This is a genomic window from Peribacillus sp. NJ11, from assembly GCF_030348405.1.
In the GTDB taxonomy this organism is placed as follows: Bacteria; Bacillota; Bacilli; order Bacillales; family DSM-1321; genus Peribacillus.
Map to the genome: position 1 here is coordinate 1,325,666 of NZ_JAUCFO010000001.1, position 230,686 is coordinate 1,556,351.

Sequence of the window (230,686 nt, forward strand, 5' to 3'; positions counted from 1 at the left end):
GGTGAATGAGATTACCCCTCATATCGAGGCAATGGAAAGAGGCGAATTTCCAAAAACGATACTGCAAAAAATGGGTGTGCTTGGTTTGATGGGAATCCCTATCCCGGAACAATACGGTGGCACGGGTATGGACTTCATGTCTTATATCATCGCCATCAATGAGATTTCCAAAGTAAGTCCCACTCTCGGTGTCATACTGTCCGTTCATACTTCTGTTGGCACAAATCCAATCGTTTATTTTGGAACGGATGAGCAGAAGCAGAAATATGTGCCTAAGTTAGCTGCTGGTAAATTTCTTGGCGCCTTTTGCTTAACTGAGCAAAGCTCAGGTTCGGATGCTGCGAGTTTGAAATCAAAGGCGGTAAAGGAAGACGGAGTATATCGAATAAATGGATCAAAGGTATTCATCACAAATGGCGGGGAAGCTGATGTGTTCATTGTTTTTGCCTCAACCGATCCGCAGATGGGAAGCAAGGGAATATCAGCTTTTATCGTGGAAAAAGGGACCCCAGGCTTAATCATCGGTAAAGATGAACGTAAAATGGGTCTTCATGGCTCGAGCACCGTGCAGGTAACGTTCGAGGATATGAAAGTCCCTGCAGCCAATCTCCTTGGCGAAGAAGGTGAAGGCTTTAAGATTGCAATGGCCAACTTGGATGTTGGAAGGATCGGGATTGCTGCCCAAGCGCTGGGAATTGCTGAGGGTGCCATGGAACATGCCGTCCAATATGCAAAAAGCAGGGTGCAATTCGGCAAACCTATTGCGAAACAGCAAGGAATTGGTTTTAAACTGGCTGAAATGGCAACGGGCATAGAAGCTTCAAGGCTACTGGTCTATCGGGCGGCTTATTTACGCTCGCAGGGATTGAAGTGCGGTAAAGAGGCGGCCATGGCTAAGCTATTCGCTTCGAGGACGGCTGTCGAGGTGGCGATAGAAGCAGTCCAAGTGTTCGGAGGCTATGGATATACAACGGAATATCCGGTCGAACGCTATTTCAGGGATGCAAAGGTAACTGAAATTTATGAGGGTACCAGCGAAATACAGAGAATGGTCATCAGTAAGAATCTATAATTACGATAAATTTTGGAGGGCATAGCCATGCAATTTAAATTAACGGAAGAACATGAAATGATCAGAAAAATGGTCCGCGACTTTGCCCAGAATGAAGTGGCTCCGACAGCTGCCGAGAGGGATGAAGAAGAACGGTTTGACCGTGAGATCTTCGATAAAATGGCTGAACTTGGATTGACTGGGATTCCATGGCCTGAGGAATACGGCGGAATTGGAAGTGATTACTTAGCGTATTGCATAGCGATTGAGGAACTTTCCCGCGTTTGCGCTTCTACTGGGGTGACTTTATCAGCCCATACTTCGCTCGCAGGATGGCCAATATATAAATTTGGTTCTGAAGAACAAAAACAAAAATACCTTCGCCCGATGGCACAGGGTGAAAAAATCGGTGCATACGGCCTGACTGAACCCAGCTCAGGCTCAGATGCAGGCGGTATGAGAACGACTGCAAAGCTTGTAGGTGATGAATATATTATCAGCGGTTCAAAAATCTTCATTACGAACGGTGGGATTGCGGATACATATGTCGTCTTTGCATTGACAGATCCAAAATCCAAACAAAAAGGAACGAGTGCCTTTATCGTTGAAAAGGACTTCCCTGGTTTTAGTGTTGGTAAAAAAGAGAAGAAGCTGGGAATCCGTTCATCACCGACCACGGAAATCATCTTTGATGAGTGCCGAGTTCCTAAAGAAAATCTCCTTGGAGAGGAAGGGGAAGGCTTTAAAATTGCGATGATGACACTTGATGGCGGACGGAATGGAATTGCTGCCCAGGCCGTAGGAATAGCCCAAGGTGCATTGGATGCCGCAGTTGATTATGCAAAAGAGCGCGTCCAATTCGGCAAGCCAATTTCTGCACAGCAAGGAATCGGTTTTAAATTGGCGGATATGGCAACGGGTGTCGAAGCTTCCAGGCTATTAACCTATCAGGCTGCCTGGTTGGAATCAGAGGGATTTCCTTATGGAAAAGAGTCGGCCATGTCCAAACTTTTTGCCGGGGATACAGCAATGAAAGTGACGACAGAAGCCGTCCAGGTTTTCGGGGGTTATGGATATACAAAAGATTATCCAGTAGAGCGGTATATGCGCGATGCGAAAATAACCCAGATTTACGAAGGTACACAGGAAATTCAAAAGCTGGTCATCTCACGGATGGTTACTAAATAGGATTGAAACTGAGGTTTTCCGATAAGGTACTTCCCTTACCGGAATTCCCTTTTCAATTTATTCGGAAGAATGTCTTTGGTAATTAAATGATGGGCTTTTAAAAGGAGTTTGAAAATGGAAAAAAGAGAGGTTCTTGCATCTGTAAAGGATGAGCGGCTGGTTGAAAAAAGGCGTACACAAATGATTAAAGGAGCGGTGACCCTTTTTAAGGAAAAGGGATTTCATCGTACGACTACCAGGGAAATCGCCAAAGCGGCCGGCTTTAGTATCGGCACGTTATACGAGTATATCCGAACCAAGGAAGATATATTATATCTCGTCTGTGACTTTATCTATGATGAAGTCCAGGAAAAACTTCAGAAAGAAATAGAACAGAGTGATGGGACACTTGAAAGTTTGAAGCTGACGATCGCCTATTTTTATAAAGTGATGGATGATATGCAGGACGAAGTGCTGGTCATGTATCAGGAAGTGAAAGCTTTGACGAAAGATGCCTTACCTTATGTTCTGAACAAGGAACTTCGGATGGTGGGCATGTTCGAAAAGGTGATAACGAAATGTGTTGAGAATGGGGAGCTATTTTTGACTGAAAAACAAATAAGCCTTGTTTCACATAACATTTTCGTTCAGGGACAGATGTGGAGTTTTAGAAGATGGGCTTTGCATAAACAGTATACGCTTCAAGAGTATGTTGAACTGCAGACGCAATTATTGATTCAAAATGTATCGCTTCAGAAGCACTGATATAAATATGTTTCAATAAGGAGGAGCCAAATGAGTACAGTCAAAGTGTATAAACCGAAGAACCATATCAGATTCGTTACAGCTTCGAGTTTATTTGATGGACATGATGCATCTATCAACATAATGAGGAGAATCCTTCAGTCCAGCGGGGCAGAAGTCATTCACCTAGGTCATAATCGTTCGGTGGAGGAGATCGTGAATGCGGCCATCCAGGAAGATGTTCAGGGCATAGCCATGTCATCATACCAAGGTGGGCATGTGGAATATTTTAAATATATGTATGACCTACTGAAGGAAAAGGGAGCCGAGCACATTCGAATTTTTGCCGGCGGAGGCGGGGTCATCATCCCGAGGGAAATTAAGGAACTCCATGATTATGGGATTGCCCGTATCTTTTCTCCCGATGAAGGTCGGGAATATGGGCTTCAAGGCATGATAAATGTATTGATGGAGGAGTGTGATTTCTCGACTGTCAAACCATCTTTACAGGAACGTTTTGATGAATTGATCGCAGGGGGGACAAATGCCATTGCCCAATTCATTACCTTTGCTGAAAATAGACTCGATGCTTCCCAGGAATCGGCAGCAGCGGTGGAGAGTCTTTTTGAGCAGATCAAGACTTCGGAAAAGAAGGTTCCTGTCCTTGGGATTACAGGGACGGGCGGCGCTGGAAAAAGTTCATTGACAGATGAATTGATACGAAGGTTCATTAACGAAGTTCCAGACGAGAAAGTCGCCATTCTTTCTGTCGACCCGACCAAACAAAAAACAGGCGGTGCCCTGCTTGGTGACAGGATTAGAATGAATGCGATCTTTTCAGAGCGTGTTTATATGCGAAGCTTGGCCACGCGTCATTCAAAAAGTGAGTTGTCTTTGGCGATAAGGGATGCCATTTCAGTCGTGAAGGCAGCTGGCTTCGATTTAATCATCGTTGAAACGAGTGGAATTGGTCAGGGAGATGCAGAAATTGCCGAGATATGCGATGTATCCATGTATGTAATGACGAGTGAATTCGGTGCGCCTTCCCAACTTGAAAAAATCGATATGATTGATTACGCAGACTTGATAGTCATTAACAAATATGAGCGCAAAGGCTCCGAAGATGCAAAAAACCAAGTTCAAAAACAATACCAAAGAAGCCGTACGCTTTTTGATCAAGATCCATCTGAAATGCCAGTGTATGGAACGATCGCTTCCCAATTCAATGACCCAGGCACCAATGCTTTATTCGCTGCCCTGATTGAAAAGCTTAATGAAAAATCAGGGACGGATTGGAGTACCGCCTTTTCGAAAGAAGCGGATGTTTACAAGCAAAATGTCATAATTCCAACTGATCGTCGTTATTATTTACGTGAAATCAGTGATACTGTCAGATCGTATCATAAACGTGCGGCTGAACAAGTGCGTATTGCCCGCAGGCTTTTCCAGATTGAAGGAGCAATTGAAGCAGTTAAGGAAAATGAGAATAACGAAGACATGGTGGCTTCTTTAGAAAAATTGAAAAAAGAAACCGCTTCAAATTTATCACCTGAATCTAAAAAAATCCTTTCTGGATGGATGGATTTAAAGGAAAAGTATGCGGGGGAACAGTTTGTAACGAAAGTCAGGGATAAAGAAATCATCACGAAGCTGAAAACAAAAAGTTTATCAGGATTAATGATTCCGAGAGTATCACTGCCTAAATATGTTGATTATGGAGAGATCTTAGGATGGGTATTCCGTGAGAACGTTCCGGGCTTCTTTCCTTACACAGCGGGAGTCTTTCCATTCAAGCGTGAAGGGGAAGACCCGAAGCGGCAATTTGCCGGCGAAGGATCGCCCGACCGAACCAACAGGCGTTTTCATTATTTGTCAAAGGATGATAATGCTAAACGGCTAAGTACGGCTTTCGATTCTGTAACTCTATATGGAGAGGATCCTGATCACCGGCCTGATATCTATGGAAAGGTAGGGGAAAGCGGAGTCAGTATCTGTACGTTGGATGACATGAAAAAGCTGTATGCAGGCTTTGACCTATGCCACCCCTCGACCTCTGTATCCATGACCATCAATGGACCGGCACCAATCATTTTGGCCATGTATATGAATACTGCAGTCGATCAGCAGGTTCAACGGAAAGAAGAAGAGTTAGGCCGTCCCCTTACGGAAGCCGAACTTGAAGAAGTGCAGGCTTATACTCTTCAAACAGTACGCGGAACTGTTCAAGCGGATATTCTGAAAGAAGACCAAGGCCAGAATACATGCATCTTCTCTACGGAGTTTGCCTTAAGATTAATGGGGGATATTCAAGCTTATTTCATCGATCGGAAAGTCAGGAACTATTACTCTGTATCCATTTCTGGCTATCACATTGCAGAAGCGGGTGCCAATCCCATTTCACAGCTGGCTTTTACATTAGCGAATGGCTTTACTTACATTGAATATTATTTAAGTCGCGGAATGAATATTGATGACTTTGCCCCGAATCTGTCGTTCTTCTTCTCGAATGGACTGGATCCGGAATATACGGTTATCGGCAGGGTGGCAAGAAGGATTTGGGCTACAGTCATGCGGGATAAATATGGTGCGAATGAACGTAGCCAGAAGCTGAAATATCATATACAGACTTCAGGGCGCTCCCTACATGCGCAAGAAATTGATTTTAATGATATCAGAACGACACTTCAGGCTTTAATGGCACTGCAGGACAACTGTAACTCCCTGCATACCAATGCGTACGATGAAGCCATCACGACGCCTACAGAAGAATCCGTGCGCCGGGCAATGGCCATACAAATGATCATTACAAAGGAGCATGGGCTCTCAAAAAATGAAAACCCGATGCAAGGTTCCTTCATCGTAGAGGAATTGACGGATCTGGTTGAAGAGGCTGTACTGCAAGAGTTCGATCGCATCAATGATCGAGGCGGTGTGTTGGGTGCAATGGAGACACAGTATCAGCGCGGGAAAATCCAGGATGAATCGATGCATTATGAAATGAAAAAGCATACGGGTGAATTGCCGATCATTGGGGTCAATACGTATTTGAACCCAAACCCTCCTTCTGAAGAAGCTGTGAACAGCATGGAGATTGCCCGTGCAACAAAAGAAGAGAAGGAAGGGCAAATCATCAACCTTCAGGCATTTCAGGAAAGAAATAAGGAGTTCACTGATGAAGCCCTGACAAAACTGAAAGCGGCTGCCATGAATGGGGAAAATATCTTTGCTGAACTCATGAATTGCGTGAGAGTGGCCAGTTTGGGCCAGATAACCAGGGCGCTATACGATGTAGGCGGTCAATATCGAAGAAATATGTAGTGTAAGAAGGGGGCTCCGAAGTTTAGGGGCCTCTTTTTTTAAATAATTTCCGTCTTTTTTAACAAAATGAAGATTTTACCTTATAATTATTTGGAAAAGGGGCAAAAATGAAGAATCAGCCCTATTGGAGTTGAGAAAATGAACCTGAAAATGATTGGATTGATCATAGGTTACATTCTTGCCATCATTATTTTATTTGAGCTGTATGAGCATCAATTGGGTGCCATCTCTTTTTTTATCCTGACTGTTGTCTTTTTTACGGCAGCCTATCGTCAGAAACCGAAAAAAGAAAATGAATGATTTTTCAGTCCTGTGAACGAGAGACCTTAAGGTAAATCTGTGAAAGTATCAGATAGAACTAGCATAAACCCATTTAGATTGTTTATAATGGAGTATATGTCTAGCAGGAATTGTCGTTATTTTATCGAAATACTGTTTTAGATTATTTTTTTATGTGAAAAAACACGGATTTCAGTGTTTGAATAGAGAAGGGAAGTGCGGAATTTGAGTTTAAAACAACACTCAAAAGAGCAATTATTGGAAATGTCCTTAATTGAGATGGCATATGATTTGTTAGTGGAAAGAAATGAACCGATTCCATTTAAAGAATTAATAAGTGAATTAGCTTCGCTGCACCATTTATCAAAAGCGGAAGTGGCAAAAAAAATCGCACAATTCTACACGGATTTAAATGTGGATGGCCGCTTCACTTCACTTGGAGACAACCGCTGGGGATTGAAAACATGGTACCCAGTTGACCAAATCGAAGAAGAAGTTGTACATGTTGTAAAACCTAAAAAGAAAAAGAAAGCTAAAAAGGCTGCTGTCGTTATCGACGATTTCGATGAACTTGAAGACGAAGATCTTGACTTTGACGAAGATGTCGATGATCTGGACGAAGATGAAGATGACGACGATGATGATATCCTAGGTTCTCCAGTTATCGACGAAGTGCTTTTGGATGATGACGTGGATGATGATGACGATCTGGAAGAAGAAATAATTGAAGATGATGCATTTGTCCTGGAAGATGATGAGGACGAAGATGAAGACGAAGAAGAGTTGGATGAAGATAAAGAGAAATAAATAATCGCCCTTGACTTTTTGAGGCGAAATTTGTAGAATCATTTTTGGGCTCCTTAAAAAAGGACACAATGATTAAATTATATCGCTCCCTTACTTTTATTGTAAGCGGAGCGTTTTTGTTTTTAATGATGGAATGAATAAATGACATCATTTTTTTATTTTTAAAAATGATTTCTCGTAGAATTGTAAAAACTATAGAGAACATATTTTGTTTACTGTCATTTAAGGAAATTTATTCTTGTTCATGTATCCTGCATGACTCTCACTAAAGACCTTTAAGTGATTAATGGTTTGTACCGATTTACGGTTTGTAGCTTTTAACCGCTTGTGTAGCGGAAGATTTGATGCAGGTTCTGATTGAAATGTGAAGAACAGCATTGGAAGAAAACATTCTATAGGAGGATATAAGATGACAAAATATATTTTTGTGACAGGTGGAGTAGTTTCTTCCTTGGGAAAAGGGATAACGGCCGCTTCTTTAGGTAGACTTTTAAAAAATAGGGGATTGAATGTTACCATCCAGAAGTTTGACCCTTATATCAACTTGGATCCAGGTACGATGAGTCCATATCAACATGGTGAAGTGTTTGTAACGGATGATGGTGCTGAAACGGATTTGGATTTGGGTCACTATGAGCGTTTTATTGATATCAATCTTGGTAAACACAGCAATGTGACTACAGGTAAAATTTATTCGACTGTCCTGAGAAAAGAACGCCGTGGCGATTATTTAGGTGGAACAGTTCAAGTCATTCCCCATATCACGAATGAAATTAAAGAACGGGTTTTCCGTTCAGGTAATGAAACGAATGCAGATATAGTCATCACCGAAATTGGTGGTACTGTTGGGGATATCGAGTCACTTCCATTCCTTGAAGCGATTCGTCAAATTAAAAGTGATATCGGAATCAATAATGTTATGTATATCCATTGTACCCTTGTACCTTACATCAAAGCTGCTGGTGAAATGAAAACAAAACCGACACAGCATAGTGTAAAAGAATTACGCAGTCTTGGCATTCAGCCAAATATCATCGTTGCACGTACAGAAAGCCCAATTTCACAAGATATGAAGGATAAAATCGCTTTATTCTGCGATATTGATAAAAATTCTGTTATCGAGTGTCTTGATGCGGATACACTTTACTCCATCCCTCTTGCGCTTCAAGCACAAAATATGGATCAAATCGTTTGTGATCACTTGAAATTGGACTGTGGCGAAGCGGATATGGAAGATTGGAAAGAATTGGTCAAAAAGGTTACTTCTTTATCAAAGAAAACGAAAATCGCCCTAGTCGGAAAATATGTTGAATTGCAAGATGCTTATCTTTCTGTAGTGGAAGCACTTAAGCATGCAGGTTACGCATTTGATGCAGATGTTGAAATCGACTGGGTGAATTCTGAAGATGTAACAAAAGAAAATGTTGCCGAACTTCTTCAAGGTGCAGATGGAATCCTTGTTCCTGGTGGTTTTGGAGATCGTGGAATCGAAGGGAAAATTGCAGCCACCGAATTTGCCCGCACGACAAAAACACCGTTCTTCGGAATTTGTTTAGGCATGCAGTTGGCATCCATTGAATATGCACGTAACGTCTTAGGATTGCCAGAAGCACATTCAGCTGAAATCAAAGAGGATACTCCAGATCCAATCATCGATCTTCTTCCTGAGCAAAAGGATGTTGAAGATTTGGGTGGTACACTGCGTCTTGGTCTGTATCCATGTAAGCTTATCGAAGGAACTAAAGCATTCGAAGCTTATAATGATGAGGTTGTTTATGAACGTCACCGTCACCGTTATGAATTCAATAACCACTACCGTCAGGCTATGGAAGAGGCAGGATTCGTCTTTTCCGGTACAAGTCCAGATGGTCGTCTGGTTGAAATCATTGAATTGAAAGATCATCCTTGGTTTGTGGCTTCTCAATTCCATCCGGAATTCACGTCACGCCCTAACCGTCCACAGCCGCTATTCCGTGACTTTGTCGGTATGTCTTTAAAGCGCAGCGCAAAACTTTAATAAACAAAAAAACAGCCCATATGGCTGTTTCAGACTGTAGGCAAACTTGAAGGAAATCGAGTTTGCCTACAGTTTTTTTATGGCTTGTACAATTCCATTCCAGGCACTGGCTTTCCGTGGGCGGTCATGGAGCCTCCTCGGCTTGCGCCTGCGGGGTCTCCCTTAGACGCGCTTTTCCCGCAGCAGTCTCGCACCTTCCTCTCCAATCAACTTTGTTATAACATTTAGATAGCAATCAAACCTGAGGAGTTGAAGGTGTTGCTTTGGGTCAGTTGGTTCGGGAACATCATTTGATGAAAGATATATTTCCCGAACCCCCTTTTTTAAATGAATTTATCATTCTTCATCTTCATATTCTTTTATGATTTCTTCAAGAGTGAATTTAATCCCATAATAAGCGAAAAGAGCGGCAATGAGGGTAGGGTACCCATATCGATTTCCAGTTTCATCGGGAATCAATCCTCGTTGGATACGTAAATCTATATGTACGTCAGCCAACTCTAAAAGTGAATCCTCTTTAGAAGGAACGGATGTAGAAACCGCAACAAATGGTATATCTTTTTCCTTTAGTTGTTTTGCCAGCATCAAAGCTTCAAAATCATCCGAATGGCGACTGAATATAAGGAATCGATCTTCCCCGGAAATAGTTTCTACTGATTCATATCTTTGTGCCTTAGGGAAGGGTTCTGCCCCATCTAAAGCCTCGGCAGTGACGCCCTGCATTTCACCAATACCGTGAATGAACACAGTGCCATCCCCAACTACAGCCTGAGCCAGCAAGCGTCCGGCATCCTCCATTTCAAAGGCTTCATTTTCAATCATTTTTTTAAATAAACCGCTTATCTGTGTCGAGAAAATTTTTAACATGAGTAGGGACTCCTTTAAAAAATAATATACTTATTATAAAGGACTTTCCCTTGCATTGACAGGTTTCAGGGCTTTTGATCCAAAGGGCTGAATTTACAAAATCGGTCGAAAAAACAAAAAAATTAAAAATCCTTTTAGCCATACAGCAGGAATTTTGTTACAATTATCGAATATGAACATAGAAATCATGAATGAAATTAATGCGTTGGACTTCATGTGATTTGACGCAATCTATGTAACTACCCTTTTTCGGGTAATATGGCCGATTCGGCTAATACATTTAATTTTATAAATCGGGAAGGGGAGAGGTGATAAAATGCCAGGGAAAATATTGATTGTTGATGATCAATTTGGGATTCGTATTTTATTGAACGAGGTTTTACATAAAGAAGGGTATGAAACATTTCAAGCTGCAAATGGCATTCAAGCCTTGGAAGTGCTAAATAACCATTCACCTGATCTTGTATTACTGGATATGAAGATTCCGGGAATGGATGGAATTGAGATCCTGAAAAGGATGAAAGTGGTCGATCCGGACATCCGGGTCATAATCATGACCGCATATGGTGAACTTGATATGATCCAAGAAGCAAAGGATTTAGGTGCAATGACCCACTTTGCAAAGCCGTTTGATATTGATGATATTAGAAAAGCCGTTCGTGAATACTTACCGATTCAATCTAGTTAACGGTCTGGAAAATTCAATATTATTGACGAAAGAATTGCCGCGGCTATCTTTTTAAGAGGGCCGTGTTTTTTTGGAATAAAATTTGAGGCTTGGCATAGTGTATTTGTTGCTGTTTTTTTGATGTATTGATATGCTAAAAGAGGAGAGATATTCTGATTTATAAGCGTATGCTACTTTAGTTTTAGGGAATATCTAGAAAGAATTAACTTTAAAAATAATAACATCCACTAGTAGGAGGAAATCAAATGCCTTTAGTTTCTATGAAAGATATGCTGAATAAAGCTCTTGATGAAAAATATGCAGTAGGTCAATTCAATATCAATAACCTGGAATGGACCCAAGCTATCCTAGCTGCTGCAGAACAAGAAAAATCTCCAGTCATCCTTGGTGTTTCCGAAGGGGCTGCCCGTCACATGGGTGGTTTTAAAACGACTGTCATGATGGTTCAAGGATTGTTGGAAGACATGAAAATCACTGTTCCTGTGGCCATTCACCTTGACCATGGTTCAAGTTTTGATAAATGTAAAGAAGCTATCGAAGCTGGATTCACTTCAGTAATGATCGATGCTTCACACCATCCAATCGAAGAAAATATCGAAACAACGAAGAAGGTTGTCGAATTCGCTCACGCACGAAATGTTTCGGTAGAAGCGGAAGTGGGCACGGTTGGTGGACAAGAAGATGATGTAATTGCTGATGGAGTCGTATATGCAGATCCTCAAGAATGTGAACAGTTAGTTAAAGAAACGAATGTCGACTGCTTTGCTCCAGCATTGGGATCCGTTCACGGACCGTACAAAGGTGAACCTGACCTAGGCTATAAAGAAATGGAAGAAGTACGGGATTTAACGAACAAACCTCTTGTTCTTCATGGTGGTACAGGCATTCCTACGAAAGATATCCAAAAAGCGATTTCTCTTGGAACATCAAAAATCAATGTGAATACGGAAAATCAAATTGTATTCACAAAAGCTGTTCGTGAAGTTCTGAATAACGATGCTGAAGTATACGATCCTCGTAAATTCATGGTTCCTGGCCGTGAAGCTATTAAAGAAACTGTCATCGGCAAAATACGTGAATTTGGTTCAAACGGCAAAGCATAATTTTTCAACTGCAGCATAAGGGTTCCATCCCTTTGCATGTAAGATGCCATAGGTAATGTTTCCATTGGGGGGGGCACCTCCCCTAATGGTTTCTTTTAGATGCAGGGCTGAATCCAAGCTCTATTTTTTGAAGAATTAGAATTCAGATGCATATAGGGAAAGAAAAAATCGATTACATACGGAGGCTATTTTATGAAATTCTTTATAGATACAGCAAACATGGAAGAAATCAAACAAGCGCACGAACTGGGCGTTTTAGCTGGAGTTACGACTAACCCGTCCCTTGTTGCAAGAGAAAAGGGAGTTTCTTTCCATGACCGGCTAAAAGAAATCACAAGCCTTGTTAAGGAATCCGTTTCTGCAGAAGTCATTGCGCTTGATTTTGAAGGAATGATGGCTGAAGCCAAAGAACTTGTTGCGATTGCACCTAATATCACGATTAAAGTACCAATGACTCCAGACGGTTTGAAGGCTGTTGCAGCTCTTACAAAACAAGGTGTCAAAACAAATGTCACCCTTATTTTCAGTGCTAACCAAGCATTATTGGCAGCTAGGGCAGGAGCGACTTATGTATCCCCATTTTTAGGACGCTTGGATGACATCGGCCAAAATGGTTTGGATTTAATTTCGGATATTGCTGACATATTCGCGATCCATGATATCAATGCTGAAATCATTGCAGCTTCTATCCGCCATCCGATGCATATTACAGAAGCGGCTCTTAAAGGGGCACATATTGCAACGATCCCTTATAAAGTTTTAATTCAATTATTCCACCACCCATTAACGGACAAAGGGATTGAAGCTTTCTTGAAGGATTGGAATTCACGTACTGAAGCATAATGCCTTGCCGCTAAGTCACTATAGATTGCACCGTTTAAATAAAATTAACATAAATTAGAAATTTTTATCTTTTTTTTACATGAATTTTCTACTTTTGTGTAAACTAAAGAACTAGATAGTGAATGTTGTCGGATTATGAAATTCTCCTGTGGTAAAATATTACTTTTTTTGAAAGTAGCATCTAAGTGCTTAGCGTGGAAGGGAGTTTATTATGGAAAAACTTAAAATTGCCGGTGGCTATCCTTTAAAGGGAAGCATTCGTGTCAGCGGAGCAAAAAATAGTGCGGTCGCCCTTATCCCTGCAACAATTTTAGCGGACTCTCCCGTAACGATTGAAGGCCTGCCTGATATCTCGGATGTTCAGATGCTGAAAGAGTTAATGGAGGAAATTGGCGGTGAGGTATCCTTTGATGATGGGGAAATGACAGTGAATCCCAGCAGGATGATTTCAATGCCTCTTCCAAATGGAAGAGTTAAGAAGTTACGCGCCTCTTATTATTTAATGGGGGCAATGCTTGGTAAATTCAAAAAGGCAGTGATTGGTTTGCCTGGAGGCTGCCATTTAGGACCTCGCCCAATAGATCAACATATTAAGGGGTTCGAAGCACTAGGCGCACAAGTGACGAATGAACAAGGAGCCATTTACCTTAGGGCGGACGAGCTACGGGGAGCACGCATTTATTTGGATGTCGTTAGTGTAGGGGCAACGATCAATATTATGCTTGCCGCCGTTTTGGCCAAAGGCCGCACTGTGATTGAAAATGCTGCGAAAGAACCGGAAATCATCGATGTTGCCACTTTGTTGACCAATATGGGAGCGAAAATCAAGGGTGCAGGAACGGATATCATCCGTATTGATGGTGTGGAAAGTTTGCATGGGTGCAAACATACAATCATACCGGATCGGATTGAAGCCGGTACTTTCATGATTTTAGCCGCTGCTGTCGGTGAAGGAATCTTGATCGACAATGTCATTCCCCAGCATTTGGAGTCATTGACTGCCAAAATGAGGGAAATGGGGATTAATATTGAAGCCGGTGATGATCAGATATTTGTTTCACCGGGAGAAAAATATAAATCCGTAGATATCAAGACGTTGGTTTACCCTGGATTTCCAACAGATCTTCAGCAACCTTTCACTTCTCTTTTAACAAAAGCCAGCGGTTCTAGCATGGTGACCGATACGATATACGGGGCACGATTCAAGCATATTGATGAACTGCGACGCATGAATGCGAAGATCAAAGTCGAGGGCAGAGCGGGCATCATTGATGGTCCTGTCCAACTTCATGGGGCAAAAGTGAAGGCAAGCGATTTACGTGCCGGAGCAGCTCTGGTAATTGCCGGTTTAATGGCTGAAGGGATTACAGAAGTGACCGGGCTTGAACATATAGATCGCGGATATAGCCATCTGGTTGAGAAACTTTCAGGTTTGGGAGCAACGATTTGGCGTGAAGAAATGACGCAAGAAGAGGTGGAGCAGCTTAAAAGCTGATCCCTTTTCTTGTTACCTCATTGTGTTACTATATATGATATAATGTGTTATACTAATATATAAATAAATCATGCTAGTGTACATGAGGGGGAACCGGAAATGGAAAGAAGTTTATCGATGGAGCTTGTTCGCGTAACAGAGGCGGCGGCACTAAATTCTGCTCGTTGGATGGGAAGAGGAAAGAAAGACGAAGCAGATGATGCAGCAACAACTGCAATGCGGGATGTTTTCAATACTATTCCCATGCAAGGGACGGTTGTAATCGGTGAAGGGGAAATGGATGAAGCGCCAATGCTTTATATTGGTGAAAAGCTTGGTACTGGTCTTGGGCCACTAGTGGATGTTGCAGTTGATCCTTTGGAAGGAACGAACATCGTTGCATCTGGCGGCTGGAATGCATTGGCTGTATTGGCGATAGCCGATAAGGGGAACTTGCTTCATGCCCCGGATATGTATATGGATAAAATAGCTGTCGGTCCCGAGGCTGTTGGTCAGATTGATATCAATGCTTCTGTGTTGGACAACCTGAAAGCGGTAGCCAAGGCAAAAAATAAAGATATCCAAGACGTAGTCGCAACAGTATTGAACCGCGATCGCCATTCGAAAATCATTCACGAACTTCGTGAGGCTGGGGCACGTATCAAGTTGATTAACGATGGAGATGTAGCCGGTGCCATCAATACGGCTTTCGATCTTACCGGTGTTGACATCTTATTCGGATCTGGCGGAGCTCCAGAGGGAGTTATTGCAGCTGTTGCCTTAAAATGCCTCGGAGGGGAAATTCAAGGTAAGCTTCTTCCTCAAAATGATGAAGAAGTTGAACGCTGTTTAAAAATGGGCCTTGATGTAGGAAGAGTCCTGAGAATGGAAGACCTTGTTCGCGGAGATGACGCGATTTTTGCTGCGACAGGTGTGACTGATGGAGAACTTTTACGCGGTGTACAATTTAAAGGGCATTACGGCGAAACACAATCCGTAGTCATGCGTGCTAAATCTGGTACCGTTCGTTTCATTGATGGACGCCACAGTCTTAAAATTAAACCGAATGGTTTGATTGACTGAGAACGTTTTTTAGAAAGTATCACCGATAAAAAGCGAGCGGTTTCATCGCTCGCTTTCTCTTTTAAAAAATTTAAGTTGAATAATTAAAATAAAAAAAGTAAAATAAAGCTTGGTCTACTATTAATTGATTTATATATATAAAATCTGCCCTTTCACTCCAAACTTCAAGAAGCCTTCAAATAATTTTCTTCTTTACATGTAAAAATGTATCATCCTTTCTAAGAAAACTCTGGTCGGGTACATGGATTGCGGTTTTTCTTCCATCTAACAAACCATTTCTTTTTCAGTATGGGTGAAAACGTTTAATTAATAAAAGTGTGGTGTCATAATGAATTTAACTATTTCTAATTTAGAAAACATGAAACTAAAGGATCTCTATGAGCACGCGCGTGAATATAAAGTTTCCTATTACAGCAAACTTTCAAAAAAGGAACTTATTTTCGCTATCCTGAAAGCACAAGCTGAGCAGGATGGTCTCCTATTCATGGAGGGCGTTTTAGAGATCATCCCTTCTGAAGGCTTTGGATTCCTGCGTCCAATTAATTATTCTCCAAGCTCGGAGGATATTTATATTTCCGCTTCACAGATCCGCAGATTCGATTTGCGAAATGGAGATAAAGTGTCCGGTAAGGTAAGGCCTCCAAAAGAAAATGAGCGCTATTATGGATTGCTGCATGTCGAAGCCGTCAATGGCGATAATCCGGAATCAGCTAAAGAGCGTGTTCATTTTCCAGGTTTAACACCGTTGTATCCAAACAGGCAAATCAAACTGGAAACGACACCAAAGAACATATCAACTAGAATTATGGATGTCCTGGCACCGGTCGGTTTTGGACAGCGTGGGTTGATTGTCGCACCGCCAAAAGCTGGTAAAACGATGCTCATCAAAGAAATTGCCAATGCGATAACCACGAACCATCCTGAATCCGAATTGATTGTGCTGTTGATCGATGAACGCCCGGAAGAAGTGACGGACATTGAACGTTCCGTTGCTGGAGACGTGGTAAGTTCAACGTTCGATGAAGTGCCGGAAAACCATATTAAGGTAGCTGAGCTAGTGTTAGAACGGGCCATGCGACTTGTGGAGCATAAGCGGGATGTCATCATTTTAATGGACAGCATCACTCGACTTGCCCGTGCTTACAACCTTGTCATTCCGCCAAGCGGGCGTACATTATCCGGAGGGATTGACCCTGCTGCATTCCATCGTCCAAAACGCTTCTTCGGTGCGGCAAGGAATATCGAGGAAGGCGGCAGCCTGACGATCCTTGCTACAGCATTGGTAGATACGGGTTCAAGAATGGACGATGTCATTTATGAAGAATTTAAAGGTACGGGTAATATGGAACTGCATTTAGATCGTGCACTTGCCGAAAGACGTATCTTCCCTGCAATCGACATTCGTCGCTCAGGCACTCGTAAAGAAGAATTGTTAATTCCGAAAGATCGCCTGGATAAACTATGGGCCATTAGGAAAACGATGTCGGATTCACCTGATTTCTCAGAGAAATTCCTTCGCCGTCTAAAACAGACAAAAGGCAATGAAGAATTTTTCAGTAAGTTGGATGAAGAAATGACAGAAATGAAAAAGGGACCAGCGAGCGTAAAACGTTCTTAAACAGTGAAAGAAACAAACTGTTGCACAACTAGTCTTAAGTTGCTATAATGAGTTCATGTGTTTTTACAATAAATGTGAGAGTGTTTTTCCCTCACCTTGAAGTATATAACTCTGTTTCGAATGATTCAGGGCAGAAGGAGCTGAAAAGAATGAAAACTGGAATTCATCCAAATTATAAACTTTCAAAAGTATCTTGCTCTTGCGGAAACACTTTTGAAACTGGTTCAGTTAAAGAAGAGATCAAAGTTGAGACTTGTTCAGAGTGCCATCCATTCTATACTGGTCGTCAAAAATTCGCTGAAGCTGGCGGACGTGTTGATCGTTTCAACAAAAAATACGGTATTAAATAAGCCGGACTTTTTAAAAACAGGCAAGTATTTTTCTTGCCTGTTTTTTCTTTTCTGTAAACAAGTAAGAATTTATATAAAGCCGGGTCCACTTCAATTATGGCCAAGGGATCGACAGGTGGAAGGGAGTAGCTGTTTCCATGTATGTAATGAAACAAACAGGCTGGATCGAGCTTATTTGCGGAAGCATGTTTTCAGGTAAGTCTGAGGAATTGATTAAACGAGTCAGCCGTGCTCAATTTGCTAAAGAGCAAATAGCTGTATTTAAACCAGCTATAGATAATCGCTATGCGGAAGAGGCTGTCGTATCACACAATGGCTCTTCTGTGATGGCAAAACCGATTGCCCATTCAACGGATATTTTTAAGTGTTTGGACAAGCCCCTGGATATCATTGCGATAGATGAAGTTCAATTTTTTGATCATGAAATTATCGGGGTTGCCCAGCATCTTGCGGACAGCGGTTATCGAGTGATTATGGCTGGACTCGATCAAGATTTCAGAGGTGAACCATTCGGTCCTATGCCCGTTCTATTATCGCTGGCAGAATCAGTGACTAAGCTACAGGCTGTGTGTGAAGTGTGCGGATCACCTGCGAGCAGGACACAGCGGTTGATAGATGGAGCGCCGGCCTCCTATGATGAGCCGATCATCCTTGTGGGTGCATCGGAATCATACGAGCCCCGCTGCCGCCATCATCACGAAGTTCCAGGTAAGCAAGCTGTTGGGATTAAAGAACATATTTGAATGATGGTGCCCTATGATCCGATGAGATCTTAGGGTGCTTTTTTTTTGAAGAAATGGTTAAATCATGGCGGAAAGTGAGTTTATTCTAAAGGCGGTAAGATCTACCCAAAAAAACTGCTGAAGGTATTCAGATGGTAAGACCAATACATGGAAGGGAAATAAAAGATAAATACTGCCCCATTTTGGGAAGGCTAACAAGGAAATGTTCTTCTTAACTAGTCAAAATGGAGGGAAAAAAATATGAAATCAAAACTATTTTTTATGACGGCCTTTCTTCTTGCTGCACTAACGGCATGCGGTCAAAATGACAATGCAATAAATAATGATTCGGAATATGGTGATCAATCCCGGGATGGCCAGGATTTTGTTGGCAAAGGTTTAAATCGTGTGTCCAATAATGATTGGGATAATGAAGCGGAACGTCCATCGGATCAAGTTCTCAACACACCGCATCATACATCCAATAATTCTCCATCCATGGGGCAGGAAATTGATGAAATCAGAGGGATCATTAAATCGGAAACTAATTATGAGGCAGGCTCCGTTTGGTTTAATGGCAATACCATACATGTTACGGTCCATGATAACGGCGAAATCAAGACGGAAAAAGAAAGAAATAAGGAAAAGCAGCGAATTCAAGGCATGATAACCAAGGTTGTGCCCCAATATAATATAGATGTTGATTTAAAGAAATAACCACAATTTTGAATCCTCTTTGACGTTGATTATTCACCTATACTATAATTAACCTAGAAGTGAACTGAGCTGGGGCACTGAACTACTTATTTATAGTTAGAAAAGATGGATTACTTCCAATACGTTTCATGGAGATGTTTTGGAAAATTTATGAGGTGAATAATTTGTTTGATCGATTGCAAGCAGTAGAAGATAGATATGAAAGATTGAATGAACTATTAAGTGACCCGGAGATCATTAATGATTCTAAGAAGCTAAGGGAATATTCCAAGGAGCAATCCAGTATTCAAGAGACCGCATCGGCTTATAAAGAATATAAAGCGGTTCGTGAGCAACTCCAGGAAGCCAAGGCGATGCTGGAGGACAAACTTGATGCGGATATGCGTGAAATGGTTAAAGAAGAGATCAATGAACTTGAAGAGACCATACAAGGCCTTGAGGATAAACTGAAAATCTTGCTCATTCCTAAAGACCCTAACGATGATAAGAACGTAATCATGGAGATCCGCGGAGCGGCAGGCGGAGACGAGGCGGCCTTATTTGCAGGTAGCCTATACCGAATGTATAGCCGTTTTGCTGAGGTTCAGGGTTGGCGGACTGAAGTCATTGAAGCAAGTCCTACAGGGCTTGGAGGCTACAAGGAAATCATATTCATGATTAATGGAAATGGCGCTTATTCAAAATTGAAATTCGAAAATGGAGCCCATCGCGTTCAGCGAGTACCTGAAACTGAATCAGGTGGACGGATTCATACATCTACAGCCACGGTTGCCGTTTTACCGGAAGCTGAGGAAGTGGAAGTCGAAATCCATGATAAGGATGTTCGCGTCGATACCTTTGCATCAAGCGGTCCTGGAGGGCAAAGTGTCAACACGACCATGTCAGCGGTGCGATTGACACATATTCCGACGAATACGGTTGTATCTTGTCAAGATGAAAAATCACAAATCAAGAACAAAGAAAAAGCAATGAAGGTTTTGCGTGCCAGGGTGTATGATAAAATCCATCGCGAAGTGCAGGCTGAATATGACCAAAATAGAAAGCTTGCTGTTGGAACGGGCGATCGATCCGAAAGGATTCGCACGTATAACTTCCCGCAAAACCGCGTTACCGACCACCGTATTGGTTTAACGATTCAAAAGCTGGATCAAATCATGGAAGGTAAACTGGATGATGTCGTGGATGCTTTAATCATGGAAGACCAATCTTCCAGGCTGGAAAATGCAGATGAATAATTCTGCCTTGAAAGTGTTTGAAGCCCTTAAATGGGCTTCTTCTTTTTTAAAGGAAAATGATCGTGACGCCAATGCAGGGGAAATCTTGTTACAGCATTTTTTAAAACTAACGCGCTCCCAGTTACTGGCCAACCTTCATGATGAGCTCAGTGAAGCGGATCTTGGACAATTTAAGGCAGCTGTTGAGCTTCATGCTGATGGAACGCCCATCCAATATATAATAGGCAGTGAAGAATTTTATGGACGGACCTTCTTTGTGAATGAAGAAGTGCTGATACCGAGACCTGAAACAGAAGAATTGATTTATTATACATTACGTAAGCTTCCGGCCGTTTTTATGGAGGGACAGAAGCTCCGTTTAGCGGATATTGGGACAGGCAGCGGTGCAATCGCCATTACGATGAAGCTTGAAAAATCAAACTTGTCGGTGACGGCCACGGACATAGCAGATCCTTCACTTGAGGTGGCGAAGAAAAATGCCGAATCACTTGGTGCCGAAGTGCAGTTCGTGCAAGGTGATTTACTTCAGCCGTTGATTAACATGAACCAGAAAGTGGACATCCTTTTATCTAATCCGCCATATATACCAAATGATGATCAAAAATCCATGTCTGTAGTCGTAACGGGTCATGAACCCCATCGTGCATTATTTGCGGGTATCGATGGTCTGGACTTTTACCGCCGCTTTATGGAACAGTTACCTCTGATCATGGAGGTGCCTGGACTAATCTGTTTTGAAGTGGGCACTGGGCAGGGCCAGGCAGTTGCCGATTTATTGAAGCGGACTTTTCCTGCCGCAGAAGTATCCGTTGTAAATGACATTAACGAAAAAGATCGAATGGTCTTTGCTGAATTAAAATGATTCGTCTCCCTATGTGAGACGGATTTTTTTGTATGGACATCCCTCATTATCGATTTGGAATCTATATTTCCAGCATTAATTTTTTTATTTTTACTAGTTTAAGATAGCTGGAAAATGGTGAGACTAATTCATGTGAGGGGGCGAAGGCGATGAAAACTAAACATTTAGCCATTATTTATCTATTAATCTTAACAATAGGAACGATTGTAAGTATATATATGCCTAAAGCGGAGATGGTCGGTGCAGAAGAAACGATGGTAATTCCGGATGAGGCGATTCGTCTGAGGATACTTGCTAATAGTGATACAGAAAAGGATCAAGCGGTTAAACGGCTGATTAGGGATCAGGTAAATGAAGATATCACAAAATGGGTCGAGGAGCTTACTTCATTGGATGAAGCGAGGGATGTGATCACCTCGCATCTACCGGATATTCAAGCCACGGCTGAGGCAGTTATAAAGGAACATGGTTTGGAACAGTCAGTAAAAGTGGATTTTGGACAAGCCGAATTTCCGACAAAACTTTACGGGCAGTATTTATATCCGGCAGGGGATTATGAAGCTGTGATCATCACACTTGGTGAAGGGGAAGGGGCTAATTGGTGGTGTGTGTTATTTCCTCCACTATGTTTCTTGGATTTTTCAAATGGAACTGCTGTAAGTCAAAGTCCGATTGTCGAGGATGAAGATGAAGGATCTGTAACTTCGGAAGGGAAGGCTTATGCTGCAACGAATGAGGAGAAAGAACCTGTTCCAGAGGAAGCGGTTGAAGAAGAAGTATTGGTTGAAAAGGTAAAAGGGCCAGATGCAGTAGTTGAAGAAGAAGCAATTGAGGAAAGTGTGGAAATACCGCAAAAAACGGTAAAAGAAGAGGTTGTAGAGCCAGAAGTAAAAGGAGAAGTGAAAGAAGAAAAAGCCACGGATGAAGTAAGGGAGGAAGTAATTGATGGGAATGTAGATGAAAACAAGGTTAAACTTGCGGCATCCAATGAACAAGGTCAACAATTATATGAAGGGGAAAAGGAGCCAGAGGTGAAAGTGAAGTCCTTATTTGCAGAAATCCTAAATGATCTTTTTTAAAAAGAGGGGGGCCCTCTTTTTTTATGATCAGATAATTTCGAAAACATATCCACAGGGTTATTAACAAAAAATCAAAAAAGTCTGTCATTAATCATTAATATCCACAAACTTATCCACGGTTTCGGTAGTGTTATCCACAATTTGTGGATAACACTTGAATTATGTGTATACTTCTTTTATACTTTCAAAGTATCTTTCAAGTAAAATTAGTACGATAAGTTGATAATACCGTTCATATAAAAGCGATTATATAAAATAAGAAATGTTAAAAGGCGATGGTGTTTAAGATGAAAACGAAAGTTTGGTCAGTGGATAAAGATGTGGATAATTTACAAAGTTATCCCCAGATTACACAATCAGCTGAATTATTAAAGGATAATCAAGTGGTTGCTTTTCCTACAGAGACCGTTTATGGACTAGGAGCGAATGCCAAAAGTGACGAGGCAGTCAAAAAAGTGTTTGAAGCAAAGGGGCGTCCGAGTGATAATCCATTAATCGTTCATATAGCCTCAGCTGACCAGTTGTCAGGTATTGTAGAGGAGATTCCTGATCAGGCACGAAAGCTGATGGCTGAATTTTGGCCGGGTCCTTTGACTTTGATCATGAAACGAAAACCGGGCCAGCTATCGAATCTTGTGACGGCTGGATTAGAGACGGTGGCTGTCAGGATGCCGGATCATCAGGTTGCACTCGGTCTAATTCGTGCTAGTGATTTGCCCATTGCGGCTCCAAGTGCAAATACTTCAGGAAAACCAAGTCCCACTTCAGCTAAACATGTTGAAGATGACTTGATGGGCCGGATTGCAGGCATAGTCGATGGCGGGACTACGGGTGTGGGTGTGGAATCAACAGTACTTGATTGCACAGTGGAAGTCCCTGTTATTTTAAGGCCTGGCGGGGTGACTCTGGAACAGCTGGAAGCTGTCATAGGGGAAGTTAGGCAAGATGTCGCTTTAAAGAATCAGGAAACGGCGCCAAAAGCTCCGGGCATGAAATATACCCACTATGCTCCGAAGGCCCCTCTATATTTAGTCAAGGGTAATCAAGATTTCCTTCAGAAACTTGTGGATGAAAAAAGAAGTGATGGGTTAAAGGTAGGCATCATAACGGCTTTAGAACATCAACAGGATTATCAGGCGGATTATGTGGTTGTCCCTGGTTCATTAGCGGATTTACATACAGTTGCCACAGGCTTATATGATACTTTACGACAGTTTGATGAGCTGGAGGTCGATATCATTTTTAGTGAAATGTTTCCTGAATGTGGGATCGGAGCCGCTGTCATGAACCGCCTTGAGAAGGCGGCAGGTCATCAAATCATCGAGGAACATGTGTAATAAGGACTGATTTATTCTTCTAATTCTTTTCGGACATGCATAACATGTAGTAGGCACGTCCGAGGGAGGATTGGGATGAATACATTTGCTGGAGAAATCATCACCTTATTGCTCATGGCATTCGCGTTGGGAATGGATGCCTTTTCCGTCGGCCTTGGAATGGGAATGTTTAAGCTAAGGTTGAGGCAAATATTTTTTATAGGGCTGATAGTAGGCATTTTTCATATTTGGATGCCCTTGCTTGGTATGGGGGCAGGCCGTTTCATTTCAGAAAAATTCGGGACCTTTGCTACATATGCCGGCGGTCTATTGTTGGTCATTCTTGGTATCCAGATGTTTATCCCAGGTAAAAAGGAAGAAGCTGGTATCAAGGAAAATAAGATGCTGGCTCCGGTCGGGAAAGGTCTATTCATTTTTGCTTTAGGCGTAAGCCTGGATAGCTTCTCAGTAGGGTTAACCCTGGGCATTTACGGTGCAAAAACGATTTTAACCATTCTATGTTTTGGGATGGCTGCCGCCCTATTAACGTGGGCAGGGCTTTTACTGGGTAGAAAAATGCAAGGGTTGCTCGGGGTGTATAGTGAGATTCTTGGCGGAAGCATCCTGTGTGCATTTGGATTGAAATTATTGTTCTCTTTTTAATTCACTTGACATCATATCTTTCCTTCCTCAACTGTTCCGATTACCGGGGCGGTTTTTATTTATTCTTATGATATCAAGAGTGCTTATTTTTTTGACTATAAAGAACGGGCGATAGCTTATAATGAATAAAAAGGAGGCGTTAAAATGATACGAGTATTATTTGTATGTACGGGCAACACATGCAGAAGCCCCATGGCAGAAGCGATATTAAAAAACAAGAATATTAAGGGTATTGAAGTAAAGTCCGCTGGCGTTTATGCTTCAGCCGGCCAGGATGCTTCATTGCATGCTAAAAATGTATTGATTGAAAATGAAATAGTGCATAATCATCATTCAACGCCTTTATCCGAGAAGGAAATGGAGTGGGCTACTCATATTTTCACCATGACGGAAGGGCATAAAGCGGTCATCATCCGTACATACCCCAAGATGATCGGTAAGACTTTTACTTTGAAAGAATTCGTTATTGACGATAAATATGACAGGGACATAATGGATCCGTTTGGCGGTTCTGAAGACATTTATCAAGAGACGTTCAAGGAACTGCAGGAAATAATAGAAGAATTAGTCATAAGGCTCAAAGAGTAAACGATCTACAGGGGAAAAAAGAATGGCAGAAAGACCACATTATAATAAGTTTGGCTTGCGAAAAAAATTAGTTTTCTTCATCACAGCCCAAGCTCTGATTGTCAATTCATCCTTGCCGTGTTCCAATTTCTTGCTCCCTCCAATTTTATTTGAAAAGATGAGTTCGCTGAGTTTTAGTGTAGGGACGCTTATATTAGGCATATTGGGATCGGGGGTTCTTGCGTTTTTTGCTGCTGTTGTTCAGGGGCACTTCAAATTTGGTTCAAACTATTCAAGTTGAGGTCCAGACGTTGTAAAACACGATCAAGTCATATCGGCCAAATGAAGAAGCCCAAAAAGGAACGGATACGGATATAGCAATAGAAGGAATGACAAAAACGGTACATAATGTGGTCGCTGCAGTAAAAGATATTACTGAGCTTGTTGACCATCGAATCGAAAGTGTAGAATCAAGGCAGTCCCAAGAAGTGGTTGCCATTGCAGAAGAAATCTCTGCTGGAGCGGAAGAAGTAACGGCTAGGAAAGCGAACAAGCAATTGTCGTGGAAAAAGTCGAAAAATCGGCTATTGATCTTAAAGTGCTAGCGGAAAGTTGAACAGGACGATTACACGCTTTCACACTTGGCATTTTTTCAGCAGGAAACCTGAGTTGGTTTCCTGCTTCTTTGAGGTCAGAAAAAGGCTGGCCATCCTTTATCTTTTCATAATTTTGTGACACAATAAAATCAAATAAAAGTTAGAGGAGGATTTTGATGAAAGTTGCGATTGCTTCGGATCATGGTGGTATACATATCCGTGAAGAAATAAAGAATTTAATGAATGAGTTACAGATTCCATTTGAAGATTTTGGCTGTGAATGCAGTACTTCAGTGGATTATCCTGATTATGCCTTGCCGGTTGCTGAAAAAGTGGCACAGGGTGAGTTCGATCGGGGTATTTTAATCTGTGGCACTGGAATTGGAATGAGCATTGCAGCCAATAAGGTCAAAGGGATACGATGTGCATTGGTTCATGATGTCTATAGTGCGAAATTGACCCGTCAGCATAATGATACCAATATGTTAGCGATGGGTGAACGTGTCATTGGCCCGGGTCTTGCCAGGGAAATTGCACAAACATGGCTGACTTCGGAATTTGAAGGCGGGCGTCATCAAAACAGGATCGGTAAGATAGCGGAGTATGAAGGTAAACACAGCTAATCGTTAAGGTTTTGGAAAAAAGGATCTAGAGAGATCTCCCTTTTCTTCCGATAGCAAGTTTTCTTATTGAAAGGATGCGTTTTCATGACAAGTGATGCTACATTTTCAAATGAGCTTGAGATATGGGAAAACCAGTTTCGGAAACTATTATTTGAGTTTCAAGAAGAGGCAGCTTTAAAAGAGAAACAGCTACTGGTAATCGGTTGCAGTACAAGTGAAGTGATCGGAAAACGGATCGGTACTGAAGGGACCCTCGACGTTGCGGGGATGATTTTTTCCGTAGTGAACGATTTTCAAGAAAAAACGGGTGTTCAGGTTGCATATCAATGTTGTGAGCATCTAAATAGGGCATTGGTTTTGCAAAGGGAAATCGCGGTTCGAAACAATTATGAAGAAGTTTCGGTTGTACCTGTCAGAACAGCTGGGGGATCGATGGCGACGTTCGCCTATCAACAATGGAAAGATGCTGTCGTCGTTGAGCGCATTAAAGCGGACGCGGGGATAGACATTGGGGACACCTTCATTGGCATGCATTTGAAGCATGTGGCGGTTCCGGTTCGATCTGCAATTAAAGAAATAGGACATGCACATGTGACCATGGCAAAAACCCGCCCGAAACTAATTGGCGGGGAGCGGGCCGTTTATCAGGACATCCCTGAAAACAAGAGTTGTATTTAATGGGTAGGTGAGACAGCATTTCTCGGATGGGGAATGCTGTTTTCTGATTGAATCTGGGCAAAATCGTAAAGCTCAAGATAAGGTTCACAAAAAAACTTTATTTTGTGGTGCTAATAGAATGGTGATTTTACTCATTAAATATAGGGTTAAAGAGCTATTTAACATGTTTTAGATGTTAAATACGAACATTTTTAAATGAAAAAACATTTAATGTTCGATAAAAATAGACTATCACTTCTAAATTAGACATGTTAAAATGGAGTAGAATTTTCTAATAATTATTGGTAAGGCTTTTTCATGCTTTCCTGAAGGCATGTTGCACATAAAAACTAAAAAGCGAATCACGCACAATTTGAGGAGGAATTACGGAATGAATCGTTTAGCAAAGCAAGATGAGCAAGTGTTTAACGCAATTCAGCTGGAATTAGGGCGTCAAAGAAGTAAAATTGAGCTTATTGCTTCTGAAAACTTCGTGAGTGAAGCTGTCATGGAAGCTCAAGGGTCGGTCCTGACTAATAAGTATGCAGAAGGATACCCTGGAAAACGTTACTATGGCGGATGTGAGTATGTCGACATCGTTGAAGATCTTGCACGTGAGCGTGCGAAAGAAATTTTCGGCGGAGAGTATGTGAACGTACAGCCTCACTCTGGAGCTCAAGCCAATATGGCCGTTTACTTTACAGTGCTTCAAACTGGCGACACAGTGCTTGGGATGAACCTTTCACATGGAGGTCACTTAACACACGGAAGTCCAGTTAACTTCAGTGGTGTTAACTACAATTTTGTTGAGTATGGTGTCGACGAAAAAGATCACCGTATCGATTACAATGATGTATTGGAAAAAGCGCGTCAGCACAAACCGAAATTGATCGTAGCGGGTGCAAGTGCATATCCACGGGAAATTGATTTCAAGCGATTCCGTGAAATTGCAGATGAAGTCGGTGCTTATTTAATGGTCGATATGGCTCATATCGCAGGTTTAGTTGCGGCTGGATTACATCAAAGCCCAATTCCTTATGCTGACTTTGTAACGACAACCACTCATAAAACACTTCGCGGACCACGCGGGGGAATGATCATCTGTAAAGAAGAATTCGGTAAGAAGATCGATAAATCCATCTTCCCTGGAATTCAAGGCGGTCCATTGATGCATGTAATATCCGCTAAGGCTGTTGCATTCGGAGAAGCGCTTCAAGATGAATTTAAAGTGTATGCACAACAAATCATCGACAATGCTAAACGCTTGGGCGAAGGTTTAAAGAAAGAAGGATTCACCCTAGTTTCTGATGGAACGGACAATCACTTGATTCTTCTTGATGTTCGCTCTACTGGATTAACGGGAAAAATCGCAGAACATGTTTTGGATGAAATCGGTATTACCGTTAACAAAAATGCGATTCCTTATGATCCGGAAAAACCATTCGTTACGAGTGGTATTCGTATTGGGACCGCGGCAGTGACATCACGTGGCTTCGGATTGGAAGACATGGATGAAATAGCTGCAATCATCGGACTTGTTTTGAAAAATAATGAAGACGCTGCTAAGCTTGAAGAAGCAAAACAGCGTGTTGAATCATTAACGAACAAATTTGAATTATATCCTTCATTGTAATATCGGAGCTGCTCCCTTTTAAAGGGGGCGGTTTTTTTGCACCTTATAGAGGTCAGTATGTTAGAAGAGTCCGAATAGTGAAAATAGGTCTGACATCTAAACCTTTATTGAAGATTGAAACGTTTTTCTGTAAAATAGGTTGAAGTGAATTTTAAAAGGACACGAAAAATTTTTCTATTCGATTAGGGAAATCATAAAAAAGCGCAAAACTAAGCAATGGAATTGGAGAGATGCTAAATGGGAAAAGTTTATGTTTTCGATCACCCGTTAATTCAACACAAATTAGCCTATATACGTGATATAAATACAGGAACAAAAGAATTTCGCGAACTAGTGGATGAAGTTGCATCATTGATGGCATTTGAAATCACAAGGGATATGCCGCTTGAAGAAGTGGAAATCCAAACACCTGTAAGCACAGCGAAAGTGAAAATGCTTTCTGGTAAAAAAGTGGGGATCGTCCCGATTTTACGTGCAGGCATAGGGATGGTGGACGGAATCATTAAGCTGATTCCTGCTGCAAAGGTCGGACATGTTGGTCTTTACCGTGATCCCGAAACATTGAAACCGGTTGAATATTATGCGAAAATGCCAAGTGATTTGGCAGAAAGAGAATGCATTGTCGTTGACCCGATGTTAGCAACTGGCGGTTCAGCCATCGAAGCGATCAATTCTATTAAAAAGCGCGGTGCAGTCAATATTAAATTCATGTGCTTGATTGCAGCTCCAGAAGGTGTGGAAGCATTGAAAGAAGCCCATCCTGATGTTGATATTTATATTGCAGGACTTGACGAAAAACTGAATGAACATGGTTATATCGTTCCAGGTCTGGGAGACGCAGGAGATCGTTTATTCGGCACAAAATAAGGAAAGAAACTGAGGTGTCACGAATGAACAAACCGATAAAGGTCATGACAATTTTCGGGACGAGACCAGAAGCTGTCAAAATGGCTCCTTTAGTACTCGAATTTCAAAAACACCCAGAATATTTCAAGCCGATCGTTGCTGTTACGGCTCAGCATCGACAAATGTTAGATCAAGTTCTCGAATTATTTTCCATTCAGCCAGATTATGATTTGAACATAATGAAAGAAAGGCAAACGCTTGCTGATATTACAACAAGAGCGTTAAATGGTCTTGATTCAGTAATGAAGGAAGCCAAGCCTGATATTGTTCTTGTCCACGGTGATACAACCACAACGTTTGTCGCAAGTCTGGCTGCTTTTTATAATCAGATCGTCATTGGACATGTAGAAGCGGGGCTGCGCACATGGAATAAGTATTCCCCCTATCCGGAAGAGATGAATCGGCAGCTCACCGGTACGATGGCGGATTTGCATTTTGCGCCGACTTCAAAAGCAGAAGAGAATCTGCTGAACGAAAACAAGAGAGACAGTATCTTCGTGACGGGAAATACGGCAACCGATGCTTTGAAAACAACTGTACGGTCCACGTATTCCCACCCGGTGTTAAAAGGACTAGGGGAAGACAGGCTCATTTTACTAACCGCCCATCGCAGAGAAAATCTAGGGGAACCAATGAGGAATATCTTCAGGGCCGTCAAGAGAATCATTGCTGAGCATGATGACGTTCAAGTGGTTTATCCTGTCCATTTAAATCCTGTTGTTCAAGAGCTGGCAAACGAAATTCTCGGGGACGATCCGCGGGTTCATTTAATCGAACCGCTGGACGTATTGGATTTCCACAACTTCGCTTCTAGAGCCTATCTGATTTTGACTGATTCTGGAGGAATTCAAGAAGAGGCACCGTCACTAGGTGTACCTGTTCTTGTTTTAAGGGATACGACTGAACGCCCAGAGGGGATTGCAGCCGGAACCTTAAGGTTGGCGGGTACTGATGAAAAAACCATATTTAATATGGCACATGAATTGCTCACCAATAAAGGGGAGCATGAAAAGATGTCCAAGGCTTCAAATCCATATGGGGACGGAAATGCTTCGGCCCGTATAGCTGAAGCCATCCGTTACTATTTTAAGCAAGTAAATGTACCACCAACTAGATTTGAATCATAAAAAGGAAAAGCCATGCGGCTTTTCCTTTTTTATTTTGCATACTCCAAGGTTGTTGAGAAAAGATAACTGCTAAGGGGATGATTATATTGGGAAAGAAAACGTTCATATTGTTTGTTTTCCTTTTTATATGTATTTATTCAAATGAAAAGGGATTGGCATCTGTCATTCTGCCTCCTTTACCAAAGCTATCTGAATCTAAGGAAGTAACGGCTGTTGTCACGATGGATAAGGCGTTTCAGCAAAAAAAGATCAAAGAACTGCTTGAAAAATATCCATCCCTTCAATTAAGGAATGTTTATTCGGTTGCCCTGAATGGATTTTCCTTACATGGGAAAATAAATGAAATAGAACAACTCAAAAAGGAGAATGAAATTCAGGCAGTAACGGAAGTATCCATGTATCATGCCGTGTTGGATGAAAGTGTCCCATACATAGGAGGAGGCAGGGTGAGGGGTTTTTTCGATAAGGAGAATCACCGAATCACCGGGAAAGGGGTAAAAGTGGGAATTATCGATACTGGGATCGATTATACACATCCAGATTTACAACGTGCTTATAAAGGAGGGCAGGATCTGGTTGATGGTGATGAAGATCCGATGGAAACCAAAAATCAAGGCGAGCTGGATACAATACACGGAACTCATGTGGCAGGTATCATTGCGGCCAATGGAAAAATGAAAGGCGTCGCACCAGAAGCGGAGATATATGCATATCGAGCTTTGGGACCAGGTGGAGCAGGGGATACAGAGCAAGTCCTGACGGCTATTGAGTCAGCAATGAAGGATAAGGTGGATGTATTGAACCTCTCTCTTGGGAATAACGTCAATGGCCCTGATTTACCTATCTCTCTTGCGTTGAATAAGGCTGTGGAAAGCGGCATCGTTGCCGTGACATCAAACGGGAATTCCGGACCGGCTGTATGGACTGTCGGCTCCCCCGGAACAGCAGAAAAAGCGATTTCCGTTGGAGCGTCGACCCCACCCTTAAGGGTTCCCTATATGGTCTACGGACTTGGTTCGAAAAAGTATCAATCTCATTTAACCTTGTTTCAAGGCTCTGAAAAATGGAAGCTGACATTTTCTGAGGATGTCATATACGGGGGACTGGGAAATGAAGAAGACCTGAAGCGTGCTCGGGATAAGATTGTGTTGATGGAGCGCGGCACACTTACCTTCCAGCAAAAAGTATCCAATGCGGAAAAGGCAGGTGCAAAAGGGGTAATTGTTTATAATAATACGAGCGGGACCTTTACTGGAAGCTTGGAAAAAGAAATGAACATCCCTGCTGCTTCTATTAGTAGAAGAGATGGATTGCGACTTAAGCGAATCATGGAGCAAGAGCACAGCAAAACCGTTAATTTTATTTATAAGAACGAGCAAGATAGACTCGCTGATTTTAGCTCTAGGGGGCCGGTAACCGTATCATGGGGAATAAAGCCTGACGTATTGGCACCAGGGGTGGAAATTGAAAGCACCATTCCTAAAGGATATATGTCCCTGGATGGAACAAGTATGTCAGCACCGCATGTTGCAGGAGCATGCGCCTTAATCCTGCAAAAACACCCGGAATGGACTCCTGATCAAGTGAAATCTGCATTGATGAGCACTTCCAAGCCATTGAGGAAGTCTGCTAATCAGTTGTATCACACATATGAACAGGGGGCTGGACGCATCCAGATCGACGAAGCATTAAAAGTGGACACTCTCTTGAATCCAAGCTCATTGTCGTTTGGGATGTATACCAAAAAAGAAGGAATTGAAGAGCATCATGAAACGATAATCATTGAAAATACCGGAAAGGAAAGGAGGGAGTACTCTTTTATGGTCCCATTAAAAGAGACGGGCCTCACTTGGGAATTGCCGAAATCCCTTACTTTGAATCCGAGGGAAAAGAAAAAGATTAAAGTGGGACTGCAGGTCAACCCAGCCAGGCTGAAAAAGGGGGTCTTTGATGGATACCTTCTTATAATGGAAGGAACCAAAAAAATATCCCTTCCTTATTTATATGTAAAGGAAGAGCCGGATTATCCAAGGGTAATGGGTTTTGATTTCGGTCAAGGAGACCAGGCAGGCACATACCGATACGAAATGTACCTTCCCCGGGGGGCTGAAGAATTCGGGATTGCCCTTTATGAGGAAGACAGCTTGAAATTCGTTGGTTATTTGGATTGGTCGAGACCGGCACCTTCCGGTTTGATCAAAAAAGATGTATTGAAAAAGAACCTGCCGCCTAAAGGAGTGTATAAAGCGATAATCTTTGCGAGAAGAGACGGAAGGGAAGATCGGATAGAAAAGACGTTACTTATTGAGTGAACACAGGACAATATGTAAAATAAAATGGATGTCAATAGTATTAAAAAGATAATTTGTGAACAATTCGTTAATAATTACAAACCTGTGACAAATTTCACTAACCACTCATTGACAATGATTCTAGCCTATTGTATGCTAACAAAGGATGTAAAATGAGAGGGTTTTCAGTAGCCCTGCATGCAGATTTTTACAGCATGAAATGTCTTCTATCCTCCACCAAATTCAACCGCGAGGATGCAACTTGCGTCAAATAATTGCCTTCTAAAAATGGCTATGACTTTGATGTCAGCGATTCTTTCTCAAATAGTCGGATCAGTTTTGTTCGGTATCTTCTCTTTGGAAAGATGACTTGTCAGAACCTAAGATTCGAACCGCTGCTATTAGTAATTGGCCTTCTTTGTGGACTTGCTAGGTTTACAAGCAATGCTTCATTCAGTACGAAAATATTTCTCAGGAGATTAAATGAAAAATGCCAGAAATGAAAATCATGTTCAACAGGCAGAGTAAATATATAATTTTTCTTCTGGCGGTTTATGTTGTTGGATGGGGACTTACGAGTTATCAAGCCGTTTTTGCTGGGCTTATACTGGGTACGAGTTTGAGTTTATACAATTTATGGCTGATCAATCAGAAAATGAAAAAGTTCAGTCAGGCGCTCGATGAAGGAAAGAAAACAAAATCTCTTGGGACAATGACTCGAATGGCATCCGCAGGTCTAGCGGTACTCATTGCATTGGAATTTCCGGAGCATTTTCATCTGATAAGTGTTGTATGGGGATTGATGACAGCTTATATTGTCATTTTTATAGATTTTTTCATCCAATTAATACGTCGATAGCGGGGAAGAGAGGTGAATATAGTTGAATCATGGAGCACCCTTACACGATTTTATGGGTCTGACCTTTAACTTGAGTAACGTCCTAATGATAACAGTTGCTAGTCTAGTTGTGTTCATACTTGCTGTGCTTGGTACACGTAAGCTTGCAATGAAGCCAACTGGCATGCAGAATTTCATGGAATGGATTATGGATTTCGTTAAGGGTATTATTAATAGTAACATGGACTGGAGAACAGGTGGTCAGTTTCAACTGCTTGGTATGACTTTGCTAATGTACATTTTTGTGTCCAATATGCTAGGTCTTCCGTTTGCAATTAGTTACGATGGTGTGCTTTGGTGGAAATCACCAACAGCCGACCCAGTTATCACATTGACTCTTGCAGTCATGGTTTTAGGTTTAACGCATTACTATGCAATAAAAATGAAAGGCGCCAAGGGTTACTTTAAAGCTTATAAAAACCCAATGACTCTTGTGGAGGAATTTACAAACTCCTTGACACTTGGTCTGCGTCTATATGGTAACATTTATGCTGGTGAAGTTTTGCTGAGTTTATTAGCGGGATCGCTAGCATTTAGTGGAGCTGCCGGATTTATTGGTGCAATTGTGCCTACATTAGTATGGCAAGGCTATAGTATTTTCGTCGGTAGTATCCAAGCGTTTATCTTTGTCACGTTAACAATGGTTTATCTGTCTCATAAAGTCAGTGACGACCATTAATTATAAGTTCATTTAGAACTAAAAAAATAATAAATTTTGATACAATCTAAGGAGGATATTTATAATGACAGGTTCAGTAGGTCTTCTTGCAGCAGCAATTGCAATTGGTTTAGCAGCACTAGGTGCAGGTATTGGTAATGGTCTTATCGTTTCAAGAACAGTAGAAGGTATCGCTCGTCAACCAGAAGCTCGCGGTATGCTTCAAACAACAATGTTCATCGGGGTAGGTTTAGTTGAGGCGATGCCTATCATCGCGGTAGTAATTGCGTTTATGGTATATGGTGGTTAATAGAACCTTCAAAAAGTTCAAAAATGGCGAAGTTCGTTCCATGTGAACCTTCGCCTTTCCTTTATGTCCACAATCCTGTTTTTATACAGTTTAAGAGCATAGTTTTCTAAAGTTCATATGAATGAACGCTTTAAGAAGTGAAACTCGTGAAGGGAGTGAACCAAGCGTGTTAACAAGCAGCTTTGTACTTGGGTCAACGTCTCATGGCTTTAATGGCGGAGACATGTTATACCAATTAGTAATGTTTATCATTTTGTTAGCGTTGCTGAAGAAATTTGCATGGGGTCCTCTAATGGGCATCATGACTCAACGTGAAGAACATGTTGCAAATGAAATTCAAGCAGCGGAAGCTAGCAGACAAGAAGCACTTAAATATTTAGAAGAACAACGTGAAATCGTAAAACAATCTCGCACTGAAGCGGGACAACTTATAGAAAACGCAAAACTTCAAGGTGAAGCACAGCGTGAAGAGATCGTGAATCAAGCACGTCTTGAAGCTGACCGCGTCAAAGAATCAGCTAAGCGTGAAATCGTACAGGAAAAAGAAAAAGCCATTACGGCATTACGCGAGCAAGTGGCATCTTTATCCGTACTTATTGCATCTAAAGTAATAGAAAAAGAACTATCCGAAGCAGATCAAGAGCAATTGATTAATGACTACATTCAAGAGGCAGGAGAAGGGAAATGAGCGATATAACAGTAGCAAAGCGTTATGCCGTTGCCCTTTTCCAAATTGCGAAAGAGCAAAATCTCATTAACCAACTTGAAGAAGAGCTTCGCATAGTGAATGAAGTTTTCACAAATGATAATGAGCTATTAAGCTTCCTGGCTCATCCTAAAATGACTAAAGATGCAAAAGGCGCTTTGATTGCAAATGCTTTTGCAAGCCTTTCTTCTTCCGTTCAAAACACTGTGATGTTAATGGTGGAACGTCATCGTACAGATGATGTGACAGCAATGGCACAAGAGTTCATCGAACTTGCGAATGAAGAAAACTCAGTAGCTGATGCAACGGTCTATACAGTTCGTCCATTGACTGAAACGGAAGTGGAAGCTGTGTCTACATCTTTTGCTGCAAAAATCGGCAAAAGAAATTTACGCATTACTAATATTACGGATAGCAATATCCTTGGCGGCATCAAACTACAAATCGGTAACCGCATATATGACGGGACGATTAGCGGTAAGCTAGATCGCCTTAGCAAACAACTATTAGGTTAATATTCACAGATAGGGGTGAAATTCATGAGCATCAAAGCTGAAGAAATCAGTGCGCTGATTAAAAAGCAGATTGAAAACTATCAGTCGGAAATTAAAGTAAGTGATGTTGGTACGGTTATCACTGTTGGTGATGGTATCGCACGCGTTCATGGTTTAGATAATGCAATGTCTGGGGAGCTCTTAGAATTTTCCAATGGTTCAATGGGATTAGCACAAAACCTTGAGCAAAATAACGTGGGTGTTGTTATTCTTGGACCATTCAGAGACATTAAAGAAGGCAGTGAAGTTCGCCGTACTGGCAGAATCATGGAAGTGCCAGTTGGAGAAGAATTAATCGGACGTGTCGTGAATCCGCTTGGACAACCATTAGATGGTCTTGGCCCGATCGCTACGACAAAAACTCGTCCAATCGAAAGCCCTGCAACAGGTGTAATGGACCGTAAATCAGTTCATGAACCTTTACAAACAGGTATTAAAGCAATCGATGCATTAGTTCCAATCGGTCGTGGACAACGTGAGTTAATCATTGGTGACCGTCAAACTGGTAAAACATCAGTTGCGATCGATACAATCCTTAACCAAGCTGACCAAGATATGATCTGTATCTATGTTGCTATCGGTCAAAAAGAATCAACGGTTCGTGGAACAGTTGAAACACTACGTAAAAATGGTGCTTTGGATTACACAATCGTTGTATCTGCATCAGCTTCTCAACCAGCACCACTTTTATACCTGGCTCCATACGCTGGTGTGACAATGGGTGAAGAGTTCATGTTCGCTGGCAAGCACGTTCTTGTGGTTTATGATGATCTTTCTAAACAAGCATCTGCATACCGTGAACTTTCCTTGCTACTTCGCCGTCCTCCAGGTCGTGAAGCATTCCCAGGGGATGTATTCTACTTGCACTCCCGTTTACTTGAGCGTGCAGCAAAATTGAATGACACTTTAGGTGCCGGTTCAATCACTGCGCTTCCATTTGTTGAAACACAAGCAGGCGACATCTCTGCTTACATCCCAACAAACGTCATTTCCATCACTGATGGACAAATCTTCTTGCAATCCGATTTGTTCTTCTCAGGTGTACGTCCTGCGATTAACGCTGGTCTTTCCGTATCACGTGTTGGTGGATCTGCACAAATTAAAGCGATGAAGAAAGTTGCCGGTACATTACGTCTTGACTTGGCTTCATACCGTGAATTGGAAGCATTCTCTCAATTCGGTTCTGATCTGGATGCTGCAACACAAGCAAAACTTAACCGTGGTGCTCGTACAGTTGAAGTGCTTAAGCAAGATCTAAACAAACCGATCAAAGTAGAAAAACAAGTCATGATTTTCTATGCATTGACTAAAGGTCATTTAGATGATATTCCAGTATCGGATATCCTTCGTTTTGAAGAAGAATACTATGTGTTCCTAGATCGTTCTCATCCGGAATTATTAGATCACATTCGCACAACAAAAGGTCTTCCTGAAGACGCTGCTATCGTTGCTGCAATTAACGAATTCAAAAAGAACTTCGTTATTTCTGAATAATAAGGTCTAACTAATTTATAAAGGGTGGTGAGAATGAATGGCCTCTTTACGCGATATTAAGTCTCGGATTACTTCAACGAAAAAGACGAGTCAAATTACAAAAGCGATGCAGATGGTATCTGCTTCTAAAATGAACCGTGCAGAAGCTAATGCTAAAGCATATGTTCCATATATGGAAAAAATTCAAGAAGTGGTATCTAGTATTGCGAACGGAAGCACGGATGCATCTCATCCAATGCTTACTTCACGTCCCGTTAAGAAAACCGGTTACTTGGTAATCACATCGGACCGTGGATTGGCTGGGGCTTACAATAGTAGCATCCTTCGCCACGTTCATAAAACTATTCTTGAACGCCATAAATCCAATGATGAGTTCGTCATTATCGCAATCGGAAGGGTTGGCCGTGATTTCTTTGTCAGCCGTAACATGCACGTAGAGCTTGAAGTAATTGGGGTTCCTGATCAGCCGTCTTTCGCTGACATTAGCTCCCTTGCAAAATCGACAGTGAATTTATATCTGAATGAGCTGTGTGATGAGCTTTATATGTACTATAACCATTATGTCAGCCCAATCCAGCAGGATGTAACGGAAAAGCAAGTCCTTCCGTTAGCTGACTTTAATACTTCCAATGCAACATTGACTTCTTATGAATTTGAACCGAATGCAGAAGAAATTCTTGAGGTATTACTGCCTCAGTACGCAGAAAGTTTGATTTATGGTGCTTTGTTAGATGGTAAAGCAAGTGAGCACTCTGCACGTATGACTGCAATGAAAAATGCGACCGATAATGCAAAAGAGTTGATTGACTCACTTTCATTACAATATAACCGTGCACGTCAGGCAGCGATCACTCAAGAAATTACAGAGATTGTCGGCGGTGCAGCAGCTTTAGAATAAAATCATTAAAGGGGCGGTCGGCCCGGACGATATGCTGGCCGTTCCATAAACTTGATAGTCGTTATAAGCAACGTTAGGAGGGAAAACGATGAATATAGGACGCGTTACTCAAGTTATGGGTCCGGTTGTTGACGTGAAATTCGAAGACGGACAACTTCCTAAGATCTATAACGCGTTAAGAATCGAAAATACAGCGTCTGGTACAGGACTAACTCTTGAAGTGGCCCTTCAACTAGGTGATAATACAGTTCGTACTGTAGCAATGTCTTCCACTGATGGTTTAACTCGTGGTGCAGAGACTGTTGATACAGGAGCTCCAATTTCAGTACCTGTAGGTGAAGTTACTCTAGGTCGCGTTTTCAACGTATTAGGGGAAAACATTGACCTATTTGAACCACTTACAGCAGAGGTGCGTCGTGATCCAATTCACAGACAAGCACCAACATTCGAGGAATTATCAACATCAGTTGAAATTCTTGAAACGGGTATTAAAGTAGTAGATTTACTTGCACCTTACATCAAAGGTGGTAAGATCGGTCTCTTCGGTGGAGCCGGTGTTGGTAAAACTGTACTTATTCAAGAACTTATTAATAACATCGCACAAGAGCACGGCGGTATCTCGGTATTCGCTGGTGTAGGTGAGCGTACTCGTGAAGGGAATGACCTTTTCTACGAGATGACTGATTCTGGTGTTATTAAGAAAACGGCGATGGTATTCGGACAAATGAACGAGCCACCAGGTGCACGTATGCGTGTTGCCCTAAGCGGTTTGACAATGGCTGAATATTTCCGTGACGAACAAGGACAAGACGTTCTTTTCTTCATCGATAACATTTTCCGTTTCACACAAGCAGGTTCTGAGGTTTCTGCCCTATTAGGCCGTATGCCTTCAGCGGTAGGTTACCAACCAACGCTTGCTACTGAAATGGGTCAATTACAAGAACGTATCACTTCAACAAATAAAGGTTCTGTTACATCCATTCAAGCGATCTATGTACCTGCCGATGACTATACGGATCCGGCTCCAGCTACAACTTTCGCTCACTTGGATGCAACAACTAACCTTGAGCGTAAACTTTCTGAAATGGGTATTTACCCAGCAGTTGATCCATTGGCGTCTTCTTCTCGTGCCCTTAGCCCAGAAGTAGTTGGGGCTGAGCACTATAAAGTGGCTCGTCAAGTGCAATCGACTTTACAGAAATATAAAGAACTTCAAGATATTATTGCCATCTTGGGTATGGATGAATTAAGCGAAGACGAAAAAGTAATCGTTGCCCGTGCTCGTAGAATTCAAAACTTCTTGTCGCAGAACTTCCACGTGGCTGAACAATTCACTGGTCAAAAAGGATCTTATGTACCAGTTAAAGAAACAGTCCAAGGATTCAAAGATATCCTAGCTGGAAAATATGACGACCTTCCTGAAGATGCTTTCCGTCTAGTTGGTCGCATTGAAGAAGTTATTGCCAAAGCAAAAGAAATGGCTTAATTAAAGGGACCTAGGAGGGAATGAAATGAAGACCATTAAAGTCAATGTTGTTACTCCCGATGGCCCAGTATATGATGCAGAAGTTGAAATGGTAAGCACTAAAGCTAAAAGCGGTGAGCTGGGAATCATGGCTGGACACGTTCCAACTGTAGCCCCACTTACCATTGGTGCTGTCCGTCTTAAAAATGGAAGCAACACAGACTATGTAGCTGTAAATGGTGGCTTCTTAGAAGTTCGCCCTGATGTGGTAACCATTTTAGCTCAATCTGCTGAAAGAGCTGAAACTATCGATCTTGCACGTGCTCAAGCAGCAAAAGCTCGTGCTGAACAAAGATTGCAGAACAATGATGGATCAAATGATGACAAAAGAGCTAATTTAGCGCTTAAACGTGCCATCAACCGGATCCAAATTGCAGAAATGCGATAACTTTAAATGATGAAAACACCTGATCTAGCCATTCCTGGTAAGATCAGGTGTTTTTTTTATGGTTTTTCAAGCTATTTATCATTTAATAGCGAAATTTGGAAAAAAATGTTGTGTATTCGAAAAAAAAATCGAATTATAGGATAAAGTATTTTCCATATTAAACCTTCACTCATCGACATGCGATTATCCTGATGATATAATGTATACGCTTACATTAATTGCTTCATACCTCCTCCTGTCACGTTGCTTCTAAAAGAATGTCATCCTGCATAATATTTAAAACGGTATCCACCAAAAAAGAAGACAAGCAAATTTTAAATGCATCCATTTAACATGATTTATCCATAAAGGGAGATGAACATGGGACAGCTGCATATTTACCAAAATAATTATTTAATTGTATTTGTTTTTCTTTGTCTCGGCATTTTATTACCTGTGGTCGCATTATTTCTTGGTAGACTGCTAAGGCCTTATAAACCGACTGATATGAAATATACGACTTATGAAAGTGGAATCGAGCCTTTTCAGGATTCAAGGGTTCAATTCAATGTCAGGTATTATCTATTCGGACTGATGTTCGTCATATTTGACGTAGAAACTGTTTTTCTTTATCCATGGGCGGTTGCCTACGATGAACTCGGGCTGTTTGCTCTGATCGAAATGTTATTTTTTGTTCTTATCCTTATGCTAGGGCTAATCTACGCTTGGAAAAAGAAGGTGTTGAAGTGGAATTGAAGTTAGATGAACTTACCCCTAAAGAAATGGAAGAAATGCGTCATAGTATTTTTTTATCCACACTTGAACAAATAAAAGGCTGGGCTAGAAGTAACTCACTCTGGCCGATGACTTTCGGATTAGCATGTTGTGCAATTGAAATGATGGGCGTAGGCTCCTCTCATTATGATTTGGACCGGTTTGGTTCGTTTTTTCGGACATCACCCAGACAATCGGATGTCATGATTGTCTCAGGAACGGTAACGAAAAAAATGGCTCCAATAATTAGTAGATTATACGAACAAATGCCGGAACCGAAATGGGTTATTGCAATGGGATCCTGTGCAACTGCAGGAGGGCCTTATGTTCACTCCTACTCGGTGGTCAAAGGAGTAGATCAAATAGTACCTGTCGATGTATATATACCGGGGTGTCCCCCAAACCCAGCAGCACTTATTTATGGAATCAATAAATTAAAAGAAAAAATCCGTTACGAGGCGAAAACCGGAAAGCGGGTGATATAGATGAGTGAAAAGCAAGACTTAGCGAAACAAAAGGCAGCGGCAGCGGCCAAGGCGAAGGCTGTAGCACTGGCTCGAAAACAGGCGAAAGAGGAAGGGACGGAGAATCCGGAAGGAGAAACCGATTTAGCGAAGCAAAAGGCAGCGGCAGCGGCCAAAGCGAAGGCGGCAGCATTGGCCCGAAAACAGGCGAAAGAGGAAGGGACGGAGAATCCGGAAGGAGAAACCGATTTAGCGAAGCAAAAGGCAGCGACCAAGGCGAAGGCAGCAGCACTGGCCCGAAAACAGGCGAAAGAGGAAGGGACGGAAAAACCGGAAGGAGAAATGGACGTAGCGAAGCAAAAGGCAGCGGCAGCGGCCAAAGCGAAGGTGGCAGCATTGGCCCGAAAACAGGCGAAAGAGGAAGGGACGGAAAAACCGGAAGGAGAAATGGACGTAGCGAAGCAAAAGGCAGCGGCAGCGGCCAAAGCGAAGGCGGCAGCATTGGCCCGAAAGGAATCAAGGGATAATGGTGATGATCTTGAAACTGCGAAGGCAAAGGCTATTGCAGCGGCCAAGGCGAAAGCCGCTGCTGTTGCGAAGGCCAGGACTGCTGTAAAGGAAAGCAAGGAAGTTATCACCCTAGATGATCTTTCTCCAAACCAGTCCAAACTCGATCAAATTGTTCATGCTATTGAAAGGCATGTAGGGCAAGAGGCATTAATAGACCACTATATTAATAGACTATCAAAAGATGTACCCACTTTAGTGGCTAATCCGGATACATATTTCTCAATAGCAAAATTTCTGCGGTATGATGAACAGCTTAACTTTTCGTATTTATCGGAACTTCATGGAACGGATTTTGAATCCCATATGGAAATTTATGTACATTTGCATTCGTTCAATATGAACCAATCGGTTGCCTTAAAGGTGAAGCTGGATAGGGATTCTCCCGTTATTCCATCATTAGCCCCATTATGGCCAGGTGCAAATTGGCCGGAATGTGAGGCTTACGATTTATTAGGTATTAATTTTCAAGAACATCCTGACTTAAAGCGGATTTTACTTGGTGATGATTGGAAAGGGTATCCCCTTAGAAAAGATTATCAGCCTTATGATGAGGAGGTGTAAGCCCAATGTTAAGGACCGAAGAAATGCTTCTCAATGTCGGGCCGCAGCATCCGAGTACACATGGTGTTTTTCGGCTTGTCATCAAGATTGACGGTGAAATTATAAAAGAGGCTACCCCTGTCATTGGGTATCTGCATCGCGGTACTGAAAAACTCGCGGAAAATCTGCAATATACACAAATAATTCCATATACCGATCGACTCGATTATCTAGCCGCAATGACAAATAATTATGTGCTTTGCCATGCTGTTGAAACAATGATGGGGGTGGAAATCCCCGAAAGGGCAGAATATTTGCGCGTAATTGCCATGGAATTGGGCAGAGTCGCAAGCCACCTTGTCTGGTGGGGTACTTACTTGCTTGATATAGGTGCGACGAGCCCTTTCCTATACGCTTTTCGAGAACGTGAAATGATCGTTAACTTATTGACTGAATTGTCAGGAGCACGTCTTACATTCAATTATATGCGTGTCGGAGGTGTGAAATGGGATGCTCCTGATGACTGGATTGCGAAGGTGGCCGAGTTTGTCCCTTATATGAGGGAGCAGCTTGCCGGTTACCATGAGTTAGTAACAGGGAATGAAATCTTTGTTAACCGGGTTAGAGGGGTGGGCATCTATACGAAAGAAGAGGCATTGCAGTATTCGCTTAGCGGTGCCAACTTAAGGTGTACAGGCGTGAAATGGGATTTGCGGAAAAATGAACCATATTCGATTTACGACAGGTTCACCTTTGATGTTCCTACAAGGGAAGAGGGTGATGCCTTTTCACGCTATCACTGTAGAATGGAAGAAATCGAAGAATCACTGAAAATCATTGAGCAGGCGGTTGAGCAATTTCCAGAAGGGCCGGTTCTTGCTAAGGTCCCAAAAATAATAAAGGTTCCTAAGGGTGAAGCATTTGTCCGAATTGAATCACCAAGAGGGGAAATCGGCTGTTATATCGCGAGTGAAGGGAAAAAGGAGCCATATCGTTTGAAATTTCGCAGACCTTCATTTTATAATCTGCAAATTCTTCCGAAATTATTGGAAGGGGAAAATATGGCGAACTTGATAACGATATTAGGTGCAATCGATATCGTTCTAGGGGAGGTGGATGGATAAATGATCAAGGATTTGCTCCAATCCACTCCTAGCCTACTGAATTTTGGCATTTTTTTTGGTTTGGCAGTCCTGCTGCTATTCGTTGTATTAGGGTTCGTAACCTATGGAATCCTTTCGGAGCGAAAAATCATGGGGTTTATGCAGATGCGTGTCGGTCCCAACCAAATTGGGGGGAAATGGGGTCTCTTGCAGACCGTTGCCGATGTTTTGAAACTTCTGATCAAGGAAGATACGATACCAAAAAAAGCCGATAAGCCGCTATATATATTAGCTCCAGTGATTGCTTTTGCACCGGCTTTCATGGTCCTTGCCACCTTGCCGTTCACCGATGCCTTCCAATTTGCTGATATAGGTGTTGGACTGCTATATTATATTGCCATTTCCGGCATATCGACCATCGGCATCGTCACTGCGGGTTGGGCATCCAATAATAAATATTCTTTGATTGGCGGAATGAGGGCAGCCGCGCAAATGATATCTTATGAAATCCCGTTGGTGATGTCACTAGTGGGAATCGTCCTCTTAACAGGCAGTTTAAACTTGAATGAAATAGTTGCAGCCCAGGAGAAGGTTTGGTTCATTTTTCTTCAGCCGATTGCGTTCATCGTGTTTTTTATTGCATCGGTTGCCGAGTTGAACAGGGTTCCTTTTGACCTGCCGGAAGCGGAATCCGAACTTGTTGCAGGCTATCATGTTGAATACTCTGGATTTCGCTGGGCCTTCTTTATGTTATCCGAATATGTGTATATGTTTGCAATGGCCACGCTAACCACTGTATTATTTTTAGGAGGATGGAATTCTATTCCGTTTTTGGATTTTATTCCGGCAGCCATCTGGTTCGGTCTCAAGTTTAGTGTTGTTTTCTATGTATTGGTCTGGATCCGGGTGACTTTTCCTCGAATAAGGGCAGATCAATTGATGGAGTTCGGATGGAAAGTGCTGCTTCCGGTTGCATTGGCAAATATATTTTTGACGGCACTTATAAAAGAATTAATTAACCTTTTTTAAAAACTTAAGCGGGTCAGAAAGCGAGGGATTTATATGCTTGGTTTAGCAAAAGGTTTAACCTATACATTAAAGAACTTGACGAGGAAAAAAGTGACCTATGACTACCCGAATGAGCCGCTGCCGCTCCCTGACCGATTCCGCGGAATCCAAAAATTCTATCCTGAAAAGTGTATTGTATGTAATCAATGCGTGACTATTTGTCCAACCGATTGTATTCAATTAACTGGTAAAAAACATCCGGACCCGTCAAAAAAAGGTAAAATCATTGATACGTATGACATTAATTTCGAGATTTGCATTTTGTGTGATTTATGTACGGAGGTATGCCCGACAGAAGCAATCGTGATGACGAATAAATTTGAGCTGGCGGAGTATAGCCGTGATCATTTATTTAAAAATCTGGAGTGGCTTGATGAAAATGATGAAAATATCCGGAAGGTGAATAAAGTATGAGTTTGTCCGGTGAATTAATTGCCTTTTTTGGTTTGGCACTCGTCGCCATATTAGGCGGGGTGCTGTTAATTACCTTAACAAAAGTGGTGCACATGGTAATTGCACTCGTTTTTACTTTCTTGAGCATTGCTGGAATTTATATGTTGCTTTCGGCTGAGTTCGTCGCCATTGTCCAGATCCTTATTTATTCAGGGGCAATAACGATCGTGATGTTATTTGGAATTATGCTCACTAAACACCAAGAAAGTGATGAACCCGTTAAAGGGGGCTGGGGGAGATTCTCATTGCTGGCAGCTATTGCTGGATTCGCCGTGGCGGTTTATCTGGGTATTTATAATCTGGATATCCCTGTACAGCCAACCGCCTTGCATGAGGAAAATACAAAACAAATAGGAATCGAACTTTTTTCAAAATATGTCATTCCATTTGAAGTAATGTCGGTACTACTGCTTGTTGCTCTTGTCGGCGCCATCGTATTGGCTAAAAAAGATGATGGGGAGGGAGATCGATCATGACGGGAGTTCCCTTGTCGGCTTATCTTGTATTGGCACTCGTTTTATTTTGTATAGGACTGTATGGCGCTTTGACGAAGAGAAATGCGGTCATTGTTTTGATTTCAATCGAGCTGATGCTGAACGCTGCTAATATCAATTTAGTTGCCTTCAGTAAATTCGGTGTAACGCCATCCATTACGGGTCAAGTGTTTTCATTATTCACGATTACGATCGCTGCGGCTGAGGCAGCTGTAGGGCTGGCTATATTAATGTCCCTTTATCGGAATCGGAAGACGGTCAATGTCGATGAAATGGATATTATGAAGCATTGAAGGTTTATATAAATGAAGAAGGGGATTTGATACGATGATGGAGAACGCTTGGCTCATACCGATCTTTCCACTCGTCACGTTTCTGGTTCTGCTTCTATCGGGTGGGCGGTTGCGGGAACGAGGGGCCTTTATAGGAATAATATGTACAATGGCTTCGTTGGTTCTATCGCTGCTTACCTTGATGGAACGATTTAAAGAACCTACTTATAAAATATCGATAGATTGGCTTTCCTTCGGGGGGACGCAGCTTACAGCGGGGTTTGAAATCAACCAGCTTAATGCCTTGATGCTCGTGATCGTTTCACTTGTCAGCCTGCTTGTCCAGATATATTCGAAGGGGTATATGAAGGGTGAAGTGCGATTCTCCCTTTTTTATGCTTATCTGGGCTTCTTCACCTTTGCCATGCTTGGACTTGTCATGGCACCAAATTTATTACAGCTTTATATCTTCTGGGAATTGGTCGGGGTGGGATCTTTCCTGCTTATTGGGTTTTACTTTTATAAACTGGAAGCCAAGAATGCAGCGAAGAAGGCATTCATCATGACCAGGATTGGGGATGTAGGGCTCTTAATCGGCATCATTCTACTATTCTGGGAAACGGGAAGCTTTGAATTTGGAGAGATCTTTCAAGCCATTCAATCAGGCGTGATATCAAATGAAAGACTGACTTTGATCGCTATTTTGATTTTTATCGGTGCGGTTGGGAAGTCTGGACAATTTCCACTACACACATGGCTTCCGGATGCGATGGAGGGACCGACTCCGGTTTCCGCATTGATTCACGCAGCAACCATGGTTGCTGCAGGGGTATACCTGGTGGCGACCATGTTTCCGTTATTCGTCGCTAGTGAAACGGCGATGCAAGTCGTAGCAATAACAGGTGGATTTACAGCCATATTTGCCGCAAGCATCGCTATTGTGCAAAAGGATGTTAAGCGGGTATTGGCCTATTCGACAATCTCTCAGCTTGGTTTTATGATGCTTGCTTTGGGTACTGCCGGATATGTGGCGGGTGTGTTTCATTTAATGACCCATGCCTTTTTTAAAGCATTGCTGTTTTTGGCAGCAGGCAGTGTTATTCATGCTATACATACACAGGATATAGAAGAGATGGGTGGATTATGGGGGAAATTGAATTGGACAGGGCCGCTGTTCTTGACTGGAACTTTGGCGATATCAGGGTTCCCCTTGCTCTCGGGTTTTTTCAGTAAAGATGAAATTCTAATGGCAGCCTGGGAGAACGGCAATTATGTGTTGTTTGGACTTGCGGTGATTACCTCCTTTTTAACCGCGTTTTATATGTTCCGGCTGTTTTTCATGATGTTTGCAGGAGATTCACGCAGTCAAGTAAAACAGGTTAAGGACTCACCTTCCATCATGTTAATTCCCATGCTCGTATTGGCATTGCTTGCTGTAATCAGTGGGTATATCCAAACACCGTGGTTTGGGACTTTCCTGGGAGATTGGCTTGTGGAGGGAAATGAAACTCTTCTAGGAGCCAGCCATAGTGAGGGACCCGTTTGGATCATGTTCATGGCTGTGCTTGTATCACTTGCCGGGATATTCCTTGCATATATGATATATGCTAAAAAGAAGTTACCTCGGGTATGGCTTGTCAAGGAAAACTCCGAGTTATATAGAGTTTTGGAAAATAAGTATTATATTGATGAGATTTACCATTTCACAGCAGGCTATGCAATCAAAGGCTTTAGTATTTTCCTATCTTATTTTGAAAGGTTCGTTGTCGGTGGCTTGGTATCCACCGTAACAAGTTCAATAGAGGGATTGGGGAAATTAGGGTCTAAACTGCAAACGGGACAGGTACAGCAATATGGCATGATAGCCTTTCTGGGACTTGCGGTACTATTGGTGATTTTTGCAGTAACTGGGGGGTATCTAAGATGAATGTCTATTTGCTCTCGCTTCTAGTGTTCTCACCGCTGCTGGGCATTGTGATGGTTGCCCTAATGCCGAAGAAAGAGGAAAGGACGATTAAACAATTTGGCTTTTTCGGAACACTGCCTCCCCTTTTCCTATCGTTCTTTCTATGCAGTCAATATTATTCGGGAGTGGCCCTATCCATCTTTGACATTAAGTTGAATTGGATCAGATTTGGGAATTTGGAGATGTATGATCCCAAACTCTTCACAGTTGACTTTGAGTTGGGCCTGGATGGGTTAAGTCTCATCTTCATATTATTGACGACAATCATTTCTTCACTTGCCGCAATCGCCTCCATATATATAAAACAAGAATGGAAAGGGTATTATTTGTTATTTTTGATTTTGGAGATCGGGATGCTCGGTGTCTTCACCGCAGAAAATTTGATCCTTTTTTTCATCTTTTTTGAAATGACCTTGATCCCCGCTTTCTTTTTGATTGGTAGGTGGGGCTTTCTGGAGAGGGAGAAAGCGTCTTATAGTTTTCTGATTTATAATGGCATCGGTTCGGCAGTTTTATTGGTGGTCATTTTGATTTTGTTTGCCAGGACAGGTACGACCAATATTGCGGCATTGACACAGATGATGACAATGGGTGGTGTTTCGCTTTTTGCGCCCATATCCGGTTCGATGAAGTTTGGTTTATGCCTGGCCTTTCTCGTTGCATTTGCGATAAAGCTGCCCGTATTTCCATTTCACAGCTGGATGGTGCGGGTCCATGCGGAAGCACCTCCATCCATAGTCATGATTCATGCTGGTGTCCTATTGAAAATAGGGGCTTACGGAATCATCCGGTTTGGAATGGGGATATTTCCTGAACAATATAAAAGCTTGGCCTTTACCGTTGTCCTGATTGGGGTCCTCAGTTTTTTATATGGTGCATTTCTAGCATTGGTACAAACGGATTTCAAGCTCGTTTTAGCATACTCATCAATCTCGCATATGGGAATCGTCATGATGGGGCTGGGAGCCTTGAATGAAGCGGGCATTCAGGGAGCTATCTTTCAAGTCATCTCACATGGGCTAATTGCTGCTTTGTTGTTTTTCTTGGTGGGTGTGTTGTATGAGCGGACGGGAACCACCATGCTTCCTAAACTTGGTGGATTGGCCAAGTCGATGCCGGTTTTTTCAGGGGTTATGTTAGCGTGCGGGATGGCTTCACTCGGTTTGCCTGGCATGTCTGGCTTCATCAGTGAATTCATGGTATTTCTTGGCTTATTCAAGAGTCAGCCATTGCTTGCAGCAATTGGGGTGATCGGGCTGGTATTAACCGCTGTTTATATCCTGAGGGCGGTCATGTTGATGACCTTCGGGGAAAATGATAGCTTGGTAGAGAAAGAGAAACGGGACCTTAGAGGCTGGGAGCTTGTACCGGCATTGGTTCTTCTCGGTTTGATAATATCTGTTGGGGTATACCCAAATTTGTTAGGCGGGCCTCTTCAAGGAACGATTGAAGCCATGATGCTAGCTTTAGGGGGGCGATGAAGGATGGATTTGAACACGATGCTTTCTTATGATTGGGGAGCGATGATGCCGGAATTCATCATCCTGGGAACGGCCATGATTCTTTCGATATTGGATTTATTCTGGCCGAAGCACTTTAATCGGAGAAAACTGGCATGGCTCGCGCTAACCGGAATCATATTGGCATGTTTGTCACTGATTAGCTTACTATCCTTTGAAACAGTCAGTATCTTATCCGATACGTTTCGGTTAGATTCATTTGCAAAAGCATTTAAGCTACTCTTATTATTCGGAGCGGGCCTAATCATCCTTCTGGCTGAAGAATATGAACCTAAAGAGGGGCTGCGGGAACATCGGGGGGAATTTTATTATCTTTTCCTGACCGCTTTGCTTGGAGCGATGGTCATGTCCTCGAGCGGGGATTTGATAACCCTGTTCGTTGGACTGGAACTTCTTTCCCTTTCATCTTATATACTAGTCGGAATGCGTAAACATGATCGGAAGTCTAACGAAGCGTCCATGAAGTATGTGATAAACGGAGGCATTTCCACGGCGATCACTTTATTCGGGATGAGCTATTTATATGGTGTGACTGGTTCTGTCAATCTAGGCGAGATGAGCCGGACGATGGCTGCGATGACAGACGGTCAGCTGCAATACATCATGGGCCTCGCTTTCTTCATGGTATTTGTCGGTTTATCCTTCAAGATAGCTGCCGCTCCCTTTCATATGTGGGCGCCGGATGTCTATGAGGGGGCACCGACACCGGTCGTAGCCTTCTTAAGTGTAATTTCGAAAATAGCGGGTTTCGTCATCATCCTGCGAATTTTTCTTTCGTTGTTCCTAACAGCATCCGGTGATACATTCGGAGCGCTCGACTTTTTGGAAAAAAACAATATCTATATAGCTTCATTGGCAGGTCTGACAATCATCATTGGAAATGTGATTGCGTTAAGGCAGCAAAATTTAAAACGGTTGTTCGCCTATTCAAGCATCTCCCATGCGGGTTATCTCCTTGTAGCGGTTGCTACATTGGGTGGGGGATATTTCCTGTTGGATACAGTCTGGTTTTACCTACTGGCTTATGTATTGATGAATATCGGAGTATTTGCAGTCATTCAGCTGCTCTCCAGTCAAAGTGGATCGGAAGACATTAGCATTCTTGCAGGACTGGGGAGGAAATCCCCGTATCTTGCCATATCATTTACTGTATTTATCCTGTCACTTGCTGGAATTCCCGGGACGACAGGATTCATTGGCAAACTCAATATTTTCCTTGGAACATTCATTACGGAGCCTGGACATTTTGTCCTTGCGGGGATCATGATCGCAGGTACCATTGTGTCCTATGTATACTATTTCGGATTATTGGTCCAGGTCTATTTCCGACCCATTCATTCAGAGAAGGTCATTAAAATTCGTTGGGGTCTTTACACCGTGTTGATCATTTGCGTAATAGGCACCATACTTTTCGGGGTGGCGCCAAATATTGCCTTTGATTTTATTCATGATCAATTTGGTGAATTTACAGACTTTATTTCGAGTAAATGATATAATGCCTGTATTAGAGGCTTGTTCCATTGGATCAAGCCTCTATTTACAGTTTTAAAAAGATATTTTGCAATTCTTCCTTTTATATTCCAAATACGAAGGGGTTTTGTGTTAGAATAGAGTTCGGGTGTCATTTAGGAGGTATGTACATGTTTTCAGCAATGGGACAGCAGGCTTTAACAGGAATAATTGCACATTTGTTTTTCATAGCAGTTACCTGGTGGGCTTTACAGGCATTACATTTCGATAAAATCTTAAGATCCAATTCGGTCATCAAGGCCAGGGTTTTATACATTTTATTAACGGTTGCCATAGGTTCAGTTGTTAGTAACTTCTTCCTTGACTACCTGGGATTTGCAAACCAACTCCCGTATATGTTTAGTGATGACTGATAAGCTGTAAGACTTTTCTTATAGCAAAATATGATTCTACTCTTGTATTCGCCATGCTTACTGCCATTTTAAGGCGGAATGTGTCACCAATTGTCGGAAAACTCGAAGTATGATCTCTCTCCTTATGGAAAGAATGTGTAAAAGGGGAGGGATTTAACATGTATATTTTAAATAAAAAAATGTTAACATACATAGTATTTCTTGGTTTGATGGTGATTTTAATTGGGAATAGTACGATTGTGGCAGAAAGTAAACCAGATATAGTTAAATTGGTGGGACTGTTACAAAAGGATAAGGATTTAGGCATAGAAGATTGGTCTGTACTCACTAGAGAAATAAAAAAAGAGATTACAACTAAACGAGAGTTTGAAAGCGAAGTTGCGGCTTTAAAACGAAAATACCCTCAATTTCAATGGCACCGGAAAGATGATGCTTCCGGCTGGAAGGCTGAGGCGTTAACTTACAATGTCGATTCAGGTCTAACCGAGTCTATCAAAATAATGACAACGGAAGAGAAATTTGATAAAGTTACCTATGTTATTTACGAAGTGAAGGGAAAAAAGTGGAGAAAAGCTAATTCGGCATTTTTTACGACTACATTCCAGAACAGGGTGAATGACCTATTTATAGGGACTCCTTCAATTTTTTCTTGTATTAAAGGGTCTATCAATGATAATATGGATTCGGTTTTAAACTCTAAAACTGAAGACCTGTTAGATATGTTCCAAGCAAGGGAAATTGAGAGTGTGCATGAAACGAACTTTACATCAATATCTGCACATTCAACATTGTTTAAACAACCTTTGACAAAAGAGAAATTAAATTTGCAGTTTGGGCTACGGACAGAAGGATTGGGTGACCGAACGAACTTTGTAGTTGGCACACCAATCATAACGTTTGAATATTAATATAGAGAAAATGGACGCGGAGGGGAATACTTTTGGAAAAAATCATCGTCCGCGGCGGAAAAAGGCTTAGCGGGACAGTTAAAGTAGAAGGTGCTAAAAACGCCGTTTTGCCAGTTATCGCTGCAACATTATTAGCAAGTGATGGGAAAAGTATCATTAAAGATGTTCCTACGCTCTCCGATGTATATACAATCAATGAAGTATTGCGCAACTTAAATGCAGATGTTGCCTTTCATGACAATCAAGTAACTGTAGATGCATCAAGAGAGTTATTAGAAGAAGCACCATTTGAATATGTACGAAAAATGAGAGCTTCCGTTTTAGTAATGGGCTCATTACTAGCAAGGAATGGCCGGGCCCGCGTTGCTCTTCCTGGTGGCTGTGCCATCGGATCACGTCCTATCGACCAGCATTTAAAGGGTTTTGAAGCGATGGGAGCAAAAGTGAAGGTCGGCAATGGTTTCATTGATGCCGAGGTAGAAGGAAGACTTAAGGGTGCAAGAGTGTATCTTGACTTCCCGAGTGTGGGTGCCACTGAAAACATCATGATGGCAGCAACACTTGCTGAAGGTATAACTGTTCTTGAAAATGTGGCCAAAGAGCCTGAAATTGTAGATCTTGCGAATTTCCTTAATAAAATGGGTGCCAAAGTCAGAGGTGCTGGTACTGGTACGATGAGAATCGAAGGTGTCGATAAATTATATGGCACTGAACATGCGATTATACCTGACCGTATCGAAGCTGGTACATTTATGACAGCGGCTGCTCTTACTGGCGGCAATGTTCTTGTTCAAGGAGCTGTACCTGAACACCTTACTTCCCTTATTGCTAAAATGGAGGAAATGGGCGTTAAAATTCTTGAAGAAGAAGATGGATTACGCGTTATCGGTCCAAAAACCTTGAAGGCCATTGATATCAAAACAATGCCACATCCTGGTTTCCCGACTGATATGCAATCGCAAATGATGGCATTATTATTGCGTGCTGAAGGAACAAGTATGATTACGGAGACCGTTTTCGAAAACCGTTTCATGCATGTTGAGGAATTCCGTCGCATGAATGCCAATATTAAAATAGAAGGTCGTTCTGTTATCGTTAATGGACCAACTAACATTCAAGGTGCTGAAGTAGCTGCAACAGATTTACGTGCCGCGGCAGCGCTCATCCTGACTGGATTGGTTGCAGATGGCATTACTCGCGTTACAGAATTAAAGCATCTTGACAGAGGATACGTTAACTTCCATGGTAAATTGGCATCTCTAGGTGCTGATGTGGAACGTATTAACGAAGATGTACCTGCAGAAACAAAAAAAATTGCAGATTTAAACGCATAAGATAGCTTATAAAACCATTCACGTTCGATACATTGAAACGTGAATGGTTTTTTTTTGTTTTGTTCCAGCATTCATCGCCGCCGGTTAAATAGTTATCGTTTTTCTATTCATAAAAGCTTGTCCTTCGACATACATTTGTTATGTAAAGACCCTGCTGGATAAAGATTATACGGCAGAGAAAACAAGTGTAGGGAGGCTCAGGAATTTGAAAGCAATCAAACCGATGATCGTACTATTCATAGCAGTAGCATTCGCAATTATCATGATTCCAGCAGTGCTTGTGCTTCCATTTTCAAATGATAAGACAAGTGGGGAGTTAGCCGAACAATTAGATAAGAAAGTGAAGAATGAGGGGAAAGAGGTAAGTGCAAATGAAATGAGTTCCGTTGAAGTTGCCGTTTACCGTACCTCTGCAAAAAAGATTGAAAAACTGCCGATTGAATCGTATTTGACTGGTGTGGTTGCAGCTGAGATGCCAGCAGATTTTGAGGAAGAGGCGCTGAAGGCACAAGCATTGACAGCGAGAACTTATATCGTCAATCAGCTCATAAGCGAAAGTCGATTGGGCCTGCCGGATGGTGCCGATGTAAGCGATACGGTCATGCACCAAGTTTATAAGAATAATGATGAGCTGAAGAAACAGTGGGGCTCTGATTATAAATCGAAGATGAAGAAAATTGACAAAGCTATAAAAGAAACAGCGGGTCAAATCCTAACCTATGAAGGAAAACCGATTACTGCCACATTTTTTTCGACCAGCAATGGCTACACGGAGAATTCCGAGGACTATTGGCAAGCTGATTTTCCCTATTTAAAAAGTGTATCCAGCCCATGGGATAAAGAAGAATCACCAAAGTTTTATAATAAAGTTGTAGTGAATACTGCAGATTTTGAAAACAAACTGGGTGTAAGCCTTTCATCTGGAACATCAATAGGAACCGTCATTGAAAGAACATCAGGTAATCGTGTTGGTGTGGTGGAAATCGGAGGAAAGAAAATGACAGGAAAACAGATTCGTGAAAAGCTTGGGCTGACATCATCCGATTTTAACTGGGAGCGTCAAGGCAACCAGATTGTCATCACGACAAAAGGTTCTGGACACGGAGTTGGAATGAGTCAATACGGTGCCAATGGGATGGCCAGGGAAGGAAAAACCTATGAAGACATCGTAAAATATTATTATAAAGGCGTCAAAGTTCAGTCTTCAAGTAAGTGGCTGAATACGATGACGGCAAAAAAATGAGAGATGGGAATTCCCATCTCTCATTTTTTTGCGCTTAATTTTTCTATAATGGTCAAAAAGCCGCGTTCACGCTTGAAATAATGATATTGGACATGAAAATAGACTGCGGCCACTCCAATGATATCTTTAATTACATCTATTAAGGTAGCGGTGCGGTATGGGATGAATGATTGGTGGTATTCATCAATAACTCCGTAAAGGCAAGCTACAAGGGCCGCCAACAGGCTTAAACCAGGTTTCAGTTTTTGGTTTGCAGCAAGGGCCGAAACCAATAATATATACAAAAGGGCAAATTCGACCAGATGAAGTGCCTCTTTGATAAAGCGGTCAATTGAGGATGAGGGAAGATCAAGAATCATATCATCGGGGTTGCTCGACATTATCCAAATGGCAATCATATATAGAAAAGGCAATAACGTTAACACAAGTTTAAAGGCTTTTTTCATGAATTAAACATCCTTCAACAGTAAGATACCAAACATTTTACCATTCTACGAATAAAATCGGTTTCATTTCCGCAAAATAAATCTAAAAAAATTTTTTCCTGAATGTATATAATCTTAACAAAATGTTCAGAATGATTGCTGAGGTGATTAATATGAGAGAGGAAGAAAAGAAACCAACTTCCACAATCCGACGTATACTAAAACAACGTTGGGCATTATCAGCAATCTATATCGCAAGTGCAGCCATAATCTTAGCCGCGGCCTTCTTATTACAAAATAGTTTTGATGATTCAGCTAAAGATGGCAAAGAGGAATCAGCTGAAACAGGAAAAAACTATGGTCAGCCTTCTGTCGAGGTTAATAGTAATCTTGAGACAATCAAGATGCCTGTAGCCGATGCAGACAAATCGGTTATCAAGAAACAGTTTTATGATGTGAATGCGGATGAAAAGGCACAAGAAGAAGCATTGGTTTTCTACAACAATAGATATGAGCAAAACAAAGGTATAGACATTGCAATGGAAGATGGAAAATCTTTCGATGTAAAAGCTTCCTTAAGTGGAAATGTAACGAAAGTTCAAGACGACGCGTTACTTGGAAATTTAGTTGAAGTAGAGCATGAAGATGGTGTCGTCACTCGTTATCAATCTGTTAAAGACATTAAGGTTGCAGTCGGTGACAAAGTGAAACAAGGACAAGCAATTGCTACAGCTGGAAAAAGCCAAATCAACGAAGAAGCTGGCGTGCATGTCCACTTCGAAATCAGAAAAGATAACATTGCGTTAAATCCACTTGATTTTGTTAATAAACAAGCTTCTGCCATTCAATCGGCAACTGAAGCAGAAGGCAGCGAACTTAACGATTCAACTGATAAAGAAGAAACACCTGCAGTCGAAGGATCTGAAACTAATAAAGAAGAAACACCTGCAGTCGAAGAATCTGAAACTGGCACGGATGAAACGCCTGCCGTTGACGAAACTGACGAGAGCACTGATTTAGAGAGTGGCACTGATGAGGAAGGCTCTGTCCCAGGTGAAGATGCAACTGAGGAAAGCGATTCCTTAAAAGATTCGTTAAATCAATCTAATTAAGATTAAGATTTTTAATTAAATCAAAACAAAAACCTAGAGCGTTACGAATGACAACAACTGAAAATTTGGTAAAAAGAAGCCGTTCAATTTGAACGGCTTCTTTTTTTCTTTCGAGGAAATATTGGCCCATATGCTGAAACATTTGAATTTCCGACAAATTTCTCGGGAAATAATTTGATTTTAAGGAAAATAAACAAATGAAAATTAGAAATAAATACAAACCGCCTGTCCCATTAGGCATATATTCTTAACCAAGCTAATAAGATGTTATAAACCATGCAAAGAGAGTGTTTGAGGTGAGGAATCGTTTATTACAAATTATCTAATAGGTGAATAATTCTATCTTTCATTGTTTATAGGGCAGCGGTATTCGATTCGAAAAATACGAATCTCATTTCACACTTCTCACATCCAATTTGGGGAGGTCGAGTGGTGTGCACGATTACATCAAAGAAAGAACTATCAAGATAGGAAAGTATATCGTGGAAACTAGAAAAACAGTCCGCGTCATTGCAAAAGAGTTCGGAGTCTCTAAAAGCACAGTGCATAAAGATTTAACTGAGAGGCTGCCAGAAATAAATCCTGATTTGGCTAACGAAGTCAAGGATATATTGGATTATCATAAATCCATCCGTCACCTTAGAGGTGGAGAAGCGACAAAATTAAAATATAAACGATCTGAAAGAGAAGAAGAAATCGTTAAATAATTTTTGATACCATTCCGGCAATTGGAAGTGAATTAAGCAAATCAGGGAATGAATAAGGGGGCATGAAAGTGTGTCAGCCTATTCCTTAACCTTGATTGCGGTTCCATGCCGGGATTTTTTTATGGGAAAAGAAGGGGGATAGTGCTTAAGACATCTAATTTTTTTATATATTGGAAAAATAGGAAATAATAGTCTGTATTAGTGTTTATTTATAATTCATACTTACTTGTGTCAATGCAATATGGTAAAATAAACAATTAGGACAGAAGTAGGTTATATGTGAGGATATTCAAGGAGGATTTAAGAAATGTTTGCTAGAGATATTGGGATAGATCTTGGAACAGCCAATGTTCTTATACATGTCAAAGGTAAAGGAATTGTGTTAAATGAGCCTTCGGTAGTAGCGATTGATAAGAATACGAACCGTGTTCTTGCTGTCGGGGAAGAAGCTCGTAAAATGGTAGGCCGTACTCCAGGAAACATCATCGCAATTCGTCCTTTAAAAGACGGTGTCATTGCGGATTTTGATGTAACAGAATCGATGCTTAAGCATTTTATCAATACATTGAATGTGAAAGGATTCCTTTCAAAGCCTAGAATTTTAATCTGCTGCCCGACCAACATAACAAGTGTCGAACAAAAGGCGATTAAAGAAGCTGCTGAAAAAAGCGGAGGGAAGAAAGTATTCCTTGAAGAAGAACCAAAAGTGGCTGCAATCGGTGCCGGCATGGATATTTTTCAACCAAGCGGCAATATGGTCGTAGACATTGGCGGGGGTACAACGGATATTGCCGTTCTTTCAATGGGGGATATCGTTACATCTTCTTCTATTAAAATGGCCGGTGACAAATTCGATAATGAAATTTTACATTATATCAAGCGGAAGTATAAGCTTCTGATTGGTGAACGCACAGCGGAAAACATTAAAATACAGGTTGCAACCGTCTTCCCTGGTTCACGTAATGAAGTCATCGATATTCGTGGACGCGATATGGTATCAGGATTACCTAGAACCATTTCGGTCAATTCGGTAGAAATTGAGGAAGCTCTTCGCGAGCAGGTTTCCATCATTGTACAAGCTGCAAAAAGCGTACTTGAGCGGACGCCGCCTGAACTTTCTGCTGATATCATCGACCGCGGTGTCATTTTAACAGGTGGTGGAGCATTGCTTCACGGGATTGATTTACTCCTTGCTGAAGAACTTAAGGTCCCAGTACTCGTTGCCGAGCACCCAATGGATTGTGTAGCAATCGGAACAGGGATCATGCTTGATAATATGGATAAATTGCCACGGCACAAATTCAACTAAAAAGCGGATGGAAATCTGCATTATAAGATAGGGGTCTAAGGTTCAGACAAACATGAGGCATAGAGAAAGTGCGTGCAGTTCTAGTACTGATGAGCAATAGGCCCTCTTCTTTTAGTCGAGAATTTAACACCATTCCTTTAAATCTGACCTAGCCTACGATAAAAGACAAATTCTTCTGCCTAATGCTTTTTCTTTTTCCTTAAGATACTGATGTTCATGACCGATAAGATAGATATGGGAAATTGAACGGGATAAGTTATGTAGAATGAGGAGTGAAGAAGATGTTAAGAGGTTTTTATACGGCTGCTTCCGGGATGCTTACACAGCAAAGGCGCACAGAATTGCTCACAAACAATATGTCCAATGCGAATACAACAGGGTATAAAGCGGATCAAACGAGTGTAAGGTCGTTTCCGGAAATGCTTATCAGCAATATAGGTGGTAAAACGATTCCTACGGAGAACAAATTCAGTATGTCTCAATTATCCCAGGTTGGGGGGCTCAGTACGGGCGTTTACGTACAGGAGGCGAATCCTTTATTTACCCAGGGTACATTGGAGGAAACCCAGCTTAATACGGATATTTCCTTGGCTGATGAAAACCTTCCAATCATTGAAGAAACCGGCCGGCAAGGGTCGGTGTTTTTTACTGTTCAGGATGGTGAGGGCGACGTCCGTTATACGCGTAACGGCAATTTCACTCTAGATGGGCAAGGTTATCTGACTACACCTGCCGGTCATTATGTATTGAACGAAAATAATGAACGGATCCAGCTTGATAGCGATCGGTTCACTGTAACGGAAAACGGTGTTATTTTGGAAGGAAATGTTCAAACGGCACGTATGGGCATCGGTTATTCAGATGATCCATCATCACAGCTCATGAAGGATGGGGAAGGCCTTTATAAGGCAGTGAATGATGGGGATTTACCTAACGCATACGCGGCTGCAGATATTGGTTTTTCTACTAAGCAAGGCTTTCTTGAAGGCTCCAATGTTGACCAATCGAGAACGATGACAGAGATGATGTCGGCATACCGCTCGTTTGAAGCGAGTCAGAAGGTTCTTCAAGCCTATGATAAAAGTTTGGATAAAGCGGTCAATGAAGTTGGCAGGCTTTAATTGAACATTAGAAGAAAAATGCCTTTGGAAATTTGAACATGTAAGGGGAAAATCCATGAATCGGACCATGATGACAGCGACCAATACGCTGAACCAACTTCAAAGTAAAATCGATCAAATAAGTAATAATATCGCTAATGTGGACACGACTGCCTATAAAAAGACCCAAACGAGTTTCAATGACTTATTGTCACAGAGTTTCAATAATCAACCGAGTGATACCAAGGAAAAAGGAAGGTTGACCACACCTGGCATTCGCCAGGGAACAGGTGCTAAGATAAGCCAATCTCAATTGGTGCTTTCACAGGGAGCCTTAAAGACGACGGACCGTAATCTTGATGCTGCATTCACTAGGGAGGACCAATTCTTCACCGTAAGCGTTCAGGACGATAATGGGGTCAATACAAGGCTTACAAGGGATGGGTCCTTTTATTTATCTCCTAATGCCAATGATCCCGATCAAATGATGCTCGTTACCTCTGCGGGACATAAAGTCCTTGATGAAAATGGTGAACCGGTCCTCATAGAGGGAAATATTAAAGACATTAAGATTTCGGAAAATGGCATATTGATAGTGGATACGGAAGAATATGGCGAAAGTAGTTTTGGGCTAGGCATCGTCTCGGTAAAGAAACCACAATTTCTTGACCGGCTAGGGGGAAATTTACTTGGCCTGCCCGAAAACTTCAATGCCTTGGGTGTTACTGAAGAAGATATCATGACTGAATTAACAGGGGATTCCCGCAACCAGGCAGCAGTCCGTCAAGGCACTCTGGAGTCCTCAAATGTCGATCTTTCCAAAGAAATGACGGATCTAATCAATGTTCAGCGTTCTTACCAATTTCAATCCCGGGCAGTAACGATGGCTGATCAAATGAGTGGATTAGTCAATGGAATCCGTTAAGGTATCTGGTAAATAAAATGTCTCCCTGCGGAATTAGAGCAAATCGGTTATAATGAATTCATAACAGAATCATTCGTGCCTATCATTTTGCATAGCTGCTGAATTTCTAAAATCAGTCGGCGAGTTTTCTTAAAAGGAGCTTTCACATTCAATATGGAACAAAATCGTGTAATGAGACAACAAATTGAAGAAGAGATAAAGGAAGTTGAGACGAAACCGAATCGTAGAATCAAGGTCCGTCTTTTGCCTATTTGGCTTCGTTTACTCATTGTTATCGGATTGATTTTCATTGCTGTATTATCCGGGGCACTATTAGGATACAGTGTGATTGGTGGAGGAAATGCTATGGATGTTTTCCAAAAATCCACATGGACCCATATTATTGATATAGTGAACAAGGGCGCGTAGTTCCATGTTTTTTGCAGTAGTTGCTGTTGTTATCGGATTTATATTACATGGCAACTGCGCCTCTGTCTTCATGACAGGGGCGAGTTTACGTTATTTTTGAAATATTTAAGTCATAGGAGGAACAAGTATGCTTGATATCACACAAATAAAGGAAATTATCCCGCATCGTTACCCATTCTTATTAGTCGACCGGATCATAGAAATAGATGAAGGGAAAAGAGCGGTTGGATTGAAGAATGTCTCAGCAAATGAAGAATTCTTTAATGGTCATTTCCCCGATTATCCAGTAATGCCTGGTGTTTTAATTGTAGAGGCATTAGCGCAAGTTGGCGCTGTAGCCGTTTTGAAACAAGAAGAATACAAAGGACGGCTTGCATTTTTCGCTGGGATTGATAATTGCCGCTTTAAAAAGCAAGTTAAACCAGGTGATCAGCTGCGTCTGGAAGTGGAAATAGTGCGTATGAGAGGGTCAATGGGTAAAGGGAAAGCAGTGGCAACGGTAGATGGAGAAACAGCATGTGAAGCCGATATCATGTTTGCTTTTGGTGACAAATAAGAAGTGCATTCATTTTCCGTGAAAGGGAAATAGAATATTTTAATTATATTTCTCAAAAAATGGTTTAAGGAATCGTAAAGCGGTGTATATAAATAGCACTGCATTGCTTTTTTAAAGCAAGAGCGGTTTTTAGAACTTTCTATTCTCCCTTTGAATGCCGGACATTTTTATGTCCGGCATTTTTTAATGATTAAATTCCAATTAGCAGATTTTCTTTTTAAATTTAAAATAGGACGCAAGTTATTTTCACATTCGGGCAAAATAGCTAATGATAAAGAAAGAAGGGAGGTTGCCAAAAATGATGAAGAAAATTTTTGCACTAATTGGGGGATCTTTATTATCTATTATGTTCCTTGCTGGATGTGGAACGGATAATGATGACAACAACAATCCCGCACCAGAAGAAGATAACAACATCATTGAAGATGATAACAACGGTACAGATGATAACGACATGAATGATAACGATGATGGAGTGCTTGATAACGGCGATAATGACGTTGATGATAACATCGATAATGATGCCGATGACTTGATTAAAGACAATGATAAAAATGACGACAAAAATAAGTAATTAGCACAGAATGAGAAAGACTGGCTTAGTTAAGAAGAGGATTTACATCCTTATTCGTCTAAGTCAGTCTTTTTTATGTCCATTCGATTAGGGGATGGGAATTATGGGAAGGATTTTTATTTATTTGTTGCCAATTTAGGCTTTGAGCGGATTTTTTGCTTGAACTCTTTTATTAGTTCATCGCCGGCAAGACCCTTTTGGACCAAATCTTCTAGAAGGAGTTCTGCATATTTGCTCCGCGTTTTTTGGATGTGACCAACGAATAAAAGGCTATAATGGTTGCCCACTTTTCTTATCGTGCGTAGAACAGTGTGAAACAGGGCCGGTTCATTGTCCTTTTTGGTAATGACGGCCTGGATATACACCTCTCCGTCAATATTGGGAAGTGAGGATTCAAGCTCCTTGAAATGATTTTCTTCTACAAAGGCCTCAAGTAACCATGATCTAGCGTCGTTTTCTTTATTTATAATCAGTCCATCTGTTAATGCAATATCAATCAAGGTTAAATTCTCAGTAACAATTTGCAACGAGATCAATTTAAATGATTTCATCTAATTCCTCCGTTTCTTGCCAGAAGAGTGGTAATTACCGCTCTTAAACGTAAATTTTAATCTTCCGGAATGGTTCATATCGATTAATCCTTTTAAAGGTAATTATATCATACTAAAAAACAGTCCCTTAATGAAATGAAAACCCAACAATTGTCTAAATTATGAAGGATAGAATAAAAATTTGCAAAATATTTAATTTTGTTAACTATTCGTTTTTTACCTAATTTTGATCGGCAAAAAATGATTTTGCATCAGTTCAAACGGCTTTTTAAGAAGAAAAAGGGTGTAATAAGCCCATTTCCTTCATTTTTTAATCGATGGAAGAAAGAGTATGATAAAAGCATGTTAGAGAGGAAGGAGTGAAAAAATGATTAACCAAGTTACCCTCGTCGGCAGGCTTACGAAGGATCCCGAATTAAGATACACACCCGACGGCAAGGCTGTTTCCAATATCACATTAGCAGTCAACCGGAACTTCCGTAATACTGTTGGTGACTATGAGGCGGACTTCGTACAGTGTATCATATGGAAAAAGTCGGCTGAAAATACTGCTCAGTATTGTAAAAAAGGTGCCATGATCGGCATCACAGGCAGAATAAAAACAAGGAGATACGAAAATCAAGAGGGTAAATATGTATATGTAACTGAAGTGGTCGCCGAGAGGGTTCAATTCATTGGATCAAAACAAAATGATGTTAAGCCCAAGGAGATTGAACATATTGGTTTATAGTCTTATGTGGAGGTTGATCATGTGTGAGGATATGAAGCTTGCCTGGGCAGGAGCAAGCTCGCTTTATAAGACCATACAAAAGAAAAAGCGGATGGAAGAACTCATTAGTGATTTAATCCATCATGTGGTGAAGACCCATGTGAAAACTTCCAATAATGAATCATGAATTAGTACAGATTAATTTGAAACTTACTCAATTGGATAAACAAAACAAGTATTTATATGAACATAATGAAAAATTAATGCAACGTATTTCAGCACTTGAACAAAGGCGTAAAATATTTCGATGACGGGAAAAATTCCGTTAAGCTTGTCTGTAGTATATAGAGTTCATTTTCACCCCTTCATTCCCCAAAGGCTAATATAGCTTTTTCCTCGCTGGAAACTCCGATTTACCCTCATATGGAATCAAGTTTTCTGATTCCCTTCCTTTAATGACTGCAAACAAGCAGTCTTTTTTTCATGCCAAAATGTGTGAATTTAAACAAAATAAAAAAATAATTCTGCCAAATTAGAATTTTTAGAAAATATATTGTAATATTTTAATTTTGATGCAATAATAAACCCAATAATATAATTGGAAAAAAAGTTATATATAGGAAGTGATTTGATGGACGAACCAATTATTAAGGTGAGTGGGCTGCGAACCAGTTTTCGTACTGACGATGGGGTGATCCCTGTCGTGAATTCAATCGATTTTCACGTCAAACCTGGTGAAGTTTTAGGTATTGTAGGAGAATCAGGATGCGGAAAAAGCGTAACTTCTTTGTCCATCATGGGTCTGGTTTCTTCACCTGCTGGTAAGGTGGAGGGAGAAATCCTTTTTAAAGGAGAGAATATCGCAAATGCCTCTGAAGCGAAAATGAGAAAAATTCGCGGGAATGATATAGCGATGATATTCCAGGAACCGATGACAAGTTTGAATCCTGTGTTCACTATTGGCGAGCAGTTGGTGGAGACGCTTCGGATACATAAAAAATGGAACAAAAAGCAGGCGCGGCAAAGAGCGGTAGAAATGTTGAAGCTGGTTGGGCTTGGTCGTGCCGAGGAATTGATTAATGAATATCCGCATCAACTTTCAGGTGGAATGAGACAAAGGGTCATGATAGCAATGGCCATGATCTGTGAGCCGAAACTCCTTATAGCCGATGAACCGACAACGGCTTTGGATGTGACGATCCAGGCACAAATCCTAGAGTTAATGAAGAATTTGAATAAAGAAACAGATACGGCAATCATGATGATTACCCATGATCTTGGCGTTGTGGCGCAAATGTGTGAACGTGTCATCGTCATGTATGCCGGCAAGGTAATAGAGGAAGGAAATGTGCAAACGATTTTCCAAAACCCTAAGCATCCTTATACGGTCGGATTACTTCAATCAATTCCGGATATGCGGATAAAGAAAGAGCGACTTTACTCGATACCGGGTAATGTTCCAAAACCTGGGACAAGCAGCCTCGGTTGCCAGTTTGCCCCTCGGTGCTCCCATGCCATGGAGCAATGTTTGAATGAGACACCGTCTCTTATGAAATTTGATGAGGGCCAGCATGTTCGTTGCTGGCTGTATGAAGATGGGAAAGGAGCTGCCCTGCATGAATCAAACATTGGTTAAGGTAGAAAACCTAAAGAAACATTTTCCAATTAAAGGAGGGGTTCTAGGAAAGACCATTGGAGAGGTCAAGGCAGTGGATGGTTTGTCTTTTTCCATTTATAAAGGGGAAACTTTAGGCCTTGTCGGAGAAAGCGGTTGCGGAAAGTCGACAACGGGAAGATTATTGCTTCGATTGCTTGAGCCGAGTGAGGGGAATGTTTATTTCGAAGGAAAAGACCTGACGGCTTTATCTTCCCGTGAAATGAGAAAGATGCGCCGTGAAATGCAGATGGTCTTCCAGGACCCCTTCGCTTCCCTCAATCCCAGGCATACTATTGAAAAAATATTGGAAGAACCGCTCATCGTTCATGGGGTTAAAGATAAAAAGACGCGAAAGGCCCGTGTACAGGAACTCCTTAAGGTTGTTGGCTTAAGCAGTTACCATGCTAAAAGGTATCCGCATCAATTCAGTGGTGGCCAGCGGCAGCGTATTGGCATTGCGAGGGCACTTGCCGTAAACCCCAAGCTGATCATCGCCGATGAGCCCGTATCTGCACTGGATGTTTCGATTCAGGCCCAGGTCTTGAATCTCCTGCAGGATTTGCAGGAAGATTTTGATTTGACCTACTTATTCATTGCCCATGATCTTGGAGTGGTAAGGCATATCTCCGACCGTGTCGGTGTGATGTATCTTGGACATATAGTTGAATTGACGGAAAGTGAGGGACTTTATGAAGATCCACTTCACCCATATACCCAGGCTTTATTATCGGCCGTACCGATCCCGGATGTGGAATACAAGGGGGATAGGGTAATCCTTCAGGGAGATGTTCCAAGCCCATCAAACCCGCCTGGAGGCTGTCCATTCCATACGAGGTGTCCGAAAGCCATGGTAGAGTGCAAAACGGAAAAGCCAATCCTGCATGAACATAAACCTGGTCACTACGTTGCTTGTCATTTATACAATTGACACGACGTATACATAAATTCGCAAAAATAAGGGGGAAGAATATGAAGAAAACATTAGCTTTATTGTTGACTGGTATCCTGGCTCTTTCACTAGCGCTAGCGGGATGCTCCTCGTCTACATCAAAAGAGAAAGATGATGGTAAAGGGGGATCGAGTGATGCAAAAGGCGGCGTATTGATTTACGGTAAAGGCGGAGATGCGGTCGGTCTTGACCCAGCTATCGTAACCGATGGGGAATCATTCATCGTCACACAGCAGATTTTTGAAACGCTTGTGAAATATGGGGAAGATGATACGGAAATTAATCAGGGTCTTGCAGAATCATGGGAAGTGTCCGATGACGCAAAAACATACACATTCAAATTGAAAACCGGCATCAAGTTCCATGATGGTACTGATTTCAATGCAGATGCGGTCGTAAAAAACTTTCAACGCTGGGCGCAAAGTAAGGATGAAGGTAAGTTTGCTTACTATGCTTCCATGTTCGGAGGATTTGAAGGTGATGAAGGCCATGTGATCAAAGAAGTAAAAGCTATCGATGATAGCACGGTGGAATTCACTTTGAACCGTCCGCAAGCTCCATTCCTGAAAAACCTTGCCATGCCTACATTTGCAATAGCCAGTCCGACTGGATTTGAAAAAGAGGGAGACAGCTTCACCAAGAATCCATCTGGTACAGGTCCTTTCAAATTCAAATCATGGAAACCTGGCGATACGATTGAAGTGGTGAAAAACGATGACTATTGGCAAGATGGCCTGCCAAAACTTGATGGAATCACGTTTAAGGTCATTAAAGATAACTCTGCGCGTTTAAATGCTGCAATCAAGGGTGAAATCGACCTGATGGACGGTTTGAACCCAAGTGATATCAGTAAGGTTACAGGAGATGACAAACTGCAAATATTCGAACGTGCATCCATGAACGTCGGGTACTTTGCTTTCAATGTTGAGAAAGCACCATTCGACAAGAAAGAAGTACGTCAAGCAATCTCGCATTTGATCAACAAAAAGGAAATCATTGATAATTTTTATGAAGGCACTGCAGAGCCTGCCAAGAATCCTATGCCGCCATCCGTTTCTGGCTACAATGACAAAGTCGAAGACTATGATTACGATGTAGAAAAAGCGAAAGAACTGCTTAAACAAGCTGGACTTGAAGACGGATTTAAAATGGACCTTTGGGCAATGCCGGTACCGCGCCCATATATGCCAGATGGTCAAAAAGTGGCTGAAGCCATTCAAGCAAGCCTAAAACAAGTCGGCATCGAAGCTAATATCGTTTCGTACGAATGGGCTGCATATTTAGAGAAAGTGCAGGCTGGTGAAGCTCAATCCTTCATGATGGGCTGGACAGGCGATAATGGAGATGCGGATAACTTCCTTTATACATTATTGGATAAAGATAATATCGGCTCCAACAACTATGCCCGTTATGCAAACGATGAAGTTCATGAGCTACTGATTGATGCTCAGTCCACGGCAGATGAAGCCAAGCGTAATGAGTTATATGGAAAAGCTCAGGAAATCATCCATGATGAAGCTCCATGGGTTCCACTTGTCCACTCTTTACCACAGCTAGCCGGATCTAAGACAGTCAAAGGGTTTGTTCCACATCCAACTGGTTCTCAATCCCTTGTGAATGTTTCTCTAGAAAATTAACCGTACGAACCGGGTAGTATGGAATCTTGCATGCTTCCCGGTTTTGTTATGGAATGCATTTCAAAATGATCGAGGGCGCTTCGAAGGACCCTTATTTAAAAGGCGGGTGATTGTTTTGTTTTCCTATACCGTACGACGTTTAGGATCTCTCATTCCAGTGTTACTTGGAATGGCATTTATTGTATTCATGATGATTCGGGCGATTCCTGGAAATCCAGCACAGGTGATTCTAGGGCAGCAAGCAACAGAAGAGGCAGTCGCTGCAATGACAAAGGAACTTGGTTTGGATAAACCTTGGTTCATTCAATTTTGGGATTACTTATCAGGCCTGTTAAAGGGTGACCTGGGTGTATCGTTAAAAACGAATAGTCCGGTTTCTGAAGAAATTGGGCCATACCTCATGGCCACGATAGAGCTGGCATTGATCGCCATGATCATTGCAGTAGTCATAGGTGTGAATGCAGGGATAATATCAGCTTGGTTCCAAAACTCATGGTTTGATTATGTAGCAATGGTTATTGCGTTAATTGGTTTGTCCATGCCTATATTCTGGCTGGGATTAATGGAGCAATACATCATTTCAATACAATGGGATTTACTTCCCACGACAGGGCGGGACAATATCAGGGATCCTGTTGAGGCCATAACCGGTCTGTATTTGATAGATACACTCATTGCTGGCAGAGTGGATCAGTTTTTCGAAGTGATCAAACATCTCATTTTGCCGGGAATTGCGCTTGCGACCATTCCAATGGCCATTATTGCAAGGATGACACGTTCGTCCATGCTGGAAGTTATGAGATCGGATTTCATTCGTACGGCTCGTGCCAAGGGAATGAGAATGTTTTGGGTTGTTTACAAGCATTCCTTTAAGAATGCCTTAATTCCAGTGGTTACGGTTATCGGCCTCCAGACAGGATTACTTTTAGGCGGCGCCATATTAACGGAAAACATTTTTGGGTGGCCGGGTATAGGTACATATATTTATGATGCAATACTATCTCGGGACTATCCGGTCATACAGTCCGGAATTCTCGTCATCGCCTTTCTGTTCGTCATGATTAATCTAGTTGTGGACTTGTTGTATGCAGCGATCGATCCTAGGATTAAGTATAAATAGGGAGGGAAACTCATGCCTGAAATAGCAACGAATACATCGCCAATCCTTCCTCCCAAAGAGGCAGAGGAAAAAGTCATCTCTCCCTGGAAGGAAGGATGGAAAAGCTTTAAGAAAAATAAAGTAGCCCTTGTTGGTCTGGGGATTGTTTTATTTTTCATCTTAATAGCCGTCTTCGCACCGCTAATAGCACCCTATTCATTTGAGGGACAAAAGCTAAGTGATAAACATTTGGCACCATCTGCGGAACATTGGTTTGGAACGGATGAATTTGGCCGTGATATTTTGAGCAGGGTCATTTATGGCTCGCGCATATCAATAGGGATCGGCTTCTTATCTGTAGCCGGGTCTGTCGTGGTTGGATCTTTTTTAGGAATCATTGCCGGTTATTACGGTAGGTGGATAGATACGATCATATCGAGGGTCTTTGACATCATTCTGGCCTTCCCGAGTATCTTGCTGGCCATTGCTGTCGTGGCCGTTTTGGGACCTTCCCTTCGCAATGCACTTATTGCCATTGCCATCGTCAATGTCCCGATATTTGGCCGGCTTCTACGTTCACGGGTCTTAAGCGTGAAAGAAGAGGAATATGTAACGGCCGCGAAGGCCATTGGAATGGGAGATGGCCGCATTCTCCTTCATCACGTCCTTCCGAATAGCCTTGCACCGATTATCGTCCAGGGTACCTTGGCGATTGCTACTGCCATAATTGAGTGTGCAGCACTTGGCTTTCTCGGTCTCGGTGCACAGCCGCCAGCACCAGAGTGGGGAAAAATGCTTGCCGATTCAAGAGCGTTCATCATTCAAGCACCATGGACGGTTCTTTTTCCTGGGCTTGCGATCATGCTTACGGTACTTGGCTTTAACCTAATGGGAGATGGCCTGCGTGATGCTCTGGATCCTAGAATGAAAAACTAGAAGTAAAAGGTGATGTTAGTTTTAACATCACCATCTTTTTGTCGTCTATCTTGTAAATCTATTAAAATATGAAAAATAATAACAATATCCTAGTTTGAAATAGGAAAATAGTGACTATTATCTCTTAAATTCACCCCAAAAGTTGTGATATTTTTATACTAAGTAAGAATATTCCAAAAATACATTATTTTAGAGGAGGAAAGTTCATTGATTAAACGTAGCTTGTCCATTCTAGCAATCTTTCTATTAGTATTTACTGCAAGCGTTTCCGCAGCCAAGCTCCCAGATCCCCCGACCGGTTCGGGCGGTGCAGGTGAGAAGAATCAGGAAAGTATTATAAAACTGAAGAAAAATGATTTGGGGAAGAAATACAAAAGCAACGAGAAGGTCAGGGTCATCGTAGAGATGAAGGATGCCCCGGCAATAGAAACGGCTTCGAAAGAAGGGAAACTTTTTAAACAGCTATCGAAAAATAAGAAACAACAATTAAAGTCCGAAAAATTAGCTGTTCAGAAGAAATTGAAAAATAAGGTGAAAGAGAAGAAAATAGCTTTCAAGGAACTTGAAAGTTTTACCACAGTCGTCAATGGGTTCAGTGGTGAACTTCAATATGGTGAAATCAAAAAGGTGGAAGCCATGCCTGAAGTTGCTGAAGTACATATAGCGAATGAATATGAACGTCCTGTAGAAAAACCCGAGATGCTTTATAGTAAAGAACTTGTCCAAGCCCAGGAAGCTTGGAGGGAATATGGATATAAAGGGGAAGGGATGGTCGTCGGGATTATCGATACTGGAATCGACCCATCTCACCGTGATATGGTCCTGAACGACGAGAATAAGGCAGAACTGACTGAAAGTGAAATTAGCGGAATGAAGGAATCTAGCCATCTATTAGGCAACTATTATACGGCGAAGGTACCTTATGGATATAATTACATGGATGAAAATGAAGAAATCCTTGACCTTGGTGAAGGGGCCTCCATGCATGGAATGCATGTAGCAGGGACGGCTGGTGCCAATGGAGATGAAGCGAATGGCGGCATTAAAGGGGTCGCTCCTGAAGCCCAGCTGCTTGCTTTAAAGGTCTTCGGGAATGATCCCGCCATGCAGACAACATGGGGAGATATATATATTAAGGCAATTGACGACGCAATCATCCTTGGGGCGGATGTGCTAAATATGAGCCTTGGCTCAACTGCAGGTTTTGTATCAGCAGAAGATCCGGAGCAGCAGGCAGTATCCAGAGCTGTTGATAATGGGATCCTCATGTCGATTTCAGCAGGAAACTCGGCTCACTTTGGAAATGGATTTGCAAACCCATCAGCCTCGAACCCGGATATTGGCGTTTCAGGTTCACCTGGACTTGCTTATGATTCGGTACAAGTGGCCTCGGTCGAGAATAACTATATGGATTTGGATGCGGCGACTTATGATATAAATGGGCAAGTAGGAAAAGCGCCGTTCATGTCGGCTTCGAGCGTACATCCCAATGCTTTAAAAGAAAAGACGCATGACTTGGTTGCCGCGGGTCTTGGGACGTCGGAGGAGCTTTCCAAAGTGGATGTAAAGGGCAAGTTCGCCCTCATCGAGCGCGGCACACTTTCTTTTATTGAAAAGACGCAAAATGCCCAGGCAGCAGGAGCGGCAGGAGTCATTATTTACAATAATGCTGATGGATATATCTCCATGGCTACAGATCAAAACATTACGATTCCTCAGCTGTTCATGTTGAAATCGGATGGTGCAAAGCTGAAGGCGGCCTTAACTGATGGAGAAAAGGTGAAGATTACTTTTAATGGTGATAAAACAAAAGCTGTAAATCCAGAAGCAGGAAAAATGAGCGCATTCAGTTCATGGGGAGTCGCACCGAACCTGGATTTCAAACCGGAAATCACTGCTCCAGGCGGACAAATTTATTCGACGTTGAACAACGATGAATATGGAATGATGAGCGGTACTTCGATGGCCGCGCCACATGTATCCGGAGGCTCTGCACTGGTTCTTGAAAGAGTGGATAAAGACTTTAAATTAGATGGATCTGCCCGGGCCAATTTGGCTAAGAACCTGATGATGAATACTTCAAAGCCATTAATGGATCAGGGGGTCGTCAATAACGCCCTTGCATGGGAGAATCCTTACTCTCCTCGCAGGCAGGGAGCTGGAGTCATGCAGCTGCAATCCGCATTGTCCACACCTGCTGTCGTGACGGAGGTGTTCACGAAAGAAGCGAAGGTTGCAATGAAGGAGATCGGCAATAAGTTCGCCTTTACTTTAAAGGTTGAAAACTTCAGCAACAAAGCAGTCAAGTATGATGTAAAAGGAAATATCCAAACAGACTATGCAATCCAGGGACAACTGGGTTATTCCGCGCACCAGTTAGAGGCACAGGAAATAAAGGACGCTTCTATTAAAATCAATAATAAAGATACAAATAAGATTACCGTACCTGCAAAAAAATCGGTTACATTCGAAGTGAAGGTGGACATAACCGATGCAAAGGTACTTGGCGATGACCTTCAGACTCTTGTAGACGTTGACAAGGTCTTTCCAAACGGATATTTTGTTGAAGGGTTCATTTCATTGAAGGATCCAGCTGACACTAATCCGGAACTGCATGTACCCTATGTAGGGTTTAAAGGGGAGTGGGACAAGGCCCCAATCCTTGATGGCACTAAATATGATAAAGAGTCTTTCTATGGCATGGCAGGTGGAGTATCGACAGAAGGTGAAGATTTCACTTATCTTGGCTACGACCCTGCGGGGAAAACATTTAATGGCAAAAATATTGCGATTTCCCCAAATGGCGATGGAGCGCAGGATGACTTCGTGCCTGTCCTATCATTCTTAAGGAATGCGAAAAAGGTAGAATACAATATATTGAATGGTGAAAACAAATCAGTCCGGAAACTTCGCACAGAGAATAATGTGCGTAAGGACTATTATGATGGTGGGGAAGGGACCGCATACTCACTTAATCCAGCCCGTAAATGGGACGGTAAAATCAATAATGCACTTGCTAAGGATGGGGTCTATCATTTTGAAATCAAAGCGATGATAGATTACGAGGGTGCAAAATGGCAGACTTTCAAAATGCCTATCAAAATCGATACGGTAAAGCCGACAGTCAAGATTTCTAAAAAAGGCAATGTATTAACCATCCAAGGTAAGGATAATTTGAATGGCTCAGGACTTGCTTATTACGATGTGCAAGTCGATGGAGCATCCATCATGGAGGAGCCGCTCCCGGCGAATTCGAAACAATTCACCCTACCTGATGTAAGAGGGGAAAAGGTTCAAGTAGTGGCAATTGACTATGCAGGTAATGAAAAAACGGCTGAAACTGAATTAGCCAGTGATTCAGCTCCAATCGATAATCATGCACCAGCTGTAAAGATAAAAAGTCCTGAAGCATTAAGCGTGAACAATAAAAACAAAATCAAAATAACAGGAGATATTGAAGAAGCGTCGGAAATAAAGGAATTTAAAATAGATAATAAAACGGTCCCTGTAACGTATAACAAAACGAATAATAAATATGAATTCTCATATGAAAAGAAATTTGAAGACGGCGTCAAAAGCTTTACGGTTAAAGCGACAGACAAATGGGATAACACGGTTTCCTTTAAACGGACGATTATGGTCGATACAACAAAATCAGGTATAAAAGTTAAAGGCGTACCGGCAACTGTAGGATTCAAAGGGAAAAATCCAAAAGTGGATGTGACGGTAGAAGATAATTTCGATGAAATCCGCCTTTACCTGAACGGAAGCGAAGTATTCCATAATGAATTCAAGGAACCATATAAAATGCGTGCCTATAAGAAGAAGATAGAGGATCTGGAACTGCCGCTTAAATCAGGCAACAACAAGTTTGAATTTAAGGTGACCGATCTTGCAGGAAATGAATCGAAGAAATCCTTTAACATCAATAAAGCAAAAAAATAACGAAAGGCAGCCCTCTTTCCCAAGAGGGCTGTTTTTGCGTAAAAAGATTTCCGATTATGAATTTGGAGTATGAATTCTTTCGTGATGATTTTGGAGTAGTTTGCTGCGTTTTCACCGTGCTAATATGGAAATCTATTAGTGAGGAAGTATTTTCATTATCTAGCAGGTAAATAGTGACAGGTAAAGGAATTAGGTATAAAGAACTGATAAAAAAGGAGGATATCTATGTATCGTAAGAAGTATTCGAGCAAAAAGGTATATAATCGTGGAATTACAGTGAAATTTGAAAGAAAAGGAAGCGACTCATCACTTACAAAACCGAGTTTCTTTGATGCACTTCAGCACGTCAATTCTCCATTTGAAAAAGAGCCCCGCTCAGATTCACCCTATCAGGATTTTCCGCTATTTCAGGAGGTAGCCCTTTCTTTTTTTGAAAAGGGTGCTAAAACATCAATTAATTATGACCCCCACCAAGAAAAAATCACCATTGAGGAAAGTTCAGATGAATATCATCAGAATAAGGGGGAGGCGCTTGCCGAAATCCTCGATCATATCATGATCAATCATGGAAATCACCATTCTTTTTTCATCATCCAACTGAAAGAATGGAACGTAAAAAGGAAATCAGGCACTCCGTGACTTTCTTTACATTTCTTAGGCAGGACATTGAAAGCAGGTCACTTTCGTTAAAGTGGAACGTAATTCGACAAGGTTCGTTACCCGGTACATGTAAATTGTTCAGTTCAATATGAATGGGGGCTGCCACGAGCAGCTCCATTAATGTCTCAATACGATGAGGCGCTTTTGATCATTCAAGAATTCAAACTAACTGACGAATGATCTTTGAAAGGGTTTGAATGCCATAAGCTAATTGGTCCTCCGAGGCGTATGAATATGAAAGCCGTAGATGTGTCGTGTCATTTGGTTCATATATGTACCCCGGATTAAGGAGTATGTTCTCTTTTACCGCTTGCTTGAAAAGATTTGGATTCACGATGGGTTTACATAATTTTAACCATATATAAAATCCGCCTTGAGGTATATTCCATTCTGCCAGTCCCTTAAAATATTGATTGAGTAGAGATAATGTAAAATCTCTACGTACTATCAACTCATGCCTTAGCCACTCTAAATGCTTTGAATATTGACCACTTGCCAACCATTCTGCCACAAGGTATTGGGAAAGTGCACTGGAGCCGTAATCCATTTGCATTTTAATATCTGCTAAACGTTCAATCACAGTTATTGGACCAGCAACCCATCCGATGCGCAATCCGGGGCTTAACGTTTTGGACATACTGCCAATGTGCAATACAAGGCCATCTGCATCAAGTGATTTTATAGGTAGCGGTGGTTCCTTTTCAAACCACAAGTCACTATATACGTCATCTTCAATAATCGGAATCTGTTCTTTTTTGCATATGGATAGGAGGTTTAGTCTTTCTTCTTTTGTCCATGTAGTATTTGTTGGATTGTTGAACGTCGGAACAGTATAAAACAATGACGCTTTCTTCTTTTCAATGATGCGCTTCATTTGTGTGGGAATACTTTCACGGCCTTGGTTTGATAAACCTACTAAGTTCATGCCCGCAGATTGAAAAGGATGAACAGAATTTAAATAGGAAGGGGATTCATGTAAAATCATTGATCCCTTTTGAAGTAAACCGACTGAAATCAATTGGAGTGCTTGAAGCCCGCCAGAAACGATCATGAGGGAGCTGGGGCTTGCCTTGACTCCTTTTGTTTCTAAATAAACACTTATACATTGGCGGAGCCTTTTATCGCCCTTGGGTTCAGAATAACCCAATGAGTGGGCATCGAAAGAAGTGGAATGCAGCGTCTTTTCGATTTTTTTTGTCGGCAGGAGAGACGGTGAAAGTTCGCCCGTGCCTAATCTGATGATGGTGGTGTCTGTTTCATACTGATTAATGTCCTGAATCGTTTTTAAATTAGGTTCATGAAGGCCATTCCGGACATAGTTTCTCCAGTCGGGCTGTTTGCTGGAGACGAGCACATTCCATGTGTTATTCGAAACGAATGTGCCGGACCCTACCTTGGTTTCCAAAAGTCCATCTGCAATCAACTCATCTATAGCTGTAATGATGGTACTTCGGTTAACGCCAAAGGAATCGGCCAATGACCGTTGTGCTGGAAGCTTGGTCGCAACGGGCCATTCCCCCCTTGTTATTTGTTGTTTCATCCAATCCACTATTTGTCGGTGAAGTGATATGTTGGATGTCCGGTTAGGTCTCCATTCGATGATCATACGAAAAATCACTCCTTTCAGGTCTATATTCATTATAAATTGGTTGGATTGAAAACCAACCAATTGGATGGTCATTTCCTTTGTTTTTTTCATTATACTGAATGTGGGGGAGGGAGGTATTCGTATGGGACCATTTTTTCATGGATTATTATTGGCATTAGGACTGATACTGCCATTAGGAGTCCAAAATGTATTTATTTTTAATCAAGGAGCAATCCAACCTACGTTAAAAAAAGCATTGCCTGCAACGATCACAGCTGCCATTTGTGATACCGTACTCATTCTGTTAGCCATTTTAGGTGTATCGTTGATTGTCATGCAATATGATTGGTTGCGTCTTACGTTAATCATAATCGGAGTTATATTCCTATTGTATATGGGTTTTCAGATTTGGTCTGCCAAAGCAAATACACAGTCAGATGCTCAAACTATGCAAATGTCCGTTAAAAAACAAATTGTATTTGCTTTATCGGTATCATTACTCAATCCACATGCAATCTTAGATACGATAGGTGTAATCGGTTCTAGCTCACTTGTTTACTCAGGAACTGATAAAATGATTTTCACGGGAACATGCATCGTTGTGTCATGGTGCTGGTTCCATGGATTATGTCTTGCGGGACGATTGCTGAAAAAGGTTGATACATCAGGCAAATTCCTTGGAATATTAAATAAAATCTCTGCAATCATCATCTGGATTACGGCTCTCTATATGGTGAAATCGTTTTTTTGAAAAAATGATATTGTGCAGCATTAACCACTTAATGGGCACTTTAAAAAAATGAAGGAGAATACATATTATATGTATTCTCCTTTTATGTCTTGATAAGCAATACCCCGCACTCATTCATCTTCATATCGAGAGAGCGGGTGTTTGAGTGTGAGAACATTATTGAAGAGCAACCAAGTCCTTGATTTCCTCTGTGGAAAGTTCGGTGATCCAGTTGTCACTGCTGATGATTTCGTCGTTCAGGGCTTGCTTTTTATCAAGCATCTGGTCGATTTTTTCTTCCAGTGTCCCTGTGCATATTAGCTTATGAACGTGAACGAAACGCTGTTGCCCAATTCGGTATGCACGGTCGGTGGCTTGATTTTCAACAGCTGGGTTCCACCAGCGATCATAGTGAATCACGTGGTTTGCTTCTGTTAAATTGAGCCCGGTGCCACCTGCTTTCAGCGAGAGAATAAAGATAGGGAACTCCCCATCTTGGAATCGAGTGATCATTTCATCACGCTGTTTCTTGTTCGCACTCCCGTTCAGGAATGGCACTTCAAAGCCATACCGTTTTTCCAACAATTCTTTCATCATATTGCCCATCCCGATATATTGTGTAAAAATGAGACAGCTTTCATCCTGTTCGCGGACAGCATCGACAAGCTCAGTCAGCTTCTCAAGTTTGCCTGATCGGTTAGGCGCCTTCATGATGTTTTCCTTGTCCATCTCTTTTAAGTAAAGAGCTGGGTGATTGCAGAGTTGCTTTAGCTTATTCAGCATCTGCAGGATGATGCCTTTTCTTTCAAAGGCCGACAGTTGTTCGATATCAGTAAATGTATCTTTGATCAATTGTTCATACAACGACGCTTGCTCTGTGGTAAGCGGTACGAATTCTTTTTGTTCTTGCTTATCCGGGAGATTAAGTGCGACTTCTTTATCGCGTTTTGTACGGCGGAGTAAAAATGGCTGTATCAAACGCTGTAATTCTTTGACTTTATCCTTCTGTTCATCACGTTCGATGGTCGCCACATATTTTTCCTGAAACTGACCTAGCGTTCCAAGATAACCTTTATTAGTGAAGTCGAAAATCGCCCATAGTTCACTTAAACGGTTTTCCATTGGCGTACCCGATAAGGCAATATGATGCCTGCCATTTAGCTTGCGGACCGCTTTGGATTGCTTTGTTTGGGCATTCTTGATGTTTTGTGCCTCATCAAGGATTACGCTGCTCCAATGGATGGAGGACAGTTCAGCTACATCTTGGTGGGTCAGGCCGTATGATGTTAAGACAATATCGTGGTCCGCTGCCAGTTTAGTAAATGCTTCACCCTTAGCCCGATTTGAACCGTAGTGAAGGTGAACTTTAAGTGTTGGTGCGAATTTTTCCAATTCCTTTTGCCAGTTGCCTAATACTGATGTTGGGCAAACGATGAGCGCCGATTGTACAGAGACGGTTTCGGGTGGAGAGGTATTCACCTCAGCCTCATCGCTGCTCTCTTCGTTTCTTTCCTCTTCGACGATGATCGTTTCACTCTTTTGTTCGTCCAAGGGAGTAGTGGGCAGCTCTTTACTTGCTCCTTCTTTGTCTTTCACATGAAGGAGGTAGGCAATCATCTGGACAGTCTTCCCAAGCCCCATATCGTCGGCTAGACAAGCACCAAAACCATGCTCCCTTAAAAAAAGGAGCCAGCTCATGCCCAGTTTTTGATAAGGTCGTAAATCGCCTTGAAGTGTATTGGGGACGGGCAAAACGGATATGTTTTTTGTTTCCCTGAGTCTTCCCACCATTTTACGAAGCTCCTGGTTCAATTCAAATTGAATCCGGAGCATTTCGTCGTTTTCAGAATCGTTATCGCTATCTTCATTTACGCCATTCAACAATTCCTGCTGCAGCAAATCAGTCAGCTGGATTCCTTTTTCATTAGCCGTTTCCATCAGCTCCTGAATTTGTTTAATGAAAGCGGGATCAAGCTTGACCCATTGGCCACGGATGAAAACAAGCCGCCTTTTTTCATTGACGAGCTCCTCGAACTCCGCCTCAGTGAGCTCTTTGCCATTTAATGAGAAACGCCAATCAAAGTCCATTAAAGCCTTTAACCCGACATAAGAAGGGCCGCGATTTGATTGGCTCTTTACTTTTGCCTTAACCTTCAAAGAGGACTCCTTCAAGGCAAGCCACCAGGATGGAAGGAGAATTTCGACGCCAAGAAACAAGAGTTTTTCGCTTGCGTCGGTCAAGAACTCCCATGCATCCGTTTCCGAAATCTCCCTTTTTAGACGTCCATTCTCTCCAAGCCATGGCACGACGAGTTGCCAGCGTTTCGTAGCACGCACCACTTCACTTGCATACTTATTCCAGCCACGCGGCAGTTTCTTTCCTGTATATGTTTCGATGATATTCTCATCCTTTTTGGAACGAAGGGTGACATCGAGTATCCAAGGCCCATTACCATCAGGAGGCTCAGTTAAACGGAGGCCTATAGTGAATGGTTTGGGATCGGGTTGGGTCCCGAGCCATTCCTGCCAGCTGTCTTTGTCAAAAAAGGATTGCAATTCTTCGGGAGAAAGCCGTGAATCCTTTAATGCCCCGACGGCTTCACTCCATTTATGCTGCATGGGTGAATAGTTTTTTAAATACATATTAGCGGCACCGTTATACCACTTTTCGATAAATGTACGATTGGTTTCCAGTTCAGGTGAAGGGAGATCCAAAGATATTTCTTCTTCCCAAAACGAAGGGACGAATTCCTCCTCCACCTCTTCCGGCAGCTTCCAGCCGATGGAGTCCAACTGAAGATTAGTGAAATCCGGTACGGGGATTCCAGCTTCTATGGATTCATGAAGCACAGGCGCTGCCGACAGGCAAAGGGAGGATATCTCGGACCATTCCCATTCTATGAAGGAATTAAAGCTTTCCCTTGCAAAAAAGTTGAGAAGTCCCCAAGCGTCAAGAATGAATATAGGATTTCCATCAACTAAATCCGTGGTCATTTTAGTACCATAAAAGCTTGCGTCATCCCAATTGAATAACAGCCTGCGTATATAATTGGTATTGAGGAAGGTATTCTCTTCATTGACTACGCCAAGGGCGTAGGATCCGTTTTCGAGAGCCGCTATTTTGATTTTTAATTTCCCTGGATTAAACATCGATAAGCTTACCCCTTTTTAGTTCTTCTTGGAAAGCGCGAAGCCGTTTGGTTGAATCAGCTACATAAAGTATATAGCGTTCGAATACGTCTTCCTTTTTGCTCTTTTTGTAGATGGTGCGCATCCTTTTCAAATAACGGACAGCTTGCTTATATGCAGGTCGGTTTTTTAAGGAAACTTTTTCCTGAACCGCATGATAATATAGGGGCAAGATTAGTTCCGGTTCTTTTGAGACCACTTCCTTGATGGATTCACTGCTGATTAAGTCAATGCTGATTTCTGAGTAAATATGCATCTCCACCCATTTTTTATATTGTCCTTGTTCAAAAAGGAAATTTGCATAATTCCAATAGCTGTGCGGAAGTGTGGCTCTGTAAAATTTCTCAAGCAAATCGGTTCGTTTTAGCTTATAACAGCAACTGTTAATTAAAGTCGTAAAGGTCCGTACGAAATCTACCCGCTGATAATAATCGGATAAATCCGCAAGAAACTCCTGGACATTAGCGTTGATGAATTCAATGAAAGGGATGGCGCGTGACCGGTTGTCTGATTCAGACAGGAGATTCAGCCAATAAAAAATGTATGGACAGGCTTCCTTCTTCAATTCATGGAGTAGTTCAATCGCTTGCTTATCATGATTATCCAGAAGGGATAGGTGAATGGCTGCGAGGGAATAGGACGTCCTCTCAGTCGTGCCCATATACTTCTCAGGAAGTTCTTTCTTGATTCGTTCCAGTTCCTCTTTACGCCATGAGGAGTTGGAGAATAAGTAGCTCCAAATCTCCCGGTAGAGGTCGATCTTTTCATATTCCAGACCATCTCCTCCATCCAGCAGCTTGGCTACATCCTCCTTGATGCTGAAAACGAAGGGATCAAAGGCGAATGGCCTAGCTTGCCGGCTAAGCGGCTGCACCGTTTCATGAAGCTCTTCTGCTAGGTCGACAGCAAGTGCATAAAAGACCCGGATCATTTGCGTCTGACTTTTATGTAACTGAATCATTCTCAGTGTTAGCTGCATCGTGCAAAATTGCGTAACGAAATGGTAAAGCAGTTTCCATTCCCTTTCCATTGGAGCTTTAGAGCTAAGGCGTTTTAAGTAAGTTTGTATATGGTTTTCAATCATATAAGTAGGCTCGCCTATATGAGGCTCGACATGTTCCTCAAAGGTAACATTCACGAATTGCTTCCATGATGGATAGCTTTTATCTAAGGTGATGGATTTCTCCCCAGCCTGTTTAAGTAAATCACTCGCCCGTTTTACTTGCTGCAGTGCTTGGGCGGTTGAGGTATTTTTTGGTGCTTTCCATTCGCTCAGCCAGTCGGAAACACTAGCGTGTTCTGAATACGAAGAAAAGAAAACGGCCATTTGATGCCGGCAAATGAACCTTGAATCACATGTACAGCTTCCATCCTGAGGGAAGAGTAGGTTCAGCCTGGCCTTAAAGCGCGTTTCATCCTGTACCTCAGCCGTAATCGTATCTGCCGCTTCTTCTTTAATATCAACAAGCCCCTGACGGTATAACTGAAGCCCTTGATTCACCACGTCCGAATCTTCCGGATTCCCGGCCTCCAAAAATTCCGCCAGCCGCTCCCCAACTAACAACAACTCCCGCTCCATACTCTCCTCCTTCAGGGTCAAGCCCTGTTTACCAAAAATATATTTTTGTATGATCATGAACCATCAGTACTTTAACAATCGTAGTCTTGCCTGGGTTAACCAAGGAATTGCCACAGTGACAATTTTAAAAGCCATCACAGCATATGTACCATGCTTGACTTTTTTCATGGCCATTCTCTTTCCGTCTTTTCATTTAACCCCTGTAAAAGTCAATATCGTCAAAAACCCCCTTGAATATAAGCGGTTCGGATATATAGCCTTCCAAACAGGAAAAACTAGCATTCATGCTAACCATGCCACAAATCCTTCATCCGCTTCACATTGCCAAATAGCCAAGTGATGAGGGGCAGGAACCATTTTTAAAAGTGGGTTTTTGAAGCATCTCTTTATTATACTTCATTTTGGCTTGGAATTTGAAATGTAGAATAGAGGTTTTGGAAATGATGAGTCGAGAGCTTATACATATTCTTGGTGAATGGGAAGAGCCATTCCCGTGGGAATGGCTTTATATATAGAATTAGTTTATTTTCATTTCATTCTTCCAACTGTCCAACTTTTTGTTGATGAATGTAGCGAAGGTATGATTTTTTTGTAATGTGAAGAGAAATGCTGACTTTTCCAAGTACTCTTTTGCCTCTTTAAAGTTACCTACGAGTTCAAAATTGTAACCTAAATGGTAATGTAAATCCGCTAACGCATATAATTGATCATGTTCGAGGCACCACTTTATGGCATCTTGGCAGCAGGCAATGGATTCTTCATATCGGACCAGGCGTGTTAAGACTCTGCCAAAATTATAGGATAAGCGTGTCTTTAGTGTTTTATCGGTCAAAAAGGGCAGGGCTTTCAAGTGATCTAAAGCTTTCCTTAACAAGGCAAAGGCATTTTCGTATTGTTCTTCGGCAACATACATCACACCAAGGCTACTCAAGATTTCAAGCTCCCGTTCCGAATAAATTTTATCAGTCGTATGAGTGATGGCGATGGCCTGATTAATAAACTCAATGGCTTTATCTAAATCTTTATTTTTTTCATATTCGTATATTCCCTTGTGCCAAAGAATCAATTGATGATTCTTTTTATTCTGAAGAAAGAGCGGACTGTTCTCCTCAGCCTTAACAATTTGCTGCATTTCTTCATAATTTCGGGTTCTTCTGGCTATTTTTAATTGATAAATCACTTCTTCGACATAATCCAGCCTAGGGGTCATACCAATATCGAAAAAATAGTTTACATCAACGCCTAAACGTTGAGAAATTAAGTAGAGAGTGGATGCATATGGATAGACATCGCCCTTTTCAATCTTACTGATCTGTGCTTGTGTACAAATACCGGATGCCAACTCTTCCTGGGAAAGTCCGATTTGTTTACGTAGCTCTTTGATCTTTTGTCCAACTGCAAAAAAATCCATTTTGATTCTCCTTAAAATATGCCTAGAGTTATATTTTGTTATGAAAAATCGGTGAAAGCTGTATGTACAGGTCCTGAATGGTTTAAATAGATTCTTTAGTCGAAATTAATGGTTTTAAGAAATGTGGTTAAATATAACTATAGAATTAATTTCTATTTTAACCAATATTTTTTTAAAAGAAAAGGAGGAATGACCTATGAAAAAAAGTACTAAAGCATTAGTCGTATCTTTTCTTATCATCGCTGCTTTTGTTATTGTCCCAAGCGAATTACCAGGCCTTTACGCAGAACTTCCAGGTTTATATAAATAAGTAATGAAGCTTCCTATTATTCATTCAAGCATCTTCATATGAAGGTGTTTTTTTTATTCTTATTAATAGATTATTCTTTTGCGCATATTCCTTTAGTTATAATTATCCATGCAATGGGGGTGAAAGGTCCATTTGGTAGGTGTGGAAGAAACGTGAGCGTAGTTTGGAACGCCTATTTCCTTTTATTAATTTTGTTATAGTGTAAATAATAAAACGGAGAGAGGTGTAAGGTTAATGATTGATATTAATATGAAAGTTCAACCCTCTTTTTACGATGATGAATGTGCCATTGTGTTTTCTTTTTCTTTTGATAAGGCAACCAGGAATATTGGTGAAGCTGTGGTGTACACATGCAAAAAATCAGATGGAAAAGAATACAGCCAAGATCATATAGATACAGATGTACAAGAAAAAATCGCTTATATTAAAGAATTTTCGATTGTAGATGAATATCAGGCAACCTCCATGAAGAAAATTCAACATTTTTTGAATGTAATCGGTATCAAAAAATGTGTGAGGCAAAACCTTAACGGAAATGAAATCGCATTTTAAACGATAAAAACTCATGACACCATACATGTCATGAGTTTTTACCATTTAGATGAGAGTTTTGAGAATTCATTTTCATTTTTTTGATGAAATCGCTCATTTGTTTCCTTTCACTTGGTTTTGAGTTATTTGTTCTTTCGAAAAATTTAAAGTGTTGTTTATTGTTATCGGATTTCATGATGTCTCTCCTTTGCTTTTTTTTATTTACCCTTATTCCATTATTTAAAACGTGATTTTCATGATTTATGGATGGTTCAATGAAAATCTTATGATTATTCCTAAAGTTATATTTTCATCTGTGAATCTCTGTATATAAGGATTAATTAGATAATACTTAGTTCTAAAGCCCAAATATGGAGGGATTTCGTGGTTTATCATCCTGAAAATAAATGCTAAAATGGTCCGAATATCGGATTTTTCATTAGAAACATCAGTTTCTAGTACCCTAAAGTGAAGAGGGTTGAAGAACTCTTTTCGATGGCCCCCGAGCACTTGCTTGGGGGATCTTTTTTTTATTTGGTCAATTTGTCCAATTTATTTCTATAATATGTTTCGTTTTGTTTGTATATACATGGGTAAATAATAATTAAATAAATGAATTAACCCTTGTTTGTCGCAGGTTTAATCGGAGGAATATATTTATGGATGTGAAAGATAAGAATGATGCCACGAAGCGAACTTTCCAGCAGTACATTTTTCCGTTTACGCTTGAAGGAAATATGATTGAAAAGTTTGTGGAAAAGTTGTTGGAGGACAATTTCGTTTTTCTGAACTTGAAAGATATGGAACAACAAAATCAATTTTATGGTAGCCATAAAGTTTCACACCGTAAATTGGAAAAGTATTTCATGCCTTACATCGAGCCGATATTATTTCCAGGAAACGCAAAACAGAAGGAAGGCTTGCGGCGCTTTACGAAAAAACTGGATAATGATTGTACCTTCGAATCACCCTATTTAAATACCCCATTTATTATTAACTCTATAGATATCTTCATATGCCCATTTCATATTGGCATGATGAATCTCCGTGTTACGTTACCTGAAGGACTTTCATATAATGATGTTCTCTATTTTGGAGATACATTCCGAATCCTTGAACCGATTGCTGATGACGAAGAAAAAACGAAAGTCGGCTGTAGGGAAAATCAGTATGAACAGGTGAAGGATTTCATCTTCAATGAACTATTGCCGCCAATGGAAGAATATATGGATGAAGAACAAGCGGACCCGACCTATTTTGGAAGTTTACCCTTCTTCATCGATGAAAGAATGTACGTGATCAGTTACATTGCATTCCCTGAGAATCGTGATATTTCTAAAAACGACTTATTCCGGATCAGTGAACTGAACGGGTATGACAATGATGGGGAGCCATATATAGGCGCATTAAACCCTGATTATATTGAAAGGTATTATCAAGAAAGGGTTTATGACCGGTGGGGCAAGGAAACCTATTATGTAACAAGCATGTATCATTTCGCGTGTGTCACGAAAGCGACAGGTAAACTGGAACAGGAACTGGCAAGCGAAATGTACGGCCAGCACTTTTACACGGTGTTGCTTTTCTTCTATTATAAAATTGTACTGCTCAAATTGGCTCATGAACACTCCCGAATAGATGTGGAAAAAGATCAATCGGATACGGAACAGCTGATTTTCATGATCACTGAGTTTTCTGCAAAATATTTATTTACTGAAGTCAATAGTACGGCTATCGGTAAAGAGCTATTCAAAAAAACGGATGAAACCTTCAGGATCGCCCCTCTCTATAAAGAAGTGAAGGAAACACTTTCCTACCTTTATCAAAACCAGGATAAACTGGCTGGGAAAAGCAGTAATTATCTCTTGCAAATACTAACGATTTATACGGTTATTTCCGGGATATTCGGAATGAATCTATATATTGAAGATTGGAAAGGGAAATTACCGTGGAAAGCATATATGAATTACTCCCTATACGAATGGGTAGCTGTCATGGTGACGACGAGCGGTCTCATCATTTCGAGCATCCTGGGCTTTTTCTTCTTGAAAAAATGGTTGCAAGAGAAAAAAAGCCGAAAAAAAAGAATGCTTTAGTTTTTCGAAAAAGGGGAATTAGGAATTGCCTCACCCAACGATTATCGTTCATGTTTTTTTACTTTATTATAGTGGATGAAACCCTCACTGGTTTGATGGAATTTGCGATACTCCTGCCGAATAACTGGCTAGCCTGGACCACGCAGGATGCTTGCTTTGATGCGGCTTGGCAGACGGTCGGCGGGAAGGATTTGCGGATTTCCGAAAACAACTGGACCTTTTTTAGAGAAAAACTGTAGCTGCTGGTTTTTTTTTGAACCATGAATTTAAAAGAAAATCTTCATGTTTTTTTACTTTATTATAGTAGATGAATTCTTCACTGGATTGAAGGGATTTGCGACACTCCTGCTGAATAACTGGCTAGCCGGGACCCCACAGACGCTTGCTTTGATGCGGCTTGGCAGACAGTCGGCGGAAAGGGAACGGATTTCTGAAAACAACTGAAACGTTTAAAAAACTGTAGGCAAACTCGCTTTCTTCGAAGTTGTCTATAGTCTGAAGTCCTGTACAATATGTACAGGACTTTTGCTTTAGAAAAAACAAGGTTAATTAGCAAAATCAAGAAATAGGTCATACAAAATCCCCCATTCCCCTAATATTTTGATAAACTATAGGTATATCACTCTAACTATTCATTAGGAGGAAATCATGAAGAAACTAGCTTTAGTTTCCAGCTTATTGTTAATGAGCGTATTGTTCCTGGCAGGATGCTCGGATGAGCCAACTCCAGAAGATCGCTTTGCAGCATATACGAAGCTTTGGAATAAACAGGATTTTACGAAGATGTACGATTATCTGTCACCGGAGACAAAGAAAGAAATCAGTGCGGATGAATTTGCGAAACGTTATGAAAAAATTTATACGGGCATAGAAGTCGACCAATTAAAGGTGGACTATAAACAGCCAAAAGAAGAAAAAAATCATAAAGATGGAGAAAAGGTGAACCTTGCTTATACCGTTGATATGTCCACTATGGCAGGTGCAGTCAGCTCTGACCATAAAGCGACCCTTGTCAAGGAAGGGGAAGGTGAGGAAGAAAATTGGTACATCCAGTGGGATGAAAGCTATATATTCCCTCAATTGGAAGCCGGTGAAAAGATATCTGTTGAATCTTATCCAGCCATTCGCGGGGAAATTGTCGATCGAAATGAACGCGGTCTTGCCATGAATGGAACGGTAGCAGAAGTAGGAATTGTGCCAGAGAAAATGGCCAATGAATCCGAAACAGTTAAAAAGGTCGCTGGAATCCTCAATATGACTACCGACGAAGTGAATCAGAAATTAAAACAATCATGGGTGAAGCCCAGCTATTTCGTCCCCATCAAGAAAATGTCAAACGATAATACCGCAACCTTGGAAAAGCTATTAAGCATTGCTGGGGTATCGGTCAATAATACGGAAGAACGCATATATCCATATAAAGAGGCTACTGCCCATCTAATTGGATACGTCGGCGAGGCATCAGCCGAAGACTTGGAGAAATTGAAAGGGAAAGGTTATACCGCAAGTGACGTTATTGGCAAGCGAGGCCTTGAGGAAGTTTTAGAAGAAAGGCTTAAAGGGAAACCTGGCGGTAAAATCTTCATTAAATCAGAAGATGGCGAAGAAAAAGTGATTGCTGAAAAGCCTGCTGAAGAGGGAGAAACAATTACATTGACCATCGATGCCGAGCTTCAAAAGGATATCTTTAAGCAATATAAGAACGAAGTTGGATCAGCATCGGCACTTGATCCGAAAACCGGTGAAACGCTTGCACTTGTTTCAAGTCCGTCATTCGATCCTAATAAATATATATTCGGAATAACAAAAGCGGAACAAAAAGCGCTTGAAGAAGACCCAAAAAAACCGCTCTTAAACCGTTTCAGTTCGACGTTTGCACCTGGTTCAACCATTAAGGCGATTACTGCGGCAATCGCTTTGAAAAATGGTGTGGATCCGAATGAGACAATAAATATCCAAGGAAAAACGTGGGCCAAATCGACATGGAAAGATCATTCCATTACAAGGGTTTCTGACCCCGGTGTTCCAATCGATATGGAAAAGGCATTAATTTATTCAGACAATATTTATTTTGCCCAAAAAGCATTGGGGCTTGGAAAGGAAAAATTCTCAAATGGACTCAAGGCATTCGGATTTGATGAAGCTTTGAACTACGATTATCCGATCAAAGCATCGAGCATTGGTAAAATCGACAGTGAAGGACGCTTGGCAGACGCTGGATATGGTCAAGCTCAAGTCCAAATGAGCACTCTTCATCTCGCTATGACCTATTCAGCCTTCTTGAATGAAGGAAACATCCTGGCACCTTCGTTAATAACAGGAGATAAAATGGAAAAGAAAATATGGAAGGAAAATGCCATATCAGCAGACCAAGCAAATCAGATCACCAAGATGCTGACACAAGTAGTGGAACATCCTAAGGGAAGCGGACATGGAATAAATGATCTTGGCATAAAAATCGCAGCCAAAACGGGAACTGCTGAAATCAAGGCATCCAAAAACGCTGACGGAACAGAAAATGGTTGGTTTGTTGCAATGGACTTAGAAGACCCAGAACTTCTCATGGCATGGATGGTAGAGGATGTAAAAGGACGGGGCGGCAGCCATGTCGCTATCGATCATATGAAACCGGTTTTGAAGAAGTATTTAAAGTAAAGAAATAAGTACCCATCAAAAAATGGTTAGATGCATCGAGCATTTACCAAATAAAAAGCTGGACATGTTTTCTTCCATGTCCAGCTTTTTATTTTTTAACGGTTAAGGATTTCAGTACCTTCATAAATGATCAAAAACGTTATGTTATTCAACCTCAATATTAAAAGTTGGATTTGAAGGATAATGAGTCGTACATACAGAATGTAAAAAGAGAGTTCAGTAAACCTTAAAAGTTTGTCATCCAAAAAGGAGTTAAAAACAAGGAATGAAAATCATGGAACATGGTTCAGCAGCAGTGACATCATCCAGGATTATTATATACTCCCCCATGCCATTGGATTGAACGTATCAGGATTAATGCGTCCGGAAATCTTTGAAAGACAAATAGAATTGGAATGAGGATGAAAAGGAATGAGGAGTTTAAAATTTTTGTTTATTGCTTTCTTTATCATTTTTTCTGCATTTCCTTCTCCTGAAGCAACGGCAACGGAAGAGAATACAACGATGGAAGTGAAACTGAAGAATTACTTAGGGAATCAAACCAGTGTCAAATTAACGGCAACCGGGGACTACCGTACTTCAGGGGGAGAGATATTCATCAAGGCGGGTGAAGATCTGACTTTGAAAGTGGAGTCAGCAAAAATTGCCGTTTACAAAGGTTCTAAGAAAGAGGGAGCTTATGCTTCCTTCAAGATAATTCCTGTTAAACCAGATGCTTCATTGTCCATAAACGGCCGGCCGTATCCAGGCTCATTTTCATTTACAGTGGAGGGCGGTTACATTCGGCCAATCAATCATGTTTACATTGAAGATTATCTAAAGGGCGTTGTGCCGCGGGAGATGCCTGCGCTATGGCATGCCGAAGCCTTAAAAGCACAGGCGATTGCAGCACGGACTTATGCTCTTCGCCATCAATCCACATTAATTGATGATACGGTTTCTTACCAAGTATATGGCGGGGCGGACGGTCACTACCAAACTAATTCTGCCATTGATCAGACAACGGGTATGGTAATCAAACAAGATGATGAAATAATCGAAGCGTTCTTTTCCTCAAGTAATGGAGGCATGACCGAATCGAATTCAAATGTTTGGTCAAGTGGTAATCCTCTTGCATATTTAACTATAAAAGAAGATTCCTATGATCCAAAAACCAATTGGGCGATAACGCTGGACAAGCAGCAAATCGACCTGTCAAAAAAAGATTTATCTAATCCGGATGAATGGTGGACAAGTGTACAGGAAAAAGATAAAGCCGTTGTACCTAGGCTCAAGGTTTGGCTGAATAATAATGGATATGCGAATAAAGATATTAAAATAACGGAGATTCCCGTCTTAACATTTACCGATAAAAAAACGGGAGGCCGGGTTACGAAAGGCTCCATCCAACTGAAATTCTATGTAAGGGATCTTGTTGATGACAGGGGGAGCCTTTTGGAGCAAAAGATTAACCTTACCAATGTAGCGGCTTCCAAAATCAGGGGCATGGTGGGACAAGGTGTGATGAAAAGCTATCTGGTTGACCATTCATCTTCCAATCCTTCCAGAATTGCAATTGAAGGGTCAGGATACGGACATGGGGTCGGGCTAAGTCAGTTTGGAGCGAAAAACAGAGCGGAAGCAGGTCAATCGTATCAAGAGATTTTGGCATTTTATTATCCTAACACTAATATAGAAAAGGAATATGGAATAGTAGGGGCTGGAGCTAAAACGGATCTTGACGTGAAGGCGGCACCGAATTCAATAAACATGAAAGCGAAGACGGATCATGAAAAGGATGAAGTTGGAATCACTTATTCCCTTAAAGAAGATGCTGTAGTTTCATTCACGATTAAAGATAGTAAAGGGAAAGCCCTAACTACCCCAGTTCGTGACCAAACAATGAAAAAAGGTACCCATTCAGTAATCTGGAACACGAAAGCGGTAAGTAACGGTACATATGGAGCGGAAATATCAACAATGGATCGAAGCGGTAATGAAGGTTCGGCAACAATGGTGATTAAGATTAGTAAGGATACGTCGGTACCGAAAATCACCGATGTCAAAACTTCTGGTAATTACAGTACCGAGAAAGCGAACATAACGTATACAATAAATGAAAACTCTAAAGTGAAAGTGGAAATCAAGAACAGTAAGGGCAAAGCGGTTGGCACCCTTTCCGAAAGGCAGGTCATTAAAGGCAGGCAATCGGCAACCTGGGATTTCAAAAATATGACCAACGGGATGTTCACGGTGACAATCACCGCTAAGGATGGGAGTGACAATAAGAAAACCGTTTCAACGAAAATCCCCATTAGGAAGACGACGGGAATCGTGACAGCAAACGCATTATCTATTAAAGAAAATAGAAATAATTCTTCTGAAACGATCGGGAAACTATACAAGGATCAAACCGTAACGATCCTAGCTCAACAAGATGAGTGGTATAAAGTGAAAAAGGGAAGCCAGATTGGGTATGTTGTAAAAAAACATGTGAAAAAATGAATGATTAAGACGTCATTTATGGCGTCTTTTTTTGTTCTTTTATAAATGGTTAAGGTTCTTCATCAAATTCACGAGTAAAAAGCGCAAATTCACAAGTAAACAGCACGAATTCACGAGTAAACAGCACGAATTCACGAGTAAAAAGCGCAAACTCACGAGTAAACGCCCCAAACTCACGAGTAAACGCACAAACTCACGAGTAAAAAGCACAAACTCACGAGTAAAAAGCGCAAACTCACGAGTAAACGCACAAACTCACGAGTAAAAAGCCCAAATTCACGAGTAAACGCACAAACTCACGAGTAAACGCACAAACTCACGAGTAAAAAGCGCAAACTCACGAGTAAACAGCACGAATTCACGAGTAAAAGGCACAAACTCACGAGTAAACGCGCAAACTCACGAGTAAAAAGCGCAAACTCACGAGTAAACAGCACGAATTCACGAGTAAAAGGCACAAACTCACGAGTAAACGCGCAAATTCACGAGTAAACGCACAAACTCACGAGTAAAAAGCGCAAACTCACGAGTAAACGCACAAACTCACGAGTAAACAGCACGAATTCACGAGTAAACAGCACGAATTCACGAGTAAAAAGCGCAAACTCACGAGTAAACGCGCAAATTCACGAGTAAACGCACAAACTCACGAGTAAACAGCGCAAACTCACGAGTAAACGCACAAACTCACGAGTAAAAAGCGCAAACTCACGAGTAAAAAGCGCAAATTCACGAGTAAACAGCACGAATTCACGAGTAAACAGCGCAAACTCACGAGTAAACAGCCAAATTCACGAGTAAACAGCACGAATTCACGAGTAAAAAGCGCAAACTCACGAGTAAACGCACAAAACTTCAGGAATATCGCACAATTTCGTGAGTAATTGGCCCAAACTTCGGAGAAATCCCCCAAAACTTGGGTTAACGCACCTCAATAGAAATGAATACCGAAAAAATCAGTTAATGAGACAGGAGAATCATCTTAAAAGAAGAATGAATCAATTCACTCTTCTTTTGTTTTATGCTGACCGGGTGTGAACGGAACACCGGCGGCTTTTGTGATGATTTTCGAAACATCCGTATTTTCAATGACCCCATCAAAGGCTTCACTGCCTGGACCCGAAGCAAAAACGGGTATCATATTGGCGGTGTGCCCTCCTGTGGAACTGGCAGCCCTTATGCTTCGATCAGCTACACCTGCCTTATGATGATTGGCGATGGTGCTTCCGATTTCCCAATCAATTTGATGCTGTGGATAGACAAGCGTTCTATTCTTTCTAACGTTAGCGATGAATTGATGAACTTCCTGATCCGTAAGGGATATATATGCATACTTCTTGAATGTGGAAACGACACTTTCTGGATTGATTTCGTTATTTTTATTGAATGTAAGCTGTTTGGACATATATTCAGAAGAAACCCTGATTTTTTTCAATGCAGGGATATCCATGGTCTCAGATGCGGAGGTCCCCATTGTTTCGTGGTCTGCAAGCACAACAATCAAAGTATCATTTCTATTTTTTGCCCAATTCACAACCTCTTTGACGGTCTGGTCAAACTCGATCGTTTCCTTCCATATTCCAGTGATATCGGCTGCATGCTCCATGTGGTCAATACGAGCACCTTCAGCCATCAGGAAGAATCCCTTATCCCCCTGAGATAAAATATCAATCGCTTTGGATGTCATTTCGGGTAGAGATGGCTCTTGTGAATGTAATACTTCTTTATCCAGCTTAAAATTCATATAGGTAGGGTGAAATAACCCTAATAGTTTTTCCGTTTTATTAATGGAACTAAGCTCTTCTTTAGTGGTTGTAATCCCATAGCCTGCTTTTTTAAATTTAGTGATTAAATCCTCGCCATTTTGCTTATCTGCCCCGAAATAGCTGGCACCTCCGCCGAGAATGACGTCTATCCGGTTCTCAAAGAGCTGCCTCGCGATATTCGCGCCGCCTGTCCACCGGTTAGACACACTTGCACCAAAGGCAGCAGGAGTGGCATCGACTACCATATTGGTTGAAATGATCCCGACTTTTTTTCCATTCGCCTGAAATGCATCCAATACACTATCTACCTCGGAACCATTGACATCGACACCGATCGATTCATTGTTGGTTTTTATTCCAGTGGCAATCGCGGACCCTCCTGCTGCCGAGTCAGTGACGTAATTATTGGCGGAATACGTGCGCATCAGGGCAATGTGCTCCAGTTTTTCCAAATGCAAAACGCCTGTCTTTCCGTATTCCAATTGTCGGGCAATTTCTATTGCGCCTAACCCCATGCCGTCGCCAATCAGCAATATGACATTCTTGGGGGTGTTTTTGATCTCTGCTTGAATAGGAGAGGTCATGCAAATAATGCAGATAAGAACGAGTAATCCAAAGTGATGAGGCTGTGTAAGTTTAAGAATGAATCTTGTGGATGTCTTATTCATCTGGAATCCTCCATTGGGTGAAAGTCTTCCTATTATTTGTTTAAATCGATAAAAAAACCCCTTCCTGATAGGAAGAAGCATTAATTTTCTATGTGAATTTCATCCAGACTGGACTAGGATGACTGTAGCTTTTATAACTTTTACAATATCGGAATAAAAGAAGGAAGGGTGAAAAAACCTTCTATATAATTTCAATATATAGGTAATAATTTATAAACAGTAAATATATAACTGATATAATTTCACTAGAGTTCAATTGAAATAATAGGAGAGAAAACCCTATGCTATCCAGTATGAAAAAGTTCTTCAAAGAAAGCTCTAAAGACTTAAAGAGAATTTATAAGTTGGTAGAAGGTGTGAATCGGCTAGAGGGTAAATATGAAAGGTATTCTGATCAAGAATTATGCGGAATGAAGGATAGATTTAAAAGCTTATTGGATGCTGGTAAAAATATATCGGATATACAAACCGAAGCTTTTGCGGTAGTAAGGGAGGCTTCTAAACGAGTGTTGAACCTTAGGCACCATGATGTCCAGCTTGCAGGCGGCTTTGTCCTGAGTGAAGGGGGCATTGCACAAATGAATACGGGAGAGGGGAAGACACTTGTCGCTACCTTGCCTAGCTATTTACATGCACTGTACGGGAATGGTGTCCATATTATTACGGCCAATGAATATTTGGCCAGACGTGATAAAGAGTTAATGGGAAAAATTCATGAATTTCTAGGGTTGACGGTCGGTTTGAACATTTCCCCAATGGGGCCTACTGCAAAACGTGAAGCTTATAAAGCAGATATCACGTATGGAACGGCAACTGAGTTCGGTTTTGATTATTTGCGTGACAATATGGTTTTCCGAAGAGAAGAGAAGGTTCAAAGAGGACACCGATTTGCCATTGTCGATGAGATTGACAGCATCTTGATTGATGAAGCGAGGACACCATTAATCATTGCGGGCAAGGCAAGCGACGGAACCGAGCTTCACCAGATCACTGCACAAATCATGAAGTCATATATAGAAAATGATGATTACGAGATTTTCACTGAGTCAAAGGCTGCCTTTTTCACGGATCAAGGGGCTTCCAAGATTGAAGAGGCTTTTGGTATCGACAATCTGTATGGTCTGGATCATCAAGAGTTATTACATAATGTCACACAGGCGCTTAAAGCCCACGCGATCATGAAATTGGATGTGGACTACATTGTCATGGATGGAAGGATTGCATTAATCGATAAATTCACAGGCAGGGTGATGGAAGGGCGAAGCTTCAGTGATGGGCTTCATCAAGCGATTGAGGCAAAAGAGGGCTTGGAGATTTCCGAAGAGAATGAAACACAGGCGTTGATAACCATCCAAAATTATTTTCGTTTATATCATTCAATGTCCGGGATGACAGGAAGTGCCGTGCAGTCAAAGTCGGAATTCCAGGAAACATATCAGCTCCCCGTCATTGAAATTCCAACTAATAAGCCTATTATTCGAGTGGATGAGATTGATTTGATCTATAAGGATGAAATCAGCAAAATCAACAAAATCGTCACGGAAGTAAAACGGATTCATGAAGAAGGCAGACCTATTCTGATCGGGACGACCTCCATTGAGCAATCTGAAAAAATTTCGGTTCATTTAGATAAGGGGAAAATTAAGCATCAAATCCTTAATGCGAAGACGGAAGAGGATGAAGCGGAAATCATCGCCAATGCCGGGCAAAAAAATCAAGTCATGCTGGCTACGAACATGGCTGGGAGAGGAACGGATATAGTGCTGGATGATGCTGTCAAGGAATTAGGCGGCCTTCATATCATTGGTACGGAGCGACACGAGAGCAGTCGGATTGACATGCAGCTAAGGGGACGTTCCGGCCGGCAGGGTGATTCAGGTTCAACACAATTCATCATTTCCTTGGAAGATGATTTGTTTGATTACTATGATGAAGAAGAGATTGAACGGTATATAAATAAAATCAAAACGGACGAAAATGGATTGGTTGTGGGCCCTGCACCCGATAAATTCGTGAAAAGGGTGCAGGAAACGATAGAGCAGATGCATCAATCAAGTCGTTACCATTTGTTGAAGTTAGAACATGCATTAAATGAGCAAAGAAAAATCATCTATGCGATGAGAGATAGGATTCTTGATTGGGATTCTGGACGGATGTCGGCCATATTACTAGAATATATCGAAAAATACGTTCGTCGTCTCATAGAGAAACATTCCCCTGAACATCTAGCAGAGCCTGATTCCTCCGCCTTTATTGATGAGCTTTCCCCTGTTTTCCTGTCTTTGGATTGGCAGGCAAGTGATTTGAAGGATTTGGAAGGTCATTTAGTTGAAGCAAAAGCATTGGATGCTTTAGGTGAATTGGAATCGATGCTAGTAATTTTTCAAGACGATGCAGAATGGGGAAACCAGTTACGTGCTTTCATGCTGCAGCATATTGATACAAATTGGATGAATCATTTGGACGAAATGAATAGTATGAAGGAAGGCGTTGGTTTAAGCGGATATGGTCAACAGGACCCATATATGTTGTTTGAAAAAGTGGCACTTAGCCAATTCAACCTTCTCTTAAGTATAATCGAGTCGGAGATAAGCATCCGTTTTATGGAATATATGAATAGTAATCAGGAAGATGAAGCTGCTTTGGAGAGTGAAGAATGGTGAGTTTATTTGGAAAAAGGGATATAAGGGTTAATGAAAAGAAAAACCATTTAACTATAGATGAACGTGAGGTACTCAATCAGGACGCTGTTCATACTGCCCTGATGTTTAACAAGGAATGGGAAATTTCCAAGCAAGAGGAATATGTATATAGATTCCACCATCAAAGGCTGGCTGCATTAAAACCGAATCAAATTTCAATATCCGGCGTTAAACTGAATAGGGTGGAGGATGATATAATCATAGTTGCTTTTCTCCGAAATTCATTGGAGAAAGCAGTCCAGTTTGATATCGTGGATTTATTGTTAGTGGATGGGAACGGGAAATTATTGGCAAAAAAGGCATTCGATCTATCAAACCTGGGGGAGATACCGGCACTTTCAAGCATGCCATGGCGTTTCTTATTCGAAGAAGGGGATATGTTGGCAGAATCGATTCCTGATGAAGATTGGAAGATTGCTTTTGAATGGAAGAGATAGTAGGAAAAACACTCACATGAATTGGCGGCAACCGGAATGAAAAGAAATGATTAAGTATGTTGAAAAGCCCTCATCTATACCAGTTTGTCGACAAAATAGGGTGCGGAATGGTCTCATCCCGAATCCCTTTCACGATTTTATCGAGGGAAGTATTACCCGAATTATAAAAACGGGAAGGGGTTATGCTCCTTGATTTTTTACTGGTTTATATGGGATGAAACCCACTGGATTGAAGAAATTTGTGACACTCCTCTCGAATCAATTTCTGAAAACAACTGAAGTTTATTAAATAACAAACTTGCTTTTCTCGAGTTTGTCTACAGTCTGAGCCCTCATCTATAGATGAAGGCTCTTGTTTATGAGGGAAGGCATTAAGACTGGTTTGACAACTTAATGCTGTTTTCTGTCTGCAATTTCTCATAAATGGTAACGCTAAGTAATATTTATAAGTAATCTTCCGTAATCAGGCGTAACGATGGCCTGGAAATAATGAAGAGGAAAGTGGCTGGAGCATGAAGAATAACCTAAATCAGCGATTGAAGGAGAGGCTATTTGAGATTTTGTCCATTTCAATCGTGGCCATACTTTTCATTTATACGAATGATAGGATGGGTAATGATCTTTCTGTCGGGATTATTACGATAATCATCGGTGTTGCCGGTTTTATTGTTTATCTGAAGGAATGGATACCGAATTGGATCCTAAAGGGCATCATTTTTTCTGTCCTCCTTCTTTCGATCATGGTCTTTTTCCTTGGGGACATCTGGTTTTATCGCTATTACTCGACACCTATAACTTCCTATATGTGGATGCAAAAAAGCAATCTGAATGGGCTTGGTGAAAGTATATTCAGTATGATGGAAATGAAAGATTCTATCTTTCTTCTGGTAGGCATTCCAATTGCAGAATCATTCGTGAAGAAAAAATACCCCCTCAAGCATATGGCACTTATACCGGCCGTGATTTTCCTGATGATAGCAGGGCTTAAGCCGGTAAAGAATATTTTTATCGACAAGGTGGATATAACCCGGCGTTATGAGGCGAATACCTTTTTGCGAAACTGGGGCCCGATCGGTCATCACGTATTGGACACGTATGCCTACTTTACTGACTCGGGAGGGCATGGAATGTCTTCGAAAGAAAAGAAGGCCGTTTCTGATTACTTCAATAAAAAGAAAATAAAGGATCATGCCTTTTCAGGCTCATTGGAGGGGAAGAATCTCATTATCATCCAAGTGGAATCTTTACAGGCGTTTCCGCTATTTCAAAGGAGTGCTGGACAGGAGGTCACACCATTCATGAATGAATTGGCGAAGGAGGGTTTGTACTTCCCGCATGTATATCCACAGACCGTATTTGGAAATTCATCTGATGGAGAGCTGATCGTGAATACCGGTTTATTTCCTTTAAAGCAAGGCGCGACCTTTTTTCGGTTCCCTTATAATGATTTTCCGGGTCTTGCTAAAGAATTAAAGAAGTCGGATTATCAAAGTTATGCTTTCCACGGGGATGAAGAAGACTTTTGGAATAGGCAGCATGCATATCCCTCACTAGGGTTTGATGACTATTTTTCCATAGAGGACATGAAGCAAGATGAGCTGATTTCGATGGGCTTGGGAGACCGCAGTTTCTTCAATCAAAGCTATGATTTATTAAAAGATAAACAAAATCCCTATTATGCTTTTTTCGTTACATTGACCAGCCATGTCCCTTTTTCGCTACCGAAGGAACAGATAACATTGAAGCCTGAAGTTGGAAAAGAGGGCAGTTATCTATCTAAATATTTTGAAGCAATTCATTATACGGATTCAGCCATCGGGGATTTCGTAAAGAAGTTGAAGGATGACGGGAAATTGAAAGACAGCGTGATTGTCATTTACGGAGATCATGATGGGCTATTTTTAAAAGATAAACACGAGGTTGAAGCGTATTACGGTAGTAAAATTAGCGATGAGCAGTGGATTGAAAAATATATGCCCATTCCCGTGATCATTTATCAGGAGGATATGAAAGGAAGAACGATTGATAAGGTAGCGGGCCAAATCGATATTTTACCAACTCTATATGATCTGTTCAATATTAAGAGTTCTTCATACTTTGGAGAGAGCATGCTTAATGACGAAAAAGGTGATGCTTTGATATTAAAAGGAGATTATGGTTCTCAAATGAAAATTAATGAAGAAGGCAGGGTCGAAGGATTTTCACCAGAAGACCAAAAGGAGATTGATTTGAGTGACCAAGTGATACGTTCCGATTATTTTAAAAAAATGAAGGATTGACCAAAAGGTAAAAAAAGAGGATGGCTATTAAAGCCATCCTCCCCCCATTATAATCCCAGATGTGTTTTCACACGGTTTTGGGCTTCAAGTTTTGTATCTTCCGGAACGATGTTGTACCAAACGCCATCTACCTTTTGATTGTCACCTTCAAGAGTATATTGTTCAATATTTTTTAGGGATGATTTATAGTTATTTTGGATACTCAACATTTCATTGAAACTTAAATTGGTCTCAACGTTTTTACCTAGTGCTTCGAATATATCGTCATAATTGGTAAGTGTTGAGAGACTTGACCCTTTTTTCATGACAGCTTGGATAACCTGGCGTTGCCGCATTTGCCGTCCATAATCTCCGCGGGGATCTTCCTTGCGGATTCGGGAATAAATCAATGCCTCTTTACCATTTAAGTCGATTGTGCCTTTATTAAAATTAAACCCTTTATAGGCAAGGTCCATATCATTATCAACTGTGATGCCACCTACAGCATTCACAATATCCTGAAAGCCTTCCATATTCATTTTGACGTAATAATCAATCGGAATATCCATATAGGCTTCCACTGTGTTTATCGACATGGAAACTCCGCCATATGCATAGGCATGGTTCATTTTATCATTTATGCCTTTACCGATGATTTCTGTACGCGTATCTCTGGGTAAACTCAATAATTCAATGGATTCTTTTTTAGGATTAACCGTCATGACAATCATTGTATCTGATCGACCTGAGTCATTTTTCCTTTCATCCACGCCAAGAATGAGTAATGAAAATGGATCTTTGCTTTTGAACTTGATGTCATCTACACGCTTATCCGTTTTGTGCTCTGTACCCTGCATAGTTTGAATCGCTCCGGCTAACGATTGATAAACTGAAGCTCCATAAGTACCTGCGCCAATGATAAGGATAAGAAGGGTGAAGCCGATTATTTTAAACGTTTTACGTTTCTTTTTCTTTTTTTTATGTTCGGATCTCATCTAATATTCCCCCTTGAACCATCCCATAAAATGGAAGGTGCGAAAAAATACCTAGTTGGTATGTTTTTAACTATACCTTTTTTTTGTCAAAAATAGAATAGTTTCTTTTTGTACTTAGAGTGCATATTTACCTGTATTAACAGTAAAAAAACGAAGGATTCTCAGATACTGAATTCCTTCGCTATCTTATCAATCGAATTTTTTTAATTATATAACCATGAATAAAAAGAAGGTGTGAATCTCTACATAAGATTGCCAGACTTTAAGATAAAGTCTGGCATGTAAATCTTATAAACTTCTATATCCTATGATTCTACTTTTGAAATAAGAGTTTGAAGTAGAACTGATTGTTACTCCCTTACTTGATGAGGCATGAATGAACTGTCCGCCACCCAAGTAAATTCCCATATGGCTTACCACTGATTTGTTGGAACCCGTTGCAAAGAAGATAAGGTCGCCACTTTTCGGTGAAGTAACCCTTTTACCCATATCATAATATGTGGAAGATGAAAGCCTGGAAACTTCATATCCAGCCTTTTTGAACGTATAGTAAATAAATCCACTGCAATCGAAACCTGATGGAGAGGCGCCCGCCCACGAATATGGTGTTCCAATTAATTTCTTTGCTTCAGAAACGAGCTTGGTTACTTTGTTCCCGGAACTTGGAGCTTCCACATTTCCATCATCATGTTTACCTGGAGAGGCTGTACTTGCCGATTTACCTAATTTTAGTTTTTGGCCCACTCTGATTAGATCAGACTTTAACGAGTTGATTGATTTAAGCTGGGCTACAGTCAAGTTGGTTTTTCTGGAGATCTTGGAAAGTGTGTCCCCTTTTACCACAATGTATGTAGACGAATTGGCTGGGGTCTGAGTAACATTAGATGGCTTGGAGCTGCTGGGTAGATCAATGGTGGTGGTAGTGGTTGATTTAGATACGATAAGTTTAGCACCCGCATAAATTCTATCGGATTTTAAATTATTCAATTTCATCAATTCAGCAAGTGTAAGGTTATGCTTGTTTGCTATCCTGGTTAAGGTATCACCTGAAACAATGGTATATGTAGTATTCTTTGTTTTTTTCAAGGAGACTGAAGAATCATTTGATGTGGTTTTGGAGTTGGATATAATTAATTTTTGGTTAATACTCAAAAAGTCTGTTTTTAAGTTATTAAGCTGTTTTAAGTCTTTTACCGTCGTATTATGCTTCTGGGCGATTTTACTTAAGTTATCACCGCTTTTGACTGTATATGTACTGGCAAGGGCAGGAGAAACAAAAGTCGAAGATAAAATGGCTAATGTCGAAAATGCGACTACACTTTTTTTCACGGTTTTCCACCTCGAATATGTCTTTTTCCCTATTCTAACAAATCAAAAGGGTTAAAACATATTACATTTTTGTTACAAGGGGAAAATAGTAGTATTTTACTGGTTTATATTGGTTGGATTTGAGTAATGTAATCTACAATATTTTCTATAATGTGAGTCTTTTTTCACAATTTGGATTCGTGTAATTAATTTGTCAGTCCCTGTAAAAATAGCCCTGTTTTTATAATGTACATTTCCATCTTCATCTAGGTAATTCCTTCTTTTAATGATGGGTTATTGGTTTTCGAATAACAATTTCTATCAGAAATAGTGCGTTATTTTGTTAGTATTTCACTAATCGTGGGCTGAAATCTTCCCGCACTAATTTTACTCATTTTTTTTAACTGGACTGAGTTTTTGAATATCAAAGATCACAGGGGCTTGTTGATTGTTGTGGGGAATAAAAGTTGGTGTGAAGGTTCGTTTTTGGGGTCGCTCATGTGAACTCATGGGCTAAAGCCATACCTGTTTTAATCGTAGTTTTTTCTTTCCTCTTGATTGGAGATTGGTAGTGAAGTTTGTTCCCAAGTTATAATTTTCTGTAGTAATCTTTGCATAAAAAATCGACTTTTGTATTTGTTGGTAACTTCATTTACTAAAAAGGGCGATTTTTTGTGCATTAATTTCATGAAAAAAGGGTATTGTTCCTTAAAGTCATTTTCCTGACTTTTGGGGGATCCCCATCATTCGTGTTCCCTTTTTTTACTCTTTCGGTAGCGCCTACGTTAAAAAAGTCATCCAACTAAATGAGGCAGAAAAGTCGGTTAAGGATGAAAGCAATCAAACTCTTTAGATGTTTTTCTGTTCCCTCTCTGCGATTATTTGGATTGCTAGGTCTAATGTTCTGCTTTTTTAGTATCAGAGGGGCATAATAAAGTTAGGTATGACAACGAGCATTAAATTTAAGTGAATTCAAACAGTTGGTGACCTATTCCTAAACTTTACTTAAGAAATTACTTTAATCACCAAACTTAGTAACATTAAGTATAAAGCTCTTAGCAAATTCAGACAATGATTCTATAGTTATTAATTCAGGAGGTTTTAAAATGGAAAGTCGCGCGACGATGTTTTGCTTATTAAACTCGTTGGACGTTAATCGGGGTGGAATGACAAAGGCCGCACTTCTACAAGCTAACTTATTTGCAGAATTAGGTTATGAAACCTACATCCTTACCTTTAACTTCAATCCCCGATATAACACGATCATTCAACAACTAATTAAACAGGGTAAGATCGACAAGCGTATCAAACTTTTGAATATGTTTGAATCGTTAAGCCTTACAAACAGAAGTACGTTACAGCAGAAGGAAATTGAAACCATTAAACGGATTGAAGAGTTTAATGCAGTATTGGACAAACGTGCCGGTTTTAATGCATATAGAGCATATGAGAATGGATTATATACAACTTATATAAATTATGATAAAGAAAACAAAGTGAGTTTCCTTGATTACTTTAATGAACAACGTTATCGTACAAAACGTGAGGAGTATGATGAATACGGTTATCTAAGGAAAGTCGCCTACATGGATTTCGAATTGAATAAGCCAAGGCAAAAGATCTATTTTGATGACAAAGGACAAGCTTACTTGTCCGTATGGTCCAACCCTAAGAATGGAAAAACGAACCGCGTAAACCACTTCAATTCAAATGGTGCGCTACTATCCGTTCATACGAATGAGTTGGATCTAAAAATCAAATGGGTGGAGAGCATCATAAAAGACTATGATTACCCTGTTTTAGTTTGTGATGCCAGAACATCCGATCCAGTCATGATGAATGTCAAACTGGAAAAAGCAATTAAGATATGGAGACTCCATAGTAATCATGTTAAACCGCCATATAATGTAGACGGTGAAATTGGTGTAAAAATCGCTCCTACTTTAGAAGCCATCGATGAACTGGATGTAGCTTTGTTATTAACGGAATCACAAAAGGTTGATTTGGAGGAACGCTTTGGCAAAAAAGATAATATTCGAGTGATTCCTCATTATATGAAAGATTTCGCGTTCAGTTCTTTTAAGAAAGCTGATAACTTAGCTGTCATCATTAGTCGATTCTCCACTTTGAAAAGAATCGACCATTCAATAAAAGCCTTCAAAAAAGTAGTCAATCGTATACCAAAAGCCAAATTGGAGATATGGGGCTTAGGTAATGAAGAACCGAATTTAAGAAAACTGATTAAGGAACTAGACTTACAAAATCATGTCTTCCTTAAAGGATATACGAATGATCCGGGTAAGCTTTATCAAAAAGCCTTGTTCTCTGTAGTAACAAGTAAAAGTGAAGGCTTCTCATTGGGCATTCTGGAAAGCATGTCAAATGGTTCGCCCATGATTAGTTATGATATTAACTACGGCCCACGGGATCTCATTATTAATGAGGAAACTGGATTTATAATAGAGAATGGCAATATCGATCAACTCTCCGAGAAGATGATTTGGATGTTCGAAAACAAAAAAGCTGCTTTGAATATGGGTAAGAATGCGGTTAAGGATATGAAAGAACGATTCAATGAGCAGCAATATATAGATAAATGGGTTGACACTATCGAAACAGCGGTAAAAAATAAAAAAGCTAAGCTTGGCGTTTATGCATATAAATGACTAAATAGACCTGTCTTATAAGTTCCTAAAATAAAACAGGTGAAGAAAAACATTTCGTTTTTCTTCACCTGTTTTTCTATTTTAATAATTCTTTATTGAGAGTAGCTGGAGGAAGCCAGCTATCTTCAGTAGATTATGGGCGGTTGCTACGATGTTAAACTCCGTTTAGACTTCGTTAAGCCCCGAAAAGAAAAGCGACGAACACCACAAAAAGGGGGTCGCCCCTATTTATTTTCCTGACTTTTGGAATAGCCCCGGTTTTATTTAAAAAGGAAATCAACTAAATTTCTACTCGAATTTCCTGTAGAGTATTGATTCCATTTTTGGTTAAAGGGAGCGATTTTCATTAATGGGTAATCGGCGGCGCGGATTTTCCTTAAGAGCTCTTCTGTGGTAGATACTACCGATCCGGGCATGGAAGAGGAGTAATCCTCCCAGAATCCCTGTTCCTGCACATAATTTTCTAAGTCATATGCAAAGAATATCATTGGTCTTTCTAGAAAAGAGAATTCAAATGGAATCGAAGAGTAATCCGTTATCAAAAGATCCGTACTGATCAGCAGTTGATTTACGTGAAATTCACTATTGACAGGATAAACGAACTCTGGGAATTTATGTCGTAAATCATTCTCTGCTTTTACGGCAGGATGCAGTTTAAGTAATAACGCATAATTTTCACCCTGAAGTTCCTTGTAGAGCAATTCCAAATTGAGTGCAATCTCTCCATTGTTCAAGCCGTCATTACGGAATGTAGGGGCATATAACATGATTTTCTTATGCTCAAGTTCTGGATACTTGGCTAGCAATGCACTGCGTGCAGCTTTTTTGGATTCATCATTGAAAAAGAAATCGGTCCGAGGTATCCCGGTCCTTAGGATATGGGATGTCGGTAGTTGAAAGCTTTCTTGATAAATTTCCGCCATTCTCTCTGAACCTGCCGTAACATAATCAAATTTTTTATATACCTCTAAAAATCTTTTCCTTGCACCGGCAGAACGGTTTTGAATGGAAGGGTCTTTTGCCCCGAATTGCTTAACGGCACCTGCCGCATGCCAGACTTGTACACATGTCACTTGCTTTTTGAATGAAATGGCTGATAGAAAGCCAAAATAATTATCAATGATAATCCATTTTGATGTAGCGAGATGATAAATGGATCGGAACATGGCAATGATATTTTTAGATTCAAACGGAAGGACGATGGTTTTCCCATCGTCCTTAACTTCTATATGACTGCTCGGTTTCATTAAAAACACTTTTTGAACAGAAATGTCCTGCTTGTCCATTTCATCTGCGATATATTGGCAATTGTCCCCGAATGATGTGACAAAGGTCGTTTTGCCATGTAAAGGGAAAAGTTTAAAGATAGAGAATAAAATTTTGAAACAAAAAAGATAAATCCCTATCGCGAATTCTTTAGCCATTAGTAACTTGTAAAAGGTCATCTTTAATTTGGGAAGTCGAAATGCCGATTGTTCTTGGAAGGTAGACCACTTCACAAACTTCAGATAATTCATCGAATTGGCCTTTCCAGTCATCTCCCATTACAAAGATATCTACACCTTCACGAATGATGTCTTCCTTTTTTTGTTCCCATTTGTCTTCAGGTATAACTTCATCCACATAGCGGATCGATTCAAGAATCATTTTTCTATTTTCAAAGCTATGGTAAGCCTTTTTATCTTTTAAAGCATTAAATTCATCCGTGGAAATGGCAACGATAAGGTAATCCCCTAAATCTTTAGCGCGTTTTAATAGATTAATATGCCCCCAATGAAGCAAATCAAAGGTTCCATAAGTGATTACTTTCTTCATGTTTATTCCTCCTGTAAAAAATGTATTTATATATTTAATCTTGATGGTCGCAAAAAGAATACATAGTCATATGACTAATTCATGATAAAGTTGAAGTCTTTTTAATTATAACAAATAAGATTTACAATTGAACCACAAAAATTTTACAATCTTGTTTAAATTGTAATGTAATTCACAATTTTGGATCCTATTCTATAATTTAATTGATACTTAATCAAGAATATATAAATATATTAAAATGGTTATAATCAGAATTTAAGTATAACACATAGCTAAATTCTTAAAAGGATAAGTATATTTCATTTATGTTAAAAAGTGATAGGCAAATAGACCAGATTCAATTTTTTTGCTAGACTTGTTTAGGTTTCTTATATTAAAAAAATTCGAACTCTTAACTTGATTATTGGGGAATTCGAGAAAAAAATGGCTTCATTATTATAAAATAAATGATATATGGTAAAAGTAAGTTTGAAATTAGATGTTTGTAATCCTATAATATTCTTATTTGAAGCATATGATATGCATGCTGCCGAGAGGGGAATTTCTACAAAATGGAGAACTATATTTTTAAGAATAGAAAAACGATGAATGTTCGTCTCATTGATGAAGTTTATTATATAGAAATAGCTATAAAAAAGAGTTTTCTTGAGGGAATAGAAGATCACTCTTTTATATTAACGAATAGATACAACATTGATGATATAATCCATTTGGATTTTCACGTAAAAGATCAAACGGATGATTATTTTTTATTCGAAGTTAAGATGCCATATCAAGCGATGCAAGATCGCCTTGTTGATGGTGAAATGTGGGATTTGCATATCCTTCGGCAGATGGAAGATGCACCTGTAACAACACGGATCAAAAGTAATAATCGCCAGTTGAACTTCTTTTCGATGCTGAATGAAGATCGCAAGAAAATGTTTTATCCTTTCGCGACCAAAAAAGGAAACCTTTCCTTTTATGCAAACGATTATAAGATGTTTTCCTTTTTTGAGGATATTGAGCTTCGAAAGGATGGCACTCTTCATTTCAATGGTCATTTTAATTACCCACCATTATTCCAATTTAATGATTTGAAATTCGAAAAAGTTGAATTGCTCGTCAGGAATAATTTAAATGAAGAAGAAGTCATCATACCGTTAACTGGTATTGACCGTATAGACCTCGTGGAAAAATTCCCTGGAGTTAAGCTTCATGAAAATATCGGTTTTCAAGGTGAGGTCGACCTCAGATCTGAAATCAATGGTGAACAACCTAAATATTTCATGTTCTATACAGTTCTTCACTATCAAAAGAATGGCGAAATGGAAGAGATAAGAAGCGTTCGCATGAAATGCAGTAATCTAAAGAATATGCCTGCAAACCGAATTGTTAAAGTGCAGGATAAAAAAATACAAATTAAAATAAAAGCAACAAAATTAGCGAAGTACCTATCTTTATCTGCATCTAAATATAACTTTAAAACAAAGTTCCTCAAAAAGGCAAAAAATAACTGGGTGAAAATTCGAAGAAGTAAGCGGCTTAAAAAATGGTATAAATCAGCTTTTGCGGTAGTGAGCTTGCTTATTCCAGCCAATAAAAAATTGGCAGTATTCGAAAGCTATCATGGCAAGCAGTATAGCGACAGTCCAAGGGCAATATATGAGTACATGAAAGAGAATAATCCAGAATATAAATTGGTATGGAGCGTCGACCGCGCTTCAGTTAAGTATTTTGCTCAAAAAGACGTCGAGTATGTCAGACGTTTTTCCATACGATGGCTGTGGATCATGACAAGGGCGAAATATTGGGTTAACAATGTACGGTTCCCGCTGTGGATTCCAAAGCCTAAACACACGATATATATACAAACATGGCATGGAACGCCCCTTAAGCGACTTGCGATGGATATGGATGCAGTGCATATGCCTGGGACCAATACGAAAAAATATAAAGCGAACTTCTTAAGGGAATCGAGTAATTGGGATTATCTGGTCTCGCCGAATGCATATTCCACAGAGATTTTTCAAAGGGCGTTCCAGTTCGACAGAAAGATGATTGAGTCAGGTTATCCCCGTAATGATTTCCTGCATAACTCGAATAATGAAGAAACGATAAATAATCTCAAAAGAAAATTCAATCTACCTCTCGATAAGAAACTTATTTTGTATGCCCCAACCTGGAGGGATAATCAATTTTTCAGGAAAGGGAAGTATAAGTTTAATTTGGAACTCGATTTAATGAGGATGCAGGAAGAGCTTGGCGATTCCTATATTGTCATCATGCGTATGCATTATTTAGTGGCCCAAAATATGGATCTTTCCCAATTTGAAGGCTTCGCCTATGATTTCTCACATTTAGAGGACATTCGTGAGCTATATTTGATATCTGATTTACTAGTGACGGATTATTCTTCCGTATTCTTCGATTATGCGAACTTAAGAAGACCTATGATTTTCTTTACGTATGATATAGAAGATTATCGTGATAACTTAAGGGGTTTTTATTTTGATTTTGAAGAGAAGGCACCTGGTCTTTTAACCAAAACCACGGAAGAACTTATTGAAGAGATTAAAAATATCGAAAGAAGCAATTTCAAATTAAGTGAACGATTCGAAGAGTTTTATCAAAAGTTTTGCTATTTAGAATGCGGGCAATCTTCTAAACGAGTTGTTGATGAAGTGTTTGCTAAGGGCAATACTACTGTTTAGGCATTCAAATCCTGAAAATGCCGGCTGTTTAACAGTCGGTTCTTTTATTGAAAGGGGAGGCTTATGGCATCAATAGTGACAAAAGTAAAAGCTATGCTTACAAGCGCCTATAAAATGGCTTTTTCAATGGCGGGGAAATTATTGCCAGTGGACCAAAAGCTTGTTATATTTGAGAGTTTTTTAGGAAAGCAGTATAGCTGTAATCCACGAGCCATTTATGAATACTTGCAGAGTCACCATCCTGAATATAAAATGTACTGGAGCGTAGATAAAAGGTACAGAGCTCATTTCGAAGAGGCTGGCATTCCTTATCTCGATCGTTTTTCATTTAGTTGGCTGCTTAAAATGACTAGAGCCCGTTATTGGGTAACGAACAGCAGGCTCCCGCTTTGGATTCCGAAGCCGAAGCACACGATCTATTTGCAAACTTGGCATGGGACGCCATTAAAGAAACTTGCGGCGGACATGAATGAAGTTCACATGCCTGGAACAACGACGGATAAATATAAAGAAAATTTCCATGCCGAATCAAGTAAATGGGATTATTTAATTTCACCGAACGCTTATTCAAGTGGAATTTTTGCCAGGGCCTTCAATGTCGATGCTTCTAAAATTCTGGAAACCGGTTATCCGCGTAATGATATACTTTACAATGGGAATAATCGTGATACAATCGACTCATTGAAACAGAAGTTGGGTATACCAATAGAGAAAAGGATCATCCTTTATGCCCCAACTTGGAGGGATGACGAGTTTTATAGCAAGGGAAAATATAAGTTTGAAATAAAACTGGATCTGGATCGAATGAAACAGGAATTGGGGGAGGAGTATGTCATTTTACTCCGTCTTCATTATTTGATTTCTGAGAACTTGGATTTATCGGCGTATCAAGGATTCGCCTACAATTTATCCAGTTACGAAGATATTAGTCATTTGTATCTTATTTCGGATTTATTAATAACGGACTATTCATCCGTATTCTTTGATTACGCAAATTTACAGCGTCCGATGCTTTTCTATGTATATGATATTGAAAAATACAGGGACAAGCTTCGCGGGTTTTACTTTGATTTTGAAAAGAATGCACCTGGTTTGTTAGTAAAAACATCGGATGCGGTCATTGATAGTATCAAGACGATGAAATATGAAAATACCAATGAAATCAATCATTTTCACGATCGGTTTTGTGCACTCGAGGATGGCCAGGCTTCACGCCGTGTCGTAGAAAAAGTGTTTTTAGGAAGGTCTGTGTAATTTATGAGTTCAGCTTTGACCGTTTTAAAAGAACAAATCAATAGTTTTTATTTGGTAAGGCGTTTATCTGTTTATGAGGTGAAGAGTGCCAACAGCAATAACTATCTGGGAATCCTATGGGAAATCATTAATCCGATGATACAGATTGCGATTTATTGGTTTGTATTCGGATTTATAATCTTAAATCGCGGTGATAATTTCCTTCCATGGCTTATGGCAGGGATCGTTGTCTGGTTTTTTGTGAATCCTGCCATAACCCAAACCTCTAAATCCGTCTATTCCCGACTGAATATGGTATCCAAGATGAGCTTTCCGATGAGTGTCATTCCTTCGTATGTCATCTTTGCTAAGTTGTATCAGCATCTCATGCTGCTGGGAGTCATTATCATACTATTGGGTTTTACTGGATACCTCCCAACAGTTTATATCATACAACTGCCGTATTATGTTGTCGCGACGGTTGCGCTGTTATTTTCATTTGGCTTAATCTCTTCAACATTATCAACCATTATTCGTGACGTTCACAATATAATCGTGTCCTTAATGAAAGTCTTGTTTTATTTAACACCAATCCTTTGGGTATTGGATGCTAAGGAGCACCCTATCATAGTCAATATCATGAAGCTTAATCCACTATATTATATTGTCGATGGGTATCGAGCTTCATTGTTGGGGGAATCATGGTATCTGATAGAGCATTGGGAATATACGCTTTATTTCTGGGCAGTCGTTATCATCTTGTTTTTGATAGGTTCCTCGCTGCATGTCAGGTTTAGAGATCGCTTTGTTGACTTTAAGTAAACTGGAAGTGAGAAAAGTTGGAAAAATCGGTAATAGTCAAAGATATAACGAAAAAATATAAATTATATAATAAAAACTCGGAAAAATTATTGGATCTCCTTTTGCCTAAAAGCTATGGGGAAGAGTATTTTGCTCTGAGGAATGTAAGTTTTGAAGCGGAAAAGGGCGATGTAATAGGATTTGTCGGGGTCAACGGATCCGGGAAATCCACATTGTCCAATATTATTGCAGGCATTATCCCGCCAACGGACGGAAATATCCAAACTAACGGGAAAACGGCTTTGATTGCCGTGTCATCTGGCCTGAATAATCAATTGACGGGCAGAGAAAACATCGAGCTGAAAATGTTGATGCTTGGATTCGATAAAAATAAAATCAAGGAACTTGAGCCTGAGATCATTGAGTTTTCAGAGTTGGGCAAGTTCATTGACCAACCCGTGAAATCCTACTCAAGCGGTATGAAGTCCAGGCTTGGTTTTTCCATTTCCGTGCATATTGATCCAGATATCCTGATTATTGATGAAGCCTTATCAGTCGGGGATAAAAACTTTGCTGAAAAGTGTTTGGAGAAAATGAACGAATTTAAGGAAAAAGGCAAAACGATGTTCTTTGTCAGCCATTCAATCGGTCAGATGAAGAAATTTTGCCAAAAGGCTTTATGGCTTGAATATGGAGAGTTAAAAGCATACGGTGCCATGAAAGAAGTAATGCCGCAATATGAAGCATTCTTAAAAGAATATAACGCCATGTCTAAAAAAGAACAGAAAAAGTATCGTGAAGAACAAATGAAAAGGCGTAGTTCTGCACTGGTATGAAAGTGAAAAGCAGACCCGAAGCTTCGGGTCTGCTTTTTTTAGTTAAGCACTTCACCGTACGTTTTCTCAAACCGCTCGGCAGCTGTAAGATGGGAGTATTCGCTTTCCATTTTATATCTTGCTTTCGAAGCTAACATTGCTGCATATGTAGGGTCATTAAGCAGAATGGAGATGGCTTGTGCAAGTGCTTCTGTATTTTTTTCCTCAACTAACAGACCATCTTCACCATCAATGAGAATCTCCTTTAAACCTCCGATTGCACTTGCAATGACGGGTGAGCGGCAACTCATCGCTTCTAATGCAGATATGGATGTAGCTTCTTCCACACCGTGGGAATGAACGCTTGGGATGAGTACGATATCCGATGCTTCATAGAGGTTATGCATTTTCTCGAAAGGCACTGAACCCAAGAAAAGTACGGAATCGGATATTTTGAGCCTTGCTGCCGTTTCCTCAAGCCGGGTTCGCTGTTCTCCTGTACCTGCATAGACCAATATCGTTTCATGATGATTTTTCAGTACCTCCGGCAAAGCAAGAAGCGGGAAGATGACACCGTTCTTTTCAGTCATTCTTCTAGGAACGAAAAGCATCTTTTTATGTAGGGGGATTTGAAAATCCTGGCGAGTTTGCTCCCGCTTTGCCATTTCCGGTTTGAAAGCAGACACGTCAATGAAGTTCTTAATCGTGTCCGCCTCTATATGTGCCAAGTGATTTATATAGTCTTTGATCCTTTGATCGACCGTCACAACTTTTGCAGCAGACCGGTATGCTTTTCTTTCAAGCTCCCGAATGATTAAATCTTCTTCGCTATCCGGAAGGAGAGCACCCCTGCTGACTGCCTCGAATGAATAATATCCATGGACAGTTTGCACCGTTGGTATCCCGGATTCAATGGAGGCAAGCGTTGCGAAAATGTCTTGAGCATTAATGACATCATAGTTCTTTTTCAAGGCTTTAATAGATGAAGCCAATAATCTTTGGCGCTGTCTGTCATTGAAAAGCTGGCCGCTCCCCTGTTTTACTTTATTTAATAAAAATCCTGGAGCCTGGGCGAGCATCTTCCTCTTGAAAGGTGGCAATTGAGAGAAAGATAATATGTCCACATCATGGCCCCGCGACATTAAACCCTTTTTTAACGTAGTGATATGACTCGATAGCCCTCCTTCATGAGGGTAGTTGAAAATCGTTGTGATTAAAATGTTCATAAAGGCACTCCTTCTTCTAATGTATTACTGTGGTGATCTAATCCTTTTCATTGCCTGTAGGCTGCTTACTTTAAAAAGTAAGGATAGTGCGAAATATAACCCGAATACCAGCAGCGAGATGATCACTAATTCCGGAATGATGGGTAACGTTAGGGTAAGCGGATGGATCCAGAGAGCAAGTCCGTAAATGATGCTTCCGATGATGATCAGCTTGCTGCCTTCCTGAAAAACATCCGTGAAAGCGGCTTTGTCCGCCCTTTTTGACTTTAGCCATAGGAAGCCGAATAGGTAAAGAGATTGCAGGAGCATGGAAATGCCCGAGGCTAAGGCAATTCCACCGACGCCAAGATGACGTGATAGGACCCAACTGAGCAGGACATTAAGCAATACGGCAATCAGGCAGGAATACATGGCCACTTTTGTTTTTTTTAAGGCGTAGAAGGCGTTCATCAAATAATCCCTTAGTGCAAAGAACGGGAGGCAAGCTGAATAAAAGATAAATGCCGCATAAGTCGTTTCGGTAGCTGAAGCATCGAAAGCCCCGCGTTGGAATGCCAGAGTGATTAAGCTGTTTCCGCTGATTAACATGACGATCATGAAAGGAATGGCTAGAAATAAAAGCGACTTCAACCCCTTTAAGGTCAAATTAAGGAAAGCTTGATAGCCTATAAGTGCCCGCTCGACGATTGAAGGATACAATACGGTGATCAGCGGCGTGAGTACAATGCTCAATGGCAGCCACAGCAGCCGATTCGCATAGTTCAGCGCTGATACGCTTCCGGTTTCGAGCGAGGTGGCAATAATCCGATCGACGACACTATTCAATTGGATCGCCAAAGCGGCGATGATGATTGGGTAAAAGGTGTACAGTGTTTGGGCGATCTGCCGTTTATGAGGCAGTAACGTGACGATTGGCCGGATTCCGTATCTCTTTAATGATGGGTATTGAATAAGGAACTGACTGGCTGCACCGAACACAAACCCCCAAGCTAACCCTTCAACCCCAAAGGGAGCAGCGAGCAATACGGTGGCTGCTATAATGACCGTGTTTTGTGCAGTTGAAGTTAGTGCTGGCAGAATAAAACGCTTATTCGCATTCAGGACACCCGTCGCCATGTATGAAAGCGTGAAAAATAGTAAACTTGGCAGCATGATCCGGGTCAGGGACTCCGTTAGTGCAAGCTCTGAATCAGAGAAACCGGGGGCTACCAATATGACGAGCGGTTTTATGAAAATCATGCAGGCGATGGTCATGACGCCGGCTACCAGCATGAAAAAGGAACCTAACACACTGATGAATTCATCAGCTTTCAAAGGGTTATTCGCCTTCTTTTCCAAGTATATGGGGATGACGCCGGCCTGAAGACCGCTGCCGAGAGCCGTAAATAGGATGGTTGGTATGAGGCTTGCCACGAAAAAGACATCCGCCATTGAGGATGCCCCGAAATAGGCGGCTATGATCGATTCCCGCCCGAATCCGAGGACTTTTCCAACGGCTGCAATAATGGTGACGAGCCCGACCGATTTAATTACATTTGAAAGAGTAGGCATATTTTCAATCCTTTAAAATGATGTCCTTTTGTATACAGAAGCCCAAACAACTATAAAAAAATAGTGTAAAGGTTTTATCTTCGAGAATATTGTAAAAAAGTCCTGCTAATAATGCTGCCAACATCAGGCAGATGGTGAACACTGTCAAAGTGCCATTTCCCGATTTAATGATTTTACGGTAGGTAAAAAGGATGAATGCTAGAACCGCGAGAAAACCAAGCACCCCAGTTTGTACGAGAATCTGGATATATTGATTATCGGAATACATCCTTTCACCAATTTGGTATTCCTGATAGATTGGTGAAGAAAAGGTAAGCGTGGCAGAATCTCCGAAGGTTGCCATCCCTGTACCGATTATGGGATGATCTTTGAAAATTTCAATTCCCTTGATCAGGACATATAACCGGCCCCATTCCGTGCTCTGGTGTAAAGTCTTATCAGAGAACATTTCAGAAAATCGATTGGAGAGGGCATGTTCATGTTCGGAAGTGGGTGTGCTGCCAATTACCATATTTTCCATGGGAACAGATGCGGATACCTCCACTTTACTTGAAGCGAATAAAACTGGGTAATAAATCAGAAGCAGGCCGAGAACTAATGCTCCTGCAGCATATTTGAGAAATGGTTTATTTCTAGTCCAAATGATGAAGACAAGTGCCGCGAATCCGAATGCAATCATCGTGCCCCGTGAATAGGTAAGCAGTAACGTACCAGAAAGTAAGATGGACGCTAGAAAGACGATGGATTTATATTTTTTCAGCGACTGGTAAAGAAAGAAACTAAGGAATAACTGGATGCTTAAGAATAAGGCAAATACATTAGGGTTGGCAGATGCACCATAAATCCTCATCCGGTTCGTTGGAGAAAGATTCCACATTTCCCATGCGTGGGGTAGCAGGATCGTACGCGAAAAGATTTTCTCCAATATACCATGCAGGCAAAGAAAGACTGTAAATATTAGGATTACCTTCAAAAAGCGAAAGATATCCTTTCTTTCTAGATTTAATTCACCGATAATGTAAAGAAGCAGGAATGTAACAAGCAAAGCCCGGAGTTCAAATACGATAGGGAGGATTCCCACTCCGTTAATGAGTGCAGCTACGGAACCAATTAAACAAAAAAACCAAAATGGCAAGGTAAAATGATAGTTCGAAAAATGCCATTCGTTCTTCTTGAATCTTTCAATAAGCAAAGAAACGAATAAGGTGAGGATGATCAGGTCACCTGTATAGGTTAAGCCGCTATTCAGTTCCATCAATAAGGGACGGGCAGGGAAGTAAATGAATAGAATTAATAACAGGTTTTTTTTATTTATACCGATAAAAAAGAGCATCAACGCCGTTGCCATGTAACCGGCGATAGGGTGAGGCACTGCTAATGGGACAAGCAGGCACATGACTAGAATGGGTAATGATTGTTTGTCTAAAAACTTCAATTGATTAACCACCTTTGAATCGAAAAATCACGTTCTATTATGTGTATGAAAAAATTTCTTGAATAATACCCCACCCTTTAGATGTATAGTACATATGAAAGGCTGAAGTTAAATGACAGAAAAGTTTGTTGAGATACTATCCATACCATTCATTGATAGCAATATGGATGAATTCGTGAATGGAATGATCTATCCAAGATTAATGAATCAGGAAAAAACGTTTGTCGTTACGGCAAACCCAGAAATAGTGGAGTATGCAAATGAACATCAGGATTATAAGAACATCATTAAATCGGCTGATTACATCACTCCGGATGGCATTGGTATTATTATGGCCTCTAAATGGCTAAATCAACCTTTGCAAGAACGGATTACAGGATTCGACTTGATGAATGAATTATTTAGGGTCGCTGATGAAAAAGCGCTTAAGGTATACCTGCTTGGAGCGGAAGAGCATATTATTGAAGCAGCTGCCCGTAAAGCAAAAGAGCTATACCCGGGTCTCGAGTTGGTGGGATACAACCATGGTTACATTGATATTAAGGACGATGGCCTTGCTAAGTCGATAGCGGAACTTGAACCTGACATCATTTTGACTGCATTAGGGTTTCCTAGGCAGGAAAAATGGGTTTCCAGACACTATTCGCTATTTAATAAAGGGTTGTTCATGGGAGTTGGGGGGAGCTTTGATGTTCTTGCGGGAAAGGTGAACCGCGCTCCGGTTTTCTGGCAGAAGATGCGTCTTGAATGGTTGTACCGATTGATCCAGCAACCTTCACGGTGGAAACGGATGCTTGCGCTGCCAAGATTCGTATTCAAGGTTAGACGGTTAAGGAAAACGGTACAGCGTTCCTGAACTTAAGGAGTGGACTGGATGAGAATCTTGCATTTAAACGCTGGTAATGAAACTGGCGGCGGTATGTTTCATATTATGTCCTTACTGAACCAATTGAATAAAGAGGAGTGCTTGCTTGGTTTATTTGAAGATGGTGAATTTTACCGGCGGGCTAGGTCCTCTGGGATACAAACTGAACTTTTCAAGCAACATTCGAAATATGACCTTTCAATTTTGAAACCTTTACGGGACTTTATCCGTCTAAATAATATAGACATCATCCATACCCATGGTCCGCGGGCGAATATATATGGTGCTTTATTAAAGCGCCTCATCATACGTCCTTGGCTTCTTACTGTTCACAGTTCACCTCATCATGATTTTTTAGGCCAGGGTGTAAAAGGAAAATTGTTTACGGGCCTTCATGTAAGGTCATTTCAATATGCCGATCATATACTGGCGGTTTCCGATCGCTTTAAGCAGGACTTGATTGACCAGGGAATCCATTCGTCCAAAATTACAAAGATCCTAAATGGAATTGACTTTGAAAAGGAATTGCCTTTCCCCTTTCAAAGGGATGCTTTCGGGTTTGGGGCAGATGATTTCATCATCATCATGCCTGCAAGGCTTGAACCGGTGAAAGGTCATGAATTTGCCTTAGCGGCATTAAGTGAAGTGGTATCAGAATTCCCCCATGTAAAGCTGTTGCTTGCTGGGGATGGGAGCAGGAGAACTGTTCTGGAAAATATGGTCTCGGAAAAGGGATTATCCGATCACGTGCACTTTTTAGGGTATCGTGAAGATCTGGAAAGAATCTACCCATTGGGGGACGTCACATTATTGACTTCCTTAAGCGAAAGCTTTCCATTGGTTCTACTTGAAGGAGCAAGATCCGGTCTGCCGGCAATCACTAGTGATGTTGGCGGTGTAAAGCAATTGATTCCTGATGGGGGCAAGGGCTGGATTACGGATATCGGCAATGTCGATCAGCTGAAAAAGGCCATTTGCAACGCTTTGGAATTAAAAAAATCCGGAAACCTGACAAAAATAGGGTTGGATTTACAAAAATTTGCAAAAAACAACTTTTCTATAGAGATTTTAGCCAATAACGTATATAATGTTTATTTGAGGATGAAAAATTAAAATAAGCATTTATATATAGGTTTTCTTATAGATCGTTACGGGTATTAGATTTTTAGTTGAAATGAGGTGGTTCTTGATGTTAATAGGGGCCTTGTTGGTAGCCTTTTTATTATCCATTTTTTTGACTCCTTTTGTCGGAAAACTGGCCTTTAAATTAGGAGCTACCGATAAACCAAATGAGCGAAAAGTGCATAGTAAAATTATGCCGCGCATGGGCGGTTTAGCTATATTTTTGAGTTTTTTCATTACCTTCTTCCTTTTTACAAATGATTTGTGGGGACAATTGCCACTACTGGTGGGAGCACTTGTCATCATTCTAATCGGGATGGCTGATGATATATATGAATTAAGAGCTGCACCCAAATTCCTGGGCCAGGTTTTGGCTGCCCTCATTATCGTATTATGGGGCGGTCTTGAAGTGGAATTCATCAATTTGCCGTTCTTTACCGATACACTTGAATTTGGCGTTTTAAGTATACCAATCACCATTTTGTGGATTGTCGGCATCATTAATGCAATTAACCTAATAGATGGACTGGATGGTCTCGCAGGTGGTGTCTCAACGATCGCATTAGTGACAATTGCAACAATGGCCCTTATTAAACAGGATTTGTTTGTTGCTATGGTCGCATTGATCGTGATTGGAAGCACTCTGGGCTTTTTGAAATTTAACTTTCATCCGGCAAAGATTTTCATGGGAGATACAGGTGCCTTATTCTTAGGTTACATCATTGCTGTCCTGTCCCTGCTAGGATTTAAAAACGTTACGATGATTTCCTTGATCGTACCGATCATCATCTTGGGTGTTCCCATTTCGGATACATTTTTCGCGATTATCCGCAGGGTCGTCAATAAACAGCCAATCTCGGCTGCTGATAAATCCCATTTACATCACTGCTTGATAAACTTGGGATTCACTCATAAGCAGACTGTCTTGCTCATTTACGCTTTAGCTGCCTGCTTCGGTTTAGCGGCAATAATCTTTTCATTTGCAACGATGTGGGGAGCTTTGATCCTTGTAACTGGACTCCTGTTGATCATAGAGATTTTTGTGGAGAAAATTGGTTTGGTCAATTCAAACTATCAGCCGTTGCTGAAGATGCTCAACTTTAAAAATAAGCCATGACCGCTTTGCAAATAGATTACTAGATTAGAAAAGCCTCCATCCGTTACTTTAAAACGGATGGAGGCTTTTTTTGATATGAGAGAATCGAAAAAGGAAGCAAGAAAAAGTGAAACCCCCACTTCATGACGAGTGGGGGTTTCACTTTATTCTTGTATTTGTGATTGAACGGCTTCAGTTTGATTGCCTTCATTCGGTCCCAGGTTCAAGTGGGATTGAAGCATCAGCTTAGTGTTGGCTACTGATGTTTCGTTCAGCTGATAATAATAGGTTCCGCTAATGGTAGAATCCTGACCTTCAAGTTTGATGGTTTCAAGATTGAGACCTTTATCGGTAGTTACATATTTTATGAAACCTTTCATTTGTGAGAATTGAAGGTTCGTTGTCATATTGTCACCGACAGCTTCCATTACGCCTGTATATTTAGTTAGTGATCCAGCAGAGGTTGCTTTGGCAATGATGGCTTTTAGGACTTCTTGCTGACGCTCACCACGTTGGATATCACTGTCCTTTTTACGTGTCCGTGCAAACGCTAATGCTTCTTCACCATTAACTGTCTGTAATCCTTCTTCAAGATGGATGGCATTCCTCTTGTCCTTTGAATCCATTTCATTCAATTCATATGGTACGTCGACTTCGATTCCGTCCAATGAATCCACGACATCGATGAAAGCATTAAAGTTCATGCGGACATAATAATCGACAGGGATATCGAATAACTCCTCAACGGTGTCCATCGTTGCTTTTGGTCCACCGGCAGCATGGGCCGCGTTGATTTTCGTGGTTACGCCTTTGGCTGGCACGTACACATATGAATCACGGGGAATGCTTAATAGTTTTATAGATTTTTGATCTTTATTGAATGTAGCCAAGATTAAAGCATCCGAGCGTGAGTTTCCTTTAAAGTCACGTTCCTTACTATCATCGATCCCTATGAAAAGAATGGAGAAATTATCTTCGAGCGGGTCGATCGCTGCACTCCGCTTTCCAGATGCTTCCACAGGGTCATAGGAATCATTGAATACATTCTGGGCTTTCATATACAGGGTTGCAGCATACGTAGAAGCCCCCAGACCAAGTACCAGCAGCGGAACAAGCAATAACCAAAGTCTCTTTCGCCTTTTTTTCTTTGTTTTTTTAATTTTATAGACACGCCTAGTAGTAGACATCTTTTCTTCTCCTTTTAAATAGCGAACATCAGACATAAATCGCTATTTTTCGAATCCTGCAGTTTATATTTCGTCAATTAATCCTAATTTTACAATGATTTAATAATTTCGTAAAATAAATATTTCTTTTCAATTATATTACAGCATAAAAAAGGAAAAATATGCAGGAGGAAATCAGGTGAATTCCTGTTCCAAATATAGCATTTCGTCCTCAGTGATTTGGCCTTGACCATTTGTCAGCTCTGTAATCCAGGCGGTATATGCCTCTTTTTGTGTTTCCTCGACATATACAAGGATATTGACCTGATCGAGGTACTGAATTTCCTTTATTTGATAAATGGAAGATCGCAATTCGTTTTCCAATTTTCCAAGCCAGGTATAGTCGACGGTTGTCGAAATGACCCGCATTAATTTTCTAATGACTACACCGGTGGTATTTATTCCTTCTGAAGTCGCTTTGCTGTATGCGCGAATGAGGCCGCCAGCACCAAGTTTGATGCCGCCAAAATACCGTGTGACCACAACCGCCGTGTCTTTCAGTTCTTTTTTCTTAAGAACTTCAAGGATAGGGACGCCTGCTGTACCACTCGGTTCTCCATCGTCGAGGGCTTTTTGGATTTGATTTTGTTCCCCGATCATATAGGCAGAACAATTATGTGTAGCATCTTTATGCTTTTTCTTGATCTCCTGGATAAAGGCCTGTGCGGCTTCTTCGGTTTCGACTCGGGCGATGTGGGAAATAAAACGGGATTTTTCAATGATGATTTCGTGTTCGCCGCGACCTGCCACCGTTAAATATTGAGTGAGCATTACTATTCCACCTTCGTACTTCCTATTAGTTGATTTATTATAAGGCTTTGCGGAAAAAGTGGCAATGACGATCCATTTTCATACCGGCATGTGTAAAGAAACTTTAATATAAGAAAAATTTGTACGTGTTATAATTAATTCTATTGCCTGTTATTGTTATTAGCTGGTCACATATGCTTAAAAGAATAACATTCTAGGAAAAACATGCGTCCTGTACCATAATCCTGGCTTGTCCTTAACGTGTCCTCTCATTTCAAGGATTTTGCCATTTAATAAATGCATCTGTTTCGTATGATAATCAATGGAGCGGAATATCCCATTTGTTTGAAAAGGATAATTTGTATTAGGATAATGGAAATGGCTTTCTGCCTTTAATAGGTAGACTATTACGCTATCCATAGCCGGGAAAATGAGATGTATAGTAAATATGTACATTTTGTGGAAATCCGAAAAGGAAATTAACGTATTTTTATTCTTTTTTTGGTACAATATGTTCATGAAGGTTACTTCACAAAAGTTTCCTGAAATTTAACCATTCATGAAAAAGGAAAAGAACTTTTTTCCATATACATAGTCTTTAAGACAATAAATTGTTTAAGTCTTTTGATTTAAGTGGAGGGATCTTAATGTCCATAAAAAAGGTTGATGCTAAAGCATTGGACAAGATCTTAGAAACAATGGTGAGCACTGTCAGTGAAAGTAAGGGTGAGGTCTTTGATATCGGCGAACAATGCCGAAAGGATTTTGAGTCACTGACAAAAGAGCTTGATGATGTGAAAATTAGGGTTGCCATTGTGATAACCGATAGCGATGCACTGGATTCAAAAGCCAGGTTTGCTCGAAAAAGGCTTTCCGAAGTCAGTATGCACTTCAACCATTTTTCTGAAGAACAGGTGCGCGATGCTTATGAAAGGGCACATAAGCTGCAAGTCGATTTACAAATAAACCGGCAATTGGAGAAAGAGCTCCGTAATCGCCGGGATGAACTTGAGTTAAGGTTAAGGGGTTTACAGCAGACGATCGATAAAGCGGTGCATCTCGTCTCGCAAATATCGGTGGTACAGAATTATTTGACGCAGGATCTTAAATTTGTGGGGGAAGCCCTTCAAGAAGCGAAACGCAAACAGGACTTCGGTTTGAAAATTATCGAAGCCCAGGAGCAGGAACGTAAAAAGCTCTCGCGGGAAATTCATGATGGTCCGGCGCAAATGCTGGCAAACGTCATGATGCGTTCAGATTTGATAGAACGAGTACAACGTGAGAGAGGTCCTGATGAAGCGCTAGTGGAGATTCGTAGTTTAAAGGTCATGGTAAGGAATGCTTTATATGAAGTGCGCAGAATCATCTATGATCTTCGCCCTATGGCACTTGATGATTTAGGCCTAGTTCCTACCCTCAGAAAGTATTTGCAAACGACCGAAGACTATAATAAGGGCGTGCATTTGAATTTCGTCAACCTTGGACAGGTCAAAAGGCTTCCTTCTGATATGGAGGTCGCTTTATTCAGGCTAGTTCAAGAGGCTGTACAAAATTCATTGAAGCATGCGGAGCCAAAACAGGTTCAAGTTAAACTGTCCATTTCCAAAGAGATGGTGACCGTCGTCGTCAAAGATGATGGAAAAGGGTTTGACTCTTCGATCCAAAAAGAAGGTTCATTTGGATTGGTAGGCATGAGGGAAAGAGTCGAGTTGCTTGAAGGTGAAATGACGATCGATTCACAACCAGGGGCAGGCACTTTGGTGTTTATACAGATTCCCTATCATTTATAAAATATAGAGAATAGACATTTTAAATAGAAACTAGGAGGAAGAAGCCGTTGAAGACTAGTATCATCATTATCGATGACCATCAGCTTTTCCGTGAAGGCGTAAAGCGCATATTAGATTTTGAATCATCCTTTGATGTTGTTGCCGAGGGCGATGACGGAAGCGAAGCTATGGATCTCGTTGAAACACATAAACCTGATGTTGTCATCATGGATATCAACATGCCGACTATGAATGGGGTCGAAGCGACAAAAATGCTCGTGAACCGTTACCCTGAAACAAAAGTCATCATCCTTTCCATTCATGATGATGAAAACTACGTGCAGCATGCATTGAAAACAGGAGCACAAGGTTACCTGTTGAAAGAAATGGACGCAGATGCGTTGATTGATGCCGTTCGTGTAGTCGCTGAAGGCGGCTCGTACCTTCATCCGAAGGTTACCCATAATTTAGTTAAAGAATATCGCCGCTTAGCAGCTGAAGAGGGTGCTGATCGTGATTCCATTCACACAATAGAAATCAGGAGACCGCTTCACCTATTGACTCGACGTGAGTGTGAAGTACTTCAACTTTTAGCGGACGGAAAAAGCAACCGTGCCATCGGCGAAACTCTATATATCAGTGAAAAAACAGTCAAGAACCATGTGAGTAACATTCTTCAGAAGATGAATGTGAATGACCGTACACAAGCGGTCGTCCTAGCTATTAAAAATGGCTGGGTAGAAGTGAAGTAATTAAAGCTTTCGATAAGTCCGGCTCTTCAGTTTCCGCAATGCGTACTGAAGGGTCGGACTTTTTTGTCGGCGTCGATTTGAAATTGGTATTTTCCATATTTATGGTAATGAATAAAGCTATTTAATGCAAATAAAGGCATTTTCAGATAGAATGGTGAATAAGATACAGAGTAAATTTTTATAAGGATGGTACTATTTATGAAAACCGCAGTCGTAACAGATAGCACTGCATATATACCCAAGGAAATTCGTGAACGTCTACATATACATATGATGCCGCTTAATGTCATTTTTTCCAATGAAGCTTACCGGGAAGAAGTGGACATTACTGCGGATGAGTTTTATGAGGAAGTAAAGAGGCAGGAGAAATTGCCGACCACTTCACAGCCTCCAATCGGACAGTTTGTCGAGAAATTCGAGGAGCTGCAAAAAGAATATGATGATGTTATTTCGATTCATTTATCGAGCGGAATCAGTGGTACGTATCAAGGAGCGGTATCGGCAGGTGAAATGGTCGAGGGGATTAGGGTACATGCCTTTGATTCGGAAATCAGCTGCATGGTCCAGGGCTTTTACGTGATTGAGGCGGCTAAGATGGCACTCGATGGTAAAGGTGCAGGAGAGATCATCGCCAGGCTCGAAGAAATGAAACCATCCGTCAAGGCATACTTCATGGCAGACGATCTATCCCATCTCCAGCGCGGTGGACGCTTAAGCAGTGCCCAAGCATTGATTGGCAGTCTGCTTCAAGTGAAGCCGGTCCTCCATTTTGTTGATAAAGTCATTGTTCCTTTTGAAAAAATCCGTACAAGAAAAAAAGCGATGAAACGGATTGCCGATTTACTTGGAAATGACGCGGCAGGCGGCGAGAAGTATAAAGCCGTCATTATTCATGCAAAGCGAGAAAGTGAAGCTGAAAGTTGGAAAACCGAACTTGAAGTTCGGTTCCCTAATGTCGAGTTCGACATCAGCTATTTCGGTCCAGTAATCGGTACGCATCTGGGCGAAGGCTCGATGGGTATGGGCTGGTATAAAATATAAGCTGGTACGCCTTTCCCTTGAAAAAGGGGAAGGCGTTTTTATATGAGCAAAAAGGGATCTGAGAGTAAAAAGCGAATGATATGGAGGAGTGTATTTTATTAAGAAAGAAGGTTGCAGCTTGGAAAATATGATCATTCCCCCTCCTTTTTCCCCGGAACTTCAGAACCATCTCATGGGAAGGCACCTTTTGGCCTTCGAAATCCCCTTCTCCCAAGAACTAATCGCAGGGCATCTCAAGAATGGGTATGTATCGGAAACTTGCGGCGTGCAATCCGAAAGTGGCCTGTTTAACTGTGTTCGCTGCGGTAACAAAGATCCAGCTTTGTTTTATACGTTCCCATGTAAGATTTGCAATCGGGATTGCACTTACTGCCGCTCCTGCATCATGATGGGACGGGTCAGTGAATGTGCAAAGTTATATAAATGGACCGGTCCAGGTGTTCAGTTTGAGGTTCCGGACAATGTGATGAGTTGGGAAGGCACTTTATCTGCAGGTCAGCAAAATGCCTCCGCCTGTGTCGTTGAAGCCATACACGGAAAAAGTGAATTCCTGGTATGGGCAGTATGTGGCGCCGGTAAGACGGAGGTCCTATTTGCAGCAATTGGGGCAGCCTTGCATTCCGGGAAACGGATCTGTTTGGCAACACCGCGGACCGATGTCGTTCTCGAACTCTCCCCACGGTTAAAAAAAGCCTTTCCTGCCATTGAGGTCACGACCCTCCATGGAGGCAGTGCAGATCGACATGGATTTTCGCCACTAACTGTTTCCACTACACATCAGCTTTTCCGTTTTATTGAAGCCTTTGATGTCATCATCGTCGATGAAGTCGATGCGTTTCCCTACTCAATTGATGATTCGCTCCACTATGCGGTTAATAAATCGAAAAAGTTTTCTGCCGCAACCATCTACTTGACCGCCACACCTACAAAACGGATGCAGCGGCTATATCGTAGCGGCAAATTGAAAGCCGTTATAATCCCAGCCCGTTACCATCGTCAGCCCATTCCTGTCCCTGAAATGAAATGGAGCGGCAACTGGCAAAAACTATTTCTTCAAAAAAAGATTCCTCCCGTAATCAACGAATGGGTAACTGACCGCCTTAGGCAGAATATCCCCTTCCTTTTGTTTTTTCCAAGCATTCAAGTGATGGAGCAAGTCATTCCTCTGTTTCAAAGGCTGTCCCCTGAATTATCGATTGTCCACTCACAGCACCCTGATCGAAGGGAAAGAGTACTGGCATTAAGAAATGGAATCGTTCCAGGATTATTGACCACGACCATATTAGAACGGGGCGTGACAATTGAACGGTTGGAAGTAGCCGTGATTGGTGCTGAACATGAAGTGTTTTCAGAAAGCGCCCTCGTTCAGATTGCAGGCCGGGTAGGGAGGAGCTTTGCTAACCCAGCCGGGACGATCACCTTTTTCCATTACGGGAAAAGTAAGGCGATGGTCGAGACGGTTCACCATATACAAATGATGAATGAAGATGCCAAGAAAAGGGGGCTGCTGGATGAGTAGATGTCTTGTTTGTGATGAAGGAATGAAGGAAGCATTGACTTGGAGGAGCCTATTGGTGAGGACTGAGGCAAAGGCGATCTGCGAAAGGTGTGAGGGGAAACTTAATAGGATAACCGGAGAAACATGTAAAATGTGCTCAAGGGAGCTGGTCGGTAATTACAGCACAGGTGACCTCTGTCTGGATTGTTCAAGATGGGAAAGGGATAGGGAATGGGGAGGCTATTTGTCGAAGAACATATCGCTATTTCATTATAATGAATACCTAAAAGATATTATTGCCAAATATAAGTACCGAGGGGATTATGCATTAGCTGAGGTTTTCGTCCCTTTTATGAAAGACAGGTTAAAGGACATGGAGTTTGACCTGGTAACCGCCATCCCTCTTAGTGATGAACGGCTTAGGGAACGGGGATTCAATCAGGGACAGGCATTGGCAGACCTTCTTGGACTTCAAACCGTTGAGACCTTAACGAGAATCCATTCGGAAAAACAATCAAAAAAATCACGTCAAGATAGACTGTCATTACCGCAGGTATTTCGGGTCATACACCCCGATTTGCTGGAGCATAAATCAATTTTGATCATCGATGACATTTACACGACAGGCACAACTCTCAGGCAAGCAGCCAAGTCATTGAAAACAGCTGGGGCCAAAGAAGTATCATCCATCACCCTTGCTAGGTGAAACAGCTCATTTTAATCAACATCCTAAAGTATCGCCGGTATTATTCGATATATAAAGTACTGAAGAATAATTGTTGTGATGGTGAAGGAGGGGCCCTAATGGAAATATTCAACTGTCCAAACTGTAATTCGTTATTCGTTATGACGAAATTCCGTGATGTATGCGATGCCTGCTATAAAGAAGAAGAAGCCCAATATGATAAAGTGTATGCATATATTCGCAAGAAAATAAATAGAACGGCGTCCATGATGCAAGTGGTTAAGGACACTGGCGTTGAAGAAACTTTAATCATTAAATTCGTGAAAACAGGAAAGCTAAGGATTTCGCAGTTTCCCAATCTGGGAATTCCTTGTGAAAAGTGCGGTACTCACATCAAGAGCGGAAGGTTATGCGGAGAATGCAGCGATTCACTGCGTACGGATTTGAAGACATTTGAAAATGAGGAAAAGCGCCTAACTGAAATTCAAGGAAATGATAAAAAAAATACGTACTACATGAAGGAAGATCAAAAAGGATAAATCATGGTAACATGATGCTTGATTTGTTAAAATATTCGATATTGAGAACAAGAATCGACAATGGTTGTCGAAGGAAAGATTAAAGAAACAATTAAAGAAATCCATTCCTTGTCGATAATAACGATAGGGAGATTAACACAGTCCGGAGCCATTTTCATGGTCTGTTAAGGAAACGTACTATTATGGAATCTAAAAAATCGACCGAAGGAGAGGATCTGGAATATGAAAATCAATAACGTCGGTATGACAGGTGTTAACCCTTATAATCTTCAAGCCAATAAAACGGGGAATATCAAAGAATCCAAGGTCAAATCCTCGGATAAAGTTGAAATTTCTTCAGCGGCAAAAGAAATGCAGCAATCATCTCCGATTCCTGCTGCAAGACAAGCAAAAGTGGACGAATTAAAAATCCAAGTTGAAAACGGAAATTATAAATTGAATGCACAGGCAACGGCTAAGGGTCTCATCGATTTTTACCGAAAATGAATTTTCATTGAAAATGCTTGAATGAAGTGGGCGGAACCATTTTCCGTCCTTCATTTATGAGTAGAGGAGGCGGCAAAATGTCTGCACGGAACATCATCGAATCGCTTGAAAAATTGATCAAGCTCCATAAAAGCTTCAATCAATTAGCGATAAGAAAAACGGTCATTTTGAAAGCAAGTGATACCGAGGCAATTAATGCCCTGCTAATTCAGGAACAAAAGCATATTAAAGCAATCAGTCAAACGGATAAGGAAAGGGAAGGGGCAGTCGAGGAATTTCTTGCAGCAAATGGATCGGTGGGACAGGCGGCCTCCATCCATGCAATAACGGAAATGACAGGACCGGCAGAAACGGAAATCCTTGAACGGCTTAAAGCGGAATTGAATGATGAAGTGGCTAAGCTGAAGGAGCGGAACTATTTAAATCAGCAATTGATCTATCAGTCCCTTCAATTCATCAATGTCTCTTTGGATATGCTGAGGCCGCAAAATCAGAACCTGAATTACGGGGATTCGGTTAAAATACCGGTAAAAAGCACCATGGGAATGTTTGATACCAAAGCATAAGAAACAGAAAAAAGATGGAGGTTCGAGTAAATGATTTCAACCTTTATGGGTCTTGAGACGGCTAAACGCGGATTATCCACCTCTCAAGGGGCCTTGTACACAACAGGAAATAACGTGGCCAATGCCAATACATTAGGTTATTCAAGGCAGCGGGTCAACCTGGTCCAGACGTCGGGCTTTCCTACTGTCGGGTTGAACAGCCCGCGCGTAGCTGGGCAGATCGGGACAGGGGTAGCGGCAGAAACGGTTCAGCGGATACGTGACAGTTTCCTGGACGCACAATACAGGACACAAAGTAATAAAATCGGTTATTACGGGGCCATAAGCGAGTCCTTGACCAAAATGGAAGGGGTCATGAATGAACCAACCGACAGCGGATTGGCTGCCACGATGGAGAAGTTCTGGAATTCGCTGCAAGGGTTGACGGCCAATACGGAAAACTCCGGGGCGCGTGAAGTAGTTGCCTCAACAGGCGTCATGGTCGCGGATACCCTAAACTACTACTACAACTCGCTAACGAGCGTTCAAACGGATATCGGTAATCAGATAAACGTCAAAGCGAACGATATCAATAGGCTCATTAGCAGTATTGATCAGCTTAATCAACAGATCAGTAAAGTGGAGCCGCATGGTTATATCCCCAATGACCTTTATGATAAACGTGATGTACTCGTAGACAATCTCTCTCAACTTGTCAGCATTAAAGTGAATAATGTCATTCCGACGGATTATGGCAGAGCTAGCGATGTGGCAACTGGGCTGTACAACATCGAATTGATGCAAGAAGACGGTTCCTCTTATAAGCCGCCCATCAATCTGGTAAGTGTTAACCAAACCGGGATGGTGGGGATTTCGAAAGTTGAAGTTAGCCATGATAAGACGACAGGTATGGTGGACGGAGTGAAATTTGGTTCGAAAACATTGACGGATTACAAATTCACTGGAGAACTATCCGGTTTGATCAACAGCTTCGGTTATAAAAAGGCTGATGGCACGATCGGGGGAGCTTATCCTGATATGCTGAAAAAGCTCGATAATATGACGACAGCTTTTGTGAATGAGTTTAATGCCATTCATAAACAAGGATATGCGTTAGGTGATGGCAGCACTTCGACATTGAACTTCTTTGAACTCGAACCAGGTAAGAGTGCCGCCCAAAGCATCAAGGTGAATCGTGAGGTCGTAAAGGACCCGACAAAAATTGCCGCAGGCGGTAAAAGTGGAGGGGCGTCCGGGGATAATGAAAATGCAAAACTCCTGGCTGACCTCAAGAAGAAGGCGTTTTGTGAGTACTCGACTAAAGACCAAAATTCAAAGGAATTGACAGGAAGCTTCGACACCTATTATTCCGGTATCATCGGGAAGCTTGGCGTGGATTCCCAAAGCGCCCAAAAGAACCTTTCCAACTCTGTCGTGCTTGCTGAATCCGTTAATCAAAATAGGGATTCCGTCAGTTCCGTATCCCTTGATGAAGAAATGACGGACATGATCAAATTCCAGCAGGCATACAACGCTTCAGCACGAATGATGACGATGATGGATGAAATGCTCGATAAAATCATAAACGGAATGGGTACAGTAGGCCGATAGGAGTGAACGGACATGCGGGTAACGCAATCGATGCTAACCAATAATATGTTAAGCAATTTAAGCGGCAGTTATGAAAAGATGGCCAAGCTGCAAGAGCAGGTTTCCTCTCAAAAGAAATTCTCCAAACCATCGGATAACCCTGTTGCGGCCATGATGGGAATGGGGTACCGGACAAATCTCAATCAAATTGGGCAGTATCAAAGTAACATTGCCGAGGCGACCAATTGGATCGACAGCACGGATGATGCCATTACTGAAGCGGTTTCCGCCATGCAACGGATTCGTGAGTTAACGGTTCAAGGCAGCAATGGTACGTATGAAGGGGAACAGCTGAAAAATGTTTCAGAGGAAATTAAGCAATTAAAAGAACATCTCATAACTCTTGGAGACACACAGATAGGCGGGAAGTATATTTTCAACGGCCAGGATACGAATGTGAGACCGTCTTCCATTAAAGACGCGAATGGGAATACGGTATATGGCACAGGGGACATAAACCTTGAAGTGTTTTCCGGGACTTCCCTTAAAATCAATACGGACGGTTCCAAGATTTTTGGTGATGCACTCGCCGCTGGCGGAAGCATCGACCAGACAATCGATGCACTGGAAAACGGCGGCGACGTGAGTGGCACGCTCGAAGGGATTGACGCAACGATAAATACGTTCTTAAGTATGCAGGCACAAGTTGGCGCAAGGCAGAATCGGATTGAGCTGATGACGGACCGTCTCAAGCAGCAGGAGGTTTTTGCCACTGAAATCCTTTCGAAAAATGAGGATGTCGATATCGAAAAGGCGATCATGGATTTGACGACCCAGGAAAGTGTCCATAGTGCTGCATTAAGTATCGGAGCAAAAATCATGCAACCGAGTTTATTGGATTTTCTTCGCTAAGCTATTCTTAAATGGATAGCTTTTTTTCTATAAGGAGTGTTGATGATGCAGATTCCACAAATTAGATTGCAATCCACCTCAATGAAGATTGGATTGAAAATAGAGCAGCCTGTACAGCAAATCGAACAGAAGGCAGCGGTCCAATCAATCGATCAGCCGCAAGCAATCCTGGAAATTCAAACGACCCCAGGCAAGCTGACGATCGATCAGTCACAAGCCAGGGAAGATATGGATTTGAAAAGCCTCTCCAAGCGAGTGGAGGAATTTGCGCAGCAGGGATATCAAGATTGGCTTGCGGGTATGGCAAGACGTGCCAAGCAGGGGACGGAGCTGAGGCATATTGAAAAAGGCGGTAATGCGCTCGCTGATCAGGCCAGGCAAAACAGCAAAGGGCCCGAGAAGCAATTCAATCTCGGATGGATTCCCTCACATTTCAGCGTGAAGCTTGACTACCAGCCGGCCCAAGTGAAGCTTGAAGCAACCGCTCAAAAACCGATCATTGATGCTCAAATCCATAAGGCGAACCATGCGTACACACCAGGCAGTGTGAATGTGGAAATTCTACAAAAAAATGCGCTGGATATAGATTTCATTAATTTATTTCCGGATGAGATAGGGAAGTGAAAACATAGATGATCATACAGACAAAATTTCATGGCGAAATGGAAATTGCAGAAGAAAAGATTTATAGATTTGAAAGCGGGATACCAGGGTTTTTAGAAGAGAAGCAGTTTTGCTTGCTAACTTTGGATGACACGCCCTTTTTCGTCCTGCAATCCTTAGAAACAAAAGAGGTTGCCTTCATTGTCACGAATCCTTTTGAAGTGTACCGCGATTACGAAGTGAAGCTTATTGATGAGGTATTATCTTCTTTACAAATAGAAACGGAACTGGAAGTCCTGACTTTCGTTATATTAACGATCCAGGACCCTTTCAATGATACGACGGCGAATCTCCAGGCACCCATCATCATAAATAGCTCTAAAAAAATGGGAAAGCAATTTATCATGAACGGAAAAGTGAATACCGTACAAAGCACAGACTGATTGGACCTCTAGAAGAACAGGGGGGAGAATGATGCTCGTATTGACCAGAAAACTAAATGAATCGATCATGATTGGCGATGATATCGAAATTACGATTCTGTCCGTTGAGGGAGAACAGATCAAACTGGGTATCAATGCCCCTAAAAACGTCGATATCCATAGGAAGGAAATCTATCTGTCGATCCAGCAGGAAAATAACGAAGCCTCCAAAACTGAAACCAATCTACTGAAAAATATAAATGAGTATTTCAAGAAAAAATCGTAATATCCGCTAAATATGTTTCCAAGCAGGTCGATATAAAATACAACGAAGGGCAGTGAAATAGGCGGCCGACTTATTCACTTCCTCGTAAACAACCACATGGACGTGGGAACTTAAAACTCAAGGAGGAAACATAAATGATCATCAATCACAATATCTCAGCTCTAAACACGCACCGTCAATTATCAAGTGCAACCAATGCACAATCCAAATCAATGGAGAAACTTGCATCAGGTATGCGTATCAACCGTGCAGGCGACGATGCAGCAGGTCTTGCAATCTCTGAAAAAATGCGTGGGCAAATTCGCGGATTGGACCAAGCCTCCCGTAACTCACAAGATGCGATTTCTATGATCCAAACTGCTGAAGGTGCATTGAATGAAACAACTGACATTCTTCAGCGTATGCGTGAGTTAGCCGTTCAAGGTGCGAATGATACTAACGTTGACCAAGATAGAGAAGCAATTCAAGAGGAATTGAATGCATTAAAAAGTGAAATTGACCGTATTGGTAATACAACAGAGTTTAATAAACAGACGTTACTTAATGGTGGTCTAGGTGGTACTGTTGATCAAGATGCAGGTACAACTACTGTATTAGCAGTAACTGGTGTAGCAAGTGCAACAACAAACGGTGCTACTTCTGGAACTTATGCAATTACAGCTGATACAACTGCGCATACACTTACAATGACATTTGGTGGAAAAACTCAAACAATCGATAATGCTAATGGAGCTCAAGATTTAAATTTCTCTGATTTTGGAATTACTATTAAAACAAATGCTGGTTACACACAGGATGAAGCAATTGGTGATGTAGAAGTAAATGCGGGTGCAGTTACATTTCAAATTGGGGCTAATGAAGACCAAAATCTAAGCTTAAACATCAGAAATATGAAAACAGATGGTGTACTAAATTTAGCTAATGCTGGACGTGTTGATGTTTCTTCTCATGATACAGCTAAAGCATCAGTAACTAATATCGAGAGTGCTATAACTGAAGTCTCAAAAGAGCGTTCAAAACTTGGTGCATATCAAAACCGTTTAGAGCATACTATCAATAACTTGAACACATCTTCCGAGAACTTAACTGCTGCAGAATCACGTGTACGTGATGTAGATATGGCTAAAGAGATGATGGAGCAAACTAAAAACTCTATTCTTTCTCAAGCAGCGCAAGCAATGCTTGCACAAGCTAATCAACAGCCTCAAGGCGTTCTTCAATTATTACGTTAATTATTATTCAGTTTTCATTGAAAAAGACTCTAGATATTTTTTCTGGAGTCTTTTTTGTATTTAAAGAGATATTAAATCCAAAGTAGTAAAACTCTTCTAAATAGAGAGTGAGAGGATGTTAGTGAAATATCATTCATGAAAGTTTTAGGTGAAAACCAAATCTATGAGTGACTAAATAAAAGACTGTAATTACCGATATAAAAAGTAAAGATATCATATTGGAGGCTATTTAGATGTTGGAGAGTTTGTCCACGAATATTCTTTCCTCACAACTTAGAATAGCCATTTCAGAGGGAATCAGTTCCTACTATCAAAGAGAAATCAATACAGTTGCCTATTCTGAACAAAGTGTAGAATCCAATCAGCCTTCAAAAGAAAAGGTGCAGGAAGTTGTTGATAGTTTGAACACTTTCCTTAATCCAACACATACGGCTGTTCGTTTTGAATATCATGAGAAGCTGAATGAGTATTATGTCAAGGTAGTGGATGACGTAACGGATGAGACGATTCGGGAGATTCCACCCAAAAAGTTATTGGATTTCTACGCGGCAATGATGGAGTTTGTCGGGATCATGGTGGATGAAAAAATATAGGCGGTGATCAATTTTGGTACGAATCAGTGGTTTAGCAAGTGGAATGGACATTGATGAGCTAGTTAAGAGCATGATGCAGGCAGAACGGGTGCCATTGGATAAATTAACACAGAAAAAGCAGTCTTCCGAGTGGCAGCGGGATGATTACCGCTCGATGAATACATCTTTATCAGAATTGGATACGCTCATTCGTGATGGAATCGGGAAGCAGTCATCCTTCATTAAAAAGAAGGTGTCGGTATCGAATCCAGATGCAATATCCGTGAAAAATGTGAACTCGGCCAGTGATTTTACTGGCAATATAAAGGTGATCGGGCTTGCCAAAGCAGCAACGATGACCAGTACGGAGAAATCAGCTGTTACTGACTCCAAAAAGAAACTATCGGAATTGGGCTTCACGACACCTCAAGATATTACGATACTGGCCATCAATAAAGATGGCGGTTTTGATACGGAAGTAAAAGATGGAGTAACAGTGGAAAAACCGTTTACGCTTACCCTTAATGCGGACGACACGTTAGAGAGTGTCATCAATAAAATCAATGCTAACTCGGGAGTGACTTTATTTTTTGATGGAAATTCCCAGCAGTTTTCCATCACTGCTAAAAATACCGGCGATGTTAAAGACCGCCCTGAAATTGAATTGGGGGGCACCGGAGATTTTTTCAATATGTTAAAAATGAGCAGTAACAATGAGGGGGCTGGCGGCTCAAAAGGGGAAAATGCATCCATTGTTTATAATGGCCTGGCAATTTCCCGACCTTCGAATACGTTTCAGATTAATGGAGCGGAAATAACGGTAAAGCAGAAAACGACGGATACCGTTACATTCTCATCAACAGCTGATGTTGATGCCATCTTGGACACGATCACTCAGTTTGTGAATAAATATAATGAAATCATTAAAAAGGTTCAGGATAAAACGGGTGAAGCGAAATATCGCTCCTTTACCCCACTAACAACCGAGCAAAAGAAGGCAATGACGGAAGATGAAGTGAAGCTGTGGGAGGAAAAAGCGAAGAGTGGAACGTTAAAAAGCGATTCGACATTAAAAAGTCTTCTAACTACGATGAGATCATCTCTGTACACCTCGGTCGATGGGATTACAGGAAAAAACAGTCTTAGCAGTTTGGGAATTACCACAACAAAGAATTACCTCGAGGGCGGTAAATTAACGATTGATGAGGACAAGCTCCGGGCAGCCATTAGTGAGGATCCCAATGCGATTTATGATATGTTCATGGCCAATGGATCGGAAAAGAGCGACAAAGGCCTCGCCCGCCGATTAAGGGATGATATACAATCATCCATGAAGGTGATAACTGAAAAAGCAGGGAAGGCCGGCTATGTTAATAACTCGTTTACCATTGGGAAATTGGTTAACGGATTGGATACCCGAATTTCAACATTTGAAGCAAAGTTAACGAAATTGGAATCGCGTTACTACAGCCAGTTCACGGCTATGGAAAAAGCGATTCAAAAGGCAAACAGCCAAAGTGCATCGTTAGCTTCTTATTTTAGTTAAGGTAAGTCGGAAAGGAAGTTAAATATGGCGGTAAATAATCCATATCAATCGTACCAACAAAATTCAGTCAATACAGCATCTCCTGGCGAGCTTACATTAATGCTGTATAATGGCTGTTTGAAGTTCATCATGCTTGGGAAAAAAGCCATTGAAGCTGGTAATATTGAAGCGAGGAATACGAACATCATCAAGGCGCAATACATTATCCGCGAATTGATGGTGACGTTGAATATGGATGTGGAAGTATCCAAAGAAATGATGAGTCTGTATGATTTCATGAATCGCCGTCTGATAGATGCGAATTTGAAAAATGATGTTGCTGCCTTGGAAGAGGTGGAGGGACTTGTTACTGAATTCCGGAATACTTGGAAGGAAGTTATTCAGATGAACCGGAAAAAACAATTTACGCAAAGCGGTCAAGTGTAATGGTGATTCAAACCTTTCATGATTTGACTGCTGAATTACTTGGTGTTCTGGAAGACCGGACGATTGCAGAACGTGATGATAAAATAGAAAGGGTCACACAGCTGATTGATCAGCGAGATGAACTTCTTTCAGAAATCAAACCGCCTTTTACTGGTGAAGAGCAACAGCTAGGCCGTGCAACCATGTTGCTTAACCAAAAGGTCGATCACTTGCTGAAGCTCCAAAAGCAGGAAATACAGCGGGATATCCAGGAAATAAATAAGAAGAAAAAATCATCTAATAAATACACGAACCCGTATGAGAGTCTATCAGTAGATGGCATGTTCTACGATAAAAGAAATTGATTACCCAACCGTTTGGATCCCAAACGGTTTTTATGTTAAATATTTTTAAATTTTCTGTAAATAATATGGTCTTAATTTTTTCTTTATGGCATTACATTTGTTATAATGGAGTTAGGGCAGACATCAACCCTTTCCAAACCTTCCGACAATTGTTTCATAATTTCGACATATTTCATGATGTGTTTCCAAAAGGAACCGGAGGGGTATTGTAGAATCTAACTGTATAGTCTTAATTTAAGGAGGACTCACTTTATGAATTACAACGTACGCGGTGAAAACATTGAGGTAACTCCAGCAATTCGAGAATACGTCGAAAAGAAAATTGGCAAGTTAGAACGATATTTTAACAATACACCAGATGCAAATGTGTTAGTGAATTTGAAAGTGAACAATAATACATCAAAGGTCGAAGTGACGATTCCTATGCAGAATTTGGTTCTTCGCGCTGAAGAGGAAAATGCGGATATGTATGCTGCCATTGACTTGATCAATGATAAGCTTGAACGCCAAATTCGTAAACATAAAACGAAGGTCAATCGTAAATACCGGAACAACCTATCAACGACTCCCGAGGCATTCGCCTTCAATACGGAAGTTGACGAAGTGGTGGATGAATTCGAAGACGATAACGATATTGAAGTGGTCCGCAATAAGCGCTTTGATTTAAAGCCGATGGACAGTGAAGAAGCGATTTTACAAATGAATATGCTTGGTCACAGTTTCTTCGTTTATACGAATGCGGATACCAACACAACGAACGTGGTGTACCGTCGTAAAGATGGACGCTACGGATTAATTGAACCTAGTTAATTATGAATCTAAGATCAAAAGCACAGCCCAGCCTCTGGGTTGTGCTTTTTTAATGCATTTTGGTAGATTACCAACATATTCGTTGGCAGTTGATAACATTTTTTTATATTTATATGAATTGGAAAGTATAAAAGTTTTGTTCTTAAAAAAATACAAAGTAATTTGAGTTGCATTTTAAAGAACAAAATTCGTTCTTTAAAGAGATAAAATGATTATTTATGCCTATTAAATCACCTCTATCTTTTGGACTGTACTAAATTTGTTAGTTCTTTAAAAAGAATGGTTAGTTTATTATGAAAAACAATTGGGTAAAGCTGCAGAGGGGTTGGATTTTTTTGTATCGGAAGAATTGCCATACATGCCATAGGGCTTCTTTTAGCAGTGCGGAATATGGAAAGTGGCTTTGTCCGACCTGCGGCAAGGACTTACCTGTGCAAAAAGCATGGACGCACTTACAATGGAGAGAATTAATACGCCCCATCGATTGATTAAGAAGAGCAATATTTACTATTATATAAAAAAGCGAAATTGACTATTGCATATGATAAAAAATGAATTGGGATTTTAATTTTCGTAATATTGTAATATTTTGTCGGATGAAAGTTTTTGCATTTTGGTAGATTACCGACATAAAATAGCAATATATGGAGTGGGTATCCGTTATAATATGATTATAAGTAATGTATTTGGTAATAAGTACCACGACAAAGGCTAACTTATTGAAAGATGAGGGCGCAAAGGCACAGGTCTAAGGTCCTTAAGACTATGATGGCTGGTCTGCCTGAAATACAAAGAGTATTTTAGGAGGTAGAAGAGGTGGCTAATGTGGAAATGGATCCAGAATGGGTGAAGTTGATTTCAGAAGCAAGGAGCTTGGGTTTCAAAAAAGAGGAAATTATAGCTTTTTTTGACCGGAAAAGCCTTGAGGTTACATTAGAGGAAAACGATGGAAGATAAGTACCGAAAAGATGAGAACATCCCTATAAACAGTGGTTCAACCCATTAGCTGTTTATAGGGTTTATTCTTCCGTTCTAGCGAGTCTTGCTTATTCAAGCTGTATTCTTCAGGATTATGTAGGTAGACTAGTGCACTTCTATTCTTCTTTATCTTTTCTCCATTTATTAAACTCGATGAATTCCCTGAATTGTTGTTTTGAAACACCGGAATTCATAGCCTCTTCAACGATTTTCATCCAATCAGTGTCCAAGATTTCCTTATTCGGTGCATCGTAAAGTAGGGCATCGACAGGAATGTTGAGTACGGCGGAGATTTTTTCAAGAAATTGAATGGAAGGATTCGTTTGTAAGTTCCGCTCGAGGGAACTTAAGTAAGACTTTGCCACGCCTGCTTTATCGGCGAGTTCGGTCATCGACATTTTCTTTTCTTCTCGCAGTTTTTTTACACGTTCACCAATCATCAATACCACCTCGAAACATGTTCTATTTATCTTCTGCTAATAAGTTTCAGTAGCCCACCTTATCATTCAAAACATGAAGCCTGTAAGGTTGGATTACCTTGACATGCTATCGCTAGGGATGACACAGCATCTAGTGATGGAAGGTTATGGGAAATTCTCTTTTGCATTTGGAATAGAGGGGAGTCTGCTATATATTTTATATACTTCCTTCTATTTTAACAGTTTTACTCCTCATTTATCCATTGTTTTTCACAAGAATTGAATCTGGGTCGATAGGAACGGTAGTGACAGGAAGTTGTACCTCTAGGATAGAAGTGGTAAAATTAAGCGTGGATTAGTCATAATAGAAGGTGTGTTTCTTCTTAATTTATATGAATTTTGTCATTGAACGATCATTACCATAATAGAGGAGCGTTATTGAATGCTTAATATATTAAATAAAGTTTTTGATCCGAATAAGCGAGAAATCAAACGTTTGGAAAAAATCGCTGATCAGGTCGAAGCGCTGGCCGATGGGACGGCTGCGTTATCGGATGAACAGTTGCGTGCCAAAACTGGTGAGTTTAAAGAGCGTTATCAAAATGGGGAAACCGTGGATGATTTGCTCGTTGAGGCTTTTGCGGTTGCGCGTGAAGGGGCAAAGCGTGCTCTAGGGTTATATCCTTACCGTGTTCAAATCATGGGTGGGGCATCCCTTCATGATGGAAATATCTCCGAGATGAAAACAGGGGAAGGTAAAACATTAACATCCACCATGCCGGTTTATTTAAACGCGCTTACTGGTAAAGGTGTACATGTCGTTACTGTCAATGAATACTTGGCACACCGTGATGCCACCGAAATGGGGATATTGTATGATTTCCTTGGTTTGACCGTCGGATTGAATTTGAACAGTCATTCTAAAGAAGAAAAACAAGAGGCGTACAATGCCGACATTACGTATAGCACGAATAATGAGTTAGGTTTTGATTACCTGCGTGACAATATGGTGTTATATAAAGAGCAAATGGTTCAGCGTCCACTGCACTTTGCTGTCATTGATGAAGTCGATTCGATTTTGATCGATGAAGCGAGAACGCCTTTGATCATTTCCGGTTCCGCACAAAAATCGGCCCAGCTTTATATCCAAGCCAATGCGTTTGTGAGAACGTTACAAAAAGATACGGACTACACGTATGATGAAAAGACAAAAGGCGTTCAGCTGACCGAAGATGGGATGAACCGAGCGGAAAAAGCGTTTAATATCGATAATTTGTTCGATATTAGTCACGTTACATTAAATCATCATATCAATCAGGCGTTGAAGGCGCATGTTTCCATGCATTTGGATGTGGATTATGTAGTCCAGGATGGCGAGATTGTCATCGTTGACCAATTCACTGGCCGTTTGATGAAGGGCCGCCGTTATAGTGAAGGCCTCCACCAGGCGATCGAAGCGAAAGAAGGCCTTGAGATTCAAAATGAAAGCATGACTCTTGCGACGATTACATTCCAGAACTATTTCAGGATGTACGAAAAGCTTTCCGGTATGACTGGTACAGCCAAAACGGAAGAAGAGGAATTCCGCAATATCTATAATATGAATGTCATTGCGATCCCGACAAACAGGAATATCGTCAGGGATGACCGGGCAGATCTTATATACGCATCAACAGATGGGAAATTCAAGGCTGTTGTGGAAGACATCGCCGAACGTTATACAAAGGGTCAGCCAGTGCTTGTCGGTACGGTTGCCATCGAAACATCGGAAGTCATTTCTGCCTATTTATCCAAAAAAGGAATTCCTCACGATGTTTTGAATGCAAAGAACCATGAACGTGAAGCGGAAATCATTGCGAATGCAGGTAATCAAGGCTCAGTCACGATCGCTACGAACATGGCAGGACGAGGTACGGATATCAAGCTTGGTGAAGGTGTCAAGGAGCTCGGTGGCCTTGCTGTAATCGGTACGGAACGTCATGAAAGCAGGCGTATAGATAACCAGTTGCGTGGTCGATCCGGCCGTCAAGGGGACCCAGGGGTCACTCAATTCTATTTATCAATGGAAGATGAATTGATGCGCCGCTTCGGTTCCGATAACATGAAAAGCATGATGGCACGCCTTGGAATGGATGATTCCCAGCCAATTCAAAGTAAAATGGTGACGAGGGCCGTTGAATCCGCACAGAAACGAGTCGAAGGCAATAACTTCGATTCACGTAAGCAATTACTGCAATATGATGATGTTCTCCGTCAACAACGGGAAATCATTTATAAGCAGCGTTTCGATGTAATGGAAAGTGAGAACTTACGTGAAATCGTCGAAACGATGATTACGGCATCCATCCAGCGCAATGTTGTCGCGTTTGCACCAATGGGCGATGAGGAAGGCTGGAATTTACAAGGCCTTGTCGATTACCTGAATGGTAACCTATTCAATGAAGGTTCCATCACTGTAGATGATCTAGAAGGAAAAAATGAAGCGGAATTGGTTGAATTCATTTTAGCGAAAGTGAAAGAAAACTATGACCAAAAAGAAGAAGAGCTATCTGAAGAACAAATGCGTGAATTCGAAAAAGTAATCGTTCTTCGTGCAGTCGATAGTAAGTGGATGGACCATATTGATGCAATGGAGCAATTGCGCCAAGGGATCCACCTTCGTGCTTATGGCCAAATCGATCCACTTCGTGAATATCAATCAGAAGGTTTTGCGATGTTTGAAGCCATGATTGCTTCTATGGAAGATGAAGTCGCAAAATACATCATGAAGGCTGAAATCCGCAACAATCTAGAGCGGAAGGAAGTCATAAAAGGACAAGCGGTCAATCCGAAGGAAGAAGACGGGGGAAAAGTGAAAAAAGCCCCTGCCCGTAAAAAGGAAGACGTTGGCCGAAACGCGTTATGTCCTTGCGGCAGCGGTAAAAAATATAAGAATTGCCATGGCAATTTAGGCTGAAATTAGGTGTATAATGATTATGAGACGGTTAAGTGTAAGGCTTGCCGCCTCTTTTCATGTTTAGTTTGCATAAAGCAATATATTTGCATATAGTTTGAAGAGGTTTATTTGTAATGAAGCGAATCCCTCTACAGGGATTTTTTTTAACATACTAATGAGGTGAAGAGAAATGGAATTAGCAGAAATAAGAAATGAACTTGAACGGACAGCGCAACGATTAACGGACTTTAGGGGGTCTCTTTGACTTAGATGAAAAAGAGGCACGAATCGCAGAGCTTGAAAATGAGATGACACATCCCGATTTTTGGAATGATCAGCAAAAAGCACAGACTGTCATCAATGAAACGAATGCTCTGAAAGAACAAGTCAATCAATTGTCCGATCTGAATGAATCATATGAAAATCTGGATTTGACATATGAACTAGTGAAAGAGGAGAATGATGAAGAACTTTTGGCAGAGCTGGAAGAAGAAATCACGATCCTTTCACAAAAGATGAATGACTTTGAACTTCAACTTTTACTAAGTGAAGAATATGACTCGAAAAATGCCATTCTTGAACTGCATCCAGGTGCAGGCGGAACGGAGTCCCAGGATTGGGGTTCCATGCTGCTTCGTATGTATACAAGATGGGGTGAAAAAAGAGGCTTTAAAGTGGAAACCCTTGATTACCTTCCAGGTGATGAAGCTGGAATCAAGAGTGTCACTTTACTTTTCAAAGGCCATAACGCCTATGGTTATTTGAAAGCGGAAAAAGGAGTGCACCGTCTTGTCCGCATTTCTCCTTTCGATTCCTCAGGACGACGCCATACTTCATTCGTTTCATGTGAAGTCATGCCGGAATTCGATGAGACGATCAATATTGAAATACGCACGGAAGATTTGAAAATCGATACGTACCGTGCAAGTGGTGCAGGTGGACAGCATATCAATACAACTGACTCGGCAGTCCGGATCACACATTTACCTACAAATACCGTGGTAACGTGCCAAAACGAGAGATCTCAAATCAAAAACAAGGCCCAAGCGATGAATATGCTGAAAGCCAAATTGTATCAACGTGAAATTGAACAGCAACAAGCGGATTTAGATGAAATCCGTGGTGAGCAAAAGGAAATTGGCTGGGGAAGTCAAATTCGTTCTTACGTTTTCCACCCGTATTCCATGGTTAAAGATCACCGTACTAGTGCGGAGACCGGAAACTTGGGAGCTGTCATGGATGGAGATATCGATATGTTCATTGATGCGTATTTACGTTCAAAATTATAAGATGTGCAAGTCGGACTGGATTCCCGGTCCGGCTTTTTTTGTGATTTCTTATGCATGGGGCTCCCTGAATGATGTTTTCTGGCTGACATTTACAGGATATGAAAAGGGATGCTATGCTTCGTTCGGCCAATACTAGATAATAACGATGGTTTGAGGAGACAATATGGAATGAGGAAAAGATACCGGGAGCCGAAGCACCCTTTTCTGCAAAAGTTAATGGAGTATGGATTGGTGATTGTCGGTTCGGCCATAATTGCCATTGGTTTTAATGTATTCCTGTTGCCTAACCAGATTGCATCTGGCGGGGTCAGCGGGATTAGCACGATTCTGGATTCAACTCTCGGTTGGGAGCCGGCCTATGTACTGTGGGGGTTTAATATCCCTTTGTTCATTGCGGGGCTTATCATCCTGGGAAGACATTTCGGAGCCAAAAGCCTGATTGGAACCTTGTTCTTGCCTTTAGTGGTATTTCTGACAAAGGATTGGAATGCATGGACGAATGATGCATTGCTTGGTTCGATTTGCGGAGGGATTATGGTCGGACTTGGGCTGGGGATTGTCTTTCGCGGGAAGGGTTCTACAGGGGGGACCGATTTAGCGGCACAGATTTTCCATAAGTATACCCACCTGTCATTAGGGACCTGTGTGGCTGTCATTGATGGAATCATCGTTTTAAGTGCTGCCATTGTTTTTGATATTGAAAAAGGGCTTTATGCATTAATAGGTTTATATGTGACAAGTAAGACGATAGACCTCGTCCAGGTTGGGTTGAACCGTTCAAAGATGTCACTGATCATCACGAATAAAGAAATGGAAGTAAGGGATGCTATTATACATGAGCTGGACCGGGGTGTAACAGGGATATCCGGGTATGGCGGCTATACGGATGATACTCGTCCTATATTAATGTGCGTGATAGATCAGTCGGAATTCACCAAATTGAAACAATTGGTGAAACTCGTTGACCCTAAAGCGTTTGTAATTGTAATGGACGCATCTGAGGTACTTGGAGAGGGTTTTAAACTGGATTGAAATTGGTATAATGTTCTTGTGCTGGTATAAATCAGAGGGGGTAAATTCAATGAAAATGAAATGGTTAGTCTTAGTTTTGGGTACTTCTTTGGCATTGGCTGCATGCGGTGGGAACGATGATGCTGCAGATAAAGAGCCTGCAAGTGAAAATAATGAAACGACAACGGCAGGTGCTGGTGATGCCGCGAAAATTTACGAAAACAAATGTTCAAGTTGTCATGCAGTGAATCTTGAAGGCGGCGTAGGACCGAATTTAACGAAGGTCGGTTCGAAGCTATCGAAAGCAGACATCGAAAAAGTCATCGAGAATGGCCAAGGTGGTATGCCAAAAGGTATACTTCAGGGCAAGGAAGCGAGCATGGTCGCAGAATGGCTTGCTGGACATAAGTAATATTAACGAAACGTTCTGTTGTCAGCAGGACGTTTTTTTAGCCTCCTTTAAAACCTCGAAACAACTCACAGTCAATCCCTTATCAAGCCTTGAAATATTACATATGATGTTGATATATGTCTAACTGAAATGAAACTGTAATATTTTTTAAGCTTAATTTGACAAAATATGATGTTATAATGTTTCTGTGCTTAAGTAAGAAAGATTCCTGTCAGATTTAATTGAAAATTGTCGAAAAAGCTGTAGTACATAATGATAATACAAGCAAATTAGGTGGTTTTAGAATGATAGAAATGATAGATGTGAAAAAGACATATCCAAATGGCGTAATTGCCATTAATGGAATCAATGTGAAAATAAAGCCAGGCGAGTTCGTTTATGTAGTGGGTCCCAGTGGTGCCGGAAAATCGACTTTCATCAAAATGATGTATAGGGAAGAAAAGCCTACAAGCGGTAATATTTTGGTCAATGGCCTTAGCCTTCCAAGTATCCGCAATTCGAAAGTTCCTCTATTCCGCCGTAATATCGGTATGGTATTCCAAGATTTTAAACTCCTTCAAACATTCACTGTTTATGAAAATGTAGCATTTGCCATGGAAGTTATCGAAAAGGAACCAGAAGAAATCAAAAAGAGAGTCATGGAAGTTCTTGATCTGGTTGGCATTAAACATAAAGCTAGAATGCTGCCTTCCGAATTATCTGGTGGGGAACAGCAAAGGGTTGCGATAGCCCGTTCGATCGTAAATAATCCCAAGGTGGTCATTGCCGACGAGCCTACAGGGAATCTTGATCCTGAAACATCATGGGAAATCATGAACATATTTGAAGAAATTAATAAACGCGGAACTACACTTGTCATGGCCACTCATAATAGGGACATCGTCAACAATATCAAACGACGTGTCATTGCCATTGAAAGTGGAAAAATAGTTCGCGATGAACATAGAGGTGATTACGGATATGAAATTTAGAACATTGCTCCGTCACTTCCGTGAAAGTTTTAAAAATATTGGCCGTAATGGATGGATGACGTTTGCTTCAGTCAGTGCAGTAACGGTCACTCTAACATTGGTTGGCGTCTTTTTAGTGCTCATGATGAATTTAAATCATATCGCGGGAAATGTGGAGAAAGATGTCGAAGTTCGTGCACATATTGATAATGCAGCGAATGATGACGATATAAAAGCTATCGGTAAGCAAATTACGGAGATGAACGGCATTGAATCAGTGGTCTTCTCTCCAAAAGATGAAGAGCTTACGAATTTAATAGATGATTTAGGCGATAATGGTGATGCTTTTAAACCATTTGAACAGGACAACCCATTAAGGGACGTTTATATCATCAAAACGAAATCACCGCAAGATGTCATCAAGGTGGCAAAGGAAATCGAAGGCTTTGAGTATATCCAAAGTGTTAAATATGGACAAGGCTACGTCGAGAAACTGTTCAGCTTCGTGAATATTGCGAGAAACATAGGAATCGTTCTTATTGTTGGTTTACTATTTACTGCAATGTTCCTGATTTCTAATACGATTAAAATTACCATTGTAGCCAGAAGAAAAGAAATTGAGATCATGAGATTGGTAGGAGCAACGAATACATTCATCCGTTGGCCATTCTTCTTGGAGGGACTCTGGTTGGGAATCCTCGGTTCCATCGTTCCCATAGGTCTGATAGCTGTACTCTACTACAATCTTTATAAATATGCAGCACCACAGATTACGTTCAAATTCATAGATTTTCTGCCTGCGAATCCGTTTATTTATCAAGTTTCGGCCATCCTCATTGTAATTGGCGCCGTTATCGGGATATGGGGTAGCTTGATGTCCGTCAGGAAGTTCTTGAAAGTATAAAAATGTAACTTTACACTTGAATGCCAAAAGAAGCCGGATACAAATAGAGAGATGTTACAAGGCACTGGATGTAACGGGATTGAAAGGGGAAATGAAACGTTGAAAAAAAATATCATTGCTATGAATGCCTCCATCATGATTGGGTTGGGAAGCATTTTAGCGGCACCATCGGTTTATGCAGAGTCGATTTCGGATTTAGAAAAACAGAAAGAATCCATTCAGGAAAAACGCTCTGGTGTTGAATCGAATATTTCAGACACGGAGAAGAAAATCGATAACCTGCAGGATAAGCAAATGACAGCAGAAGAACAAATAGCGGCCATTGAAGCGAAAATTGCAGAGTCAACAAAAAAAATCGATGCTAAAAATGCTGAAATTACACAAACGAAAAAAGAAATCGAGGCATTGAAAGAAGAGATTAAAGTATTAAAAGAGCGGATCGCCAAACGTAATGAAGTATTGAAGGAAAGGGCACTTTCTTTCCAGGAGACTGGTGGGGACGTGAACTACCTTGAAGTATTATTCGGATCATCCAGTTTTGGAGATTTAGTTGACCGTGTTGGAGCTGTAGCGACAATTGCAGAAGCCGACCGTGATATTTTAAAGCAGCATGAGCTGGATAAAAAGGAACTGGAAGAAAAACAAAATGCCGTTGAAGCGAAGCTTGCCAGTTTAGAAGTGGCAAAAGCTGAACTTTTGGAAATTCAAAAGCAACAAAAACAGCAGAAGCAAGAAAAGGATGCATTGGTTAAGAAATTAAAGCAACAAACTGAAAAGCATGAACATGAGAAGATGGGCCTAGAGGAAGAAAAAGCGAATCTTGCTGCTCAAGAAAAAGCTATCAAATCAGCCATCAACTTAGAGCATCAGCGTCTTGCCGAATTGGAAGCAGCTCGTAAAAAAGCGGCAGCCGAAGCGAAAAAACGTGCAGAGCAAGAAGCGGCACAAGCTGCAGCACAAGCAGCTTCACAAGCTTCCGAAACAAAAAAACAATCCACTTCTTCAGGATCTAGTGCAAAAAGCAACAGTTCATCATCAGCACCATCATCTTCACAAGTTTCGTCTAATGTAAGTCAAGCGCCAGCTGTATCATCAGGTACTTTCACTAGACCAAGTGCAGGATATGTATCTTCAACAATGGGTGAACGTTGGAATAAACAGCATGCCGGCATCGATATTGCTGCAAGTGGAACGGTTCCTGTTGTAGCAGCAGCCGACGGAGTCGTAAGCCGTTCTTACTTCTCAAGTACATACGGTAACGTCATCTTTGTTACCCATTCAATCGGCGGTCAGCAATGGACTACTGTGTATGCACATTTAAGTTCTAGACAAGCAGGCGAAGGTTCTGTTGTTGCCAAAGGTCAACAAATTGGCATCATGGGTAACACAGGACATTCATACGGTCAGCATTTACACTTTGAACTACATAAAGGTGCATGGAATTATAGCAAGTCAAATGCTGTTAATCCATTAAACTATATACCTAATTAATACCCCAATATATCAACAAAAAAACAGACCAGGAAAATTCCTGGTCTGTTTTTTTGTGTGGTGTCGCCATTTTCTTCAAGCATATTCTTTCCAATCCCCTCATATAGTGAAATACATATCAGGTCAGAAATGGGGATAAATATGGTCAAAAAATGGGTACTTCCTCTAGCAATCATCATGTCACTAGCCATTGGAGCAGTGGGGGGCATATATTGGACAAGCCTCCCGGATAAGAATGAAGCAAAGTATGAAAGCCAAACAATATTGAAGGATAAGGAATGGGCAAAAGTGGAACAAGCTTACGGTTTGATCGTAAGTCAGTATGTAGAACAGGTGGACGGCTCCAACCTGGTGGAGGGTGCCATCCAGGGCATGCTGTCGGCGTTGAAAGATCCTTATTCCGTATATATGGACAAGGAGACCGCTAAGCAATTCAATGAAACCTTGGACTCCTCTTTTGAAGGGATAGGTACTGAAATTGGTATGGAAGATGGTAAGGTCATAATCGTATCTCCTTACAAAGATTCTCCTGCTGAGAAAGCTGGATTAAAGCCGAAAGATCAAATCCTTAAGGTGAATGGTGAAAGTGTAGAAGGTTTGGATCTGTATGAAACACGCCTGAAAATCCGTGGTGAAAAAGGGTCACCCGTCAAAATGGAAATCAAGCGGGCGGGGGTTTCCAACCCACTTGAATTCAATATGGTGCGTGCCGAAATTCCATTGGATACCGTATTTTCATCAATTAAGGAAGTCGCCGGGGAACAAATCGGTTACATCGAGCTGACCACTTTCTCGGAAAATACTGCGAATGATTTCAAAAAGCAGATGAAGGAGCTGGAAAAGAGGGGGATCGGAGGCTTGGTCATAGATGTACGCGGCAACCCAGGTGGCCTTCTTTCTAGTGTGGAAACGATTCTTGGCGAGTTTATCACAAAAGAAAAGCCCTATTTGCAAATAGCAGAAAGAACGGGAGAAACACAATCGTTTTTTACAAGTCTTAAGAAAGCGAAAAGTTATCCAATTGCCGTCTTGACGGATAAAGGCAGCGCTTCGGCCTCCGAAATCCTGGCTGGCGCGATGCAAGAGGCGGGAGGCTATCCATTGGTCGGCGAGAAGACCTTCGGGAAAGGCACAGTACAGCAAGCAGTACCAATGGGTGATGGCAGTAAGATTAAACTTACGTTATATAAGTGGCTGACGCCTTCAGGGAACTGGATCCATAAAAAAGGGATCGAACCGACCATCAAAGTAAAACAGCCCGATTACTTTGATGCCCATCAGCTCGCTGTTGAGAATGTCTTGAAGCGGGATATGAATGATGAACAAATCCAGTATGCCCAAAGCATTCTGAAAGGACTTGGATTTGAACCTGGTCGTGAGGATGGATATTATGATTGGAGTACAGAAATCGCCGTAAAAGCATTCCAAAAACAATTTGGCCTGAAAGTGACAGGTAAGCTGGACGCAAAAACCGCAGCACATCTGGAATCCGCCATTCTGGACAAGATCCAGGATGAAGATAATGATATTCAGTTGCGGACGGCTTTGAATTATTTAGTTAAATAACTGTATTGCGCCGTTCCCTTGGAGCGGTGCCTTTTTTGCGTTGGATCAACGCCTGTCTGCAAACATGAAGGCAGTATAGGGAAAACATAAGGTAAAGCTATTTTTTCTGCATCTTAATAGGCATGGAGGTTACATTTTTGATAGAATAGGAGGTAACTGACCAGAACGAAATTTGACAAAATATCGATTACTTTTAGAGGATGGTGGAAAGAAATTGACAACGGATTGGCTGATAGCATGCTTAATGGGATTAGGAAAACTCTTCCTTCATCCTTTGCTTTATGTTTCGATTGCCTATTGTTTATTCATCGGCTATCTTCGAGTTAAACGGGAACGACATGATTTTAATACGAAGATCTACAGAGTTTCCATGGAGCTACGTTCCATGTTACCTCAAGGATTGATATGGGGATTGATCTTTTCTGTCCTCACGTTGGCTTCGGGATTCACCATTCCTTTGGCGGCACTGTTCATCATGGCTGGGGTTACGATCTTGTCCATGCTATCTATGAAAAAGCGGTTTGTTTCCCCCGTTTATACAGTGGGACTCACCTTCTTCATCCTTTTTTTTCTATATGATAGAGATATCAAGCTGACGGTATTTCAGGATGTTTTTAATCAGCTTGATCGGTCCGTGTATCCGACACTTGTTATTTTAATAGGGTTATTACTGATTGCTGAAGGGTTTTTGATTGTTGGCAATGGAAGCAAAAAGGTCTCCCCTCAGTTGGAGGTATCCAAGAGGGGGCAGCCGATTGGTGTGTATGTTTCACAACGTATCTGGCTAATTCCAATGTTCGTCATGATTCCGGGAGGACAACTTCCAGTTCCCTTCGAATGGTATCCGGTTTTTTCGATCGGGGACACATACCTGTCGCCAATCTTACTTCCCATTTTAATCGGCTTCAAGCAAAAAGTTCATGGGACGCTCCCGGAACAGGCCATAAGGGCGCAAGGCAAAAAGGTAGGGGCATTGGGATTTGTGATTACTGCCTTGGCAGTGGGTGGTTACTGGTACCCCCCATTGGCAATCATAACGGCCGTTTTAGCAATCTTGGGCCGTGAATTCCTTCATTATTCCCAAAAGGCATTGGATGAAAAGCTTCCTTTTTATTTTTCGAAAAGTAAGCTTGGTGTCCAGATCTTAGGCGTTATCCCTCAATCTCCGGCGGATAAAATGGGGTTGCTTAAAGGCGAGGTCATTTCGAAAATAAATGGTGTCGTCGTCAGGGAAGAAGAAGAGTTATACAGGGCTCTCCAAATAAACCGGGCGCATTGCAAGCTTGAGGTCATCGATAATAATGAACAGATTCGTTTTGTGCAAAGAGCTCTTTTTGACGGGGAGCATTACGAATTGGGCATCTTGTTCGTTGACGATCAATTGAAAGAAAGTGGACAAGCAGGGTAATTGTGATTTTTCATAATCACTTGGAATAGCGTCTTAATTCCAGACTAATAATATTTAAAGATACTTTTATTTCGATGAAGAGACAAAACCTCATTGAAATGAATTTGAAAAAAAGAAACGGCCTTTCTCGATTTATATATCGAGAAAGGCCGTTTCTTATTATGAATATTACTTTTCAAGCATTATTTTTTCTATATCATCTAGCATTTTGTTAGCTGCAATAACACCGCCAGCCGTATTCCAAAATGCGTCATTAACCTCATATGCATTTCCTTTTTTCACTGCATCTAGGTTTTTCCAAAGAGGATCATTTGTCATTTCTTTTGCTGTACTTAGGGCTTGTTTGTCACCTTCAGGTGCGTATGTGAAGTAGAAAATAATATCTCCATCCATTTTAGGTATAACTTCTTTTCCTACCTCAATAGCAAAGTTTCCAAGTTTATTATCTGCAGTAAATAGTTCTTTCTGCTGCTCTGCACGTTTAAATCCTAATTGATCCAAAATTGCTCCAGAGAATGTATCTGTGTAATAAATACGTGTTGTTCCAGCCATAAAACGAACCACAGAAACTTCTTGATTTACCTTATCGCCCAGTTTAGTTTTTACATCTTCTGTGTGGGCATCGAATTCAGCAATTACATCGTTACCTTTTTCTTCAAGGTTTAATGCTTTTGCATATAATTTAAAGTTTCCTTTCCAATCTGCATTAAGTGTTTCTGAAAAAACAGTAGGAGCAATGGCACTTAATTTGTCATATACGGCTTCCTGGCGAATTTTAGTACCGATAATTAAATCAGGTTTTAATGCTGCAATTTTCTCTAAGTTTACCTCATGCTCAACACCAACAACTTCAACGCCATCCATATCCTCTTTAATATGATCGTACCAAGGATCTCCAGTCCAAGATTGAGCAGCTCCAACTGGTTTTACTCCTAAAGCTAGTAATGCTTCTGTACCTTCATTTGTAAGAACGACGACTCTTTCAGGCTGTTTTTCTAATTTTGTGGTTCCCATTGCATGATCAATTGTATAGCTTGTATCTTCTTTTTTGTCATCAACCTTGTTTCCCTCTGCTTGATCATTCGAACTTCCGCAAGCTGCTAGTAGGAAGGCTGCAAATAAAGAAATAATAGTAAAAAGTGATCTAATCTTAAACATCTTATGTATTCCTCCTAATTTAGAGCAAATGATAATCATTCGCACTTACCAGCATCATCATAAAATGAATATACTTTTATGTCAATATATAATTGAAAATGATTCTCAAAAACATTGGCATATACAAATTGGACGGCGAGCATTACGAATTAGGCATACTGTTTGTTGACGATCAATTGAAAGAAAGTGGACAAGCAGGGTAATTGTGATTTTTCATAATCACTTGGAATAGCGTCGTAATTCCATGCTAAAAATTTTTTTCGGACCTATTATTCTTGATGTGATCGATATAGAAGGAAATAGTTGCCGAGACGATTTCATGTAGGCTAATAATAATTTCAATAATACTTTTATTTCGATGAAGACAAAACCTCAATTGAAATGAATTTGAAAAAATGAAAAGGCCTTTCTCGAATATATCGAGAAAGGCCTTTTTTTAAAATATTACTTTTCAAGCATGATCTTTTCTATATCTTCCAGCATTTTATTAGCTGCTAATACTCCACCAGCTGTATTCCATGTTGCGTCGCTAACTTCATGAGCATTTCCATTTTTGACTGCATCAAGGTTTTTCCAAAGTGGATCATTTGTCCATTCTTTTGCTGTGCTTAGAGCTTGTTTGTCGCCTTCAGGAGCGTAGGTGAAGTAAAAGAGAAGATCTCCATCCATTTTCGGGATGACTTCTTTTCCTACCTCGATGGCAAGGTTACCTAATTTATTATCTGCAGTGAACAATTCCTTTTGTTGTTCTGCACGTTTAAATCCTAATTGATCGAAAATTACTCCAGAGAATGAGTCTGTGTAATAAATACGAGTAGTTCCAGCCATGAAACGAACAACGGAAACTTCTTGATTTACCTTATCACCCAATTTAGCTTTAAGATCTTCAGTGTGTTTATCGAATTCTGCAATTACGTCGTTTCCTTTTTCTTCAAGGTTCAAGGCTTTTGAATATAGTTTAAAGTTTTCTTTCCAATCTCCTCTTAGCGTTTCAGATAATACGGTAGGGGCGATTGCATTTAATTTATCATAAACAGCCTCTTGGCGAATCTTGCTTCCAATAATCAAGTCAGGCTTCAGTGATGCGATTTTCTCTAAGTTAACTTCATGTTCTACACCAACAACTTCGACTCCATCCATATCATCTTTAATATGGTCGTACCAAGGGTCGCCAAGCCATGATTGAACGGCACCAACAGGTTTGATTCCTAAAGCAAGTAATGCCTCAGTACCTTCATTTGTCAGAACGACCACTCTTTTAGGCGTTTCTTTCAATTCAGCAGTGCCCATGGCATGCTCAATTGTGTAGCTTTTTTCCTCTTTCTTTCCTTCAGCTTTCTTTCCTTCGGCTTTCTCATCCGAATTCCCGCAAGCTGCTAGAAGGAAGACTGCAAATATTGTAAAAATCGTTAATAATGACTTAAATCTAAACATCTATGTATCCCTCCCAATTTTCCGGCAAATGATAATCATTCGCACTTAACAGCATCATCATAAAATGAATATACTTTTCTGTCAATATATAATTGAAAATGATTCTCAAATTCATTGACATAATCCTGTTATCGCCAGTACAATTGAATTAAATAAGATATACAAACGTGATTGGAAAGGTAACTGGATATGTTATTAAAAAATTCATGGCAGAAATGGATGGGGCTGTTCATTACCATTATTTTGCTGCTGTTTTTAATGTGCTCAAGCATAGTATACGGATATACAAATACAACATGGCAAATGGCCATTGATGCTTTTACCCATTTCAATGGGACGAATGAACACATTGTCATTCAATCAGTCAGACTGCCACGAGCCCTGATCGCATCGGCAATTGGTGCAAGTTTGGCCATCTCAGGGGTGTTAATGCAAACGCTAACTAAAAATCCACTCGCTTCTCCAGATATATTCGGTGTCAACGCAGGCGCGGGATTGGCGGTTGTCACTGGGGTCACCGTTTTTGGGATAAGCAATCTTCAAGTATTCACATGGCTGTCATTCATAGGGGCGGCCATAGCCGCGATAAGCATATATATGATTGGAAGCATGGGAAGTGGGGGCTTGACACCGATGAAGCTGACATTGGCTGGTGCAGCCATGACGGCCATGGTAGCTTCACTTACACAAGGTCTTCTTGTTTCTAATGAGGCTCTTTTAGAGCAAGTCCTATTCTGGCTTGCCGGGTCCGTTTCCGGTAGAAGTCTAGACAATTTAGTTGCCGTCCTGCCTTATCTTGTCGTAGGTTGGGGCCTTGCCTGGATCATGTCCGGTAAAATGAATGTGTTATCCATGGGTGAAGATGTTGCAAAAGGTCTTGGACTGAATATAGTATTCCTTAAACTGGTTATGGGGCTGGCAATCATCCTGCTCGCTGGCGGATCAGTAGCGGTTGCGGGTCCGATTGGCTTTATAGGAATCGTCGTTCCGCATCTTACCCGTTCTATAGTTGGCATCGATCATCGCTGGTTGATTCCCTTCTCTGGACTTTTCGGGGCGGTGCTTTTGATTGCAGCCGATGTCATATCCAGGTATATCCTGATGCCTCGAGAAATACCGGTTGGAGTCATGACAGCCATAATCGGGACCCCATTCTTTATTTATATAGCTAGAAAGGGGTTCAGCGGTCGATGAAGTCATATAAGAGCTTTCGTTTGTTTAATGAAAAAATATCATTCTTGATGGATAAAAAAGCTATGATCGTGATTTCCATATTATTTTTAGTCACTTCACTAGTGTTTGTTATCAGTACTGGAGTGGGTGAAATGAATATAAATCCGCTAAGTGTCCTCCAGGTCTTTATCGGAGGGGGGACGGATAGCGATCGGCTTATTATCCAATCTTTCCGCCTGCCTAGAATAATTGTTGCCCTGTTGGTAGGAATGGGCCTTGCTGTAGCTGGAGGAATCCTTCAAGGGATGATTCGAAATCCACTTGCTTCGCCGGATATCTTAGGGATAACAGGAGGAGCGACTGTAGCGGTCGTTGGATTCTTGGCCATTTTTAGCGATAAGAATCATTCTTTAACAGTGAGCATCAATTGGCTGCCGTTAGCTGCATTCATTGGGGCGACAGTCGTGGCCTTACTTGTTTATTCCTTGGCCTGGAAAAATGGAGTTCCCCCGATAAGGCTTGTGTTGATCGGGATTGGGGTGATGGCTTTAATGAAGGCACTCACTACGATGATGATGATTCTTGGGCCAGTCTTTCAAGCGAGCCAGGCAAACCTTTGGATCACGGGTTCAGTATCCAACTCCACCTGGAGTAATATCGCGGTGCTGGCTCCATGGACGATTCTATTCCTTTTACTTGCCTTTCTATATGCCAGGAATATTAATTTACAGGAGTTAGGCGATGACCTTGCAACGGGGCTTGGAGGACATGTCCAAAAACAGCGGTTTACATTATTGATGATCAGTACGGCATTGATTGGTGGTTCTACCGCTTTTGCTGGAGGAATTGGCTTTGTGGGACTAATGGCACCTCATATGGCTAGAAGGCTGGTTGGTTCGAGTTTTGGGGTGTTGTTGCCTACTTCAGCTTTGCTTGGCGGCATCCTTGTTATGGTAGCGGATTTGATTGGACGGACCTTATTCTCACCTTTGGAAATACCTGCTGGTGTCTTTACAGCGAGTATCGGGGCACCATACTTCATTTACTTACTTTATAAAACGAGGAATTCGTAATTCCGATAAAATGAATACTTTGAATAAGAAAAAAGCAGCCATCCTGGAGATGGCTGCTTCTTTCTTATTCATTAAGCTACTTTAGCAACTTCGATTTCGATGGTAAGAGTGATTTGATCGCCGATTAGTACGCCGCCTGTTTCTAATGCTGCGTTATAGGTCAGACCATAATCACTGCGTTTAACTTTCCCTTTTCCACTAAATCCCGCTTTTTCATTTCCCCATGGATCTTTTCCTTGGCCTTCGAAGGTGATGGCGAAAGTTTCTTCTTGTGTGATTCCGTTTAGAGTTACATTACCTGTTACATCGTATTCATCTTCATTCGTTTTCACGATTTTTGTTGATGTGAATGTTAATGTAGGATTTTTTTCTACATCAAAAAAATCAGCGGAACGCAAGTGGTTATCCCGGTCTGCATTCCGTGTGTCTATACTGGCCACATCTACGGTAAAATCAATATCTGCAGTTGTTAGGTCCAGTGGGTCTGCTGAAATGTTTGCCTCGAACTTATTAAAGCTTCCTTTTACTTTGGCGATCATCATATGTTTTACAGAAAATTCAATAGCACTGTGAGTTGGGTCGACTGTCCACTTTGTATTTGTCATGGTTATTCCTCCTGATTATTAATCTCGAACGTATATATCTTTAATTTGAGATATCTGAACTTAATGTAATTATAAGAGGTGAAAGTAGAAGTGTCAACTGAAAGTTTTCCTTATTTTAGAAAACGTGTAAAAACCCTGTGCATTTAAGGAGCACAGGGTTTTTCTTTTTAAGAAGGGTAAAAGCTAACTTTCTTTATTAATTGGCATGTTCTTTCTCTTTTTGATTAGTCACCTTACTCGGCCAAAAGGCATGGCGGCCAAGGAGGGAGGTGATTGCCGGGACCAGGAACGGGCGCACGATGAATGTGTCCATTAACACACCTAGAGCAGTAATGAGCCCGAATTGAACCAATACTTGAATCGGAGGTGTGGCAAGAACGGAAAAAGTGGCTGCCAAGATTATGCCGGCTGAAGTGATGACACCGCTAGTTTCGGCAACGCCTTTTCTAATGGCCTGCTTGATTGGCATCGTTTTTTTCTTACGCCAAATGCTTGAAACCATGAAAATGTTATAATCTTCTCCAAGTGCAACCAGGAATACGAATGAATAAAGCGGAATTGTCCCCTCTATGGCATCCACACCCATGAAATAGTGCAAGATTATCCAACCTAAGCCCATAGCTGCAAAGAAAGAGAGAATGACAGTTCCCATTAAATACACCATGGCTGTCACAGATCGCAAGTAGGCTAAAAGGAGCAATGAAATCAGGATGATGATGATCGGGATGATCTTGAATTCATCGGCTTTTACGGTATCCCTTTTATCAAATTGTGTCGCTGTTTGCCCGCCAATCCAAACCTTTTCATCAACAGAAGAGATATTGGCGGCCTTCAATTCTTTCTTTGCTATGGTGCGGATTTCTGGAATTGAATCAATGGCCTCAATATCGTATGGGTTTATGTTGAATGTGACTTCATAGGACTGCAGATCTATATTAGATTTACTTGTGACGGGATCAGCAACACTTTCAACGATATTCATCCCTTTTAATGCTGACGCTAAATCAATATCTTCACCATCCGTATCGACAACCACTGTGGCTGGTGCCAGTTCGCCTGGTGAATACGAGTCGGAAATGACGGAATAGCCTTCACGTGAGTTCATATCTTCAGGGAAAGAAGAGAGAATATCATATGAATATTTTATTTGCGAAGAATATCCAGCTAAAACACTGAAGATGATCAGGCATGTAAGAATGACGGTCCATGGCTTGGTTGTGACGATATTACCAATCCAATTACCGATACGACCTGATTCTTTATGCTTTTTGACTTCTTTTCCCTTTTTCTTGGCCCGTGCTTCTTCCATTTCTGGTGTACGCGGAACGATTGGGAAGAAGGAAGCCCTCCCGAATACAGAAAGCAATGCCGGTACAAGTGTTAAAGCTGCCAGCATCATGATTAAGATGGACAAGCTGAATGGTACAGCGAAACGGTGATAGGCTCCGTATTTGGCTACAAGCAATGTTAGCAGGGAAATGACAATCGTAAGGCCGCTCATTGCAATGGCACCTGATGAATCTTTAAATGCGGCAATCATGGCTTTCCGTTTACTTTCATGATTCCTTAATTCACTTCTGTAGTGAGAAATTAAAAATAGACAATAATCCGTTCCGGCACCGAATAATAATACGGTCATGATTGAAATGGCCTGTGAATCGACTGTAATCCAACCATGGTCTGCCATGAATCCAAGGATCGGGCTTGTGACAATATAGGCGAAGCCTACTCCGATTAAAGGAATGATGGCTAAAAGCGGGGAGCGGTAAATGAGTAATAAGACAACAAGTACAAGAATTACGGTTGCTAATAGCAATTTGAAATCCGCACCTGAAAATAATCCCGTTGCATCGACGGATATCCCTACAGGGCCTGTCACTCGAAGGGATAATTCACCTGAATCTGTTGGTACCTTGAATGGGTCCGATCCAATGCGTTCGGATACTGTTTCATTAATGCTTTCAAGATTTTTTCCCAGAATGGCAGTTTCGGTCTTTTCTTTAAAGAAAAGCGGCTGTACGAAAGTCGTTCCATCTTCCGAAACCGATCCTTGCAGAGCAGGCAACGGAATTTCATGTAGCGGTGGTAGAAAAGATTGCTGGGACAGTGGGTTATCTGTCAGTTCTTTGGAAAGGTACTGGATTTCAGCCAAGTCGGCTTCTGTCAGTCCACCTTCCCGATGCCATGTAAGCAGGGCAGGTAATCCAGAAGATTTCGGGAATTCTTTTTTAATAAGTTCATCAGCCACGACGGAAGCTGAGTCTTCAGGCAAGTCAGCGGCATTATTTGTTGTTCGATCATTTACGGCAGGCAATGTGAAGGTTAAGAGAATTGCTGTAATTATCCATAAAGCAATGACAACCCAACGACTGGTTTTTCCTGTCATCATCCTGCCAAGTCTTCCTATTATTGATTCGCCCAATTAAGGCACCTCGCTTTTTGAATTTTTTATCCTTATTTCATTATAATGAAGTGCTGTTGACTTATACAAAAATGGGTATGCTCCCTCTAAAAAGCCTTGAATGGATGATTGCCATTCAAGGCTTTCTTATCATTTTATGAGTTTAGAACAGACGAAGATTTCTTTTCAATCCATAGGAGCTTGCTGTAATGTTAACCGTTGTTGAATCGGTGCGGGTCATTCGATGATCGCGGGAAGGACACAAATATCAGGATTACTACTATTTCATAAAGCTCGCTCCTTTTCAGTATTACTAGAAAAAATATAGTGAAGTTTCTTGAAACATTAATGAGTAGTCAGCCCGTTTTTAATTCGATGTTATGAAGATATGTTGTTGGTGTTGTGAAAATGAAATCTTTCATATATAGGAGAAAAGCACTCATTTATTCAATTTCAATAAAATTTGAAGATTGAAGAGTGAAATATAGGGGATAGGGGAAAGTATAGTAGTATTGTGGAATTAATTAACATAGGAGGGATTTTTTTGTCTGATAAATCCAAAAAAACAAATGATGAATCGAAAGAAACATTAACGAACAGGCAAGGGCACCCCGTAACGAATAACCAGAGTCTTAGAACTGTAGGAAACAGAGGTCCTAGTACACTTGAGAACTACGATTTCCTGGAAAAGATCAGCCACTTCGATAGGGAGCGTATTCCTGAACGGGTGGTGCATGCCCGTGGTGCAGGTGCACATGGTTATTTTGTTCCGACTGGTAAAGCGGGGGACGAGCCTATTTCAAAATATACGAGAGCGAAGGTTTTTCAGGAAGAAGGTAAAAAAACACCGGTATTCGTGAGGTTTTCCTCTGTTATTCATGGAGGGACGTCCCCGGAAACGTTACGTGACCCCAGGGGATTTGCCGTTAAATTTTATACGGAAGATGGAAACTGGGATCTTGTAGGCAATAACCTGAAAATTTTCTTTATCCGTGATGCCATGAAATTCCCGGATTTAATTCATGCCTTCAAACCGGATCCGGTCACGAATATTCAGGACGGCAGAAGGATTTTCGATTTTTGCTCGAGTTCACCGGAAACATTCCATATGATTACCTTTGTGTTTTCCCCTTGGGGCATTCCAGCTAACTACCGCATGATGCAAGGGTCAGGGGTCAATACTTATAAATGGGTGAATGAGGAAGGCAAAGCCGTACTTGTCAAATATCACTGGGAACCGAAACAAGGGATCAAGAACCTGACGCAGCAAGAGGCTAATGAAATTCAAGCTACGAATTTCAATCATGCCACACAGGATTTATATGAAGCGATCGAACGCGGGGACTACCCGGAATGGGATCTCAACGTACAGATCATGAGTGATGATGATCATCCCGAGTTGGATTTTGATCCTCTTGATGACACAAAGATCTGGCCGAAAGATGAGTTCCCATGGCTGCATGTCGGTACGATGGTATTGGATAGAAACCCGGAAGACTACTTCACTGAAGTTGAACAGGCTGCATTCGGCACGGGTGTCCTAGTGGATGGACTGGACTTTTCTGATGATAAGATGTTACAGGGACGTACATTCTCTTATTCCGATACACAGCGTCACCGTGTTGGCGCGAATTATCTGCAATTGCCGATAAATGCTCCAAAGAAGCCAACAGCCACGAATCAGACGGGCGGACAGATGCAATATGAAGTTGGCAGAGGTAATCAAAGCCCCCACATCAACTACGAACCATCAACTGTAGGCGGTTTGAAAGAAGCCAAGCAGACGGGCAAGGAGCATACACCTTTGGTAGAAGGGAAGCTTGTTCGTGAGACAATCGATCGCCAAAACAATACGAATCAGGCTGGTGAAACATTCCGTGAATTCGAAGATTGGGAAAAAGACGATTTAATCTCCAATTTAGTGTCGGCATTGGCTCCTGCCGACAATCGCATTCAGGAAAAAATGATAGCCCTAGCCGAAGAGGCTGATGAAGAGTATGGCCGCAGATTAAAAGAGGGATTAGCCTCGGCTTCTGAACATACGGAATCTTCAAAACCTATGGGTGGAACGGATAACCCAGAGGATGCAGTCAGAAAAGGACATGAAGCAGATCCATATTGATTGGTCTGAAAAGAAGCAAACTTCCCTTTAAAGGGGTTTGCTTCTTTTTTTAATGGGCATAATTTATGGATGGGTGGAATGGTCTTCAGGGGGTGCCGTCTAAAATCAAGCAGGAAATAGATTGGCAAAAAACTTCATAATCATTTAAACTGAAACTACTCTATTTTTCTCTTATAAAGGAGATGAAAAAATGATTAAAATTCTTTCTGCCCTTTTCCTTCCTTGTCTACTTGTCATGCTATTTTCAAGAGTCACCTATAACAATGTCGTTGGCCTTGTTTTAACGGTTGCCTTGATTACAGCTTCCGCATATAAAGGTTATACGCATACAAACTTATTGATCATCGTGGATGCCTTATCCCTGACTGTGGGATTTTGGTTATCAAAAAGAATGATGAAACGAACATCCAAGAGCGCCTGACATCAAAGGTGCTTTTTTTGTACTCAACTTGTCATTCCCCTCAATACCCATCGAGTCTATAAACAAAAAATAGAATGGATGTTCGCTTATTGCTGGTTTGTTTTGAGGCGATTGTGGTAGAATGTGTATATATACATTCTTAAACCGGAATAAATAGAAGGGATATAGCCATGTCCCGTTTTCATATAAAAATATTTCAATAGGAGGCTATGCTTGGTGAAGGATAAGTTTGAGTTAGTCTCAAAATACTCTCCTGAAGGAGATCAACCTGCAGCAATTGAAATGCTTGTCAAAGGCATTAAAGAAGGCAAGGAAATGCAGACATTATTGGGGGCAACGGGGACAGGGAAGACGTTCACCGTTTCCAATGTGATTCAACAAATAAATAAACCGACTCTTGTCATTGCCCACAATAAAACGTTGGCAGGACAGCTTTACAGTGAGTTCAAAGAGTTTTTCCCAAATAATGCCGTTGAATACTTCGTCAGCTATTATGATTACTACCAGCCAGAAGCTTATGTTCCATCCACTGATACATTCATCGAAAAAGATGCAAGCATCAATGATGAAATCGATAAACTGCGTCACTCGGCTACCTCTTCTTTGTTCGAAAGGAAAGATGTCATCATCATTGCCAGCGTTTCGTGCATATATGGACTCGGTTCCCCGGAAGAGTACCGCGAGATGGTCGTTTCTCTCCGAACAGGCATGGAAATAGACAGGAATGCCTTGCTGCACAGACTCGTGGATATTCAATATGAGCGGAATGATATTGCTTTCCAACGGGGGACTTTCCGCGTTCGTGGCGACGTGGTCGAAATTTTCCCAGCCTCACGTGATGAACATTGCGTAAGGGTCGAGTTTTTCGGAGATGAGATTGACCGTATCCGTGAAGTGGATGCCCTGACTGGTGAAATTACCGGAGAACGTGAACATATCGCCATTTTCCCGGCTTCCCATTTCGTTACTCGCGAAGAGAAAATGAGGATAGCCGTTCAAAATATCGAAACGGAACTGGAAGAGCGATTGAAGGAATTAAGGGAAGATGAAAAGCTCCTTGAAGCCCAGCGCTTGGAGCAGCGGACCCGTTATGATTTGGAAATGATGCGGGAAATGGGCTTTTGTTCAGGGATCGAGAACTATTCCCGCCATTTAACGCTTCGTCCCTCAGGTGCGACACCTTACACTTTAATGGATTACTTTCCAGAGGATTTCCTTTTGGTCGTGGATGAATCACACGTGACCCTTTCGCAAATCCGGGGAATGTTCAATGGGGATCAGGCACGTAAGCAAGTACTCGTCGATCATGGCTTCCGTCTGCCGTCTGCAAAGGATAACCGCCCGCTAAGATTTGAAGAATTTGAAAAAAAGGTCCATCAATCCATATTCGTTTCGGCAACTCCGGGACCATATGAACTCGAACATACGCCAGAAATGGTTCAGCAGATCATCCGTCCTACCGGCTTGCTGGATCCAACGATAGAAGTGCGGCCGATTGAAGGACAGATAGATGACTTGATCGGTGAAATACAAGAGCGCGTCAAAAAGAACGAGCGCGTCCTCATTACGACCTTAACGAAAAAGATGTCTGAGGATTTAACCGATTATTTAAAGGAAATTGGCATCAAGGTCCAATACCTTCATTCGGAAGTGAAGACCTTGGACAGGATAGAAATCATCCGGGAACTGCGAATGGGTAAATATGATGTACTCGTTGGAATCAATCTTTTAAGGGAAGGCCTGGATATTCCGGAAGTGTCATTAGTGACAATTCTGGATGCCGATAAAGAAGGGTTCCTTCGCTCGGAGCGCTCGCTTATTCAAACGATGGGCCGTGCAGCCCGTAATGCCAACGGCCACGTCATCATGTATGCGGACCGCATCACGAATTCGATGGAACTTGCCATCAATGAAACGAAGCGGCGCCGTGAAATTCAGGAAAATTATAATAAAGAGCATGGAATAATGCCGCAAACCATTCAAAAGGATATCCGGGACTCCATCAGGGCCACTCACGTAGCGGAAGAAGGAGAAGCGTATAAAGAAGATCTTGCACCAAGTCTCGCGAAGCTTCCTAAAAAGGAGCGCGTAAAAGTGATGGCAAGCATGGAAAAAGAAATGAAGGAAGCGGCAAAGGCATTGGACTTCGAGCGAGCTGCCGAGCTGCGTGATTTATTACTAGAGTTAAAAGCGGAAGGGTGACGAAACATGGCAATGGATAAAATTGTGATAAAAGGCGCCAGGGCCAATAATTTAAAGAATATTGATATCACGATACCGAGAGACAAACTTGTCGTGCTGACCGGATTATCCGGATCTGGAAAGTCTTCCTTGGCTTTTGACACGATTTATGCAGAAGGGCAAAGGCGTTATGTAGAATCACTGTCCGCTTATGCCCGTCAATTCTTAGGCCAAGTGGATAAACCGGATGTCGATGCGATCGAAGGTTTGTCGCCAGCCATTTCCATAGACCAGAAAACGACCAGTCGAAATCCGCGTTCAACCGTAGGGACTGTGACGGAAATCTATGATTATTTAAGGCTGTTATTTGCACGGGTCGGCAGGCCGACCTGTCCGATCCATAATATTGAAATTACCTCACAAACGATTGAGCAAATGGTGGACCGCATTCTTGATTACCCTGAGCGCACCAAGCTTCAGGTATTGGCACCGCTTGTCTCAGGCAGAAAAGGGACACATGCAAAAGTTTTGGAGGAAGTTAAGAAACAAGGATATGTCCGCATTCGTGTGAACGGGGAAATGCATGATCTTAGTGATGAGATCACTCTCGAAAAAAATAAAAAACATTCGATTGAAGTCATTATAGACCGGATCGTCATTAAAGAGGGTGTCATGGCGCGGCTTGCAGATTCATTGGAAAGTGCTTTGAAGCTCGGTGAAGGCAAAGTCATCATTGACGTCATGGGTGAAGAAGAGCTGCTGTTCAGTGAACATCATGCTTGTCCATACTGCGGGTTTTCGATTGAAGAGTTAGAGCCGAGGATGTTCTCCTTCAATAGCCCGTTTGGAGCCTGCCCGGATTGTGATGGTTTGGGGGCGAGGCTTGAGGTGGACCGTGATCTGGTCATACCCAATAAGGAATTAAGCCTCCGTCAACATGCTATCGCGCCATGGGAGCCGACGAGTTCTCAATATTATCCTCAGCTTCTTGAAGCGGTGGCCAACCATTATGGGATAGATATGGATATCCCCGTTAAAGATTTACCGGAAGATAAATTGGAGAAGGTCTTGCTTGGTTCAGGTAAAGATAAGATATATTTCCGTTATAAAAATGATTTTGGAAGAGTGCAAGAAGGATATATTCCTTTTGAAGGAGTTTTAAGAAATATCGAAAGGCGCTTCAAGGAGACGAGTTCAGACTATATTCGTGAGCAAATGCAGAAATATATGTCAGAACATCACTGTCCAACCTGTAAGGGTCATCGATTGAAAAAAGAGAGTCTTTCCGTGCTCATTCAAGGGGTCCATATAAGTGAAACAACAGCTTTATCAGTGGAAGATGCGTTAGTATTTTTCGATGATCTGGATTTGACTGAAAAGGAAGCTGCCATTGCGAGATTGATTTTACGTGAGATTCGTGAGCGGCTCGGATTCCTGGCTAATGTTGGTTTGGAATATTTGACTTTGAGCAGGGCAGCAGGGACATTATCAGGGGGCGAAGCACAGCGTATACGATTGGCGACGCAGATCGGTTCCCGTTTGACGGGGGTCCTGTACATTTTAGATGAACCTTCAATAGGGCTGCATCAGAGGGATAACGATCGATTAATTGAAACATTGAAGAATATGCGCGAAATCGGGAACACCCTGATTGTTGTCGAGCACGATGAAGATACGATGCTTGCTGCGGATTATTTGATCGATGTTGGTCCGGGCGCAGGAGCACATGGAGGAGAAATAGTGGCCGCTGGAACTCCGGAAGAGGTCATGAATAATCCTAAATCCTTAACGGGCCAATATTTAGCAGGGAAGAAATTCATTCCATTGCCATTGGAACGCCGGAAAAATGATGGCCGCGTCATTGAAATAAAAGGTGCCAAGGAAAATAATTTAAAAAACGTTAATGTTAAATTCCCTCTTGGAGTCTTTACAGCCGTTACAGGAGTCTCGGGATCAGGGAAAAGTACATTAGTGAATGAGATCCTCCATAAGTCATTGGCTCAAAAGCTGAACCGGGCAAAAGCTAGACCAGGCGATTTTCGTGAGATCAAGGGAATTGAGCATTTAGATAAAGTCATTGATATTGACCAGTCACCGATCGGTAGAACCCCACGATCAAATCCAGCTACCTATACAGGTGTATTTGATGATGTTCGTGACGTTTTTGCCTCGACTAATGAAGCGAAGATCCGCGGTTATAAAAAAGGACGGTTCAGCTTCAATGTGAAGGGCGGCCGCTGTGAAGCATGCCGTGGTGATGGGATTATCAAGATAGAAATGCATTTTCTCCCGGATGTCTATGTCCCATGTGAAATCTGTCATGGAAAACGTTATAACAGGGAAACGCTTGAAGTGAAATATAAAGGGAAAAACATTTCCGACATTCTCGATATGACAGTTGAGGAAGGCGTTAGTTTCTTTGAAAATATCCCGAAAATCAAACGGAAGCTACAAACGATTTTTGACGTTGGTTTGGGTTATATCAAGCTTGGACAGCCTGCTACCACTTTATCAGGCGGTGAAGCGCAAAGGGTGAAACTTGCTTCTGAATTGCATCGCCGTTCCACTGGGCGATCCTTTTATATCTTGGATGAACCAACTACCGGACTTCATGTCCACGATATAGCAAGGTTGCTCGAGGTCCTGCAGCGGCTGGTTGACAATGGGGATACAGTTTTGGTGATTGAGCATAATCTGGATGTCATCAAGACGGCGGACCATATTATTGACCTGGGACCGGAAGGCGGAGATAAGGGCGGAACGATCGTCACTTATGGAACACCTGAAAAAATATGTGAAGTTTCCGAATCATATACGGGAAAATACTTAAAACCTGTACTGACCCGTGATCAAATTCGCATGGAAAATTGGATTGAAGAAAAAGAACAAGAGCATGAACATGCTTAAAAGAACAAGCCATCCGGCTTGTTTTTTTGTAGAAAAATGACGGTGTGCATTTAATCAATCATTTGATTAAACAATAGGAAAACAGGATATTTCCGGGGAAATGATACATCTTCCATTTCGGAAATTGTCATTTTCCTTTGTCGAATGATGGGAAAAAGGGTATTTATGAAACTTTTTAGATATCTAGGCGTATGTATGAATAAAATGATAGAAGAAAGCGAGGAATGTTCATGCAGGAGGAAAGAAAGAAAATCTTAGAAATGATTCAGGATGGAAAGTTATCAGCGGAAGAAGCGATGGGCCTTTTGGAAGAATTGGATAAAGCCAGTCAGGAAAGTGAAGCTAAAGAGCAGAAATTGCAGCATGAATTATCGACGGTAGTCGTGGATAAGAAAAGCGAAGGAAGCACTCAGGACACGTTTAAGAAGAATATCCAGTCATCGAAAGAAAAGATTATTGATTTCGTTGAAAGTGCTTTTAAGAAAATCAAAGAAACGGACCTTGATTTCAATTTCGGGAAATCTGTGGAGGTCAGTCATATTTTTCAGCATGATTTTGATTTCCTCAATGAAGTTGATGTAGATATAGCAAATGGGAAAATAAAAATCGCTGCATGGGACCATAATGATGTCAGGGTTGAGTGCCAGGCAAAGGTATACCGGGTGGAAGATATAGAAGAAGCTAGGAAAAACTTTTTGGAAGAAGTCGATTTTTCGATTGAAGATGGAAAGATGAATTTCAAGGTTCGTGAGAAATCCATAAAGGTCGATACGATCATGTACATTCCAAGGAAGGAATATGAAGTCATTCATGTAAGGATGTTCAATGGTGCAATCACGACTGAATCTTTGAAATCGGAGAACCTTAAAGCGAAGACAGCGAATGGTGCCATTCATATCATGCAGGGTACGGGCGATTCTTGTGAGCTTGAAACGGGTAACGGGATGATCACCATTTCAGATACCAACTTTAATGACTTGGAAGCTGAGACCTTGAATGGGGCGATTAATGCCGATGGATACTTCAAGAAACTGGATGTCCAGACTTTCAATGGGGAAATCGTCTGTACGAATTCAGGGATGGATTGCGATTCAATCCATGCTAAGTCTATTACTGGGAAAGTCCAGCTGATCCTGCCACCAGGTAAGGCGATTGAGGGAGAGTTGAAATCTAATTTAGGAAGCTTTAATGTAACTTTGGAAGGGATGACCATCATCGAAGAGAAAAGTGATGTGGTTCAGAAAGTCCTTAAGTTTAAGACGGTTAAAGAAGAGGTTCCTGTGCTTCATGTTTTTGCAGAAACAAAGACTGCCGCGATAACAGTTTCCTGAAGAAGCAGAAAGCCTGCCAGACGGGCTTTCTGTTCGTAGACAAAAGGGGTTCTATCTAAATTTTAAAATAAAGTTTATTGGAACGTAAGGTACGAGACTCCTGCGGGGAAGGCGTGTCTAGGGTGACTCTGCAGGCGCAAAGGCGTCGAGGAGGCTCCCGGACCGCCCACGGAAAGCGAGTGCCTGGAGTGGAAATCAACGTTAAATTGTTCAAAACCTTAAAAAACTGTAGACAAAATCATATTTTCATCGAGTTATCCACAGTCTGAAAGCCCGCCAATATAAACTGGCGGGCTTGCTTTTATTTTGGTGTAAGGATTCATGTATGTTCCTCTCATCTCTTTACTGGTTATGAGGCCATCCCGCTGCTATCATCTGGGCGGAGTGAATAAAAAAACAATAAATCGATAATGCTTTGTTTGGTTATTAACAGAAAAATGCTAAAATAGAAAAAGTATCTCTAAAAATAGCATCGCTCCAAAAGGAGGAAAGATATATGGCAAAAGTCCGTACAAAAGATATAGTTGAAGCGTTCGGTCTAGAACTTATCAGTGGGGAAGAAGGAATTAACCGTCCAATTGTCACGAGTGATTTATCTCGTCCAGGACTTGAAATAGCCGGTTTTTTTGATTATTATCCCGCGGATCGAGTACAGCTTTTAGGCATGACGGAAATGTCCTTTTTTAATCGGTTGAATGAACCGGATCGAATACAGAGGATGGAAGAGTTATGCAGGGACTTTACTCCAGGCATCATCATTACGCGTGGTCAGGAAGTGCCGATAGAGTTAATAGAAGCTTCTGAGCGGGAATCCGTTCCTGTGATGAGATCTAATATGAAGACAACGCGCTTATACAGCCGTTTGACCAACTTCCTTGAAAGTAGGTTGGCACCAACTACTGCTGTTCATGGTGTATTGGTGGATATCTATGGGCTGGGTGTGTTGATCACCGGGAAAAGCGGTGTCGGTAAAAGTGAGACAGCCTTGGAATTAGTGAAACGGGGTCATCGTCTCGTAGCCGATGATTGCGTCGAAATCAGGCAGGAAGACCAAGATACCCTAGTCGGGAATGCCCCGGATTTAATCGAACATCTTCTTGAAATAAGAGGGTTGGGAATCATTAATGTAATGACGCTTTTTGGAGCTGGTGCAGTCCGGAGCAATAAAAAGATCTCAATCGTCATCAATCTGGAACTATGGGAAAAAAACAAGCAGTATGACCGGGTTGGTCTTGATGAAGAAAAAATGAAAATCATCGATACGGAAGTGACGAAAATTACCGTACCTGTGCGTCCAGGTCGAAATTTAGCTGTTATCATTGAGGTGGCAGCCATGAATTACCGCCTGAAACGAATGGGAGTAAATGCTGCAGAACAGTTTTCAGATCGCTTGAATCATGCAATTGCAGATCCTGAACATGATGAATTTTAAAAGGTATATAGGAAAAGAGGGGACAATATGGAACAAGGAATACAACCGCTGAATCCAATAGCGATTGATCTTGGCCCTATTCAGGTTCATTGGTATGGACTGATCATCGGTTTCGGTGTGTTACTGGGTCTTATTATCGCTTTAAGGGAATCTGAGCGAAGAGGTCTCGATAAGGAAATTTTTACCGATATGATTTTGTTTGCTGTCCCAATTGCGATCATTAGTGCCCGTATTTATTATGTCATCTTCCAATGGGAGTACTATTCACAAAACCCGGGGGATATCATAAAAATATGGAATGGCGGAATTGCCATACACGGTGCGCTGATTGGAGCGGTATTGACTGCCATAGTTTTTGCCAAGGTCAAGAAAGTCTCATTTTGGAAGCTGGCGGATATTGCTGCACCGAGTTTATTGTTGGGGCAGGCGATTGGCCGTTGGGGTAATTTCATGAATCAGGAAGCACACGGGGGAGAAATAACAAGGTCATTCCTGGAAAATATGCATTTGCCTGAATTCATCATTAATCAAATGTACATAAACGGTACGTATTATCACCCAACCTTTTTGTATGAATCGATTTGGAATATCGTCGGTGTAATCATCCTCTTAAGTTTACGGAAAGTGAACTTGCGCAGGGGTGAACTATTTTTAACTTATGTATTATGGTATTCCATCGGACGTTTTTACATTGAAGGTTTGCGGACGGATAGTTTGATGCTGACGGAGTCGCTGCGTATCGCACAAGTGATCTCGATTGTCCTGGTAGCTGTGGCCATTGCTTTAGTGGTCTATAGAAGGGTCCGTGGGCTTGCAGACAAAAGATACTTAGATGCATAGGGAATATGTGTAAAGGGAGAGGGCATAGTGATAGTGGATTCGGTTAAAAAGGGACTTCTTTCCGGCTTGAATACAACTTGGTCTTTGGGTAAAGTGATATTTCCAGTCACTCTGATCGTCACTGTGCTTCAATATACGCCTGTACTGCCATTTATCATTAACTTGATAGCGCCTTTGATGAATCTCATTGGTCTTCCAGGGGATGCGGCAATTCCGCTCGTGTTAGGGAATTTCCTGAATTTATACGCAGCGATAGCAGGCATATTAACGCTTGATTTGACTGTGAAAGAGGTTTTTATTATCGCTACGATGCTATCTTTTTCACATAATCTATTAATCGAGTCTGGTGTGGCGATGAAAACCGGCGTCAAGCTGTGGATCATTTTAACAGTGCGGATCGGGCTTGCACTTTTGTCAGCGGTCGTCATCAATCTTGTTTGGCAGGGCGGATCTGAAATGGCACAAGGAGTGGCTATCGGGGAGACGGCAGAGATAAACGGAGCGGGTGCAATCCTTATACATGGTGTAATCCAGGCCCTTTCCGGAATCGCCCAGCTGGCGGTCATCGTTATACCGCTTATGGTAGTGGTTCAAATCATGAAAGATTTAAAATGGCTGGAAGCCTTCTCAAAAGCCCTTGCTCCCTTTATGAAGGTCCTTGGGATGAAACCGAATGCTTCCATGCCTTTCGTTACAGGTCTGACTCTTGGATTGGCATATGGGGCTGGCGTAATGATTCAAGCAGCGAAGGAAGATAATGTCTCGAAGAAGGATATGACGATTGCATTCATCTTTTTAGTTGCCTGCCATGCTGTTGTAGAAGACACACTGATTTTTATTCCACTGGGGATTCCGGTCTTGCCGTTGTTACTTATTCGGTTACTCACTGCTATTGTTCTAACGATGGTCGTTGCGTATATTTGGAATCGGACTGACAGAGTACAGAGAAAGGAAGCTGTATATGAACAGTAACATAACTACATTATTATTTGATCTTGATGGTACGTTGATCAATACAAATGAATTGATCATCGCCTCTTTTACAGAAACTTTAAACCACTTTTGTCCTGGAAAGTTCAATCGGGAAGATATCATTCCATTTATTGGCCCGACTTTGGTTGATACTTTTTCGTCCATCGATCCAAAGCGAGTGGATGAAATGATCGCTTTCTATCGGGAACATAATTGGAAGAACCATGATTTGCTTGTCACACAATTTGACGGGGTATACGAAACCGTTCAAGCATTGAAGCAGAGCGGCTATAAATTGGCAGTCGTTACGACAAAGAAACGTGATGTCGTCGAAAAGGGCTTGCGTTTAAGCAAACTGGATCAATTCTTTGAAGTGGTGGTCACATTGGATGAGGTCCAAAATGCAAAGCCGGATCCAGAGCCTTTGGTTAAAGCTTTAAATCAACTCGGTTCGGTTCCTGAAGAAGCGATCATGATTGGCGACAGTTATCATGATATTCTTGGCGGGAAAAACACAGGTACAAAAACGGCGGGGGTCTCATGGTCCATTAAAGGCCGTGAATTTTTGGAAAGTTATCACCCAGACTATATGCTGGAGCATATGGCAGATTTATTGAATATCGTTGAGGTTGAAAATCTCACGGAGGCTAGAAGATGAGACGTACGTTCCGCTATCCAGTTGAAGGGGCTAATTCACTATGGCATGTGTATAAGACCGTTCCTTTCTGGAAAGTCGTAAAGAACTTTGTGGTGATACAGCTAGCGCGTTATACGCCTTTTCTCGGTATGAAGAATTGGCTTTACAGGACTTTTTTACATATGAAAGTCGGAAAGCATACTTCGTTTGCCTTGATGGTCATGCCGGATGTGATGTTTCCGGAAAAAATATCAGTGGGAATAAATACAGTCATTGGCTATAATACGACGATTCTTGCTCATGAATATTTGATTCATGAATATCGTTTAGGAGATGTAGTCATTGGGGATGAGGTATTGATCGGAGCCAATTCGACCATCCTTCCAGGACTTTCAATTGGAAATGGGGCGATTGTCTCTGCGGGGACGCTTGTCCATAAGGATGTTCCAGAGGGAGCTTTCGTCGGCGGAAATCCAATGAAAATCATATATACCAAAGAGGAAATGCTTGAGAGGGATCAGCAAACTTCCTTATGAAAAAGGGACTTGCCCATTTATGCGGCAGGTCCTTTTTAATGGCATTTTGGATATAACGGACTCAGTTGATGTTTAGGTGATCTATGACTTCCTTAATTGATGCATTTTCCTTGTTCAAACTGTCGTTTCATACGTTTCTTGCAAAATTCGAAAAAACTTTTCCAGTGCTTGTTTATCCATATTGAGCTTGTCCCCCTACTATCCATTTAAGATTTATGAATAGGGGGCTGAATAACTTCAGCCCCCATATCTCATTTATTCAATTCCGTTTTCAATAAATCGGCAACCAATACGTACCGTTCTGGTGCACTGCCGATATAGGAAAAAGGATAGCAGGTTGTTACTGTAAGTGTGGCTTTAGGTTTGGGAACGATCACGGTACGGTCATCTGCATCGACGATACGTACCTTCCTCACTTTATATGTAAACGTACCAGCTTCTGTCTTGGCAATCAGCAAGTCACCTTGACCGACTTCACCCAGATCTCTGAAAATAGTATCTCGATGACCGGATAGAACGGAATTATCCTTTTCACCAGGGAGGACAGACCCTGCATAATGGCCGACGCCCTTTTCGAGTTCATCTTCGTCCGTTCCGTGGTAAATTGGGAGAGTTGCCTCGATTTTTGGAATATAGAGCTCACCCATCAGATCACCTGTCTCCGGTCGTTCATCATAAAGTTCAAGCCCATCGGGAATATCTGCATTCGTCTTCGGTTCGGGTAGTTTAGCTGTCGCTTCCGGTTCTGGGAGTTTAGCTGTCGCTTCCGGTTCGGGTAGTTTAGCCGTCGCTTCCGGTTCTGAGAGCTTAGCAGTTACCTCGGTTGTATCAGACTTATTCCATTTATATATGGCATAGCCTTTTAACAGTGTATAGGCGTTGGTCGTTGTAAAATAAAAACCTATGATTAAAAAGCAAACAGCAGTGATGAGTAACCATTTTCTCTTATGCCTGGATTGCCTATTTTCTCTCATCTTAATTAGCAAGTCTCGCTTTTCTAATTAATGCGAAAGCGATGCCCATCATCACTAAACCGATTAAAGCACCGAATAGGTAATTACCAGCCGTTTTAGGAAGCACTCCGCCTTTTTCCGTTTTATGTACGGTTTTTACGGGTTTCTTCTTTTCCTTTTTTACATCAACCACTTTAGAAATGACCTCAGTTGACTGTTTGATGTCATTACCTGTTTCTTTCACTAAATCGGAACCGATCATTTCACCCGTCAATTTAAAATCGAGCAAAAGATTGCCGTTTAGATCATAAATAGAAACTAGTAAACTAGCATTCGGCAAATCCTTAAGCTGGAATAAAGCCTCAAGGGATAGGTTAGTAGTGACACCATCATGTATCAAGGCGAATTTGAATTGAATTTGCAGCAAACTTTGCAGATCATTATATATCGAAAGCAATTCAGCCACTTGCTCTGCAGACAATTCATCAATTGTTTCGAAATATTCGAGTTGATCCATCCTATCGGAAATGGCCATTAAGCGATCTTCAAAGGAAGGGTCCTCGACGATAGGTAAAAGATGGTTCATGAATCTGTCGAGCTCTTCGTCCGTAAGACCGATCTCAGTAAAAAGCCCGTCCATTAAATCGATGATCTCTTCATCATCATATTCCGTCTCTTCATCTTCATAACCCATTTCTAGATCGATGATATCTTCTATGTCGTAAATGAAGTGGAAGGTATCGACGATGGAATCTCCCTCTTCCAGTTCGCCGTATTCTACCAATAATTCCGTGAGTTCTGCTTCTGTCATTTCATATTCTTTAAGTAGATTCAGTAAAGTCTCGGGAGTGACGGCCGGCCCTAATGTATCACGCAACTCTTCTACAGATTCCAGTTCATTCAATGTTAGGTCGTAATAGCCTAAATATTCTTCCAATTCTTCTTGTGTCATCCTAACTTCAGAAAGGTATACATTAAGCTCATCCTGGTTGATCTTAGTGGCCGCAAAACCCTTTGTTCCGCTTAAACCCAGCGAAAAAAGAACAATAAGCGCCAAAAAAAATGAAAAATATCTCTTCAATTCCATTTCCCCCTAAAATTTTATAATATATCCAAACTCCTGAATTATTATAAAACAGCTAAACCAAAAGGTATACATTAATAACAATGAATGGCTAAAGATAGGAATAAATATCCAGGGAAAAAGGTATGGCCCCTTCCGTTTGACCTTAAAATGATCATGAAGAAAGATATCAAAGACCGTCGTGATTGGAGGCACTTTTTTCTTGACGTGAGGAAGGGGCAGGAGTAAACTATTAATAACTTCATCTCGCTACCATATTAGCGAACTAAAGTAATTTAATAGATTATTGAGATTATTTATATGATTATGACATTTTATTTGATACTATTTTTATATGTTATCTGAAATTTGGATTTAAGTGTGCAATCTTGGAAAGATAAAGGGATAAACAAAAAAGGAATTGTGGCAATGACATCGGGTTTTGCCTATAAGGCAGACCGATTGGATATATAGTTTTCAATATTTCAAAAGGATGTGCAGTCGTGACAAAGCCATTTATGTTTGAGAAACCGTTAGGCATGAGAGATACATTGCCGGTGCTATATGAAACGAAAGTGTCGGCCAGAAATAAAATGAGTGATGAAATCAAGAAGTGGGGTTACCAATTTATTGAAACTCCTGCATTGGAATATTATGAAACGATTGGCGAGGCTTCGGCAATTTTAGATCAACAGTTGTTTAAACTTCTTGATTCCCAGGGACATACGCTCGTACTGCGTCCCGAGATGACAGCCCCCATTGCACGAGTCGCAGCATCTAAACTGTTAAAACAGCAAATTCCGCTTCGCCTGGCCTATTCTGCGAATGTATATCGAGCACAGCAGCGTGAAGGAGGCAGGCCGGCAGAATTTGAACAGATTGGTATTGAGTGTATCGGGAATAAGTCAATAAGTGCCGATGCTGAAATGATTGCCCTGCTTGCTGATGTTCTAAAGGCTGCGGGTCTTCAGGATTTTAAGATTTCGATTGGACATATAGGATTTTTACAAGAATTTTTCTTAAGCATTTTAGGTACGGAGGAAAGAGCCTCTAAATTAAGGAAGTTTTTATATGAAAAGAATTATGTTGGTTTTCGGGAGCATGTAAAATCGCTGCCGCTTTCATCCATTGATAAACAGCGGCTTATCGAATTTACCTCCTTAAGAGGCAGTGAAGGCACCCTGAAAAAGGCTCTAGGGCTGATTGAAAATAATGAAGGGCAAGATTCTTTGGCTGAACTGAAGGAATTGTCTGCGCAGTTGAAAGAATTTGGCGTTGATCAATATGTGAGCTTCGACTTGACATTGGTCAGTCATATGAGTTATTACACGGGAACTTTATTTGAAGTATATGCGGGACACGTGGGTTCGCCAATCGGCAATGGTGGCCGGTATGATAATCTGCTTGAAAAGTTCGGCTGGAATGCTTCTGCCACTGGTTTTGCAATCCGGGTGGATCGTCTTGCAGAAGCTCTTGGGGAGCCGATGCAGCCTGTCGCACCAGAATGTATTTTATTCAGTCCCGAACGGAGATTGGAAGCCATTGAATTTGCAAGAATAAAACGATCCGAAGGAAATTTGGTAACGATTCAAGATATTACAGTCGTTCAAAATGTCGATGCCTTTACAAGAACATTTTCAGAAGTGCATTTATTTGTAGGGAATGGAGGGAATGGAAAAGATGAATAATAGCTTTTTAACGATTGCGATGCCGAAAGGGAGAATATTTGAAGAAGCGGCAGAGCTATTAAGAAGGGCCGGTTTTCGTCTCCCTCCTGAGTTTGATGATTCCCGGAAATTGATCCTTGAAGTGGAAGAGGAGAATCTGCGTTTCATTTTAGCTAAACCGATGGATGTCGTAACCTATGTGGAACACGGTGTCGCTGACATTGGAATTGCAGGGAAGGATGTCATGTTAGAGGAAGAACGTGATGTATATGAGTTACTTGATTTGAAAATCAGTGCCTGCTACTTAGCTGTAGCTGGTCTGCCTGGTACGAAAATAAGTGACATCGCCCCCAAAATAGCCAGCAAATATCCGAATGTTGCCTCCAGTTATTTTCGCGAGCAGGGAGAGCAAGTCGAGATTATTAAGTTGAATGGGTCTATTGAGTTAGCGCCGTTAATTGGTTTAGCTGAACGAATTGTGGATATCGTTTCAACGGGGCGGACATTGAAGGAAAATGGTCTCGTGGAATATGCAAAAATTGCCGATGTGACTTCGAGGCTTGTGGCAAACCCTGTCAGCTATCGAATTAAAGAAGCAAGGATTACTGAAATTGTGGATCGGCTAGCAGAAATAATTGAACAGTAAAGAATCGCTAATGAGGTGAGCGTATGAAAATAGAACGGTTTGCAGAAGGGATTTCACTGAAACGCTCGGTCGATGCAGGTACTGCCGATCAAAGAAAAGCGGTTCAGGATATCATTTATGATGTCAGGAAAAGTGGAAACGCCGCTTTACATAGTTATACCGAACGATTCGATGGTGTCAGTCCGGGGGAATTACTTGTATCGGAACAGGAAATGGAAGAAGCGACAGCGTCCTTAGCCACGGAACAGCTTGATATTCTTAAAGAAGCTGCGAATAATATTCGATTGTTTCACGAGAAACAAATTAGAAATTCATGGTTTACGACTGACGATACGGGAACGATGCTAGGACAAAAATTAACACCTCTTGATGCTGTGGGTGTTTATGTACCTGGAGGCACAGCGGCATACCCTTCATCTGTACTGATGAATACGATGCCTGCAAAGGCTGCGGGAGTGGAACGGATCGTTATGGTATCTCCTCCAGGGAAAGATGGGAAATTATCGCCAGCGGTTTTGGCTGCTGCCAAAATTGCCGGTATTACGGAAATATATAAAGTTGGCGGGGCACAGGCCATAGCGGCACTCGCTTATGGGACGGAAACAATAAAGAAAGTGGATAAAATAGTGGGGCCGGGAAATATTTATGTGGCGTTAGCGAAGCGGGAAGTATTCGGAGATGTCGCCATTGATATGATTGCAGGGCCAAGTGAAATAGCGGTATTGGCGGACGAATCCGCCATCGCCAAAGAAGTCGCGGCAGACTTGCTATCACAGGCAGAGCACGATGCCCGGGCTTGCAGTGTTTTGGTGACGACGTCAGCGTCTCTTGCAGAAGATGTGGCTGCGGAAGTGGCCAAGCAGGTGGCGTTGCTTCCACGCCATGATATTGCTGCAGCATCCATAAAGGATTATGGAAGAATCATTGTATGCGGGAATATGGCAGAAGCTGTTGAAGCCATTAATGAACTTGCACCGGAACATTTGGAGATTGTGACCAGAGATGCACTTGAAGTCATGGCTAAAATCCGGCATGCCGGGGCAATCTTCATTGGCCGCTTTAGTTCGGAGCCTGTTGGGGATTACTTTGCAGGTCCCAATCATGTGTTGCCTACAAATGGAACCGCCCGTTTTTCCAGCCCGCTGAATGTGGATGATTTCCAAAAGAAATCGAGCATCATCATGTATAGTGAAACGGCCTTCCGTAAAAATGCAGAAAAAATTGCGGCATTTGCGCGCATGGAAGGACTTGAGGCTCACGCCCGTGCCATAGAATCACGTGGTGTGAATGAATCCGGGAAATAGTTCCTGAATCCTTACGAAATAAGGGAAATACTTATATAAGACTTTTGACAAGCTTTTTACATCTTGGGAAAAGGGGTCTTGCCCCGATTAGGAGGAGTTGTAATGGAACGTTTTGCCAGTGTGGAGAGAAAGACGAATGAAACGGAAATCAGTTTGAAGTTTGGTGTGGATGGGGAAGGTAATTCCACCATTAAGACGGGCGTTCCGTTTATGACGCATATGCTTGATTTGTTCACGAAGCATGGGAAGTTTGATTTATCTGTAGATGCAAACGGCGATACAGAGGTGGATGATCACCATACAACTGAAGATATTGGCATTTGCTTGGGTCAAACGTTATTGGAGGCCCTTGGAGACAAGCGCGGGATAAAACGTTATGGAAATGCTTTCGTACCGATGGATGAAGCACTAGCCCAGGTTGTCATCGATTTAAGCAACCGTCCGCATCTTGAGTTCAGGGCTGAGTTTCCTTCCCAAAAGGTTGGTACTTTCGATACTGAACTGGTGCACGAGTTTCTTTGGAAATTCGCTCTTGAAGCCAGGATGAACCTTCATGTAGTCGTTCATTACGGGCACAATACACATCATATGATCGAGGCAATATTCAAAGCGCTTGGACGGGCATTGGATGAAGCTACGACGATCGATCCCCGGGTCAAAGGCATCCCTTCAACGAAAGGAATGTTGTAAATGATCGGGATCGTCGATTACGGCATGGGGAATTTATTTTCTGTAAGTAAAGGGCTGGAGCGTCTTGGTGCCGATTCATTCATTTCCGATGACCCTGAAGAACTTTCAAAGTCGAAAGGGATCATTCTTCCTGGCGTGGGCTCTTTCAGGGATGCCATGAGTCTTTTGGAAAAACAAAAGCTGGATGAATTTCTGAAGGAATATGTAGCCGGCGGGGGGTATCTATTGGGCATTTGCCTTGGTATGCAGCTTCTATTTGATGAAAGTGAGGAAAATGGACCGGCAAAAGGATTATCTCTCATCCCAGGTAAAGTGGTTCGTTTTAAGGGAGTGGATGCGAATGACCAGGTTTATAAAGTGCCGCACATGGGCTGGAATCGCCTTGAATTTAAACACGAGTCACCAGTGAATCAGGGTCTGGAAGAGGAACATGTTTATTTCGTCCATTCTTATTACGCAGATACGGATGAATCATTTATTACTGCTTCAGCGACGTATGATGTGGATGTGCCGGCGATTGTCGGTAAAGGGAATGTATTCGGCATGCAGTTCCACCCGGAAAAAAGCGGGAAGATGGGCATGTCACTTTTGAGAAATTATCTGTCATTAGTAGAAGGGAAGGAAAGAACATGAACAACTTTACTATTTACCCGGCGATTGATATGCGCGGTGGCAAATGCGTCCGATTAATCCAGGGAGATTATAATCAGGAAACCGTTTATGGCGATTCCCCCTTCGATATGGCTAAAAACTTTGCGGAACAAGGAGCCGATTGGATACATATGGTCGATCTTGACGGAGCTAAAGAGGGAGTTCGCATCAATGATTCATATGTGATTAAAGCTGCAAAGGAGTTAGGGGCAAGAATTCAAATCGGCGGCGGCATCCGTACGGAACGGGATATAGCCCATTATCTGGATAATGGAGTGGAACGGGTCATTCTGGGCAGCACGGCCGTTTCAGACCCTGATTTCACTAAAGATATGATAAGGAAATATGGAAGGCATATCGCAATCGGAATAGATGCGAAGGATGGCATGGTTGCCACACATGGTTGGCTTCAAACGTCTGGAACGCTTGCGATAGATCTTGGTAAAATCCTGGCGGATGCTGGTGCAGAGACCTTTATCGTGACTGATATCGCGACAGATGGGATGCTTTCGGGTCCAAACGTGAAAGGTATATTGGCTATGGCGGAGGCAACTGGGAAAAACGTGATTGCTTCGGGAGGCATTAGTTCCCTGGAAGACCTTATCACTCTCAAAGAGTATGAAGCTCAAGGAATTGCAGGGGCAATCATTGGCAAGGCGCTTTATACGAATCGCTTTACTGTGGAAGAAGCACTAGAAAAGGTGCGTGGTTAAATGCTCACTAAACGAATTATTCCTTGTCTCGATGTTAAAGATGGGCGCGTAGTTAAAGGCATACAATTTGTTTCCCTTAGGGATGCTGGAGATCCGGTCGAACTTGCGGCCTTTTATGACCAAGAGGGTGCCGATGAGCTTGTCTTCCTTGATATTTCCGCTTCACATGAAGGCAGGGAAACGATTGTTGACGTCGTTCAAGCCGTTGCAGGCAGCTTGGCCATTCCATTCACAGTGGGTGGCGGTATCAATTCATTAGCGGATATGAAGAAGATCTTACGCGCTGGTGCAGATAAGGTATCCTTAAATACAGCAGCCATTCTGCGGCCTGATTTAATTAATGAGGGTTCAGATTATTTTGGTGCCCAATGTATCGTGGTCGCTATAGACGCCAGATATGAGGAAGAGATTGGATCATGGCGCGTATACACCCACGGCGGTCGAAAACCGACTGAATGGGAAGTGATCGATTGGGCGAAGGAAGCCGTCAGCCGTGGTGCAGGTGAAATTTTATTGACTAGCATGGATTGTGACGGGGAGAAACAAGGATTTAATATCGCTTTAACAAAAGCGGTATCTGAAGCTGTTTCGGTGCCGGTCATCGCCTCGGGGGGGGCAGGTAACGCTGGTCATTTCCAGGAAGCCTTTGAAGAAGGTAAAGCGGACGCAGCACTAGCCGCATCGATTTTTCATTATAAAGAAACATCCGTCAAAGAAGTCAAAGCGTTTCTCAAACAACAAGGAGTGGTTGTACGATGAATCTTGAAACTATTAAATACGACGAAAAAGGTCTGATACCGGCAATTATCCAAGATGCCGGAACCGGAGAAGTGCTGACACTTGCTTACATGAATGAAGAATCCCTAAAATTGTCCATTGAAAAGGGCGAAACGGTTTTCTTCAGCCGTTCGCGCAATGAATTATGGCATAAAGGAGCAACCAGCGGTAATACACAGAAAATCGTCGAAATGAAGTATGACTGCGATCAAGATGCATTGGTCGTTCGAGTCATTCCTGCAGGTCCTGCGTGCCATACTGGGGCAACAAGCTGTTTTAGCGAATCGATTTACCTAAACAGTGAAGCCCGACAAGCCGTGAAGGTGAATGTGACTTTCTTGACGGAGTTAGAAAAATTGATTGAAAAAAGAAAATCGGAAATGCCTGAAGGTTCATATACAACCTATTTATTCGAAAAGGGCGTTGATAAAATCCTGAAAAAAGTCGGAGAAGAAGCGGCTGAAGTGATCATTGCTGCTAAGAATCGTGATGCAGAGGAACTTTCCATGGAAAGTGCCGACCTCCTCTATCACTTATTCGTTCTACTTCAGGAACAGGAATTGCCTTTCCAAGCGGTGCTTAATGTTTTGAAAGCTAGACATTCCGATAAGGACGAACCCAAAGAAACCGAATGAATGGTGACTGCCCTCCGTCAATAGGAGGGCTTTTTTTACAGGATTTTATTTATGTAATTAAGACTATGAGCTTGACTCCCCATTTAACCAGGAATATACTTCAATCCAAAGTTGAAATGCTTTGCTTTTCTCTATGGATTACAATAAGGGGGATACACATATCAATGACCAAACTGTAAATGATGGTCCGGATGTCGCGTTTGGAGGAAAGAAAATGAGAGGAATGGGACGCTTCGGTAACCCTTGGGTAGTAGAGGGATTCACTGTAATTTAATGGATTTCCAAACAAAACATCGCTCGTCAATATCCTTTTAAAAGGATTTCATCCAAACCGGTCCAATAATATCCTGGCCCGGTTTTAACCAACCGATGGTTGAAATTCATGTAGGATTTGCCAAATTTTTCTTAAAGATTGAATGATGATTATCATTTTCCATTTTCTTGAATTGTTCGGCAAATTTTCTCCAATATGTTATAATACTATGGTTAATCAACTTGTAGATGGAGGATTACATGAGTAAAGACTCTAAATTTGGCCAACAGGCAAAAATTCTAACTTTTCACCCAACAGGTGAGTATTATTTCACCAAGGGTTTAAAAGCTTATCATAGAAGAGAACTACCTAAATCAAAAAAATACCTGGAACGTGCGCTGGAACTTGAACCTGCAGAACCGATGATAGCCTGTCAATTGGCAATCACATGCTCGGAAATCGGTGAATATAATTATTCAAACAACCTCTTGGAAAACATCTTGGATGTGATGGATCCCTATATGTCGGAATGCCATTACTTCCTGGCGAATAATTATGCCCACTTAGGCATGTTCAAGGAGGCTTACCGTCACGCCAGTGCTTATCTTGATAAAGAAGAAGACGGGGAGTTCAGCGATGACGCAGAGGATCTGCTTGAACTGATAACTTTTGAGTCTGATGAGTCAGAAGAAAATCCCTTTAAGCATGATGGACTCATTACCAAACAGGAAAAAGCCCGTGAGTATCTGGAATCGGGGAATTTCCCGAAGGCAATCGAAGTCCTGAAAGAAACGATTGCCGAATACGAGGATTACTGGTCCGCTTATAATAACCTGGCACTTGCCTATTTCTATCTCGGTCAAGTAAATGAAGCTTTTGAAACACTGGAAGAGGTACTGGAAAAAAGTCCTGGAAATCTGCATGCGCTTTGTAACCTTGTTGTTTTTCATCATTATCAACAGGATGAAGAAAAGGTTGAAGAGCTCATACAGATGCTGGAGAAAATTCGTCCGATGCTATCCGAACATCGTTTCAAGCTTGGAGCGACATTCGCTTTGATCGGAAACTATGCATCTGCATATAAATGGCTGAAAGTATTGCAAAAGCAAGGGTTCGAGGGAGATGGAACCTTCTACTATTGGCTTACCATTTCCGCATTCCACTTAGGTCATGAACAGGCTGCCAGAAAGGCATGGAAAAAGGTCGTGGAAATGAACCCGGAAAAGGAAGGCATGGAGCCTTGGGGAGATATGAATGCGACTTCAGATGGTTTTGAACATCATTTTCCTTCTATTTTAAAAAGGCTGGAAAGCGAATTCATCGAAGAAAGGCTGTTTGCCATTTTCCTTCTGAAACATTCGATCCATAAACAGAAGCTATTGAAAAACCAGGTCCTCAACCTAAATCAGAATTTCACTGATTTGGAACGTGATTATGCAGACCTTGTGCAGACTCCCGCCAAAGATCGCCAATTAACACCGATTGATTTTGCCGATCGCACAGCTGAGCTATTATATCAGCATTTCCAACCGATACAATTAGATGAAGCCGGACTCTATTTAATGTGGTTTTCCGTCTTTATCGAAGCGGTGAAATCCGAGCAGAAGTTAAATAATCCAGCAGGCTGGGCATCTGCGGTGGAGTATGTGTGGAATCAGCTTAAAAATGAAAAGGCGAGCAAACAGGCAATCGCAGACAAACATTTTATATCGGTGTCCACCTTATCGAAGTACGTAAAGTTGGTTCAAACACTTCTGGGATGAGCAGATATTTGGACGAAAAATTATTTGTTATATAGGATAATAGGTAGGGAACACTAACGGTAGTGAAGGTTCCATTTCTAATGGAATATGGAGGAGTGAGAACATGTCTGAAAAAATTTATGACGTTGTTATTATTGGAGCTGGTCCTGCAGGGATGACGGCGGCTGTCTATACATCACGTGCGAACCTTTCAACATTGATGTTAGAACGCGGAGTGCCGGGCGGGCAAATGGCCAATACAGAGGAAGTAGAAAATTACCCTGGATTCGACACAATCCTCGGACCTGAACTTTCGACGAAAATGTTTGACCATGCAAAGAAATTCGGTGCGGAATATGCTTATGGGGATGTTAAGGAAATCATTGACGGTGAAGAGTATAAAACGATCAAAGCCGGTTCCAAGGAATTCAAAGCACGTTCAATCATTGTTTCATCGGGTGCCGAATACAAGAAAATCGGCGTTCCTGGCGAAAAAGAATTGGGCGGCCGCGGTGTATCGTATTGTGCAGTTTGTGATGGTGCATTTTTCAAGCAAAAGGAACTGTTCGTTATCGGCGGCGGAGACTCTGCTGTTGAAGAGGGCGTTTACTTAACACGCTTTGCTTCCAAAGTTACTATCGTTCATAGACGTGATGAACTTCGTGCTCAAAAGATTCTTCAAGATCGTGCATTTGCCAATGAGAAAATTAGCTTCATCTGGAATCATACTTTGAAGGAAATTAATGAAAATGGCGGCAAAGTGGGCGGTGTCACTCTAGTTTCCACCGAAAATGGAGAAGAGACAGTGATGGACGCTGACGGTGTATTCATTTATATCGGAATGCTTCCGCTGACTAAACCATTTGAGAACTTGGGCATCTTGAATGCTGCAGGCTATATTGAAACGAATGATCGGATGGAGACACGGATCCCGGGTATTTTTGCTGCGGGTGACGTTCGAGAAAAAACTTTGCGCCAAATCGTTACAGCTACAGGTGATGGAAGCATAGCTGCTCAAGCCGCTCAGCATTATGTTGAGGAACTTCAAGAAAAGTTGCAGCCAAAAGCTTAATTTCATAAGAATCGTAATTCGCTTTTAACGAGGTTGTAACACGCGTGAAATAATGATTGGGTATAGTATGGGTAGAAGTTGACCCCCTTTAATTATAAACGTTTGAGGACACAGATTAAGTATCTGTGTCCTTTTTTTGTGTCCTGCTTTAAGACTGTATATTTCGTACCAATTTTTAGGTGATAACTTTTAATGTGAAGTAAGCCAGCCTTTTGCATTTAGGGAGGGAAAGTGGAGAAGAATAGGAGTTAAGCAGGAGATGAAGACTTACTCCGTACTTCTTTGCGAATGAATATTCCGCCAATACAGGAAGTTTACTTTATTGTTAGCTTATTTCAAAAATAGTATAATGATAAGATATACTAAACATATATATATCTTTCATAAAGGTAAGAAGATGTAAAATACAACTTGTTTGAACTATTAGCATTTGTAAATCGCCAAATGGATATCTAGCGGCGGTTTAAGGATATGAACTGAATCTCTTCAAGACGGAGGGTGAAGGTTTCTATAGTCGAGCAGAGGCCAATTGAGGTGAAGAACGTGCAACGTGTCACAAACTGTGTATTGATTAAGGATGATCAAATCCTCTTATTGAAAAAACCTAGACGCGGATGGTGGGTAGCTCCAGGCGGCAAGATGGAACCTGGAGAATCTGTACGTGATGCCTGTATTAGAGAATATCGCGAAGAAACAGGCGTTTATTTAAAAAACCCTTCCATCAAAGGTATTTTCACCTTCATTATGAAGGACGGGGATAAAGTTTTGTCAGAATGGATGATGTTCACTTTCTTTGCAACGGATTCCGATGGTGTCAATGTGGATGTTTGTGAAGAAGGGGAACTAAGCTGGCATCCGGTTGAAGATGTTAAAAACCTGATGATGGCTGAAGGTGATTTTCACATTCTGGACTATATGGTTCATGGAAGAGGAATCATTTATGGAACGTTTACCTATACGCCTGAGTTTAAGTTACTCTCTTATCGATTGGATCCAGGTTAATATTCACTTATAAAAAAGATTGTTATACATGGGGGCGGAGAACTATGAGTACAGGGCAGATGAGTGAAACGCAATTGGTCATCATTACCGGAATGTCAGGAGCAGGTAAGACAGTGGCGGTTCAAAGTTTTGAAGACCTCGGCTTTTTTTGCGTCGATAATTTGCCGCCCACACTATTGCCAAAGTTTTTGGAGTTAATGAAGGACTCTGGGAATAAGATGAATAAAGTGGCCCTTGTCATGGATTTGAGGGGGAGGGAGTTTTTTGATTCCTTATTTCTTGCACTGGATAATTTAACGGATACAGCTGCAGTATCACCAAGAATCCTTTTTCTTGAAGCGGATGATGATTCCTTGGTACGCAGATATAAGGAAACGAGAAGGACCCATCCTCTTGCTCCATTAGGCCGGCCATTGGAAGGCATTAAAATGGAACGGGAACTTTTGGACGAATTAAAGGGAAGGGCTCAGTTGATTTTTAATACTTCACAACTTAAACCGCGCGAATTGAGGGAGAAAATCGCTTCTGAATTTTCTGCGGATAAAAGTGTAGGTTTTACAGTCAATGTCATGTCCTTCGGATTCAAGCATGGTCTGCCCATAGATGCCGACCTTGTGTTTGATGTACGTTTCCTGCCAAATCCATATTATATTGACCATATGAGGCCAAAGACTGGTTTGGAACAGGAAGTGTCGAGTTACGTTTTAAAATGGAGTGAGACTCAAAAGTTCTTGGAAAAGGTGACAGATCTGCTTGCCTTCATGCTTCCATATTATAAACGTGAAGGAAAAGCACAGCTTGTTGTTGCGATTGGTTGTACAGGCGGTCAGCATCGTTCTGTAGCATTGACGGAGTATATTTCAAACCACTTCAAAAAAGATTACAGGGTTCAAGTATCACATCGCGATATCGAAAAAAGTAAGGGGAAAGCAGATGTTAGATAATAAGAAACAACCTAAGGTTGTAATCATCGGAGGGGGAACTGGCCTTCCTGTTTTGTTGAGGGGTTTAAAGAAACATCCGGTTGATATAACGGCAATCGTTACGGTAGCTGATGATGGTGGAAGTTCAGGTCGCCTTCGCGAGGATATGGATATCCCCGCGCCAGGTGATATCCGTAACGTGCTGGCTGCGTTATCGGATGTAGAGCCTCTTGTTGAACAAATGTTTCAACATCGCTTTCAAAGTAAAAATGAGCTGTCTGGGCATTCGCTGGGGAATTTGATACTTGCGGCTATGACCTCGTTGACTGGGGATTTTGTCCATGCAATCCAGGAAATGAGTAAATTCCTTAATGTCCGCGGTAAAGTGCTTCCGGCTGCCAACCAAAGCGTGGTTCTTCATGCGAAGATGAATGACGGAACGGTTGTTACTGGAGAATCCAAGATTCCCTTTTCAGGAAAGAAAATAAAAAAAGTATTTCTGTCTCCTCAACATATAAAGCCGCTCAGTGAAACTCTCCAGGAAATCAAGCAGGCAGATCTAATTGTCATCGGTCCAGGAAGCTTATATACTAGCATTCTGCCTAACTTACTTGTCCCGGGTCTAGGGGAAGAAGTCGCCCGTTCCAAGGCTAAGAAGGTGTACATTTGCAATTTGATGACACAAGCCGGCGAGACGCTGGATTATAGCGCGAGCGATCATATAAAAGCTATATATGACCATATGGGGAATGCATATATTGACAGGATACTTGTTAATAATGAAGAAATACCAACCGAAATTCAGCAACGTTATCAAGCTGAATATGCCAAACCGGTTATGTATGATGTGGAAAGTTTGAAAAGAATGGGTCTTGAGATCATACAAGAACGCATTTTCAGCTATGAAGGGAATGTAATACGCCATGACACGAAAAAAGTGGCGGATTTGCTTTATAATATGCTTGTAAATGAAACAAAAAGCCACATAGTTCCGTAGATATAAGCGGGGACGGTTTTTTGATTGATAAAAATAGATTACCTGCGTTCGATTGGGGGTGAAATGGATGTCTTTTGCTTCAGAAACTAAAAAAGAGCTTACTACATTAGAGGGAAAGGATTGCTGTGGAAAAGCGGAATTGTGTGCGCTTATCCGGATGAACGGATCCCTTTCATTTTCTAATCGGAAGCTTGTTGTGGATATTCAAACTGAAAATGCTGCGATTGCCAGAAGGATTTATACGCTGCTGAAAAAAAGTTATGAGGTCCAGGTCGAGCTTTTGGTCCGTAAAAAGATGAAGCTTAAAAAGAATAATGTTTATATTGTCAGGATGTCATCAGGAGGGCAACGGATTTTAACCGATTTGGAAATTTTAGGCGATGGCTTTGAAATTCTCCATGCCATATCCGATACTATTGTTGGGAAGAAATGCTGTAAGCGTTCATACCTAAGAGGTGCATTTCTTGCGGGGGGTTCGGTAAACAATCCGGAAACGTCTTCCTATCACCTTGAGATTTTCTCACTTTATAAAGAGCACAATGATGCCCTTTGTGAGCTAATGAATAAGTTTGGCTTGAAGGCCAAGACGCTTGAACGCAAAAAAGGGTACATCATTTATTTGAAAGAAGCCGAAAAGATTGCCGAGTTTTTAAGTATAGTTGGTGCCCATTCAGCTTTATTAAGGTTCGAGGATGTACGGATTGTCCGTGATATGCGTAATTCAGTGAATCGACTTGTGAATTGTGAAACAGCCAATTTGAACAAAACGATTGGTGCCTCATTGCGCCAGGTTGAAAATATCCATTACATTGAGGATACGGTGGGACTAAGCATTTTACCGGATAAGCTTCGGGAAATTGCGGAGCTTAGGATAGCATTTCAGGATATAACCTTAAAGGAACTTGGAGAAATGGTATCCGGAGGAAACATCAGTAAGTCCGGAATTAATCACAGATTGCGAAAGATTGATGAAATAGCTGACAGGCTCCGTGGGGGAGAGGCTATTTCTGCGAAAAAATAAAGCTAACAGGGGAGATCAAGATGGTGGAAAAACAAGTTGAGGTAAAATTGAAAACGGGTTTACAAGCCCGGCCGGCGGCTCTTTTTGTACAAGAAGCTAACCGCTTTCATTCAGATGTTTTTCTTGAAAAAGAAGGAAAGAAAGTGAATGCAAAAAGTATAATGGGATTAATGAGCCTTGCCATCAGTTCTGGCGTGTCCGTGAAGTTAATCGTCGAAGGACGCGATGAAAAAGAAGCATTAGAGGCATTGGAAGAGTTCGTTCAGCAAGAGGGTTAAAAAAAGAGGATGCCTAAAAGTGCATCCTTTTCTTTTATGATTTTTCAGATTAAGAAAAAAAGCTCCGAAAGTCGCTTAAGACGACTTCCGGAGCTTTTGTATAATAATTATTATTTAGAGTCTTTTTTATCATCAAGAGCGCTGCGTGTGATTACTTTGTCAATCAATCCATATTCAAGAGCCCTTTCGGAAGTCATGAAGTTATCACGCTCCGTATCTCTTTGAAGGACTTCAATAGGTTGACCAGTACGTTCTGCTAATATTTGGTTCAGTTTATCTTTCAAGTGAAGGATACGGCGGGCTGCAATTTCAATTTCAGTAGCTTGACCTTGAGCTCCTCCAAGTGGTTGGTGAATCATGACTTCACTGTTTGGCAACGCATAACGTTTACCTTTTTCACCAGCTGCCAATAGGAATGCACCCATGGAAGCAGCCATACCGATGCATACAGTGGATACATTAGGTTTGATATATTGCATAGTATCGTAAATGGCCATACCGGAAGTGATGCTTCCACCGGGGCTGTTGATATATAGAGTGATATCTTTTTCAGGATTTTCTGCTTCTAAAAATAGTAATTGAGCTACAATTGAATTGGAAACATTATCGTCAATTGCACTTCCTAGCATAATGATCCGGTCCTTTAATAAACGGGAGTAAATATCGTAGGCACGCTCCCCACGACTTGTTTGTTCGATAACTGTAGGAATTAAATTCATGTTCATTTCCTCCTTCGATTAAGAGAATCATTTAAATTCTTTATGTATGTATGATACACTTTTTGGTCAATTTAGGTCAAACAAAACAAACCCTATAATGGATAATTTGTTCGACAATTTTCTGGCCAAGGCTCCTTCCTGATAGATTACTTTATATATTATGCCGCACAGGGATGAATTTCCACATTACCCATAATACCCAAAAGGCGAATTTTTAAACCTGATAACCCTTGCAAAGGATGGGATTCTATCATATAATGAAGTCTGTCGAAAAAATATTTTCTATTACGCCCTCGTAGTGCAACGGATAGAACGCAAGCCTCCGAAGCTTGAAATGCAGGTTCGATTCCTGCCGAGGGCATTACCAATCTTCTGCTTAATAAAGTGGGGGATTTTTTATTGGCCATTTTTAAAAGGTTGCATCAATTGGGTTCTTGCGGTTTTTGATGGATTTACTCGATTTCCGTAAAATTCCATCGAATCTTGCTATGTCAGCTTTTTTTGGAAAATATTGGCCCGCACCTTTGAAAAATGGTGATTTTTCAATAAAAGTAGTTGTGAAAATTGCATTTCTAACATATAGTATTTAAAACAAATACACTATTCAGAAAAAAACGTAAGCGTTTTCATGGGTTTTTGTGTAGAATTTTCTCCTGATAATGTAGAATGGAGTGGGGGAGGGATGAATCGATGAGTATGAATATGAAAGCAGGACTTTTTCAACAGCAAACATTAAAGATGGCAATGACCCAGGAGCTAATGCAGGCTATTACATTGCTGCAATACTCCTCACAGGAGCTATCGGCTTTCTTAGAAAATAAAATGGCGGAAAATCCATTACTGTCCCTAGATCAGCCAACATCGGCTTTATTTCAGCCAACCTTTGACCGGAAAAAGGGTAAACGTACTCTTAAAAATACGTATGATGCCAACTATTGGATTGAACAGATCAGTGAAGATACTCTATCGCTTGAACAGCATGTCATGTCCCAGGTGAATCACCAGCAACTTTCCGGTGAGCAGCAGAAGGCAATGCTGCTATTAATTCATAATCTTGATGAAAACGGTTACTTAAGGACTCAGCTGGAGGATATATGTGTTCCAGGGATTTCTTCAGTCGTGTTGGAAGAGAGCCTTTCGATTTTACAGCAACTCGAGCCACATGGAATTGCAGCAAGAAATCTCCAAGAGTGCCTTTTGCTTCAGGTAAAAGCAGAAGGGGTGAATCAGCTGGCAGAATCGATCATAGAAAACCATTTCCTCGATTTTGCTGAAAAGCGTTGGAAAGACTTAAGTAAGAAAATCGGTGTTACAATGAAGGAGATTCAAGAAGTATTTGATTATGTCCAGACGTTGAACCCGCGTCCAGCTTCACTATTTTTTCAGGAAAAACCTTCTTATATAGTGCCGGACGTGGTCGTGGAAGTTCGTGATGGGATACTGCTTGTCGGGAATTATGACGGCAACTCTCCCAATCTTAATGTGGATAAAGGGTATTTAAACCGAATGAAGAGCCATAAGGACCAGGGAGTGCAAAAGTTTATCCAGGATAAGTGGCAGGAGTATCAATGGATCTCTAGAGGGATTCAACAGAGAAAAGAAACGATACTGAAGGTTATTCAATGCATCGTCGAAAAACAGCCGGCGTGCTTTCATCATGGCTTGAACTATTTGAAGCCGATGACGATGAAGGAAGTCGCCGACGAGCTTGGTATACATGAGTCCACAGTAAGCCGGGCCGTTAAAGGGAAATACGTGCAGACGCCATTTGGCACGATAGAGATGCGGATATTTTTCACTACTTCTTTACAGTCAGTCGGCCTTGATGAGGATATGTCGGGCATGCAAGCAAAAAAGAGCCTCCAGGCAGCCATCAATGGTGAAAATAAACAAAAGCCGCTTTCGGATCAAGACTTGGCGGAACGATTGAAAGAGGAGCATGGAATTATCCTCGCACGTCGAACCGTTGCCAAATACCGGGAACAATTAGGAATCCCTTCTTCATCTAAACGAAAAAGATATGATTGAAAAGGATGAGTGGTTTGGAATCAAATGCGTTTGTTTTATATAGTCGGGATAAATGTCCATTATGTGATAAGGCCAAGCAGATACTTGAAGAAGTGAAATTTGAGTCAGGCATAGGATATAAGGAAATCGATATCCATACCGATGATGATTTGCTTGAGAAATTCAGCTTGATGATCCCTGTTGTAGAATGGAAAGATGATATCGTTCAATTCGGAAATGTTGATAAATCAGCTCTAAATAGGCTTTTGGAAAAATAATTTTTCAAATCATTTGAAGAAACATTCCGTTCCTGCTAGAATAAAATATGTAGCAGGAATATTTTTTTGTTTTAAGTGGGACAGAAAATGACTACGTGGGACATTATGTGTCCAACTTAACTTTTTTAGGAGTTTTAAATATGCGTACATTACTCGAGGTACAAAGAAAATTATTACCTGATTTCCTTATGGTTATGCAAAAAAGATATGATATCCTGCGTTATATCAAAATGATGCAGCCAGTTGGAAGGCGAAGTCTGGCCGTAAGCCTTAATTTGACAGAGCGGACGCTTAGGAGCGAGGTTGATTTTCTGAAAAGTCAGAACCTGGTTAACATATTCAGTTCTGGCATGTCGCTGACTGATGAAGGGATTGAAATCCTGGATAAGTTAGAAGGAATAATGCGTGAAGTAATGGGTATAGACATAATGGAACGGCAATTGCAGGATTTGTTGCAAGTGGACGAGGTCATTATTGTCTCAGGAAATTGTGACGAGACCCCATGGGTGAAAAAAGAATTGGGTAAGGCTTGTGCAAACCGTATGAAACGAGAATGGAATTCAAAGAATATCATAGCGGTTACTGGTGGATCGACAATGGCCGAAGTGGCTGATTCGCTGTCACCTGATGAAGCATCGAAGAAATTGACATTTGTCCCAGCACGCGGGGGCATTGGTGAAGCGGTGCAGAATCAGGCTAATACGATTGTCGAAAAAATGGCACAGAAGGCGCAGGCCTCATACAGAGTGTTATATGTACCCGATCAATTAAGCGGTGAGGTTTATGCTTCCTTCATGAAGGAACCTGCAATCAAAGAAGTGATTTCCCAAATCAAATCTGCCGATATGATCATTCATGGAATTGGTGACGCCATGGCGATGGCAGAGAGAAGAAATTCTCCGCCAGAAATGTTAAAGAAGCTGTTAGATGGAAATGCTGTAGGAGAAGCATTCGGTTATTATTACGATGAAAACGGAAAAGTCGTTCATAAAGTTTTGACGGTCGGCATCCAGTTAGATGATCTTAGCCCTGAAAAGCGAGTGATAACTGTAGCAGGTGGGAAAACTAAAGCTAAGGCTATCCGTTCTTATATGAAAGGCGCGCCTTCATCAACCGTTTTGATTACGGATGAAGCAGCGGCACAAGAGTTAATTCAGGGGAATTACACCCCTTAATATATTTGTGAACTTTAAAGGAGGAATTTTTCATGGCAGTAAAAGTTGGAATTAATGGTTTTGGACGTATAGGACGTAATGTATTTCGTGCAGCATTGAGTAATCCTGAGGTTGAGATCGTTGCTATTAATGACTTAACGGATGCTAATATGCTAGCGCATCTTCTTCAATACGATACAATTCACGGATCTCTTAATGAAAAAGTAACAGTTGATGGGGATTATCTTGTTGTTGATGGTCTTAAAGTCAAAGTATTGGCTGAACGTGATCCTGCACAATTAGCATGGGGTGAACTAGGAGTAGAAGTAGTTGTAGAATCTACAGGACGTTTCACAAAACGTGCAGATGCAGCTAAGCATTTAGAAGCTGGTGCGAAAAAAGTAATCATCTCCGCTCCTGCATCTGATGAAGATATCACAATCGTCATGGGTGTAAACGAAGACAAATATGATGCAGCAAACCACCATGTTATCTCTAATGCTTCTTGTACAACGAACTGCTTAGCTCCATTTGCTAAAGTGCTTCATGAACAATTCGGAATCAAACGCGGTATGATGACTACTGTTCACTCATATACAAATGATCAGCAAATCCTTGATTTGCCTCATAAAGATTACCGTCGTGCACGTGCAGCTGCTGAGAATATCATTCCTACAACAACTGGGGCAGCAAAAGCTGTTGCACTTGTCCTTCCTGAACTTAAAGGGAAATTGAATGGTATGGCAATGCGCGTACCTACTCCAAACGTGTCTGTTGTCGACCTTGTTGCAGAACTTGAAAAAGACACAACAGTTGAAGAAGTGAATGCAGCATTTAAAAAGGCTTCTGAAGGCGAACTAAAAGGAATTCTTGAGTACAGCGAACTTCCGCTAGTATCAACTGACTATAACGGTAACCCATCTTCTTCTACAATCGATGCCCTTTCAACAATGGTAATGGAAGGAAACATGGTTAAAGTATTATCTTGGTATGATAATGAAACTGGATATTCTAGCCGTGTTGTTGATTTGATCGACTATTTGGCTAAAAAAGGATTGTAATTAGAATAATAAAAAAAACCTCACCAAGGTGAGGTTTTTTTAATCACACCTCTAAAAAAACTTGGCAGAAGATGATATTATTAGTAAGTCATTAATCGGTCAAGCGTTTACATTTCTTGTTTTTGGATAATTTCTTGGAAACCGACTATAATGAAAAAGAGAAAAGGGGAGTTGGGATATTTACCCTCTCCCTTTTTGACTAAAAGAATCAAAAATATGATAACAATATCTAAGGGGGTTCTTGGATTATGAATAAAAAGTCGATTAGAGACATTGAATTAAAGGGGAAACGCGTATTTTGCCGTGTTGATTTCAACGTGCCGATGCAGGACGGGAAGATTTCGGATGATACGAGAATCAAAGCTGCACTTCCGACGATTTCCTATCTGACGGAACAAGGCGCTAAAGTCATTTTAGCCAGTCACCTTGGCCGCCCTAAAGGACAAGTCGTTGAAGAATTGCGTTTAGCTCCTGTTGCGGAAAGACTAAGCGAACTTAGTGGAAAAGATGTGCAAAAGGCTGAAGAAGCTTACGGTGATTCCGTTCAATCAATCATTGATAACATGCAAAATGGCGAGATCCTGTTGTTGGAAAACGTTCGTTTCTATCCAGGAGAAGAGAAGAATGATCAAGAATTGGCGAAGTCATTCGCTGCACTGGCGGATGTATATGTAAATGATGCATTCGGAGCTGCGCATCGTGCACATGCTTCAACTGAAGGAATAGCACACCATCTCCCAGCTGTTGCCGGATTGCTGATGGAAAAAGAACTTTCTGTGCTAGGAAAAGCGTTATCCAACCCGGAACGTCCTTTTACAGCTATAATTGGCGGAGCAAAAGTAAAGGATAAGATAGGCGTTATCGAAAACCTTTTGGAAAATGTCGATCACTTGATCATTGGTGGTGGACTGGGTTATACATTTATTAAAGCGCAAGGTCATGAAATCGGTAATTCTTTATTGGAAGAAGACAAAATAGAATTGGCCAAGTCTTTCATCGAAAGCGCAAAAGAAAAAGGCGTAAAATTGCATTTGCCTATCGATGCAGTCGTAACAGCTGAATTTTCACCTGATGCAGAGACAGAGAATGTCGATATCGATGCTATTCCAAGTGATAAAATGGCTCTGGATATCGGTCCGAAAACAAGTGAATTATTTGCGGATGTAATCAAAGGATCCAAGCTTGTCATATGGAATGGACCAATGGGAGTATTCGAGTTCGATAAATTTGCTAATGGAACGAGAACGGTTGCTGAAGCATTGGCGGAAGCAAAAGATACTTACAGCATTGTAGGCGGAGGGGATTCAGCCGCAGCTGCTGAAAAGTTTGGCTTAGCAGAAAAGATGTCCCATATTTCAACAGGCGGCGGTGCATCTCTTGAGTTCATGGAAGGCAAGGAATTGCCTGGCGTTGTGGCCTTGAACGATAAATAAGCGTAAACCGTTACATATTTCAACTTTAGAAGGGATGAGAAACCAAATGCGTAAACCGATTATTGCAGGAAACTGGAAAATGAATAAAACACTATCTGAGGCGACTGCCTTCTTAGAAGAAGTGAGCAATTTGATTCCGAAGCAAGATTTAATCGATACGGTTGTATGTGCTCCAGCCTTGTTTTTGGATCAACTGGTTCAAGCAGCAAAAGGAACCGATGTGAAAATCGGGGCGCAGAACATGCACTTTGAAGAAAGTGGTGCTTTCACGGGGGAAATCAGCCCGATCGCTTTAGCTGATCTTGGTGTATCTTACGTCATACTTGGTCATTCCGAACGCCGGGAAATGTTCAACGAAACGGATGAAGCCGTTAATAAAAAAGCGCATGCAGCTTTTGCCCACCGGATGACCCCTATCGTTTGTTGCGGTGAAACACTTGAGCAAAGGGAAGCTGGCGAAACGAATGATTTCGTTGGCAGCCAGATTGAAAAAGGCTTAGCTGGATTATCAGACGAACAATTGAAACAAGCCGTCATTGCATATGAGCCGATTTGGGCGATTGGAACAGGAAAATCGTCATCTGCTCAAGATGCAAATGAAGTTTGTGCACATATCCGTTCTGTGGTTGCTGACAAATTTTCAAATGAAGCAGCCGCTGCCATCCGCATCCAGTACGGTGGTAGTGTAAAACCTGAGAATATTAAAGAGTACATGGCACAACCTGACATTGACGGTGCGTTGGTAGGCGGGGCTAGCTTGAAAACGGATTCCTTTTTACAATTGCTGGAGGCTGGTCACTATGAGTAAGTCGCCTGTGGCACTTATCATCCTGGACGGTTTTGGCTGCCGTAACGAAGAAGAAGGAAATGCTGTTTTTCATGCGAAAAAACCGAACTTTGACCGTTATTGGGAACAGTATCCGCATTCCCATTTAACTGCAAGCGGGGAAGCGGTCGGCTTGCCTGCCGGTCAAATGGGTAACTCTGAAGTGGGCCATTTGAATATCGGGGCAGGACGGATCGTTTATCAAAGTCTGACCCGTGTTAACCTGGCAATCCGTGAAGGGGAGTTTGCAGAAAACCCAACTTTGGTCGATGCCATGAGCCATACCAAGAAAAAAGGGACGGACCTTCACCTTTTCGGTCTTCTTTCAGATGGCGGCGTTCACAGTCATATTGAACATATGTATGCCCTGCTGAAATTGGCCGCTAAAGAAGGAGTTAAAAATGTATATGTACATGCATTTTTAGATGGACGTGATGTCGGACCTAAAACGGCGCAAGGTTATATTAAGGAAGCGGAAGCGAAAATGAAGGAAATCGGTGTTGGTCAGTTCGCGACCATTTCAGGAAGATATTATTCGATGGACCGTGATAAACGCTGGGAGCGTGTGGAGAAATCCTACCGTTCTATGGTGTATGGTGATGGACCTGCTTACCCTTCTGCGATGGAATGCGTTGAGGATTCCTATGAACATGGTATTTTTGACGAATTCGTGATACCTTCAGTCATAACGGCGGAAGATGGTAAACCGGTGGCGACGATTAAAGATGATGATGCCGTCATCTTTTATAACTTCCGTCCAGACCGGGCGATCCAGATTTCGAATACGTTCACGAACGAAGACTTTCGCTCATTTGACCGCGGTCCCGGACATCCGAAGTATCTCCATTTTGTCTGCTTGACACATTTTTCGGAAACAGTTGACGGATATGTTGCTTTTAAGCCGACAAATCTTGATAATACATTAGGGGAAGTACTTTCCCAAAACCAGCTTACCCAGCTTCGTATCGCTGAAACCGAAAAATATCCGCATGTGACGTTTTTCATGAGCGGCGGACGTGAAGAGAAGTTTCCTGGTGAAGAGAGGATTTTAATTAATTCTCCGAAAGTAGCTACATATGATTTACAGCCGGAAATGAGTGCTTATGAAGTGACTGATGCATTGATGGAACAAATTGAGGCTGACCGCTTCGATGCGATCCTCTTGAATTTTGCCAACCCGGACATGGTTGGTCATTCAGGGATGCTTGAGCCTACCATTAAAGCGATTGAAACCGTTGATGAATGCCTAGGCAGGATAGTCGATTTAATCGTCTCAAAAGGCGGTACGGCCATCATTACAGCTGACCATGGGAATGCTGATGAAGTCGTAACGCTCGAAGGCAACCCAATGACAGCCCATACAACGAATCCTGTGCCTGTCATTATCACTAAAAATCAGGTAACATTAAGAACAGGTGGAATCCTAGGCGATTTAGCTCCAACGATGCTTGATTTGCTTGGAGTCGAAAAACCTGTTGAAATGACAGGGAAATCCCTATTATCTAAATAAAATTGTGAATTGGAAAAGGAGAGATTTATAATGCCGTACATCGAACATGTATATGCACGTGAAGTGCTAGATTCCCGTGGTAATCCAACAATAGAAGTAGAAATCCAAACAGAGTCCGGTTACTTCGGACGTGCAATCGTACCATCAGGTGCTTCCACAGGTGAACACGAAGCGGTTGAGCTTCGTGACGGAGATAAATCTCGTTACCTGGGTAAAGGGGTACAAAAAGCAGTTGATAATGTAAATGATATCATTGCTGATGCTGTCATTGGTTTGGATGTAACGAACCAAGCAGGCCTAGACCTAACTATGATTGAATTGGATGGTACTGAAAACAAAGGGAACTTGGGAGCTAATGCAATCCTTGGTGTGTCAATGGCTGCTGCCCATGCCGCTGCGGAATTTTCAGGTTTACCATTGTATCGTTACCTTGGAGGCTTCAATGCGAAACAACTTCCAACTCCAATGATGAACATCATTAACGGCGGATCACATGCCGATAACAATGTTGACTTCCAGGAATTCATGATCCTTCCTGTAGGTGCTCCTAGCTTTAAAGAAGCGGTCCGTATGGGTGCTGAAGTATTCCATGCATTGAAATCAGTCCTTTCTGCTAAAGGCTTGAATACGGCAGTTGGCGATGAAGGTGGCTTTGCGCCAAACCTTGGTTCAAACCGTGAAGCGCTGCAAGTCATCATCGAGGCAATTGAAAAAGCAGGCTATAAAGCAGGCGAAGATATCTACCTTGGTATGGACGTAGCATCATCTGAATTCTATAACAAAGAAACAGGCAAATATGACCTTGCAGGCGAAGGTCGCAATGGCGTTACATCCGAAGAAATGGTTGCTTTCTATGAAGAGCTAGTGAATGAATTCCCTATTCTTTCCATCGAAGACGGCTTGGACGAAAATGACTGGGATGGCCACAAACTTCTAACGGAACGCATTGGTTCTAAAGTTCAATTAGTGGGTGACGATTTATTCGTAACGAACACGAAAAAATTGGCTGAAGGAATCGAAAAAGGGATCGGTAACTCCATCCTGATCAAGGTGAACCAAATTGGTACACTGACTGAAACATTTGATGCAATCGAAATGGCTAAACGCGCAGGCTACACTGCAGTCGTTTCCCACCGTTCAGGTGAAACGGAAGATGCAACGATCGCTGATATCGCCGTTGCAACAAATGCTGGACAAATCAAAACCGGTTCAATGTCCCGTACAGACCGTATCGCTAAATACAACCAACTTCTTCGCATCGAAGATCAGCTTGGTGACTTGGCTGTATATGGCGGCTTGAAATCTTTCTATAACTTGAAGAAGTAATTATTTTGAATTCGGCTTCTGACGAGAAGCGTGCGGATTCAATATAGTAATTTCTTTTCACCTCCTATTCAATGTGGCAATCCACATTCGAATAGGAGGTTTTTTATATTCATGAAGTCAGCGAAAGGGACTGGGAGGGCTGATGAACGTATTTAATCAAACGTTTGATTAATACCAATTCATAAAAAAAAGTGCCGCATCCGGGCACCTTTTTTCATTTATCCGATACAGCTTCCACTGGTACGGCATTATAGTATTCTTCTAATGTACTCTTCGTTTCAAAGATTTCAGTTGCGGCATCGACACCGACATAGCGGATGTGCCATGGTTCGTATTTATAACCTGTGATGTTTTCCTTGCCTTCAGGGTAGCGGATGATAAATCCGTATTCATGTGCATGTTCAGCAAGCCAGGCGGCTTCTTTCGTATCACCGAAGCAGTCTTGGGCGGCACATGCACCATCGTGGGTCGTGACATCAATCGCGAGTCCCGTTTCATGCTCGCTTGTCCCAGGCATTGCACTGTAGGTTTTCGCTTTTTCTTCCCCATCTTTAGCCACATAGTTATTAAAGACCGCGATCTGTGTTTGGTGTGAGCGATAAGCGGAAACGCCGGCAAAGTGCATGTTTTCTTTTTCGGCAGCCTGGAACATTACTTCAAGTGCCTTTCCCGCTTCCTCGCGCATCATTCTTTTATCAATTTTATCTTGAAAGATGAAATCCACTTTTGGGTAGATAAGGTCAGCAGGTTTGTAATCTTCAGGCAGGCTGTATTGTTTATTGACAAGTACAGGAATGCCTTCTGGATGGGCTAATGTCTGAAGGCCAGCCTGTGCAGGTTTAACCGCTTCATCAACTTCCACCTGGCGTTGGGCCGATTCTTTTTCAGCATTATTCTTGTCAGTTTCCGTCTCCGTCTCCGTATCCGGGGAGCTCGGTTGTTCTTCTTTTTGCTCTTTTTCATCATTGCTGGTCAGATCGAATGAACAGCCTGCCATCAGAATGAAAGATGATAGAGCAGTTGCTGCAAATATAGGTTTTAACATGTGAAAGGCCCCTTGCTTTTAATATAAGATTTCCAATAAAAATAGTTTTGAAAGATTATCGTGATAAGTAATCCCTTGTTAACTCACTTTGATATTTATCAAGAAATAAGCCAATCCAGACGACCATCAACAAAAAAGGATAATCATTACGGACAGCCGTTTCCACGACGGGATCGGACCAAAAGTGTGAAAGGAAACCGGATGACATCCTGATTGTCTCGAATGTGACAAGGGCATGCAGCGATAACCATAGGATCGTAAGGGTATTGGTCCCAAACCCAATGACCGCTGCTATGATGCTCAGCAAGACGGCTGCCGCCCCTATCAGGAGGACATTGAAGTCTGATTGGAAAAAGTCGATACCGCTATTGGAAAGTCCATTATAAATAATAGCAGTAAAATAAACGGTTGTCGTGATATATGCAGCAAATAATAAGTATCGATTTCCGTGATACTTTGCCAGCAGCAATAAAAGCGGTGATAGGATAATTAATAGGATACTCAAAAGATTGCTTCCGCCTGTCCATAAAGAATAGCCGGCAACTGCCGAGAATAGGATGGTCAGGAGATCAAGAATCCGAAGTATGGACTTAAACATGGTGACACCTCTTTCTCTCTTTATGCAAATTATCTCAAACTTTGTATCAAAAAGAAATAAATGACTATGGGTGTTTAGGAATTCTTTCCATTATAGTATAACAAAGATTGTGGATATTTAGTGGGTGTGGTAAAGTTAAAGTAATTGTTTATTGGTTCTTCAGGAGGTGTCATTGCATGCATGCATTTCTCATAACTCTTTTAGTGATTGTCAGTATCGCCCTCATTGTGACGGTATTGCTTCAATCAGGTAAAAGTGCAGGTTTATCAGGTGCGATTGCCGGCGGTGCCGAGCAGCTATTCGGAAAGCAAAAGGCACGCGGTTTGGACCTTGTTTTACATCGCGCAACGGTAGTATTAGCCATTTTATTCTTTGCTTTAACTTTACTTGTTGCATTCTTTGATGTGTAATGGATCAAAAATGAGTCTAGCTAAATAGCTAGGCTTTTTTCTTTGCACAATAGTTGCATGAATAGATATAGTGATTTTAGTACTTAATTATAGGATAGGGAATTTTTTTGGATTCTATTTACCGATAAAGGAGTTAAAATCATGAAAATCAAACTGCAGCAGCCCTTTACTTTTAAAGGCGGAAAAAGAGCTGTCTTACTTTTACATGGATTTACAGGGAATTCCGCAGATGTGCGGATGCTTGGCCGTTACTTGGAGAAACAGGGATACACCTGCCATGCCCCGCACTATAAAGGACATGGCGTTCCGCCGGAAGAGTTAGTGAAAACGGGTCCTTCAGATTGGTGGAAAGATGTCATGATGGCCTATGATTTTCTTAAAAGCGAAGGCCATGAAGAAATTGCTGTTGCCGGACTCTCATTAGGAGGCGTATTTTCTCTTAAATTAGGTTACACTGTACCTATAAAGGGTATCGTAACAATGTGTGCGCCTATGTATATCAAAAGTGAAGAAATGATGTATAAAGGAGTATTGGAGTACGCCAGAGAATTTAAGAAGTATGAAGGGAAAACTCAAGACCAAATTGAGCTTGAAATGGACCTCCTTGCCGATAAACCCATGAATACATTGAAAGCCCTTCAGGAATTGATAACTGATGTACGCGAGCACGTCGATCTTATTTACGCGCCGACATTTGTCGTGCAGGGTCGGCATGATGATGTTATCAATCCAAAAAGTGCCGATATTATTATTGACGCCATTGAATCACCAGTAAAAAAAATCAAGTGGTATGAAGAATCCGGTCATGTCATAACTCTTGATAAAGAACGAAACCAGTTGCATGAAGATGTATTTGAATTTTTAGAAAGTCTGGATTGGTCCGAATAACAAAATTATCATACCCTGAATAGGAGGGTTTTCATGGAAGATAACATTCAAGAACATATTAATAAGCTTCTTACGTACATGACGGATGAAGCATATAAGCCATTAACCGTACAGGAACTTGAAGAGGCTTTGAAAATAGAAGACTCGGCAGATTTCAAGAATTTCGTTAAGGCTCTAGTTAAAATGGAAGAAAAGGGACTGGTGGTCAGAACGAGAAGCAATCGTTACGGCTTGCCGCAAAAAATGAATTTGTTCCGCGGTAAATTAACGGGGCATGCAAAGGGATTCGCTTTTGTGACACCAGAAGATAACCCAGGCATGGATGATATTTTCATTCCGCCGAATGAAACGGGTACAGCGATGCATGGAGATGTCGTCATGGTACGCGTATCTTCGGAAACATCCGGCTCAAGACAAGAAGGCACGGTCATCAGAATACTTGAACGTGGTATTACACAAGTGGTCGGTACATACTCTGAAAGTAAAAGTTTTGGTTTCGTCATCCCAGATGATAAAAAGATCGCAAACGATATCTTCATTCCACAACATGCTTCCCATGGAGCGGTAGAGGGCCATAAGGTTGTCGTCAAGCTGACTTCTTATCCTGAAGGACGCGTAAGTGCTGAAGGCGAAGTCATTGAGATTCTTGGGCATAAGAATGACCCTGGTGTAGATATTCTTTCAGTGATCCATAAGTATGGTTTGCCGATGGAATTCCCGGATGACGTCATGGAGCAAGCCAATGCCGTTTCGGATACCATTCAAGAAAGTGAAATTGGCAGCCGCAGGGATTTGCGGAATGATGTTTTGGTCACGATTGATGGGGCGGATGCAAAGGACCTGGATGATGCCGTCACTGTTTCCAAACTTGAAAATGGCAACTATAAACTGGGTGTGCATATTGCTGATGTCAGCCACTATGTAACGGAAGGCTCTCCAATCGATAAGGAAGCCTTAGAAAGAGGGACGAGCGTTTATTTGGTGGACAGGGTAATTCCGATGATCCCGCATCGTTTATCGAATGGCATTTGTTCCTTGAACCCGCAAGTGGATCGTTTTACACTCTCTTGTGAAATGGAAATCACGCCAAATGGTGAAGTCGTCAACCATGAAATTTTTGAAAGTGTCATTAAGACGACGGAACGTATGACATATGGCAATGTGAACAAAATCCTTGTGGATAAAGATGAAGAACAACTCGAACGCTATGAAGCTTTGGTTCCGATGTTCCAGGACATGGAGAAGTTAGCGGCCATCCTTCGTAAAAACCGGATGAACCGCGGTGCAATCGACTTTGATTTTAATGAAGCGAAAGTTATCGTTGATGAAGAGGGACATCCGACTGATGTGGTTTTACGTGAAAGGTCGGTTGCGGAAAAGCTGATTGAAGAGTTCATGCTTGCGGCTAACGAAACCGTTGCAGAGCATTTCCATCGTCTTGATGTACCGTTCATTTACCGTATCCATGAAGATCCCAAGCCGGAAAAACTACAGCGTTTCTTTGAATTCATTACGAACTTCGGATATATTGTTCGGGGATCGGCCAATGACGTTCATCCTAAGGCGCTACAGGAAATCATTGAGGCAGTTGCCGGTAAACCGGAAGAAACGGTCATATCCACCGTCATGCTTCGTTCCATGCAACAAGCGAAATATGACCCGGAGAGCCTAGGCCACTTTGGTTTATCAGCTGAGTTTTATACACATTTCACATCACCGATTCGCCGGTACCCGGATTTGATCGTACACAGGTTGATCAGGACCTACTTGGTGGAAGGTAAACTCGATGAAGCCACGAAGGAGAAATGGCATGCCATTTTACCTGAGATTGCCGATCATACATCGAAACGTGAACGTCGCTCAGTCGATGCCGAACGGGAAACGGATGATTTGAAGAAAGCGGAATATATGCTTGATAAAATCGGCGAAGAATATACTGGGATCATTGGTTCCGTTACGAATTTCGGGATGTTCGTCGAGTTGCCGAATACCATTGAAGGTCTTGTCCATGTCAGCTTCATGACGGATGATTATTACCGCTTTGATGAGCGTCAGCTTGCAATGATCGGGGAACGTACCGGTAATGTGTTCCGGATTGGCGATGAGATCGACGTACGTGTTTCCAACGTCAATAAAGAGGAACGCGCCATCGATTTTGAAATTATCGGCATGAAGGTAAGCCGTCCGCGTCCATCTGGCGAGAAGAAAATATTCAAAGCCAATTCAGGTGAACGTAAACGTAGCCGCGGTGGCAATGGGGGACGTAACGAAGGAAAAGGCGGCGGCCGTAATGGAAATGCGCCTTCTTCCGAGAAAAAATCGAAAAAGAAGAAAAAATTCTTTGAAAATGCGCCGGCTGCCAAGCGCAAGAGAAAACCAAAAAAGAGATAAAGATTGAGGCGGGGGGATGATCATTTCATCCTCTCTCCGCGATTGGATGTAAAAAAGGGGAGAGTTAGATGCCAAAAGGCTCAGGTAAACAACTAGCACAAAATAAAAAAGCTTATCATGATTTCTTTATTGAACAAACATTTGAAGCAGGTATCGTTCTGAAAGGGACGGAAATCAAGGCAATCCGTGCCGCCCGAGTGAATTTGAAGGATGCCTTCGCTAAAATAGAAAATGGTGAAATCTATCTTCATAATATGCATGTAAGTCCTTATGAGCAGGGAAACCAGTTTAACCATGACCCGTTGCGGACACGGAAGCTACTTTTGCATAAGAAAGAAATCAGTAAACTGATCGGTGAAACAAAGGAAACAGGTTACACCATCGTCCCGTTGAAAATGTATTTAAAGAATGGCTTTGCCAAAGTTTTAATCGGACTTGGAAAAGGGAAGAAACAATATGACAAGCGTGATGACCTGAAGAAGAAGGAAGCGAAGCGTGATATTGAACGTGCTTTCCGTGATCGTCAGAAGATGTAGAACTGCCAAGACCTTACAATTGATTTTTTGAACCAATCTGTTATAATTAAACCTGTACCGATGACAATTGAATATCAGCCAACTTGCTGACTATTCTTCTCTCGTACGCTCCATTTCAATCATGGGGACGTTACGGATTCGACAGGGATAGTTCGAGCTTAAGTTGCGAGTCGAGGGGATCGGCCTCGTTAAAACGTCAACGCCTATAACTGGCAAACAAAACAACAACCTAGCTTTCGCTGCTTAATAACAGTCGATAGCTGTTCCTCCCTCCATGGCCCACGTGGTAGGGTAAGGGACTCACTCTAAGTGGGATACGCCGGAATCCACCGTCTGAGGATGAAGGAAGAGACCAATCAGACTAGCTGCTCTGCCGCCTGTCGATAGGCTAATGAGTTCGCGAAATGCGAATATATCGACTACACTCGTAGAAGCTTAAGTGCCGTTATGTCTGGACGTGGGTTCGACTCCCACCGTCTCCACCAATACATATATTGGTGGTTTTTTATTTGCGTTTTTTTCAATCAATTTGTCGAAAAATCGATAAATCGTATAATTCGTAGATAAATCAGGAGTTTTCGCTGATATATCTCCAATTTCGGAGATATATTCCCGATTTCGCAGATAAATTGTATAATCGCTATCATTTAAAGGAATATTCCCTACTGCTGTAGAATCCTTTGGGAGAAACCAAGATTGGAGCGATGAAATTGATTGTAAAAAGGCGAAAAGTTCCTCTTACTATACGTAAATTACGTGCTTTAACGCGCAGGCTTTCTCCGAATCATCCTAAAATCCCCTTAATCATCAACGATCTCAAAAAAAGGGAAGCGGGCTATAAAGGGGAATGTTCCATTGATTTTCCATTAAGCTTTCTTCAACCGAAAAGCTATTTCATCTTCCACGATTTAAGGCTGCAGGATCAGTCCCGTTTTTTTCAAATGGATACTTTATTAGTGTCGAAGAAATTCGCCCTTATCATTGAAGTGAAGAATATAGCTGGTTCGATCTATTTTGATCCGCATTTCAATCAGCTCATTCGAACGAAAGATGGAAAAGAGACGGCATTTCCAGATCCCATCGTTCAAGTCAACCGTCAGGAATCACAGTTGAAGAATTGGTTCTTGAAAAATGGCTTTCCCTCACTTCCCATCCTTTCATTGATTGTCATCAGTAATCCCCAAACAATCATCCGTACGTCTCCTGAAAACCGTAAGCTCCACTACAAAGTCATCCATCCCGATGTGCTTCCCTCAAGAATCAATCTGATGGAGCATTCCATCATAGATTCCATTTTAGGTGAAAAGGATTTGAAGAAAGTAGTTCGTATTTTAAATAAGTATCATATCGAAGCGGCCTCTTCCATTCTGGAACGATACAATCTTACCGAAGAGGACCTAATAAAAGGAGTGATATGTGAAAATTGCAAGGGGTTTCCGTTAATTAGAAGGCATGGCACCTGGTTTTGCAATCAATGCCAGCTATCCAATAAGGATGCACATATTCAGGTTTTACGAGATTATTTTCATCTATTAGGCTCGACTATAACGAATCGGCAGTTGAGGGATTTTTTAAACATTTCCTCCGCATCCAGTACAACGAGAATCTTGCAATCATTGAAATTGACAAGCAAAGGTGCGAATAAAGGGAGGGTGTACAGCCTGAATTTTGATGAGTGATTTCTGAGTGATCTTGCCTTAATCATTAAAAAAGGAATAGTTTCTATACCGTTCCTTAATAGTAAAAATCATTTCTCTATATTCACATCAACATTTTGGAAGTCCTCCAAAATAATATCTATTACTGGAAAAACCCCATCAGCTTGATAAGCTAATAAGATTTTTTTTACTGAGGCAATATGTAATTCTTCAATCTCCATATTTTTTATATCTGCCATTTTTTTCTCATTTCTTCCTTTGTGGGGTAATTTTTTGTGCCGTAAACCCACATGAAAAATCTATCTAACTCATTAACCTCTTGCTCTGTAAAGCCATGTGATAATAACTCATAATACCTAGACTTTAAATTCGGGGCCATACTATCATGTAATTTAAAAAATGCATGCTTCAATAAAAACAATTCGTATTCTAGTTCCTTAATTTTTTCTTCTTGATTCATTAAATCATCCACTCCAATGCTAATCTTATCCAATACGCTACACTTTCAGCAGTTGTTCGTTTTACTTTTGCAGCAACTAAGCCATTACGCAACAAGCTAATGCTTCATATTTTAACATTATTTAGAGTTGATGTAGCTTCATCAATTTGATTAGCAGCATCATTACCAATCCATACTCTTAAGGGCAGTTTTAACTATTATTATTAAGAGCTTCTTTTACTACCTATGCGCTGGTTGGATTTTCAATAGGAGTAATAGATCCATGGACATTATTCCATCGATCTTAATTGCTGCCAGAGTCCATCCTTTTGTTTTATTCAATATCGTCCTACATGATAGAAAAAAGACTCAAAAGAAGCATGAACTTCTCTTAAGTCTTTTTTCTGATTCTATTCTTTTAATTCCTTGCCCATTCCCTTTAGGAAGTGGACGCCAAAGCCGATTGCCCGGTTTATGTCTGGATCATTTAACGTTTTCATTAAATCCAAAACGCCGATCTTTTTATCGGCCTGAAGGAATTTGTTTCCTTCATCGATTCCTGCCAGGGCACTGTTAAGCAGTTTCGTGGATTGTGCGGCATCGGCATTCATCAAGGCTCCTGTTGCCCCCATAAGGGTATTGATCAGGTTTGTTACAGGTTGTCTTGTGACTTGTTGAAGTGCGATTTTGGCAATTTGTTCTTTTCCTTGAAGCATGGAGGTCGCAGCTTCGAATACTCCGGATTCATTCAGTTCATTGACAATTTTAAACATATTGTTTAGTGCATCTTCATTGTTGGTGATCAGCGTTTTCAGTTCTTCTAGTTTTTGAAGCTTCATTTCTTCCTCAGTAATGGGATTATGGATTTCCGTAATGGGAGCTGCCATGATCTTCACCCTCCTCGTTTATTTTTCCGTTAAGTGAACATACCCTGGACGAGCCCACTTACGTTCAACCTCGACACCGTTTTGAGGATGACGTTTTTTATTCCGTGGGTTGGTACCCGGTAATGGGATATCTCCGCTTGCACTTAATACTTCCATACGGACCATCGTCTGTTTGTAAGCGGGCGTGTTTGTACGTTGATCATAGATGGGACCAGTCAGGAAGTTAATGGCTGAGTCTTTATCGACTGAGTTCATCGGTAAAAATAGTTCATTATTTTTTACACGGTCTGTGATCAGGACTTTTAATTTAACGGCCCCGAATGGCGACACTAAGCGAACGAGTCCGCCATCACTGACTTTACGTTCTTTAGCAAGTTCTGGTGAAACCTCAACGAAAATGTCAGGTACTTTCGATTGGATGCCATTGGATTTGTTCGTCATATTTCCTTCATGGAAATGCTCGAGCATGCGTCCATTATTGATATGAAGGTCATATTCTTCTGGAAATTTATGCGGTTCCACCCAGTCAGCCAGTGCAAAGCGTGCTTTCTTATCAGGGAAATTGAAGCCATCCACATAAAGAAGCGGCGTGTTTGATCCATCATGGCTTCCCCATAGGAAGCTGTTCCATCCTTCCAGCACCTCGTAATTCGCTTGGCTGAATATTGGTGACAGGCTTGCCATTTCATCATAGATTTCACTGGGATGGGTGTAGTCCCAATTCGCACCTAAGCGGTTGGCGATCTCTTGAGTGATCTCCCAGTCCGCTTTAGAATCTCCCAAAGTTGGAAGGGCTTTATATAAACGCTGTACACGGCGCTCTGTATTGGTGAACGTTCCGTCTTTTTCAAGAGATGGAGCTCCGGGTAATACCACGTCAGCATATTGTGCTGTCCTTGAGAGGAAAATATCCTGGACAACAAAGAAATCCAATCCTGATAACACTTTATCGACATGGTTTGCATCCGCATCAACGAGTGCCATATCTTCACCTACAAGATACATGGCTTTCATGTCGCCTTTATCAATCGCTTCGAGCATTTCGATATTGTTCATGCCTGGTTTGCTGTCGATTTTCACCCCATAAGCTTTTTCGAATTTAGCGCGTGCCGCATCATCGGTAACATGCTGATATCCTGGAAGCCATGTTGGAAGGGTGCCCATATCGCAAGCGCCCTGTACATTGTTGTGGCCGCGAAGCGGATAAGCTCCCGCTCCTGGGCGACGGTAGTTACCTGTAGCTAAAAGCAGGTTGGAAATTGCAGCCGACGTATCGGAAGCACCAGTGTTTTGTGTTACGCCCATTCCCCAGAGAATGCATGTACCATCTGCATCGCGAATGCTTTCAGCTATTTGGATCAATGTTTTTTTTGAAATACCTGTGTTCAGTTCTGCATATTCCAGGGTATATTTCTCAAGTACTTCTTTATAATCATCAAAGAAGTTAACATTTTCATTGATGAATTCTTGATCATGCCAGCTTTGATCGATCATATATTTTGTAACGGCCATCAGCCAAACTTGGTCTGTACCTTGTTTTGGACTGATATGGATGTCAGAACGCTCGGCCATTTCATTTTTACGAATGTCCGCAACGATCAGTTTCTGTCCGTGAAGCTTATGGGCCCGTTTAACTCGAGTCGCCAGAACCGGATGTCCTTCTGCCGGGTTAGCCCCAACGATGATGACGAGACCTGCGGCGGCGATATCTTTAATCGTACCAGCATCTCCACCCATGCCGACTGTACGGAACAATCCGTCTGTTGCCGGGGATTGGCAATAACGAGAGCAATTGTCGACGTTATTCGTTTCAAACATTTGCCGTGCAAGTTTTTGAATTACATAGTTTTCTTCATTCGTGATCTTGGATGAGGAAATGAAGCCTACTGAATTTCCACCGTATTGCTGTTTGATCGAACCGAGTCTGGATGCAACCAAATCAAGTGCTTCATCCCAGCTTGATTCAACGAATCTTCCATTTTTACGAATCAGGGGCTTGGTCAAACGTTTTTCCGAGTTTACGAAGTCCCAACCGAATTTTCCTTTAACACAAGTGGAAATCGCATTAACGGGGCCTTCATGAGTAGGTTCGACTTTAAGGATTTTACGGCCTTTGGTCCAGACTTCGAATGTGCATCCTACCCCACAGAACGTACAGACCGTTTTTGTCTTCTTCGTCCGTGTTTCACGCATTGCCGCTTCAATTTCCGAAATGGCAAAAATCCCGCTGTATCCAGGTTCCACTTCTTTAACAAGGTCAATCATTGGTTCAAGCATATCGTTTTTCAAACCTGACATGAAACCAGCCTCACCAAGCATCGATTTTTCCATTAAAGCATTACAAGGACAAATGGTTACACACTGTCCGCAGCCTACACAAGATGAGTTATTGATTTCCGTTCCTTCATCCCAGATTACCCGAGGGCGTTCTGCTTCCCAGTCGATGGACAGAGTCTCATTGACCTGAAGGTTTTGGCAGACTTCAACACACTGCCCGCATGCGATGCATTGATTGGCATCATAGCGATAAAACGGATGGGACATATCGACGGCACCCAATTCCACTTTAGGTGTGTAAGGATATTTTTGGTGCTCAATTTCCATTAATTCTGCTGTGTTATGCAGTTTACAATTTCCGTTATTATTATCACATACAGTACAGTATAAAGAATGATTTTCCAGGATACGGTCCATGGCTTCGGTTTGGGCTTCTTTTGCCTTGTTTGAGTCCAAGGCAATATCCATGCCGTTCATTGCAGGTGTGGAACATGATCGGACGAGTTTCCCGTTAACCTCGACGATGCATGTGTCGCACGTTTGGATCGGATCCACTTCAGGTACATAACAAATCTGTGGATGGGCTATCTCATTTTGATTGATGACTTCCAGTATTGTCGCACCGTTTTTAGCGGTATAATCCATTCCATTGATTTTGATGGTGATGTTTGAATCGCTCATTATATATCCCCCTTTTATAGCCAAAAACACGCAAAAAACCACCATGATCACACCTCCGGCTCTGAACGGAAGTGTAGGTCATGGTGGAATAGTTTAATAGCAATGCTTGCCAATATACCAATCCATACCATAATGGATAATTTTAAAAAAGATGGGGACACAACAGTACACTATTATGCTCCCAACTTTCCTCTTTGATATTATAACTTTAATTTTAAGGAGAAACAATCCTTGATGGAGGTTATCATTCCCAAATGCCTTTCGTTTTTCTTCGCGTTGTTTTATGATAAGACAATTGAGAACTTAATTTCCTTGAATTGGAGTGACGTAAGGGTGTCAAAAGGTATTCATGAATTCAATGATATGATTCGTAAGCTGCGCAAGGAACTCTTCGGTAAAGGACCAGACCGCATACACACGGTTTTCGTCGATAATATGGCCGTTACTACACTATATGGGAATTTGACTCCTACGGAAATGTTCATATCAAGATCAGAGGAAGGAAGGGACATGGTCCATTCAGCACGAACCAAAATGATACAGGATGTGTATTCAGAGAGTCCTCCTGATGGAATGGAAGAACTGGTTGGAGCTAAACTGGTCCATTTGTTTTCAGACATCAAAATCAAAGAGAACATAGCGATTTCCGTATTTGTATTTGATAAGAATATTGCTGACAAACTCAACGGGCATTGACCATGTTCCTTACATATTGGTCAATTGGCTCCTGGATATTAAAAGGAGTGGGAACATGAAAGCGATTGAAATGAAGAGGGACATCATCCGGATAACCAAAGGTAACATGGAGCGAACGGAAGATACGGTCGTAACGGAGTTTCCCGTTACTGTGAAAATAAATGGCCAGGAATTTGTCACGATGGTTTGTACACCTGAATACATCGAAGATATGGTGATTGGTTATTTGGCTTCGGAAGGCATCATCAAAAAATATGAAGAGATAACAGGAATCTGGGTCCAGGAAAAAGAAGGCTTTGTCCATGTGAAGACGGATAAAGTGAACCCTTACTACCAGGACTTTCAAAATAAGCGGTATATCACATCTTGCTGCGGGATGAGCAGACAGGGATTCGTCTTTGTGAATGATGCATTGACTGCCAAGAAAATGGATCATGTTTCGGTAAAATTGACTCCTGATGACTGCTTCCGCTTGATGAAGGATTTACAAAATTCTGCTGTCACCTTCCAGAATACAGGCGGAGTTCACAATGCCGCATTATGTGATGTCGATGGCCTCGTATTAAGCAGGATGGACATTGGAAGGCATAACGCCTTGGACAAAATATACGGCCATTGCTTGAAAAATGGTATTTCGATAGAAGGGAAAGCCATCGTGTTCAGCGGCCGGATTTCATCGGAAATTCTCTTGAAAGTGGCGAAGATCGGCTGTGAACTGATACTCTCGAAATCCGCTCCAACCGAATTGGCTTTGGAGTTGGCTGAAGGATTGGGGATCACCACGGTCGGGTTCATTCGTAATGATTCACTGAATATCTATACCTGCCCTGAAAGAATTCAATTGAATGACTGATTATCCTCCGCTGAAAGATGCTGCTCCTAAGGCGGGTTGGGGAATGCGCTTTAAGGGAAAGTCCTTGCCGGCATGGCTTGGGCTTTTTTGTCTTTGTAAAAGGATATATCCATCAGGCCTTTTGTGATACAGTTTGGATAAAGCATTCAAGGAAAAGCGTATCGGGGGAAGGGTTATGAACGAAAGGGATTGGCATATTTTAAAGGTGTTGCATGAACACAAGAATATTACTAAAACGGCGCAAAGTTTATATATCTCGCAACCCTCTCTAACGAAACGAATTCAACAAATAGAGAAGGAATTCAATTTAAAGATTGTAGAGCGGGGAACAAGAGGAGTGCAGTTCACCCCTCAAGGGGAGTATCTGGCCATCTGTGCAGATGAGATGCTGATCCGGCTCCGTCAGATAAAAGAGACAGCGTTCAATATGGGTCAGGAGATCAGTGGAACATTACGGCTGGGTGTTTCCAACTATATTACGCTGCATAAATTGCCTGGCCTGTTAAAAATATTCCGTGAGCGATATCCTAAAGTGGATTTCCAGGTGACTACCGGATGGAGTAAAGAAGTACTGAACCTCATTTATAAGGAAGAAGTGCATGTCGGGATCGTTCGGGGGGACTATCAATGGTCCGGGTCAAGGCACCATCTTTTTGAGGAAACGATTTGTATTGCTTCTAAGGAAAAAATAGAGGTCCGGGACCTGCCTTCATTGCCGAGGATCGATTATGGGACCGATGCCCTTTTAAAAACAATGATCGATAATTGGTGGAGAGACAATTTTGCAGGACCTCCATTGGTGGGGATGGAAGTGGACAAAGGGGATACATGCAAAGAAATGGTCAGGAATGGGTTGGGGTATGGGATTCTTCCTAGCGTTTTATTGGAGAAATACCAAAATCTCCGTCAATGGGACCTTTTGGATAAGCAAGGTAATCCCCTTATTAGGAATACGTGGATGTTATATCATGAAAAGTCGCTGGAATTAAAACTGGTCAAAGAGTTTGTCCAATTTGTCAAAGGTGTCGATTTCATGAGGGATATTTAAATGAAGCGCAGAAACTTCTGTGCTTTTTCATCATTCCATTTTTGAATGGTTAACGATAATTTATTAGTATTTTAATTATGGTTTTCCCGGCATTATGATAGATGGGAGATATAAATCATCAGGACCTTGCCTATGGAATGGAGAGGAAGTCAAATGAGTGTCCTATTTCTAATCGTATTGAATGTCATTGTGCCGGTCTTTTTCCTTATAGGGGCGGGGGCCATCCTTCATCGTAAATTCAAACTGGATATGAATACGCTGTCTAAATTGAATCACTTCCTGCTCATGCCGGCCATTAGCTTTGTCAATATCTATCAAAGCAACATGGGCGGGGGGATGATTGTCCAGATATTCAGCTTCCTTGCTCTTCAAGCATTAAGCCTCATCATCGTGAGTACAGTGATTGCTAAACTTGCCCGATTTGATCAAAGTCTTTCTGCCACGTTTAAAAATAGTGTGGTCCTGAATAACTCAGCCAATTTCGGGTTACCCGTCAGCCAGATGGTTTTTCATGGCAATCCTCTTGGCCTGTCGATCCAAGTCATCGTGATCATTTTTCAAAACCTGTTGACCTATACCTATGGATTGATGAATTCCGTTTCCGTCCATACAAAAAGTGCAAAGGGTGCCATTCGTGAGTTTTTGAAGAATCCAGTCATTTATGCTCTATTACTCGGTTTTCTTTTACAGGCTGCTTCTTTCGATATTCCTCTGTTCTTATGGACCCCGATCGATAATATCGCGAGTGCTTTCATAGCGATTGCCCTGATTACATTGGGTGCTCAGAGTGCCTACTTGAAAATTACGCATTTCCCGCTTCCGCTTATCCTTAGCTTGATTGGACGCTTAATACTCTCACCATCCATCGCATTCCTTATCATTCTCATGCTGGGATTGGAAGGGACTGTCGCTCAGGGATTATTCATCGCAAGCTCATTTCCAACATCAAGAAACAGCGCATTATTCGCTTTGGAATATGATAACCATCCGGAATATGCGGCACAGGCGGTCTTGATGTCGACTTTATTCAGCAGTATAACGGTAACGATGGTCGTATATCTATCAAAAATACTATTTTAGCAGGGCTGCTCTCATGGGCAGTCTTTTCCCAATGTCTCCCCATAAAACTTTATGAACAATATGGAGATTATGGAATTTATGTATTTTAGGTGGATAATTAAAGATGTGGAAGATATTTTTGTAGAATTAAGAAAACGCTTTCAAAAGGGGGATTCATATGTTTTCTCGTAAAAAGATTTCTGCAGTCATATTGGCAGGTTCGTTAGCTTTAAGTTTAGGTGCATGCAGCAGTTCGGATACGTCGGGAGAAAAGAAAGAAAGTACAGGTTATCCGAAAAAGGCCATAACGATCGTTGCTCCGTCGGGTGCAGGCGGGGGATGGGATTTAACCGCCCGTTCATTTACTAAGGTCTTGGCTGAGACAAAACTGGTGGACCAGCCATTAACCGTTGAAAACAAACCCGGTGGCGGGGGTGCTGTCTTCATGGCGGATTATGCAACACAGCAAGCGGATAATAATGACATGCTGTTCGTGAATTCACCGCCTGTCATCATCAATAACCTTAAAAAAGAGGGCAACAGTCCTTATGGATATAAAAATACGACTCCTTTGGCGCAGCTGACAAAGGATTATGGAGCGATAGTGGTAAAGGCGGATTCTGAATTCAAGGATTTGAAATCAGTGCTGGAAGTGGTGAAGAAAGATCCGCGTAAGTTAACTTTTGCAGGAGGATCGGCTCCGGGATCCATGGATCATTTGATTTCCATTCTTCCAGCCTATGAATATGGTTTGAATCCAACAGAACTTAAGTACGTCTCGTACGACGGTGGCGGGGAAGCGATTACGGCATTGCTTGGTGGAAATGCGGATGTAATCGGAACGGATGCATCCAGTGTCAGGGAATTTTTAAAGGCAGGAAAGATTAGAGTGTTGGCCGTAACCTCGACTGAACGTTTGGGTGGAGATCTAAAAGACATACCGACTGCAAAGGAACAGGGTGTTGATGCGGAATTCACGATTTGGAGAGGCGTTTTTGGACCTCAGAATATGTCCGAGGAAGCGAAAACCTTTTGGGACGGATCCATTGCAAAGTTAGTGGAAACTTCTGAATGGAAAAAGGAAGTGGAAGTTCAAGGATGGGAACAAGAATATAAAAATAGTGAAGAATTCAGCAAGTTTTTAGAAGAACAGGAGAAACAGGTACAGCAATTATTGGAAGCTTTAGGCATGGAAAAATAATGGAGAAGAAGGAGGTGCTTTCACCTTCTTCTTATTTTCTGAAATGGAGGGATAAGGATGGACGTGAAATTTGATCGCTTTGCATCTGTAGCCTTTCTGGCTGTCGGAGTGCTGTTTATGATTGGAAGCAGGAAACTGGCCAGTTCTTCTTATGGAAGTTCGGTAGGACCGGACATTTTCCCTTTTGTACTGGGGCTCGTCCTTGCTGCTTTAAGCATTCGCTTGTTCTATGAGTCATATCGGGGCAAGAGGCAGGAATCGAGTAAGGAAAAGTTTGAATATAAGCCCTTTATCATCATTGTACTCTCCACATTGATTTATATTTTGACATTGGAAACGATAGGATATGTCATTACGACCTTCCTCTTTTTGTTTGTTTGCTTTCAAACGATGGAACGGAATAAGTGGGTGACATCGCTCATCATATCCGCAGGGTTTTCCGGAATCATCTATTTTTTATTCGTGAATGTTTTAAAGGGAACACTGCCGGGTTGGCCAATCTGGTTTTCATAAAAGGAAGGGGGATGGCAAGTGGGCACTTTTGATTATTTAATTCAAGGATTTGAAACGGCACTTACATGGTATAACATACTTTTTGCATTTGTCGGAGTATTGATTGGAACGGCAGTTGGCGTTTTGCCGGGAATCGGGCCGATGAGCGGTGTGGCTCTTTTAATTCCGGTAACTGCTTCCATTACAGGCGGACTTCCACCAGAGCAAGCGGCGACAAGCGCCATCATTTTACTTGCTGGTGTTTATTATGGAGCGATGTATGGAGGGTCGACAACTTCCATCTTATTGAATACACCGGGCGAATCTTCTTCTGTCGTCACCACATTGGATGGCTACCAAATGGCGAAGAAGGGCAGAGCGGGGAGTGCTTTATCCATATCGGCCATCGGTTCTTTCGTTGGAGGGATCGTCACCCTTATCGCCATGATTGCCTTAGCTCAGCCATTATCGACGATTGCCATCAAATTCGGTCCGGCTGAGTATTTTTCGCTCATGCTTCTAGGGCTGGCGGCTGTCAGTGGTCTCGCCGGAAAATCCGTAACCAAGGCACTGATCATGACGGTTTGCGGTTTGTTGATCGCGACGATCGGCATTGATAATGTATCAGGCATCGCCCGTTTTACATTCGATATACCATGGCTATATCAAGGGGTCGAATTCCTGACGATTGCAGTGGGACTATTCGCCCTTGGAGAAGTATTCAAGACAATCTTGGAAAAAGAAGAGGAAGATGGGGAAATCGCGAAAATCAATAATTTGATTCCTTCCAAAGAAGAATTCAAGGAATCTGCGGGTCCCATTGCCCGGGGATCGCTCTTGGGTTTCTTTGTAGGAATCCTGCCTGGTGCAGGGGCCACTCTTGCTTCTTTCTTCTCATACCTTATGGAAAAACGGATTTCAAAAAAACCTGGGAAATTTGGTACGGGGACGATTGCTGGAGTGGCTGGACCTGAAACGGCCAATAACGCGGCATCCGGGGGGGCGATGATCCCATTATTGACACTGGGAATTCCAGGTTCCGGTACAACGGCCATTTTAATGGGGGCGCTCATGATGTACAATGTTCAGCCAGGTCCATTATTATTCGAGGATCATCCTCAGGTGGCCTGGGGTCTCATCGCCAGTATGTTCATTGGGAATTTGATGCTCCTCATCCTTAATCTCCCGCTCGTTAAGGTTTTTGCGAAAATCATTGAAACGCCAAAGAAATATTTGATTCCGATCATTATCGCGATTTCCATTTTTGGCGTTTATGCGGTACAAGTATCGACTTATGATTTATTGCTATTATTAGGATGCGGGGTCTTGGGATATTTCTTAAGTAAAAATGATTATCCAATCGCCCCATTGGTATTAGGGCTGGTTTTAGGGCCGATGATAGAAAATAATATGCGCAGGGCATTGACGATATCCGATGGGGATTACAGTTTGTTTTTCACTCGGCCGCTTTCCCTGACCTTCCTGATTGTAACGGCATTATGGCTGCTCATTCCGGTTTTACTTAAGAAGAGAGGGAAGGATGTTGTTATCAATATTGAAGGTTAATGCATATTTTCTGAATGTTATGAAAAAACCCCTTTTTTAAAGGGGTTTTTTTTTATATGATGTAGAAGAGGTGATTGAATGCGTTTACACACCAAGTTGATGCTGGGCATCTGTACGTTAATCATCTTAATGGGTGGAATCTTTGAAGTTATTTTTATAAATATCTTAGAAAATAACCTGAAACAGGAAACAGGGGAAAAAGCATTGTCGGTTGCCCAGACCATTTCTTTGCTGCCTGAAATTAAACAAGCTTTTCGAAATGATAATCCTTCTGTAATCATTCAGCCCATTGCGGAAAAGATTCGCAGGCAGATCGATGCGGAATTTATAGTAATAGGAGATGAGAATGAAAAACGGCTGTCCCATCCAGATCCTAACTTGATCGGGAAGAAAATGGTAGGGGGAGATAATGGCGAGGTTTGGAATGGGAAATCCATCATCACGGAGTCAACTGGGACATTGGGTCCTTCCATAAGGGGGAAATCCCCGATAATGGCAAATGGAAAAGTCATTGGTGTAGTCTCTGTTGGCTACCTTCAGGATGATATTGAAAAAGAAGTGTCCAGAATACAAAGAAAGATAGTATGGACCATCTCTTTTATCTTAATCGGAGGTCTATTGATAGCCTTTTTCATTTCATTCAATATAAAAAAGGCGATATTGGGACTGGAGCCAAAAGAGATTGCCTGGATGTTTCAAGAGAAGCATGCCATTTTGGAATCGATTCATGAAGGTATCATTGCCATTGATGTTCATGGGAGAATCACCGTCGTCAATGAAACGGCGCATAAAATCCTACATATCCCTAAAGACATCATGCTTCGCGGGCAAAAAATTGAAGAAGTCATAACGAATACACATTTGCTTGATGTAGTCAGCACGGCACAGGCCGAGTATGATCAAGAATTCATGATTGACGGTGAAATTTTTTTGGCTAGCCGGATTCCCATTTTGAATGGACAGGGTGAAGTCATCGGTGCGGTTGCAAGTTTGAGGAATAAATCTGAACTATCCAATCTCCTTCAAGAACTATCACATGTTAAGGCTTATGCAGAAGGGCTGAGGGCCCAGACACATGAATATTCCAATCGGCTTTATACTTTACTAGGTTTGATTCAACTGGGATCCCATAAAGAAGCGATGGATTTCATATCGAAGGAAGTCGATGTTACCCAAGGCTTCATTCACTTTCTCATGAAGGAAGTTCCTGATCCAATTATTGCTGGGTTCATCCTAGGGAAGGTAAGTTTAGCCAGCGAGCTGAAAATTGATTTTACAATTGATAGAGAGAGCAGTTTTAAGGATATTCCGTCCGAAATAGATCGGGATTTATTAGTTACGATCATCGGCAACCTTATCAATAATGCCTTCGAAGCTGTACGGGAAAACGAAAGGGAGGAAAAAAGGGTTTCGTTATTCGTCACGGACTTGGGTAAAGAGCTGATCATCGAAGTTGAAGATAATGGAAGAGGAATGAATTCGGATGTTACCGAACGGATTTTCCAGAACGGTTTTACGACGAAAAATCATCAAACAAATTCAGGTATAGGGTTGAGCCTAGTTCAGGAAGCGATTGATGGATTAGGAGGATCTATCACTTTTTCGACGAAAGAAGGGGAATATACGATCTTTACCGTAGCCATACCAAAAAACAGAGGGGGGATTAAATGAAGGCCAATCGCGATATAGAAGTTTTGATCGTAGAAGATGACTTACGGATTGCCGAGATACAAAAGCTATTCATCGAAAAAATCGAGGGGTTTCAAACGGTCGGGATCGCGTCAAGTTATGTCGAGGCTAAAAGCTTCATTGAAATCATGCAGCCGGATCTATTACTGCTCGATATGTACTTTCCGGATATGAATGGGCTCGATATCTTGAAAGAAATCAAGCAGCAAAGCAAACAAATGGATGTCATTATGATAACGGCAGCTAAAGAAATCGAAAAAGTCCAGGAAGCCATCAAAATCGGCATATTTGATTATATTATCAAGCCTGTCGCATTTGAGCGTTTCAAGCAGTCCTTGTGCCGATATCAAGAGTATTATATAAAATTGTCTGAAATGGAAAAGGGCAATTTCCCCGTAACGCAGCAACAGGTTGATAAGCTTTTACGGAAGGAAATGAATGAAAAGGAAAGGGAAAAGACTTCACTGCCAAAAGGGATCGATCGGATGACCTTGGAGAAGGTGATGGTTGTGTTGGGGAAAGCCTCCCCTGGGTTAACTGCCGAGATAGTGGCAAAGGAAATCGGAGTGAGCAGGACAACGGCAAGACGTTATCTTGAACACTTGATATCCGAGGAAAAAATTGATGCCGATTTAACCTATGGCACGGTAGGCCGGCCAGAACGGGTTTACGCCATCAAGTTTTGAATGGGTTCGCCAGGTGGCGGATCTTTTTTTTGTGTTTAATCGAATAAATATTTGGCTGTATTTGAATCGGCATTCGGATATTGGAATTTGAATAAATGTGGTTTGGTTGATGGGATTTTGTTTTTTGAGGGGTAAAAATGATGGAAAAGGAAAAAATACGTGTGAAAAGTGATGAAGTAGACAAGTATATGACATTTGTCATGCCAGTAAATTGACGTTTATGACTATAGAAGATCGGTTATTAATCCTATACTTAAGGAACAAATGCTGCCAAGGCATAACTAAGGTTTGCGAAATATGCAAGCTATTAAAACACTCCAAGTTCTATATAAAATATATGAGGAGGAAATCATGAGTAATCATAAACAATTGAGAAAAGATATTGCCCCTTTTGAAAAATCCAATACTAAATCAAGTGTGAAACAGCTTATAAATACATTTCCGCCATTTTTCCTGTTATGGTTTTTAGCTTATCAAAGCTTAACCATTTCATACTGGCTGACACTTGCATTGGCCGTCCTGGCTTCAGGATTCGTAGTCAGGATTTTCATCATTTTCCATGATTGCTGTCATCAATCGTTTTTCAAAAGCAGGAAAGCGAATAGCATCCTGGGTACAATCAGTGGAATCGTTACATTATTTCCGTATGAGCAATGGAAGCATAGCCATTCCATACATCATGCCACAAGCAGTAATTTAAACAAACGCGGTACAGGAGATATTTGGATCATGACCGTTGATGAATATATAGCCGCTTCATTCTGGGGGCGTCTGGCTTACCGTTTATATAGAAATCCGATCGTCATGTTTGGATTAGGTCCATTTTATCTATTTCTTGTATCGAATCGTCTGAATAAAAAAGGCGCTAAAAAGAAGGAACGGATGAATACGTATTTGACAAATGCCGCAATCGTGGCAATTTATGGTCTTTTATGCTTGGCTATCGGATGGCAGGCATTCCTGATGATCCAGGTACCGATGCTTTTTGTAACGGGATCACTGGGTATCTGGCTGTTTTATGTACAGCATCAGTTCGAAGATTCTTATTTCGAAGAGGAATCGGAATGGGATTACGTGAAGGCTGCCATTGATGGAAGTTCTTATTATAAGCTTCCAAAGGTTTTGCAATGGGTAACCGGTAATATCGGTTTCCACCACGTGCATCATCTTAGTCCAAGGGTGCCGAACTATAATCTGGAAAAAGTCCATGATTCCACCCTGCCTTTGCAGCAGGCAACGACAATCACCCTTAGTTCAAGTTTAAAATCGCTTCGCTTCCGCCTTTATGATGGAGAAAACAAGACGTTTGTAAGTTTTAAAGAGATTAAGGAACGTCTAAATGAAACAAAATCAAAGGTGGAAATCAATAATAAACGTCCAAGTCTTCAAGAAAAATAAATAGTTCATCAAAAAACCATTCAATTTCCATTGGGTGGTTTTTTGATGAAACTCCTTAGTATATACTAGGGTAAAAAGAAATAGAGGCGGCGCCATGCAAAGTTGGTATCATATCTTTCCCAAGAACACAGGGCTGAGCCCTTATGTCTGGATCATTTTTTGTATCCTACCTTTTTATTTTATTTTCAAATCTTCTTCGATGTTGGAGATTGTCTTTGGAATCGTCATGATCATTTTGTTTTTCATATCATATGGTCTCTCATTCGTTTCGAAGGGATGGCCCGTATACGTATGGACGGCGATACAAATAGTCATATCCATATCCATGACCATATTTTTCAGCTACATTTACTTTTCGCTTTTCTTAGCATTTTTTATTGGGAATGTTCAAAATAAGGTCGGATTTTTCGTATTGTATTCGATTCAGCTATTAGCTACCATCGTGTCTGTCAATATTGGATTCATCATGAAGGACCCTACCTTCTTTTCGCAATTTCCCTTTATGCTCATTTGTGTAGTGGGCGTGATCCTTCTCCCATTCAACACATATAATCGGAATAAACGGGATAGGCTTGAAGAACAATTGGAAGATGCTAATAAAAGAATATCCGAGCTTGGCAAAATGGAAGAACGTCAACGGATTGCCCGTGACTTACATGATACACTTGGACAAAAACTTTCTTTGATTGGCTTGAAAAGTGACCTTGCAGGGAAATTGATTGATTTAAATCCGGATTCGGCTAAGAAGGAGATCAAGGATATCCGTCAAACGGCGAGGACGGCACTCAAGGAAGTACGGGAAATGGTGTCGGAAATGCGTGGGGCCAAATTAAGTGATGAAATCATCCGGGTCAAGCAAATATTGAAAGCGGCAGAGATAGATTTCAATTTGGAAGGCACTGCGGAATTGCAAGATACCCCATTGCTTGTTGAAACGGTTTTAAGCATGTGCTTGAAAGAAGCTGTGACCAATATCGTCAAACATAGCCGGGCCGACTCCTGTAATATCGTCATCGAGGAATTACAGACTGGAGTGACGATCAAAGTCCAGGATAATGGAGTGGGGCTTTCACATAAATCAGAGTTTTATAAAGGCAATGGACTTCAAGGTATGAAAGAAAGGCTTGAATTCGTTAATGGCAGCCTGGATATTCAATCAACTGAGGGAACTACACTTTATATAAGGGTTCCGAATGCTATAAAAAATAATGGATAGGTGGGATTAACATTGATTCGAATCGTAATTGCTGAAGATCAGCGGATGCTGCTTGGTGCGCTAGGTTCTATCCTTGATTTGGAAGAGGATATGGAAGTTGTCGGAAAAGCGAGCAATGGGGAAGAAGCAATGAATCTTGTCAATCGTTTAAAGCCGGATATCTGCATTACGGATATTGAAATGCCAGTCAAAACCGGGCTCGATGTAGCGGAAGAGATCAAGGATCAGGGCCACCAATGCAAAGTCATCATTTTAACTACTTTTGCACGCCCTGGGTATTTTGAAAGAGCCAGAAAGGCCGAGGTAGGTGGATATCTGCTGAAGGATAGTCCAAGTGAGGAACTCGCAAACTCGATCCGTGTCATCATGGATGGTCGGCGAATTTATGCTCCTGAGCTGGTGGATATGGCTTTTGAAGAAGAAAACCCTTTGACTGAACGAGAGAGCCAAGTGCTTGAATTGATTGCAGACGGCAAGACAACAAAGGAAATCGCCAGCCAGCTTTATCTGACCAATGGAACGGTTCGTAATTATATTTCGGTCATTCTTGATAAATTGGAGGTAAGCAATCGCGTTGAAGCTATTGTAAGATTCAAGGAAAAGGGCTGGTCGAAAGATTGATCCAAGGGTAATCCCGTTTGGCGCGAATGGCATATGGACTTCGCAAATCAAAAAAACACAGTGTTGGGATCAGGATATGGTATATTAATTTTTATTACATATAGGAAGGAGATGACCATTATGCAAAAAGCTACATTTGCTGGAGGTTGTTTTTGGTGCATGGTGACACCATTTGAAGAACAACCAGGGATTGGGGGAATCGTATCCGGTTATACAGGAGGACAGGTCGAGAACCCGACTTACGAAGAAGTGAAGACGGGAACTACGGGACATTATGAAGTCGTTGAAATCACTTTCGACCCTCTGTTATTTCCTTATGAAAGACTGCTGGAACTATATTGGCAGCAAATCGATCCAACCGACGATGGTGGTCAATTCCATGACAGGGGAAGCCAGTATCGAACAGCCATCTTCTATCATGATGAAGCTCAAGAGAAACTGGCTCTTGAGGCGAAAGAAAAGGTAGCGGCCAGCGGGAAGTTCCAGAAGCCCATCGTAACGGAAATCCTTCCGGCCCAAACCTTTTATCCTGCCGAAGAATACCATCAAGGCTACCATAAAAAAAACAAAGAAGATTATAAAGCGGACCGTGCGAAATCAGGACGCGATGAATTCATTGATCAACATTGGATTGCTGAATAATCATTATTAAACGATCCAGTTGTTTTCAGAAATCCGCTCCCTTTCCGCCGATTTTCTGCCAAGCCACATCAAAGCAAGCGTCTGTGGGGTCTCGGCTAGCCAGTTATTCGGCAGGAGTGTCGCAAATTTCTTCAAACTAGTGAGAGGTCCCCATATAAAGCAAAACATTGACTATGGAAAGATTCCATAGTCTTTTTATTTTGGTTAACCATTGATATATAGGCTTTTATTATTTAAGTATAGGGAAACACTTACGATTGTGAGGAATCTATTGGAATTTTCTTTTCACATTTTGGTCTTTTATAGGCCTTGATTCCATTAGGCCGGATATTTTAAATAAAGTCGTTTTTTCATGGGGTTTTTTTGTGGACGGCTCAATTTCTCATGATATTTTCATTTTTCTTCAGTACACTAAGGGGTAGGTGGTGGTAAACATGAATAAAAGGATTTTAATAATAGAAGATGAAGAAAAAATCGCGAGGGTCCTCCAGCTGGAACTTAATCATGAGGGTTATCTAACCGAATCGGCTTTTACCGGAAAGACAGGTCTGGAAAGGGCAGAAGCCGAAGAGTGGGATTTAATCTTATTGGATGTGATGCTGCCCGAGTTGAATGGCATAGAAGTACTTAGGCGTTACCGAAAAAAGAATGGTTCAACCCCAGTCATCCTTCTAACTGCAAGGGATGCTGTGCCAGACAAGGTGAATGGGCTGGACCATGGTGCGAATGATTATGTAACGAAACCGTTTGAAATCGAAGAGCTGCTGGCACGGATCCGTGCTTGTTTTCGTACCAATGTACGGGTGAGCCAATCAGAAGGGGAAGCGGATGAACTTAAGGTCCATGATCTTCAATTGAACCTTGGTACAAGGGACATTCACAGGCAAGGCAAAATGATTGAGCTGACTTCCCGCGAGTTCGATTTGCTGGTTTATCTTTTGCAAAATAAGAATCAAGTGCTTTCAAGGGATCAAATCCTGACACATGTTTGGGGATATGACTTTGCAGGGGATACGAATGTGGTTGATGTGTATATCCGTTATTTACGTAAAAAAATAGATTACCCCTTTGATTTGCAGCTCATACATACTTACCGCGGGGTAGGTTACAGCTTGAAGGAGCCTGTATGAAGATTCGGACGAAAATCCAATCGTATTCCAGCCTTTTTTTAAGCGTCATGCTTATATTGTTGAGTATCATCGTTTTACTCGCCTTTCTTTGGATATCGGTTGAAAGGGAACGGGACCTGCTTGAAGATCAAGCTTCATTAATTGCAGAAAATATCCTGTCGAAAGATTTGATTTCAGGTGATTCCGATTTAATGGAGCCGTATACCCCAGACGATGGAATGGTACGGATATTTGGCACTGATGGGAGATTGGTAAAATCGTTTACTGATGAAGAGGACCTTCAGGGGCTGGCGGTTAAAGCCATTACCGAGAAAGGATTCGATTTCACCAAAGCTGACGGGGATTATGTATTGACCTACCGTTACCCTTATCCTGAAGAAGGGAAGAAGCTAGGGATGATCGAGGTCACACAGCCGCAGGATACCCTCCTTGATAATTTATCGACTCTTGCCCTCGTTTTAGGCGGGGCGTCCCTTTTTGTCATTCTTTTATCCATTCTTGCCGGTAAGTGGCTGGCCAATCTAATACTCAAACCCATATCGATCATGAGCGGAACAATGAAGGATATTGAGACAAGTGGAGAATTCAAACGGATACCGCTATCAGACCAATCAAAGGACGAGCTTCAGGTGATGGGGGTGTCATTCAACAGGATGATAGATAGGCTGGAGCGGAATTATAACCAACAGCAGCAATTCCTTTCAGATGCTTCACATGAATTGAAAACACCGATTACGGTCATTGAAAGCTACTCCTCTCTATTGAAACGCTGGGGAATGAAGGACGAGGCGATTCAGGAAGAGGCGGTGGAGGCAATCCATCATGAAGCCATCCGGATGAAACAGCTGACGGAACATCTACTCCAGTCGGCTTCCCAAACGGAACCTTCAGTGGATATGGAAGGAAAAATCGAACTTATTTCGTTTTGTGAACAGATTGCCCAAACATTTAGAAGGACAGGTAATCGAGAAATAAAGATACAATGCGAGTTTAAGGAAATATATGCAACGACCATTTCCAGCAAGCTTGAACAGGTGCTTGTCATCCTATTGGACAATGCCATGAAATACAGTGAATCGGGAATACAGATCATCATAACACGGGAGGCTAATGAAATTTTCATTGGTGTGAAAGATCAAGGCGCAGGGATATCACCAGAACATCTCCCGCATGTATTTGAACGTTTTTATCGCGTGGATTCATCGAGGGCACGGAAAACGGGAGGCAATGGACTCGGGCTTTCCATCGCCCGGACACTTGTTGAGTCATTAGACGGTAAATTGGAAATCCAAAGCGAAGTGGGAGAGGGGACTTTGGTTACTATCACTCTTTCTCATCAAATTCTAATCTAGCGTTCATGTTCCTTTCATGAAGGATGGTTATTCTTAAGGTAACAAATTAAAGGAGGAATTCATTCATGAAAAAGCAGTGGAGTACGATAAAAGAAGGTATCATTCAAAGGAAAAAGGTAATCATGACGGTTTCCGTAGCCTCAGTATTGCTTTTTGGCGGTGCTGCTGGAACGGCGGTATATGCGGTCAATAAGGGTGCACTATCCGAGGACGAGGCTGTAAAAATGATTTCAGAAAAACTAGGCGGGGAAGTTACTCAATTTGAAAAGGATTGGGACCAGCCGATGACCTATGAGATGACCGTTAAAACGAAAGAAGGTTATCAAGACGTAGACGTTGATGCTGAAAAAGGAGAGATTCTTTCTCAGGAGATGGAAAACGATGACGATGAGGATATGAGCACACAACAAGCGGTGGAAACTGCAAAAATCAGCATGGATCAAGCTGAAAAGATTGCCTTGAAAGAGGTGGATGGTCAAGTGACTGATGCAGAGCTAGATTCGGAGAATGGCATCCTGGTGTACGAGTTGGAGATAAGCCAAGGACAAAAGGAATATGATGTAGTGGTAGATGCCACCACGGGAAAAGTATTGAAAAACCAGTTGGATGATTAATCAATATCTTGACCTGAAAGGTATGAAAGGATTTGCCAAGTGGCAGATCCTTTTTTTATTAACAATCTAACTTGCCATTATTAATGACATTTGTTGATGCTGTATATGGATGGGATGAAGCTCACCGTCACATGTTATTTGTGAATGAATCGAACCCCGCACTTTAGTAGGAGGCGAGGATTGTTCTTCCTTTTTTTCGATACTCTGAAAGTACCTGCGGTTATAGAGGATGGAAGGGTGATCAGGCAAGTATTCAGCCGCTAACTCATTATGTCTTTTTGATTCTTCCAGCTTGCCGATGCAGGTGGGCTGCTTTCTTTACATATTAAATTCAATAATTATCATTCTAAAGCGGATTTAAGAAGGAATTAGATGGACGATTCACGAATAGGGGCAATTAGGAATCTTTTTCAATGGAGGAATGGCAAATGGATAGTTTAGAAATGGCACTGTCATTAAGAGGCAAGAAAGAATTTGAAAAATCCAATCAATTATTGATGGATCTGGCAAAGCAAAATCCCGGGGATGCAGTCATACAGTATCAGTGTGCCTGGAGTTTGGATATTCTTGGACTAGAGGTAAAGGCGGTATCCCATTATGAAGCTGCCCTCAAATTAGGTTTGCCGGAGGAGGACGCAAAAGGGGCCTACCTGGGGCTGGGAAGCACTTACCGCACCATTGGGGAATATGAAAAATCAAGACGGACATTTGAATCCGGACTGGCTAAGTTTCCGGAGGATAAGGCTTTATTGGTATTCAGGGCCATGGCATTTTATAATTTGGGCCAACATGATCAGGCAATGGAGTCCTTATTGAAAATAATTGCGGAAACCTCCAACGATCGAGAAATACAATCTTATGCGAAAGCCATAGAATTCTATAGTGATAAACTGGATACAGTATTTACGTAATAGTGATCATTCATCCCCAAACTATCCACAAAGGGTGCATAAAAAAGTCATTTTTACATATCCGAAATGAATTAATCAACAAAATTCGATAAAAATAAGGACAATTTTTATCGATGACTCGCTTTTAGTCATTTTATCGGATAAATGAATGTGGATAACCTTGAATTGTGGATAACTTTTCGTTGTTATTCACCTCTTTTCCACAGGTAATCCACATATTCACCTTTATATGATAAAAAAACACTAAAATGGCGATTAAGCATTCAGGAATTTTTTATTGTAATGACTTAAGGCCAAAAGGGGATAAATATAGCGATAGCTATGATAATGGATATACAAAAAATCTGCCATTCCCTGGCCGGCAGGATAATCATTTGTCCAGCTTTCTTGTTGACCTGCGCGGATGAGGAAGGCAATGCCCTTTTCAATTTCGGCTGTCGGCTTTTCGGTTGCCGATATCAACGCATCCACAGCCCAAGCTGTATGTGTCAAGGTACTTGCTCCAAGGGGGATATATTGCTGCTTGATATCACTGTAACAAGATTCACCCCAGCCACCATCTTTATTTTGAATTTTCTTCAACCAGGTTAGGGCTTTCTTGATGGATGGATGTTCAGTGGATTGTCCTGCGGCCTTCATGCCAGTCAGTGCAGACCATGTGCCATATAGATAGCAGATGCCCCAGCGCCCATACCAGGATCCATCACGTTTCTGGTCCTCCAATAGCCAATCCACCGCTCTTTTACTGACTTCTTCCTGCTTCTTCATATTTGTATAGTTCCCTAGGAATTCCAGCGTTCTCCCTGTTAAATCCGCGGTAGAAGGGTCGGTCAGGAGATATTTGGAACCCTCTATAGGAAGAAGGTGCAGCCATTTATGGTCGTTATTCCGTTCGAAGGCAGGAAATCCACCATCATCATTTTGCATGGATATCGTGAAGGAGACACCGCGCTGCCAGCTGTCCCGATTATCGGGTTTTGCTTGAAGTTGCTTAGCCAGCGCCCGCAGTGAGGCAGTCGTATCATCCACATCAGGATTCATGGTATTCAAATCCGAGAACCCCCAGCCGCCTGGAATCGCGTTAGGATTATGGATCAGCCAATCTCCATACATATAATGCTGGCGGGACAGTAAGTACTGATTAGCTGCCTTGACAGTTAGGTCTTTGGAAGATATGCCCGCTTCTTGAAGGGCGTAACTTATTAAGGAGGTATTCCAAACATGGGGCGTTGTGAACTGGATATGTGTGTAGCCTTCAACGGAGCAAACCATCCCCTTCAGACCGGCAACGGCCTTTTGAATCACCGGATCCTTTTTCGAATAACCAATTGAAAGGAGCGCAAAGATCATAAAAAAGGTAGAACCGAAATAATTGTACAGTGTCCCGTCCGGCTCCAGCCTGTCTAGCATAAACCTTTTCGTTGAATCCAAGGCTAAGGAATGCAAATAATCCGGATACCCAATTAACGTTTTGACACCTGTTTGAAGTTTGGAGAAGAAGGAACGATATTCTTCGGTACGATACTCCTCCCACACATGTTGTTCGGAACGGTCCTCCCTTGTGTGATATAAATCTTTTAGACTGGGAGTGTCCGGGGTCTTGATCTGAAATCTTTTATGGCCAAGTAAAAGCAATGGAATCATGTTGACCCGCCCAAATACCGAAAGATCATAAATGCTGACGAAAAAGGTCGGAGGCAGTAAGACGACTTCGAGAGGAATGGGGAATAGGCGTGGCCATTGATATTGTCCTGTGACTGTAAGCATCATTTTCGTTAACATTTTGGCCTGTTTGATTCCACCCTTGGAAAGAATGAATTGTTTGGCTTTCCTCATATGGGGATCGCGCTTATTTCGGAGTCCGCTAAAAAGAAGACCATAGTAAGCCTCGATCGTAACCGTAACATTGCCGTCCTTCTCGTCATGGAAAAGTTTCCATGACCCGTTTTCCGTTTGCTTGCTTTCGATTCTATTTACTAAAGCCTCTATAAGAGGAGCATCTTCCATATCTAAAATTTTCAATAATATAATCATATAGGCATCTGCCGTTATCCCAGTGTCAAAGGGATAATTCCACGAACCATCAGCGGATTGGTCTTGTTTCAAGCGATGAACAAGGCGATTGATTTCCAATTGTACATGTTGGTTCAATGACGTTCCTCCTCTAAAAACACATTTTCCGTTTATATGTATATTCAAAACTTGTGGTTGCATTCAAGAAATCATGTCAGGTGCATCGTCCCAGCATGAATAAAGGAGGATGGAAACTAAAAACGCTTTGGCGATGAAAGCTGCCAAAGCGTCATTTAGATAAGATGCATTATTTAATGGGTAAGCGTGTTGGTTGCATATAACGGTAAATCGGGAGTTCTTTCCCTTTGTCGGCAGGAATGAAATTGAATGTCACATAGCTGTCCATGCCTTCAGGTTCGAGGGCAAGGGAAATGAAGTTGGCATCAGGCTGGGCCATGTCGAATACATAGCTTCCTTTGGGGAAATCCTGTTTTTTGCTAGTTACAGTTGTCGTGACTTCCCTTGTGGAATGTCCGCTTTCCAGTTCATCTGAAACTTTTAAATCCTTGACCCAATAGCTTTCGACAGCTACTTTCATAGGTTTTTTTAATTTTTTCACTTCTACTCCCAATACCTGAAGTTTCTTGGCGATATCTTTATATTCTGGTGGAAGGATGTAAGCTGTCGGACGATCTCTAACCAGGGTAGGGTAGGCGTCAGTAGAATCCAGCCAATCGATGGAGGCATCGACCATTTTAGCTTTCGCTAAATCGACTACTGTCAAATTTTGATTCTTAACCAATTTATTTTCGCTGGTGATGACAATTTTGTCTTTATCATTTACTTTTCGCCCTTTTTGCACGACTTCAATTTCTGCCTGCTTAACGGCCTTTTTAACTTTACTGGCCTGTTCGGCTGCCGTTTTAATGAATGCTGCCTGTGCTGTAGCTTGTGCAAAAACACGTCGTTTAAAATCCGTACGGCCGATATTGATTCCCCTTGTTTCAATTAAATAGGTCATTGTATTTTTTAAACCGAGGGCGTTTCTGCCAATCCGGGCTTCTGTGCTTCCTTCTGTGGCGGTAAGGACTCCATCATCAGATGTAGCCAGTGTATAGTAATCGTGATAGGAAAGCTTTTCTTTTTCCAATGTTTTAAAAACGTTAGGTAAAAGCAGTTCATCGGAAGCTTTTCGAAGCTGTTCGGGAATATTTAAATTCTTGGCCGAGGAGATGAGTAAATCATAGGAAGCGATCGATCCATTTGTTCCCACCTTTTTAAGGGGGGTGGGATTCACTGTATATTCATGTACATCAAGAATGACCTCAGGTTCATACTCATCGATCGTCTGATGAATCGTCTGGACTTCAGGATACTCCACTTTTAAATAGTCCCTATTCGCATCCATGTCATTGGAGGTATATCGTTTGAAATAATAAGAGCCATCAGGATTCACGCGTGGAACGATGGCAACATTCACTTTATCGAGGACATCACCAAGCTTGCCCTCAGCCAGCCATTGTGCAAGGACTAATGCTGATTCACCTGAAGCGGGTTCATTGCCATGGATCTGACCTTGAATCCAAATCAATGGTTTATGGGAATCCTTATTTGGTTTTTTTGAATCCTTGCTGAAAAGAAGCATCGGGATGTCGCGTCCTTCTGTGGACTTACCTATCGTCTTGACTTGGATGTTCTTGTTTCTATGGGAGAGGGACTTGATATGACCAATCATTTCTTCTTGGCTCGTAAAGGCGATCTTGTCATTTTTAAAGGCTGGTGTGTTGAAAGAAACATTAGGTTCAGGGAAAAGGTGGGAGAGGTTATCAGGTTGAATATAGCTTGGACCATTTCCATAATAAGGGGTGAATTCTTCTGCCTCGGCGATGTGGCTCTGGCCAGGGAATCCAGTGACAAGACCTAGTGTGACGACTGATACGATGGCAGGAATGATTTTTTTCACGGACGTCCTCCTATCTATCTTTTTCCATAAATTATCATATATTAACCTATTTTTACAGTATAATGGTAGGAAATAGTGAAAAACAGGAAGTATCTACTAGATTATTGAAAAAATCACATGGCTTCTGCCCAGTAATTCACACTCAGAATTAACATGATTATAGTGTTGAAATCGCTAAAAAAACCCCTCTCTGCAAAAAAAGAGCGGAGATATATAGTAGAACGCTTATGTATCCAATTTCAAGAAACTTTATCCAGGCTTATTTATTAAAGGGAAGGATGAAGTTTGTGATTCCTTTTAATAGATGTTCATCACCTGTATTCTGTATAATTACAGGTGGATAGTTGAAATGATACGGATCAAACAAATTTGCCTGGCCCGTATCATTTCAATTCATCATTCAACTGATTTAAAAGTTCCTGTGAATCCTTGCCACTCATGATCTGGCCGTTCACTTTCGCATAGGGGGTTTTCTGACAAAGTTTACATTCACTTAAACATTCATATTCCTTATATTGAACCCTTGGATTCGCTAAGAACTTACCATAATCAGCAACTGTTTGTTCATTAAGGAAGCGGTCAAGATTATTTTGGCAAAATTCAATCTGGATTTTCGCTTTTTTTGAGAACACTTTGGATAGCAAGTTTTTCATCATATCGCTACTTTCATTAGAAGAGTAAATATTTGTTATTTTGATTTTATCATTTCCTGGAGC

General features: G+C 41.5%; 210 protein-coding genes, 1 tRNA gene, 1 other RNA gene, 3 pseudogenes and 1 riboswitch (2 of these 216 cut by a window edge). Of the genes and pseudogenes, 178 read left to right on the forward strand and 37 right to left on the reverse strand.

What is annotated here, in order from left to right; translation table 11 throughout:
• From QUF86_RS06525 to QUF86_RS06555, 7 genes are all read left to right on the forward strand, one after another.
• A protein-coding gene (locus tag QUF86_RS06525) for an acyl-CoA dehydrogenase (RefSeq protein WP_289314288.1) crosses the window boundary here: on the forward strand, positions 1-1,072 show its 3' portion. The gene continues 59 nt to the left of window position 1, outside the view; only the last 1,072 of its 1,131 coding nucleotides appear in the window; its start codon lies off the left edge, out of view; the stop codon is at positions 1,070-1,072.
• Positions 1,073-1,099: 27 nt separating this feature from the next.
• On the forward strand, positions 1,100-2,239 hold the full coding sequence (locus QUF86_RS06530) for an acyl-CoA dehydrogenase (RefSeq protein WP_289314289.1): 1,140 nt from the start codon (positions 1,100-1,102) through the stop codon (positions 2,237-2,239).
• A gap of 114 nt (positions 2,240-2,353) precedes the next feature.
• Positions 2,354-2,983, forward strand: coding sequence for a TetR/AcrR family transcriptional regulator (locus QUF86_RS06535; RefSeq protein ID WP_289314290.1), 630 nt, complete (start codon positions 2,354-2,356; stop codon positions 2,981-2,983).
• Positions 2,984-3,013: 30 nt separating this feature from the next.
• Positions 3,014-6,280: a fused isobutyryl-CoA mutase/GTPase IcmF gene (icmF, locus tag QUF86_RS06540; RefSeq protein ID WP_289314291.1), complete on the forward strand. Its 3,267-nt coding sequence runs from the start codon at positions 3,014-3,016 to the stop codon at positions 6,278-6,280.
• A gap of 138 nt (positions 6,281-6,418) precedes the next feature.
• Positions 6,419-6,580, forward strand: a complete 162-nt coding sequence (locus tag QUF86_RS06545) for a hypothetical protein (RefSeq protein ID WP_289333861.1) — start codon at positions 6,419-6,421, stop codon at positions 6,578-6,580.
• A 195-nt stretch (positions 6,581-6,775) separates the two neighbouring features.
• Positions 6,776-7,366, forward strand: coding sequence for a DNA-directed RNA polymerase subunit delta (gene rpoE, locus QUF86_RS06550; RefSeq protein WP_353957649.1), 591 nt, complete (start codon positions 6,776-6,778; stop codon positions 7,364-7,366).
• A 409-nt stretch (positions 7,367-7,775) separates the two neighbouring features.
• Positions 7,776-9,383: a CTP synthase gene (locus tag QUF86_RS06555; RefSeq protein ID WP_289314294.1), complete on the forward strand. Its 1,608-nt coding sequence runs from the start codon at positions 7,776-7,778 to the stop codon at positions 9,381-9,383.
• 336 nt (positions 9,384-9,719) lie between these two features.
• Here the strand turns inward: QUF86_RS06555 and QUF86_RS06560 are convergent, their stop codons facing one another.
• On the reverse strand, positions 9,720-10,250 hold the full coding sequence (locus QUF86_RS06560) for a DUF2529 domain-containing protein (RefSeq protein ID WP_289333862.1): 531 nt from the start codon (positions 10,248-10,250) through the stop codon (positions 9,720-9,722).
• Between the two features lie 316 nt (positions 10,251-10,566).
• On the opposite strand from QUF86_RS06560, the gene QUF86_RS06565 reads away from it, so the two are divergent.
• From QUF86_RS06565 to spoIID, 47 genes are all read left to right on the forward strand, one after another.
• Entirely contained in the window at positions 10,567-10,938 is a 372-nt protein-coding gene (locus tag QUF86_RS06565) for a response regulator (RefSeq protein ID WP_034315860.1), read from the forward strand.
• A 245-nt stretch (positions 10,939-11,183) separates the two neighbouring features.
• Complete coding sequence (locus QUF86_RS06570) at positions 11,184-12,041, forward strand: class II fructose-bisphosphate aldolase (RefSeq protein WP_214744241.1); 858 nt, start codon at positions 11,184-11,186, stop codon at positions 12,039-12,041.
• A 192-nt stretch (positions 12,042-12,233) separates the two neighbouring features.
• A complete protein-coding gene (gene fsa / locus QUF86_RS06575; RefSeq protein ID WP_289314296.1) occupies positions 12,234-12,884 on the forward strand; it encodes a fructose-6-phosphate aldolase in 651 nt (216 codons plus the stop codon).
• Between the two features lie 211 nt (positions 12,885-13,095).
• The gene (locus QUF86_RS06580; RefSeq protein WP_125159891.1) at positions 13,096-14,379 is read left to right on the forward strand and encodes a UDP-N-acetylglucosamine 1-carboxyvinyltransferase; all 1,284 of its coding nucleotides are present in this window, start codon (positions 13,096-13,098) and stop codon (positions 14,377-14,379) included.
• Between the two features lie 99 nt (positions 14,380-14,478).
• Complete coding sequence (gene glpX / locus QUF86_RS06585; RefSeq protein WP_289314297.1) at positions 14,479-15,441, forward strand: class II fructose-bisphosphatase; 963 nt, start codon at positions 14,479-14,481, stop codon at positions 15,439-15,441.
• 328 nt (positions 15,442-15,769) lie between these two features.
• Positions 15,770-17,059, forward strand: coding sequence for a transcription termination factor Rho (gene rho, locus QUF86_RS06590; RefSeq protein ID WP_289314298.1), 1,290 nt, complete (start codon positions 15,770-15,772; stop codon positions 17,057-17,059).
• Positions 17,060-17,208: 149 nt separating this feature from the next.
• Positions 17,209-17,409 carry a 50S ribosomal protein L31 gene (gene rpmE / locus QUF86_RS06595; protein WP_053348458.1) on the forward strand — a complete coding sequence of 67 codons (201 nt, stop codon included), beginning with the start codon at positions 17,209-17,211 and terminating at the stop codon, positions 17,407-17,409.
• A gap of 137 nt (positions 17,410-17,546) precedes the next feature.
• The gene (locus QUF86_RS06600) at positions 17,547-18,152 is read left to right on the forward strand and encodes a thymidine kinase (RefSeq protein ID WP_289314299.1); all 606 of its coding nucleotides are present in this window, start codon (positions 17,547-17,549) and stop codon (positions 18,150-18,152) included.
• A 240-nt stretch (positions 18,153-18,392) separates the two neighbouring features.
• Positions 18,393-18,848, forward strand: a complete 456-nt coding sequence (locus QUF86_RS06605; protein WP_289333863.1) for a hypothetical protein — start codon at positions 18,393-18,395, stop codon at positions 18,846-18,848.
• A 164-nt stretch (positions 18,849-19,012) separates the two neighbouring features.
• Positions 19,013-20,083 carry a peptide chain release factor 1 gene (prfA, locus tag QUF86_RS06610; protein WP_289327411.1) on the forward strand — a complete coding sequence of 357 codons (1,071 nt, stop codon included), beginning with the start codon at positions 19,013-19,015 and terminating at the stop codon, positions 20,081-20,083.
• Complete coding sequence (gene prmC, locus QUF86_RS06615; protein WP_289333864.1) at positions 20,076-20,945, forward strand: peptide chain release factor N(5)-glutamine methyltransferase; 870 nt, start codon at positions 20,076-20,078, stop codon at positions 20,943-20,945. Before prfA ends, prmC begins: the two co-directional genes overlap by 8 nt.
• Before the next feature lie 149 nt (positions 20,946-21,094).
• Positions 21,095-22,024, forward strand: coding sequence for a stage II sporulation protein R (gene spoIIR / locus QUF86_RS06620; protein WP_289333865.1), 930 nt, complete (start codon positions 21,095-21,097; stop codon positions 22,022-22,024).
• A gap of 287 nt (positions 22,025-22,311) precedes the next feature.
• On the forward strand, positions 22,312-23,361 hold the full coding sequence (locus QUF86_RS06625; RefSeq protein WP_289333866.1) for an L-threonylcarbamoyladenylate synthase: 1,050 nt from the start codon (positions 22,312-22,314) through the stop codon (positions 23,359-23,361).
• Between the two features lie 75 nt (positions 23,362-23,436).
• The gene (locus QUF86_RS06630) at positions 23,437-24,003 is read left to right on the forward strand and encodes a manganese efflux pump MntP (RefSeq protein ID WP_289333867.1); all 567 of its coding nucleotides are present in this window, start codon (positions 23,437-23,439) and stop codon (positions 24,001-24,003) included.
• 144 nt (positions 24,004-24,147) lie between these two features.
• Positions 24,148-24,591, forward strand: a complete 444-nt coding sequence (locus tag QUF86_RS06635; RefSeq protein WP_289314304.1) for a low molecular weight protein arginine phosphatase — start codon at positions 24,148-24,150, stop codon at positions 24,589-24,591.
• Positions 24,592-24,613: 22 nt separating this feature from the next.
• Positions 24,614-24,871, forward strand: a complete 258-nt coding sequence (locus tag QUF86_RS06640) for a hypothetical protein (protein ID WP_289314305.1) — start codon at positions 24,614-24,616, stop codon at positions 24,869-24,871.
• Between the two features lie 88 nt (positions 24,872-24,959).
• Positions 24,960-25,175, forward strand: coding sequence for a hypothetical protein (locus QUF86_RS06645; protein ID WP_289314306.1), 216 nt, complete (start codon positions 24,960-24,962; stop codon positions 25,173-25,175).
• Between the two features lie 167 nt (positions 25,176-25,342).
• Complete coding sequence (rpiB, locus tag QUF86_RS06650; RefSeq protein ID WP_289314307.1) at positions 25,343-25,789, forward strand: ribose 5-phosphate isomerase B; 447 nt, start codon at positions 25,343-25,345, stop codon at positions 25,787-25,789.
• A gap of 84 nt (positions 25,790-25,873) precedes the next feature.
• Positions 25,874-26,467, forward strand: coding sequence for a TIGR01440 family protein (locus tag QUF86_RS06655; RefSeq protein WP_289314308.1), 594 nt, complete (start codon positions 25,874-25,876; stop codon positions 26,465-26,467).
• A gap of 370 nt (positions 26,468-26,837) precedes the next feature.
• Complete coding sequence (locus QUF86_RS06660) at positions 26,838-28,079, forward strand: serine hydroxymethyltransferase (RefSeq protein ID WP_289333868.1); 1,242 nt, start codon at positions 26,838-26,840, stop codon at positions 28,077-28,079.
• Between the two features lie 237 nt (positions 28,080-28,316).
• A complete protein-coding gene (gene upp, locus QUF86_RS06665; protein WP_289314309.1) occupies positions 28,317-28,946 on the forward strand; it encodes a uracil phosphoribosyltransferase in 630 nt (209 codons plus the stop codon).
• Between the two features lie 23 nt (positions 28,947-28,969).
• Positions 28,970-30,112: a non-hydrolyzing UDP-N-acetylglucosamine 2-epimerase gene (wecB, locus tag QUF86_RS06670; RefSeq protein WP_289333869.1), complete on the forward strand. Its 1,143-nt coding sequence runs from the start codon at positions 28,970-28,972 to the stop codon at positions 30,110-30,112.
• Between the two features lie 86 nt (positions 30,113-30,198).
• Positions 30,199-32,424 carry a S8 family serine peptidase gene (locus QUF86_RS06675; protein WP_289333870.1) on the forward strand — a complete coding sequence of 742 codons (2,226 nt, stop codon included), beginning with the start codon at positions 30,199-30,201 and terminating at the stop codon, positions 32,422-32,424.
• A 469-nt stretch (positions 32,425-32,893) separates the two neighbouring features.
• Positions 32,894-33,262, forward strand: a complete 369-nt coding sequence (locus tag QUF86_RS06680; protein WP_048685860.1) for an ATP synthase subunit I — start codon at positions 32,894-32,896, stop codon at positions 33,260-33,262.
• Between the two features lie 22 nt (positions 33,263-33,284).
• A complete protein-coding gene (gene atpB, locus QUF86_RS06685) occupies positions 33,285-33,980 on the forward strand; it encodes a F0F1 ATP synthase subunit A (RefSeq protein WP_241589629.1) in 696 nt (231 codons plus the stop codon).
• A 64-nt stretch (positions 33,981-34,044) separates the two neighbouring features.
• Positions 34,045-34,269, forward strand: a complete 225-nt coding sequence (gene atpE / locus QUF86_RS06690) for a F0F1 ATP synthase subunit C (RefSeq protein ID WP_048685857.1) — start codon at positions 34,045-34,047, stop codon at positions 34,267-34,269.
• 166 nt (positions 34,270-34,435) lie between these two features.
• Positions 34,436-34,957: a F0F1 ATP synthase subunit B gene (gene atpF, locus QUF86_RS06695; RefSeq protein ID WP_289318259.1), complete on the forward strand. Its 522-nt coding sequence runs from the start codon at positions 34,436-34,438 to the stop codon at positions 34,955-34,957.
• Positions 34,954-35,490: a F0F1 ATP synthase subunit delta gene (locus QUF86_RS06700; RefSeq protein ID WP_289314312.1), complete on the forward strand. Its 537-nt coding sequence runs from the start codon at positions 34,954-34,956 to the stop codon at positions 35,488-35,490. The genes atpF and QUF86_RS06700 overlap by 4 nt, the downstream gene beginning before the upstream one ends.
• Before the next feature lie 24 nt (positions 35,491-35,514).
• Positions 35,515-37,023 carry a F0F1 ATP synthase subunit alpha gene (gene atpA / locus QUF86_RS06705; RefSeq protein WP_048685849.1) on the forward strand — a complete coding sequence of 503 codons (1,509 nt, stop codon included), beginning with the start codon at positions 35,515-35,517 and terminating at the stop codon, positions 37,021-37,023.
• A 37-nt stretch (positions 37,024-37,060) separates the two neighbouring features.
• A complete protein-coding gene (locus QUF86_RS06710) occupies positions 37,061-37,921 on the forward strand; it encodes a F0F1 ATP synthase subunit gamma (protein ID WP_101223833.1) in 861 nt (286 codons plus the stop codon).
• Between the two features lie 88 nt (positions 37,922-38,009).
• Positions 38,010-39,407, forward strand: coding sequence for a F0F1 ATP synthase subunit beta (gene atpD, locus QUF86_RS06715; protein WP_289314313.1), 1,398 nt, complete (start codon positions 38,010-38,012; stop codon positions 39,405-39,407).
• Between the two features lie 25 nt (positions 39,408-39,432).
• A complete protein-coding gene (locus tag QUF86_RS06720; protein WP_289314314.1) occupies positions 39,433-39,834 on the forward strand; it encodes a F0F1 ATP synthase subunit epsilon in 402 nt (133 codons plus the stop codon).
• Between the two features lie 360 nt (positions 39,835-40,194).
• Positions 40,195-40,569, forward strand: coding sequence for an NADH-quinone oxidoreductase subunit A (locus tag QUF86_RS06725; RefSeq protein ID WP_289318260.1), 375 nt, complete (start codon positions 40,195-40,197; stop codon positions 40,567-40,569).
• Between the two features lie 26 nt (positions 40,570-40,595).
• Positions 40,596-41,072: a NuoB/complex I 20 kDa subunit family protein gene (locus QUF86_RS06730; RefSeq protein ID WP_170946902.1), complete on the forward strand. Its 477-nt coding sequence runs from the start codon at positions 40,596-40,598 to the stop codon at positions 41,070-41,072.
• Positions 41,073-42,182, forward strand: a complete 1,110-nt coding sequence (locus QUF86_RS06735) for an NADH-quinone oxidoreductase subunit C (RefSeq protein ID WP_289333871.1) — start codon at positions 41,073-41,075, stop codon at positions 42,180-42,182. It begins immediately after the preceding gene.
• Between the two features lie 5 nt (positions 42,183-42,187).
• The gene (locus QUF86_RS06740) at positions 42,188-43,285 is read left to right on the forward strand and encodes an NADH-quinone oxidoreductase subunit D (protein ID WP_289314316.1); all 1,098 of its coding nucleotides are present in this window, start codon (positions 42,188-42,190) and stop codon (positions 43,283-43,285) included.
• On the forward strand, positions 43,286-44,293 hold the full coding sequence (gene nuoH, locus QUF86_RS06745; protein WP_289314317.1) for an NADH-quinone oxidoreductase subunit NuoH: 1,008 nt from the start codon (positions 43,286-43,288) through the stop codon (positions 44,291-44,293).
• A 33-nt stretch (positions 44,294-44,326) separates the two neighbouring features.
• Complete coding sequence (gene nuoI, locus QUF86_RS06750) at positions 44,327-44,746, forward strand: NADH-quinone oxidoreductase subunit NuoI (protein ID WP_289333872.1); 420 nt, start codon at positions 44,327-44,329, stop codon at positions 44,744-44,746.
• Complete coding sequence (locus QUF86_RS06755) at positions 44,743-45,261, forward strand: NADH-quinone oxidoreductase subunit J (protein WP_289314319.1); 519 nt, start codon at positions 44,743-44,745, stop codon at positions 45,259-45,261. Before nuoI ends, QUF86_RS06755 begins: the two co-directional genes overlap by 4 nt.
• Positions 45,258-45,572 carry an NADH-quinone oxidoreductase subunit NuoK gene (gene nuoK / locus QUF86_RS06760; RefSeq protein ID WP_064467120.1) on the forward strand — a complete coding sequence of 105 codons (315 nt, stop codon included), beginning with the start codon at positions 45,258-45,260 and terminating at the stop codon, positions 45,570-45,572. Before QUF86_RS06755 ends, nuoK begins: the two co-directional genes overlap by 4 nt.
• Positions 45,573-45,606: 34 nt before the next feature.
• Positions 45,607-47,478 carry an NADH-quinone oxidoreductase subunit L gene (nuoL, locus tag QUF86_RS06765; protein WP_289333873.1) on the forward strand — a complete coding sequence of 624 codons (1,872 nt, stop codon included), beginning with the start codon at positions 45,607-45,609 and terminating at the stop codon, positions 47,476-47,478.
• Positions 47,475-48,998, forward strand: coding sequence for a complex I subunit 4 family protein (locus QUF86_RS06770; protein WP_289314321.1), 1,524 nt, complete (start codon positions 47,475-47,477; stop codon positions 48,996-48,998). The genes nuoL and QUF86_RS06770 overlap by 4 nt, the downstream gene beginning before the upstream one ends.
• A gap of 3 nt (positions 48,999-49,001) precedes the next feature.
• Complete coding sequence (gene nuoN / locus QUF86_RS06775; protein ID WP_289333874.1) at positions 49,002-50,528, forward strand: NADH-quinone oxidoreductase subunit NuoN; 1,527 nt, start codon at positions 49,002-49,004, stop codon at positions 50,526-50,528.
• Between the two features lie 149 nt (positions 50,529-50,677).
• Positions 50,678-50,920 carry a DUF1146 family protein gene (locus QUF86_RS06780; protein ID WP_061465671.1) on the forward strand — a complete coding sequence of 81 codons (243 nt, stop codon included), beginning with the start codon at positions 50,678-50,680 and terminating at the stop codon, positions 50,918-50,920.
• 158 nt (positions 50,921-51,078) lie between these two features.
• Positions 51,079-51,828 carry a YwmB family TATA-box binding protein gene (locus tag QUF86_RS06785; RefSeq protein ID WP_289333875.1) on the forward strand — a complete coding sequence of 250 codons (750 nt, stop codon included), beginning with the start codon at positions 51,079-51,081 and terminating at the stop codon, positions 51,826-51,828.
• A 32-nt stretch (positions 51,829-51,860) separates the two neighbouring features.
• Positions 51,861-53,162 carry a UDP-N-acetylglucosamine 1-carboxyvinyltransferase gene (murA, locus tag QUF86_RS06790; protein WP_125159867.1) on the forward strand — a complete coding sequence of 434 codons (1,302 nt, stop codon included), beginning with the start codon at positions 51,861-51,863 and terminating at the stop codon, positions 53,160-53,162.
• Positions 53,163-53,367: 205 nt separating this feature from the next.
• Positions 53,368-54,405: a stage II sporulation protein D gene (gene spoIID / locus QUF86_RS06795; RefSeq protein ID WP_289314324.1), complete on the forward strand. Its 1,038-nt coding sequence runs from the start codon at positions 53,368-53,370 to the stop codon at positions 54,403-54,405.
• Positions 54,406-54,425: 20 nt separating this feature from the next.
• Here spoIID and QUF86_RS06800 read toward each other — a convergent pair whose 3' ends face one another.
• Positions 54,426-54,851, reverse strand: coding sequence for a VanZ family protein (locus QUF86_RS06800; RefSeq protein WP_289314325.1), 426 nt, complete (start codon positions 54,849-54,851; stop codon positions 54,426-54,428).
• A 152-nt stretch (positions 54,852-55,003) separates the two neighbouring features.
• Here QUF86_RS06800 and spoIIQ point away from each other — a divergent pair, with 152 nt between their 5' ends.
• The 8 genes from spoIIQ (at position 55,004) to QUF86_RS06840 (ending at position 61,521) form a co-directional block, all read left to right on the forward strand.
• Positions 55,004-55,942 carry a stage II sporulation protein SpoIIQ gene (spoIIQ, locus tag QUF86_RS06805; protein WP_289333876.1) on the forward strand — a complete coding sequence of 313 codons (939 nt, stop codon included), beginning with the start codon at positions 55,004-55,006 and terminating at the stop codon, positions 55,940-55,942.
• Positions 55,943-56,376: 434 nt separating this feature from the next.
• Entirely contained in the window at positions 56,377-56,649 is a 273-nt protein-coding gene (gene spoIIID, locus QUF86_RS06810) for a sporulation transcriptional regulator SpoIIID (protein WP_034315767.1), read from the forward strand.
• Positions 56,650-56,956: 307 nt separating this feature from the next.
• On the forward strand, positions 56,957-57,958 hold the full coding sequence (mreB, locus tag QUF86_RS06815; protein WP_289314327.1) for a rod shape-determining protein: 1,002 nt from the start codon (positions 56,957-56,959) through the stop codon (positions 57,956-57,958).
• Positions 57,959-58,239: 281 nt separating this feature from the next.
• Complete coding sequence (locus tag QUF86_RS06820; RefSeq protein WP_289333877.1) at positions 58,240-59,079, forward strand: flagellar hook-basal body protein; 840 nt, start codon at positions 58,240-58,242, stop codon at positions 59,077-59,079.
• A gap of 55 nt (positions 59,080-59,134) precedes the next feature.
• A complete protein-coding gene (locus QUF86_RS06825) occupies positions 59,135-59,983 on the forward strand; it encodes a flagellar hook-basal body protein (RefSeq protein WP_289333878.1) in 849 nt (282 codons plus the stop codon).
• 153 nt (positions 59,984-60,136) lie between these two features.
• Positions 60,137-60,391: a DNA-directed RNA polymerase subunit beta gene (locus tag QUF86_RS06830; protein ID WP_063235663.1), complete on the forward strand. Its 255-nt coding sequence runs from the start codon at positions 60,137-60,139 to the stop codon at positions 60,389-60,391.
• Between the two features lie 127 nt (positions 60,392-60,518).
• Positions 60,519-60,947 (forward strand): 3-hydroxyacyl-ACP dehydratase FabZ, encoded by a 429-nt coding sequence (gene fabZ, locus QUF86_RS06835; RefSeq protein ID WP_034315755.1) that lies wholly within the window; start codon positions 60,519-60,521, stop codon positions 60,945-60,947.
• Between the two features lie 298 nt (positions 60,948-61,245).
• Complete coding sequence (locus QUF86_RS06840) at positions 61,246-61,521, forward strand: hypothetical protein (RefSeq protein WP_289314330.1); 276 nt, start codon at positions 61,246-61,248, stop codon at positions 61,519-61,521.
• Between the two features lie 116 nt (positions 61,522-61,637).
• On the opposite strand, the gene QUF86_RS06845 is transcribed toward QUF86_RS06840, so the two are convergent.
• Positions 61,638-62,072: a YwpF family protein gene (locus QUF86_RS06845; RefSeq protein WP_289314331.1), complete on the reverse strand. Its 435-nt coding sequence runs from the start codon at positions 62,070-62,072 to the stop codon at positions 61,638-61,640.
• A 367-nt stretch (positions 62,073-62,439) separates the two neighbouring features.
• Here QUF86_RS06845 and ssb point away from each other — a divergent pair, with 367 nt between their 5' ends.
• From ssb to QUF86_RS06890, 9 genes are all read left to right on the forward strand, one after another.
• Positions 62,440-62,802 carry a single-stranded DNA-binding protein gene (gene ssb / locus QUF86_RS06850; protein ID WP_289314332.1) on the forward strand — a complete coding sequence of 121 codons (363 nt, stop codon included), beginning with the start codon at positions 62,440-62,442 and terminating at the stop codon, positions 62,800-62,802.
• Positions 62,803-62,821: 19 nt separating this feature from the next.
• Entirely contained in the window at positions 62,822-62,968 is a 147-nt protein-coding gene (locus tag QUF86_RS06855; protein WP_289333879.1) for a hypothetical protein, read from the forward strand.
• Positions 62,969-63,412: 444 nt separating this feature from the next.
• Positions 63,413-64,417, forward strand: a complete 1,005-nt coding sequence (locus QUF86_RS06860; protein ID WP_289314334.1) for an ABC transporter ATP-binding protein — start codon at positions 63,413-63,415, stop codon at positions 64,415-64,417.
• Positions 64,398-65,366, forward strand: coding sequence for an ABC transporter ATP-binding protein (locus tag QUF86_RS06865; RefSeq protein ID WP_289314335.1), 969 nt, complete (start codon positions 64,398-64,400; stop codon positions 65,364-65,366). Before QUF86_RS06860 ends, QUF86_RS06865 begins: the two co-directional genes overlap by 20 nt.
• A gap of 41 nt (positions 65,367-65,407) precedes the next feature.
• Positions 65,408-67,024, forward strand: a complete 1,617-nt coding sequence (locus tag QUF86_RS06870) for an ABC transporter substrate-binding protein (RefSeq protein ID WP_289333880.1) — start codon at positions 65,408-65,410, stop codon at positions 67,022-67,024.
• Between the two features lie 115 nt (positions 67,025-67,139).
• A complete protein-coding gene (locus tag QUF86_RS06875) occupies positions 67,140-68,144 on the forward strand; it encodes an ABC transporter permease (RefSeq protein WP_289327409.1) in 1,005 nt (334 codons plus the stop codon).
• 12 nt (positions 68,145-68,156) lie between these two features.
• Entirely contained in the window at positions 68,157-69,059 is a 903-nt protein-coding gene (locus QUF86_RS06880) for an ABC transporter permease (protein WP_289314337.1), read from the forward strand.
• A gap of 207 nt (positions 69,060-69,266) precedes the next feature.
• Entirely contained in the window at positions 69,267-73,004 is a 3,738-nt protein-coding gene (locus QUF86_RS06885) for a S8 family serine peptidase (protein ID WP_289333881.1), read from the forward strand.
• 225 nt (positions 73,005-73,229) lie between these two features.
• A complete protein-coding gene (locus tag QUF86_RS06890; RefSeq protein ID WP_289314339.1) occupies positions 73,230-73,643 on the forward strand; it encodes a hypothetical protein in 414 nt (137 codons plus the stop codon).
• A 181-nt stretch (positions 73,644-73,824) separates the two neighbouring features.
• Here the strand turns inward: QUF86_RS06890 and QUF86_RS06895 are convergent, their stop codons facing one another.
• A complete protein-coding gene (locus QUF86_RS06895) occupies positions 73,825-75,270 on the reverse strand; it encodes an aminotransferase-like domain-containing protein (protein WP_289333882.1) in 1,446 nt (481 codons plus the stop codon).
• A gap of 124 nt (positions 75,271-75,394) precedes the next feature.
• Here QUF86_RS06895 and QUF86_RS06900 point away from each other — a divergent pair, with 124 nt between their 5' ends.
• The gene (locus QUF86_RS06900; protein ID WP_289327026.1) at positions 75,395-76,003 is read left to right on the forward strand and encodes a LysE/ArgO family amino acid transporter; all 609 of its coding nucleotides are present in this window, start codon (positions 75,395-75,397) and stop codon (positions 76,001-76,003) included.
• A 156-nt stretch (positions 76,004-76,159) separates the two neighbouring features.
• Here the strand turns inward: QUF86_RS06900 and QUF86_RS06905 are convergent, their stop codons facing one another.
• Positions 76,160-79,132, reverse strand: a complete 2,973-nt coding sequence (locus tag QUF86_RS06905) for a DEAD/DEAH box helicase (RefSeq protein WP_289333883.1) — start codon at positions 79,130-79,132, stop codon at positions 76,160-76,162.
• Positions 79,125-80,750 (reverse strand): hypothetical protein, encoded by a 1,626-nt coding sequence (locus QUF86_RS06910; RefSeq protein WP_289314342.1) that lies wholly within the window; start codon positions 80,748-80,750, stop codon positions 79,125-79,127. Before QUF86_RS06910 ends, QUF86_RS06905 begins: the two co-directional genes overlap by 8 nt.
• 115 nt (positions 80,751-80,865) lie before the next feature.
• On the opposite strand from QUF86_RS06910, the gene QUF86_RS06915 reads away from it, so the two are divergent.
• The gene (locus tag QUF86_RS06915; RefSeq protein WP_289333884.1) at positions 80,866-81,090 is read left to right on the forward strand and encodes a hypothetical protein; all 225 of its coding nucleotides are present in this window, start codon (positions 80,866-80,868) and stop codon (positions 81,088-81,090) included.
• Positions 81,091-81,267: 177 nt separating this feature from the next.
• On the opposite strand, the gene QUF86_RS06920 is transcribed toward QUF86_RS06915, so the two are convergent.
• The gene (locus QUF86_RS06920; RefSeq protein ID WP_289327022.1) at positions 81,268-82,161 is read right to left on the reverse strand and encodes a helix-turn-helix domain-containing protein; all 894 of its coding nucleotides are present in this window, start codon (positions 82,159-82,161) and stop codon (positions 81,268-81,270) included.
• Positions 82,162-82,705: 544 nt separating this feature from the next.
• Between QUF86_RS06920 and QUF86_RS06925 the strand changes: the two genes are divergently transcribed.
• The 5 genes from QUF86_RS06925 (at position 82,706) to QUF86_RS06945 (ending at position 90,237) form a co-directional block, all read left to right on the forward strand.
• Positions 82,706-83,023 (forward strand): hypothetical protein, encoded by a 318-nt coding sequence (locus tag QUF86_RS06925; RefSeq protein WP_289314345.1) that lies wholly within the window; start codon positions 82,706-82,708, stop codon positions 83,021-83,023.
• A gap of 638 nt (positions 83,024-83,661) precedes the next feature.
• Complete coding sequence (locus QUF86_RS06930) at positions 83,662-85,098, forward strand: hypothetical protein (RefSeq protein ID WP_289333885.1); 1,437 nt, start codon at positions 83,662-83,664, stop codon at positions 85,096-85,098.
• Positions 85,099-85,380: 282 nt separating this feature from the next.
• Positions 85,381-85,542: a hypothetical protein gene (locus QUF86_RS06935; RefSeq protein WP_289333886.1), complete on the forward strand. Its 162-nt coding sequence runs from the start codon at positions 85,381-85,383 to the stop codon at positions 85,540-85,542.
• Positions 85,543-85,746: 204 nt separating this feature from the next.
• Positions 85,747-87,753, forward strand: a complete 2,007-nt coding sequence (locus tag QUF86_RS06940; RefSeq protein WP_289333887.1) for a penicillin-binding transpeptidase domain-containing protein — start codon at positions 85,747-85,749, stop codon at positions 87,751-87,753.
• Between the two features lie 411 nt (positions 87,754-88,164).
• Entirely contained in the window at positions 88,165-90,237 is a 2,073-nt protein-coding gene (locus tag QUF86_RS06945; protein ID WP_289333888.1) for a SpoIID/LytB domain-containing protein, read from the forward strand.
• Positions 90,238-90,276: 39 nt separating this feature from the next.
• Here QUF86_RS06945 and QUF86_RS06950 read toward each other — a convergent pair whose 3' ends face one another.
• The 4 genes from QUF86_RS06950 to QUF86_RS06965 all read right to left on the reverse strand — a co-directional run bounded on the left by QUF86_RS06950 (position 90,277) and on the right by QUF86_RS06965 (position 92,671).
• Positions 90,277-90,447 (reverse strand): hypothetical protein, encoded by a 171-nt coding sequence (locus QUF86_RS06950; protein WP_289333889.1) that lies wholly within the window; start codon positions 90,445-90,447, stop codon positions 90,277-90,279.
• A gap of 86 nt (positions 90,448-90,533) precedes the next feature.
• Positions 90,534-90,695: a hypothetical protein gene (locus tag QUF86_RS06955; protein ID WP_289333890.1), complete on the reverse strand. Its 162-nt coding sequence runs from the start codon at positions 90,693-90,695 to the stop codon at positions 90,534-90,536.
• Positions 90,696-90,904: 209 nt separating this feature from the next.
• Complete coding sequence (locus QUF86_RS06960; protein WP_289333891.1) at positions 90,905-91,150, reverse strand: hypothetical protein; 246 nt, start codon at positions 91,148-91,150, stop codon at positions 90,905-90,907.
• A 90-nt stretch (positions 91,151-91,240) separates the two neighbouring features.
• On the reverse strand, positions 91,241-92,671 hold the full coding sequence (locus QUF86_RS06965; RefSeq protein ID WP_289333892.1) for an alkaline phosphatase: 1,431 nt from the start codon (positions 92,669-92,671) through the stop codon (positions 91,241-91,243).
• A 281-nt stretch (positions 92,672-92,952) separates the two neighbouring features.
• Here QUF86_RS06965 and secA (QUF86_RS06970) point away from each other — a divergent pair, with 281 nt between their 5' ends.
• The 3 genes from secA (QUF86_RS06970) (at position 92,953) to QUF86_RS06980 (ending at position 98,089) form a co-directional block, all read left to right on the forward strand.
• On the forward strand, positions 92,953-95,334 hold the full coding sequence (secA, locus tag QUF86_RS06970) for a preprotein translocase subunit SecA (RefSeq protein WP_289333893.1): 2,382 nt from the start codon (positions 92,953-92,955) through the stop codon (positions 95,332-95,334).
• The gene (locus QUF86_RS06975; protein ID WP_289333894.1) at positions 95,328-95,810 is read left to right on the forward strand and encodes an SLAP domain-containing protein; all 483 of its coding nucleotides are present in this window, start codon (positions 95,328-95,330) and stop codon (positions 95,808-95,810) included. The genes secA (QUF86_RS06970) and QUF86_RS06975 overlap by 7 nt, the downstream gene beginning before the upstream one ends.
• Positions 95,811-96,322: 512 nt before the next feature.
• Positions 96,323-98,089, forward strand: coding sequence for an LTA synthase family protein (locus QUF86_RS06980; RefSeq protein WP_289333895.1), 1,767 nt, complete (start codon positions 96,323-96,325; stop codon positions 98,087-98,089).
• Positions 98,090-98,136: 47 nt separating this feature from the next.
• Here the strand turns inward: QUF86_RS06980 and QUF86_RS06985 are convergent, their stop codons facing one another.
• Both QUF86_RS06985 and QUF86_RS06990 read right to left on the reverse strand, forming a co-directional pair.
• Positions 98,137-99,063: an LCP family glycopolymer transferase gene (locus tag QUF86_RS06985; RefSeq protein ID WP_289314358.1), complete on the reverse strand. Its 927-nt coding sequence runs from the start codon at positions 99,061-99,063 to the stop codon at positions 98,137-98,139.
• 288 nt (positions 99,064-99,351) lie between these two features.
• Positions 99,352-100,392: a C40 family peptidase gene (locus QUF86_RS06990; RefSeq protein WP_289333896.1), complete on the reverse strand. Its 1,041-nt coding sequence runs from the start codon at positions 100,390-100,392 to the stop codon at positions 99,352-99,354.
• 1,085 nt (positions 100,393-101,477) lie between these two features.
• Between QUF86_RS06990 and QUF86_RS06995 the strand changes: the two genes are divergently transcribed.
• Positions 101,478-103,037, forward strand: a complete 1,560-nt coding sequence (locus QUF86_RS06995; RefSeq protein ID WP_289333897.1) for a glycosyltransferase — start codon at positions 101,478-101,480, stop codon at positions 103,035-103,037.
• A gap of 260 nt (positions 103,038-103,297) precedes the next feature.
• Here the strand turns inward: QUF86_RS06995 and QUF86_RS07000 are convergent, their stop codons facing one another.
• Both QUF86_RS07000 and tagD read right to left on the reverse strand, forming a co-directional pair.
• Entirely contained in the window at positions 103,298-104,461 is a 1,164-nt protein-coding gene (locus QUF86_RS07000) for a CDP-glycerol glycerophosphotransferase family protein (RefSeq protein ID WP_289333898.1), read from the reverse strand.
• On the reverse strand, positions 104,454-104,852 hold the full coding sequence (tagD, locus tag QUF86_RS07005) for a glycerol-3-phosphate cytidylyltransferase (RefSeq protein WP_289314362.1): 399 nt from the start codon (positions 104,850-104,852) through the stop codon (positions 104,454-104,456). The genes QUF86_RS07000 and tagD overlap by 8 nt, the downstream gene beginning before the upstream one ends.
• A gap of 551 nt (positions 104,853-105,403) precedes the next feature.
• On the opposite strand from tagD, the gene QUF86_RS07010 reads away from it, so the two are divergent.
• From QUF86_RS07010 to tagH, 4 genes and pseudogenes are all read left to right on the forward strand, one after another.
• A complete protein-coding gene (locus QUF86_RS07010; protein ID WP_289333899.1) occupies positions 105,404-107,545 on the forward strand; it encodes a CDP-glycerol glycerophosphotransferase family protein in 2,142 nt (713 codons plus the stop codon).
• Positions 107,546-107,608: 63 nt separating this feature from the next.
• Positions 107,609-108,799, forward strand: a pseudogene (locus tag QUF86_RS07015) (CDP-glycerol glycerophosphotransferase family protein); the annotation flags it as partial.
• A gap of 3 nt (positions 108,800-108,802) precedes the next feature.
• The gene (locus QUF86_RS07020; protein ID WP_289333900.1) at positions 108,803-109,600 is read left to right on the forward strand and encodes an ABC transporter permease; all 798 of its coding nucleotides are present in this window, start codon (positions 108,803-108,805) and stop codon (positions 109,598-109,600) included.
• A 17-nt stretch (positions 109,601-109,617) separates the two neighbouring features.
• Entirely contained in the window at positions 109,618-110,415 is a 798-nt protein-coding gene (gene tagH / locus QUF86_RS07025) for a teichoic acids export ABC transporter ATP-binding subunit TagH (RefSeq protein ID WP_289314365.1), read from the forward strand.
• Positions 110,416-110,453: 38 nt separating this feature from the next.
• Here tagH and QUF86_RS07030 read toward each other — a convergent pair whose 3' ends face one another.
• From QUF86_RS07030 to QUF86_RS07040, 3 genes are read right to left on the reverse strand one after another with little or no spacing between them, the layout of a single operon-like run.
• The gene (locus QUF86_RS07030) at positions 110,454-111,620 is read right to left on the reverse strand and encodes a glycosyltransferase family 4 protein (protein ID WP_289333901.1); all 1,167 of its coding nucleotides are present in this window, start codon (positions 111,618-111,620) and stop codon (positions 110,454-110,456) included.
• Between the two features lie 24 nt (positions 111,621-111,644).
• Positions 111,645-113,171: a murein biosynthesis integral membrane protein MurJ gene (gene murJ, locus QUF86_RS07035; protein WP_289333902.1), complete on the reverse strand. Its 1,527-nt coding sequence runs from the start codon at positions 113,169-113,171 to the stop codon at positions 111,645-111,647.
• 4 nt (positions 113,172-113,175) lie between these two features.
• Positions 113,176-114,606 carry an O-antigen ligase family protein gene (locus QUF86_RS07040; RefSeq protein WP_289333903.1) on the reverse strand — a complete coding sequence of 477 codons (1,431 nt, stop codon included), beginning with the start codon at positions 114,604-114,606 and terminating at the stop codon, positions 113,176-113,178.
• A 112-nt stretch (positions 114,607-114,718) separates the two neighbouring features.
• Between QUF86_RS07040 and QUF86_RS07045 the strand changes: the two genes are divergently transcribed.
• From QUF86_RS07045 to QUF86_RS07055, 3 genes are all read left to right on the forward strand, one after another.
• The gene (locus tag QUF86_RS07045) at positions 114,719-115,462 is read left to right on the forward strand and encodes a WecB/TagA/CpsF family glycosyltransferase (protein ID WP_289314369.1); all 744 of its coding nucleotides are present in this window, start codon (positions 114,719-114,721) and stop codon (positions 115,460-115,462) included.
• A gap of 18 nt (positions 115,463-115,480) precedes the next feature.
• The gene (locus tag QUF86_RS07050; protein ID WP_289333904.1) at positions 115,481-116,584 is read left to right on the forward strand and encodes a glycosyltransferase family 4 protein; all 1,104 of its coding nucleotides are present in this window, start codon (positions 115,481-115,483) and stop codon (positions 116,582-116,584) included.
• A gap of 76 nt (positions 116,585-116,660) precedes the next feature.
• On the forward strand, positions 116,661-117,710 hold the full coding sequence (locus QUF86_RS07055; protein ID WP_289333905.1) for a glycosyltransferase family 4 protein: 1,050 nt from the start codon (positions 116,661-116,663) through the stop codon (positions 117,708-117,710).
• Positions 117,711-117,853: 143 nt separating this feature from the next.
• Here the strand turns inward: QUF86_RS07055 and QUF86_RS07060 are convergent, their stop codons facing one another.
• A complete protein-coding gene (locus tag QUF86_RS07060; protein ID WP_289333906.1) occupies positions 117,854-118,876 on the reverse strand; it encodes an LCP family protein in 1,023 nt (340 codons plus the stop codon).
• Between the two features lie 174 nt (positions 118,877-119,050).
• Positions 119,051-119,686 (reverse strand): YigZ family protein, encoded by a 636-nt coding sequence (locus QUF86_RS07065; protein WP_289314373.1) that lies wholly within the window; start codon positions 119,684-119,686, stop codon positions 119,051-119,053.
• A 626-nt stretch (positions 119,687-120,312) separates the two neighbouring features.
• Here QUF86_RS07065 and QUF86_RS07070 point away from each other — a divergent pair.
• The 20 genes and pseudogenes from QUF86_RS07070 (at position 120,313) to sinI (ending at position 136,680) form a co-directional block, all read left to right on the forward strand.
• Positions 120,313-121,455 carry a sensor histidine kinase gene (locus tag QUF86_RS07070; RefSeq protein WP_289314374.1) on the forward strand — a complete coding sequence of 381 codons (1,143 nt, stop codon included), beginning with the start codon at positions 120,313-120,315 and terminating at the stop codon, positions 121,453-121,455.
• Between the two features lie 47 nt (positions 121,456-121,502).
• Entirely contained in the window at positions 121,503-122,186 is a 684-nt protein-coding gene (locus tag QUF86_RS07075) for a response regulator (RefSeq protein ID WP_283916290.1), read from the forward strand.
• Between the two features lie 198 nt (positions 122,187-122,384).
• Complete coding sequence (locus tag QUF86_RS07080; protein ID WP_289333907.1) at positions 122,385-123,227, forward strand: DegV family protein; 843 nt, start codon at positions 122,385-122,387, stop codon at positions 123,225-123,227.
• A 187-nt stretch (positions 123,228-123,414) separates the two neighbouring features.
• Positions 123,415-124,746: an ATP-dependent helicase ComFA gene (locus QUF86_RS07085; RefSeq protein WP_289333908.1), complete on the forward strand. Its 1,332-nt coding sequence runs from the start codon at positions 123,415-123,417 to the stop codon at positions 124,744-124,746.
• Positions 124,739-125,431, forward strand: a complete 693-nt coding sequence (locus QUF86_RS07090; protein WP_289333909.1) for a ComFC family protein — start codon at positions 124,739-124,741, stop codon at positions 125,429-125,431. The genes QUF86_RS07085 and QUF86_RS07090 overlap by 8 nt, the downstream gene beginning before the upstream one ends.
• 98 nt (positions 125,432-125,529) lie before the next feature.
• Complete coding sequence (locus tag QUF86_RS07095; protein WP_289333910.1) at positions 125,530-125,949, forward strand: TIGR03826 family flagellar region protein; 420 nt, start codon at positions 125,530-125,532, stop codon at positions 125,947-125,949.
• Between the two features lie 222 nt (positions 125,950-126,171).
• Positions 126,172-126,435 (forward strand): flagellar biosynthesis anti-sigma factor FlgM, encoded by a 264-nt coding sequence (gene flgM / locus QUF86_RS07100; RefSeq protein WP_289326988.1) that lies wholly within the window; start codon positions 126,172-126,174, stop codon positions 126,433-126,435.
• A 77-nt stretch (positions 126,436-126,512) separates the two neighbouring features.
• Positions 126,513-127,001, forward strand: a complete 489-nt coding sequence (locus tag QUF86_RS07105; RefSeq protein ID WP_289333911.1) for a flagellar protein FlgN — start codon at positions 126,513-126,515, stop codon at positions 126,999-127,001.
• A gap of 30 nt (positions 127,002-127,031) precedes the next feature.
• Entirely contained in the window at positions 127,032-128,591 is a 1,560-nt protein-coding gene (gene flgK, locus QUF86_RS07110; RefSeq protein ID WP_289333912.1) for a flagellar hook-associated protein FlgK, read from the forward strand.
• A gap of 12 nt (positions 128,592-128,603) precedes the next feature.
• Positions 128,604-129,482 (forward strand): flagellar hook-associated protein FlgL, encoded by an 879-nt coding sequence (gene flgL / locus QUF86_RS07115; protein ID WP_289333913.1) that lies wholly within the window; start codon positions 128,604-128,606, stop codon positions 129,480-129,482.
• A 45-nt stretch (positions 129,483-129,527) separates the two neighbouring features.
• On the forward strand, positions 129,528-130,106 hold the full coding sequence (locus QUF86_RS07120) for a DUF6470 family protein (RefSeq protein WP_289333914.1): 579 nt from the start codon (positions 129,528-129,530) through the stop codon (positions 130,104-130,106).
• Between the two features lie 8 nt (positions 130,107-130,114).
• A pseudogene (gene fliW, locus QUF86_RS07125) lies at positions 130,115-130,560 on the forward strand (flagellar assembly protein FliW).
• A complete protein-coding gene (gene csrA, locus QUF86_RS07130) occupies positions 130,560-130,793 on the forward strand; it encodes a carbon storage regulator CsrA (protein WP_289333915.1) in 234 nt (77 codons plus the stop codon). Before fliW ends, csrA begins: the two are co-directional and overlap by 1 nt.
• A gap of 134 nt (positions 130,794-130,927) precedes the next feature.
• On the forward strand, positions 130,928-132,025 hold the full coding sequence (locus QUF86_RS07135; RefSeq protein WP_289314385.1) for a flagellin N-terminal helical domain-containing protein: 1,098 nt from the start codon (positions 130,928-130,930) through the stop codon (positions 132,023-132,025).
• Between the two features lie 233 nt (positions 132,026-132,258).
• Entirely contained in the window at positions 132,259-132,618 is a 360-nt protein-coding gene (gene flaG, locus QUF86_RS07140; RefSeq protein WP_289333916.1) for a flagellar protein FlaG, read from the forward strand.
• Between the two features lie 13 nt (positions 132,619-132,631).
• Positions 132,632-134,143 (forward strand): flagellar hook-associated protein 2, encoded by a 1,512-nt coding sequence (locus tag QUF86_RS07145; protein WP_289333917.1) that lies wholly within the window; start codon positions 132,632-132,634, stop codon positions 134,141-134,143.
• A gap of 24 nt (positions 134,144-134,167) precedes the next feature.
• Positions 134,168-134,569, forward strand: a complete 402-nt coding sequence (fliS, locus tag QUF86_RS07150; protein ID WP_289333918.1) for a flagellar export chaperone FliS — start codon at positions 134,168-134,170, stop codon at positions 134,567-134,569.
• Positions 134,569-134,913 (forward strand): flagellar protein FliT, encoded by a 345-nt coding sequence (fliT, locus tag QUF86_RS07155; RefSeq protein ID WP_289333919.1) that lies wholly within the window; start codon positions 134,569-134,571, stop codon positions 134,911-134,913. Before fliS ends, fliT begins: the two co-directional genes overlap by 1 nt.
• Positions 134,914-135,165: 252 nt before the next feature.
• The gene (gene hpf, locus QUF86_RS07160; protein WP_289314390.1) at positions 135,166-135,723 is read left to right on the forward strand and encodes a ribosome hibernation-promoting factor, HPF/YfiA family; all 558 of its coding nucleotides are present in this window, start codon (positions 135,166-135,168) and stop codon (positions 135,721-135,723) included.
• 699 nt (positions 135,724-136,422) lie between these two features.
• Positions 136,423-136,508: riboswitch (cyclic di-GMP riboswitch) on the forward strand.
• 31 nt (positions 136,509-136,539) lie between these two features.
• Complete coding sequence (gene sinI, locus QUF86_RS07165; protein WP_289314391.1) at positions 136,540-136,680, forward strand: DNA-binding anti-repressor SinI; 141 nt, start codon at positions 136,540-136,542, stop codon at positions 136,678-136,680.
• A 137-nt stretch (positions 136,681-136,817) separates the two neighbouring features.
• Here sinI and QUF86_RS07170 read toward each other — a convergent pair whose 3' ends face one another.
• Positions 136,818-137,141: a helix-turn-helix domain-containing protein gene (locus QUF86_RS07170; RefSeq protein ID WP_289314392.1), complete on the reverse strand. Its 324-nt coding sequence runs from the start codon at positions 137,139-137,141 to the stop codon at positions 136,818-136,820.
• Positions 137,142-137,562: 421 nt separating this feature from the next.
• Between QUF86_RS07170 and secA (QUF86_RS07175) the strand changes: the two genes are divergently transcribed.
• The 9 genes from secA (QUF86_RS07175) to QUF86_RS07215 all read left to right on the forward strand — a co-directional run bounded on the left by secA (QUF86_RS07175) (position 137,563) and on the right by QUF86_RS07215 (position 149,086).
• On the forward strand, positions 137,563-140,076 hold the full coding sequence (gene secA / locus QUF86_RS07175; protein ID WP_289333920.1) for a preprotein translocase subunit SecA: 2,514 nt from the start codon (positions 137,563-137,565) through the stop codon (positions 140,074-140,076).
• Between the two features lie 169 nt (positions 140,077-140,245).
• Positions 140,246-141,344 (forward strand): peptide chain release factor 2 gene (gene prfB, locus QUF86_RS07180; protein ID WP_289326973.1). Its coding sequence is split into 2 segments (ribosomal slippage): positions 140,246-140,308 and positions 140,310-141,344, totalling 1,098 coding nucleotides; the frame shifts between segments, so codons are not numbered across the junction.
• Positions 141,345-141,560: 216 nt separating this feature from the next.
• Positions 141,561-142,376 (forward strand): YitT family protein, encoded by an 816-nt coding sequence (locus tag QUF86_RS07185; protein WP_483313947.1) that lies wholly within the window; start codon positions 141,561-141,563, stop codon positions 142,374-142,376.
• 49 nt (positions 142,377-142,425) lie between these two features.
• On the forward strand, positions 142,426-142,767 hold the full coding sequence (gene cccB, locus QUF86_RS07190; RefSeq protein WP_289333922.1) for a cytochrome c551: 342 nt from the start codon (positions 142,426-142,428) through the stop codon (positions 142,765-142,767).
• A gap of 284 nt (positions 142,768-143,051) precedes the next feature.
• Positions 143,052-143,738, forward strand: coding sequence for a cell division ATP-binding protein FtsE (gene ftsE / locus QUF86_RS07195; RefSeq protein WP_289333923.1), 687 nt, complete (start codon positions 143,052-143,054; stop codon positions 143,736-143,738).
• A complete protein-coding gene (gene ftsX, locus QUF86_RS07200) occupies positions 143,728-144,621 on the forward strand; it encodes a permease-like cell division protein FtsX (RefSeq protein WP_289314397.1) in 894 nt (297 codons plus the stop codon). Before ftsE ends, ftsX begins: the two co-directional genes overlap by 11 nt.
• 99 nt (positions 144,622-144,720) lie before the next feature.
• Positions 144,721-146,112: a murein hydrolase activator EnvC family protein gene (locus tag QUF86_RS07205; protein WP_289333924.1), complete on the forward strand. Its 1,392-nt coding sequence runs from the start codon at positions 144,721-144,723 to the stop codon at positions 146,110-146,112.
• 141 nt (positions 146,113-146,253) lie between these two features.
• Positions 146,254-147,678: a S41 family peptidase gene (locus QUF86_RS07210; RefSeq protein WP_289333925.1), complete on the forward strand. Its 1,425-nt coding sequence runs from the start codon at positions 146,254-146,256 to the stop codon at positions 147,676-147,678.
• A gap of 214 nt (positions 147,679-147,892) precedes the next feature.
• Positions 147,893-149,086: a PDZ domain-containing protein gene (locus tag QUF86_RS07215; RefSeq protein ID WP_289333926.1), complete on the forward strand. Its 1,194-nt coding sequence runs from the start codon at positions 147,893-147,895 to the stop codon at positions 149,084-149,086.
• A gap of 168 nt (positions 149,087-149,254) precedes the next feature.
• Here the strand turns inward: QUF86_RS07215 and QUF86_RS07220 are convergent, their stop codons facing one another.
• Both QUF86_RS07220 and QUF86_RS07225 read right to left on the reverse strand, forming a co-directional pair.
• Complete coding sequence (locus QUF86_RS07220) at positions 149,255-150,244, reverse strand: ABC transporter substrate-binding protein (protein ID WP_289333927.1); 990 nt, start codon at positions 150,242-150,244, stop codon at positions 149,255-149,257.
• 444 nt (positions 150,245-150,688) lie between these two features.
• Positions 150,689-151,678: an ABC transporter substrate-binding protein gene (locus QUF86_RS07225; RefSeq protein WP_289333928.1), complete on the reverse strand. Its 990-nt coding sequence runs from the start codon at positions 151,676-151,678 to the stop codon at positions 150,689-150,691.
• 189 nt (positions 151,679-151,867) lie between these two features.
• Between QUF86_RS07225 and QUF86_RS07230 the strand changes: the two genes are divergently transcribed.
• Together QUF86_RS07230 and QUF86_RS07235 are read left to right on the forward strand one after the other, a co-directional pair.
• Positions 151,868-152,872 (forward strand): FecCD family ABC transporter permease, encoded by a 1,005-nt coding sequence (locus QUF86_RS07230; protein WP_289314403.1) that lies wholly within the window; start codon positions 151,868-151,870, stop codon positions 152,870-152,872.
• On the forward strand, positions 152,869-153,924 hold the full coding sequence (locus tag QUF86_RS07235) for a FecCD family ABC transporter permease (protein ID WP_289333929.1): 1,056 nt from the start codon (positions 152,869-152,871) through the stop codon (positions 153,922-153,924). Before QUF86_RS07230 ends, QUF86_RS07235 begins: the two co-directional genes overlap by 4 nt.
• A gap of 71 nt (positions 153,925-153,995) precedes the next feature.
• Here QUF86_RS07235 and QUF86_RS07240 read toward each other — a convergent pair whose 3' ends face one another.
• Positions 153,996-154,529 carry a YceI family protein gene (locus QUF86_RS07240; RefSeq protein ID WP_289314405.1) on the reverse strand — a complete coding sequence of 178 codons (534 nt, stop codon included), beginning with the start codon at positions 154,527-154,529 and terminating at the stop codon, positions 153,996-153,998.
• A 196-nt stretch (positions 154,530-154,725) separates the two neighbouring features.
• Positions 154,726-156,918, reverse strand: coding sequence for an MMPL family transporter (locus tag QUF86_RS07245; protein WP_289336192.1), 2,193 nt, complete (start codon positions 156,916-156,918; stop codon positions 154,726-154,728).
• Positions 156,919-157,468: 550 nt separating this feature from the next.
• Here QUF86_RS07245 and QUF86_RS07250 point away from each other — a divergent pair.
• The 10 genes from QUF86_RS07250 to QUF86_RS07295 all read left to right on the forward strand — a co-directional run bounded on the left by QUF86_RS07250 (position 157,469) and on the right by QUF86_RS07295 (position 170,309).
• Positions 157,469-159,052 (forward strand): catalase, encoded by a 1,584-nt coding sequence (locus QUF86_RS07250; protein ID WP_289336193.1) that lies wholly within the window; start codon positions 157,469-157,471, stop codon positions 159,050-159,052.
• 190 nt (positions 159,053-159,242) lie between these two features.
• On the forward strand, positions 159,243-159,473 hold the full coding sequence (locus QUF86_RS07255) for a CsbA family protein (RefSeq protein WP_034309928.1): 231 nt from the start codon (positions 159,243-159,245) through the stop codon (positions 159,471-159,473).
• Positions 159,474-159,689: 216 nt separating this feature from the next.
• The gene (gene uvrB, locus QUF86_RS07260) at positions 159,690-161,675 is read left to right on the forward strand and encodes an excinuclease ABC subunit UvrB (protein WP_289333930.1); all 1,986 of its coding nucleotides are present in this window, start codon (positions 159,690-159,692) and stop codon (positions 161,673-161,675) included.
• Positions 161,676-161,681: 6 nt separating this feature from the next.
• Entirely contained in the window at positions 161,682-164,561 is a 2,880-nt protein-coding gene (gene uvrA / locus QUF86_RS07265; protein ID WP_289333931.1) for an excinuclease ABC subunit UvrA, read from the forward strand.
• A 230-nt stretch (positions 164,562-164,791) separates the two neighbouring features.
• Positions 164,792-165,892 carry a DUF4097 family beta strand repeat-containing protein gene (locus QUF86_RS07270; protein ID WP_289314408.1) on the forward strand — a complete coding sequence of 367 codons (1,101 nt, stop codon included), beginning with the start codon at positions 164,792-164,794 and terminating at the stop codon, positions 165,890-165,892.
• Between the two features lie 496 nt (positions 165,893-166,388).
• A complete protein-coding gene (gene hprK, locus QUF86_RS07275) occupies positions 166,389-167,324 on the forward strand; it encodes an HPr(Ser) kinase/phosphatase (RefSeq protein WP_034309933.1) in 936 nt (311 codons plus the stop codon).
• Positions 167,325-167,351: 27 nt separating this feature from the next.
• Complete coding sequence (gene lgt / locus QUF86_RS07280; protein WP_289333932.1) at positions 167,352-168,164, forward strand: prolipoprotein diacylglyceryl transferase; 813 nt, start codon at positions 167,352-167,354, stop codon at positions 168,162-168,164.
• A gap of 27 nt (positions 168,165-168,191) precedes the next feature.
• Positions 168,192-169,136 (forward strand): nucleoside recognition domain-containing protein, encoded by a 945-nt coding sequence (locus QUF86_RS07285; RefSeq protein WP_289333933.1) that lies wholly within the window; start codon positions 168,192-168,194, stop codon positions 169,134-169,136.
• Positions 169,126-169,794 (forward strand): pyrophosphatase PpaX, encoded by a 669-nt coding sequence (ppaX, locus tag QUF86_RS07290; RefSeq protein WP_289333934.1) that lies wholly within the window; start codon positions 169,126-169,128, stop codon positions 169,792-169,794. The genes QUF86_RS07285 and ppaX overlap by 11 nt, the downstream gene beginning before the upstream one ends.
• Positions 169,791-170,309 (forward strand): acyltransferase, encoded by a 519-nt coding sequence (locus QUF86_RS07295; RefSeq protein ID WP_061465570.1) that lies wholly within the window; start codon positions 169,791-169,793, stop codon positions 170,307-170,309. The genes ppaX and QUF86_RS07295 overlap by 4 nt, the downstream gene beginning before the upstream one ends.
• A 251-nt stretch (positions 170,310-170,560) precedes the next feature.
• On the opposite strand, the gene QUF86_RS07300 is transcribed toward QUF86_RS07295, so the two are convergent.
• Together QUF86_RS07300 and QUF86_RS07305 are read right to left on the reverse strand one after the other, a co-directional pair.
• Positions 170,561-171,283 carry a class D sortase gene (locus tag QUF86_RS07300; protein WP_483313948.1) on the reverse strand — a complete coding sequence of 241 codons (723 nt, stop codon included), beginning with the start codon at positions 171,281-171,283 and terminating at the stop codon, positions 170,561-170,563.
• 1 nt (position 171,284) lies between these two features.
• Positions 171,285-172,343 carry a processed acidic surface protein gene (locus QUF86_RS07305; RefSeq protein ID WP_289333935.1) on the reverse strand — a complete coding sequence of 353 codons (1,059 nt, stop codon included), beginning with the start codon at positions 172,341-172,343 and terminating at the stop codon, positions 171,285-171,287.
• A gap of 485 nt (positions 172,344-172,828) precedes the next feature.
• On the opposite strand from QUF86_RS07305, the gene QUF86_RS07310 reads away from it, so the two are divergent.
• The 16 genes and pseudogenes from QUF86_RS07310 to QUF86_RS07385 all read left to right on the forward strand — a co-directional run bounded on the left by QUF86_RS07310 (position 172,829) and on the right by QUF86_RS07385 (position 186,696).
• Complete coding sequence (locus QUF86_RS07310) at positions 172,829-174,013, forward strand: ATP phosphoribosyltransferase regulatory subunit (RefSeq protein WP_289314414.1); 1,185 nt, start codon at positions 172,829-172,831, stop codon at positions 174,011-174,013.
• Positions 174,006-174,638 (forward strand): ATP phosphoribosyltransferase, encoded by a 633-nt coding sequence (gene hisG, locus QUF86_RS07315; RefSeq protein ID WP_289318267.1) that lies wholly within the window; start codon positions 174,006-174,008, stop codon positions 174,636-174,638. Before QUF86_RS07310 ends, hisG begins: the two co-directional genes overlap by 8 nt.
• 23 nt (positions 174,639-174,661) lie before the next feature.
• Positions 174,662-175,942, forward strand: a complete 1,281-nt coding sequence (hisD, locus tag QUF86_RS07320; RefSeq protein ID WP_289314415.1) for a histidinol dehydrogenase — start codon at positions 174,662-174,664, stop codon at positions 175,940-175,942.
• Between the two features lie 102 nt (positions 175,943-176,044).
• On the forward strand, positions 176,045-176,632 hold the full coding sequence (hisB, locus tag QUF86_RS07325; RefSeq protein WP_289314416.1) for an imidazoleglycerol-phosphate dehydratase HisB: 588 nt from the start codon (positions 176,045-176,047) through the stop codon (positions 176,630-176,632).
• Positions 176,633-177,265 carry an imidazole glycerol phosphate synthase subunit HisH gene (hisH, locus tag QUF86_RS07330; RefSeq protein WP_289314417.1) on the forward strand — a complete coding sequence of 211 codons (633 nt, stop codon included), beginning with the start codon at positions 176,633-176,635 and terminating at the stop codon, positions 177,263-177,265.
• Positions 177,262-177,996 (forward strand): 1-(5-phosphoribosyl)-5-[(5-phosphoribosylamino)methylideneamino]imidazole-4-carboxamide isomerase, encoded by a 735-nt coding sequence (gene hisA, locus QUF86_RS07335; RefSeq protein ID WP_289333936.1) that lies wholly within the window; start codon positions 177,262-177,264, stop codon positions 177,994-177,996. Before hisH ends, hisA begins: the two co-directional genes overlap by 4 nt.
• A complete protein-coding gene (gene hisF / locus QUF86_RS07340; protein ID WP_289314419.1) occupies positions 177,997-178,755 on the forward strand; it encodes an imidazole glycerol phosphate synthase subunit HisF in 759 nt (252 codons plus the stop codon). It abuts the gene before it with no gap.
• Positions 178,752-179,408 carry a bifunctional phosphoribosyl-AMP cyclohydrolase/phosphoribosyl-ATP diphosphatase HisIE gene (hisIE, locus tag QUF86_RS07345; RefSeq protein WP_289333937.1) on the forward strand — a complete coding sequence of 219 codons (657 nt, stop codon included), beginning with the start codon at positions 178,752-178,754 and terminating at the stop codon, positions 179,406-179,408. Before hisF ends, hisIE begins: the two co-directional genes overlap by 4 nt.
• A gap of 127 nt (positions 179,409-179,535) precedes the next feature.
• Positions 179,536-179,682, forward strand: a pseudogene (locus QUF86_RS07350) (hypothetical protein); the annotation flags it as partial.
• Positions 179,683-179,921: 239 nt separating this feature from the next.
• A complete protein-coding gene (locus QUF86_RS07355) occupies positions 179,922-181,424 on the forward strand; it encodes a tetratricopeptide repeat protein (protein ID WP_289314421.1) in 1,503 nt (500 codons plus the stop codon).
• A 103-nt stretch (positions 181,425-181,527) separates the two neighbouring features.
• Complete coding sequence (trxB, locus tag QUF86_RS07360; RefSeq protein ID WP_289314422.1) at positions 181,528-182,475, forward strand: thioredoxin-disulfide reductase; 948 nt, start codon at positions 181,528-181,530, stop codon at positions 182,473-182,475.
• 543 nt (positions 182,476-183,018) lie between these two features.
• Positions 183,019-183,477, forward strand: a complete 459-nt coding sequence (locus QUF86_RS07365; RefSeq protein WP_289318268.1) for an NUDIX hydrolase — start codon at positions 183,019-183,021, stop codon at positions 183,475-183,477.
• A gap of 44 nt (positions 183,478-183,521) precedes the next feature.
• Complete coding sequence (gene rapZ, locus QUF86_RS07370; RefSeq protein ID WP_289314423.1) at positions 183,522-184,421, forward strand: RNase adapter RapZ; 900 nt, start codon at positions 183,522-183,524, stop codon at positions 184,419-184,421.
• Positions 184,411-185,397: a gluconeogenesis factor YvcK family protein gene (locus QUF86_RS07375; protein WP_289314424.1), complete on the forward strand. Its 987-nt coding sequence runs from the start codon at positions 184,411-184,413 to the stop codon at positions 185,395-185,397. The genes rapZ and QUF86_RS07375 overlap by 11 nt, the downstream gene beginning before the upstream one ends.
• A 67-nt stretch (positions 185,398-185,464) precedes the next feature.
• Positions 185,465-186,418: a DNA-binding protein WhiA gene (whiA, locus tag QUF86_RS07380; protein WP_289314425.1), complete on the forward strand. Its 954-nt coding sequence runs from the start codon at positions 185,465-185,467 to the stop codon at positions 186,416-186,418.
• Between the two features lie 20 nt (positions 186,419-186,438).
• Positions 186,439-186,696: an HPr family phosphocarrier protein gene (locus QUF86_RS07385; protein ID WP_048688029.1), complete on the forward strand. Its 258-nt coding sequence runs from the start codon at positions 186,439-186,441 to the stop codon at positions 186,694-186,696.
• A 110-nt stretch (positions 186,697-186,806) separates the two neighbouring features.
• Here the strand turns inward: QUF86_RS07385 and clpP are convergent, their stop codons facing one another.
• Positions 186,807-187,415, reverse strand: coding sequence for an ATP-dependent Clp endopeptidase proteolytic subunit ClpP (gene clpP / locus QUF86_RS07390; protein ID WP_289314426.1), 609 nt, complete (start codon positions 187,413-187,415; stop codon positions 186,807-186,809).
• A 289-nt stretch (positions 187,416-187,704) separates the two neighbouring features.
• On the opposite strand from clpP, the gene QUF86_RS07395 reads away from it, so the two are divergent.
• The 9 genes from QUF86_RS07395 (at position 187,705) to eno (ending at position 197,010) form a co-directional block, all read left to right on the forward strand.
• A tRNA-Arg gene (locus QUF86_RS07395) sits at positions 187,705-187,776 on the forward strand.
• Positions 187,777-188,105: 329 nt separating this feature from the next.
• The gene (rpoN, locus tag QUF86_RS07400) at positions 188,106-189,443 is read left to right on the forward strand and encodes an RNA polymerase factor sigma-54 (protein WP_289333938.1); all 1,338 of its coding nucleotides are present in this window, start codon (positions 188,106-188,108) and stop codon (positions 189,441-189,443) included.
• A 14-nt stretch (positions 189,444-189,457) separates the two neighbouring features.
• On the forward strand, positions 189,458-189,700 hold the full coding sequence (locus QUF86_RS07405) for a glutaredoxin family protein (protein ID WP_289333939.1): 243 nt from the start codon (positions 189,458-189,460) through the stop codon (positions 189,698-189,700).
• A 140-nt stretch (positions 189,701-189,840) separates the two neighbouring features.
• Complete coding sequence (locus QUF86_RS07410; RefSeq protein WP_289314428.1) at positions 189,841-190,875, forward strand: sugar-binding transcriptional regulator; 1,035 nt, start codon at positions 189,841-189,843, stop codon at positions 190,873-190,875.
• Between the two features lie 32 nt (positions 190,876-190,907).
• On the forward strand, positions 190,908-191,915 hold the full coding sequence (gene gap / locus QUF86_RS07415; protein ID WP_289314429.1) for a type I glyceraldehyde-3-phosphate dehydrogenase: 1,008 nt from the start codon (positions 190,908-190,910) through the stop codon (positions 191,913-191,915).
• Positions 191,916-192,163: 248 nt separating this feature from the next.
• Positions 192,164-193,348 (forward strand): phosphoglycerate kinase, encoded by a 1,185-nt coding sequence (locus QUF86_RS07420; RefSeq protein WP_289314430.1) that lies wholly within the window; start codon positions 192,164-192,166, stop codon positions 193,346-193,348.
• Between the two features lie 46 nt (positions 193,349-193,394).
• Positions 193,395-194,156 (forward strand): triose-phosphate isomerase, encoded by a 762-nt coding sequence (gene tpiA / locus QUF86_RS07425; RefSeq protein ID WP_289314431.1) that lies wholly within the window; start codon positions 193,395-193,397, stop codon positions 194,154-194,156.
• Positions 194,149-195,684, forward strand: coding sequence for a 2,3-bisphosphoglycerate-independent phosphoglycerate mutase (gene gpmI / locus QUF86_RS07430; protein WP_289333940.1), 1,536 nt, complete (start codon positions 194,149-194,151; stop codon positions 195,682-195,684). The genes tpiA and gpmI overlap by 8 nt, the downstream gene beginning before the upstream one ends.
• Positions 195,685-195,714: 30 nt before the next feature.
• A complete protein-coding gene (gene eno, locus QUF86_RS07435; protein ID WP_144478107.1) occupies positions 195,715-197,010 on the forward strand; it encodes a phosphopyruvate hydratase in 1,296 nt (431 codons plus the stop codon).
• Between the two features lie 214 nt (positions 197,011-197,224).
• On the opposite strand, the gene QUF86_RS07440 is transcribed toward eno, so the two are convergent.
• Positions 197,225-198,055 (reverse strand): M15 family metallopeptidase, encoded by an 831-nt coding sequence (locus QUF86_RS07440; protein WP_289333941.1) that lies wholly within the window; start codon positions 198,053-198,055, stop codon positions 197,225-197,227.
• A 55-nt stretch (positions 198,056-198,110) separates the two neighbouring features.
• Positions 198,111-198,653, reverse strand: coding sequence for a hypothetical protein (locus QUF86_RS07445; protein ID WP_289314434.1), 543 nt, complete (start codon positions 198,651-198,653; stop codon positions 198,111-198,113).
• 176 nt (positions 198,654-198,829) lie between these two features.
• On the opposite strand from QUF86_RS07445, the gene secG reads away from it, so the two are divergent.
• From secG to QUF86_RS07475, 6 genes are all read left to right on the forward strand, one after another.
• Positions 198,830-199,063 (forward strand): preprotein translocase subunit SecG, encoded by a 234-nt coding sequence (gene secG / locus QUF86_RS07450; protein WP_061465545.1) that lies wholly within the window; start codon positions 198,830-198,832, stop codon positions 199,061-199,063.
• A gap of 141 nt (positions 199,064-199,204) precedes the next feature.
• Positions 199,205-199,951 (forward strand): alpha/beta hydrolase, encoded by a 747-nt coding sequence (locus QUF86_RS07455; RefSeq protein WP_289314435.1) that lies wholly within the window; start codon positions 199,205-199,207, stop codon positions 199,949-199,951.
• Between the two features lie 33 nt (positions 199,952-199,984).
• Complete coding sequence (gene rnr / locus QUF86_RS07460; protein ID WP_289333942.1) at positions 199,985-202,342, forward strand: ribonuclease R; 2,358 nt, start codon at positions 199,985-199,987, stop codon at positions 202,340-202,342.
• Between the two features lie 68 nt (positions 202,343-202,410).
• On the forward strand, positions 202,411-202,878 hold the full coding sequence (smpB, locus tag QUF86_RS07465) for an SsrA-binding protein SmpB (RefSeq protein ID WP_057912049.1): 468 nt from the start codon (positions 202,411-202,413) through the stop codon (positions 202,876-202,878).
• Positions 202,879-203,001: 123 nt separating this feature from the next.
• Positions 203,002-203,363: a transfer-messenger RNA gene (gene ssrA / locus QUF86_RS07470) on the forward strand.
• A gap of 225 nt (positions 203,364-203,588) precedes the next feature.
• Complete coding sequence (locus tag QUF86_RS07475) at positions 203,589-204,557, forward strand: nuclease-related domain-containing protein (RefSeq protein WP_289333943.1); 969 nt, start codon at positions 203,589-203,591, stop codon at positions 204,555-204,557.
• A 68-nt stretch (positions 204,558-204,625) separates the two neighbouring features.
• Here QUF86_RS07475 and QUF86_RS07480 read toward each other — a convergent pair whose 3' ends face one another.
• From QUF86_RS07480 to fdhF, 4 genes are all read right to left on the reverse strand, one after another.
• The gene (locus QUF86_RS07480; protein WP_289333944.1) at positions 204,626-204,775 is read right to left on the reverse strand and encodes a hypothetical protein; all 150 of its coding nucleotides are present in this window, start codon (positions 204,773-204,775) and stop codon (positions 204,626-204,628) included.
• Positions 204,763-204,996, reverse strand: a complete 234-nt coding sequence (locus QUF86_RS07485) for a hypothetical protein (RefSeq protein ID WP_289333945.1) — start codon at positions 204,994-204,996, stop codon at positions 204,763-204,765. The genes QUF86_RS07480 and QUF86_RS07485 overlap by 13 nt, the downstream gene beginning before the upstream one ends.
• 389 nt (positions 204,997-205,385) lie before the next feature.
• Positions 205,386-205,862: a helical membrane plugin domain-containing protein gene (locus QUF86_RS07490; protein ID WP_289333946.1), complete on the reverse strand. Its 477-nt coding sequence runs from the start codon at positions 205,860-205,862 to the stop codon at positions 205,386-205,388.
• A gap of 18 nt (positions 205,863-205,880) precedes the next feature.
• Positions 205,881-208,820: a formate dehydrogenase subunit alpha gene (fdhF, locus tag QUF86_RS07495; protein WP_289333947.1), complete on the reverse strand. Its 2,940-nt coding sequence runs from the start codon at positions 208,818-208,820 to the stop codon at positions 205,881-205,883.
• Between the two features lie 333 nt (positions 208,821-209,153).
• Here fdhF and QUF86_RS07500 point away from each other — a divergent pair, with 333 nt between their 5' ends.
• The 17 genes from QUF86_RS07500 (at position 209,154) to QUF86_RS07580 (ending at position 225,994) form a co-directional block, all read left to right on the forward strand.
• The gene (locus tag QUF86_RS07500; protein ID WP_289318270.1) at positions 209,154-209,516 is read left to right on the forward strand and encodes a Na-translocating system protein MpsC family protein; all 363 of its coding nucleotides are present in this window, start codon (positions 209,154-209,156) and stop codon (positions 209,514-209,516) included.
• Positions 209,517-209,571: 55 nt separating this feature from the next.
• Positions 209,572-210,369, forward strand: a complete 798-nt coding sequence (gene fdhD, locus QUF86_RS07505) for a formate dehydrogenase accessory sulfurtransferase FdhD (RefSeq protein ID WP_289333948.1) — start codon at positions 209,572-209,574, stop codon at positions 210,367-210,369.
• A 175-nt stretch (positions 210,370-210,544) separates the two neighbouring features.
• The gene (locus tag QUF86_RS07510) at positions 210,545-211,417 is read left to right on the forward strand and encodes a LysR family transcriptional regulator (protein WP_289333949.1); all 873 of its coding nucleotides are present in this window, start codon (positions 210,545-210,547) and stop codon (positions 211,415-211,417) included.
• 153 nt (positions 211,418-211,570) lie between these two features.
• Positions 211,571-212,497: an AEC family transporter gene (locus QUF86_RS07515; RefSeq protein WP_289314443.1), complete on the forward strand. Its 927-nt coding sequence runs from the start codon at positions 211,571-211,573 to the stop codon at positions 212,495-212,497.
• A gap of 157 nt (positions 212,498-212,654) precedes the next feature.
• The gene (locus QUF86_RS07520) at positions 212,655-213,677 is read left to right on the forward strand and encodes a Bug family tripartite tricarboxylate transporter substrate binding protein (protein ID WP_289314444.1); all 1,023 of its coding nucleotides are present in this window, start codon (positions 212,655-212,657) and stop codon (positions 213,675-213,677) included.
• A gap of 57 nt (positions 213,678-213,734) precedes the next feature.
• On the forward strand, positions 213,735-214,190 hold the full coding sequence (locus QUF86_RS07525) for a tripartite tricarboxylate transporter TctB family protein (RefSeq protein ID WP_289314445.1): 456 nt from the start codon (positions 213,735-213,737) through the stop codon (positions 214,188-214,190).
• A gap of 18 nt (positions 214,191-214,208) precedes the next feature.
• Positions 214,209-215,735, forward strand: coding sequence for a tripartite tricarboxylate transporter permease (locus QUF86_RS07530; RefSeq protein WP_289314446.1), 1,527 nt, complete (start codon positions 214,209-214,211; stop codon positions 215,733-215,735).
• Positions 215,736-215,813: 78 nt separating this feature from the next.
• Positions 215,814-217,406 (forward strand): ATP-binding protein, encoded by a 1,593-nt coding sequence (locus QUF86_RS07535; RefSeq protein ID WP_289333950.1) that lies wholly within the window; start codon positions 215,814-215,816, stop codon positions 217,404-217,406.
• Positions 217,403-218,110, forward strand: coding sequence for a response regulator (locus QUF86_RS07540; RefSeq protein ID WP_289333951.1), 708 nt, complete (start codon positions 217,403-217,405; stop codon positions 218,108-218,110). The genes QUF86_RS07535 and QUF86_RS07540 overlap by 4 nt, the downstream gene beginning before the upstream one ends.
• A 351-nt stretch (positions 218,111-218,461) precedes the next feature.
• Positions 218,462-219,508 (forward strand): Delta(5) desaturase DesA, encoded by a 1,047-nt coding sequence (desA, locus tag QUF86_RS07545; protein WP_289314449.1) that lies wholly within the window; start codon positions 218,462-218,464, stop codon positions 219,506-219,508.
• A gap of 94 nt (positions 219,509-219,602) precedes the next feature.
• Positions 219,603-220,724, forward strand: coding sequence for a sensor histidine kinase (locus QUF86_RS07550; RefSeq protein WP_289314450.1), 1,122 nt, complete (start codon positions 219,603-219,605; stop codon positions 220,722-220,724).
• A 12-nt stretch (positions 220,725-220,736) separates the two neighbouring features.
• Positions 220,737-221,345, forward strand: a complete 609-nt coding sequence (locus QUF86_RS07555; RefSeq protein WP_289314451.1) for a response regulator transcription factor — start codon at positions 220,737-220,739, stop codon at positions 221,343-221,345.
• A 120-nt stretch (positions 221,346-221,465) separates the two neighbouring features.
• Positions 221,466-221,987 (forward strand): peptide-methionine (S)-S-oxide reductase MsrA, encoded by a 522-nt coding sequence (msrA, locus tag QUF86_RS07560; protein WP_289333952.1) that lies wholly within the window; start codon positions 221,466-221,468, stop codon positions 221,985-221,987.
• A 434-nt stretch (positions 221,988-222,421) separates the two neighbouring features.
• Complete coding sequence (locus QUF86_RS07565) at positions 222,422-223,117, forward strand: response regulator transcription factor (RefSeq protein ID WP_289333953.1); 696 nt, start codon at positions 222,422-222,424, stop codon at positions 223,115-223,117.
• Entirely contained in the window at positions 223,114-224,469 is a 1,356-nt protein-coding gene (locus QUF86_RS07570; RefSeq protein WP_289333954.1) for a sensor histidine kinase, read from the forward strand. Before QUF86_RS07565 ends, QUF86_RS07570 begins: the two co-directional genes overlap by 4 nt.
• 65 nt (positions 224,470-224,534) lie before the next feature.
• On the forward strand, positions 224,535-225,083 hold the full coding sequence (locus QUF86_RS07575; protein ID WP_289326901.1) for a PepSY domain-containing protein: 549 nt from the start codon (positions 224,535-224,537) through the stop codon (positions 225,081-225,083).
• Positions 225,084-225,511: 428 nt separating this feature from the next.
• A complete protein-coding gene (locus tag QUF86_RS07580; protein WP_289333955.1) occupies positions 225,512-225,994 on the forward strand; it encodes a tetratricopeptide repeat protein in 483 nt (160 codons plus the stop codon).
• Between the two features lie 255 nt (positions 225,995-226,249).
• On the opposite strand, the gene shc is transcribed toward QUF86_RS07580, so the two are convergent.
• The 3 genes from shc to QUF86_RS07595 form a co-directional block, all read right to left on the reverse strand.
• Positions 226,250-228,145, reverse strand: a complete 1,896-nt coding sequence (gene shc, locus QUF86_RS07585; protein WP_289333956.1) for a squalene--hopene cyclase — start codon at positions 228,143-228,145, stop codon at positions 226,250-226,252.
• Between the two features lie 169 nt (positions 228,146-228,314).
• Positions 228,315-229,970, reverse strand: coding sequence for a M14 family metallopeptidase (locus QUF86_RS07590; protein WP_289333957.1), 1,656 nt, complete (start codon positions 229,968-229,970; stop codon positions 228,315-228,317).
• Between the two features lie 383 nt (positions 229,971-230,353).
• Positions 230,354-230,686 carry the 3' portion of a DUF1450 domain-containing protein gene (locus tag QUF86_RS07595; RefSeq protein WP_289314459.1) on the reverse strand. 30 nt of this gene lie beyond the right edge of the window, so only the last 333 of its 363 coding nucleotides appear in the window; its start codon lies off the right edge, out of view; its stop codon occupies positions 230,354-230,356.

What these genes read in the sequence shown, in the direction of transcription:
- QUF86_RS06530 (WP_289314289.1), top strand. Translation starts at nt 1,100, where the DNA reads ATGCAATTTAAATTAACGGAAGAACATGAAATGATCAGAAAAATGGTC.
- QUF86_RS06535 (WP_289314290.1), top strand. Translation starts at nt 2,354, where the DNA reads ATGGAAAAAAGAGAGGTTCTTGCATCTGTAAAGGATGAGCGGCTGGTT.
- icmF (WP_289314291.1), top strand. Translation starts at nt 3,014, where the DNA reads ATGAGTACAGTCAAAGTGTATAAACCGAAGAACCATATCAGATTCGTT.
- QUF86_RS06545 (WP_289333861.1), top strand. Translation starts at nt 6,419, where the DNA reads ATGAACCTGAAAATGATTGGATTGATCATAGGTTACATTCTTGCCATC.
- QUF86_RS06555 (WP_289314294.1), top strand. Translation starts at nt 7,776, where the DNA reads ATGACAAAATATATTTTTGTGACAGGTGGAGTAGTTTCTTCCTTGGGA.
- QUF86_RS06560 (WP_289333862.1), bottom strand. Translation starts at nt 10,250, where the DNA reads ATGTTAAAAATTTTCTCGACACAGATAAGCGGTTTATTTAAAAAAATG.
- QUF86_RS06565 (WP_034315860.1), top strand. Translation starts at nt 10,567, where the DNA reads ATGCCAGGGAAAATATTGATTGTTGATGATCAATTTGGGATTCGTATT.
- QUF86_RS06570 (WP_214744241.1), top strand. Translation starts at nt 11,184, where the DNA reads ATGCCTTTAGTTTCTATGAAAGATATGCTGAATAAAGCTCTTGATGAA.
- fsa (WP_289314296.1), top strand. Translation starts at nt 12,234, where the DNA reads ATGAAATTCTTTATAGATACAGCAAACATGGAAGAAATCAAACAAGCG.
- QUF86_RS06580 (WP_125159891.1), top strand. Translation starts at nt 13,096, where the DNA reads ATGGAAAAACTTAAAATTGCCGGTGGCTATCCTTTAAAGGGAAGCATT.
- glpX (WP_289314297.1), top strand. Translation starts at nt 14,479, where the DNA reads ATGGAAAGAAGTTTATCGATGGAGCTTGTTCGCGTAACAGAGGCGGCG.
- rho (WP_289314298.1), top strand. Translation starts at nt 15,770, where the DNA reads ATGAATTTAACTATTTCTAATTTAGAAAACATGAAACTAAAGGATCTC.
- rpmE (WP_053348458.1), top strand. Translation starts at nt 17,209, where the DNA reads ATGAAAACTGGAATTCATCCAAATTATAAACTTTCAAAAGTATCTTGC.
- QUF86_RS06600 (WP_289314299.1), top strand. Translation starts at nt 17,547, where the DNA reads ATGTATGTAATGAAACAAACAGGCTGGATCGAGCTTATTTGCGGAAGC.
- QUF86_RS06605 (WP_289333863.1), top strand. Translation starts at nt 18,393, where the DNA reads ATGAAATCAAAACTATTTTTTATGACGGCCTTTCTTCTTGCTGCACTA.
- prmC (WP_289333864.1), top strand. Translation starts at nt 20,076, where the DNA reads ATGAATAATTCTGCCTTGAAAGTGTTTGAAGCCCTTAAATGGGCTTCT.
- spoIIR (WP_289333865.1), top strand. Translation starts at nt 21,095, where the DNA reads ATGAAAACTAAACATTTAGCCATTATTTATCTATTAATCTTAACAATA.
- QUF86_RS06625 (WP_289333866.1), top strand. Translation starts at nt 22,312, where the DNA reads ATGAAAACGAAAGTTTGGTCAGTGGATAAAGATGTGGATAATTTACAA.
- QUF86_RS06630 (WP_289333867.1), top strand. Translation starts at nt 23,437, where the DNA reads ATGAATACATTTGCTGGAGAAATCATCACCTTATTGCTCATGGCATTC.
- QUF86_RS06635 (WP_289314304.1), top strand. Translation starts at nt 24,148, where the DNA reads ATGATACGAGTATTATTTGTATGTACGGGCAACACATGCAGAAGCCCC.
- QUF86_RS06640 (WP_289314305.1), top strand. Translation starts at nt 24,614, where the DNA reads ATGGCAGAAAGACCACATTATAATAAGTTTGGCTTGCGAAAAAAATTA.
- QUF86_RS06645 (WP_289314306.1), top strand. Translation starts at nt 24,960, where the DNA reads ATGACAAAAACGGTACATAATGTGGTCGCTGCAGTAAAAGATATTACT.
- rpiB (WP_289314307.1), top strand. Translation starts at nt 25,343, where the DNA reads ATGAAAGTTGCGATTGCTTCGGATCATGGTGGTATACATATCCGTGAA.
- QUF86_RS06655 (WP_289314308.1), top strand. Translation starts at nt 25,874, where the DNA reads ATGACAAGTGATGCTACATTTTCAAATGAGCTTGAGATATGGGAAAAC.
- QUF86_RS06660 (WP_289333868.1), top strand. Translation starts at nt 26,838, where the DNA reads ATGAATCGTTTAGCAAAGCAAGATGAGCAAGTGTTTAACGCAATTCAG.
- upp (WP_289314309.1), top strand. Translation starts at nt 28,317, where the DNA reads ATGGGAAAAGTTTATGTTTTCGATCACCCGTTAATTCAACACAAATTA.
- wecB (WP_289333869.1), top strand. Translation starts at nt 28,970, where the DNA reads ATGAACAAACCGATAAAGGTCATGACAATTTTCGGGACGAGACCAGAA.
- QUF86_RS06680 (WP_048685860.1), top strand. Translation starts at nt 32,894, where the DNA reads ATGCCAGAAATGAAAATCATGTTCAACAGGCAGAGTAAATATATAATT.
- atpE (WP_048685857.1), top strand. Translation starts at nt 34,045, where the DNA reads ATGACAGGTTCAGTAGGTCTTCTTGCAGCAGCAATTGCAATTGGTTTA.
- QUF86_RS06700 (WP_289314312.1), top strand. Translation starts at nt 34,954, where the DNA reads ATGAGCGATATAACAGTAGCAAAGCGTTATGCCGTTGCCCTTTTCCAA.
- atpA (WP_048685849.1), top strand. Translation starts at nt 35,515, where the DNA reads ATGAGCATCAAAGCTGAAGAAATCAGTGCGCTGATTAAAAAGCAGATT.
- QUF86_RS06710 (WP_101223833.1), top strand. Translation starts at nt 37,061, where the DNA reads ATGGCCTCTTTACGCGATATTAAGTCTCGGATTACTTCAACGAAAAAG.
- atpD (WP_289314313.1), top strand. Translation starts at nt 38,010, where the DNA reads ATGAATATAGGACGCGTTACTCAAGTTATGGGTCCGGTTGTTGACGTG.
- QUF86_RS06720 (WP_289314314.1), top strand. Translation starts at nt 39,433, where the DNA reads ATGAAGACCATTAAAGTCAATGTTGTTACTCCCGATGGCCCAGTATAT.
- QUF86_RS06725 (WP_289318260.1), top strand. Translation starts at nt 40,195, where the DNA reads ATGGGACAGCTGCATATTTACCAAAATAATTATTTAATTGTATTTGTT.
- QUF86_RS06730 (WP_170946902.1), top strand. Translation starts at nt 40,596, where the DNA reads ATGGAAGAAATGCGTCATAGTATTTTTTTATCCACACTTGAACAAATA.
- QUF86_RS06735 (WP_289333871.1), top strand. Translation starts at nt 41,073, where the DNA reads ATGAGTGAAAAGCAAGACTTAGCGAAACAAAAGGCAGCGGCAGCGGCC.
- QUF86_RS06740 (WP_289314316.1), top strand. Translation starts at nt 42,188, where the DNA reads ATGTTAAGGACCGAAGAAATGCTTCTCAATGTCGGGCCGCAGCATCCG.
- nuoH (WP_289314317.1), top strand. Translation starts at nt 43,286, where the DNA reads ATGATCAAGGATTTGCTCCAATCCACTCCTAGCCTACTGAATTTTGGC.
- nuoI (WP_289333872.1), top strand. Translation starts at nt 44,327, where the DNA reads ATGCTTGGTTTAGCAAAAGGTTTAACCTATACATTAAAGAACTTGACG.
- QUF86_RS06755 (WP_289314319.1), top strand. Translation starts at nt 44,743, where the DNA reads ATGAGTTTGTCCGGTGAATTAATTGCCTTTTTTGGTTTGGCACTCGTC.
- nuoK (WP_064467120.1), top strand. Translation starts at nt 45,258, where the DNA reads ATGACGGGAGTTCCCTTGTCGGCTTATCTTGTATTGGCACTCGTTTTA.
- nuoL (WP_289333873.1), top strand. Translation starts at nt 45,607, where the DNA reads ATGATGGAGAACGCTTGGCTCATACCGATCTTTCCACTCGTCACGTTT.
- QUF86_RS06770 (WP_289314321.1), top strand. Translation starts at nt 47,475, where the DNA reads ATGAATGTCTATTTGCTCTCGCTTCTAGTGTTCTCACCGCTGCTGGGC.
- nuoN (WP_289333874.1), top strand. Translation starts at nt 49,002, where the DNA reads ATGGATTTGAACACGATGCTTTCTTATGATTGGGGAGCGATGATGCCG.
- QUF86_RS06780 (WP_061465671.1), top strand. Translation starts at nt 50,678, where the DNA reads ATGTTTTCAGCAATGGGACAGCAGGCTTTAACAGGAATAATTGCACAT.
- QUF86_RS06785 (WP_289333875.1), top strand. Translation starts at nt 51,079, where the DNA reads ATGTATATTTTAAATAAAAAAATGTTAACATACATAGTATTTCTTGGT.
- QUF86_RS06800 (WP_289314325.1), bottom strand. Translation starts at nt 54,851, where the DNA reads ATGAAAAAAGCCTTTAAACTTGTGTTAACGTTATTGCCTTTTCTATAT.
- spoIIQ (WP_289333876.1), top strand. Translation starts at nt 55,004, where the DNA reads ATGAGAGAGGAAGAAAAGAAACCAACTTCCACAATCCGACGTATACTA.
- mreB (WP_289314327.1), top strand. Translation starts at nt 56,957, where the DNA reads ATGTTTGCTAGAGATATTGGGATAGATCTTGGAACAGCCAATGTTCTT.
- QUF86_RS06820 (WP_289333877.1), top strand. Translation starts at nt 58,240, where the DNA reads ATGTTAAGAGGTTTTTATACGGCTGCTTCCGGGATGCTTACACAGCAA.
- QUF86_RS06825 (WP_289333878.1), top strand. Translation starts at nt 59,135, where the DNA reads ATGAATCGGACCATGATGACAGCGACCAATACGCTGAACCAACTTCAA.
- QUF86_RS06830 (WP_063235663.1), top strand. Translation starts at nt 60,137, where the DNA reads ATGGAACAAAATCGTGTAATGAGACAACAAATTGAAGAAGAGATAAAG.
- fabZ (WP_034315755.1), top strand. Translation starts at nt 60,519, where the DNA reads ATGCTTGATATCACACAAATAAAGGAAATTATCCCGCATCGTTACCCA.
- QUF86_RS06840 (WP_289314330.1), top strand. Translation starts at nt 61,246, where the DNA reads ATGATGAAGAAAATTTTTGCACTAATTGGGGGATCTTTATTATCTATT.
- QUF86_RS06845 (WP_289314331.1), bottom strand. Translation starts at nt 62,072, where the DNA reads ATGAAATCATTTAAATTGATCTCGTTGCAAATTGTTACTGAGAATTTA.
- ssb (WP_289314332.1), top strand. Translation starts at nt 62,440, where the DNA reads ATGATTAACCAAGTTACCCTCGTCGGCAGGCTTACGAAGGATCCCGAA.
- QUF86_RS06855 (WP_289333879.1), top strand. Translation starts at nt 62,822, where the DNA reads ATGTGTGAGGATATGAAGCTTGCCTGGGCAGGAGCAAGCTCGCTTTAT.
- QUF86_RS06860 (WP_289314334.1), top strand. Translation starts at nt 63,413, where the DNA reads ATGGACGAACCAATTATTAAGGTGAGTGGGCTGCGAACCAGTTTTCGT.
- QUF86_RS06865 (WP_289314335.1), top strand. Translation starts at nt 64,398, where the DNA reads ATGAATCAAACATTGGTTAAGGTAGAAAACCTAAAGAAACATTTTCCA.
- QUF86_RS06870 (WP_289333880.1), top strand. Translation starts at nt 65,408, where the DNA reads ATGAAGAAAACATTAGCTTTATTGTTGACTGGTATCCTGGCTCTTTCA.
- QUF86_RS06880 (WP_289314337.1), top strand. Translation starts at nt 68,157, where the DNA reads ATGCCTGAAATAGCAACGAATACATCGCCAATCCTTCCTCCCAAAGAG.
- QUF86_RS06890 (WP_289314339.1), top strand. Translation starts at nt 73,230, where the DNA reads ATGTATCGTAAGAAGTATTCGAGCAAAAAGGTATATAATCGTGGAATT.
- QUF86_RS06895 (WP_289333882.1), bottom strand. Translation starts at nt 75,270, where the DNA reads ATGATCATCGAATGGAGACCTAACCGGACATCCAACATATCACTTCAC.
- QUF86_RS06900 (WP_289327026.1), top strand. Translation starts at nt 75,395, where the DNA reads ATGGGACCATTTTTTCATGGATTATTATTGGCATTAGGACTGATACTG.
- QUF86_RS06905 (WP_289333883.1), bottom strand. Translation starts at nt 79,132, where the DNA reads ATGTTTAATCCAGGGAAATTAAAAATCAAAATAGCGGCTCTCGAAAAC.
- QUF86_RS06910 (WP_289314342.1), bottom strand. Translation starts at nt 80,750, where the DNA reads ATGGAGCGGGAGTTGTTGTTAGTTGGGGAGCGGCTGGCGGAATTTTTG.
- QUF86_RS06920 (WP_289327022.1), bottom strand. Translation starts at nt 82,161, where the DNA reads ATGGATTTTTTTGCAGTTGGACAAAAGATCAAAGAGCTACGTAAACAA.
- QUF86_RS06925 (WP_289314345.1), top strand. Translation starts at nt 82,706, where the DNA reads ATGATTGATATTAATATGAAAGTTCAACCCTCTTTTTACGATGATGAA.
- QUF86_RS06930 (WP_289333885.1), top strand. Translation starts at nt 83,662, where the DNA reads ATGGATGTGAAAGATAAGAATGATGCCACGAAGCGAACTTTCCAGCAG.
- QUF86_RS06935 (WP_289333886.1), top strand. Translation starts at nt 85,381, where the DNA reads ATGTTTTTTTACTTTATTATAGTAGATGAATTCTTCACTGGATTGAAG.
- QUF86_RS06940 (WP_289333887.1), top strand. Translation starts at nt 85,747, where the DNA reads ATGAAGAAACTAGCTTTAGTTTCCAGCTTATTGTTAATGAGCGTATTG.
- QUF86_RS06945 (WP_289333888.1), top strand. Translation starts at nt 88,165, where the DNA reads ATGAGGAGTTTAAAATTTTTGTTTATTGCTTTCTTTATCATTTTTTCT.
- QUF86_RS06965 (WP_289333892.1), bottom strand. Translation starts at nt 92,671, where the DNA reads ATGAATAAGACATCCACAAGATTCATTCTTAAACTTACACAGCCTCAT.
- secA (WP_289333893.1), top strand. Translation starts at nt 92,953, where the DNA reads ATGCTATCCAGTATGAAAAAGTTCTTCAAAGAAAGCTCTAAAGACTTA.
- QUF86_RS06975 (WP_289333894.1), top strand. Translation starts at nt 95,328, where the DNA reads ATGGTGAGTTTATTTGGAAAAAGGGATATAAGGGTTAATGAAAAGAAA.
- QUF86_RS06980 (WP_289333895.1), top strand. Translation starts at nt 96,323, where the DNA reads ATGAAGAATAACCTAAATCAGCGATTGAAGGAGAGGCTATTTGAGATT.
- QUF86_RS06985 (WP_289314358.1), bottom strand. Translation starts at nt 99,063, where the DNA reads ATGAGATCCGAACATAAAAAAAAGAAAAAGAAACGTAAAACGTTTAAA.
- QUF86_RS06995 (WP_289333897.1), top strand. Translation starts at nt 101,478, where the DNA reads ATGGAAAGTCGCGCGACGATGTTTTGCTTATTAAACTCGTTGGACGTT.
- QUF86_RS07000 (WP_289333898.1), bottom strand. Translation starts at nt 104,461, where the DNA reads ATGGCTAAAGAATTCGCGATAGGGATTTATCTTTTTTGTTTCAAAATT.
- tagD (WP_289314362.1), bottom strand. Translation starts at nt 104,852, where the DNA reads ATGAAGAAAGTAATCACTTATGGAACCTTTGATTTGCTTCATTGGGGG.
- QUF86_RS07010 (WP_289333899.1), top strand. Translation starts at nt 105,404, where the DNA reads ATGGAGAACTATATTTTTAAGAATAGAAAAACGATGAATGTTCGTCTC.
- QUF86_RS07020 (WP_289333900.1), top strand. Translation starts at nt 108,803, where the DNA reads ATGAGTTCAGCTTTGACCGTTTTAAAAGAACAAATCAATAGTTTTTAT.
- QUF86_RS07030 (WP_289333901.1), bottom strand. Translation starts at nt 111,620, where the DNA reads ATGAACATTTTAATCACAACGATTTTCAACTACCCTCATGAAGGAGGG.
- murJ (WP_289333902.1), bottom strand. Translation starts at nt 113,171, where the DNA reads ATGCCTACTCTTTCAAATGTAATTAAATCGGTCGGGCTCGTCACCATT.
- QUF86_RS07045 (WP_289314369.1), top strand. Translation starts at nt 114,719, where the DNA reads ATGACAGAAAAGTTTGTTGAGATACTATCCATACCATTCATTGATAGC.
- QUF86_RS07050 (WP_289333904.1), top strand. Translation starts at nt 115,481, where the DNA reads ATGAGAATCTTGCATTTAAACGCTGGTAATGAAACTGGCGGCGGTATG.
- QUF86_RS07055 (WP_289333905.1), top strand. Translation starts at nt 116,661, where the DNA reads ATGTTAATAGGGGCCTTGTTGGTAGCCTTTTTATTATCCATTTTTTTG.
- QUF86_RS07060 (WP_289333906.1), bottom strand. Translation starts at nt 118,876, where the DNA reads ATGTCTACTACTAGGCGTGTCTATAAAATTAAAAAAACAAAGAAAAAA.
- QUF86_RS07065 (WP_289314373.1), bottom strand. Translation starts at nt 119,686, where the DNA reads ATGCTCACTCAATATTTAACGGTGGCAGGTCGCGGCGAACACGAAATC.
- QUF86_RS07070 (WP_289314374.1), top strand. Translation starts at nt 120,313, where the DNA reads ATGTCCATAAAAAAGGTTGATGCTAAAGCATTGGACAAGATCTTAGAA.
- QUF86_RS07080 (WP_289333907.1), top strand. Translation starts at nt 122,385, where the DNA reads ATGAAAACCGCAGTCGTAACAGATAGCACTGCATATATACCCAAGGAA.
- QUF86_RS07090 (WP_289333909.1), top strand. Translation starts at nt 124,739, where the DNA reads ATGAGTAGATGTCTTGTTTGTGATGAAGGAATGAAGGAAGCATTGACT.
- QUF86_RS07095 (WP_289333910.1), top strand. Translation starts at nt 125,530, where the DNA reads ATGGAAATATTCAACTGTCCAAACTGTAATTCGTTATTCGTTATGACG.
- flgM (WP_289326988.1), top strand. Translation starts at nt 126,172, where the DNA reads ATGAAAATCAATAACGTCGGTATGACAGGTGTTAACCCTTATAATCTT.
- QUF86_RS07105 (WP_289333911.1), top strand. Translation starts at nt 126,513, where the DNA reads ATGTCTGCACGGAACATCATCGAATCGCTTGAAAAATTGATCAAGCTC.
- flgK (WP_289333912.1), top strand. Translation starts at nt 127,032, where the DNA reads ATGATTTCAACCTTTATGGGTCTTGAGACGGCTAAACGCGGATTATCC.
- flgL (WP_289333913.1), top strand. Translation starts at nt 128,604, where the DNA reads ATGCGGGTAACGCAATCGATGCTAACCAATAATATGTTAAGCAATTTA.
- QUF86_RS07120 (WP_289333914.1), top strand. Translation starts at nt 129,528, where the DNA reads ATGCAGATTCCACAAATTAGATTGCAATCCACCTCAATGAAGATTGGA.
- csrA (WP_289333915.1), top strand. Translation starts at nt 130,560, where the DNA reads ATGCTCGTATTGACCAGAAAACTAAATGAATCGATCATGATTGGCGAT.
- QUF86_RS07135 (WP_289314385.1), top strand. Translation starts at nt 130,928, where the DNA reads ATGATCATCAATCACAATATCTCAGCTCTAAACACGCACCGTCAATTA.
- flaG (WP_289333916.1), top strand. Translation starts at nt 132,259, where the DNA reads ATGTTGGAGAGTTTGTCCACGAATATTCTTTCCTCACAACTTAGAATA.
- fliS (WP_289333918.1), top strand. Translation starts at nt 134,168, where the DNA reads ATGGCGGTAAATAATCCATATCAATCGTACCAACAAAATTCAGTCAAT.
- fliT (WP_289333919.1), top strand. Translation starts at nt 134,569, where the DNA reads ATGGTGATTCAAACCTTTCATGATTTGACTGCTGAATTACTTGGTGTT.
- hpf (WP_289314390.1), top strand. Translation starts at nt 135,166, where the DNA reads ATGAATTACAACGTACGCGGTGAAAACATTGAGGTAACTCCAGCAATT.
- QUF86_RS07170 (WP_289314392.1), bottom strand. Translation starts at nt 137,141, where the DNA reads ATGATTGGTGAACGTGTAAAAAAACTGCGAGAAGAAAAGAAAATGTCG.
- secA (WP_289333920.1), top strand. Translation starts at nt 137,563, where the DNA reads ATGCTTAATATATTAAATAAAGTTTTTGATCCGAATAAGCGAGAAATC.
- QUF86_RS07185 (WP_483313947.1), top strand. Translation starts at nt 141,561, where the DNA reads ATGGAGTATGGATTGGTGATTGTCGGTTCGGCCATAATTGCCATTGGT.
- cccB (WP_289333922.1), top strand. Translation starts at nt 142,426, where the DNA reads ATGAAAATGAAATGGTTAGTCTTAGTTTTGGGTACTTCTTTGGCATTG.
- ftsE (WP_289333923.1), top strand. Translation starts at nt 143,052, where the DNA reads ATGATAGAAATGATAGATGTGAAAAAGACATATCCAAATGGCGTAATT.
- ftsX (WP_289314397.1), top strand. Translation starts at nt 143,728, where the DNA reads ATGAAATTTAGAACATTGCTCCGTCACTTCCGTGAAAGTTTTAAAAAT.
- QUF86_RS07210 (WP_289333925.1), top strand. Translation starts at nt 146,254, where the DNA reads ATGGTCAAAAAATGGGTACTTCCTCTAGCAATCATCATGTCACTAGCC.
- QUF86_RS07220 (WP_289333927.1), bottom strand. Translation starts at nt 150,244, where the DNA reads ATGTTTAAGATTAGATCACTTTTTACTATTATTTCTTTATTTGCAGCC.
- QUF86_RS07225 (WP_289333928.1), bottom strand. Translation starts at nt 151,678, where the DNA reads ATGTTTAGATTTAAGTCATTATTAACGATTTTTACAATATTTGCAGTC.
- QUF86_RS07230 (WP_289314403.1), top strand. Translation starts at nt 151,868, where the DNA reads ATGTTATTAAAAAATTCATGGCAGAAATGGATGGGGCTGTTCATTACC.
- QUF86_RS07235 (WP_289333929.1), top strand. Translation starts at nt 152,869, where the DNA reads ATGAAGTCATATAAGAGCTTTCGTTTGTTTAATGAAAAAATATCATTC.
- QUF86_RS07240 (WP_289314405.1), bottom strand. Translation starts at nt 154,529, where the DNA reads ATGACAAATACAAAGTGGACAGTCGACCCAACTCACAGTGCTATTGAA.
- QUF86_RS07245 (WP_289336192.1), bottom strand. Translation starts at nt 156,918, where the DNA reads ATGATGACAGGAAAAACCAGTCGTTGGGTTGTCATTGCTTTATGGATA.
- QUF86_RS07255 (WP_034309928.1), top strand. Translation starts at nt 159,243, where the DNA reads ATGATTAAAATTCTTTCTGCCCTTTTCCTTCCTTGTCTACTTGTCATG.
- uvrA (WP_289333931.1), top strand. Translation starts at nt 161,682, where the DNA reads ATGGCAATGGATAAAATTGTGATAAAAGGCGCCAGGGCCAATAATTTA.
- QUF86_RS07270 (WP_289314408.1), top strand. Translation starts at nt 164,792, where the DNA reads ATGCAGGAGGAAAGAAAGAAAATCTTAGAAATGATTCAGGATGGAAAG.
- hprK (WP_034309933.1), top strand. Translation starts at nt 166,389, where the DNA reads ATGGCAAAAGTCCGTACAAAAGATATAGTTGAAGCGTTCGGTCTAGAA.
- lgt (WP_289333932.1), top strand. Translation starts at nt 167,352, where the DNA reads ATGGAACAAGGAATACAACCGCTGAATCCAATAGCGATTGATCTTGGC.
- ppaX (WP_289333934.1), top strand. Translation starts at nt 169,126, where the DNA reads ATGAACAGTAACATAACTACATTATTATTTGATCTTGATGGTACGTTG.
- QUF86_RS07295 (WP_061465570.1), top strand. Translation starts at nt 169,791, where the DNA reads ATGAGACGTACGTTCCGCTATCCAGTTGAAGGGGCTAATTCACTATGG.
- QUF86_RS07300 (WP_483313948.1), bottom strand. Translation starts at nt 171,283, where the DNA reads ATGAGAGAAAATAGGCAATCCAGGCATAAGAGAAAATGGTTACTCATC.
- hisG (WP_289318267.1), top strand. Translation starts at nt 174,006, where the DNA reads ATGAATAATAGCTTTTTAACGATTGCGATGCCGAAAGGGAGAATATTT.
- hisD (WP_289314415.1), top strand. Translation starts at nt 174,662, where the DNA reads ATGAAAATAGAACGGTTTGCAGAAGGGATTTCACTGAAACGCTCGGTC.
- hisB (WP_289314416.1), top strand. Translation starts at nt 176,045, where the DNA reads ATGGAACGTTTTGCCAGTGTGGAGAGAAAGACGAATGAAACGGAAATC.
- hisH (WP_289314417.1), top strand. Translation starts at nt 176,633, where the DNA reads ATGATCGGGATCGTCGATTACGGCATGGGGAATTTATTTTCTGTAAGT.
- hisA (WP_289333936.1), top strand. Translation starts at nt 177,262, where the DNA reads ATGAACAACTTTACTATTTACCCGGCGATTGATATGCGCGGTGGCAAA.
- hisF (WP_289314419.1), top strand. Translation starts at nt 177,997, where the DNA reads ATGCTCACTAAACGAATTATTCCTTGTCTCGATGTTAAAGATGGGCGC.
- hisIE (WP_289333937.1), top strand. Translation starts at nt 178,752, where the DNA reads ATGAATCTTGAAACTATTAAATACGACGAAAAAGGTCTGATACCGGCA.
- QUF86_RS07355 (WP_289314421.1), top strand. Translation starts at nt 179,922, where the DNA reads ATGAGTAAAGACTCTAAATTTGGCCAACAGGCAAAAATTCTAACTTTT.
- trxB (WP_289314422.1), top strand. Translation starts at nt 181,528, where the DNA reads ATGTCTGAAAAAATTTATGACGTTGTTATTATTGGAGCTGGTCCTGCA.
- rapZ (WP_289314423.1), top strand. Translation starts at nt 183,522, where the DNA reads ATGAGTACAGGGCAGATGAGTGAAACGCAATTGGTCATCATTACCGGA.
- QUF86_RS07375 (WP_289314424.1), top strand. Translation starts at nt 184,411, where the DNA reads ATGTTAGATAATAAGAAACAACCTAAGGTTGTAATCATCGGAGGGGGA.
- whiA (WP_289314425.1), top strand. Translation starts at nt 185,465, where the DNA reads ATGTCTTTTGCTTCAGAAACTAAAAAAGAGCTTACTACATTAGAGGGA.
- QUF86_RS07385 (WP_048688029.1), top strand. Translation starts at nt 186,439, where the DNA reads ATGGTGGAAAAACAAGTTGAGGTAAAATTGAAAACGGGTTTACAAGCC.
- clpP (WP_289314426.1), bottom strand. Translation starts at nt 187,415, where the DNA reads ATGAATTTAATTCCTACAGTTATCGAACAAACAAGTCGTGGGGAGCGT.
- rpoN (WP_289333938.1), top strand. Translation starts at nt 188,106, where the DNA reads ATGAGTATGAATATGAAAGCAGGACTTTTTCAACAGCAAACATTAAAG.
- QUF86_RS07410 (WP_289314428.1), top strand. Translation starts at nt 189,841, where the DNA reads ATGCGTACATTACTCGAGGTACAAAGAAAATTATTACCTGATTTCCTT.
- gap (WP_289314429.1), top strand. Translation starts at nt 190,908, where the DNA reads ATGGCAGTAAAAGTTGGAATTAATGGTTTTGGACGTATAGGACGTAAT.
- QUF86_RS07420 (WP_289314430.1), top strand. Translation starts at nt 192,164, where the DNA reads ATGAATAAAAAGTCGATTAGAGACATTGAATTAAAGGGGAAACGCGTA.
- tpiA (WP_289314431.1), top strand. Translation starts at nt 193,395, where the DNA reads ATGCGTAAACCGATTATTGCAGGAAACTGGAAAATGAATAAAACACTA.
- gpmI (WP_289333940.1), top strand. Translation starts at nt 194,149, where the DNA reads ATGAGTAAGTCGCCTGTGGCACTTATCATCCTGGACGGTTTTGGCTGC.
- eno (WP_144478107.1), top strand. Translation starts at nt 195,715, where the DNA reads ATGCCGTACATCGAACATGTATATGCACGTGAAGTGCTAGATTCCCGT.
- QUF86_RS07440 (WP_289333941.1), bottom strand. Translation starts at nt 198,055, where the DNA reads ATGTTAAAACCTATATTTGCAGCAACTGCTCTATCATCTTTCATTCTG.
- QUF86_RS07445 (WP_289314434.1), bottom strand. Translation starts at nt 198,653, where the DNA reads ATGTTTAAGTCCATACTTCGGATTCTTGATCTCCTGACCATCCTATTC.
- secG (WP_061465545.1), top strand. Translation starts at nt 198,830, where the DNA reads ATGCATGCATTTCTCATAACTCTTTTAGTGATTGTCAGTATCGCCCTC.
- QUF86_RS07455 (WP_289314435.1), top strand. Translation starts at nt 199,205, where the DNA reads ATGAAAATCAAACTGCAGCAGCCCTTTACTTTTAAAGGCGGAAAAAGA.
- rnr (WP_289333942.1), top strand. Translation starts at nt 199,985, where the DNA reads ATGGAAGATAACATTCAAGAACATATTAATAAGCTTCTTACGTACATG.
- smpB (WP_057912049.1), top strand. Translation starts at nt 202,411, where the DNA reads ATGCCAAAAGGCTCAGGTAAACAACTAGCACAAAATAAAAAAGCTTAT.
- QUF86_RS07480 (WP_289333944.1), bottom strand. Translation starts at nt 204,775, where the DNA reads ATGGCAGATATAAAAAATATGGAGATTGAAGAATTACATATTGCCTCA.
- QUF86_RS07485 (WP_289333945.1), bottom strand. Translation starts at nt 204,996, where the DNA reads ATGAATCAAGAAGAAAAAATTAAGGAACTAGAATACGAATTGTTTTTA.
- QUF86_RS07490 (WP_289333946.1), bottom strand. Translation starts at nt 205,862, where the DNA reads ATGGCAGCTCCCATTACGGAAATCCATAATCCCATTACTGAGGAAGAA.
- fdhF (WP_289333947.1), bottom strand. Translation starts at nt 208,820, where the DNA reads ATGAGCGATTCAAACATCACCATCAAAATCAATGGAATGGATTATACC.
- fdhD (WP_289333948.1), top strand. Translation starts at nt 209,572, where the DNA reads ATGAAAGCGATTGAAATGAAGAGGGACATCATCCGGATAACCAAAGGT.
- QUF86_RS07510 (WP_289333949.1), top strand. Translation starts at nt 210,545, where the DNA reads ATGAACGAAAGGGATTGGCATATTTTAAAGGTGTTGCATGAACACAAG.
- QUF86_RS07515 (WP_289314443.1), top strand. Translation starts at nt 211,571, where the DNA reads ATGAGTGTCCTATTTCTAATCGTATTGAATGTCATTGTGCCGGTCTTT.
- QUF86_RS07520 (WP_289314444.1), top strand. Translation starts at nt 212,655, where the DNA reads ATGTTTTCTCGTAAAAAGATTTCTGCAGTCATATTGGCAGGTTCGTTA.
- QUF86_RS07525 (WP_289314445.1), top strand. Translation starts at nt 213,735, where the DNA reads ATGGACGTGAAATTTGATCGCTTTGCATCTGTAGCCTTTCTGGCTGTC.
- QUF86_RS07535 (WP_289333950.1), top strand. Translation starts at nt 215,814, where the DNA reads ATGCGTTTACACACCAAGTTGATGCTGGGCATCTGTACGTTAATCATC.
- QUF86_RS07540 (WP_289333951.1), top strand. Translation starts at nt 217,403, where the DNA reads ATGAAGGCCAATCGCGATATAGAAGTTTTGATCGTAGAAGATGACTTA.
- desA (WP_289314449.1), top strand. Translation starts at nt 218,462, where the DNA reads ATGAGTAATCATAAACAATTGAGAAAAGATATTGCCCCTTTTGAAAAA.
- QUF86_RS07550 (WP_289314450.1), top strand. Translation starts at nt 219,603, where the DNA reads ATGCAAAGTTGGTATCATATCTTTCCCAAGAACACAGGGCTGAGCCCT.
- msrA (WP_289333952.1), top strand. Translation starts at nt 221,466, where the DNA reads ATGCAAAAAGCTACATTTGCTGGAGGTTGTTTTTGGTGCATGGTGACA.
- QUF86_RS07565 (WP_289333953.1), top strand. Translation starts at nt 222,422, where the DNA reads ATGAATAAAAGGATTTTAATAATAGAAGATGAAGAAAAAATCGCGAGG.
- QUF86_RS07570 (WP_289333954.1), top strand. Translation starts at nt 223,114, where the DNA reads ATGAAGATTCGGACGAAAATCCAATCGTATTCCAGCCTTTTTTTAAGC.
- QUF86_RS07575 (WP_289326901.1), top strand. Translation starts at nt 224,535, where the DNA reads ATGAAAAAGCAGTGGAGTACGATAAAAGAAGGTATCATTCAAAGGAAA.
- QUF86_RS07580 (WP_289333955.1), top strand. Translation starts at nt 225,512, where the DNA reads ATGGATAGTTTAGAAATGGCACTGTCATTAAGAGGCAAGAAAGAATTT.